General features: G+C 71.6%; 191 protein-coding genes (1 of these 191 running past the window's edge). 87 read left to right on the top strand and 104 right to left on the bottom strand.

The genetic code is table 11. From position 1 onward, the window contains the following. Both FXF51_RS12570 and FXF51_RS12565 read right to left on the bottom strand, forming a co-directional pair. Positions 1-1397, bottom strand: a 1397-nt coding sequence (locus FXF51_RS12570; protein WP_148434451.1) for a cation:proton antiporter, incomplete at its 3' end; no start/stop codon positions are given. 95 nt (positions 1398-1492) lie between these two features. Continuing rightward, a complete protein-coding gene (locus tag FXF51_RS12565) occupies positions 1493-2764 on the bottom strand; it encodes a hypothetical protein (RefSeq protein ID WP_148434450.1) in 1272 nt (423 codons plus the stop codon). Between the two features lie 230 nt (positions 2765-2994). On the opposite strand from FXF51_RS12565, the gene FXF51_RS12560 reads away from it, so the two are divergent. Further along, positions 2995-4989, top strand: coding sequence for an ATP-dependent DNA helicase (locus tag FXF51_RS12560; protein ID WP_148434449.1), 1995 nt, complete (start codon positions 2995-2997; stop codon positions 4987-4989). Positions 4990-5208: 219 nt separating this feature from the next. Here FXF51_RS12560 and FXF51_RS12555 read toward each other — a convergent pair whose 3' ends face one another. Both FXF51_RS12555 and FXF51_RS12550 read right to left on the bottom strand, forming a co-directional pair. Further along, on the bottom strand, positions 5209-7446 hold the full coding sequence (locus FXF51_RS12555; protein ID WP_148434448.1) for an alpha/beta fold hydrolase: 2238 nt from the start codon (positions 7444-7446) through the stop codon (positions 5209-5211). Next, positions 7443-8360, bottom strand: coding sequence for an ABC transporter ATP-binding protein (locus FXF51_RS12550; protein ID WP_148434447.1), 918 nt, complete (start codon positions 8358-8360; stop codon positions 7443-7445). The genes FXF51_RS12555 and FXF51_RS12550 overlap by 4 nt, the downstream gene beginning before the upstream one ends. A gap of 163 nt (positions 8361-8523) precedes the next feature. Between FXF51_RS12550 and FXF51_RS12545 the strand changes: the two genes are divergently transcribed. Beyond that, positions 8524-9747: a sensor histidine kinase gene (locus tag FXF51_RS12545; RefSeq protein WP_262379468.1), complete on the top strand. Its 1224-nt coding sequence runs from the start codon at positions 8524-8526 to the stop codon at positions 9745-9747. Then, on the top strand, positions 9711-10382 hold the full coding sequence (locus FXF51_RS12540; protein ID WP_148434446.1) for a response regulator transcription factor: 672 nt from the start codon (positions 9711-9713) through the stop codon (positions 10380-10382). The genes FXF51_RS12545 and FXF51_RS12540 overlap by 37 nt, the downstream gene beginning before the upstream one ends. 50 nt (positions 10383-10432) lie before the next feature. Here FXF51_RS12540 and FXF51_RS12535 read toward each other — a convergent pair whose 3' ends face one another. From FXF51_RS12535 to FXF51_RS12490, 10 genes are all read right to left on the bottom strand, one after another. Then, positions 10433-11188, bottom strand: a complete 756-nt coding sequence (locus FXF51_RS12535; RefSeq protein ID WP_148434445.1) for an SGNH/GDSL hydrolase family protein — start codon at positions 11186-11188, stop codon at positions 10433-10435. Then, positions 11185-11619 (bottom strand): type II 3-dehydroquinate dehydratase, encoded by a 435-nt coding sequence (gene aroQ / locus FXF51_RS12530; protein WP_148434444.1) that lies wholly within the window; start codon positions 11617-11619, stop codon positions 11185-11187. The genes FXF51_RS12535 and aroQ overlap by 4 nt, the downstream gene beginning before the upstream one ends. Beyond that, positions 11616-12689 carry a 3-dehydroquinate synthase gene (gene aroB / locus FXF51_RS12525; protein ID WP_148434443.1) on the bottom strand — a complete coding sequence of 358 codons (1074 nt, stop codon included), beginning with the start codon at positions 12687-12689 and terminating at the stop codon, positions 11616-11618. Before aroB ends, aroQ begins: the two co-directional genes overlap by 4 nt. Continuing rightward, positions 12686-13186 carry a shikimate kinase gene (locus FXF51_RS12520; protein WP_148434442.1) on the bottom strand — a complete coding sequence of 167 codons (501 nt, stop codon included), beginning with the start codon at positions 13184-13186 and terminating at the stop codon, positions 12686-12688. Before FXF51_RS12520 ends, aroB begins: the two co-directional genes overlap by 4 nt. After that, on the bottom strand, positions 13183-14364 hold the full coding sequence (gene aroC / locus FXF51_RS12515; protein ID WP_222871254.1) for a chorismate synthase: 1182 nt from the start codon (positions 14362-14364) through the stop codon (positions 13183-13185). Before aroC ends, FXF51_RS12520 begins: the two co-directional genes overlap by 4 nt. 43 nt (positions 14365-14407) lie before the next feature. Next, complete coding sequence (locus FXF51_RS12510) at positions 14408-15019, bottom strand: prepilin peptidase (protein WP_187414332.1); 612 nt, start codon at positions 15017-15019, stop codon at positions 14408-14410. Positions 15020-15086: 67 nt separating this feature from the next. Further along, on the bottom strand, positions 15087-15626 hold the full coding sequence (locus FXF51_RS12505; RefSeq protein ID WP_148434440.1) for an SseB family protein: 540 nt from the start codon (positions 15624-15626) through the stop codon (positions 15087-15089). Between the two features lie 11 nt (positions 15627-15637). Continuing rightward, positions 15638-16618, bottom strand: coding sequence for an HD domain-containing protein (locus tag FXF51_RS12500; protein WP_187414331.1), 981 nt, complete (start codon positions 16616-16618; stop codon positions 15638-15640). Further along, entirely contained in the window at positions 16615-16944 is a 330-nt protein-coding gene (locus FXF51_RS12495) for a PadR family transcriptional regulator (RefSeq protein ID WP_262379467.1), read from the bottom strand. The genes FXF51_RS12500 and FXF51_RS12495 overlap by 4 nt, the downstream gene beginning before the upstream one ends. 72 nt (positions 16945-17016) lie before the next feature. Then, positions 17017-18108, bottom strand: coding sequence for a ring-opening amidohydrolase (locus FXF51_RS12490; RefSeq protein ID WP_148434438.1), 1092 nt, complete (start codon positions 18106-18108; stop codon positions 17017-17019). 125 nt (positions 18109-18233) lie between these two features. On the opposite strand from FXF51_RS12490, the gene FXF51_RS12485 reads away from it, so the two are divergent. Together FXF51_RS12485 and FXF51_RS12480 are read left to right on the top strand one after the other, a co-directional pair. Beyond that, a complete protein-coding gene (locus tag FXF51_RS12485) occupies positions 18234-18914 on the top strand; it encodes an alpha/beta fold hydrolase (RefSeq protein ID WP_148434437.1) in 681 nt (226 codons plus the stop codon). A gap of 194 nt (positions 18915-19108) precedes the next feature. Beyond that, positions 19109-20377 (top strand): FUSC family protein, encoded by a 1269-nt coding sequence (locus FXF51_RS12480; protein ID WP_262379466.1) that lies wholly within the window; start codon positions 19109-19111, stop codon positions 20375-20377. A gap of 15 nt (positions 20378-20392) precedes the next feature. Here the strand turns inward: FXF51_RS12480 and FXF51_RS12475 are convergent, their stop codons facing one another. Then, positions 20393-20767: a type II toxin-antitoxin system death-on-curing family toxin gene (locus tag FXF51_RS12475; protein WP_148434436.1), complete on the bottom strand. Its 375-nt coding sequence runs from the start codon at positions 20765-20767 to the stop codon at positions 20393-20395. Between the two features lie 269 nt (positions 20768-21036). On the opposite strand from FXF51_RS12475, the gene FXF51_RS62565 reads away from it, so the two are divergent. From FXF51_RS62565 to FXF51_RS12465, 3 genes are read left to right on the top strand one after another with little or no spacing between them, the layout of a single operon-like run. Beyond that, the gene (locus FXF51_RS62565; protein WP_262379475.1) at positions 21037-21162 is read left to right on the top strand and encodes an Atu4866 domain-containing protein; all 126 of its coding nucleotides are present in this window, start codon (positions 21037-21039) and stop codon (positions 21160-21162) included. Beyond that, a complete protein-coding gene (locus FXF51_RS61845; protein ID WP_262379473.1) occupies positions 21104-21241 on the top strand; it encodes an Atu4866 domain-containing protein in 138 nt (45 codons plus the stop codon). Before FXF51_RS62565 ends, FXF51_RS61845 begins: the two co-directional genes overlap by 59 nt. A 24-nt stretch (positions 21242-21265) precedes the next feature. Next, positions 21266-21784 (top strand): hypothetical protein, encoded by a 519-nt coding sequence (locus tag FXF51_RS12465; RefSeq protein ID WP_148434435.1) that lies wholly within the window; start codon positions 21266-21268, stop codon positions 21782-21784. Positions 21785-21812: 28 nt separating this feature from the next. Here FXF51_RS12465 and FXF51_RS12460 read toward each other — a convergent pair whose 3' ends face one another. Then, positions 21813-22979: a pyridoxal phosphate-dependent aminotransferase gene (locus FXF51_RS12460; protein WP_148434434.1), complete on the bottom strand. Its 1167-nt coding sequence runs from the start codon at positions 22977-22979 to the stop codon at positions 21813-21815. Positions 22980-23004: 25 nt separating this feature from the next. Here FXF51_RS12460 and FXF51_RS12455 point away from each other — a divergent pair, with 25 nt between their 5' ends. Genes FXF51_RS12455 through FXF51_RS12425 form a run of 7 tightly spaced genes read left to right on the top strand, consistent with a single transcriptional unit; the run spans position 23005 to position 29697 of the window. Continuing rightward, positions 23005-24702: an alpha/beta hydrolase gene (locus FXF51_RS12455; RefSeq protein WP_148434433.1), complete on the top strand. Its 1698-nt coding sequence runs from the start codon at positions 23005-23007 to the stop codon at positions 24700-24702. Beyond that, positions 24678-25634: a DUF418 domain-containing protein gene (locus FXF51_RS12450; RefSeq protein ID WP_187414330.1), complete on the top strand. Its 957-nt coding sequence runs from the start codon at positions 24678-24680 to the stop codon at positions 25632-25634. Before FXF51_RS12455 ends, FXF51_RS12450 begins: the two co-directional genes overlap by 25 nt. Further along, the gene (locus tag FXF51_RS12445; protein WP_148434431.1) at positions 25594-26370 is read left to right on the top strand and encodes a carbon-nitrogen hydrolase family protein; all 777 of its coding nucleotides are present in this window, start codon (positions 25594-25596) and stop codon (positions 26368-26370) included. Before FXF51_RS12450 ends, FXF51_RS12445 begins: the two co-directional genes overlap by 41 nt. Before the next feature lie 46 nt (positions 26371-26416). Continuing rightward, complete coding sequence (locus FXF51_RS12440; protein ID WP_262379465.1) at positions 26417-26863, top strand: hypothetical protein; 447 nt, start codon at positions 26417-26419, stop codon at positions 26861-26863. Beyond that, positions 26860-27255 carry a hypothetical protein gene (locus FXF51_RS12435; protein WP_148434430.1) on the top strand — a complete coding sequence of 132 codons (396 nt, stop codon included), beginning with the start codon at positions 26860-26862 and terminating at the stop codon, positions 27253-27255. Before FXF51_RS12440 ends, FXF51_RS12435 begins: the two co-directional genes overlap by 4 nt. 34 nt (positions 27256-27289) lie before the next feature. Beyond that, complete coding sequence (locus FXF51_RS12430; protein WP_262379464.1) at positions 27290-27787, top strand: sigma-70 family RNA polymerase sigma factor; 498 nt, start codon at positions 27290-27292, stop codon at positions 27785-27787. Next, positions 27784-29697 (top strand): hypothetical protein, encoded by a 1914-nt coding sequence (locus FXF51_RS12425; protein ID WP_148434429.1) that lies wholly within the window; start codon positions 27784-27786, stop codon positions 29695-29697. Before FXF51_RS12430 ends, FXF51_RS12425 begins: the two co-directional genes overlap by 4 nt. Here FXF51_RS12425 and FXF51_RS12420 read toward each other — a convergent pair. After that, positions 29694-31178, bottom strand: a complete 1485-nt coding sequence (locus tag FXF51_RS12420; RefSeq protein WP_148434428.1) for a carboxyl transferase domain-containing protein — start codon at positions 31176-31178, stop codon at positions 29694-29696. The two genes, FXF51_RS12425 and FXF51_RS12420, sit on opposite strands and share 4 nt — an antisense overlap. A 74-nt stretch (positions 31179-31252) precedes the next feature. After that, complete coding sequence (locus FXF51_RS12415; protein WP_148434427.1) at positions 31253-32410, bottom strand: CaiB/BaiF CoA transferase family protein; 1158 nt, start codon at positions 32408-32410, stop codon at positions 31253-31255. Positions 32411-32487: 77 nt separating this feature from the next. Here FXF51_RS12415 and FXF51_RS12410 point away from each other — a divergent pair, with 77 nt between their 5' ends. Next, complete coding sequence (locus FXF51_RS12410) at positions 32488-33018, top strand: uridine kinase (RefSeq protein WP_148434426.1); 531 nt, start codon at positions 32488-32490, stop codon at positions 33016-33018. 11 nt (positions 33019-33029) lie between these two features. On the opposite strand, the gene FXF51_RS12405 is transcribed toward FXF51_RS12410, so the two are convergent. Beyond that, positions 33030-33695: a histidine phosphatase family protein gene (locus tag FXF51_RS12405; RefSeq protein ID WP_187414329.1), complete on the bottom strand. Its 666-nt coding sequence runs from the start codon at positions 33693-33695 to the stop codon at positions 33030-33032. A 22-nt stretch (positions 33696-33717) separates the two neighbouring features. Between FXF51_RS12405 and FXF51_RS12400 the strand changes: the two genes are divergently transcribed. Then, positions 33718-34587, top strand: a complete 870-nt coding sequence (locus tag FXF51_RS12400) for an NAD(P)-dependent oxidoreductase (protein ID WP_148434424.1) — start codon at positions 33718-33720, stop codon at positions 34585-34587. 110 nt (positions 34588-34697) lie between these two features. On the opposite strand, the gene FXF51_RS12395 is transcribed toward FXF51_RS12400, so the two are convergent. From FXF51_RS12395 to FXF51_RS12380, 4 genes are read right to left on the bottom strand one after another with little or no spacing between them, the layout of a single operon-like run. Next, positions 34698-35267, bottom strand: a complete 570-nt coding sequence (locus tag FXF51_RS12395; RefSeq protein ID WP_148434423.1) for a hypothetical protein — start codon at positions 35265-35267, stop codon at positions 34698-34700. A 45-nt stretch (positions 35268-35312) separates the two neighbouring features. Further along, positions 35313-37121 carry a hydantoinase B/oxoprolinase family protein gene (locus tag FXF51_RS12390; protein WP_148434422.1) on the bottom strand — a complete coding sequence of 603 codons (1809 nt, stop codon included), beginning with the start codon at positions 37119-37121 and terminating at the stop codon, positions 35313-35315. Further along, positions 37114-39114 (bottom strand): hydantoinase/oxoprolinase family protein, encoded by a 2001-nt coding sequence (locus FXF51_RS12385; protein WP_148434421.1) that lies wholly within the window; start codon positions 39112-39114, stop codon positions 37114-37116. The genes FXF51_RS12390 and FXF51_RS12385 overlap by 8 nt, the downstream gene beginning before the upstream one ends. Before the next feature lie 6 nt (positions 39115-39120). Next, positions 39121-39456 carry a hypothetical protein gene (locus FXF51_RS12380; protein ID WP_262379463.1) on the bottom strand — a complete coding sequence of 112 codons (336 nt, stop codon included), beginning with the start codon at positions 39454-39456 and terminating at the stop codon, positions 39121-39123. A gap of 126 nt (positions 39457-39582) precedes the next feature. Between FXF51_RS12380 and FXF51_RS12375 the strand changes: the two genes are divergently transcribed. Next, positions 39583-40242, top strand: a complete 660-nt coding sequence (locus FXF51_RS12375) for a thymidine kinase (RefSeq protein ID WP_187414328.1) — start codon at positions 39583-39585, stop codon at positions 40240-40242. On the opposite strand, the gene FXF51_RS12370 is transcribed toward FXF51_RS12375, so the two are convergent. Genes FXF51_RS12370 through FXF51_RS12355 form a run of 4 tightly spaced genes read right to left on the bottom strand, consistent with a single transcriptional unit; the run spans position 40231 to position 43020 of the window. Further along, the gene (locus FXF51_RS12370) at positions 40231-40653 is read right to left on the bottom strand and encodes a MarR family winged helix-turn-helix transcriptional regulator (RefSeq protein ID WP_222871253.1); all 423 of its coding nucleotides are present in this window, start codon (positions 40651-40653) and stop codon (positions 40231-40233) included. The genes FXF51_RS12375 and FXF51_RS12370 overlap by 12 nt on opposite strands. Before the next feature lie 29 nt (positions 40654-40682). Then, positions 40683-41354: a DsbA family protein gene (locus FXF51_RS12365; protein ID WP_148434419.1), complete on the bottom strand. Its 672-nt coding sequence runs from the start codon at positions 41352-41354 to the stop codon at positions 40683-40685. A gap of 41 nt (positions 41355-41395) precedes the next feature. After that, the gene (locus tag FXF51_RS12360) at positions 41396-42292 is read right to left on the bottom strand and encodes a hypothetical protein (protein ID WP_148434418.1); all 897 of its coding nucleotides are present in this window, start codon (positions 42290-42292) and stop codon (positions 41396-41398) included. 56 nt (positions 42293-42348) lie between these two features. Continuing rightward, complete coding sequence (locus FXF51_RS12355) at positions 42349-43020, bottom strand: SRPBCC family protein (protein WP_148434417.1); 672 nt, start codon at positions 43018-43020, stop codon at positions 42349-42351. A 72-nt stretch (positions 43021-43092) separates the two neighbouring features. On the opposite strand from FXF51_RS12355, the gene FXF51_RS12350 reads away from it, so the two are divergent. From FXF51_RS12350 to cydB, 3 genes are all read left to right on the top strand, one after another. Further along, positions 43093-43932 (top strand): polysaccharide deacetylase family protein, encoded by an 840-nt coding sequence (locus FXF51_RS12350; protein ID WP_148434416.1) that lies wholly within the window; start codon positions 43093-43095, stop codon positions 43930-43932. Positions 43933-44132: 200 nt separating this feature from the next. Further along, complete coding sequence (locus FXF51_RS12345; RefSeq protein WP_148434415.1) at positions 44133-45479, top strand: cytochrome ubiquinol oxidase subunit I; 1347 nt, start codon at positions 44133-44135, stop codon at positions 45477-45479. Between the two features lie 13 nt (positions 45480-45492). After that, positions 45493-46374 (top strand): cytochrome d ubiquinol oxidase subunit II, encoded by an 882-nt coding sequence (cydB, locus tag FXF51_RS12340; protein ID WP_148434414.1) that lies wholly within the window; start codon positions 45493-45495, stop codon positions 46372-46374. A gap of 4 nt (positions 46375-46378) precedes the next feature. Here the strand turns inward: cydB and FXF51_RS12335 are convergent, their stop codons facing one another. Genes FXF51_RS12335 through FXF51_RS12315 form a run of 5 tightly spaced genes read right to left on the bottom strand, consistent with a single transcriptional unit; the run spans position 46379 to position 50941 of the window. Then, positions 46379-47110 (bottom strand): ABC transporter ATP-binding protein, encoded by a 732-nt coding sequence (locus FXF51_RS12335; RefSeq protein ID WP_222871252.1) that lies wholly within the window; start codon positions 47108-47110, stop codon positions 46379-46381. Continuing rightward, positions 47103-47831, bottom strand: a complete 729-nt coding sequence (locus FXF51_RS12330) for an ABC transporter ATP-binding protein (protein ID WP_148434413.1) — start codon at positions 47829-47831, stop codon at positions 47103-47105. Before FXF51_RS12330 ends, FXF51_RS12335 begins: the two co-directional genes overlap by 8 nt. Then, entirely contained in the window at positions 47828-48853 is a 1026-nt protein-coding gene (locus tag FXF51_RS12325; RefSeq protein WP_222871251.1) for a branched-chain amino acid ABC transporter permease, read from the bottom strand. Before FXF51_RS12325 ends, FXF51_RS12330 begins: the two co-directional genes overlap by 4 nt. Next, positions 48837-49715: a branched-chain amino acid ABC transporter permease gene (locus FXF51_RS12320; protein ID WP_222871250.1), complete on the bottom strand. Its 879-nt coding sequence runs from the start codon at positions 49713-49715 to the stop codon at positions 48837-48839. Before FXF51_RS12320 ends, FXF51_RS12325 begins: the two co-directional genes overlap by 17 nt. Beyond that, positions 49712-50941, bottom strand: coding sequence for an amino acid ABC transporter substrate-binding protein (locus FXF51_RS12315; protein ID WP_148434412.1), 1230 nt, complete (start codon positions 50939-50941; stop codon positions 49712-49714). The genes FXF51_RS12320 and FXF51_RS12315 overlap by 4 nt, the downstream gene beginning before the upstream one ends. A 102-nt stretch (positions 50942-51043) precedes the next feature. Here FXF51_RS12315 and FXF51_RS12310 point away from each other — a divergent pair, with 102 nt between their 5' ends. After that, entirely contained in the window at positions 51044-52084 is a 1041-nt protein-coding gene (locus tag FXF51_RS12310; protein WP_148434411.1) for a LacI family DNA-binding transcriptional regulator, read from the top strand. Positions 52085-52161: 77 nt separating this feature from the next. Then, entirely contained in the window at positions 52162-54462 is a 2301-nt protein-coding gene (locus tag FXF51_RS62560; RefSeq protein WP_148434410.1) for a PQQ-dependent sugar dehydrogenase, read from the top strand. A gap of 73 nt (positions 54463-54535) precedes the next feature. Here FXF51_RS62560 and FXF51_RS12300 read toward each other — a convergent pair whose 3' ends face one another. From FXF51_RS12300 to FXF51_RS12255, 10 genes are all read right to left on the bottom strand, one after another. Then, positions 54536-54952: a hypothetical protein gene (locus FXF51_RS12300; RefSeq protein WP_148434409.1), complete on the bottom strand. Its 417-nt coding sequence runs from the start codon at positions 54950-54952 to the stop codon at positions 54536-54538. A 40-nt stretch (positions 54953-54992) separates the two neighbouring features. Beyond that, positions 54993-55421: a hypothetical protein gene (locus tag FXF51_RS12295; protein ID WP_148434408.1), complete on the bottom strand. Its 429-nt coding sequence runs from the start codon at positions 55419-55421 to the stop codon at positions 54993-54995. A gap of 32 nt (positions 55422-55453) precedes the next feature. Further along, a complete protein-coding gene (locus FXF51_RS12290; protein WP_148434407.1) occupies positions 55454-56497 on the bottom strand; it encodes a leucine-rich repeat domain-containing protein in 1044 nt (347 codons plus the stop codon). An 8-nt stretch (positions 56498-56505) separates the two neighbouring features. Continuing rightward, complete coding sequence (gene cutA / locus FXF51_RS12285) at positions 56506-58857, bottom strand: aerobic carbon-monoxide dehydrogenase large subunit (protein WP_148434406.1); 2352 nt, start codon at positions 58855-58857, stop codon at positions 56506-56508. Then, complete coding sequence (locus FXF51_RS12280) at positions 58854-59333, bottom strand: (2Fe-2S)-binding protein (protein ID WP_148434405.1); 480 nt, start codon at positions 59331-59333, stop codon at positions 58854-58856. Before FXF51_RS12280 ends, cutA begins: the two co-directional genes overlap by 4 nt. Continuing rightward, positions 59323-60150: an FAD binding domain-containing protein gene (locus FXF51_RS12275; RefSeq protein ID WP_148434404.1), complete on the bottom strand. Its 828-nt coding sequence runs from the start codon at positions 60148-60150 to the stop codon at positions 59323-59325. The genes FXF51_RS12280 and FXF51_RS12275 overlap by 11 nt, the downstream gene beginning before the upstream one ends. Beyond that, positions 60147-61559 carry a uracil-xanthine permease family protein gene (locus FXF51_RS12270; RefSeq protein ID WP_148434403.1) on the bottom strand — a complete coding sequence of 471 codons (1413 nt, stop codon included), beginning with the start codon at positions 61557-61559 and terminating at the stop codon, positions 60147-60149. Before FXF51_RS12270 ends, FXF51_RS12275 begins: the two co-directional genes overlap by 4 nt. Positions 61560-61709: 150 nt before the next feature. Beyond that, positions 61710-63017: a uracil-xanthine permease family protein gene (locus FXF51_RS12265; protein WP_148434402.1), complete on the bottom strand. Its 1308-nt coding sequence runs from the start codon at positions 63015-63017 to the stop codon at positions 61710-61712. A gap of 95 nt (positions 63018-63112) precedes the next feature. Next, entirely contained in the window at positions 63113-63325 is a 213-nt protein-coding gene (locus FXF51_RS12260; protein ID WP_262379462.1) for an RNA-binding S4 domain-containing protein, read from the bottom strand. 11 nt (positions 63326-63336) lie between these two features. Then, on the bottom strand, positions 63337-64947 hold the full coding sequence (locus FXF51_RS12255; protein ID WP_148434401.1) for a PucR family transcriptional regulator: 1611 nt from the start codon (positions 64945-64947) through the stop codon (positions 63337-63339). Between the two features lie 130 nt (positions 64948-65077). Here FXF51_RS12255 and FXF51_RS12250 point away from each other — a divergent pair, with 130 nt between their 5' ends. The 8 genes from FXF51_RS12250 (at position 65078) to FXF51_RS12215 (ending at position 75353) form a co-directional block, all read left to right on the top strand. Next, entirely contained in the window at positions 65078-65926 is an 849-nt protein-coding gene (locus FXF51_RS12250; RefSeq protein ID WP_262379461.1) for a DUF2877 domain-containing protein, read from the top strand. 32 nt (positions 65927-65958) lie between these two features. Next, entirely contained in the window at positions 65959-67383 is a 1425-nt protein-coding gene (locus FXF51_RS12245) for an FdrA family protein (protein WP_262379460.1), read from the top strand. A 61-nt stretch (positions 67384-67444) separates the two neighbouring features. Next, positions 67445-68824, top strand: a complete 1380-nt coding sequence (locus FXF51_RS12240; RefSeq protein ID WP_262379459.1) for a DUF1116 domain-containing protein — start codon at positions 67445-67447, stop codon at positions 68822-68824. A 154-nt stretch (positions 68825-68978) separates the two neighbouring features. Continuing rightward, positions 68979-71234, top strand: a complete 2256-nt coding sequence (locus FXF51_RS12235; protein ID WP_148434397.1) for a serine/threonine-protein kinase — start codon at positions 68979-68981, stop codon at positions 71232-71234. Positions 71235-71277: 43 nt separating this feature from the next. Continuing rightward, entirely contained in the window at positions 71278-71850 is a 573-nt protein-coding gene (locus FXF51_RS12230) for a TetR/AcrR family transcriptional regulator (protein WP_148434396.1), read from the top strand. A gap of 49 nt (positions 71851-71899) precedes the next feature. Next, positions 71900-73099, top strand: a complete 1200-nt coding sequence (locus FXF51_RS12225; RefSeq protein ID WP_148434395.1) for a Cmx/CmrA family chloramphenicol efflux MFS transporter — start codon at positions 71900-71902, stop codon at positions 73097-73099. Further along, on the top strand, positions 73096-74016 hold the full coding sequence (locus tag FXF51_RS12220) for an MOSC domain-containing protein (RefSeq protein ID WP_148434394.1): 921 nt from the start codon (positions 73096-73098) through the stop codon (positions 74014-74016). Before FXF51_RS12225 ends, FXF51_RS12220 begins: the two co-directional genes overlap by 4 nt. Positions 74017-74165: 149 nt before the next feature. After that, a complete protein-coding gene (locus FXF51_RS12215) occupies positions 74166-75353 on the top strand; it encodes an MFS transporter (protein WP_222871248.1) in 1188 nt (395 codons plus the stop codon). Positions 75354-75362: 9 nt separating this feature from the next. Here FXF51_RS12215 and FXF51_RS12210 read toward each other — a convergent pair whose 3' ends face one another. Both FXF51_RS12210 and FXF51_RS12205 read right to left on the bottom strand, forming a co-directional pair. Then, on the bottom strand, positions 75363-77006 hold the full coding sequence (locus tag FXF51_RS12210; RefSeq protein ID WP_222871247.1) for a bifunctional 3'-5' exonuclease/DNA polymerase: 1644 nt from the start codon (positions 77004-77006) through the stop codon (positions 75363-75365). A 42-nt stretch (positions 77007-77048) separates the two neighbouring features. Next, the gene (locus tag FXF51_RS12205) at positions 77049-78320 is read right to left on the bottom strand and encodes a metallophosphoesterase family protein (protein WP_411268353.1); all 1272 of its coding nucleotides are present in this window, start codon (positions 78318-78320) and stop codon (positions 77049-77051) included. Between the two features lie 344 nt (positions 78321-78664). Here FXF51_RS12205 and FXF51_RS12200 point away from each other — a divergent pair, with 344 nt between their 5' ends. Beyond that, complete coding sequence (locus FXF51_RS12200; RefSeq protein ID WP_148434390.1) at positions 78665-79078, top strand: hypothetical protein; 414 nt, start codon at positions 78665-78667, stop codon at positions 79076-79078. Positions 79079-79178: 100 nt separating this feature from the next. Here the strand turns inward: FXF51_RS12200 and FXF51_RS12195 are convergent, their stop codons facing one another. Then, a complete protein-coding gene (locus FXF51_RS12195; protein ID WP_148434487.1) occupies positions 79179-80744 on the bottom strand; it encodes an FAD-binding oxidoreductase in 1566 nt (521 codons plus the stop codon). Positions 80745-80775: 31 nt separating this feature from the next. On the opposite strand from FXF51_RS12195, the gene FXF51_RS12190 reads away from it, so the two are divergent. The 6 genes from FXF51_RS12190 to FXF51_RS12165 all read left to right on the top strand — a co-directional run bounded on the left by FXF51_RS12190 (position 80776) and on the right by FXF51_RS12165 (position 86460). After that, positions 80776-81285 (top strand): TetR/AcrR family transcriptional regulator, encoded by a 510-nt coding sequence (locus tag FXF51_RS12190; protein WP_148434389.1) that lies wholly within the window; start codon positions 80776-80778, stop codon positions 81283-81285. Further along, on the top strand, positions 81278-82774 hold the full coding sequence (locus FXF51_RS12185; RefSeq protein ID WP_148434388.1) for a glycerol-3-phosphate dehydrogenase/oxidase: 1497 nt from the start codon (positions 81278-81280) through the stop codon (positions 82772-82774). Before FXF51_RS12190 ends, FXF51_RS12185 begins: the two co-directional genes overlap by 8 nt. Positions 82775-82877: 103 nt before the next feature. Then, on the top strand, positions 82878-83747 hold the full coding sequence (locus tag FXF51_RS12180) for a sucrase ferredoxin (protein ID WP_262379457.1): 870 nt from the start codon (positions 82878-82880) through the stop codon (positions 83745-83747). 100 nt (positions 83748-83847) lie between these two features. Next, the gene (locus FXF51_RS12175) at positions 83848-84159 is read left to right on the top strand and encodes a WhiB family transcriptional regulator (protein WP_080036407.1); all 312 of its coding nucleotides are present in this window, start codon (positions 83848-83850) and stop codon (positions 84157-84159) included. 286 nt (positions 84160-84445) lie between these two features. After that, entirely contained in the window at positions 84446-85648 is a 1203-nt protein-coding gene (locus FXF51_RS12170; protein ID WP_148434386.1) for an esterase-like activity of phytase family protein, read from the top strand. Between the two features lie 155 nt (positions 85649-85803). Then, positions 85804-86460 carry a hypothetical protein gene (locus FXF51_RS12165; RefSeq protein WP_148434385.1) on the top strand — a complete coding sequence of 219 codons (657 nt, stop codon included), beginning with the start codon at positions 85804-85806 and terminating at the stop codon, positions 86458-86460. Positions 86461-86569: 109 nt separating this feature from the next. Here the strand turns inward: FXF51_RS12165 and FXF51_RS12160 are convergent, their stop codons facing one another. Then, positions 86570-86803: a DUF397 domain-containing protein gene (locus tag FXF51_RS12160; RefSeq protein ID WP_080036405.1), complete on the bottom strand. Its 234-nt coding sequence runs from the start codon at positions 86801-86803 to the stop codon at positions 86570-86572. 135 nt (positions 86804-86938) lie between these two features. Next, the gene (locus FXF51_RS12155) at positions 86939-87763 is read right to left on the bottom strand and encodes a helix-turn-helix domain-containing protein (protein WP_262379472.1); all 825 of its coding nucleotides are present in this window, start codon (positions 87761-87763) and stop codon (positions 86939-86941) included. Positions 87764-88051: 288 nt separating this feature from the next. Here FXF51_RS12155 and FXF51_RS12150 point away from each other — a divergent pair, with 288 nt between their 5' ends. Beyond that, the gene (locus FXF51_RS12150) at positions 88052-88423 is read left to right on the top strand and encodes an ATP-binding protein (RefSeq protein ID WP_187414327.1); all 372 of its coding nucleotides are present in this window, start codon (positions 88052-88054) and stop codon (positions 88421-88423) included. Between the two features lie 89 nt (positions 88424-88512). On the opposite strand, the gene FXF51_RS12145 is transcribed toward FXF51_RS12150, so the two are convergent. Together FXF51_RS12145 and rsgA are read right to left on the bottom strand one after the other, a co-directional pair. Beyond that, the gene (locus FXF51_RS12145; RefSeq protein ID WP_148434382.1) at positions 88513-89139 is read right to left on the bottom strand and encodes a phosphoribosyltransferase; all 627 of its coding nucleotides are present in this window, start codon (positions 89137-89139) and stop codon (positions 88513-88515) included. 193 nt (positions 89140-89332) lie between these two features. Beyond that, the gene (gene rsgA / locus FXF51_RS12140; protein ID WP_148434381.1) at positions 89333-90430 is read right to left on the bottom strand and encodes a ribosome small subunit-dependent GTPase A; all 1098 of its coding nucleotides are present in this window, start codon (positions 90428-90430) and stop codon (positions 89333-89335) included. Positions 90431-90711: 281 nt separating this feature from the next. On the opposite strand from rsgA, the gene FXF51_RS12135 reads away from it, so the two are divergent. The 3 genes from FXF51_RS12135 (at position 90712) to FXF51_RS12125 (ending at position 93448) form a co-directional block, all read left to right on the top strand. Further along, positions 90712-91260, top strand: coding sequence for a sigma-70 family RNA polymerase sigma factor (locus FXF51_RS12135; RefSeq protein WP_186404304.1), 549 nt, complete (start codon positions 90712-90714; stop codon positions 91258-91260). Further along, complete coding sequence (locus tag FXF51_RS12130) at positions 91257-91988, top strand: anti-sigma factor family protein (RefSeq protein ID WP_148434380.1); 732 nt, start codon at positions 91257-91259, stop codon at positions 91986-91988. The genes FXF51_RS12135 and FXF51_RS12130 overlap by 4 nt, the downstream gene beginning before the upstream one ends. 167 nt (positions 91989-92155) lie before the next feature. Next, positions 92156-93448 carry a CHRD domain-containing protein gene (locus FXF51_RS12125; RefSeq protein ID WP_187414326.1) on the top strand — a complete coding sequence of 431 codons (1293 nt, stop codon included), beginning with the start codon at positions 92156-92158 and terminating at the stop codon, positions 93446-93448. 286 nt (positions 93449-93734) lie between these two features. Here FXF51_RS12125 and glyA read toward each other — a convergent pair whose 3' ends face one another. The 5 genes from glyA to FXF51_RS12100 all read right to left on the bottom strand — a co-directional run bounded on the left by glyA (position 93735) and on the right by FXF51_RS12100 (position 98761). Then, the gene (glyA, locus tag FXF51_RS12120) at positions 93735-95009 is read right to left on the bottom strand and encodes a serine hydroxymethyltransferase (protein WP_411268355.1); all 1275 of its coding nucleotides are present in this window, start codon (positions 95007-95009) and stop codon (positions 93735-93737) included. A 146-nt stretch (positions 95010-95155) separates the two neighbouring features. Beyond that, positions 95156-96538: a serine/threonine-protein kinase gene (locus tag FXF51_RS12115; RefSeq protein ID WP_262379456.1), complete on the bottom strand. Its 1383-nt coding sequence runs from the start codon at positions 96536-96538 to the stop codon at positions 95156-95158. A 39-nt stretch (positions 96539-96577) separates the two neighbouring features. Beyond that, complete coding sequence (locus FXF51_RS12110; RefSeq protein WP_262379455.1) at positions 96578-97510, bottom strand: YihY/virulence factor BrkB family protein; 933 nt, start codon at positions 97508-97510, stop codon at positions 96578-96580. Between the two features lie 57 nt (positions 97511-97567). Next, complete coding sequence (locus tag FXF51_RS12105) at positions 97568-97942, bottom strand: YccF domain-containing protein (RefSeq protein ID WP_148434377.1); 375 nt, start codon at positions 97940-97942, stop codon at positions 97568-97570. Positions 97943-97975: 33 nt separating this feature from the next. Next, entirely contained in the window at positions 97976-98761 is a 786-nt protein-coding gene (locus FXF51_RS12100) for a TIGR03084 family metal-binding protein (RefSeq protein ID WP_148434483.1), read from the bottom strand. A gap of 47 nt (positions 98762-98808) precedes the next feature. Between FXF51_RS12100 and FXF51_RS62555 the strand changes: the two genes are divergently transcribed. The 5 genes from FXF51_RS62555 (at position 98809) to FXF51_RS12080 (ending at position 102592) form a co-directional block, all read left to right on the top strand. After that, complete coding sequence (locus FXF51_RS62555) at positions 98809-98943, top strand: hypothetical protein (protein WP_262379453.1); 135 nt, start codon at positions 98809-98811, stop codon at positions 98941-98943. A 102-nt stretch (positions 98944-99045) separates the two neighbouring features. Further along, the gene (locus FXF51_RS63725) at positions 99046-99129 is read left to right on the top strand and encodes a putative leader peptide (protein ID WP_311132608.1); all 84 of its coding nucleotides are present in this window, start codon (positions 99046-99048) and stop codon (positions 99127-99129) included. Between the two features lie 109 nt (positions 99130-99238). Further along, on the top strand, positions 99239-100927 hold the full coding sequence (locus FXF51_RS12095) for a nitrite/sulfite reductase (protein ID WP_148434376.1): 1689 nt from the start codon (positions 99239-99241) through the stop codon (positions 100925-100927). Positions 100928-101063: 136 nt separating this feature from the next. Beyond that, on the top strand, positions 101064-101792 hold the full coding sequence (locus FXF51_RS12085) for a phosphoadenylyl-sulfate reductase (RefSeq protein ID WP_148434375.1): 729 nt from the start codon (positions 101064-101066) through the stop codon (positions 101790-101792). Further along, positions 101774-102592: a sirohydrochlorin chelatase gene (locus FXF51_RS12080; RefSeq protein WP_148434374.1), complete on the top strand. Its 819-nt coding sequence runs from the start codon at positions 101774-101776 to the stop codon at positions 102590-102592. Before FXF51_RS12085 ends, FXF51_RS12080 begins: the two co-directional genes overlap by 19 nt. A gap of 229 nt (positions 102593-102821) precedes the next feature. Here FXF51_RS12080 and FXF51_RS12075 read toward each other — a convergent pair whose 3' ends face one another. Next, the gene (locus FXF51_RS12075; RefSeq protein WP_148434373.1) at positions 102822-103541 is read right to left on the bottom strand and encodes a DUF1707 domain-containing protein; all 720 of its coding nucleotides are present in this window, start codon (positions 103539-103541) and stop codon (positions 102822-102824) included. A gap of 186 nt (positions 103542-103727) precedes the next feature. Between FXF51_RS12075 and FXF51_RS12070 the strand changes: the two genes are divergently transcribed. Next, positions 103728-105083 (top strand): ankyrin repeat domain-containing protein, encoded by a 1356-nt coding sequence (locus FXF51_RS12070; RefSeq protein WP_262379451.1) that lies wholly within the window; start codon positions 103728-103730, stop codon positions 105081-105083. A 365-nt stretch (positions 105084-105448) separates the two neighbouring features. On the opposite strand, the gene FXF51_RS12060 is transcribed toward FXF51_RS12070, so the two are convergent. The 4 genes from FXF51_RS12060 to FXF51_RS12045 all read right to left on the bottom strand — a co-directional run bounded on the left by FXF51_RS12060 (position 105449) and on the right by FXF51_RS12045 (position 108525). Further along, the gene (locus FXF51_RS12060; protein ID WP_148434372.1) at positions 105449-106024 is read right to left on the bottom strand and encodes an HD domain-containing protein; all 576 of its coding nucleotides are present in this window, start codon (positions 106022-106024) and stop codon (positions 105449-105451) included. Positions 106025-106265: 241 nt separating this feature from the next. Next, a complete protein-coding gene (locus tag FXF51_RS12055) occupies positions 106266-106685 on the bottom strand; it encodes a hypothetical protein (RefSeq protein WP_148434371.1) in 420 nt (139 codons plus the stop codon). Positions 106686-106898: 213 nt separating this feature from the next. Next, positions 106899-107789, bottom strand: a complete 891-nt coding sequence (locus FXF51_RS12050) for a maleylpyruvate isomerase family mycothiol-dependent enzyme (RefSeq protein ID WP_148434370.1) — start codon at positions 107787-107789, stop codon at positions 106899-106901. A gap of 178 nt (positions 107790-107967) precedes the next feature. Beyond that, a complete protein-coding gene (locus tag FXF51_RS12045; RefSeq protein WP_222871246.1) occupies positions 107968-108525 on the bottom strand; it encodes a sigma-70 family RNA polymerase sigma factor in 558 nt (185 codons plus the stop codon). 153 nt (positions 108526-108678) lie between these two features. Here FXF51_RS12045 and FXF51_RS12040 point away from each other — a divergent pair, with 153 nt between their 5' ends. After that, positions 108679-109104, top strand: coding sequence for an OsmC family protein (locus tag FXF51_RS12040; protein WP_148434368.1), 426 nt, complete (start codon positions 108679-108681; stop codon positions 109102-109104). A gap of 76 nt (positions 109105-109180) precedes the next feature. Then, positions 109181-111307, top strand: coding sequence for a glycogen debranching protein GlgX (gene glgX / locus FXF51_RS12035; protein ID WP_148434367.1), 2127 nt, complete (start codon positions 109181-109183; stop codon positions 111305-111307). Positions 111308-111311: 4 nt separating this feature from the next. On the opposite strand, the gene FXF51_RS12030 is transcribed toward glgX, so the two are convergent. Next, entirely contained in the window at positions 111312-111731 is a 420-nt protein-coding gene (locus FXF51_RS12030; RefSeq protein ID WP_262379450.1) for a hypothetical protein, read from the bottom strand. Between the two features lie 148 nt (positions 111732-111879). Here FXF51_RS12030 and FXF51_RS12025 point away from each other — a divergent pair, with 148 nt between their 5' ends. From FXF51_RS12025 to FXF51_RS12015, 3 genes are read left to right on the top strand one after another with little or no spacing between them, the layout of a single operon-like run. Beyond that, on the top strand, positions 111880-112581 hold the full coding sequence (locus tag FXF51_RS12025; RefSeq protein ID WP_262379449.1) for a pyrimidine reductase family protein: 702 nt from the start codon (positions 111880-111882) through the stop codon (positions 112579-112581). Next, on the top strand, positions 112578-113729 hold the full coding sequence (locus FXF51_RS12020; protein WP_148434365.1) for an ATP-dependent DNA ligase: 1152 nt from the start codon (positions 112578-112580) through the stop codon (positions 113727-113729). The genes FXF51_RS12025 and FXF51_RS12020 overlap by 4 nt, the downstream gene beginning before the upstream one ends. Positions 113730-113755: 26 nt before the next feature. Continuing rightward, positions 113756-114097: a hypothetical protein gene (locus FXF51_RS12015; RefSeq protein WP_148434364.1), complete on the top strand. Its 342-nt coding sequence runs from the start codon at positions 113756-113758 to the stop codon at positions 114095-114097. Here FXF51_RS12015 and FXF51_RS12010 read toward each other — a convergent pair. Continuing rightward, on the bottom strand, positions 114094-114801 hold the full coding sequence (locus FXF51_RS12010; protein ID WP_148434363.1) for a polyphenol oxidase family protein: 708 nt from the start codon (positions 114799-114801) through the stop codon (positions 114094-114096). The two genes, FXF51_RS12015 and FXF51_RS12010, sit on opposite strands and share 4 nt — an antisense overlap. A gap of 63 nt (positions 114802-114864) precedes the next feature. On the opposite strand from FXF51_RS12010, the gene FXF51_RS60740 reads away from it, so the two are divergent. Then, entirely contained in the window at positions 114865-115029 is a 165-nt protein-coding gene (locus tag FXF51_RS60740) for a hypothetical protein (protein ID WP_187414325.1), read from the top strand. Further along, entirely contained in the window at positions 115029-115952 is a 924-nt protein-coding gene (locus FXF51_RS12005) for a U32 family peptidase (RefSeq protein WP_222871245.1), read from the top strand. The genes FXF51_RS60740 and FXF51_RS12005 overlap by 1 nt, the downstream gene beginning before the upstream one ends. A 90-nt stretch (positions 115953-116042) precedes the next feature. Here the strand turns inward: FXF51_RS12005 and FXF51_RS60735 are convergent, their stop codons facing one another. The 3 genes from FXF51_RS60735 to FXF51_RS11990 form a co-directional block, all read right to left on the bottom strand. Beyond that, entirely contained in the window at positions 116043-116894 is an 852-nt protein-coding gene (locus tag FXF51_RS60735; RefSeq protein ID WP_187414324.1) for a calcium-binding protein, read from the bottom strand. A gap of 11 nt (positions 116895-116905) precedes the next feature. Continuing rightward, entirely contained in the window at positions 116906-117385 is a 480-nt protein-coding gene (locus FXF51_RS11995) for a hypothetical protein (RefSeq protein WP_148434362.1), read from the bottom strand. 209 nt (positions 117386-117594) lie between these two features. Further along, positions 117595-118680, bottom strand: a complete 1086-nt coding sequence (locus FXF51_RS11990; RefSeq protein WP_187414323.1) for a class I SAM-dependent methyltransferase — start codon at positions 118678-118680, stop codon at positions 117595-117597. Between the two features lie 106 nt (positions 118681-118786). Between FXF51_RS11990 and FXF51_RS11985 the strand changes: the two genes are divergently transcribed. Next, positions 118787-120220, top strand: a complete 1434-nt coding sequence (locus FXF51_RS11985; protein WP_148434360.1) for an aldehyde dehydrogenase family protein — start codon at positions 118787-118789, stop codon at positions 120218-120220. A 19-nt stretch (positions 120221-120239) separates the two neighbouring features. Then, positions 120240-121115, top strand: a complete 876-nt coding sequence (locus FXF51_RS11980) for a tetratricopeptide repeat protein (RefSeq protein ID WP_148434359.1) — start codon at positions 120240-120242, stop codon at positions 121113-121115. A 77-nt stretch (positions 121116-121192) separates the two neighbouring features. Here the strand turns inward: FXF51_RS11980 and FXF51_RS11975 are convergent, their stop codons facing one another. The 3 genes from FXF51_RS11975 to FXF51_RS11965 all read right to left on the bottom strand — a co-directional run bounded on the left by FXF51_RS11975 (position 121193) and on the right by FXF51_RS11965 (position 122872). Continuing rightward, positions 121193-122044, bottom strand: a complete 852-nt coding sequence (locus tag FXF51_RS11975; protein WP_148434358.1) for an alpha/beta fold hydrolase — start codon at positions 122042-122044, stop codon at positions 121193-121195. A gap of 77 nt (positions 122045-122121) precedes the next feature. Then, complete coding sequence (locus FXF51_RS11970; RefSeq protein ID WP_148434357.1) at positions 122122-122523, bottom strand: RNHCP domain-containing protein; 402 nt, start codon at positions 122521-122523, stop codon at positions 122122-122124. Position 122524: 1 nt separating this feature from the next. Beyond that, complete coding sequence (locus tag FXF51_RS11965; RefSeq protein WP_148434356.1) at positions 122525-122872, bottom strand: RNHCP domain-containing protein; 348 nt, start codon at positions 122870-122872, stop codon at positions 122525-122527. 289 nt (positions 122873-123161) lie between these two features. Here FXF51_RS11965 and FXF51_RS11960 point away from each other — a divergent pair, with 289 nt between their 5' ends. Next, positions 123162-125252: an acyl-CoA dehydrogenase gene (locus FXF51_RS11960; RefSeq protein ID WP_148434355.1), complete on the top strand. Its 2091-nt coding sequence runs from the start codon at positions 123162-123164 to the stop codon at positions 125250-125252. Here the strand turns inward: FXF51_RS11960 and FXF51_RS11955 are convergent. Next, on the bottom strand, positions 125212-125913 hold the full coding sequence (locus FXF51_RS11955; RefSeq protein WP_262379448.1) for a class F sortase: 702 nt from the start codon (positions 125911-125913) through the stop codon (positions 125212-125214). The two genes, FXF51_RS11960 and FXF51_RS11955, sit on opposite strands and share 41 nt — an antisense overlap. A 67-nt stretch (positions 125914-125980) precedes the next feature. Next, positions 125981-126562, bottom strand: a complete 582-nt coding sequence (locus FXF51_RS11950; RefSeq protein ID WP_148434353.1) for a hypothetical protein — start codon at positions 126560-126562, stop codon at positions 125981-125983. Between the two features lie 165 nt (positions 126563-126727). On the opposite strand from FXF51_RS11950, the gene FXF51_RS11945 reads away from it, so the two are divergent. The 3 genes from FXF51_RS11945 to FXF51_RS11935 all read left to right on the top strand — a co-directional run bounded on the left by FXF51_RS11945 (position 126728) and on the right by FXF51_RS11935 (position 128049). Continuing rightward, positions 126728-126919 carry a hypothetical protein gene (locus FXF51_RS11945; RefSeq protein WP_148434352.1) on the top strand — a complete coding sequence of 64 codons (192 nt, stop codon included), beginning with the start codon at positions 126728-126730 and terminating at the stop codon, positions 126917-126919. 6 nt (positions 126920-126925) lie between these two features. Next, on the top strand, positions 126926-127738 hold the full coding sequence (locus FXF51_RS11940; protein ID WP_148434351.1) for an MBL fold metallo-hydrolase: 813 nt from the start codon (positions 126926-126928) through the stop codon (positions 127736-127738). A gap of 83 nt (positions 127739-127821) precedes the next feature. Beyond that, a complete protein-coding gene (locus FXF51_RS11935; RefSeq protein ID WP_148434350.1) occupies positions 127822-128049 on the top strand; it encodes a hypothetical protein in 228 nt (75 codons plus the stop codon). Between the two features lie 77 nt (positions 128050-128126). Here the strand turns inward: FXF51_RS11935 and ligD are convergent, their stop codons facing one another. Continuing rightward, positions 128127-129128, bottom strand: coding sequence for a non-homologous end-joining DNA ligase (gene ligD, locus FXF51_RS11930; RefSeq protein WP_148434349.1), 1002 nt, complete (start codon positions 129126-129128; stop codon positions 128127-128129). A 312-nt stretch (positions 129129-129440) separates the two neighbouring features. Between ligD and msrB the strand changes: the two genes are divergently transcribed. Continuing rightward, on the top strand, positions 129441-129842 hold the full coding sequence (msrB, locus tag FXF51_RS11925) for a peptide-methionine (R)-S-oxide reductase MsrB (protein WP_148434348.1): 402 nt from the start codon (positions 129441-129443) through the stop codon (positions 129840-129842). Positions 129843-130015: 173 nt separating this feature from the next. Here the strand turns inward: msrB and FXF51_RS11920 are convergent, their stop codons facing one another. Together FXF51_RS11920 and FXF51_RS60730 are read right to left on the bottom strand one after the other, a co-directional pair. Further along, the gene (locus FXF51_RS11920) at positions 130016-130864 is read right to left on the bottom strand and encodes a hypothetical protein (RefSeq protein WP_148434347.1); all 849 of its coding nucleotides are present in this window, start codon (positions 130862-130864) and stop codon (positions 130016-130018) included. 218 nt (positions 130865-131082) lie between these two features. Then, the gene (locus FXF51_RS60730) at positions 131083-131313 is read right to left on the bottom strand and encodes a hypothetical protein (RefSeq protein WP_187414322.1); all 231 of its coding nucleotides are present in this window, start codon (positions 131311-131313) and stop codon (positions 131083-131085) included. A gap of 88 nt (positions 131314-131401) precedes the next feature. Between FXF51_RS60730 and FXF51_RS11910 the strand changes: the two genes are divergently transcribed. Then, positions 131402-131899: an ABC transporter permease gene (locus FXF51_RS11910; protein ID WP_262379470.1), complete on the top strand. Its 498-nt coding sequence runs from the start codon at positions 131402-131404 to the stop codon at positions 131897-131899. A 5-nt stretch (positions 131900-131904) separates the two neighbouring features. Here the strand turns inward: FXF51_RS11910 and hemQ are convergent, their stop codons facing one another. Continuing rightward, on the bottom strand, positions 131905-132606 hold the full coding sequence (gene hemQ, locus FXF51_RS11905) for a hydrogen peroxide-dependent heme synthase (protein WP_187414320.1): 702 nt from the start codon (positions 132604-132606) through the stop codon (positions 131905-131907). 5 nt (positions 132607-132611) lie between these two features. Beyond that, complete coding sequence (hemG, locus tag FXF51_RS11900; protein ID WP_262379447.1) at positions 132612-134015, bottom strand: protoporphyrinogen oxidase; 1404 nt, start codon at positions 134013-134015, stop codon at positions 132612-132614. A gap of 107 nt (positions 134016-134122) precedes the next feature. Here hemG and FXF51_RS11895 point away from each other — a divergent pair, with 107 nt between their 5' ends. Next, on the top strand, positions 134123-135070 hold the full coding sequence (locus FXF51_RS11895) for a DUF4349 domain-containing protein (RefSeq protein WP_148434345.1): 948 nt from the start codon (positions 134123-134125) through the stop codon (positions 135068-135070). A gap of 91 nt (positions 135071-135161) precedes the next feature. Here the strand turns inward: FXF51_RS11895 and hemE are convergent, their stop codons facing one another. Beyond that, positions 135162-136178 carry a uroporphyrinogen decarboxylase gene (hemE, locus tag FXF51_RS11890; RefSeq protein ID WP_148434344.1) on the bottom strand — a complete coding sequence of 339 codons (1017 nt, stop codon included), beginning with the start codon at positions 136176-136178 and terminating at the stop codon, positions 135162-135164. Between the two features lie 608 nt (positions 136179-136786). Between hemE and FXF51_RS11880 the strand changes: the two genes are divergently transcribed. From FXF51_RS11880 to FXF51_RS11860, 5 genes are all read left to right on the top strand, one after another. Next, positions 136787-137383: a DUF3000 domain-containing protein gene (locus tag FXF51_RS11880; RefSeq protein ID WP_148434342.1), complete on the top strand. Its 597-nt coding sequence runs from the start codon at positions 136787-136789 to the stop codon at positions 137381-137383. A 45-nt stretch (positions 137384-137428) separates the two neighbouring features. After that, positions 137429-138667 (top strand): ribonuclease D, encoded by a 1239-nt coding sequence (locus FXF51_RS11875; RefSeq protein WP_148434341.1) that lies wholly within the window; start codon positions 137429-137431, stop codon positions 138665-138667. Between the two features lie 130 nt (positions 138668-138797). After that, complete coding sequence (locus tag FXF51_RS11870) at positions 138798-139943, top strand: Gfo/Idh/MocA family protein (RefSeq protein ID WP_148434340.1); 1146 nt, start codon at positions 138798-138800, stop codon at positions 139941-139943. Further along, a complete protein-coding gene (locus tag FXF51_RS11865; RefSeq protein ID WP_148434339.1) occupies positions 139940-141091 on the top strand; it encodes a dihydrodipicolinate synthase family protein in 1152 nt (383 codons plus the stop codon). The genes FXF51_RS11870 and FXF51_RS11865 overlap by 4 nt, the downstream gene beginning before the upstream one ends. After that, on the top strand, positions 141088-141933 hold the full coding sequence (locus FXF51_RS11860; RefSeq protein WP_148434338.1) for a sugar phosphate isomerase/epimerase family protein: 846 nt from the start codon (positions 141088-141090) through the stop codon (positions 141931-141933). Before FXF51_RS11865 ends, FXF51_RS11860 begins: the two co-directional genes overlap by 4 nt. 31 nt (positions 141934-141964) lie before the next feature. Here the strand turns inward: FXF51_RS11860 and FXF51_RS11855 are convergent, their stop codons facing one another. From FXF51_RS11855 to FXF51_RS11805, 11 genes are all read right to left on the bottom strand, one after another. Then, positions 141965-142594: a response regulator gene (locus tag FXF51_RS11855; RefSeq protein WP_222871244.1), complete on the bottom strand. Its 630-nt coding sequence runs from the start codon at positions 142592-142594 to the stop codon at positions 141965-141967. Then, positions 142570-143658, bottom strand: a complete 1089-nt coding sequence (locus tag FXF51_RS11850; protein WP_148434337.1) for a sensor histidine kinase — start codon at positions 143656-143658, stop codon at positions 142570-142572. Before FXF51_RS11850 ends, FXF51_RS11855 begins: the two co-directional genes overlap by 25 nt. A gap of 7 nt (positions 143659-143665) precedes the next feature. Further along, positions 143666-144364, bottom strand: coding sequence for an ABC transporter permease (locus FXF51_RS11845; protein WP_148434336.1), 699 nt, complete (start codon positions 144362-144364; stop codon positions 143666-143668). After that, positions 144361-145077: an ABC transporter ATP-binding protein gene (locus FXF51_RS11840; protein ID WP_148434335.1), complete on the bottom strand. Its 717-nt coding sequence runs from the start codon at positions 145075-145077 to the stop codon at positions 144361-144363. Before FXF51_RS11840 ends, FXF51_RS11845 begins: the two co-directional genes overlap by 4 nt. 110 nt (positions 145078-145187) lie before the next feature. Further along, the gene (locus FXF51_RS11835) at positions 145188-145802 is read right to left on the bottom strand and encodes a class I SAM-dependent methyltransferase (protein WP_187414319.1); all 615 of its coding nucleotides are present in this window, start codon (positions 145800-145802) and stop codon (positions 145188-145190) included. Between the two features lie 15 nt (positions 145803-145817). Further along, positions 145818-148442, bottom strand: a complete 2625-nt coding sequence (locus FXF51_RS11830; protein ID WP_148434334.1) for a PEP/pyruvate-binding domain-containing protein — start codon at positions 148440-148442, stop codon at positions 145818-145820. Positions 148443-148518: 76 nt separating this feature from the next. After that, a complete protein-coding gene (locus FXF51_RS11825; RefSeq protein ID WP_148434333.1) occupies positions 148519-149439 on the bottom strand; it encodes an alkaline phosphatase family protein in 921 nt (306 codons plus the stop codon). A 25-nt stretch (positions 149440-149464) separates the two neighbouring features. Then, a complete protein-coding gene (locus tag FXF51_RS11820; RefSeq protein ID WP_148434332.1) occupies positions 149465-150238 on the bottom strand; it encodes a sugar phosphate isomerase/epimerase family protein in 774 nt (257 codons plus the stop codon). Positions 150239-150275: 37 nt separating this feature from the next. Further along, on the bottom strand, positions 150276-151268 hold the full coding sequence (locus tag FXF51_RS11815) for a LacI family DNA-binding transcriptional regulator (RefSeq protein WP_148434331.1): 993 nt from the start codon (positions 151266-151268) through the stop codon (positions 150276-150278). 135 nt (positions 151269-151403) lie between these two features. After that, positions 151404-152636, bottom strand: coding sequence for an SPOR domain-containing protein (locus FXF51_RS11810; protein WP_148434330.1), 1233 nt, complete (start codon positions 152634-152636; stop codon positions 151404-151406). Positions 152637-152859: 223 nt separating this feature from the next. Further along, entirely contained in the window at positions 152860-154335 is a 1476-nt protein-coding gene (locus FXF51_RS11805) for an LCP family protein (protein WP_262379446.1), read from the bottom strand. Positions 154336-154588: 253 nt separating this feature from the next. Between FXF51_RS11805 and FXF51_RS11800 the strand changes: the two genes are divergently transcribed. The 4 genes from FXF51_RS11800 (at position 154589) to FXF51_RS11785 (ending at position 159107) form a co-directional block, all read left to right on the top strand. Then, positions 154589-155317, top strand: coding sequence for a hypothetical protein (locus FXF51_RS11800; RefSeq protein ID WP_148434329.1), 729 nt, complete (start codon positions 154589-154591; stop codon positions 155315-155317). 61 nt (positions 155318-155378) lie between these two features. Then, positions 155379-156542 carry a thiolase family protein gene (locus FXF51_RS11795; RefSeq protein ID WP_222871258.1) on the top strand — a complete coding sequence of 388 codons (1164 nt, stop codon included), beginning with the start codon at positions 155379-155381 and terminating at the stop codon, positions 156540-156542. Further along, positions 156539-158626: a 3-hydroxyacyl-CoA dehydrogenase NAD-binding domain-containing protein gene (locus FXF51_RS11790; protein WP_148434327.1), complete on the top strand. Its 2088-nt coding sequence runs from the start codon at positions 156539-156541 to the stop codon at positions 158624-158626. Before FXF51_RS11795 ends, FXF51_RS11790 begins: the two co-directional genes overlap by 4 nt. A gap of 97 nt (positions 158627-158723) precedes the next feature. Beyond that, positions 158724-159107: an SSI family serine proteinase inhibitor gene (locus FXF51_RS11785; RefSeq protein WP_148434326.1), complete on the top strand. Its 384-nt coding sequence runs from the start codon at positions 158724-158726 to the stop codon at positions 159105-159107. A gap of 14 nt (positions 159108-159121) precedes the next feature. Here the strand turns inward: FXF51_RS11785 and FXF51_RS11780 are convergent, their stop codons facing one another. Continuing rightward, positions 159122-160594, bottom strand: coding sequence for an amino acid permease (locus tag FXF51_RS11780; RefSeq protein WP_148434325.1), 1473 nt, complete (start codon positions 160592-160594; stop codon positions 159122-159124). Between the two features lie 102 nt (positions 160595-160696). Between FXF51_RS11780 and FXF51_RS11775 the strand changes: the two genes are divergently transcribed. Further along, positions 160697-161332: a DedA family protein gene (locus tag FXF51_RS11775; protein ID WP_148434324.1), complete on the top strand. Its 636-nt coding sequence runs from the start codon at positions 160697-160699 to the stop codon at positions 161330-161332. Here FXF51_RS11775 and dxs read toward each other — a convergent pair. Further along, a complete protein-coding gene (dxs, locus tag FXF51_RS11770) occupies positions 161280-163160 on the bottom strand; it encodes a 1-deoxy-D-xylulose-5-phosphate synthase (protein ID WP_148434474.1) in 1881 nt (626 codons plus the stop codon). The genes FXF51_RS11775 and dxs overlap by 53 nt on opposite strands. Positions 163161-163293: 133 nt before the next feature. On the opposite strand from dxs, the gene FXF51_RS11765 reads away from it, so the two are divergent. From FXF51_RS11765 to FXF51_RS11755, 3 genes are read left to right on the top strand one after another with little or no spacing between them, the layout of a single operon-like run. After that, on the top strand, positions 163294-164181 hold the full coding sequence (locus FXF51_RS11765) for a neutral zinc metallopeptidase (RefSeq protein ID WP_262379445.1): 888 nt from the start codon (positions 163294-163296) through the stop codon (positions 164179-164181). A gap of 54 nt (positions 164182-164235) precedes the next feature. Beyond that, positions 164236-165042 (top strand): neutral zinc metallopeptidase, encoded by an 807-nt coding sequence (locus FXF51_RS11760; protein ID WP_148434323.1) that lies wholly within the window; start codon positions 164236-164238, stop codon positions 165040-165042. A 36-nt stretch (positions 165043-165078) separates the two neighbouring features. After that, on the top strand, positions 165079-165828 hold the full coding sequence (locus FXF51_RS11755; RefSeq protein WP_148434322.1) for a neutral zinc metallopeptidase: 750 nt from the start codon (positions 165079-165081) through the stop codon (positions 165826-165828). Positions 165829-165834: 6 nt separating this feature from the next. Here the strand turns inward: FXF51_RS11755 and FXF51_RS11750 are convergent, their stop codons facing one another. From FXF51_RS11750 to FXF51_RS11735, 4 genes are read right to left on the bottom strand one after another with little or no spacing between them, the layout of a single operon-like run. Then, positions 165835-167040 (bottom strand): ROK family transcriptional regulator, encoded by a 1206-nt coding sequence (locus FXF51_RS11750; protein ID WP_148434321.1) that lies wholly within the window; start codon positions 167038-167040, stop codon positions 165835-165837. A 35-nt stretch (positions 167041-167075) separates the two neighbouring features. Further along, on the bottom strand, positions 167076-168338 hold the full coding sequence (locus tag FXF51_RS11745; protein WP_148434320.1) for a sugar ABC transporter permease: 1263 nt from the start codon (positions 168336-168338) through the stop codon (positions 167076-167078). Next, positions 168335-169099 carry an ATP-binding cassette domain-containing protein gene (locus tag FXF51_RS11740; protein ID WP_148434319.1) on the bottom strand — a complete coding sequence of 255 codons (765 nt, stop codon included), beginning with the start codon at positions 169097-169099 and terminating at the stop codon, positions 168335-168337. The genes FXF51_RS11745 and FXF51_RS11740 overlap by 4 nt, the downstream gene beginning before the upstream one ends. A 59-nt stretch (positions 169100-169158) precedes the next feature. Then, a complete protein-coding gene (locus FXF51_RS11735) occupies positions 169159-170271 on the bottom strand; it encodes a sugar ABC transporter substrate-binding protein (protein WP_148434318.1) in 1113 nt (370 codons plus the stop codon). A gap of 189 nt (positions 170272-170460) precedes the next feature. Between FXF51_RS11735 and FXF51_RS11730 the strand changes: the two genes are divergently transcribed. Next, entirely contained in the window at positions 170461-171225 is a 765-nt protein-coding gene (locus tag FXF51_RS11730) for a proline dehydrogenase family protein (protein ID WP_148434317.1), read from the top strand. A gap of 129 nt (positions 171226-171354) precedes the next feature. Next, positions 171355-174225 (top strand): LamG-like jellyroll fold domain-containing protein, encoded by a 2871-nt coding sequence (locus FXF51_RS11725; RefSeq protein ID WP_148434316.1) that lies wholly within the window; start codon positions 171355-171357, stop codon positions 174223-174225. Between the two features lie 133 nt (positions 174226-174358). Here the strand turns inward: FXF51_RS11725 and FXF51_RS11720 are convergent, their stop codons facing one another. Continuing rightward, entirely contained in the window at positions 174359-175063 is a 705-nt protein-coding gene (locus FXF51_RS11720) for a sulfite exporter TauE/SafE family protein (protein WP_262379444.1), read from the bottom strand. Positions 175064-175190: 127 nt separating this feature from the next. On the opposite strand from FXF51_RS11720, the gene FXF51_RS60725 reads away from it, so the two are divergent. From FXF51_RS60725 to FXF51_RS11710, 3 genes are all read left to right on the top strand, one after another. Beyond that, the gene (locus FXF51_RS60725; protein ID WP_187414318.1) at positions 175191-175499 is read left to right on the top strand and encodes a hypothetical protein; all 309 of its coding nucleotides are present in this window, start codon (positions 175191-175193) and stop codon (positions 175497-175499) included. Next, a complete protein-coding gene (locus tag FXF51_RS11715) occupies positions 175496-175828 on the top strand; it encodes a type II toxin-antitoxin system PemK/MazF family toxin (RefSeq protein WP_187414317.1) in 333 nt (110 codons plus the stop codon). Before FXF51_RS60725 ends, FXF51_RS11715 begins: the two co-directional genes overlap by 4 nt. 82 nt (positions 175829-175910) lie before the next feature. Further along, entirely contained in the window at positions 175911-176654 is a 744-nt protein-coding gene (locus tag FXF51_RS11710) for a neutral zinc metallopeptidase (protein ID WP_148434313.1), read from the top strand. A gap of 278 nt (positions 176655-176932) precedes the next feature. Here the strand turns inward: FXF51_RS11710 and FXF51_RS62550 are convergent, their stop codons facing one another. After that, positions 176933-178768, bottom strand: coding sequence for an FAD/NAD(P)-binding protein (locus tag FXF51_RS62550; RefSeq protein ID WP_262379443.1), 1836 nt, complete (start codon positions 178766-178768; stop codon positions 176933-176935). A 174-nt stretch (positions 178769-178942) separates the two neighbouring features. On the opposite strand from FXF51_RS62550, the gene FXF51_RS11690 reads away from it, so the two are divergent. Beyond that, entirely contained in the window at positions 178943-180010 is a 1068-nt protein-coding gene (locus tag FXF51_RS11690) for a helix-turn-helix transcriptional regulator (protein WP_148434311.1), read from the top strand. A 158-nt stretch (positions 180011-180168) separates the two neighbouring features. On the opposite strand, the gene acnA is transcribed toward FXF51_RS11690, so the two are convergent. After that, a complete protein-coding gene (acnA, locus tag FXF51_RS11685) occupies positions 180169-182901 on the bottom strand; it encodes an aconitate hydratase AcnA (protein ID WP_148434310.1) in 2733 nt (910 codons plus the stop codon). Positions 182902-183047: 146 nt separating this feature from the next. After that, on the bottom strand, positions 183048-183776 hold the full coding sequence (locus tag FXF51_RS11680; protein ID WP_148434309.1) for a metal-dependent hydrolase: 729 nt from the start codon (positions 183774-183776) through the stop codon (positions 183048-183050). A gap of 311 nt (positions 183777-184087) precedes the next feature. Here FXF51_RS11680 and FXF51_RS11675 point away from each other — a divergent pair, with 311 nt between their 5' ends. The 3 genes from FXF51_RS11675 (at position 184088) to FXF51_RS11665 (ending at position 186188) form a co-directional block, all read left to right on the top strand. Continuing rightward, positions 184088-184834 (top strand): PadR family transcriptional regulator, encoded by a 747-nt coding sequence (locus FXF51_RS11675; protein WP_148434308.1) that lies wholly within the window; start codon positions 184088-184090, stop codon positions 184832-184834. A 4-nt stretch (positions 184835-184838) separates the two neighbouring features. After that, complete coding sequence (locus FXF51_RS62545) at positions 184839-185417, top strand: DUF1707 domain-containing protein (RefSeq protein ID WP_262379442.1); 579 nt, start codon at positions 184839-184841, stop codon at positions 185415-185417. A gap of 90 nt (positions 185418-185507) precedes the next feature. Next, the gene (locus FXF51_RS11665; protein ID WP_148434307.1) at positions 185508-186188 is read left to right on the top strand and encodes a DUF6879 family protein; all 681 of its coding nucleotides are present in this window, start codon (positions 185508-185510) and stop codon (positions 186186-186188) included. Here the strand turns inward: FXF51_RS11665 and FXF51_RS11660 are convergent. The 6 genes from FXF51_RS11660 to FXF51_RS11635 form a co-directional block, all read right to left on the bottom strand. After that, positions 186178-188514 carry a glycoside hydrolase family 2 protein gene (locus FXF51_RS11660; protein ID WP_148434306.1) on the bottom strand — a complete coding sequence of 779 codons (2337 nt, stop codon included), beginning with the start codon at positions 188512-188514 and terminating at the stop codon, positions 186178-186180. The genes FXF51_RS11665 and FXF51_RS11660 overlap by 11 nt on opposite strands. A 9-nt stretch (positions 188515-188523) precedes the next feature. After that, the gene (locus FXF51_RS11655; protein WP_148434305.1) at positions 188524-189399 is read right to left on the bottom strand and encodes an ABC transporter ATP-binding protein; all 876 of its coding nucleotides are present in this window, start codon (positions 189397-189399) and stop codon (positions 188524-188526) included. Then, entirely contained in the window at positions 189399-190340 is a 942-nt protein-coding gene (locus tag FXF51_RS11650; RefSeq protein ID WP_148434304.1) for an ABC transporter ATP-binding protein, read from the bottom strand. The genes FXF51_RS11655 and FXF51_RS11650 overlap by 1 nt, the downstream gene beginning before the upstream one ends. Next, on the bottom strand, positions 190337-191221 hold the full coding sequence (locus tag FXF51_RS11645) for an ABC transporter permease (RefSeq protein WP_148434303.1): 885 nt from the start codon (positions 191219-191221) through the stop codon (positions 190337-190339). The genes FXF51_RS11650 and FXF51_RS11645 overlap by 4 nt, the downstream gene beginning before the upstream one ends. Continuing rightward, on the bottom strand, positions 191218-192213 hold the full coding sequence (locus FXF51_RS11640; protein ID WP_148434302.1) for an ABC transporter permease: 996 nt from the start codon (positions 192211-192213) through the stop codon (positions 191218-191220). Before FXF51_RS11640 ends, FXF51_RS11645 begins: the two co-directional genes overlap by 4 nt. A 78-nt stretch (positions 192214-192291) precedes the next feature. Beyond that, a complete protein-coding gene (locus tag FXF51_RS11635) occupies positions 192292-194043 on the bottom strand; it encodes an ABC transporter substrate-binding protein (RefSeq protein ID WP_148434301.1) in 1752 nt (583 codons plus the stop codon). Between the two features lie 356 nt (positions 194044-194399). Here FXF51_RS11635 and FXF51_RS11630 point away from each other — a divergent pair, with 356 nt between their 5' ends. Then, on the top strand, positions 194400-194852 hold the full coding sequence (locus FXF51_RS11630) for a lamin tail domain-containing protein (RefSeq protein ID WP_148434300.1): 453 nt from the start codon (positions 194400-194402) through the stop codon (positions 194850-194852). Between the two features lie 65 nt (positions 194853-194917). Here FXF51_RS11630 and FXF51_RS11625 read toward each other — a convergent pair whose 3' ends face one another. After that, positions 194918-195493 carry a calcium-binding protein gene (locus FXF51_RS11625; protein WP_148434299.1) on the bottom strand — a complete coding sequence of 192 codons (576 nt, stop codon included), beginning with the start codon at positions 195491-195493 and terminating at the stop codon, positions 194918-194920. Positions 195494-195649: 156 nt separating this feature from the next. Continuing rightward, positions 195650-196131: the 3' portion of a response regulator transcription factor gene (locus tag FXF51_RS11620; protein WP_148434298.1), read on the bottom strand. It continues 118 nt past the right edge of the window; 482 of the gene's 600 nt are visible here — the last part of the coding sequence; its start codon lies beyond the right edge, outside the window; it ends in the stop codon at positions 195650-195652.

Here is a 196131-nt window from a genome sequence, read left to right as displayed (position 1 = left end):
CCCCCCCCCAGCCGCTCCCACGCCGTGAGCGAGCGGCGCCATGACTTCTCCCTGAGCTGGTCGACGACCTGCTGCTGGATCTCGTCGGGCTCGCCGTCGAGCTGCCCGACCAGCCGCTCCAGCTCCGCCAGGCCCGCCTCCAGCGCGGCCTGCTGCGCCGCCGCCTCGGCCAGCCGGTCCTCGTACTGCTCGCGCTCGCTCGACACGCCCAGCCGCCTGATCAGCGCGGGGAACGTGGTGCCCTGGATGAGCAGCGTGCCGATCACCGTCGTGAACGTCAGGAACAGCAGCAGCGCCCGGTCCCGCCCGGGCACCCCCGAGATCGAGAACGCCGCCGCCAGCGACACCACGCCCCGCATGCCCGCCCAGCCGAGGATCACCGTCTCGGCGGCCGACGGCGCGCTGTCCCTGCGCCACAGCCTGATCGCCCAGGTCACCCCGAACATCCACACGAACCTGCTGACGATCGTCACCGCCAGCACCGCCGCCGCGTAACCGGCGACCGCCCAGGCGCTGTATCCGCTGATGCCCTCGATCACGGTCACGAGCTGCAGCCCGATCAGCGCGAAGACGATCGCCTCCAGGAAGAAGTCGGTGACCTTCCACACCGCGTCGGACACCAGCCTGGTGCCGAACCCCCGCAGGTGCATGCGGTTGCCCAGGTAGAGGCCGACGATCACCACCGCGATCACGCCCGAGGCGTGCACGCTCTCCGCCGCCAGGTAGGCGGCGAACGGGATCAGCAGCATCAGCGTGTTCTCCACCAGCGAGTCGCGGGTGCGCCGGAAGATCCAGGCGAACACGAACGCCAGCGCCAGCCCGATCGCCACCCCGCCCGCCGCGGCGAACAGGAACTCCCCCAGCCCCTCCCAGACGCTGACGGCCCCGCCCACGGCCGCCCCGATGGCCACCCGGTAGAGCGTCAGCGCGGTGGCGTCGTTGAACAGGCTCTCGCCGATAAGGATGGTCAGCGACCGGCGCGGCAGGCCCAGCCGCCGCCCCACCGCGACCGCCGCCACCGCGTCGGGCGGGGCGATGATGGCGCCCAGTGCGAACGCCAGCGCCAGCGGCAGGCTCGGCAGCATGAGGTGCACGACCAGCCCGACCGCGACCGTGGTGAACAGCACCAGCCCGACCGACAGCAGCCCCACCGAGCGCTTGACGTCTCGCAGGCGCAGGTAGGAGCTGTCGAGCGCGGCGGAGTAGAGCAGCGGCGGCAGGAACACGTACAGCACCAGCTCCGGCTGCAGCGGCACCGCCGGCACCAGCGGCGAGATCAGCAGCCCGGCCGCGACCAGCAGCAACGGGGCAGGCCAGCCCTTGTGCCTGGCGACCGCCGCCACCCCGACCGCGCCTCCGGCGAGCAGCAGCAACTGCAACCCCGTGCTCGGATCCACCGGCGCCCCTCCAGCCCCCGACCGGGCGATCGCGAGCCGACCGCCTCAGCTCAATCGTCCCGCCGAGAGCGTACCCGCCGCGCCGCGGCGGGACCTCACCACTCCCTGCGGTCGCTTCTCTCGTGGTAGTCGGGCTGCTCCGGGCGCAGGCGCTCGCCCGTGGAGAACATGGGGTCCCCGACGTACGGGCGGGACATGCCCTCGTCAGGCTGGCCGTACTGGTCCTGGCCGTACTGGTCGTACTGGTGGTGGTCCTGCGGCGGGTACTGCTCCTGGCGGCCGAGCGCCAGCAGCGGGTCCACCGGGTTGGGCTGCGGCGGGCTCTGCTGGTAGGAGCCGTAGTCCTGGGCCTGTTGCTGCTGCTGCGGGGCCGCGCGGCGGCGGCCCGCACCCGGGATGCCGTGCATGGGCGTGCCCAGCCCCGCGGTGCTCGCCTGGGGCTGGGGCTGCTGGTAGCCGTCGGAGCGGCGGCCCCCGTACGGGTCGGAGGGGTACGGGTCCTGCTGGTACGCCTGCTGCTGCGGCTGGGCGGCCTGGTACGGCTCGGCCGCCTGGTACGGCTCCGCGGCCTGGTACGGCTCCGCAGCCTGGGAGGGGAAGCCCAGCGGGTCGGTGCTGAGCGGCGCCTGCCTGCGCCGGTCGGCGCCGGGCATCTGGTAGACGGGCTCGCTGCCGTCCACGTACTGCGGGCCGGTGAACGGCTCGGGCTGGGCGGGCTGCGTGTAGTGGGGGCCGCTCAGCGGGTCGGAGGTGTACTGGGGGCCGCTGAACGGGTCGCCGGTGTACCTCGGCTGCGGGCCCGTCGACTCGATGTACTGCGGAGCGCCCGCGTCGGCGTACTGCTGGCCGGGCGCGTCCGCGTACCGCTGCGGGCCGCTCGCCGCGTCCGCGTACTGCGGGCCGGTGAAGGGCGAGCGCTCCCCGTACGCCGGGGTGGTGTCCCTGGGGCCCGTGGTCTCGCTGTAGGAGGCCACCAGCTTGTCCTGCGGGGCGGGGCCCCTGGCCACGAGGACGTCGTTGGGCGACAGGGCGGCGGTGGGCCGCTCGTCGAGCTGCGGTGGCTGCGGCTGCTGGCCGTGCGGCTGCGGCCGGTGGTACGTGCCGGTGCCCGGCATGACCTCCGTGCCGGGGTCGTGCGCGGGCACCGCGGGCTGCTCGCCCGTGGCCTCCGCGAACCCCTCGTCGAGGGTGTCGAGCAGCCTGCCGACGTCCTCCATCGGCATGCGGAAGCTCGCTGTGCACATCTCGCCGCGCCACAGGCTGAGGACCAGCGTGCCCTCATGCCACGTGACGCGGAGGCACCGCTCCTGACCTCGTGCATCGAAGAAGACTTCGCCGAACGACGGCAACGGGACAACTTCCGACATGGCAGACATACTGCTTTAACCAGCCTTTATTCGTCCACTCAACCCCGGAAAACCCAGAGGAACCGGCCTTACCATCTACACCCGGACTCCCTCTGGTCACACCCAGTGAAGATCTTCCGTGACCAGTTGGAGTTCCGATCGCCCAGTGTGCCACGCGACGCGCCGGGAGTATCCGGGAACGCCGGGATGCGTCTGGCCGATCACACCGCGTTCGGCGCGGCGACCCCGGAATGCCGGTAGCGTTTAGTGCCGTGCCGGACTCCCATCTCCCACCAGTGGACACACTGCTCAGCATCGCGGTCGACGCTCTCGGAGGGAGCGAACGGCAGGGCCAGGTCACCATGGTCCGCGCCGTCCAGAAGGCCATCGACGACGACGAGCACCTGGCCGTCCAGGCGGGCACCGGCACCGGCAAGTCCCTGGCCTACCTCGTGCCCTCGATCCGGCACGCCATGGACAGCGACTCCCCCGTCGTCATCTCCACCGCCACGATCGCGCTGCAGCGCCAGCTCGTCGATCGTGACCTGCCGCGCCTGTCCGCCGCGCTGGGCAAGGAGCTGCCGCACGAGCCGACGTTCGCCATCCTCAAGGGCCGCCGCAACTACCTGTGCCGCTACAAGGCCACCGCGGGCTGGCCCGAGGAGGACGAGCAGGACCAGCTCTTCGACCCGCGCGAGGTCAGCGCCACCGGCCGCATGGTGCAGCGCATCCAGGAGTGGGCCGAGGAGACCGAGACCGGCGACCGCGACGAGCTGGTGCCCGGCGTCAGCGAGCAGGCGTGGCGCCAGTTCTCCGTCAGCGCCCAGGAGTGCCTGGGCGCCACCCGCTGCCCCAGCGGCGCCGAGTGCTTCGCCGAGATGGCCAGGGCCCGCGCGGGCGAGGTCGACGTCGTCGTCACCAACCACGCGCTGCTCGCCATCGACGCCATGGGCGACCTGCCGGTCCTGCCCGAGCACGACGTGGTCGTCGTGGACGAGGCGCACGAGCTGGTCGACCGCGTCACGTCCGTCGTCACCAGCGAGCTGTCCGACACGTCCGTCATGCTGGCCGTACGCCGCGTCGGCCGCCTCATCGACCAGCCCGTCGCCGACCAGCTCATGGAGGCCGGCGAAGACCTGAAGGCGCTGCTGGCCGCCGCCCCGCCCGGCCGCATCGACGACATGCCGCAGGTGCTCGGCCTCACCCTCCAGCTCATCCGCGACACCGCCTGGCGCTGCATCACCGCCATGGGCCCGCGCAGCGCCGACAAGGACGACCCCGACAAGGCGGGCCAGCGCAAGGCCGCGTTCACCGCCCTCGACGAGGTGCACGACACGGCGGTGCGCATGCTCGACGCCTACGGGCACGACTCCGAGGCCGACCGGGCCGAGGTCGTCTGGCTCGACTCCGGCACCGACCGCCGCCCGCCCTCGCTCCGCGTCGCCCCGCTCACCGTGGCCGGCATGCTGCGCGACAAGCTGTTCGGCGAGCGCACCGTCGTCCTCACCTCCGCCACCCTGGCGCTCGGCGGCACCTTCGACGCGCTCGCCGCCCAGTGGGGCCTGGCCGACGGCAAGTGGCAGGGCATGGACGTCGGCTCCCCGTTCGACCACCCCCGCGCCGGCATCCTCTACGTCGCCAAGCACCTGCCCCAGCCGGGCCGCGACGGCCTCCCCCAGCAGTACCTCGACGAGATCACCGAGCTGATCGAGGCCGCCGGCGGCCGCACGCTCGGCCTGTTCTCCTCCATGCGCGCCGCCAAGGCCGCCACCGAGGCCCTGCGCGACCGCCTCGACGTGCCGCTCCTGTGCCAGGGCGACGACTCCACGATGCTCCTGGTCAAGCAGTTCGCCGACGACGAGCCCACCTGCCTGTTCGGCACCCTGTCGCTCTGGCAGGGCGTCGACGTCCCCGGCCCCTCGCTGCGCCTCGTCATCATCGACCGCGTCCCCTTCCCCCGGCCCGACGACCCCCTCACCTCGGCCCGCCAGCGCCACGTGGCGGCCAGGGGCGGCAACGGCTTCATGGCGGTGGCGGCCAACCACGCCGCCCTCCTTCTCGCCCAGGGCGCCGGCCGCCTCCTGCGCGCCCAGGACGACAAGGGCGTCATCGCCGTCCTCGACCCTCGCCTCGCGACGGCCCGCTACAGCGGGTTCCTGCTGAACTCCCTGCCGCCGTTCTGGCGCACCACGGACCCGGCCATCCCACGGGCGGCCCTCAAGCGCCTGGCCACCGAGGCGTCCTGACGGGCCGGGCCGCACGACGCCCGCCACCTCGCCACAACGCCCGCCACCTCCGCACGACGCCTTCACCTGCGCACGACGCCTTCACCTGCGCACGACGCCTTCACCTGCGCACGACGCCTTCGCCTGCGCACGACGCCCGCACCCAGCCGCCCGCCACGCGGTCCAGAGTCGGCCGCGTGGCAGCGCCAGGCCCCGGCCCGAATGCCCGCCCCGGAGCCGTCAGGCGGCGGCCTTCGGGCACACGGCACCGGGCGCGGGCAGGCGCAGGCTGATCAGGTACCGGTTCACGTGGCCGATGATGCAGGAGTTGCCCGCGTTGTAGAGCCCGTGCCCATGATCCAGATACTGGATCGCCCCCGACCCGGGCACCCGCCGTACCAGGTCAGCCGACGCGTCGAAATCCGTCAGCGAGCCCACCCCCAGGTAGGGCGGCAACTCCCCGGCGGGCAGCGGCGCCGGCGGGTTCGTGACGGGCGAAGGCCAGCCCACGCAGGCCAGCGGGTGCCACAGCTCGATCCCGGCCAGGTTCGGCAGCAGCCGCTCCCCCTCGCGGCGCTGCTCCAGGTACGCCTCGTAGCTCTCGAAGCCCAGCCCGTCCAGGCAGTGCGTCATGTTCATCCCCGTGAACGAGGGAACCTTCACGCTCTTCGTGCTCCGCCGCACGTAGTCGGCGAACCCCGACGCGTCCCCTCCGGCGGCCCGCTCGATCGCCTCGGCCAGCTCCACCCAGCGGGGGTGCTCGGGCGCGGGTCCAGGCGAGATGATGCTGGGAGCGGCGGCCTCCTTGAAGTCGAACCCGCTGTAGGCGGCCCGCTCGCCCTTGACGGGCACCGGCACACGATCGGCCCGCGCCACCAGCGTCCGCCAGACCTCACCGACGTCCCGGCCGTGCAGGGCGCAGGCGGTGGCCTTCGCGCACCAGGTGGCGAAGCGGGCGAAGGCGGCCTCATGGGGCAGCCTGCTCCGCGAGCGGGGCTGGTAAGGGTTGGCCGTGCCGTCGAACACCATCGCGCGCACCCGCCCGGGGAACAGCCGGGAGTAGGCGAGCGCGGGCATGCCACCGTAGGAGTTGGCGATGAAGCTCAGCCTGTCCTCGCCCAGCGCGGCCCGGATGGCCTCCATGTCGCGCGCCACCGAGGCCGAGTCCATGTGGTCGAAGAACTCCGGATCGGCGGCGCGGCAGCGCTCGGCCGCCGCCCTGTTGCTCCTGCCGAGTTCGGCGTACTCGGCGGGGGTGCCGGGCCAGGTGATCCAGGGGCCCGAGGTGAGGCATTCGTACGACAGCACGCCCTTGTCGATGGTGTTGCGCGGCTCGACGCTGACCACGTCGAACCGGTCGCGCAGCTCGGCGAAGCCGGCGGCGCTCTCGCTCAGCGAGGAGACGCCCGAGGCGCCAGGCCCGCCGGGGACCGTGAACACCGTGCCCATCCGCCGCTGGACGCCGGTCGCGGGCAGCAGACCGACGGTGAGGTCGATCCGCCGCCCGGACGGCTCGGCCCAGTCGAGGGGGACCGTGATGGAGGCGCAGCGCATCTCCCGGAGCAGCTCCTGGTCCGCGCACCGCGCCCAGGCGAGGGCCGCCCGGCTCGATCCCGGCAGGGCGGTCGCGGCGGCGGGCACCGCCGAGACCAGCAGGGCCGCGACGACGCCGACCGCCAGCGCCTTGATCCGGCGTCCCCGCCGGGCGATCACCGTGGCTCCGGCCGTCAGGGCGGCGATCACGTACCCGATGAGCAGCCCCGCCGCCGCGGCCGGGGACAGGCTGCCGCCGCCGGTCCCCGCGATCTGGAGCGGCAAGTTCTCGATCATGAATGAGCCCGCCTGCGCACGCAGCGGCATGGGCAGGGTCCTGGCCACCACCGGCAGCACCACGATGATCACGGCCAGCACGACCAGCGCGCCTGGCGTGGAGCGGACGGCGGCCCCGACGCCCAGCCCGATCAGCGCGACCGCGGCCATCGACAGCCCGGTGACGATCACCGAGGCGAGCACGCCCGGATGCGACAGCGGCGTGCCCAGCGGCACCCCTTCCCGCAGCAGCAGCCCGGCCCGGTCGCCGAGCACCGCCATGGAGGCCGCGTGCATGGCGAACGCCAGCGCCTGGCCCGCCACCAGCGTGACGGCGGCCAGGCCCGGCACCTTGGCCAGCAGCAGCACCTGCCGGCGCGGCACCGCCGCCAGGCTCGACTGGATCATCCCGGTGCCGTACTCCGAGGTGATCGCCAGGGCTCCCAGCACGGCGAAGACGACGTAGGCGACCGCGATGCCGTTGCCGAGGCCGTCCCCGTTGGTGGGGAAGGCCATCCGCTCGTCCATGGTCTGGTTGTCGAAGCCGCGTCCGATCATGAACGCGATCCCGGCGCAGGCGGCGACGGCCGCCACGGAGCTGGCCAGCAGGTGGAGGTTCGAGCGCAGTGAGCGGAGCTTCAGCCACTCCGCGGCGATCGCGTCGATCATCGCACGGCCTCCCGCGGGGCGGTCCGGTAGTCGGTGCTGTCGCCGGTGAGCCGCATGAACGCCTCCTCCAGCGACGCGCCGCGCGGCGTCAGCTCCACCAGCGCGATTCCGGCGGACAGCGCCAGCGCGCCGATCTCGGACGCCGCCAGGTCACGGACGGACAGGGCCCCGTCGTCCTCGGCCGCCACCGTCGCCCCGTGCGCGCGCATGACGCCGGCGAGCCGCTCCGGGTACGGCGTGCGGACGAGCACGTCGCCCTGGAAGTGCCCGGCCAGGGATTCCGTGCTGGTGTCGGCGACCAGCCGGCCGCGCCCGATGACGACGACGTGCTCGGCGGTGAGCGCCAATTCGTTCATCAGGTGGCTGGACAGCAGCACGGTGCGGCCCTCGCCGGCGAGCGAGCGCAGCAGGCCGCGCAGCCAGCGGATGCCTTCCGGGTCCAGCCCGTTCAGCGGCTCGTCCAGCATCAGCGCCGCCGGGTCGCCGAGCAGCGCCGCCGCGATGCCCAGCCGCTGCTTCATCCCGAGCGAGAACGTGCTGATCCGCCGGTCCGCGACACCGGTCAGACCGGCCTGCTCCAGCACGGCGGCCACCCGGCCCGCGCCGATGCCGTTGCTGCGGGCCAGCCAGGCGAGGTGGGCGCGGGCGGTCCGGCCGCCGTGCACGGCCCCGGCGTCGAGCAGCGTTCCCATGGTGCGCAGGGGGCGGCGCAGCGACGCGTACGCGCGGCCGTCCACCAGCGCCTCGCCCCTTTCAGGGACCTCCAGCCCGAGCACGGACCGCATGGTCGTGGACTTCCCCGCGCCGTTCGGGCCCAGGAAACCGGTCACCACGCCCGGTCTCACGGTGAAGGTCAGGTCGTCCACGGCGACCGTGCGGCCGTACCGCACGGTCAGGTCCCTCACTTCGATCACGTCTCTCCCTCGTTCTTCTGTGGCTGCCTGAGCACCTCAGCCTCGTGGCTCGCGGGCGCGTCCTCCATGGCTGCTGGACCACCCTCTCCGGTAGGAAATCCCCACCCTCCGGGGTAGACCCAGCCCTACCGCCGGCCGCTCGCGCACAGGGCAGACTGCTGGGGTGATCCGTACACGGCCCGCGCCGGCCCGGCTGGCTCCGTACGCGTCGAAGGCGCTGGCGGGGCCGGCCGCCGTGCTCGCGGACACGCTCGCGCTCGCCCTGAACGCCGTCACCGGCCTGGCCTCGCTGGCACTGCTCGTCCCCGTCATGCTGCTGTCGGCGAGTGACGGGCGCGGTCCGGCGGGCACGGCCGGGGCGCGCGGCCGCGCACTCGTACTCGCCCGTCGCCTGGCGGCGTTCCAGCGCCGCCGGGCGATCGGTGTTCTGCCCGCCCGGCCGGACGCGGAAAACCCCGGCACGGAACACTGTCCTGGCAGGTGGCGCGTGCTCGCCTGGCTGGCCGTGCACGGCGTCACGGGCCCGGCCCCGCTGGTGGTGATCTGGGCGCTTATGGCCGCCCTGGACCACGTCTTCTTCCGGCTGCACCCGGTGGAGCGCACCACGCTGAACACGTTCGCCCTCAGCGTGGCCACCGCCGCCATCGCGGCGATCATCCTCATGTCCCTCTCCCGGTTCCGCGCCGGACAGGCGTGGCTGACCCGCACGTTGCTGGAGCCGCGGCCCGGCCCCGACGCCCGGATCCTGGAGCTGACCGCCTCGCGGGCGGCGGTGGTCGACGCGCGCGCGGCCGAGCTGCGCCGCATCGAACGCGACCTGCACGACGGCGCGCAGGCCAAGCTGATCGCCATCCGGATGAACCTCGGGCTGGCCCGCGGCTGCCAGGACCCGGGCGAGCGGCTGCGCATGATCGACGAAGCGCGGGAAGTCGCGGGCCAGGCCCTGACGGACCTGCGGGACCTGGTCCGCGGCATCCACCCGCCGGTGCTCGCCGACCGCGGCCTGACCGGCGCCGTCGAGGCCGCCGCGCTGCTGTGCCCGATGCCCGTCCTGCTCGACCTCGACCTGCCGGGACGGCTGCAGCCGTCCGTCGAGTCGGCCGTGTACTTCGCCGCCGCCGAGGCGCTCACCAACGTGACCAAGCACAGCGGCGCGAGCCGGGCCTGGGTGCGCATGCGGCACACCGCCGGCGCGCTGCGCCTGACCGTGGGCGACGACGGGCGCGGCGGCGCCCGTACGGACGCGGGCACCGGCCTGCGCGGCATCGGCGACCGCCTGTCCGCCTTCGACGGCTCGCTCACCGTGAGCAGCCCGCCGGGCGGCCCCACCGAACTGACCATGGAGCTGCCATGCGCGTTGTCATCGCCGAAGATCTCGCACTGCTGAGGGACGGGCTCGTCCGCCTGCTGTCGGCGAGCGGTTTCACGGTGGTGGAGGCGGTCGACAACGGCCCCATGCTGCTGCGTGCGCTGCTCCGGCACCGCCCGGACGTGGCCGTGGTGGACGTGCGGCTGCCGCCCGGCTTCGCCGACGAGGGCCTGCGCGCGGCGCTGGAGGCACGCAGGCAGGTCCCGGGGCTGCCCGTGCTGATCCTCTCCCAGTACGTCGAGCAGCTCTACGCCAGGGAGCTGCTGTCAGACCGCTCCGGCGGGGTCGGTTACCTGCTGAAGGACCGGGTGGGCGACGTCGAGCGCTTCGTGGTCGCGGTCCGCCAGGTGGCCGCCGGCGGCACCGCCATGGACCCGGAGGTCGTCACCCAGTTGCTGACGTGGCACGGCCGGGAGGAGCCGCTGGCCACGCTGACGCCGCGCGAGCGCGAGGTGCTCGCGTCGATGGCGGAGGGCCTGTCCAACCTGGCCATCGCCGCGCGGCTCCAGGTCACGGACAAGGCGATCGGCAAGCACACGAACAACATCTTCGCCAAGCTCGGCCTGCCGCCGTCCGACGACCACAACCGGCGGGTCATGGCGGTCCTGGCCTATCTGCAGGCCACGCCCGCGCCGCCGGGCGACCGGCGATGACGGCGGCACGGCCCCTTCCCGGGCGAAGTCACATCCCCGTCACATCCACGTCACATCCACGGAGCGAGATCGGGGCGCTTGGGAGACAGACCGTCCCCTGAGGACACCCCACGCAGCCGCCGGGACACCCACGGCACCAGATGCTCGCGCAACCACTGAGCATCCTCCCGCCGCCGGGCCCGCGGATCGACCTCCCGCTCCGGCCACTCCTTGCGCCAGTCGTCGAACGGCACCCCCAGCACGTCGAGCACCCGGGCCGCCACCAGGCGGTGCCCGTCCTCGTTCATGTGCAGCCGATCGGGGCTCCACGCCCGCCAGTCGCGCAACCCCTGCATGGACCACTGATCGACGAGCCGGCACCCGTACAGGTCGGCGATGGACCGCAGGTGCAGGTAGAAGACGGCGAACCGCCCCCGCAGCCGCCGCATCAGCGGCGTGTCGCGCGGATCCACCCCCGTGAACAGCACCACCTCCGCCCCGCACCCCCGCAGGTCGCGCACGGCTCCGGCGAGCTTCTTGGCCATGACGTCCGGGTCGCTGCCCGGCCGCAGCAGGTCGTTGCCTCCGGCGCAGAAGCTGACCAGGTCGGGCGCCATGTCGACGGCCAGCGGCACCTGCTCGGCCACGATCTGGTCGAGCAGCTTGCCGCGCACGGCGAGGTTGGCGTAACGGAAGCCGGGTTCGTCGGCGGCGAGCCGCTCGGCCACCCGGTCGGCCCAGCCACGGTAGTGCCCGTCCGGCCCGGGATCGTTCAGTCCTTCCGTGAAGCTGTCGCCGAGGGCGACGAAGGACTTGTAGTGCCTCATGAGGTGGTGTTCATCTCCGCGATAGCGTGCAGCGCCAGGACGTACGACTGTAGTCCGAACCCCGCGATGGTGCCTGTCGCCACCCCGGCCACGACGGAGGTATGGCGAAACTCTTCCCTGGCCGCGGGGTTGGAGATGTGCACCTCGATGAGCGGAGCGGTGCGCTGGGCGATGGCGTCGCGCACGGCGTAGGAGTAGTGGGTGAAAGCGGCCGGATTGAGCACCACCGGGATCCGCCCGTCGCACGCCTCGTGGATCCAGCCGATCAGCTCGGCCTCGGAGTCGGTCTGGCGCACCTCCACGTCGTGACCGAGCTTCCCGGCGGTCTCGTGGCAGAGGTTGACGAGGTCCTCGTACGTGTCGGCGCCGTAGACGGACGGCTCACGCTTGCCGAGACGGCCCAGGTTGGGCCCGTTGAGCACGAGGATCATGCGGAGATCTCCTTGTAGGCGGCTTCGAGCAGCTCTTCCGCGGGGCCTTCGAGGCGGCCCGGCCTGGCCAGGTCGTCGAGCACGACGAAGCGCTGCTTGGCGCCGCGGTTCTTCTTGTCCAGGCGCATGTGGTCGCGCAGCCGGGGCCAGGCGTCGGCCGCGTACGTGATGGGCAGGCCGACGCTGGTGAGGATGGCGCGGGTGCGGGCCACGACGTCGGCGCGGCCGGAGAGCCTGGACAGCTCGGCGGCGTAGACCATGCCGATGGCGACGGCCTCGCCGTGGCGGATGCCGTAGTGCCGGTCGCGTTCGATGGCGTGGGCGAGCGTGTGGCCGTAGTTGAGGATCTCGCGCAGGCCCGCCTCGCGCAGATCGGCGCCCACGACGTCGGCCTTGACCTGGATCTTGCGCTCGATCAGCTCGCGGGTGTGGGGGCCGTCGGGGCGGGTGGCGGCCTCCGGGTCCTCCTCGACGAGCCGCAGGATCTCCGGGTCGGCGATGAAACCGCCCTTGATGATCTCGGCCAGGCCCGCGACGTAGTCGGCCTTCGGCATGCCGGCCAGCGTGGACAGCTCGCACAGCACGCCCGCCGGGGGCAGGAAGGTGCCGACGAGGTTCTTGCCCTCGGGCGTGTCGATGCCGTTCTTGCCGCCGACCGCCGCGTCGACCATGGCCAGCAGCGTCGTGGGCACGAGCACGACCTGCACGCCGCGCAGCCACGTGGCCGCCACGAACCCCGCCAGGTCGGTCGTCGCGCCGCCGCCCACGCCGACCACGGCGTCGGAGCGGGTGACGCCGTGCCGGCCCAGCTCGGACCAGAGCCGCGCGGCCACCTCGACGGTCTTGGCCGCCTCGCCGTCGGGCACGGGCAGCTCGACGACCTGGTAGCCGGCCTCGGACAGCGCCGCGCCGACCGGCCGGGTGATCTCGGGCAGCGTCTCGGGGCCGATCACGGCCACGGTGCGGACGCCGGGCTTGAGCAGCGTGGTCAGCTCGGCCAGCACGCCGGTGCCGACGACCACGTCGTACGGGCTGTCGCCGCGCACCTGAATCCTTGTGGGGCTCGTCATGCGGGCAGCCCCTTCACGATCTCGTCGGCGAGCTCTTCCGGCTCGCGCTTGTCCGTCGCCACCGTGACCGCGGCCAGCCGCTCGTAGACGGGGCGCCGCTCCTCCATGAGCTTCTTGAGCTGGCTGCGCGGGTTGAGCACCAGCAGCGGCCTGGCCGAGGCGAGCCCGACCCGCTGCACCGCGTCCGCCAGGCCCACTTGCAGGTAGACGACGTGGTGCCCGGCGAGCAGCGCCTGCGTCTCCTCGTGCAGCACGGCGCCGCCGCCCAGGGACAGGACGCCGTCGTGCTCGGCCAGCGCGCGGCGCACGGCCTCGTGCTCCAGCTCGCGGAAGCGGGCCTCGCCGTCCTCGACGAAGATGTCGGAGACGGGCTTGCCCGCCACGGCCTCGACGTCGGCGTCGGTGTCGCGGAAGCCGAGGCCGAGCCGCTCGGCGAGCAGCCGCCCGAGCGTGCTCTTGCCGGACCCGGGCGGGCCGATCAGCACAACGCGTGTCATTTGATCACCATGGAAGAGAGGTAGCCGGACAGGTTGCGGGCGACTTCCTCCACGGAGTCGCCGCCGAACTTCTCGATCGCCGCGTCGGCCAGCACCAGCGCGACCATCGCCTCGGCCACGATGCCCGCCGCCGGGACGGCGCACACGTCGGAGCGCTCGTGGTGGGCCTTGGCGGCCTCGCCCGTCTTGACGTCGATCGTGGCCAGTGCCCTGGGGACGGTGGAGATCGGCTTCATGGCGGCGCTGACCCGCAGAATCTCGCCGTTCGTCATGCCGCCCTCGACGCCGCCCGCGCGGTTGGTGATGCGGCGCACGCCGTCGGCGGTCGTGTACTCGATCTCGTCGTGGGCGCGGGAGCCGGGCCTGCGCGCGGTCTCGAAGCCGTCGCCGACCGCGACGCCCTTGATGGCCTGGATGCCCATGAGCGCGGCGGCCAGCCTGGAGTCGAGCCTGCGGTCCCAGTGCGTGTAGCTGCCCAGGCCCGGCGGCAGGCCGTAGGCGAGGACCTCGACGACGCCGCCGAGCGTGTCGCCGTCCTTGTGGGCCTTGTCGATCACGGCGACCATCGCGGCGCTGCCCTCGGCGTCGGAGCAGCGCACCGGGTCCTCGTCGATCCTGGCCAGGTCGCCGGGGCCGGGCAGCGTCTCCGCCGGGGTGCGGGCGCCGCCGATCTCGGTCACGTGGCTGACGATGTCGACGCCGAGCGCCTGCTTCAGGAAGCGCCTGGCGACCTCGCCCAGCGCCACCCGCGCGGCCGTCTCGCGGGCGCTGGCCCTGTCGAGCACGTTGCGGGCGTCGTCGAAGCCGTACTTCTGCATGCCCGCCAGGTCGGCGTGGCCGGGGCGGGGACGCGACCTGGGCGCGTTACGCGCCATCCCCTCCAGCTCGGCCGGGTCGACCGGGTCGGCCGACATGACCTTCTCCCACTTGGGCCACTCGGTGTTGCCCACGCGGATCGCGACCGGGCTGCCCATCGTGCGCCCGTGGCGGACGCCGCCGACGATCGTCACCTCGTCCTGCTCGAACTTCATCCGCGCGCCGCGCCCGTATCCGAGCCTGCGGCGGCGCAGGGCCTCGTCGATCGCGGCCGTGGTCACCTCCACCCCGGCCGGCAGGCCTTCCAGGACGGCGACGAGTTCGGGCCCGTGGGACTCTCCGGCGGTCAACCAGCGCAACATGCGTACAAGTCTTCCATGTACGGCCTAGTGAGATGTCCCTCGGTCACGATGCGAGACAGAGTGTCGGCAGCGTGCCGAGCAGCATGAAGGTGCCGAAGGGGAACTGGGTGTGCCGCGTGCCGCGGCCGGTCGCCAGCAGGGACAGCGCGTACAGCGCGCCGAGCAGTTGCCCGCAGAAGGCCGCCGCCAGCAACGCCTGCCAGCTCATCGCCGCCGCCGCCATCCCGATCAGCCCGGCGATCTTGACGTCGCCGAACCCCATCGCCTCCGGCCTGACGAACCACAGCAGCCCGTACACCGCCGTCAGCGCCGCCCCGCCGGCCAGCGCCCTGGGCAGCTCTCCCGTCGGGAGCAGCGCCAGCATCATGATCGGGTACGCGGGCAGGGTGATCGCGTCGGGGAGCGTGCTGGTACGCCAGTCGATGACGGCCAGGGCTACGGCGATCACGGCGAAGCACACGTACGGCGGGCCCGCCCGCCAGGCGACCAGGGCGGCCACGGCGGCACTCACCAGCTCCACGGCCGGCCAGCGGCGAGTGGCGGCGCAGTCGTGGGCGCAGTCGTTGAGGGCGTAGTCGTGAAGGGCGTATGAGGCGGCCAGCGAGCGGATGCGATCTCCGCAGAACAGGCCGGCCAGCGCCATGAGTGCGACCACCCGGCCGACGCTAGCCGCACCAGGCCGCGCGCCTCGCCCGGCCATACGGATCCGGTATGGCAGTGGATCAGCGGCGCCGGGAGAACCAGCGGCGCTTACGCGGCGGCGCGACCTCCTCTACCTTGGCCACCGTCACCCCGTCCAGCTCGTTCACCGTCCCGGACTCCACCGCCGCGAGCGCCGCCAGCACCTCCCCCTCGATGACGAACTGCACCGGCCCCGCCACGTCCACCACGACCGCCGCCGCCCGCTCCTGCACGGCGGCGTGGCAGACCTGCAACGTCGTGGCCTGGATCGGCCGCGCGTCCGGCCGCCACCGGGTCAGCGCCGACGTTCCGGTGAACGCGAGCACCGCTTCCCGGCCGTCCTGCCCGACGAGCTTGGGCAGCGCCATCTCGCTCTCCTTCTCCTGCCGCAGCCCGTGCTCCCCCACCTCGGACTCGGTCAGCAACGCGACCACGGGCACCAGCAACCGGGCGCCGCCGAGCGCGTTCAGCACCTCGGCTGGACCGGCCGTGCCCGCCTCGTAGGCGGCCAGCGCGGCGGCGACGGCGGGGGCGGCGGAGCCGTCGTCGTTCGGGTCAAGGGGCTGCGGGATGCTCGGCACAGCGTCCGAGACTACCCGCGTCCGTCACCGCCCCCGAGCCTGGCCCGGATCGCGCGAACCGCCGCGACCAGCACGGGCGGCACGGTGATCGCGATCACCACGGCGTCGGCGAGCCGCTCGGCCGCCGCGTCCAGCACCAGCCAGGCGAGCAGCGGCGTGAGCAGGGCCCACGTCCGCAGGTCCGACCGCACGACCCAGCGCAGGCACCGCACCACCGCGCGCCCAGCGGCAGCCGCCCCTCCACCGCCCCTACGTCCGAGGGCATCGCGCCGACGCAGGGTCAGCGCCATCCGTGGCATCCCGGCCATCAGCCAGAACACGAACGTCAGCCGGGCTCTCCCGCCGGGCAGCGCGAGCAGCTCCCCCAGCCATTCCTCCAGCCACCTGCCCCGGACGTCTGCCGGAAGCATGATCGCGCCCGCGGTGATGACGCCGAAGCAGGCCTGGGCGCCACCGAGCCCGGACAGGTTCGCCATGGCCAGCCGCCGCAGTTCCGCCTCGACCTCCGTCAGGCCGAGCCGACGTGCGACGGGTGCGACGACGTCCAGGTTCTCCTGGGAGTTCACGCGCTGACGTGCCTCGGGCAGGCCGCGAATCGTGCGCTGGTTGTGCAGCCGGTCCGCGAGTTTGAGCATGAGCACACGCTCGTCCGTCGAGGCCGGCCAGTCGGGCGGCCGGCGTTGTGCTGAGTCGAGTTTCCGCATGCCACGCAGCAGGTTCGAGATCGGCTCGCCGAACGCCTCTTCCCGGGAAGCGGCGTCCGCGGACACGTCGTGCAGCAGCGCCGCGCAGAGCATCTCGTGATCGGAGCCCAGCTCGGCCAGGATCACGGCGACGGCGACCGAATGGGTGATGTAAGGGCTCCCGTCCCGGCGGAACTGCCCGCTGTGCCAGCGGTCGGCCACCTCGAACGCGCGCCGCACCTCAAGCAGTCGCTCACCGGTCAGCGACCCACCGGCGGCCTTCAGCAGAGGCTGGAGATGCCCGCTCACGGTAAGCCCACCACCCACCCCGGCACCCGCTGCCTACGCGCCCGGTAAGCCTTCGCGACCGCCTCGCGCGCCTGCTGCGCCCCATCCGTGGTGACCCGGTAGTAACGGCGCCGAGGACGCCCCTCCGCGACGTGGGCCTCCGGGTCCTCCCACCGGCTCTCGACCCATCCGACTTGCTCCAGCCGCGCCAGGATCGGATACAGCGTCCCGCTGGGCAGCTCCGCGGCCTCGCACAACTCCAGCCCATACCGCTCACGCCCGGGATCGGCCAGAAAGGCCCGCAGGACCGCCTGCGTCGGCATGGTCATCCGTAAACCGGCCCGCATGTCTCGAACTCTACATAGGTAGACACACGCGCACCGTCACCGAAAGGCCCGAGTTGTATGACTCCCGATGAATCAGCCCAGGTCGGCGATCGCCGCCACCGGCCCACCGCCCGACGGCCCCTGGTGCACGGCCGCCACCGACACGAACACCGCCGGATCCCCGGTGACCGAGGCGGCCACCCCGCCCACGGCAGCCTTGATCTGCCGGTGCCAGTGCACGTCCGAGTCGTCCAGCATGATGTTGCGCCGCCCGCGCACCCGCCCCGACGGGTCGGCCTCGCACTTCATGAACACGTTCACCAGCCGCCCCCCGAGGTCCGACGGGTGGGGCCGGTCGGGCAGGGAGATGCCTGAGTCGCGGATGGCGTCCCAGATGCCGTCGGCGTCCAGCGCGTCCTTCATGACGCTGTGCCCGATGCGGTACCGCCCGCCGATCCCCCGCACGTTCCCGACCAGCACGATCTGCGCCCGGTCCAGCTCCACCCCGGACGAGCAGGAGGCGACGGACGAGTACAGCGACAGGTCCTTGTGGATCTGGCCGGCGGACGGCATCTCGATCTCGCCGAGCGCGACGGCGATGCCGAGGGCGGTGGTGGAGTTGGACAGGTCCATGGAGGGGCCGGTCTCCTCGATGGCGGTGTCCTGGCCGCGGCTCTTGGCGTCGGTGATGGTGGCCAGCGTGAGCAGCGGCGTCTTGGTCTGGACGTAGTGGACGTCGCGCGGGTCGTCGATGCCGGCGATCTTCATGGCCTCCCGTACGCCGGCGGCGACCTTCTCCACCATGGCGGGACGGCCGATGTCCTCGGGCAGGATGACCTCGCTCATCGCGACGCCCACGGACAGCCGGGGCTCCTCCGAGGCGGGGGCGTCGGCCGTGGTGGCGAAGACGGTGGCGTGCGGGCTGAGGATGCCGTCCGTGCCGCCCGACCAGACCAGCGGGACGCTCTCCGGCGACGGATGCCCGTGAGTGGCCAGGACCTCGCGGAAGGCGCGGTCGGCGAGGATGCGGGTGTAGTCGTTGACGCCGCCGTTGCCCTCGGTCTTGCCGATGACGGCCAGCACCCGGTCCGCCTCGATCACGCCGTCGGCGATGAGCCTGGCCAGGCCGGAGGCGTCGGTGACGCTCTCGATCGGCACCTTGCGCACTTCGATCGGGTCCGGCATGCGTAGCCCTTTCTGCTGGCGGCGGGTCCCCACGCTACCGAGCCGGCCGGCGGGGTTCATGGTCAATGTGTGCCCATGAAGACCGGGCGTGATGTCAAGGTGCGCTGACGTCGTAGGGTCGGGCTGTGATTCGCGACGCGCACGTCAACGGGCTCAGGCTCGTCTACCGCGAGGAGGGCGACCCCTCCTCTCCCCCGCTGATGCTGATCCACGGCCGCACCGCCGACCACAACGACTGGAACGGCATCACCCAGCACTTCGCCGGCCGCTACCACGTGTTCGTGCCCGACATGCGCGGCCACGGGGCCAGCGACCACCCGGGCGAGTACCCGCTGCCGGGCATGGCGGCGGACGTGGTGGCGCTGCTCGACCACCTGGGCGTCGAGCGGGTCACGCTCATCGGGCATTCGCTCGGCGGCGTGATCGCCGCTCTCGTGGCGGCCGGGCATCCGGAACGGATCGAGCGGCTCGTGCTGGAGGACCCGCCGCCCGCGTACGCGCTGATGGGGCGCCCGCCGATCGTGGAGGACGACTCGACCGGGTTCGACTGGCGGATGGTGCACCAGACCGAACGGCAGATGCTCGAACCCGACCCGGCGTGGGGCGAAGGGCTGAAGGAGATCACGGCGCCCACGCTGGTGCTGTCGGGGACGCTCAGCCCGTTCGAGCCGGACGTGGCGGCGCGGATCCCGGCGGCGGAGCTGGTCAGGATCGAGGCCGGGCACCTGGTCCACATGGACGCCCGCAAGGAGTTCCTGCGCGCGGTGGACACCTTCCTGGGGAAGGCTCCTCAGACCCGAGGCTGAGCGGGGCGCGGGGGTGGCCGGCTCCGGTCGATCATCGTGGCCCTGCTCCAGGCGACGGGCACCGAACGCGAGGAGGCCGTCGCCGCGCTCCCGCCCCTGGACGTCCCTCCGGAGCCACCTCCCACACCTGACGAAATGGACTTAGCTGGGGCAAACGTGACCTTACTGTCATAAAGATCCGCCATGGTGGAGGGGTGCTAAACAGGCTCAGCGATCTCGTCAAGGAACGGCTGGGCACGTTCGGCCTCACGGCGCCGTCGATCGCGCAGTGCGCGGTGGGCTCCGCTCTGGCCTGGACCGCCGCCATCGAGCTGCTCGGCCACCCCGCCCCGTTCTTCGCCCCCATCTCCGTGCTGATCTGCGTGGGCGTCGGCCTCGGTCAGCGGCTGCGGCGGGTCGTCGAGCTGGTCGTCGGGGTCAGCCTGGGCGTCGGCGTCGGCGACCTGCTGGTGTCGTGGATCGGCTCCGGCGCCTGGCAGCTCGCGCTCGTCGTCGCCCTCGCCATGACGGTGGCCGTGCTGCTCAACAGCGGAGCCCTGTTCGTCGCCCAGGCCGGCTCGTCTGCCGTGCTGGTCGCCACCCTGGTGCCCGGCGACGGCGCCGGCGGCCTCGACCGTATGGCCGACGCGCTCACCGGCGGCGTCATCGGGATCGCGGCCGTCGCGCTGCTGCCCGCCAGCCCGTACGCGATCGCGGCCAAACACCTGTCGGGCGTGCTCGACGCGCTGTCCACGGTGCTCGAACGGGCGGCGGAGGCCATCGAGAAACGCGACGCCGACCTGGCGGCCGAAGCGCTGGAGGAGGCACGCACGACGCAGACGGCGGTGGAGGAGTTCGAGGCGGCGCTGGAGACCAGCAAGGAGATCACGATGATCTCGCCGCTGCACTGGCACCGGCGGGCCCGCCTGGCCCGCTACGAGACCGCCGCCGTGCCGGTGGACCTGGCGCTGCGCAACGCCCGCGTGCTCAGCAGGCGCACCCTGGCCTCCCTCGGCGAGGCCAGCCCGCCGCCCGCCGCGCTGGCGGAGGCGATGCGCGAGGTGTCGGAGGCGGCGCTGCTGCTGCAACTGGAGCTGGGCGCCGGGCGTGAGCCTGCCCTGGCCCGGCAGGCGCTGCTGGCGGTGGCGGCCAGGGAGCGGCCCGCGCGGCTGGGGTTCTCGGCGCATGTGATCATCGCGCAGTTGCGGTCGGTGGTGGTGGATCTGCTGCAGGCGACGGGGATGGAGCATGAGGAGGCCACGGCGGCGCTGACACCGCTGGATGAGGCGGGCGTGGGCAACGGGGCGGGCGTGGGCAACGGAGCGGGCACCCGGGGCGGGGGCGGCTCGAGTGGACAGGCCGACCCAGGCGAACAGGCCGGCACAGACGGACGGGCCGATGTGGGCGAACAGGCCGGCCCGAACGGACAGGCCGATGTGGGTGACCGAGCCGGTGCGAGCGACGAGGCGACGCGGCGGGGGTGACGGGCCTGCGCGGGCTCAGGTGAAGGTGCGCGGGACGGCGGCGATCTCGTCCACTTCGGTGAGCTTGCCGGAGGCCACGGCGACGACGAAGTCGTAGGCGACATCGTCGTCGGCAGGGTCGAGCTCGATGCCGTTCTTGGCCAGGAAGACGTAGGTGAGGAGCCAGCCCGCACGCTTGTTGCCGTCGACGAACGGACGGTTCGCGACGATCGAGTGGAGCACCGCGGCGGCCTTCACGAACAGGTCAGGGTAGGCGTCCTGGCCGAAGAGGGAGGTCTGCGGTCGTTGCAGGGCCGCCTCGAGGAGGCCAAGGTCACGCACCTCGATCGGGCCTCCGACGGCGACACGGGCAACCCGCAGCCCCTGCTCCAGGCTGATGTAGGCGGTCACTCGCCGAGCCTGCGCAACAGGTCGGCGAAGCGCTGGGCGCCCTTTTGAGCAAGGACGTCGGTGAGCTCGTCATCGGAGACTCGCTGGAGATACTCGTCGATCGCTCGCAGCGCTATGCCCCAAGCGTAGACGCGAGGCGGTATCACCGCGATACCACCACGGAGGGCTTATCTCCCATCACTTTCCGTTGAACGGACTTGCGGAATTCGCTTGCCTGGGTGCGTCCCTCCTAGGAACGTCTCATCACTCCCTCCGGCCTGCTCACCGCGATGACCGCCTGCGCCGACGGCGGCCGTGCCTCGAAGCGCACGCCGGAGCGCGCGAGCGCGTCCCCGCATCCGTACGTCGGCATGTGGGTCACCGCCGACGGCCGCGTCAGGCAGGAACTACGATGACGCCGGGTTCACCGCCACCGGCGATGTCCGGGACGGCGTGCTCTACCACGAGCACCTCGTCCTCTACCGGGAGGGGTGACGAAATCAGACTAAAGTGCGCCGGATGGGAGACCTGTACGAGCTCGCGCTGTCGCTGGACCTCAGCGCCGACCTCACCGAGGACGAGCTGGCCGAGCTGCGCTGGCACACGGGCCAGGGGCCGCGCCCGCAACGACTGCCGATCGGCAGCGACCACTACCTGGAGGCCTACCCGCTGGGCGACCCCGACGACCCGGCCTGCGAGTGGGACACCGTGGAGCCGGATCCCCTCCTGGCGGGACGCGGTGCGGGGTGGCAGGTGGGGGGCGCGCTCGTGGCCGAGCTGGTCAGGCGGAAGAATCCGGACGGCTGGGCGCTGACGGCGCGCCAGTCCGTGCATCCCGACAGCTTCTACCTGCTCAGGACGCTGCTGGGCTGGCTCGGCCGCCGCTCGCCGCACGCCGGGACGGGCGGCGTCGAGTTCTTCGTCGGCTACCTGCGCTTCTGCGAGAGCGCGGAGATCGCTCCGCTCGTCCTGCTGGACGGGCGGATCGGGGTGCCTGCGGACATCGAGGCGCACACCCCGTACTGGGAGGGCGCCTGACGAAGCACCGCGGCCGTGCGCGGTGCGATCAGGAGGACAGGCGCTTCAGCCGGGTCACCGCCTCGTCGATGACCTCGTCCTTCTTGCAGAAGGCGAACCGCACGAAGTGCCGCCCCCGCTCGGCGTGGTCGTAGAACACCTGCGTCGGGATGGCCACCACACCCGCCAGCTCGGGCAGCCGCCGCGTCAGGTCGAGCCCGTCGGAGAAGCCCAGCGGCCGGATGTCGGTCTGCACGAAGTACGTGCCCGCGGGCCGCAGCACGGAGAAGCCCGCCGCCGACAGCCCTTCCATCAGCCGGTCGCGCTTGTCCTGGAGGCCGGCGGCGAGGGCGGCCACCCACTCCATCTCGTGCCGCAGCCCGTAGGCGACGGCAAGCTGCCACGGCGCGCTCGCGGTGAAGGTGAGGAACTGCTTGACCGTCTGCACCGCCGTGATCAGCGAGGCGGGCGCGCACACCCAGCCGGTCTTCCAGCCGGTGACCGAGAACGTCTTCCCCGCGGACGAGATCATCAGCGTGCGTTCGCGCATGCCGGGCAGCGTGGCCATCGGCACGTGCTCGACCCCGTCGAAGGTGAGGTGCTCGTACACCTCGTCGGTGATCGCGATCAGCCCGTGCTCCTGGCAGAGCTCGGCGATGACGGTCAGCTCGTCGCGGGTGAAGACGGTGCCGGTGGGGTTGTGCGGCGAGTTGACCAGGATGGCGCGGGTGCGCGGGGTGACGGCGGCGCGCAGCTCGCCGGGGTCGAAGGTGAAGCGCCCCTCGACCGGTCTGAGCGTGACGGCCACGAGCCGGGCCTGGGCCAGCGCGATCGAGGCGGCGTAGGAGTCGTAGTAGGGCTCGAAGGCGATCACCTCGTCGCCCGGCTCGCACAGCGCGAGCACGCCTGCCGCGATGGCCTCGGTGGCGCCCACCGTGACCATGATCTCGCCGACCGGGTCGTAGGTGAGCCCGTAGCGTGCCACCCGGTGCTCCGACACCGCCTGCCGCAGCTCCAGCACCCCCGGCCCCGGCGGGTACTGGTTGGCGCCCGCGCCGATGGCCTGGACGGCCCGGTCGAGCATGGCGGCCGGACCGTCGGTGTCGGGGAAGCCCTGCCCGAGGTTGATCGATCCGGTCTGGACGGCGAGTGCGCTCATCTCCGCGAAAATGGTCGTGCCGAAGGCGCGCATCCTGCTGACAAGTGGTTCGGTCACGGCTCCACACTATTAGTCTCGTCCCGTGATCATTCGGGTCGTGCTCGCCCTCGCCCTGTCCGTGCCTCCCGTCATGACCTCGGCCGCGGCCCCGTCGGCCCCCTGCCCCGTCCCCGTTCCCGTCCGTACGAGCTGTGGTTTCCTGGAGGTTCCCGAGCGCAGGGACGCCCCGGAGCGGACGATCAAGGTCGGGTACGCCGTGCACCTGTCGACGGCCGCCGACCGCAAGCCCGACCCGATCGTGTACATGAGCGGCGGCCCCGGATCGGCGTCGATGCAGCTCACGGCGTTCCTGAGCCAGATGTTCCCGGACCGGGACGTGGTAACCGTCGAGCAGCGCGGCAGCAGGTACTCCGAGCCGACGCTGGCCTGCCCCGAGACGGCGCAGGCGCTGCTCGGGCAGCTCAGGCAGCCGCGGGCGGACGTGGCGGACGCCGCGCGGCGCTGCCGCGAGCGGCTCGCCGAGCAGGGCGTGGACCTGCGCGGCTACAACACGAAGGAGATCGCGGCGGACGTCGTCGCGTTACGGCGGCGGCTCGGGTACGCGTCGTGGAACCTCTTCGGCGTCAGCTACTCGACCAGGGTCATGATGGACGTGGCCGCGGCCGACCCCGAGGGGGTGCGGTCGGTGGTGCTCGACTCGTACCTGCCGGAGGGCGTTGCCTGGTACGACGACGCCGAGCGGAACCTGGGCGACACGATGGCGCTGCTGGGGGTGCGCGAGGCGTACGAGAGCATGGTGGCGCGGCTCAACCGCGAGCCCGCCGTGGTGCCGGTGCTGGATCCGCTGGCGGGGCGGGAGTTCGCGGCGCGGATGCGCGGCGACGACGTGGCCGCGATCCTGGCGGAGGCGCTGCACGAGGCGGAGGTCGCCGCCGTGGTGCCGGCGATGGTGCGGGCGCTGGCCACCGGGCACGACGAGCTGCTGCGGCCGCTGGCGGACGCGGTGGGCGAGGGGCTGACCTCGCACGAGTTCGGGCTGTATCACGCGGTGCAGTGCCAGGACGAGGTCCCGTCCAACACCCTCAAGCAATCCCGGCTTTTCACCATAAATGCGGATAAGGCGGTGTGTGATGCGTGGCGGCTGCCGAAGAGCGCGGCCGTGAACGCCACCACCAAGGCCCCCGTCTACGTGCTCGGCGGCCAGTACGACCCCACCACGCCCCCGAGAACCTCGGGCCCGGCCGCCGAGTCCCTGCCCGACGGGCGCTTCCAGCAGCTCGCCGGCCTCTCCCACGCCGTCTTCCTGACCAGCGCCTGCGCCCGTCAGGGGATCGCCGCCTTCCTCGCCGACCCCGCCCGCCAGTCCCTCGGCCTGTGCGCCCCGCCGGACATCCAGCCGGGCGGCCTGCACGTGACCGCCGCGCCGTACCAGATCTCCCGGTCCCCGTGGACGGCCGCGCCCCTGGGCCTGTTCGCGCTGGCCTGCCTCCTCCAGCTCGTCACGGCCGCGCTGAAGGGCCGGGCGCTGGCCGCGTTCGGCGGGCTGGCGGGCGTGGCGTTCGCCGGCGTCGTCACCCAGTCCGTCGTCGCCCTGCTCGGCAGGAACGAGACCGCGCTGGCCGTCGGCCTGCCCGACCTGGTGGTGCCCTACAGCTCGATCGCGGTGCTCTCCGCCATACTGACCGCTGCGGCCCTGTTCAGAGACCGCAGATGGCCGCAAATCGCGGCAACCGTCATCAGTGGCGGATTCCTCGTATGGTGGTTCACCTGGGTCCTGTAAAGACGCGCATTCGTGAGCTCGACGCCCTACGCGGCTTCGCGGTGGGCGGCATCATGCTGGTCAACACCTGGCAGCACGTCGAGGTCAAGAAGGCGCACCCCGTCGGGCTCGACTGGTTCGCCGAGGGCCTGTTCCAGAGCCGGTTCTATCCGATCTTCTCGCTGCTGTTCGGCATCAGCTTCCTGCTGTTCCTCCAGGGCAACAGCCGGTGGGCGCTGCTGAGCAGGTTGTTCTGGCTGTTCTGCTTCGGGGTGATCCAGCACCAGTTCTACGAGGGCGAGGTGCTGACCGACTACGCCTTCTACGGCGCGCTGGTGCTGCTGCCCGCCTCGTTCCTGGCCGAGGGGCTGCCCGTGCTGCTGCTGGGCGTGGCGGGGGTCGGATGGGCGCTGATGCCCGGGGTGGGCGGCGGGCCGTTGCTGATCCCCGGCCTGTTCCTGGTCGGCATGGGCCTGTGGCAGCTACGGCCGCCGAGGTCGCTGCTGCTGCCCGCGTTCGCGGTCACCGCCCTGGCCTCCGTGCTGCTGACGATGGCGTGGGCGAGCACCAACGACTGGACCGTCTACAGCGTGGCCGCGCTGGCGGGCGCGGCGGCGTACTCGCTGGGGCTGTTGCTGATCCTGCAGCCGTGGCTGTCGGCGGTGCTGGAGCCGCTGGGCAGGATGGCGCTGACGAACTACGTCTCCGGTACCGCCGTCATCGTCCTGGCGCTGCCGCTGCTGGAGTCGGACCGCACCCGGTGGTCGGTCGTCGGGCTGGCGGCGGTCACGCTGCTCGCGCAGGTGCTGTTCAGCAGGTGGTGGCTGGTGAACTTCAGGTACGGCCCGCTCGAATGGATATGGCGGTGCCTGACCTGGTTTCGACTGGTGCCCAACCGGTTAAAGTCGGGCCGTGACGAGAATCGCCCTCTGCCAGATCCCGGTGTCCCCTGACCCGTCCACGAACCTCAAGAGGGTCAGGGAAGCACTCGCGTCCGCCGAAGGCGCCGATCTGGCGATCTTTCCCGAGGCCACGCTGACCCGGTACGGCCGGCGGATCACCACGCTGGCCGAGCCGCTGGACGGGCCGTTCGTGTCGGGGCTGGCCGACTCGGCCCGCGAGCACGGGCTGGCGGTGATCGCGGGCGTGTTCGAGCCCGGGGAGGATCGCGTGCACAACACAGCGGTGGCGATCGACGGTCAGGGCGAGATCAGGGCGGCGTACCGGAAGATCCACCTGTTCGACTCGTTCGGCGCGAAGGAGTCCGACCTGGTGGCGCCCGGCGCCGAGCCGGCCGTGGTGGAGCTGGCGGGCGTCAGGGTCGGGCTGATCACCTGCTACGACATCCGTTTCCCCGAGCTGGCCAGGGCGCTGGTCGACCAGGGAGCCGAGTTGTTCGCGGTGATCGCCGCCTGGGGCTCGGGGCCGCTCAAGGAGGACCACTGGGTGACCCTCGTCAGGGCGCGGGCGCTGGAGAACACCATGTGGACGGCCGCCGTCGGCCAGGCGCCCAACCCGGCCGAGTCGTCCGACGGCTTCGGGGTGGGCCGCAGCATGCTGGTCGACCCGCTCGGCGTGGTGCGCTCCGACCTGGGCACCGGCCCCGGCGTGCGGATCGTCGAGGTGGACGAGGAGTGGACGGCCACCGCCAGGGCGACGCTGCCGTGCCTCGAACACCGGGTGCTGTGACCCCCGCGCGGTCCATCCGAGGGTCAAGCGATCGTAAAGTAGGACTGTGAGCGGAACGCAGATGCAGAAGGTGGTCCCGCCGCGTCTGCTCGTGCCATACCTGTCGGGCAAGCGCACGGTCATCTCGGGTTACGTCTACCGGGTGCAGGATTGTGTCAGGCTGACCACCCCTGAGGCCCTCTACTACGGGCTCGACCTGTCCTTCGACGGGTCCGAGCTGTTCGCCGAGGTGCCGGAGCTGTACATGATGCGCTGGTTCGCCCGCGACGTCGACACCTACGCGGTGCCGTACGGGCCGCACATGGGCGGCGACTGGAGCGACGCGCCGCCGTTCGCGGGCAACGGGTTCACCACGTCGTCGGAGCACGTGGTGCCCCAGTTCCACACCGTTCCGATGCCGATCCCGGCCGGGGCGGAGATCGTGCACGTCACCGGCGAGGGCGAGCGGCCCTACGCCGAGTACGACGGGCTGACCTGGCGGCCGGCCGCATGAGCGACGAGATCGCGCCGGTCGCCTCCGGCTTCGTGGCCCGCTTCGGCGAGCACACCCTGCCGGCCGCGCTCGGCCCCGACAACGACCAGGTCGTGCTGTTCAGCGAGGAGAAGCTGGAGGGCTTCGAGTCCGCCTCCGGCTACTGGCGGCGGGTGGTGCCCCGCTCACAGGTCGAGTGGCTGGTGCTGATCCGCACGGTGGGCGCGTTCGGCGGCGAGCCGTGCATCGTGCTCGACGAGGACGACGACGGCCTGCACATCGCCTACACCGGGCACAGCGGGATGAAGGCCGAGGCGCTCGGCTACTGGATGGTCGACCACGGCGCGTACGAGGTCGTGGTGCCCCGCGAGGAGGTCTTCTCCATCCGCGTCGAAAGGATTCCGGTCCCTTAGTCAACGATCGGCGCGTCCGCGTGTCCTAAGGGATGTGACCGAAACAGCGACCATGGCGCAGCCGTCGTTCGCCGAGCTGTTCGCGGCCCAGTACCACTCCCTGGTACGCCTGGCCGGGCTGCTCGGCGCGGACGATCCTGAGGACATCGCCCAGGAGGCGTTCGCCCGGCTGCACTCGCGGCGGCTGCGCGACGACGGGGCCGCGATGGCCTATCTCCGCGCCACCGACTGCAACCTGACCCGCAACCGCCTGCGGCACCTGCGCCTCATCAGGCTGCGCCGTCCCGACCCTCCCGAGCCCGTCCGCAGCAGCGAGCACACCGTGCTCGTCTCCGAGGAGCACCGCGAGCTGCTCGCGGCCGTGAGCCGTTTACCGCGCCGCCAGCGCGAGGCACTCGTCCTGCGGTACTGGCTGGACCTGTCGGAGCGCGAGATCGCCGACGCGATGGGCGTCTCGCCCGGATCGGTGAAGACCCACGCCAGCCGGGCGCTGGCGGCCCTGGGCAGGGCGCTGAAGGAGGAGGAACGGTGAATGATCTGGAAGAGCGCCTGCGGGCCGCGTTCGACGCCCGGGCCAGGACCTTCGAGACCAGCCCTGACGCCTGGCTGCGGGTGCGTGAACGCCGACCGCGCCGGTACCTGGCGCTGCGCCTGGCCGCCGCGGCGCTGCCGGTGGCGCTGCTGGCCGTGTTCGTTCCCGTCCTGCTCGACGGGGGCCTGGGCAGGAACACCGCGGCCGACACCGACGCCGTCTACCAGCAGCTCATGCGGGACAGGACGCCGGCCGGTGAGCAGGTGAGCGTGGCCAACCCGACGGAGGGCAAGCCGCTGCGGCTCTGGTTCGCCAAGGCGCGGGCAGGCCATCCCGAGCTCTGCTTCGTGCTGGAGCGCGCGGGCGCGCAGGCGGACGGGAACTGCTCCGCCGTCACGGAGGAGGAGGCGGGGGCGGAGGCCTGGTTCGCCGGCAGCACCCTGCGCGGCGGGGCGGAGACCGCGATGGACTGGGGCGTGGCGGTGCGGGACGTCGGCGGGGTCACCGGGGTGGCCGGTGACGGGCAGCGCTTCCCCGGCACGCTGCTGAGGCCGGCCGGGGCGCCGTACGCGATCTGGACCGTGACCTATCCCGCCCGGCACGCGGTGTCGGCGATCGAGCTCGCGGACGGCGAGGGCAGGGCGATCGGGTCGTCGCCGCGCGCCCTGATGGAGGGGCAGGAGGCGGGCGAGGATCTCGGCCCGGCCCTGGAGCTGCCCGCCGGCGTCACCGCGCACGCGAGGCGGTCGGCGCAGGTCACCATGATCCTCTGGACCCGGCAGGGCGCGCACCTGGTTTCCAGCGCCGCCGTGCTGAACGAGCCGGTGTCCGTGATGCGGGGCGGGGACGCGATCATGGGTCTGGCCCGCGAGAACGTGGCCAAGGTCGGCTTCGTCTTCGCCGACGGGACGACGGCGGAGACCGGGGCCACGCCTGATCGGTGGAACCTGGGGCTCAGGCTGTTCGCCGTGGAGGACCCGGCCGCGAGCCCGCCGGGCCGCTTCACGACGGTCGCCTACGACGCGTCCGGTGCGGAGATCTGGCGCGACGAGGCTTCGAGCACGGAGAATTTCCAGCCGGTCGGCGAGGTGATGACCATCCCGGGCACCGAGGGCTCCGCCGAGCCGGTGCGCGCCTGGTTCGCCAGGATCAACATGAAGGGCGGTCGCGGCGACGCCTTCACTCTGTGCAGGTCGGGCCTGTTCTCCGGGGCCGGCACGCTGTGCTCGGGCGCCCGCCTGGACTACCCCTTCTCCGCGCACAAGGTGACCACGTACCTGCCGGACCCGGGCACCGTCACCTATCTCGGGGTCGCTCACGAGGAGTGGAAGTCGGTGACGGCGGTGCTCTCCGACGGGCGCCGGGTGGAGGCCGCGTTCCTGCGCGGCACGGGCGCCCCGGCCCCCATCTGGCACCTCACGATCCCGTACGGCGACGTGACCGTCGCGGCCTTCACCCTGCAGCCGCAGGACGGGCCGCTGGAGCGGCATCCGGAGCCGGACAGAACCTGCGGGCGCAGAGCCGTGAGCGTCGAGCGCCAGCGACTGGCGGCGGGCGTGAGCGCCGTCGTGGCCGAGCCCTCCTGCCTGGCCTTCTTCGAGGGCGGCCAGGTGGAGACGTCGCTGCCCGGGCCGCTGCCCGGTGAGAAGCTGAGCGACCTGCTCGGCCCGGACCAGCCGGTGCGGTGGGGGCGCGGTAAGGACACCTGGTACGGCTACGCGCCCGCCGGCACGGCCAGGGTCGAGCTGGTCACCTCCAACGGCCTCACCGGCACCGCCGAGGCCGTGCCCGACCGGTTCGGGCAGGGCGTGACGCTGTTCGCCGCCCGGATCCCCGAGGGCGGCGACCTGTCGGCGGGCATGGTCGTCAAGGGCTTCGACGCCGGCGGCCGGCAGCTCTGGAAGTACTAGCCCAGGTTGCGGTAACGGGCCTGGCGGGCCGCGAAGCGGTCGGCCGGGCTCACCCGCAGCAGCCCCGCGATCTCGTACTCCAGCGCCCGCCCCACCCTCTCGCAGAACTGCCTGGGCTCGTAGGCGGCGTCGGGCAGCTCGGGGATCACCCGGTCGGCGATGCCGTCGCGGCGCAGATCGGTGGCGCGGATGTGCTGCGCCTGGGCGATCTCGGGGGCGAAGTCGACCGAGCGGTAGAGGATGGCGGAGGCGCCCTCGGGCGGCAGCGGCGCCAGCCAGGCGTGCTGCGCGCACAGCACCCGGTCGGCGGGCAGCAGCGCCAGCGCCGCGCCGCCCGCGCCCTCGCCGAGCAGCAGGCAGACGGTCGGCGCGTCGAGCGTGAGCAGCTCGGCCAGGCAGCGGGCGATCTCGGCGGCCAGCCCGCCCTCCTCGGCCGCCTTCGACAGGTCGGCCCCGGCCGTGTCGATCACGGTGACCAGGGGCAGCCCCAGCTCGGCGGCCAGCCGCATGCCGCGCCTGGCCACCCGCAGCCCGGCCGGGCCGAGCGGTGAGTTGGTGCGCTGCAGCCGCCGGTCCTGGCCGAGCACCACCGCCGGCGCGGTGCCGAACCTGGCCAGCGCCAGCAGCAGCCCCGGCTCGTTCTTGCCCTCCCCGGTGCCGCTGAGCGGCGTCACCTCGGTGGCGGCGAGCTTGAGCAGCGTACGTACGCCAGGCCGGTCGTCACGCCGGGACCGGGTGATCGCCTCCCACGCCTCCACCGGCCGCAGGTCCTCCTCGGGCGGCTCGCCCGCCTCGATGGCCGAGCGGTCGGCGGCGAGCACGGTCAGCGCCCTGACCGCCACCTCCCGCGCCTCCTCGGCCGAGACCACCGCGTCGAGCAGGCCCTTGCCGTGCAGGTTCTCCGCCACCTGGACGCCCTCGGGGAACGTGTAACCGTGCAGCGACTCGAACACCCGCGGCCCCAGGAACCCGATCAGCGCTCCCGGCTCGGCCACCGTGACGTGCCCGAGCGACCCCCAGGACGCGAACACCCCGCCGGTCGTCGGGTGCCGCAGATACACCAGGTACGGCAGGCCGACCGCCCGGTGCGCCTGGATCGCCGCGGTGATCTTCACCATCTGGACGAACGCGAGCGCGCCCTCCTGCATGCGTGTGCCACCCGAGGCGGGCAGCGCCAGCAGCGGCAGCCGCTCGCGGGTGGCCCGCTCGGCCGCGGTCACGAACCGCTCGGCCGCCACCACCCCGATCGAGCCCGCCATGAACGAGAACTCGCACGCCGCGACGGCCACCCTGCGCCCGTCGAGCAGCCCCTCGCCGGTGATCACGGCCTCGTCGTAGCCGGACTTGACGCGGGCCGCGGCCAGCTCGTCGGCGTAGGAGGAGCCGGGCTCGGCCGGATCGGCGGGCGGCGCGTCCCACGACTTCCACGACCCCCGGTCGAGGATCGTTTCGATCAGTGTGCGCGCGTCCGGACGGCTCACTATCGCTCCCTAGAGGTCAGCCAACGTTGCAATGTTGACGCATGAGCGCCCCGGCCGGTGCCGCCTGTTCGCGATCATCTTTCGCGCTCCTCCAGCCAGCCGAGCACGGCCTCGCCGTCCTGGCCGAGCGCGGGCGGCGCGGTGTGCTCGAACCCGGTCAGCCCGTCGAAGCGCAGCGGCGGGCCCGGCAGCTCGATCGTGCCCAGCACCGGGTGCTCCACCTCGACGACCAGGCCCTGCGAGCGGGTCTGCTCCCACGCGTAGACCTCGTCGAGCGTCCTGATCGCGCCCGCGGGCACGCCCGCCCCGGCCAGCCTCGCCAGCCAGTGGTCGCGGTCGTGCGCGGCCAGGGCCTTCTCCATGTCGGCGATCAGCTCGTCGCGGTGGGCGAACCTGTCGCGGTTGGTGGCGTAGCGGGGCTGCTCAGGGTCGAGGTCGAGGAGCGCGGCGACCTTGCGCCACTGGCCGTCGTTGGCGGCGGCGATCTGCAGCATGCCGTCGGAGCAGCGGAAGGCGCCGTAGGGGGCGATGGAGGCGTGGTGATTGCCGCCCGCGGCGGGCACCTTGCCGCCGACCGTCCAGGCGGTGCCGTGGTAGGAGTGCACGCCGGTGATCGCGGCGAGCAGCGAGGTGCGCACGACCCGGCCCTTGCCGGTGCGGGCGCGCTCGTGCAGCGCGGCGACGACGCCGTACGCGCCGTACATGCCGGCCAGCAGGTCGCCGATGGAGGCGCCGACGCGGTACGGCTCGTCGGGCGAGGGGCCGGTCAGCGACATCAGGCCGCCCTCGCCCTGAGCGATCTGGTCGTAGCCCGGACGGCCGCCCTCGGGCCCGTCATGGCCGAAACCCGTGATCGACAGGACGACCAGGCGCGGGTTGAGCTCGTGCAGGCGCTCGACGGTGAAGCCGAGGCGGTCGAGCACGCCGGTGCGGAAGTTCTCCACGAGGACGTCGCTCTGGCGTACGAGACGCTCGATGAGCTGCTTGCCCTCGGCGGACTTGAGGTCGACGGCGATGGACTGCTTGTTGCGGTTGGCCGCCAGGAAGTAAGTCGAAATATCGTGATCCGGCCCGACGAACGGCGGCCCCCAGCCGCGCGACTCGTCGCCCCCGTCCGGATGCTCGACTTTGATCACCCGAGCGCCCAGGTCACCGAGCATCTGCGCGGCGTGCGGCCCCGCCAGGGCCCTGGACAGATCGAGCACGACGATGTCACCGAGGGGTCCGAGCAAGATCCAACCTCCTGCTTGCGTTCGGGGTGAAAGCACATTCTCTCAGGCGGGCGTCTCCCGTCACCTACCCTGGGTCGGTGAAAGACCTGGCCTCTCGCATTTCCCGGCTGCGCCCCTCCTGCGGCCCCGTCCGGCTGGTGGCCGTGGACGGGCCCGCCGGATCGGGCAAGACGACCTTCTCGGGACGGCTGGCGGCGGAGCTGGGTTGCCAGGTGATCCACAGCGACGACTTCCCCGTGCCGTGGGAGGCGGGGCCCGGCGGCTGGTTCCACGCCCTGGAGTCCCAGGTGCTGCGCCCGCTCCAACGCGGGCTCCCCGGAGGTTTCCGCAGGTACGACTGGGTGCGGGAGGCCTACGCCGAGCAGGTGGCCGTGCCCGTCGCGCCCGTCCTGGTCATCGAGGGCGTCGGGACGGCTCGGGCCTCGGTGGCGGAGCTGCTCGCGTACACCGTCTGGGTGGAGGCCGCCGAGCCGGTGCGCCTGGCGCGGGTCCTGGCCCGCGACGGCGCCGCGCTGGAGCCGCGCTGGCGCGAGTGGTTCACGGCCGAACGGGCCTGGTTCGCCGCCGACCACACCCGGGAACGGGCCGACCTGGTGGTCACGACGTGAGGCGGCCTCACTTACGACGTGAGGTGGCCGACGTCGTTGAAGCTGAGCAGCTCGCCGGCGCGCCACACGGACACTGAGGCGTTCAGCACCGGTGCGAACTCCAGCACGGCCGCCAGCTCCGCGTCCGGCCGCCCGTCGAGCACGTGACGCAGCGCCAGCACCACCGAGTCGTGCGCGACGATCAGCACCCGCCGCCCGCTCGCCCGCCCGTCCAGGTCGCGCAGGAACCCGCGCAGCCGCACCACAACGTCGGCCAGCGACTCGCCGCCGGGCGGACGGAACGCGTAGGCGCCCTCCGCCTCGCGCCGCGCCAGCTCCCCTGGGTGCCGCTCCCTGATCGCCGCCAGGTTGAGCTGCGCGAACGCGCCCGCCTCCTGATCCCTGAGCCGCCCGTCCACGGTCACCGGCAGCGGCCCCGCACCCCACGCCTCCTGGGCCAGCTTCCAGGTGTCGAGCGCGCGCAGGTACGGCGAGCACCACACCAGCTCGGGCGCCTCGTCCCCCGGCAGGGCCGCCAGCAGCCCGCCGAGCGCCGCCGCCTGCGCCCTGCCCAGCTCCGTCAGCGTCACCTCGTCGTCGCCCCGCTCGTAGACCAGGGGCGTCTCGCCCGCCTGCCGGTGCGCCAGGTTGGCCTCGCTCTCGCCGTGCCGCACCGCCATGATCCGTTCGGGGCCCATGCGCTGATCGTACGGTGGGGGCATGACTTCTGTCGCAGTACTCGGAACGGGGCTCATGGGGCTGCCCATGGGCCGGAACCTGGCCAGGGCCGGCATGCGGGTGACGGCGTGGAACCGTACCAGGGACAAGGCCCTCCCGCTGGAGGCGGACGGCGCGGCCGTCGCGCACTCCCCCGCCGAGGCCGTCGAGGGCGCCGACGTGGTCGTCACCATGCTGAGCGACGGCGACGCCGTGCACGAGGCCGTCACGGCCGCCGCCCCTGGGCTCAGGGCGGGGCAGGTGTGGGCGCAGATGAGCACGGTCGGCGTGGCCGCCGTGGACCGGCTGTCGGCGCTGGCCGCCGAGCACGGGCTCACGTTCGTGGACGCGCCCGTCCAGGGCACCCGGCAGCCCGCCGAACAGGGCACGCTCGTCATCCTCGCCTCCGGCCCCTCGTCGGCGCGGGAAGCGCTGGAGCCGGTGTTCGGGGCGCTCGGGCAGCGGACGCTCTGGCTCGGCGACGCGGGGGCCGGCACGCGGCTCAAGATGGCCACCGTCAGCTACGGCATCTCGCTGACGGCCGTGGTGGCCGAGGCGCTGTCGCTCGCCCGGGGGCTCGGGCTCGACCCGGACCTGGTGCGGCAGGTCATCGGCGGGGGGCCGATGGACAGCGCCTACTTCCAGGCCAAGGCGGCGGCCATCCTGTCAGGCGACTTCGCGCCGTCCTTCACCGTGCGCAACGCGGAGAAGGACACGCGGCTGATCCGGGAGGCCGGTGAGGGGGCGGGGGTGCGGCTGGATGTGGTGGCGGCGGCCGGGGAGAGGCTCCGGCGGGCGGAGGCTGGGGGGCATGGGGATGAGGACATGGCGGCTACGTATTTCGCGAGCTTCGACGAGGCGCATTCGGGGTGACTTATCGTGTGCGGCCGGGTACAGTAAGAGCAGGCCGCCCTCCTGCGGGGGGGATGGAAGTGGGCCCGGGTGTACTGCCGGAATTGACAGGAGCCCGGGCTTCGCGCTTTTCAGCGGATTTCCACGCTGTGCACGAGCATATTGACCTCCAGCTGACTCCAGAACCTGTCGTCACCGCGCTCGGCAAGCGACTTCGCTCCAGCGATGATGTCCGGCAGCCACAGCAGCGGCTCGGACTTGGGATCGCACCACGACAGCTGCAACCTGGGCGGTATCGAGTGACGACCCTTGAGAGCGACCGCCAGCTCGTGATCCCTCTGGTCGAGCTCGCGGTCCCGGCGTTCAAAGACCACGTCCACCACATGGTGGTCGCCCAGTTCCCAAAGCAAGCACTGCATGCACTTCCGGCGAGCCCGTTCCTGTCGCTTCGGGTCGAGACGGGACCCGGCCACAACGATGCCTGAGGGTCGCAACGCCGCGATCGCCTCGACGAGCTGGGTTCTACGCTTGTCATTCTCGTCACGCCAGTGCAAGCGGGGCTGCCTGCGCAGCAGCAGAGCGCGCAGCTCGGCACGGTAACGATCGGCCTGGTGCGGTGCTACCAGCACCGCCGCCAGCAGATAAACGCTTCTCGCGAGCACCATGGACTCATCGACATAAGCCGAGAACGGGAGGATCACGAGGGATCATGCTAGCCCTCCCGAATACGAAGCGTGTTCAACTCCTCACAATTCGTCCACCTCCGCATACCCCCTCCCCCCCGAAAGCCTCGCGTACCCCGGCCCCCGATCGAAGAACCGATCCCCCGGCGGCCGCAACCGCGCCCGCAGCTCCGCCGTCCCCCGCTCATCGATCCGATCCCCGTCCAGCACCACCCCGTAATCCCCCAGCGCCCCCGCGATGGACACCTTCCCGTCCCGCACGTCGGCGGCCACCGCCCGGGGATCCCGGTCGTACGGCGACCCCCACCCGCCCCCGCCGGTGGTGCGGATCCTGATGAGGTCGCCGGCCTGCACCTGGTGGTCGTCCACCAGCCCTTCCATCTCCTTGCCCGCGATCTCGACCCGGAACGGCCGTCCGGCGAGCCCGCCGTTGACGCCCCAGCAGGACAGGATGGAGCGGTCGGCGATCGACATGTACGAGGCGTCGCGCAGCATCCGGATGTGCTTGTCGTAGCCGAGCCCGCCCCGGTACATGCCCGGCCCGCCCGAGTCGCAGGCCAGGGCGAGGCGTTCGACCCGGAACGGCCAGCGGGCCTCGGCGAACTCGACGGGGATGTTGCGGGAGTCGGGCACCACGTGGATGGTGTCCTCCCCGTCGGCGTACCAGCGTCCGCCTGAGCCGCCGCCGAGCACTTCGCGCATGAGGTACTGCTGCCCGTCGGCGTCGGCGCCGTACACGCCCGTGTAGCGGATGGTCTCCTGGTCGGCGGGCATGCGGCCGCCGGTGGCCTTGGCCAGGACGCCGGCGAGGACGCCGAGAAGGCGGAGGATGACGAACGTTCGGGCGTTGGTCGGGGCGGGGAAGACGGGGGTGAGGAGGGTGCCCTTCTCGGGGAAGATCATTTTGATGAGGGGCACCACTCCCTCGTTGACGTCCAGTTCGGCCATGCGTTCCGGGGTGTCGGCCAGGTTGCGCAGGACGGGGGCCAGCCACTTCTTGAGGAACACGCCGTCGGCGTAGTCACCGGCGTGGTTGATGGGGCCCTTGGCCTGGGGTGAGGTGCCGGTGAAGTCGATGGTCAGGGGCGCGTCGGCGGCGTGGTCGACGGTGAGGGTGATGCGCTGGGCGTGCAGGCGGGGCTCGTCGACGCCGTCGTGTTCGGCGTAGTCCTCCCACACGTACGAGCCTTCGGGGATCTTGGCCAGCAGTTCCCTGCGGAACGTCTCGGTCGTCTTGCCGATGATCGCGTCGAAGCACTCCTCGACGGCCTGCTTGCCGTACCGTTCGAACAGCTCGCCGAGCCGCCGCGCGCCCATGAGGCAGGCCGAGCACTCGGCGTCGAGGTCGCCGGCGAGGCTGTCGGGCATGCGGGAGTTGCGGGTCATGATGCGCAGCGCGGCCTCGTTGGGCACGCCCTGGTCCCACAGCTTGATCGGCGGGACCATCAGCCCTTCCTCGTAGACCGAGCGGGCGTGGGACGGCATGGAGCCGGGCACCGAGCCGCCGATGTCGTCGTGGTGGCCGAACGCCTGCACGAAGGCCACCACGGAGTCCTCGTGGAAGACCGGGACGGTGACGCACAGGTCGGGCAGGTGGCCGATGCCGCCTTCTGACAGGTAGACGTCGTTGTGGAAGTAGACGTCGCCCGGCTTCATGGTCTCGATCGGGAAGTCGCGCACGACGGGCTGGACGAGCGCGCTGTAGGAGCGGCCGGTGAGCTTGCGCAGCCGTACGTCGTGGATGCCCGCGCGGAAGTCGTGCGCGTCGCGGATCATCGGCGAGCGGGCCGTGCGGGCGATGGCGGTCTCGACCTCCTTCTCGACGGAGGCGAGGGTCCCTTCGACGATCTCCACCAGGATGGGATCAGTCACGGCTTATCTCCACATTTCCGTATTCGTCGAGCTTGGCGGTGAAGCCAGGGTGGACGGGGATCGTCGAGCCGTACTCCTCGATCACCGCCGGCCCCTGCACCGTGGCGCCGGGGCCGAGGGCGGCGCGCTGGTGGATCGGGGTGTCGCGGGTCTCGTCGAAGTGCACGGGACGCACCGACGTGGCGCCCTCGCCGGCCTTGTCCAGGCGGCGGATGACCGGGCGGTTGATCGGGCCGATGCCGGAGACGCGCAGGTTCACCCATTCGACGCCGTGCCGAGGGTCGTCGCGGTAGGCGTAGCCGTACAGCTTCTCGTGGGCGTCGTGGAAGCGCGAGATCACCTCGGCGTGCCAGTCGTCGTCGATCTCCCCGGCGGGGGCGGGCACGCGCACCTCGTAGGCCTGGCCGTAGTACCGCAGGTCGGCGCTGCGCTGGTAGACCGGGTCGTCGAAGCCCTCGCGGTCGAGTGCCTCGCCCGCCTGATGCTCCAGGTCGTGGAAGATCTCCACGGCCTTGCCGAGCGAGAGGTCGCGGGTGACGTACGTCCGCACGTAGTCGTTCTTGACGTCCACCGTGAGCAGCCCGAACGCCGAGACGTTGCCCGGATCGCGCGGCACGATCACCGACGGCAGGCCGAGGATGTCGATCAGCCGGCACGCCAGCAGCGGCCCCGACCCGCCGAACGTGACCAGCGGGAAGTCCCGCACGTCCAGCCCGCGCTTGACGGTGAGCTGCCTGATCGCGTTGCTCTGGTTGAAGGCGCTGATCTCCAGGATGCCGGTCGCCGTGCGCTCCGGGGTGAGGCCGAGCTTGTCGGCCAGGGCCTTGACCCCGGTCCCGGCGGCCTCCACGTCCAGCGGGATCTCCCCGCCGAGCAGGTGCGGCGGGATCCGGCCGAGGAACACGTGCGCGTCCGTCACCGTCACCTCGGTCCCGCCCTTGCCGTAGCAGAGGGGGCCCGGGTCGGCGCCGGCGGAGCGGGGCCCCACCTTTAGCGTGCCCTCGGGCGAGATCCAGGCGACCGAGCCGCCGCCCGCTCCGACCGTGATGATGTCGATCATCGGGATCTTGCACGGGTAGCGGCCGACGGCTCCCTCGGTGGTGATGGAGGGCTCGCCGTCGATCACCACGGCCACGTCGGTCGAGGTGCCGCCGCCGTCCAGGGTGATCACCGACTCGTGGCCGGCGGTGGAGGCGATCAGCGCCGCGCCCAGCGCGCCCGCCGCCGGTCCCGACAGGACGGTGGTGATGGGCTGGTTGACGACCTCGCGGGCCGACAGCACGCCGCCGTTGGACTTCATCACCGAGAACGGCATGCCGAGCCGGTTCGACAGGGTCGCGATGTAGCTGCGCATGGCGGGCTTGACGGCGGCGTCCACGAGGGTGGTGACCGAGCGCTCGTACTCGCGGTACTCCCGCAGCACGTCGCTGGACAGCGAGATCACCGCATCGGGGTGCTCGCGCCAGAGCACCTCGCGCATGCGGCGCTCGTGCTCGGGGTTGGCGTAGGAGTGCAGGAAGCAGACCCCGATCGCGGTGATGCCCCTGGCCCTGAACCAGCGGGCCACCTCCACGGCCTGCTCGTCGGAGAACGGCCGCACCTCGTTGCCGAGGTGGTCGAGCCGCCCGCCGACGGTCTTGACCTGGTGCACGGGAACGATCCTGGGCGGCTTGACCCAGAAGTAGGAGTTGCCGTAGCCGTCGGGCACGCTCTGCCTGGCGATCTCCAGGACGAACTCGAACCCCTCGGTCGTGATGAAGCCCAGGTTCTGGATCCGGTCCTCCAGGAGCCGGTTCGTGGCCACCGTGGTGCCGTGCACGATGGCGGCGACGTCCAGCCGCCCGAGCTTCTCGACGCCCGCCAGGAAGCCGTCGGCCGGGTTCGCCGGGGTCGAGGGGGTCTTCGTGGTGTGGATCTCACCGGTCTCCTCGTCCACCGCCACGACGTCGGTGAAGGTTCCTCCGGTGTCCACTCCGATACGCACGCTACGCATGGCTCCTCAGCTCCGGCGACGGCCGAGCACTTCGTCGATGACTCGGGGCGCGTTCGTGGGGCCCACGTACGCCGCCAGGCGCACCACCATCTCCTGTGTCCTGGCCAGCTCGGCCTCCACCCTGGCCTTGCCCGACTGGCCGGCCTGGACTCCGAAGTAAGCCCCGATGATGGTACCGATCACCCCCGCCACACCGGCGAACAGCGCGGCGAGCTCCCCCGTGGCGAACACGGCGGCGCCGAACGCGATGAGCAGCGCGATGATGCCCGCCACCACGACCAGGAAGCCGTAACGCCAGCGGGTGGCGTCCGCCTGGGCCGCCGTGAGATCGTCCTGCCTCATCAACCCATCGAGCGGCGACGGCTCGGACGGTGGTTTGTCGGTGACCACAGATTCCTCCTGAACAACTACAGGGGAGAAATGTCCCACGAGGTCATGGAACAAGCCAAGCCACTAAGCTGACGGCCCGTGACCGAACTGTCTGCCTTGTCTGCCGCGCCGTCCAGCGCTCGAGATGCCGTACTGAAGTTCTACTTCGGCCCCATGGACTGCGGGAAGTCCACCCTGGCGCTGCAGATGAACTACAACCACGGACGGCAGGGCAGGCGCGGCCTGGTGCTGACCAAGCACGACCGATCGGGCGGGCCGAAACTCACCAGCCGGATCGGGCTCGGGCTGGAGGCGATCGAGGTGGAGGACTCCCTCGACCTCGTACGGCTGGTGACCGCGCACGACCGCGTCGACTACCTCATCTGCGACGAGGCCTGCTTCTACACCGTCGAGCAGATCGAGCAGCTCGCCGACCTGGTGGACGCCTACGGCGTGGACGTCTACGCGTTCGGGCTGGCCTCCGACTTCAGGTCGGTGATGTTCCCGGCGGCGCAGCGGCTGTTCGAGCTGGCCGACGAGGTGTGCCGGCTGCAGGTCGAGGTGTTGTGCTGGTGCGGGCGTCCAGGGCAGCTCAACGCCAGGATCGTGGGCGGGACGATGGCGCGTACGGGCGAGCAGGTCGTGATCGGGGACACCGACGACGCGCCCGTGCGCTACCAGGTGCTCTGCCGCCGCCACCACCGCGCCGGCCAGCTCGGCGAGGGCGTCATGAGCTCGGATGAGGGGTCAGCCGCCTGAGCGGCGCGGGATCAGGAGCTCCAGGGCGTCCCTGAACAGCCTGGCGTCGCCTTCGGGCAGCGGCGCCAGGAACTCCTCCTCGACGCCCGCCACGACCCGTCTGGCCTCCGCGAGCACCTCGCAGCCGCGCTCGGTCGGCTCCACGATGTTCTTGCGCCGGTCGGCGGGGTGCGGCCGGCGCCCGACGAGGCCCTTGCGCTCCAGCCCGTCGACCATGGCCACCATGGTCGTCCGGTCGATCCCCATCCGCTGGGCCGCCTCCAGCTGTGACAGCGGCTCGGAGCCGCCCAGCACGGACAGCACCCCGAACTCTCTCCCGTCGATGCCGCACGGCTCCAGCGCCGGCCCCATCAGGTCGGACAGGCGCTGGTTGGCGTGCTTGAGCAGGTAGGCAAGGCTGCGACTGGACACCCTGCGATTCTCCCATTCCGGGAAATCAGTCAGACCGCGCAGTACCCGTCGTCGTCGCACCCGTCGCCCTGCGCGCCGAGCCGGGTGATCGGCGTCTGCCCGGTACGCTCCGCCACCTCGTCGATCGCGGCCGAGAAGGCGTCCTCCGGCTGCGCGCCCGACACGGCGTACTTGCCCTCGAACAGGAACAGCGGCACCCCGGAGATGCCCAGCGAGCGCGCCCTGGCGAGCTGCTCACGCACCTCGTCGCCGCCCTCGCCGGAGTCGCGCACGCCTGCTTCGGCGGCGAGCTCGCCGAGCACGCCCGGGTCGGCCACGTTGCGCCCCTCGGCGAAGTACGCGCGAAACAGCCGCCCGGCCATCTCCTCGCCGAGCCCCTGCCGGGTGGCGACCTCGATCAGGCGGTGCGCCTCGAACGTGGCGGCGTTGACGGCCTTGTCGTAGTTCAGCTCCAGCCCCTCGTCGGTGGCGGCGCCGACGACCCGCTCGACCATCTGCCGCGCGTTCGGGCCGAACTTGCGCTCCAGCGCCGGGATCAGCGGCTCACCCTCGACCGGCGCGTCCGGATTGAGCTGGTACGGCCGCATCGTCACCTCGATCGTGCCGCCCTTGGCCCTGAACCGCTCGGCGGCCCTGGCGAACCGGGCATGCCCGATGTAGCACCAGGGGCACACGACATCCGAAAAAATCTCGACCTTCATACCGGTGGACAACCCGCCCGCGCCCACCGGGATTCCGGATCTCAGCCGCCGGCCAGCTCCTCCAGCCGGTACGGCAGGTACGCCGACTCGTCCACCAGCGCGGAAGCACCCCGCCACCAGCCGAACCACTCGCCGCTGCGCCACATCCAGTCGACCCGCTCGATCGCGGCCACCACGTCGCCCACCGTCGCCCACCGCTCGCCGAGCTGCTCGGGCGAGGCGCCGTGACGCGTCGCCCACGAGCGCAGGATCTCGACGGCCTCGGCGGGCACCTCGCGGGCGTACGGGTCGGGGCTCTCCCCCGGCAGCCGGTGCGGCCCGAGCCCGGCCGCGACCCCCCAGCTCCACTGCGCCTCGGCGGGCCGGGAGTAGCGCAGCGACTGGAAGTCGAGGTTGGAGCCGAGCTCCTCGTCGGCCCGGCGGGCGACGACCGCGTCGAGCCGCCCGCCCGCGTCGAAGTGCACGACGAGGCGCTGGCCCGGCTTGACGCCCGGCGGCAGGCCGAAGCGGTCCTCCGCCTGCCAGGAGTTGAGGTCCACCTGCGCGACGGGCGCGCCCCACATCTGGTCGGCGGCGTCGTCGGAGACCCAGGCGGCCAGCATCTCCAGTGCGGTCAGGTCTGTCCACGGCTCGATGGCGACGGCCGTGCGCACCACCTCGTCGGGCGCGGGCAGCTTGCCGCCCCTGGGCGTGGACCACCAGCTCTCGCCCAGCTCGCGGGTGCCGACCAGCAGCGCGGCGATGGCGGCCAGCTCGGCCGAGCGCCTGGTGAGCTGGGCGCCGAGGGCCAGCTCCAGCGTGCGGTCCGTACGCTCGTCACCGAGCACGGGGCGCACGTCGCCGATCAGTATCTCGGCTGTCGGACGCTCCTCGCCCAGGAGGTTGCGTACGACTCGCCTGGCCTCGGTTCGTGCGTCTTCAGCGTGTGCCTGCCGCATATTGCCACGCTACGCCGGGAGATCCTTTTCCGCGAGGGTCCAGGAGGCCATCAACCTCATGCGCCGCGGCGGCGTGAGCCGCGTCCCAGCAGCCAGCCCAGGGTGGCTCCGGCGAGCGCGACGCCCGCGCCCATGCCGAAGGACGCCAGCATCACCCATGGGCGGGTCTCGGTGTGCTGCTTGGGGGGCCGCTCGTACACGCCGCCCCGCGCGGCGGGCACCTCGGTGGGCACCTCGGTGGGCACCTCGGCGGGCGCTGTGGCGAGTTCGGTGGCGAAGTCGGGGGCGGCGGGCGCCGTCAGGTGCTGCTCCACCGCCGAGAAGAACTCGCCGGCCGTCCGCTTGGCCACCGACCCGAGCATGCGCTGCCCCACCCCGCCGATCATCCCGCCGACCACGGCCTCGGCCTCGTAGTCCACCCGCGTCCCGCCGTCGTGCTCGCTCAGCCGCACGAGGACGGTGGCGTCCACGGTCCCCGGCGCGCCCTGCCCGCGTGCCTTGAGCGTGAAGCTCTCGGGCTCCAGCGGGTCGGACAGCGCCACCTCTCCCTGATAGACGCCCTTGATTGAGCCCACCCCCGCGTTGATCGTCATGCGGTACGCGTCCGGCCCCGTCTCCTCCAGCCGCTCGCACCCCGGCAGGGTGCGCACCAGCACCTCCGGGTCCCTGAGCGCCGCCCACACCCGCTGCCTGTCCACGCCGATCTCGGCGCTGCCCGCCAGTTTCATGCCGCCACTTTAGGCAGCGCAGGGCGCGCGGATAAGGGCAACACCTCATGAAGGCTGGCAAGATGGTGCCCCATGTTCAGGGGACACCGGGTGATCGGCGTGGCGTGCGTTCTGTCGCTGGCCGCGTGCGCCCCGGCGGGGACCGCTTCGTCGAGCCCCGCACCCAGGGCGTCCACGACTCCCGCACCGGCGAAGAGCCCCGTGGAGACGGGGCCGCCAGGTGTCAAGCCGCGCAAGGGCGAGGTGCGCCCGATCCCCCGCACCGGCGGCCTCCCGCCGGTGATCAGCTCGATCCCGACCAGGCGCAAGGTCGTCTTCCTGACCATCGACGACGGCTGGGAGCAGGACCCCGGCTTCGTCAGGCAGGTACGCGACCAGCGCATCCCGATCACCGCCTTCGCCATGCGCGACGCCGTCGAGGCGAAGGGCACCCCGGACGAGTCGGGCGGCGAGGCCCGCTACGTGGGCGCCGGTAAATGGGGATATTTCCGGCAGCTTCGCGACGCCGGCGTACCGGTCGAGAATCACACTCTCACCCACCCGAACCTGCGCCTGCTCGCCTACCCCGCCCAGCGCGGCGAGCTCTGCGGCGCGTCGAAGCTGATCGCCAAGGAGGTCGGCACGCGGCCCACCCTGTTCAGGCCGCCGTTCGGGAACTACAACACCGACACCCTCAGGGCCGCCAAGAGCTGCGGCATGTCGGCCGTGCTGCTGTGGACCGCCACCGTCCAGCCGGGCGGCAAGATCGCCTACCAGGTGCCCGACAAGAAGCTGCGCCCGGGCGACATCCTGCTCCTGCACTTCCGGCCCAACCTGGCCAGGGACTTCCGCGTCCTGGTGAACAAGATCAAGCGCCGCGGCTACGAGCTGGGCGACCTCCAGGCGTACCTGGAGGCGGCACTCCCGCGCTGACTCCGTGCTGACTCCGCCGGGCGGTGTACGCGACGATCAGCCGGGCGGGTGACGCGGCGGCGGGCCTCCGCGCGCGATCCTCGACAGGGCAACCAGCACAGACGATGTGACCAAGCTCGCATCGCGATGCTCTACAGCTTGTAGTACTACTTTGGGTAGATGTACTACAGCGTGTAGAGCTCAGGGAGACGACGGGGAAGATGGACGCACTTGATCTTGCGCGGTGGCAGTTCGGGGTGACCACCGTGTACCACTTTCTGTTCGTACCGTTGACCATCGGCCTGGGCATCTTCGTCGCCGGCCTGCAGACGGCCTGGCACCGCACGGGCAACGAGCAGTACCTGAAGCTCACGAAGTTCTTCGGCAAGCTGTTTCTGATCAACTTCGCCATGGGCGTGGTCACCGGCATCGTGCAGGAGTTCCAGTTCGGGATGAACTGGAGCGAGTACTCCACGTTCGTCGGCGACGTCTTCGGGGCGCCGCTGGCCATGGAGGCGCTGCTGGCCTTCTTCATGGAGTCCACGTTCCTGGGCCTGTGGATCTTCGGCTGGGACCGGCTGCCGAAAAGGGCGCACCTGGCGACCATCTGGGCGGCGGCCATCGGGTCCAACCTGTCGGCCTACTTCATCCTCGCGGCCAACGCCTGGATGAAGCACCCCGTCGGCTACGAGGTCGTGGACGGCAAGGCCAGGATGACCGACCTGTGGGCGGTGCTGACCAACTCCACCGCGCTGGCCCAGGTCCCGCACGTGATCGCCGGCTCGTTCGTGGTGGCGGGCGGCTTCGTCCTGGCGGTGTGCGGCTACTGGCTGCTCCGCACGCGCGCGGACATGTGGCGCCGCGCCGCCCGCGCCGCGCTGCTCATGACGGCCGTCGCGGGGGCGGTCGTCGCGGGCACCGGCGACCACTCCGCCAAGCTCATGTACGAGCAGCAGCCCATGAAGCTGGCCGCCGCCGAGGGCCTGGAGCGGACCACGGAGGGGGCCGGGTTCAGCGTCGTCCCCGGCATCGAGATCCCGAAACTGCTCAGCTTCCTGTCCACCTACGACTTCGAGGCCCCCGTCCAGGGCACCGAGGATCTGCAGCAGCGCTTCGAGCAGCAGTTCGGCCCCGGCGACTACCGCCCCGACGGCGCCGTCGTCTTCTGGTCGTTCCGCGTCATGATCGTCTTCGGCCTGGCCACGGTCGGCCTGTCGGTGCTCGGCCTGTGGCTCACCCGCCGCAGACGGCCGTTCCCCGCCTGGCTGTCGCGCGCCATGCTGCTCGCGCTGCCGCTCCCGCTCATCGCGGTGATCGCCGGCTGGCTGCTCAGCGAGATCGGCCGCCAGCCCTGGACGGTCGCGGGCGAGCTGCTGACCGCCTCCAGCGTGTCGCCGAACGTGTCGCTGGCCGCGGTCGCCACCTCCCTGACGATCTTCACGCTCCTGTACGGCGCGCTCGCCGTGGCCGAGGTCGTCCTGCTGGCCAGGCACGTCCGCAAGGGCGCCGAGGAGCAGGCGCCGGTCCAGGCGGCCGAGGCGCCGCGCGAGCCGTCCCTGATGTACTGAGGAGTCACCCCCAATGATCGAGTTGTGGTTCGCCATCATCGCCTTCCTCTGGACCGGCTACTTCGTCCTGGAGGGCTTCGACTTCGGCGTCGGCATCCTGGCGCCCCTCGTCAGCAGGAACGCCGCCCAGCAGCGCGCCGCCCTGCAGACCATCGGCCCCGTCTGGGACGGCAACGAGGTGTGGCTGATCACCGCGGTCGGCGCCATGTTCGCCGCCTTCCCCGCCTGGTACGCGGGCGTCTTCAGCTCCTTCTACCTGCCCGTGACGCTGATCCTCGTCGGCCTCATCGTGCGCGGCGTCGGCCTGGAGTGGCGCGGCAAGGTCGACAACCCGCTCTGGTGCGACCTCGGCATCGTGGTGGGCAGCGCACTGCCCGCCTTCCTGTGGGGCTCGGTCTTCGCCGACCTGCTCTTCAACAGCCCACTCGCGGCCCTCGTGGGCGGCGCGTTCACGCTGGCGGTGTGCGTCCTGCACGGCGCGGTGTTCCTCGCGCTCAAGACCACCGGCCCGGTACGCCGCCGCGCCCGCGTCGCCGCCATGATCGCCGGTGGCGTCACCATCCCCGTCGCCGTCGCCGCCCTGTCGAGCCTCGGCACCATCCCGGCCCTCGCCGCCATGGCCGCCCTCGCCGCGGCCACCGCCCTCATCTGGCGGCGCAGGGAGGGCTGGGCGTTCGCGGCCACGGCGGGCTCGATCGTGCTGGCGACGCTGTCGGTGTTCATGGAGCTGCGGGTGCGGCCGTTGCCGGGGCTGACGCTGGCTGAGGCGGCTTCGGCCTCGTACACGTTGAGCATGTTGACGTGGATCGGGTTGATCGCGTTGCCGTTCGTGCTGGTCTACCAGGGGTGGACGTACTGGGTGTTCAGGAAGCGGGTGCTGGTCGCCGGCTCGTGAACCGCTACGGGGCGGGCGCGCCGCCCAGGTACAGCCGTCCCAGCCGCGGATCGGCGGCCAGCTCCCGTGCCACCCCCGAGATGTGCACCCGCCCCAGATCCAGCACACACCCCACATCGGCCATCTCCAGCGCCCGGCGCGCGTTCTGCTCCACCAGCAGCACCGCCACCCCGGCCTTCCGCATGAGATCGATCTGTTCGAAGACGACCTGGGTGTTGCGCGGGTCGAGCCCCATCGACGGCTCGTCCAGCAACACCACCCGGGGCTCCAGCATCAGCGCCCGCGCGAACTCCACCTGCTTCTGCTGCCCGCCCGACAGCAGCCCCGCCATGCTCCCCCACCGCTCCCCCACGACGGGGAACAGCTCCTTGACCGCGGCGATGCGCGCGTTGAGGCGGGACTGGTCGCGGACGGTGAAGCCGCCGAGCCGGACGTTCTCGGCCACGGTCATCTCGCGGAAGACGCTGTGCCCCTGCAGCACGTGGGCCAGCCCCAGGGCGAGCAGGCGTTGAGGTGAAAGGCCCGTCACGTCCTGGCCGGACAGGAGGACCCGGCCGGAGCGGGGGGCGAGCAGGCCGCTGGCGACCTTGAGGGCGGTGGACTTGCCGGCGCCGTTGGGACCGACGAGGCAGACGACCTCACCGGCGTGGACTGTGACGGACAGGCCGCGCAGCACCGGCGCCGCCCGCCCGTACCCCGCGACGACGTCTTCCAGGGTCAGCACCGTCTCAGACACCGAGGTACGCCTCCAGCACGCGCGGATCTTCCCTGATCAGGGCCGGCGGGCCCGCCGCGATGGGCGCGCCGCGGTCGAAGACGACGACGTGGTCGCACATGCCCATCACCATGTCCATGTTGTGCTCGACGACGAGGAAGGTGCGGCCCTCCGCGTTGAGGTCGCGGACGAGGTGGACGATGCGGTCGATCAGCGCCGGGTTGACGCCGCCTGCCGGCTCGTCGAGCAGCACCAGGTCCGGCTCGGCCATGAGCACGGCGGCCAGTTCGAGCAGCTTCTGCTGCCCGTACGACAGGTCGCGGGCCTCGGCGTCCTCCAGGTGCTCGATGCCCATGCGGCGCAGCCAGTGGCGGGCCCGCTCGACCTCCGCCGTGTCGCGCAGCCCCGCCAGCAGCTCCCGCAGCCGGGTGCGGCGGACGGCGACCAGCATGTTCTCCAGCACGCTGAGGCGGGGGAAGATCCGGCAGAGCTGGAAGGTGCGGCCGATGCCGGCGTGGGCGACGCGGTGCGGCGAGTGCCGGGTGATGTCGCGATCGCGGTAGAGGACCCGGCCGGAGTCCGGTTTGATCATGCCGGTGACGATGTTGAAGAACGTGGTCTTGCCCGAGCCGTTCGGCCCGATCAGGCCGTTGATCTTGCCGTCGCGCAGTTCGACGTCCGCCCCGTTGACGGCCAGCACGCCGCCGAACGACTTCGTCAGCCCCTCCGTCCGCAGGCTCACTGCGCCACCCCCTGGAGTCGCTGGTCGGCTGTCTCGCCGGGGATGGAGGGCCCTGTCCGTCTTCTGGTGAGGCGGGCCAGGATGCCGTCCGGCATGAACAGCACGACCAGCACCAGCACCAGCCCCGTCGCGGTCAGGTGGATCTGCGTCTCGCCCAGCGCGATCAGGAAGTACTCCCCCGCCGGTGCCACGATGAGCGCGCCGAGCAGCGGCCCGTACAGGTGCCTGACGCCGCCGAGCAGGCTCATGAGCACCATGTAGGAGGCGATCAGGATGGAGAAGACGAAGATCGGGTCGAGGCTGCCGAACCAGAGCGCGTAGAGCCCCCCGGCCAGCGCCACGAACAGGGCGGACAGGGCGAAGGCCGCCACCTTGTACGCCCCGGTGGGCACGCCCAGCGACTCGGCCTTGTCCTCGTCCTCCCTGATGGCCCGCAGGCCGGCGCCGAAGCGCGAGCGAGAGACGTACCACCAGGACAGCAGCGCGACCGCGAGCAGCGCCAGGAACAGGTAGAAGAACACCATGTGGGTCTGACCGCGGTGCAGGCCGGGGAACGGCGAGGGCACCTGAAGGCCGGTTGAGCCGCCGGTCAGCGAGCGCCAGCCCTGCACGATCAGGTTCATCATGGACACCAGCGCGATGGACACGATCACGAACGAGGCGCCGCGCACGCGGACCGCGGCGATGCCGACGCCGACGGCGAACACCGTGACGAGCAGCGCCGAGACCGCCAGGGCCAGGGCCCAGGGCACGTGCAGGCGGACGACGAGCAGCCCGGTGCCGTACGCGCCGAGGCCGAAGAACGCGGAGTGGCCGAGCGAGACGTAGCCGGTGAAGCCGCCCAGCAGGTTCCAGGAGGTGGCCATGGCGGCGTACATGACGGTCAGCGCGCCCGCGTACACCAGGTAGTAGTTGGGCGCCAGCCACGGGTAGGCGATCGCCAGCGCGGCCAGCAGCAGCGGCAGGCCCCTGGAAACGGTGCCGGCCAGCAGCGGCGGCAGGCCCCTAGAAGCGGTGCGCAAGCCGGCCTCCGAAGAACCCCTGGGGGCGCGCGAGCAGGGTCAGGAAGAGGAAGACGTAGAACATCATGGTGGCCCAGGTGGCGTCCACGGTGACCAGCACGACGCCCTCGACCACGCCGAGCAGCACGGCTGCCAGCGCCGCGCCGATCACGCTGCCCAGCCCGCCGACCACGATGATCGCCATCAGCTTGCCGATCCACACCCAGTGCGAGGCGGGGAAGAACGGCGTGATGACCGCCAGCACGGTGCCGCCCACGGCGGCGGTGGCCAGGCCGACGCCGAAGCCGTACCCGGCGACGCGCTCGGTCCTGACGCCGACCAGCCTGGCCGCCTCGCGGTGCTGGATGGTGGCCCGCAGCGCCTGCCCGAACCGGCTCTTGACCAGCACCGCGAACAGCACGGCGAGGGTGAGCGCGGCCACGGAGAAAGCGATGATCTTGTCGTACGGGAGGTGCACGCCGCCGATCGTCAGCGACCGGGTCGCGTAGTCCATGCTGACCGACTTGTAGGAGCCCGTGTAGAACGTGCCGAGCAGCCCCTCGATGACCAGCGCGATCCCGAACGTGAGCAGCACCGACATCATCGCCAGGCTGTCCGGGGCGAGCCTGGCGATGAGCAGCCGCTGCACCGCCACGCCCAGCCAGAAGAAGAGCGGCACGGTCAGCGGCAGCGCGAGGAACGGGTCCACGCCGAGCGCGGTGTGCACGGTGTAGGTGAGGTAGGCGGCCAGGAACAGGAACGCCGGGTGCGCCACCATGACCACCCGCATCACGCCGAAGTACAGCGACAGGCCCGAGGCGAGCAGGGCGTACAGCCCGCCGGTCAGCACGCCCAGGGCCAGCCCCTGCAGCAGCAGGCTCACCAGTCCTGCTTCGGGTAGACGAGGTCGGCGGTCTTGGCCTGCTCGGGGAGGACGATCTCGATCTTGCCCTTGACGTACTGCTGGATCATGTGCGCCTGCTCGGGGCGTCCCTTGTCGTCGAAGGAGAGCGGGCCCACGACGGTGTCGAAGGTGCCCTGCCTGATGTGCTGGGTCAGCTTGTCCTGGCACTCCTTGGTGGGATCGACGCACTTGACGGCGTTCACGGCGGCCTCGACGATCTGGCCGACGGTGTAGCCGTTGGCCGCGTCCTCGTTGGCGTCGCCGCCGAACATCTCCTTGTAGCGCTTGATCATCTCCTGGTTGCCGGTGAACGTCGCGGTGGCGGACCAGCCGACCGGCGAGAGGATGTGCTCGGCCGCGCCCTTCACCGCGGTGGGGAACTCGGCCAGCGTCGGCCCCGTGGAGAAGGCCGCCAGCCTGGGCTGCACCTTCAGCTCCTGCAGCGCCCGCACCAGCCCGACCGAGTCCTCGAACTGGGTGCCGCCCACCACCAGGTCCGGCTTCGCGGCGGCGATCTTGGCGGCGATGGGGGCGAAGTCGGTGGTCTCCGGCGGGTACACCTCGTCCACGACGGTCTTGACGCCGGCCGCGGCCAGCTTGTCGCGCAGCCCGTACGCGGTGCCCTGGGCGAACGGATCGTCCAGGCTCGCGTACGCCGCCGTCTTGGGCCGCTGGTCGGCCGGCAGCTTGACGAGGTAGTCGGCCAGGTAGTCGTAGTGATCGCCGGCGATGGCGGGCGCGGCGTAGAACAGGCGCGTGAAGCCCTGCTCGAACACCTCGGCCGCGGCTCCCGCGGGCTCCACGAAGAGCATGCCGTACGACTCGGCGACCTTCGCCGCGGGGATCACCAGGCGCGAGGAGAACGGCCCGAAGACCAGGTTGACCTTGTCCTGAGTGATGAGGGATTCATAGTCGGAGCTGACCCGGTTGGGGTCGGAGGCGTCGTCACGGAAGATCAGCTCGACCTTCCTGCCGAGCAGGCCGCCCTTGGCGTTCACCTGGTCGGCCCACACCTGGTACCCCTCCTGGATGCCCTTGCCGGGCTCGGAGAAGTCGCCGGTGAGCGGGAGCGAGATGCCGATCTTGACCGGCCCCTGCTGCTGTCCCGGCGACTGTGCGGCGCCGGGTTCGTCGGTCTTCGCGCACCCGGTGAGCCCTAATGCGCAGATGGAGATGATCGTCAGGCCCTTGCGAACTCTTGCCATCGAGGAGACCCCCGTCAGAAGAGGCTGAGCGAAAGCGCTTTCGGAAGCGCTTTCGGTTACGATTACACGGGATTCCGCCCTGGACAAGGGGGTCCGCACCACATGGCGAAGCGACCTTCTCACCCCGGCCCGCCCCGTCTGGTCGATGTGGCCGAGGCCGCCGGAGTCTCCCTGGCGACGGCCTCGCGGGCGATGAACGGCAGCACGGGGGTGAGCGCCGAGGTCGCGGCGCACGTCCAGGCGATCGCCTCGCAGGTCGGGTACGTGCCCAACAGCCACGCGCGGGCGCTGGCCGGCGGGCAGGCGTCCATGGTCGGGCTGATCGTGCACGACGTGGGCGACCCGTACTTCGGCGAGATCGCCAGGGGCGTGCTGCGCGAGACCGACAGCCGCGGCTACCTGGCGCTGATCAGCCAGACCGAGCGCGACCCGCGGGCGGAGCTGGCCCGCATCCGCGCCCTGCGCGCCCACCGGGTCACCTCGATCGTGCTGGCCGGGTCCGGTTACGTCGAGGCGAGCACGGAGACCGACATCGCGGCCGAGATGCGCTCGTTCACGGCGGCGGGCGGCCGGGTCGCGGTGATCGGCCGCCACCACCTGCCGGTGGACGCGGTGCTGCCCGACAACGCCGCCGGCGGCGTCACGCTCATGCGTCACCTGCTCGGCCTCGGGCACCGCCGGATGGGGGTGCTCGGCGGGCCCGCCAACCTGACCACGGTCGAGGACCGGCTGGCCGGGCTGCGTACGGCGGCCGGCGAGGCCGGGCTCGACTGGGCGGCCGTGCCCGTCGTCCACGGCGACTTCACCAGGGAGGGCGGCGCGGCGGCCACCGCGCGGCTGATGCGGGCGCGCCCCGACCTGACGGCGGTGGTCGCGCTGAACGACCCGATGGCGGTGGGGGCGCTGTCGTGGCTGCTCAACCACGGGCGGCGGGTGCCGGAGGAGATCTCGGTCGCCGGGTTCGACGACGTGCCGGTGGCCCAGGACGTGTATCCGGCGCTGACCACGGTGCGGCTGCCGATGGTGGGGATGGGCAAGCAGGCGCTCGAACTGGTGCTCAGGCCGCCGGCGTCGCGGCCGAGGCGGCGGCGTACCCGGCACGAGCTGGTGGTGCGCGCCTCCACCGCCCCACCACCCCCTTGACACCCCTGAGGGCCGGGTTACGATCCGGGAGTCCCGAAAGCGCTTTCGCCCTCCGGGGCGCCCGCGAGAGGACCTCGATGCCGACCTTTCGCACCGTCGCCGCCGTCCTCCTGACCGCCGCCCTCTGCACCCCGGTCTCTCCCGCACTCGCGCTCCTGGAGCCGGTGCCCGTCGCGGACCCCATCCCTGAGAAGCCGATCCCGTCGCCGCTCACCCTCACCCTGGAGGAGTTCGCCGCCTTCCCGAAGAGCGAGCCGATCCCGCCGCCGAGCAACGACCCGCGCCTGGTGCGCCAGGCCAGGATCAACTACCTGGGCGAGGTCCCCGACGGCTCCCGCCGCCTGTACGTCAACGACCTCAACGGCAGGCTCTACCTGCTCGGCAGGGACCGGCAGCCGAAGGAGTACCTGGACGTGGCCGCCGCGTTCGCGCCCGACTTCGTCTCCGGACGCGGCCTGGGCAGCGGGTTCGGCTTCGCCGCCTTCCACCCGGGCTTCGGCGGCAACGGCCTCTTCTACACCGTCCACACCGAGTGGGGCGCCGCGCTCACCACGAAGACCCCCGACCTGCCGCCCCAGCCCGGCACCAGGTTCCACGGCGTGATCACCGAGTGGACGGCCACCGACCCGCGCGCGAGCGTGTTCTCCGGCACCCGCAGGGAGGTGCTCAGGCTCGGCTTCTCCGGCCAGATCCACGGCATCCAGCAGATCTCGTTCAACCCCTCCGCCCGCCCTGGCGACGCCGACCACGGCCTGCTCTACATCGCGGCGGGCGACGGCGGCCGGGGCGCCTCCAGCGACGACCCGCAGAACCTGGCCATCCCCCAGGGCAAGATCCTCAGGATCGACCCGACCGCCACGAACGGCCGCAAGTACGGCATCCCGCCCGCGAACCCGTTCGCCGGCCAGGAAGGCAAACTCGGCGAGATCTACGCGTACGGCATGCGCGACCCCCACCGCTTCAGCTGGGACGGCGACCGCCTGCTGCTCGGCCACATCGGCGAGCACGCCATCGAGGCCGTCTACGACGTCGGCCCCGGTGACAACCTCGGCTGGAGCGAGCGCGAAGGCTCCTTCGTGTTCAACCGGGCCGACCGCTGCAACCTGTACACGCTGCCGGACGACGACGCCCGCTTCGGCTACACCTACCCGGTGGCCGCCTACGACCACGACCCGCCGCCCGGCCACCCCTGCACCGCCGACAGCGGCCACGCCATCGTCGGCGGCTTCGTCTACCGGGGCGACCGGCTGCCGCTGCTGTCCGGCACGTACGTGTTCGGCGACATCGTGGACGGCCAGATCTTCACCGCCACCGCCGGCCACCTGCGTGAGGGCCTCGGCCGCGCCGCCATCCACCGCCCCCGCCTGGTGGACGCGGCCGGCGACGCCGTGACCATGGCCGGCCTGGCCGGCGACGCCCGCGTGGACCTGCGCTTCGGCATGGACAGGGCGGGCGAGCTGTACGTGCTGTCCAAGGCGAACGGCAAGATCTGGAAGGTCACCAGGGCCGCCTACGCCCCGGCGGGGGTGCTGCCGTCGCTGCGCCGCGACCTGGTCGCCGCCTACGACTTCGAGCACCCGCTGCCCGGCGACCCGTCCCGCGAGCAGGACCAGGGCCTGTCCGGCACGGATCTCGCGCTGGTCAACGGCGGCGCCGCGATGCGCGTCGAGGACGCCGCGTACCGGGGCGGCGGCCACGCGCTCCAGACCCGCCAGGTCGAGCCCGCGACGGCGGGCAACGACGACTGGAAGGCCGGCGTGTACGCCGAGCAGGGCGTGCCCACGCTGCGCTCGCTCAACGCGGTGGCCGGAACCACCGTCATGGGCTGGTTCAAGCTGATGACCGACGGCCCGGCGCTCAACTCCGGCACCCCGGACCCGGCCGACCGCTACAACGCGATCGGCCTGGCGGGCGTCCTCAGCGGCAACTCCCAGGGGCACGACGTGCGGGCGCTGCTGGAGCTGATCACGGTGAACGGCGAGCTGCGGGTGGTGGCGCTGGCCAGGAGGGTGGACGGGTCCGCCTCCCAGACGTTCGCCGCCGACCTGCCGTGGCAGCGCGTCCTGCCCCGTGACCAGTGGGTGTTCCTCGCCGCCACCTTCGACTTCGACACGGGCGCGATGCGCCTGTACCGCGACGGGCGGCCGTTGACGGGCTCCTACACGGTCGCCGGTGACCCCTGGGGGCTGGAGGGCGCTCCTGAGCCCGACCTCACCTCACCGACCGACCCGCGCGGGATCAAGATCGGGGGCAGCCTCCCGCAGAACACCAGGGAGCAGAACCCCTGCGACTGCCGCATGGACGGCCTGCTGTTCCTGGACCGGGTCGCCACCCCTGGCGAGATCAGGGCCCAGTACGAGCTCCTGCGCCACCGCTGACCACCGCCGTGCCCGGGCCCCGCCCCGGGCACCCCGGCCCCTGAAGGGACCTCGCCGGAGTACGGCGGGAGTGTCAGCCGACGACCTGCATCTTCTTCGTGCGATGGTCGGTGAGGTGCAGGTCCCCGCCGAGCCGCTCCTTGAGCAGATCGAGCACCTTCCTGCTGGACAGCACGGTCCACAGCGGTCCCACCAGGTGCGGGTTGTACTCGGGAGCGGCGTCCATCCAGGCGTCCTTGCCGGCCTGGCTCTGGAACGTCGTGACGAAGAACTCGCCGTCCGGGGTCTTGCAGTAGCCCGTACGGAGTTCGGCGGCGTTCACCTGCATGCGTGGCGAGCAGCCCACCTTCGCGGAGAGCTGCTCGACCGTGAGGGGGGCGGCGCCGGCCTGCCCGGCTGCCGCGAGGTAGCCGCCGCCGCTCCCTGAGGAGCAGCCGGCGACCAGCCCGGCGAGCAGCGCGAGAGCGGCCAGACGTGGAATCGTCGTCATGTGCGGAGGTACGCAGTCCCCGCGCCGGGAGTTCAGACACCTACGAGTTCGGTTGGGGTGTCATCGAGACCCGGTGATCGGTCAGGTGCAGGTCGCCGTTGAGCGGCCCGCGCAGCGCCTCCAGCACCTTCAGCGGCCCCAGCACGGTCCACTTGGGCCCGACGAGGTGCGGGTTGTACTCGGGTGCCCGGTCCATCCACTCGTTCTTGAGCTGCTCGGTCTTGAAGGTGTTGACGAAGAACTCGCCGTCCTGCGTCTTGCAGTACGCCGTCCGCACCTCGTCGGCGTCGACCTGCATCTTCGGCTTGCAGCCGACCTTCTTGGAGATCTGCTCGACCGTCATGGGGGAGGCGGTGGGGGGCTGGGAGTTGCCTGCTGCGACGTAGTCGCTCCAGCCGCCTCCTGAGGAGCAGCCGGCGACCAGTCCGGCCAGCAGCGCAATTGTGGCCAGACGTGGAAATGTCGTCATGTGCGAGGGTACGCAGGGCCACGGGGCGCGGTTCACCTCAGGACGACGCACCCCCGCTCCTCCAGGCGGCGCAGCACCTCGGGCTCGCCGTCGAGCTTGTTCCACCGCAGGTCGAGCTTGTCGAGGTCGGGCAGGTCGGCGGGCAGCTCCCGCAGCCGGTTGTTACGCAGGTCGAGCTGTTTGAGCCCGGCGGGCAACCTCGCGGGCAGCGCGCGCAGCAGGTTGTTGCGCAGGTCGAGCTGCCGCAGCCCGTCGGGCAGCGTCTCCGGCAGCTCGCGCAGCCGGTTGCCCTGGAGGTGCAGCTCGCGGAGCCGCGACAGGCGCCCGAGCGAATCGGGCAGCCGCTCCAGCCGGTTGTTGTACAGCCGCAGCTCGACCAGCGAGGCCATGGAGCCGATCGTGTCGGGCAGCGTCTCCAGCCGGTTGTCGGTCACGTTCAGGTAGGCCAGCCGGTCCAGCCGCCCGATCGACTCCGGCACCTCGGTGAACGCGTTGTCGCTCAGGTAGAGGTAGTCCGTGAGCGGCAGGTCGCCCAGCTCGGACGGGATCGTGGTGAGCCGGTTGTGCCCGAGGTCGAGCATGCGCAGCCGGGTCAGCCCGCCGATGGCGGCGGGGATCGCGGTGAGCGCGTTCTCGGCCAGGTTGAGGGATTCGAGGGCGGTCAGCTTCCACAACGACTCCGGTACGCCGCTGAGTCCGTTCCCTCCGGCGGCCAGGTGGCGCAGGGCCGGGGGCAGCGGGTCGGGCAGGGCTCCGACGCGGTTGCCGTACAGGAAGAGGGTCTCCAGCCCGGCGGGGAGGGCGGGCAGGCGGGTCAGCTCGTTGCCGTCGAGGTGCAGCGCGCGGAGCCTGGTGAGGCCGGACAGGGCGGGCAGCTCGCGCAGGCGGTTGCCGTCGAGGCGCAGCTCCTCCAGCGCGGCCAGCCCGGCGACCCGCCCGGGCACCTCGGTGATCGCGTTCCAGGCCAGGTCGACGATCCGGGCGTCGGCGGGCACGTCGGGAAAGCCGGTCAGGCCACGGTCGGGGGCGAGCAGGCCGCGATCGGACGCGACAGGGCCACAGTCGGGGGCGCGCATGCCGCCGATCATCCCATGCGCAGCTCGAACAGCTCCGACGGCGAGATCGGCATGCGGTCGATCCCGATCCCCTCCGCGTCCTCCACCGCTGACGCGATGACCGCGGAGACCGGGATCACCCCCGCCTCCCCCGCCCCCTTGATCCCCAGCGGGTTGAGCGGCGACGGCGTCTCCAGGTGCCCGGTCTCGATGTGCGGGATCTCGGTGGCGTACGGCATCAGGAAGTCCATGAAGGAGGCGTTCACGAGCTGCCCGTGCTGGTCGTAGACCATCCGCTCGTACAGGGCCCCGCCGATGCCCTGCGCCACCCCGCCGTGGATCTGCCCCTCCACGATCATGGGGTTGATCAGCCGCCCGCAGTCGTGCACGACGGCGTACCGCAGGACCCTGATCTCGGCGGTGTCGGGGTCGGTCTCGACGATGGCGGCGTGCATCCCGGCCGCGAACGTGGACCTGATCGGCGAGTAGTAGTCGCGCCCCTCCAGCCCGGGCTCCTCCCCCTCGGCGACCGGCGGCCGGTCCGGGGAAGCAGCCGCCGCGAACTGGGTGGCCTTGGCGGTCTCCTCGTCGAAGGCGTAACGCAGCGGGTTGGCCAGCACGGCGACCGTGGACAGCGGGATGGAGGCGGACGGCGCGCCGGCCACGTGCACGATGCCCTCGGCGATGTCGAGGTCGTCCGGGTCGGCCTCCAGCGCGTCGGCGGCGATGCGCAGCGCCTTCTCGCGCACCTTCCTGCACGCCAGCGCGATGGCGTTGCCGCTGACGACGGCCGCCCTGGAGGCGAAGGTGCCGACGGCGTAGCCGAACCTGCGGGTGTCGCCGGTGACGACGCTGACCCGTTCGATGGGCACGCCCAGCTCGGTCGCGGCGATCTGGGCGAACGCCGTCTCGTGCCCCTGCCCCTGCGAGGTGAGGCCGGTGGAGACGTGCACCCGCCCGTCGGAGGTGATCTGGACGTGCCCGCCCTCGTACGGCCCCACGCCGGTGCCCTCGACGTAGCACCCGATCCCGATCCCGAGTCCCGGCCTGCGCTCGAAGGTGTCCCAGCCGATCAACTCCTTGATCATCCGCAGCATCTCCGGGTAGTTCCCGCTGTCGTAGATCAGTGGCCGCCCGTCCTGGAAGGTCATGCCCTGGTCGTACGGGAACTCCTCGGGCCGGATGAAGTTGGCCTCCCGCACCCGCGTCCGGTCCTTGCCCAGGTAGCGGGCGATCTTGTCCATGGTGCGCTCCATGCAGAACACGCCCTGCGGCCTCCCGGCGCCGCGGTAGGGCGTGACCTGCACGGTGTTGGTGTAGACGGCGGTGAACTCGACCCGGTACGAGCCCGGCTTGTACGGCCCCAGCAACTGCGTGGAGGTGACGATCGGCACGATGATCCCGTACGGGGTGTAGGCGCCGTGGTCGTGCAGGATCGTCACGTCCAGCCCGAGCACCCGCCCGTCGTCGTCGAACCCGACCCGCACGTACTGCACCTGCCCCCGCTCGTGCGCCGAGGAGATGAAGTGCTCCCTGCGGTCCTCGGTCCACTTGATCTCCCGCCCGAGCGTCATGGCCGCCCACGGGACGAGCACCTCCTCCGGCCACGGGTGCACGATCTTCACGCCGAAGCCGCCGCCCACGTCGGGGGCGATCACCTCGACGTGCGGCAGCGGCAGGCCGAGCGCGGCGGCCACGGCCATGCGCACGCTGGTGGAGGTCTGGGTGCTGGAGTAGACGCGCAGGTCGCGGCCGTCCCAGCGGGCGTACACGCCGCGGCCCTCCAGCGGCATGCTGGCGCTGCGCTCGATGTCGAGCCGGAAGGCGAGCGTGTGCGGCGAGGTCTCGATGGCCTCCCTTGCGCCGCGCCCGTCGGCCGCCGCGACCTCCTGGACGAGGTGCGCGCCGACGTTGCCCGGCACGTCCTCGTGCACGAGCTGCGCCCCCTGGACGGCCTCCTCGATGCCGACGACGGGCTTGAGCGGCTCGTAGTCGACCTCGATGAGCGCGCAGGCGTCCTCGGCGGCGTACCGGTCGGCGGCCACCACCATCACGACCGGCTCGCCGACATGTCTGACCACGTCCCTGGCCAGCGGGTAGGCGGTGCGCCCGTGGGTGAGCGCGGGGTGCGGGATGAGCAGCGGCAGCGCCCGGCCGACCCGCTCGGGCAGGTCCTCCCAGGTGTAGACGGCGACCAGCCCGGGCACGTCGAGCGCGGCCGTCACGTCCACGTCGCGGACGCGGGCGTGCGCGTGCGGCGAGCGCACGAACGCCGCCGCCAGCGCCTCGCGGCCGAGGTCGTCGAGGTAGCGGCCCTGCCCGGTGAGCAGCCTGGGGTCCTCGCGCCGCTGGACGGACTCGCCGAACAACCTGGTCGTCATGCTTCCTCCGCCAGCAGCTCAGCGGCCCGGTGGACGGCCTTGACGATGTTCTGGTAGCCGGTGCAGCGGCACAGGTTGCCGGAGATGCCCTCGACCACCTCCTCGTCGGTGGGCGCCGGGTTCTCCTCCAGCAGCGCCGTCACCGTGCACAGGAAGCCGGGCGTGCAGAACCCGCACTGCAGGCCGTGGCACTCGGCGAACGCGCGCTGCACGGCCGACAGCCTGCCGTCGCGTTCCGCCAGCCCCTCCACGGTGGTGATCTCGGCGCCGTCCACGGTGACGGCGAACGTCAGGCACGACCGTACGGGCCGGCCGTCGAGCAGCACCGTGCAGCAGCCGCAGACGCCGTGCTCGCAGCCCACGTGCGTGCCGGTCAGGCCCAGGTCGTGGCGCAGGCAGTCGGACAGCAGCCGCCGCCCGGGTACGCGAGCCCGCCTGGCCGTGCCGTTCACGACGAGGGTGATCTCATGCTCCACGGGCCGCCGCCCCTTCCCGCGCCGCGTCGCGCAGCGCCCGCTCGGCCAGCACGCCCACCAGGTGCCTGCGGTAGGCGGCGGTGGCGTGGATGTCGCTCTCCGGCTCGGTCGCCTCGCGCACGAGAGCCGCCGCCGCGCCCCAGTCGCCGTTCCGATCCAGGTCGAGTACGACGGGCCGCGCGCCGACCCCGATGCAGGCGACCCTGGCGCTGTCAGGGGTGACCACGGCGCACACCCCGGCCAGCGCGTAGTCGCCGTGCCTGCGCGCTATCTCCTCGAACGCGACCCCCGCCCCTTCCCCCAATGCCGGGAAAAATGCCGACACGGCCAGCTCGCCGGGCCCGACCGCCGACTCCATGGGCCCGACGAAGAACTCGTCGGCCGGCACCTCCCGCACCGTGACCCGGCCGTCCCAGCGGGCCACCCGCACGCTCCCGCCCAGCACCGCCAGCACGGCGGGCAACTCGGCGGCGGGATCGGCGTGCACGAGGCTGCCCACCACGGTCCCCCGGTTGCGGATCACCGGGTGGGCGACCAGCTTGAGCGCCCGGGTGAGCAGCGGGTGCACCCCGGCCCGTTCCACGTCCGCGTGCCTGGCCAGCGCGCGCACCGTCACGCCGGCCGGGGTCGCCTCGACGCCGTCCAGCCCCGCCACCCGGTTGATGTCCACGACGTGCTCGGGCGCGGCCAGCCGCATGTTGAGCATCGGGATGAGGCTCTGCCCGCCGGCCAGCACCTTCCCGCCGGCCTCGGCCAGCGTGCGCAGCGCCGCGGGCAGGTCGCGGGGCGCGTGGTAGGTGAACGGCGGCGGCTTCACCCGGCCTCGCTCCTGACGGGCTCGGGCTCGCGCCGGGCGATGGCGCGCAGCAGGTGGTATCCGCCCAGCACCACGATCGTGCCGAGCGCGATCCCCTCCAGGGTGAAATCGCCGCCGATGGCGTGCTTCACAGGTCCGATGGCCAGGATCATGCCCGCCCCGATCGGAACCATGTTCACCGGATCGGCGAAGTTCACCCGGTTCTCGATCCAGATCTTGGCGCCGAGGAGGCCGATCATGCCGTACAGGATGACGGTCACGCCGCCGAGCACGCCGCCGGGCGTGGCCGCGACGAGCGCGCCGAACTTCGGGCAGAGCCCGAACAGGATCGCGATGACGCCGGCGATGTAGTAGGCGGCGGTCGAGTAGACCTTGGTGGCCGCCATGACGCCGATGTTCTCGGCGTAGGTCGTGGTGGGCGAGCCGCCGACCGCGCTGGTGGCCATGGTGGCGACGCCGTCCGCCACGACGGCGCGCCCCACGTACGGGTCCACGTCCGTCCCGGTCATCTCCCCGACGGCCTTGACGTGCCCGATGTTCTCCGCGATCAGCGCGATCACGGCGGGCAGCACCAGCAGCACCGCGGACGTCCTGAAGTCGGGCGCGTGGAAGCTCGGCAGCCCGAACCACGGCGCGTCCGCCACCGGCTGGAAGCTCACCCGGTCGTGCGGGAAGGCCGTGGCCACGCAGTACGTGCCCTCGGCCGGGCAGGGGTTGCCCGCCGCGTCCCGCAGGTTGGCGCCCGGCAGCACGGACGTGACGGGCCCGGCGAACTGGTCCAGCAGCCACGACAGCGCGAACCCGGCCACCAGCCCGACCAGCACCCCGATCCGCCCGACGAACCCCCTGAACGCCACGATCACCACGAACGTGATCAGCATCGTGACGAGCGCCACCCAGTGGTCCTGCGGCCAGTAGACGTCCGCCACCACGAACGCCAGCCCGAACCCGATCAGCATCACCACCGCGCCGGTCACCACGGGCGGGAACACCCGGTGGATGACCTGCACGCCGAGGAAGTGGATCGCCAGCCCGGCCAGCGCCAGCACGAACCCGGCGACCAGGATGGCGCCGGTCACTGTCGCGTCCGCGCCGGCGGTGTCGCCGCCCGCCGCCGCCCTGATGGCGAACACGCCGCCGACGAAGGACGCGCTGGTGCCCAGATAGCTGGGCACCTTTCCCTTCACGATGAGCAGGAACAGGATCGTCGCGACGCCCGACATCATCACGGCCACGTTCGGGTCCAGCCCCATGACCAGCGGGAAGACGAACGTCGCGCCGAACATCGCGATCACGTGCTGCGCCCCGAACCCCACCATCCGGGGCCAGCTCAGCCTCTCGTCGGGCCTGACCACCTCGTCGGGGGCCAGGTGCTTGCCGTCACCGTGCTTTGTCCAACCCCAAGCCATGCGAGCCCCTTTTGTGCCGGGCGCCTGGACGTGCCGTTTGCGGGCACATTAGGCCTGCTGGCACGCTCCTACACGGGCATGATCTGCCAAATCTGACCGGCCGACCAGAGAGAACCTCGCGCACACGGCGGGGCGGCGGATGTGAGCGGGCTACCGGCGCACGGCGCGCAGCAGGTGGTAGCCGGCGAGCAGCACGATCGTGCCGAGCGCGATGCCGCTCAGCGCGAACGTGTCGGTGATCGGGAACGCGACGGGGCCGATGGCGCAGATGATCCCGGCGCCGGTCGGCACCAGGTTGCCCGGCTCCGACAGGTTCACCTTGTTCTCGATCCAGATCTTGGCGCCGAGCAGGCCGATCATGCCGTACAGGATGGTCGTCACCCCGCCCAGGACGCCGCCGGGGGTGGCCGCGATGAGCGCGCCGAACTTCGGGCAGAGCCCGAAGAGGATCGCGATGACCGCCGCGATGTAGTAGGCGGCGGTCGAGTAGACCTTGGTGGCCGCCATGACGCCGATGTTCTCGGCGTACGTGGTCGTCGCGGAGCCGCCCACGGACGTGGCCACCACGGTGCCGATGCCGTCGGCCATGACCGCCCGGCCCATGTAGCCGTCCACGTCGGCGCCCGTCATCTCGCCCACGGCCTTGACGTGCCCGACGTTCTCCGCGATCAGCGCGATCACCACGGGCAGCACCAGCACGATGGCCGACGCCTCGAACACGGGGCCGTGCAGCGACGGCAGCCCGATCCAGTCGGCCTGCGCGACCGCGTCCAGGTTGACCCGGAAGTGCTCGGTCACCTTCCCGCTGTCGTCGGGCGCCGTGATCGGCCCGCCCACCAGGTCCCACACCCAGGACAGCAGGAACCCGAACACGAGCCCGAGCAGCACCCCGATCCGGCCGAGGAAGCCCCTGAACACCCCGATGAACACGAACGTGGCCGCCATCGTCAGCAGCGCCGCCCACGGGTCCTTCGGCCAGTAGACGTCCGCCGCCACGTACGCCATCCCGAACCCGATGAGCATCACCACCCCGCCGGTCACGATCGGCGGGAAGACCCGGTGGATCACCCCGACGCCCAGCTTGTGGATGGCGAACCCGCACACCGCCAGCACGACGCCGACGGCGAGCAGCGCCCCGGTGACGGTCGCGTCGCCGCCGCCGGCCGCCCTGATCGCCACCACGGCGCCCACGAACGACGCGCTCGACCCGACGTAGCTGGGGATCTTGCCCTTCACGATCAGCAGGAACAGGATCGTCGCGACCCCGGACATCATCACGGCGAGGTTCGCGTCCAGCCCCATGACCAGCGGGAAGACGAACGTCGCGCCGAACATCGCGATGACGTGCTGCGCCCCGATGCCCACCATCCTGGGCCAGCTCAGCCGCTCGTCCGGCTTGACCACCTCACCCGGCGTCAGGCGCTTACCATCGCCGTGCACCTTCCACCCCAGCGCCACGAACACACCTCGATCTCCCGCCTGAACTGCGGGTATGTCTCCTGTCTGATGCTGGAGAGCACAATAGAGGGTGCCCAGAGGTGCGCGTGCACCGGCTAGGCGACGTGGATCTCGAACCCGTCGCCGCTGACCACCTGCCCCGCCCTGATCTTGGCCCGCTTACGCAGCTCCACCTCGCCGTCCACCTGGACCATGCCCTCGTCGATGAGCTGCTTGGCCATCCCCCCTGTCTCGGTGATGCCGCAGTACTTCAGCAGGTCGCACAGCGGGATGTAGTCGTCGCGCAGCTCGAATTCCAGAGATTCCACAAGCCAGCAGCCTAGATGCCCCGCATCCGCAGCACGTGCAGGGCCAGCGTCAGGTTCAGCCGCAGGTGCGGGTCGTCGGTGAAGTTGCCGAGCAGCCGCTCCAGCTTGCCGATCCGGTAGCGCAGCGTGTTGTAGTGGAAGTGCAGCCGCCTGGCCGTCTCCGCCACGTTCAGGTTGGTCTCCAGCAGTGACTGCAGCGTGCGCCGCAGGTCGGCGTTCTCGGCGTCGTCGTCGGCGGCCAGCGGGCCGAGCGTCTCCCTGACGAACGCGTGCAGCTCCTCCGTGTCGTTGACCAGCGACAGCAGCCGGTAGACGCCGAGCTGGTCGAAGTGCGCCACCGCGCCAGGCCCGTGGAGCTGCCGCCCCACCCTGGCCGCCTTCAGCGCCTGCGAGTACGCCTCGGGCAGCGTCTCCGCGCCGGGGCTGGGCCGGGAGGTGCCGGTGGAGAACGTGGCGGGCGGCACGTCGGCGAAGGCCGCGGCGGCGTCCTTGGCCACGCGGGCGGCGTCGATGGCGGCGTCCACCACGGCCACCACCTCGTGCGAGAATCCGGCCACCGCGCCCTGCGGGTCGTGCCGCCTGATCGCCGCCGTCCAGCAGGAGACGAGGCGGTCCTGGGCGCTGCGCTCGTCGCCGTCCGGGTCGAGCTCGGCCACCAGCACGGTCACCGGCCGCGACAGGTCCCAGCCGAACGCCCGCGCGCGGGCCGTCACCCGCTCGGCCGTGCCCGCCCGGCCGGTGAGCACGTCGCGCAGGAAGTCGGCGCGGTACTTGCTCTCCACGGCGTTGACCGCCTCCTGCCGGGTGACCACGAGGGCGGCGACGGTGGCGGCGCGCTCCAGGATGCCCACGTCGCTGTCCCTGATCGCGGCGGCCGGGCTGTAGGCGACGATCCTGCCGTGGTGGTGGCCGCCGGCGAGCACGGGCACCGAGGCGAACGAGCGGGCGCGCGCCGCCGGTGTGCGGGCCTGCGAGGTCGGCGGGCCCTCGCGGCCGATCGACTCCCGCAGGACCGCCACGTGGTCGCCGGGCCCGGCCGTCGCCAGGACGCGGCCCGTGCCGTCCACGGCCGCCACCGCCACGTCGAGGAGCTGCGCCACCTCGGCGGTGACCTCGTCCAGGCCGCCGCCCGCCAGCACCACCTGCACCAGCGCCCGGTGCGCCTCCTCGGCGCGGGCCAGCACGGCGGCCTGCCGGTTGAGTATGTCGGTCAGCACCTGGTTGAGGATGTCGTCGAAGCCGACGTCGTTCGGCAGCAGGATGAGCGGGAAGCCGAGCCGGTCCGCCTGCTCCACCATCTCGCCCGGCAGCTCGTCCACGTAGCGGCCCAGCTTGATCGCCAGCGCCGCCAGCCCGCGCTCGTCGAGGTCGGCCACCAGCCGGCCGAGCGACTGCGGCGTGTTGCGCAGCGGATAGCCGGTGGTGAGCAGCAGCTCGTGCGGCTTGACCCAGGCCAGGATGTCGGGCACTTCCATGACGTTGAGCCGCTGCACGATGCGGCCGAGCCCGCTCTCCCCGGCGATCAGCCTGGCCTCCGCGAGCGTGGACACGCCGAGCACCTCTCCGACGGACACGCCGTGAATGATCGTGCCGGTGCTGGCGAGACGGACGGGGGGCTCCATGGGGAAATTGTGAACCCAGAAGCCGTCTGTCAGGAAGAGCCAACCAACCCGCTGACTGTTGGCAAATTTACCCGTACGGAGGGTTCGGCGGCCGTTCTACGGTCAGGTCCAAGGTCGGTTGGGAGGTCCGGTGACCGTCAGTACATCCACGCGGCGCACCCGCGTCCACGTCACGGGCGCGGCCAGCACCGCCGTCCGCCCCGTCCTGGAATCCCAGCGCCGTCCCGCGCGGGTGCTCGCGGCCTTCCCCGCGGGCGTGTACCTCGAGGTCAGGACCGACCTGGAGCCTTCGGTGATCGCCGTCATCACCGGCGAGGCCACCCGCCTGCCCAACTCCGTGCTCCTGACCGGCCCGCTGCCGCACCTCACCGTCGGTGACGACGCCACGGTCGGCGACCGGGCGATCGAGCTGGGCCCCCTGAGCCTCGGCGTGCGCCGCTGGTGGGATCCCGCCCCGCCACTCGGCCGGCTCGACCCTGCCCTACTGGACCACTCCCTGCCCCACGACCCGCCCGGCGCGGGGCTCGCGGGCAACGGCGCGGTGGACATGCTCGCCTCCGGCTGCGCCAAGGGCTGGCTGCTGGGGGCCGTGACGGCGGCCGAGCGACTCGTGGGCCTCGGGCCCGGGCTGACGCCGAGCGGTGACGACGTGCTGGCGGGGCTGCTGGTGACGCTGCGGCGGCTGGGCACCGCCGCTTCTTGCGAGCGGGCGGTGTGGCTGGCCGACTGGCTGGCGGCGGCCGTGACGTTCGACGCGCGGACGCGTACGACGCCCATCTCCGCGACCCTGCTGCACTGCGCGGCCAGGGGTGAGGCCAGCCCCGAGGTGACCGGGGTGCTGCGCGGCGTGGCGGGCCGCCAGCCGCTCGAACCGGCCCTGCGCCGGTTGCACCGGCTCGGCCACACCTCGGGCGCCGACCTGGCGCAGGGCATCGCCATCGGCGTGACCGCGGTGCGCTCGCTGAGCGGGGCGCGATGACCGGCGGTGCCGATCGGGATGCGGCGACCGGCGTGCCGCAGGTTGTTCTGGTGCGGCGGGGCGCCTACCACGACTCCGTCACGCTGATGCGGGTCAGCAGGGCCCTGTCGGAGCTGCCCGGCGTGCAGGCCGCCATGGTGGCCATGGCGACGGACCTCAACGTCTCGATCCTGCGCGAGATGGGCTTCGACGTCCCCGCCTCCGACCCCGGCGACCTCCTCATCGCCGTACGCGCCCACGACACGGACACCGCCGCAGGGCAGGCGGAACGGCTGCTCACCGAGGTGGACCGGCCGCGCGCCACCCCCGACGAGCAGCCCCCGCTGACCACCCGCTCGGCCGCCACCCGCGGCCCCGCCGACCTGGTCCTCGTCTCCACCCCCGGCGAGTACGCCTTCTTCGAGGCCCTGGACGCCATCGAAGCCGGGCTCCCCGTCATGATCTTCAGCGACGGCGTCACCCTGGCCCAGGAGCGCCGGCTCAAGGAGCTCGCCGAGGTCAGGGACGTGCTGGTGATGGGCCCCGACTGCGGCACCGCCGCGATCGGCGGCGCCGGCCTCGGCTTCGCCAACGTCCTGACCCCCGGCCCCGTCGGCGTGGTCGCCGCGTCGGGCACCGGCGCGCAGCAGGTGACGTGCCTGCTCGACCGGGCCGGCGTCGGCGTCAGCCACGTGCTGGGGGTGGGCGGCAGGGATCTGTCCGCCGAGGTGGGCGGCCTGTCGGCGCGCCGCGCGCTGCGCATGCTGGACGAGGACCCTGCGACGGAGCTGATCGTGTTCGTCTCCAAGCCGCCCGCGCCCGAGGTGGCTCGGGCCGTGCTGGGGCGGCCGCTGCGCAAACCCGTGGTGACGGTCCTGCTGGGCCCACCCGCCGGCGCCTCCGCATGGACGGCTGGGGACGGCTCCGCGCGGGCCGCCGAGGACGGCTCATCGCGGGCGTCCGGCCTCGTGCCGGCAGGCGACCTCACGCGGGCCGCCGAGCAGGCGTTGCGCATCCTCGGCAGGCCCGTCCCCGAGTGGCCGTCCTGGCTCGCCCCGCCGGGCACCCGTCCGGCGCCCAAGCGGATCAAGGGCCTGTACTCGGGCGGCACCCTGGGCGTGGAGGCGGCGCTGCTGGCCGGGCACGGCGACTTCGTGGACTACGGCGACGACGCCTTCACCAGGGGCCGGGCGCATCCGATGATCGACCCGACGCTGCGGGTGGAGGCACTGGCCCGCGCCGGCGAGCGGGACGTGGTGCTCATGGACGTGGTCCTGGGCCACGGCGCCGACCCCGACCCGGCCGCCTCGCTGGCGCCCGCGATCGCCGGCACGCCCGCCACGGTCGTCGTCGCCCTGATCGGCGCCGAGGGCGACCCGCAGGACCCGCACCGGCAGGTCGCGGCCTTCCGCGAGGCGGGCGCGTCCGTCTTCACCTCGAACGCCCAGGCCGCCCGCCACGCCAGGAGCCTGCTGTGACGCATCCGCAGCGCCAGAAGGCCCGCCCGCCTCACCCCGTGCCCAGCCCGACGGAGTCATCGTGACGAGCCTGCTGAACTCCTCCCCACGCGTGATCACCGTGGGCGCGGGCCTGCTCGACGAGGCCCTGCGCGCCCAGGCCGTCCCCACGGAACCGGTCGCCTGGCGCCCGCCCCTCCCCGGCACCGCAGAAGCCCTGGCCACGGTGCTGGCCGACCCCCGCCGCCAGGAGGCCAACGCCCTGGCCGTGAACAGGCTGACCTCGGCCCGCCCGCACCTGGTGGGCGTCCGGCGCGCGTCCGAGCTGCTCGGCGCGGACACGTTCCTGCACGCGGGCCCGCCCATCACCTGGGACCGCGCCTCGGGCCCGATGCGCGGCGCGCTGATCGGCGCGATGCTCCTGGAGGGCAGGGCCGCCGACGAGCACGAGGCCGCGGACATGCTGGCGGCGGGCGCGGTGGCGCTGCTCCCCTGTCACGAGAACGCGGCGGTGGGCCCGATGGCGGGCGTGGTGAGCCCGTCGATGTGGCTGTTCGAGGTGCGCGACGACGAGCACGGCGGCACCGCGTACTGCTCGCTGAACGAGGGTCTGGGCAAGGTGCTCAGGTACGGCGCGTACGGCCCCGAGGTGCTGGAGCGGCTGCGCTGGATGGATCGGGTGCTGGGCCCCGCGCTGGCGGCGACGCTGGAGCGGACGGGCCCGATCGACCTGCGCTCGCTGATCGCGCAGGCTCTGCAGATGGGCGACGAGCTGCACAACCGCAACAGGGCCGCCACCTCGCTGCTGCTGCGCGAGCTGGCCCCCGCCGTGGTGGAGTCGGCGCCGGGCGCGGCGGCCGAGGTGCTGCGCTTCATCAACGGCAACGACCATTTCTTCCTGAACGTCGGGATGGCGGCGGGCAAGGCCGCCACGGACGCGGCGCGCGACGTGCCGGGCTCGTCGCTGGTGGTCGCGATGGCCAGGAACGGCACGGACTTCGGGGTCCAGGTGTCGGGGCTGGGCGGGCGCTGGTTCACGGGCCCTGCCGGGGTGCCGGACGGGCTCTACCTCGGCTCGTACGGCCCGCAGGACGCCAACCCGGACATCGGCGATTCGACGATCACGGAGACGTCGGGCCTGGGCGGTTTCGCGATGGCGGCGTCCCCGGCGATCGTGCGTTTCGTGGGCGGCGAGGTGTCGGACGCGGTGCGGGCCACCCGCTCCATGTACGAGATCACGCTGGCCGAGCACCCCGTCTACCAGATTCCGGGTCTCGGTTTCCGTGGCACCCCGGTCGGCGTCGACGTCACGCTGGTGGCGCGGACGGGTTTGCTTCCCGTGGTGAACACGGGCATCGCGGGCCGGGTCGCGGGGACGGGTCAGGTCGGCGCGGGCCTGGTGGAGCCGCCTGCCGAGGCGTTCACCAGCGCTTTGGCGGCTCTTGCCGCAGCGAGTAAGTGATCCATTTTAGTGCAGACATATCCCGATGTCAGTAGCAAAGTAAGACATCGTCGCCTTCCCTTGCAGATTCGTCGCCGATATCGTAACGATCCTCACAATCTGCAAGTAGCGTGAAGAACGCACGTGACGGATGAGGCGAGATGGGGGCGTGGACATGGCAGCCGACCGCTTGCTCAGCGGGCCCGGCTCAGAGGGTGGTGCCACGGGGGGCGCTCCGCAGAGCCAGGGACGCCTGATCGGCAGGCGCTACCGACTGATGTCGCCCGTCGGCAGGGGCGGCATGGGCATGGTGTGGCACGCCCACGACGTGCTGCTCGACAGGGACGTGGCCGTCAAGGAGCTGATCCTGCCCTACGGCCTCGACCACGCGGGCAAGCAGGTGGCCCACCGGCGCATGCTGCGCGAGGCCCGATCGGCCGCGAGGCTGACACATCCGGGCATCGTGACCGTGCACGACGTGGTGGAGGAGGACGGCCGGCCCTGGATCGTGATGGAGCTGGTCCGGGCGTGGTCGCTGGAGCAGGCCGTACGCCAGAGCGGGCCGCTCCCGGTGATCCAGGCGGCCGAGATCGGCATCCGGGTGCTCGACGCGCTCATGGTCGCGCACGCCGCCGGCATCCTGCACCGCGACATCAAGCCGGGCAACGTGCTGCTCACCCAGGACCGGGTGGTGCTGACCGACTTCGGCATCGCGGCCATCGAGGGCGACGTCACGATCACCCAGACGGGGCTGCTCATGGGCTCGCCGGCGTACATCCCGCCGGAGCGCCTGTCGGGCCAGCCGATCACGCAGGCGGCCGACCTGTGGTCGTTCGGCGCGACGCTGTACGCCGCCGTCGAGGGCAGGCCGCCCTACGAGGGGCCCGACCCGGTGGCGGTGCTCGGCGCGGTGGTCACCCAGGACCCGATCAGGCCGCAGCGGGCCGGCTCGCTGATGCCGGTGATCGAGGGCCTGCTGCGCAAGAACCCGGCCGAGCGGCTCACCGCCGTCCAGGTGATCGAGATGCTGGAGGCGGTGCTGCGCGCGCACGGCTCGCCCAGGCCGCGCGCCCCCGAGACGCTGCCCAGCCAGAGCGACCCGACCCCGGCCGGGCTGCTGCCGCCGCTGGACACGCCGTCGGGGCCGATGCCGTCACGCATCGTGGAGACCCCCTCGGGTCCGGTACGGGTGCCGTACGACCCGCTGAACAGCCCGTCGGGCGGCCACGCGATGCCGTACGACGGGATGACCAGCCCGTCGGGCAGTCACCGCACCGACCAGCTCCCGCCGCTGCCGCGCGCACCCCAGCAGCAGCCTCCGCCGCGCGGCCCGTACGACTCGCTCGCGAGCTCATCAGGCGGTTACGACTCCCTGTCCGGCAGTTCAGGCCCGTACGACTCGCTGACCAGCGCATCAGGCCCGTACGACTCGCTGACCAGCGCGTCGGGCCCGTACGACTCGCTCGGCAGCGCGTCAGGCCCGTACGACTCCCTGGCCGGCGGCTCGGGCCCGTACGACTCCCTGGCCGCCCCGTCGGGCCCGCAGCCGCCGTTCGGCGCGCCTCCCGGCCGGCGGACGGGACGCGGCCTCGACGACCTGGACGACCCGAGCGGCCCGCACCCCCAGCCGATCCTGCCGCTGACCACGGACAGCCGGAACTCGTCCGCCGCCACCCCGTGGCCGCTGGCCTCCGCCGACGACCTGCGCGAGCAGTCGCGGGACCTGTCGCACGACATCTCCCGCAGCCGCCTGGCCTCGCTCCCGGCGAGCGCGCCGCGCTCGGGCAAGAGCCGCCGCCGGGTGGAGGACGAGGACGGCGCGTGGATCCGCGACGGCCGCCCCACGGTGCTCACGATCGTCAGCTCCCTGGTGGCCGTGGCGGTCGTGGCGGGCGCCCTGTGGATCGTCCTGACGGGCGGCTCCTCACCGGCCCCCGTCACCACCTCGGCCACCGTCTCGGAGAGCGCCACGACGGAGGACGTGACCGAGCCGTCGATCATCCCCGAGGGGTACAAGGAGCACACGGGCCCCGGGTTCTCGGCCGCCGTGCCGCAGGACTGGAAGCTCGCGACGTCCGGCGGCGTGGCCACGTTCAGCGGCCCGAAGGACTCGGGCATGCGGATCACGGTGGAGCGCGGCGCGCCGCAGGCCGACGGCGGGCTGTCGGAGCTGGGCAGGCTGGAGGCGGACGGCGGCCTGGAGAGCTACATCCAGGTGCAGCTCCAGTCCGTCGACTACCGCGACTGGCAGGCCGCCGACTGGGAGTACACCTACACCACCGCGAACGGTGTCCCCATGCACGCGCTGACCAGGTACGTCTCCATGGACACCGCCGCGTTCAAGATCACGATCGATCTGCCCGAGCTGAAGTGGGACGACCAGGCCGACACCCGCAAGGTGTTCCTCAACACGTTCCGGCAGGCCACCTGACCGGTATTGCACTGACCGTTCCAAAACGTGTAGCGTGCCTGCCATGGCGCGACCGAGGATGTTCGAGGAGGACCGGGCGGTCGAGGCGGCCATGCGCGCGTTCTGGGACGCGGGCTACGAGGCCACCTCGACCCAGGACCTGTGCGCCGCCACGGGGCTGGGGCGCAGCAGCATCTACAACACGTTCGCGAGCAAGCGCGACCTGTTCGAACGGGCGCTGCGGCACTACATGGACGAGCGCAACGCCCGGCTCGCCGAGCTGATGGACGGCGAGCCGCCGATCAAGGAGAAGATCAGGACCGTGCTGTGGTGGGCGGTCGAGCCCGACCCCGCCGACCCGGCCGGCTGCCTGGTGGTGAACTCCCTGGTCGAGCTGGGCCCGCGCGACCCGGAGATCGCGGAGATCCTGCGCCGCGACACCGAGACGCGGGTCCGGATCGTCAGGACCGCGATCGAGGCCGCCCGCACCCGCGGCGAGCTGAGCGCGGGCCACGACCCGCTGGCGCTGGCCCACTTCCTGGTAGCGACGGTCAGCGGCCTGCGCGTGGCGGCCCGCGGCGGGGCCGGCAGAGCCACGCTCGAGTCGATCGCGAACACCGCGCTGGCCCTCTACTGATTTTTTCGTGCCCACGTTTTGAACTGATCAATCTAAAAAGGAGGACGCCATGCCGTTGGCGGTCTACATACTGGGGCTCTCGATCTTCGCTCAGGGCACGTCCGAGCTGATGCTCGCCGGCCTGCTCCCCGAGATGGCGCGCGACCTGGGGGTGTCGGTCCCCGACGTGGGGCTGCTGATCTCGGCGTTCGCGATCGGCATGCTGGTGGGCGCGCCGGTGCTGGCCGTCGTCACGTTGCGGTGGCCGCGCCGTACGGTGCTACTGACGTTCCTGGGGCTCTTCGCCCTGACGCACGTCGCGGGCGCGCTGACGTCGAGCTACGGCGTGCTGTTCGCCACCCGCGTGGCCGGCGCGTTCGTCTACGCCGGATTCTGGGCCGTGGCGGCCACCACCGCGATCGGCCTGGTGCCCGCGAACGCCCGCGCCAAGGCGATGAGCGTGCTGGCCGGCGGGCTCACCGTGGCCACCGTCATCGGCCTGTCGGCGGGCACGGTGATCGGGCAGCACCTGGGCTGGCGGGCGGCGTTCTGGGCGGTGGCCGCGCTGTCGGCGCTGGCCGGCATCGGCGTGTTCGCCACCATCCCCGGCGGCCGGCCCGACGGGGCGAGCACGCCCCGCGTGTCCGACGAGCTGCGCGCGCTGGCCAGGCCCGCGCTCTGGCTCGCCTACGGCACCACCGCGCTGACCACCGGCGCGCTGCTGTCGTCCTTCAGCTACCTCAGCCCGCTGCTGACCGACATCACCGGCCTGGACCCGGCCTGGGTGCCCGCCGTGCTCGGCCTGTACGGCGTGGGCGCCCTCATCGGCATCACCGCCGGCGGCCGGATCGCCGACGCGCGGCCGTACCCGCTGCTGTTCGCCGGGGTCACCGGCCTCGTCGTGACCTCGGCGGCGCTGGCCGTGTCCGCCTCCGTGGCCCTGCTCGCCATCCCGCTGATCTTCCTGCTCGGCGCGTTCGGCTTCGGCACCAACCCCGCGCTGAACGCCCGCCCCTTCGCCCTCGCCAAGGACGCCCCCACGCTGGCCGCCGGCATGAACGTGGCCTCCTTCAACGTCGGCATCACCGCCGGCCCGTGGGCGGGCGGCCTGGCCATCGGCGCGGGGCTCGGCTACGCCTCCGTCGCCTGGATCGGCGCCGCGATCGGCGTGGCGGGCCTGGCCGCCGTGGCGCTCGGCGCGAGCCTGCACCGCAGGAGCGCGGTGGCCGGGGAACCAGCCGGAACCCGTGAGATACGGTCTGCCGTATGAAGCTGGCGAGCATCTCCTACTACCCCGTCAAGTCCACCTCGGGGCACGAGGTCGCCGCGGCCGAGGTGCAGCCGTGGGGGCTGGCCGGCGACCGCCGCTACCTCGTCGCCGACGAGCGCGGCGCGGTGCTCACCGCCCGCCAGGAGCCGCGCCTGCTGGCCTGCGTGCCGGTGCTCGACGGCGGCACCCTCACCCTGACGGGCCCGCACGCCGCACCGCTGACCGTCGCCCCCGCCATCACCCCCGCCATCACCCCTGCCATCGCCCCCGCCGTCGCCTCCACCGGCGCCCCCACTGGCGCCCCCGCCGGCGCCCTCGCTGACGTCCCGGCCGTGGAGCTGTCCACCGTGCGCCTGCCGAGCACCGAGGTGCGGCTCACCGACTGCGGCGACGCCGCCGCCGCATGGCTGAGCGCGCTGGTGGAGCGCCCCGTCCGGCTCATGTGGCTGGACGACCCCACCCGCCGCCCGGTCAACCCCCTCTACGGCCACCCCGACGACCGCGTCAGCCTCGCCGACGCCTTCCCGCTGCTGCTCACCACGACCGCCTCGCTCGCCCGCCTCAACGACTGGATCGCCGAGACCGCGCGGGACCTGGGCGAGGAGCCGCGCGCGCTGCCCATGCGCAGATTCAGGCCGAACGTGGTGATCGACGGGGTGGCGGAGCCGTTCGCCGAGGACGAGTGGAAGCGCGTGCGCATCGGCGAGGTGGAGTTCCGCGTGACCAAGGGGTGCGATCGCTGCGTGCTGACCACGGTCGACACCACGACCTATCGCAAGGGCAAGGAGCCGCTCAGGACACTCGCCCGCCATCGCAAGCGTGACGGCAAGGTGTGGTTCGGCATCAATCTGATCCCCGACCTGATTCCCGGCACGTACGGTCGCATCGCTCAAGGGGATCCCGTCATCCTGCTCTGAAAATCCCTATTTCCCGAAAAATCAGTTCACCGTCCCCTTTGGGGCGTTGTTAGCGATTATGCGAGACTTCACGGGTGACCAGTGCCCCCACAAAGCCCGCTGTCTCGCCTCCTGACCGAATTCAGCGCATCCAACGCCGGACCCTGGTCGTGCTCTCAGCGGCGCAGATCGTGGGCGGCGTCGGCGTGGCCGTCGGGCTGGCGCTCAGCTCGGTCGTCGTGGACGAGCTGTCACGCTCGACGGTCATCAGCGGCTTCGCGGGCACGGCCACCGTGCTCGGCGCGGCACTCCTGGCCCTGCCCACCGCCAAGGCGTCCGGCCGGGGCGGACGCCGGGCGGGGCTGTCACTCGCCTACACGGCGGCGCTCGTGGGCTGCGCGATCTCGGTGCTGGCCATCAGCCTGCGCACCTGGCCGCTGCTGCTGGCCGGCCTCGTCCTGGTCGGCGGCGGCAGCGCGGGCAGCCTGGCGGCCCGCTACTCGGCCACCGACCTGTCGCCGAAGGACCGCTCGGCCCGCCACCTGTCGCTGGTCGTCTGGGCCTCCACCATCGGCTCCGTGGCCGGCCCGAACCTGGCCGAGCCGGCCGACCGCATCGGCATGAGCCTCGGGCTGGTGGAGAAGGCGGGGCCGTTCGCGTTCGCCGCCCTGGCCTTCGCGCTCGCGGTGGTCGTCATCCTCTGTTTCCTGCGCCCCGACCCGCTCACCCTCGCCCGCGCCGGCGCGCCCGTGCCGGACTCAGGACGCAACCGCACCGTCCGCACCGCCTGGCAGACCTTGCGCAGCACCCCGACGGCCCGCCGCGCGCTGGTCATGATCGCCGTCAGCCACACGGCGATGGTGTCGGTCATGTCCATGACCCCGGTCAAACTCCACCACGACGGCTCGAACCTGGACGTCATCGGCCTCGTCATCAGCCTGCACATCGCCGGCATGTACGTGCTCTCGCCCGTGGTGGGCTGGCTCGCCGACAAGGCGGGCAAGGTGCCGGTGCTGGTGCTCGGCTCCGCCCTGCTGCTGAGCGCCGCCGCCCTCGCCGGGACGGCGGGCCACCGGGTGTGGCAGGTGACCGCGGCGCTGGTGCTGCTCGGGCTCGGCTGGTCGTGCGGCCTGGTGGCGGGCTCGGCACTGGTCACCGAATCGGTGCCGATCGAGCGCCGCCCGGCCGTGCAGGGGCTGTCCGACCTGCTGATGAACGTCTGCGGCGCCACGGGGACGATCGTCGCGGGCGCGATCGTGGGGCTCCTGGGCTACGGCATGCTCGGGCTGATGGTCGGCATCATGGTCGCACTGGCGGGCCTCTGGCTGATCACCGTCCAGCACCGCACCCCCTCCTGATGGGCGGGCTCACTTGGCGTCGGCGTAGGACTTGACCGCCACCGCCTCCATCGGGAACCGCACCGGCGTCCCCCCGAACAACAACCGGCTGGCCTCCGCCGCCGAGGCCGCCACGGCCGCGATCACCTCGTCGGCCAGCTCGGCGGGGCAGTGCACCATCACCTCGTCGTGCTGGAAGAACACCAGCCGCGCAGGCTCCGGCAGCCGCCCACGCAACACGGCCAGCAACGACAGCGCCCACTCCGCCGCCGTGCCCTGCACCACGAAGTTCCGCGTGAACCGCCCGCGATCCCTGGCCGCCCGGCCGCCCTCGGGCCCGGACACCAGCTCCTTCCACCGCTCAGAGGGCGGCGGACTGGTGCGCCCGAGCCAGGACCGCACGAGCCGCCCCTCCTCCCCCGCCTTGGCCGCGTCCTCGACGAACTGGTAGGCCTTCGGGAAGCGCTGCCGCATCACCGCCAGCAGCTTGGAGGCGTCGCCGCTGGTGCCGCCGTACATCGCGGACAGCATGGCGATCTTGGCGTTGCCCCGCTCGCCGCCGAACGACTGCGCCAGCGCGGAGTACAGGTCGATCTCCCCCGCCGCCCTGGCCAGCCCCACGTCGCCGGCCATCGCCGCCAGCACCCGGGGCTCCAGTTGCGCGGCGTCCGCGACGACCAGCATCCACCCGTCGTCGGCCATCACGACCCGCCGCATCACCTTGGGGATCTGCAGCGCACCGCCCCCGTTGGTGGCCCATCTCCCGGACACGACGCCGCCCACCACGTACTCGGGCCTGAACCGCCCGCCGCGCACCCACTGGTCGGCCCACGTCCACCCGTGCGCGCTGAACAGCCGGGCCAGCTCCTTGTAGGCCAGCAGCGGCGGCACCGCCGGATGGTCGATCTGCTTGAGCTCCCACTGCCTGGTCGTCTTCAGCGCCACCCCCGCGCCTTTGAACGCCTTGACGAGCTGCTGCACCGAGTCGGGGTTGACCTGGTGCCCGAACGCGGCCGCCACCTCGTCGGCCAGCGCCTGCAGCCTGGCCGGGCGCATGCCGTGGACGGGGCGCGGGCCGAGCATCTCGGTCAGCAGCGCGTCGTGCACGTCCCTGCGCCACGGCATGCCCTCGTGCGCCATCTCGGCCGCGACCAGCGCGCCGGCCGACTCGGCCGCCACCAGCAGCCGGAACCGGCCGGGCTCGGGCAGCGCGGCGATGCGCCGGAGCTGGTCGGCCAGCACCTCGGCGACCTCCCGCGCGCCGAGCGGCTCGGGCGCGAACAGCGTGCCCGGCGCGTTCGGCTGCTCGCCGGGCACCGGCAGGCCGTGCAGCCTGGCGTGCGCGGCCCTGGCCGAGCGGGGCTCGCCGTAGCGGCCCTCGTACGCGAGCAGCAGGCCCTCGGTGAGCGCGAGGTCGTGGCAGCGCGCCACCCGCACGCCCCGCTCCAGCAGCGGCGGGTACGTCTCCCGCGCGTCCGCCCACACCCACCGCGGCCCCTCGGCCGCCTCCCGTTCACTCACGGCACGCGCGAGGCCGTCAGGACCACCGCCCGGCAGCCCCGCCCCCCGGTCGCCGGGGCGACCCCCGGCCGGGGGCGCCGCCTCCCGGCCGCCGGGGCCACCGCCCTCAGCACCGACCGGGAGCACCGTCTCCCCCGCGACCACGACATACACGTGGTCAAGGGTGCCAAACCTCTCCGACAAAAAAGCCCGAGGTCAGGCGAGGCTGATCCGCACCTCGTCCTCAAGCGGCGGCTCCAGCTCCTGCGCCAGGCACCCCGTGGCCGCGAAGCACCGCAACGTCAGCTCCTCCGGGGTCACGGTGGCGTGCAGGAACTGCTTGAAGAACGGCGGCGTGTCCCAGTCGGACAACTCGGACAGGAAGCGGTGGAACACCTTGTCCACCGGCAGCCGGAACGGCCACGGCCAGCCTCCGAGCAGCCGCGCCGCCCACCGCATCCGCCGGGTGATCTTCACGGGCCCCGTGGGGCTTCTGACCGGCTCGTTCCTGATGTGCTCCGACATGATGCACAACGCCTCGGAAGGCGTCAGGCAGAGCCACTTCATCCGCAGCCGCTTGGCGTAGAGCTGGCTGTAGAAGGACAGCGAGTCGCCGCGCAGCGGATAGCACTTGAACGCGTCCTCGTGCACGCCGGAGACGTCCACGCGCCCGATGGTGTGCGTGGCGTGCATGAACGCCCCGCCGCCGCCCGACACGACGTACTGGATCACCCGGTCGCCCACCTTGACCGGGTATCGCTGGTAGTTGTGCACGTCGCCGCCGATGGCCGCGACGTACCGGTGTGCCGGGTCGCGCACGATGTCGTCGATCGTCCCGCCGCCCTCCAGCGGCGACGGCTTGTACGCGTTCGCGGTGTAGATCGGCTTGCCGGTCACCAGGATCTTCCGCCGCGGGTCGAGCGAGACACGGCGCAGCCAGGCGGTCTGCTTCTGGTCGATCACGTTCCTGATGCCGGTGTCCACGCCCACGACGAGCAGGCTGTCGCTCTCGATCGTCCAGTACGGCCCCGGCTGCGCGGCCTGCTGCGACGGCCTGCCCCTGAGCTTGCGCGCCTCGGCCAGCCCGGTCTCGTCGATGGTCTCCGGCTTGCGCCACAGCAGGCCGCGCAGCCCGCGGTCCGGCTTCGGCTTGAGCGGCGGCGCGTCGCAGAAGACGCGCATGAAGCCGCCGAGCCCGTCGTACCAGTCGTGGTTGCCGGGGATCGCGTAGATGGGTGCGTCGTAGTCCTGGTACGGGCGGAAGAACTTGGCGCCGTACTCGTTGCCCGACCCCGTCGGATAGATCACGTCGCTGGCGATGATGGCGAAAGACGTGTCCTGCCCGAGTTTCAGCATGCCGGGAACAACGGCGTACTGGGATGCATCTCCTTCGCCTGTATCCCCAAGCAGAAGGAAACTGAAATGACTCCCGACGGACGGTTTGATGCGAAATTCCGGATCAATGCCGCGCGCTTCCTGGGACTCCACCCAGCGCGCCCGCACCTCCCCTGACGGGTCTCCGAACAACCCGGCAAGGATCTCGTTGCGAGACAGCCAGAGCGTACGTACATTCAACCAGGTAAAGCCTTGCTTGTCGGGCCTGAGCTGCGCAAACGTACCTGGTTGCACACAGGCCCAACCTGCACCCTCCTCAGAGATCCGGGAGGAAACCTGCTTTCCGCGCTCCGCCGCGACTTCCACCATGACCTCATCTTTACCGTGATCTACCTTTTGCGCGACCTGAACGCTCCGTACCGTTGGGAACACAGAAGGTGCGCAATGGTGTAGCCTCACCCCCCAAGCAAGCGGTTGGGACTGCCTAGGAGGCTCCCATGACCCGTAACAGCCCGGACGACGCGACCCGCAAAGGCACCTCCGCCGTGGCGGCCATCGAGGGTCTGCTCGCCTTCGCCGCGAACCGGCCGCGCTGGGCCGGGAGCTCCGCGCTCAACAGCGCCGGCGAGGCGATCGCGAGAAGCCGGGCGCTGGCCGCGCAGTCGCCGGAGCACAACCCGCTGCTCGCCCGGAGCCTGCGCACGACCGCGAGGCTGATGCTGGCCAAGGGGCGCGCCACGGAGGCGCTGCCGCTGGCCCAGGAGGCGGTGGCGCTGACCCGCTCGACCGGCGGCGGGGCGCTGGGGCTCTCGCTGCGTCGGCTGGCCGAGGTGCAGGAGGCACTGCACCGCTTCAGCGACGCCGCCGCCACGCTCGCCGAGGCCGACCGCCTCCCGCCCCCGCCCGGCTGAACCCGCCCGGCTGAACCCGCCCGACTGAACCCGCCCGGCTGAACCCGCCGAACCACCTCGCCCGCCCGGCCTGCCTCGCCCGATCCGAAGGGCCCGCGTCTCAGCCTCGCGGGACGAGCACGCCGGGGTTGAGTATCCCGGCCGGGTCGAGCTCGGCCTTGACCGCACGCAGCACCCCCGCACCCACGGGCCCGATCTCGCTCGCGTAGGCGTCCAGGTGGTCCCGCCCCACCCCGTGGTGGTGCGTGATCGTGCCGCCCGCCGCCACGATGGCCGCGTTCACCGCCGCCTTGGCCCGCTCCCACTGCGCCACCGGGTCGCCGTCCTGCGGCGTCACGACGGTGAAGTACAGCGAGGCGCCGGTCTCGTACACGTGCGAGATGTGACACATGACGAGCGGCGAGCCGAGCGCCCCGAGCAGGGCCAGCCGGACCGCGTCGTACAGGCGCGGCAGGTTCGCCCAGAAGCCGGCCGTCTCCAGCGTCTCGACGGTGGCGCCGGCGGCGAGCAGGGAGTCGCGCAGGTACGGGGCGGAGAAGCGACCGTGCTCCCACGCCTCGCCCGGCTCGGCCCCGAGCGGCTCACCGCCCGCCCGGGCCAGCACGGCGGAGGCGGCGGCATGCCGGCTGCCGACCCGCTCCCCCTCGTACCCGGCGATCAGCAGGCACCCCCCGGAGCCGCCGGAGCCGATCTCCTCCGGCTTGGCCAGGCCGATCATCGTCTCGGTCTCGTCAGAGAGGCGCAGCACGGTCGGCACAGGACCTTCCTGGGCGAGCGCCCGCACAGCGGCCGATCCCTCCTGGAACGAGGCGAACCGCCACCCTTCGTACCGCCGCTCGCGGGGAGCCCTGCGGACCCGCAGCCGCAGCGACGTGATCACCCCGAAGGCCCCCTCGGACCCGAGCACGAGCTGCCGCAGATCGGGCCCGGCGGCCGACTTGGGGGCGCGCCCGAGCTCCAGGATGCCCGCGGGCGTGGCCAGCGTGAGCCCGGCGACCATGTCGTCGAAGCGGCCGTACCCGGCCGAGGCCTGCCCGCTGGACCGGGCGGCGGCGAAGCCGCCCAGCGTGGCGTACTCGAAGGACTGGGGGAAGTGCCCCAGCGTCAGCCCGCGCACGGACAGCAGCCGCTCGGCGTCCGGAGCCCGCACTCCCGGCTCGAACTCCGCGATCATGGACTCCTCGTCCACGGACCGCAGCCGGTCGAGCCGCCCCAGGTCCAGCGCGATCACCCCGGCGAACCCCGCGCGGTCGGCGGCCAGCCCGCCCACCACCGAGGTGCCGCCGCCGAAGGGCACGACCGCGACGCGCTCGCGCGAGCACAGCCGCAGCAGCTCGGCCACCTCGTCGTGCGAGCCGGGCAGCACCACGGCGTCCGGAGCGGCCGAGCCGTCGCCCGCGCGCATGCGCAGCAGGTCGGGGGTGGACTTGCCGCGCGTGTGCCGGACGCGGGCCTCGTGGCCGGTCAGCACGTTCGCCTCGCCGACGACCTCGGCGAGCGCGCCGAGCAGCGGCTCCGCCAGCGCGACCGCCGGGAGCGCGATCTCCTCCAGCGCGGCGGCGGGCGTGCCGGGCGCGCGCACGCCGAGCAGGTCGTGCAGCAGCGCCCGCACCGGCTCGGGCAGCTCGCGGGCCTTGGCGGGGTCTCCCCAGCCGGACCACGACATCGGTTCTCCAGTCACGCTTACACTGTGACACATGACGTCGATTCGTCACAATGAGGGCGTGCTGGACGCGGCACGCGACTGTGTGCTGGCCTACGGGGTGCGCAGGACGACGCTCACGGACGTGGCGCGGCGCGCCGGGGTGTCGCGGATGACGCTCTACCGCCGCTGGCCCGACGTGCGCACGCTGGTGGCCGACCTGATGACCAGGGAGTGGGTGCGGGTGGTCGAGGGGCTCGACCTGTCCGATCCCGTACGCGCGGTCGTGGCCGGCGTCAGGGGGCTGCGCGAGCACCCGCTGTGGCGCAAGATCGTGGAGGCGGACCCGGAGCTGCTGGTGCCGTACCTGCTGGATAGGCGCGGCGCCAGCCACAAGGCCATCCTGGAGGTGCTGGAGCCGGTCGTCGGCGATCCGGCCAAAGCCAGGGCGGTGCTGCTGGTGGCCCAGTCGTTCCTGCTGTCCGCCCCGACCATGCTCGACCCCGTCACGCTGGACGAGCTCGACACCGAGCTCGCCGCCCTGCTGGAGGCCTACCTTGGATAGCTCGCTGAACGCCGCCAGACGCTCCAGGGAGCTGCGCCGGGTCGCGGAAGAACAGGTGGACGTGCTGGTGGTGGGGCTCGGCGCGACGGGCGCGGGCGCGGCGCTCGACGCCGCCACCAGGGGGCTGAGCGTAGCGGCGATCGACGCCCACGACCTGGCTTTCGGCACCTCCAGGTGGAGCTCCAAGATGGTGCACGGCGGCCTGCGCTACCTGGCCAAGGGGCAGGTGGGCGTGGCGTACGAGAGCGCGGCCGAACGCGGCATCCTGCTCCGCCGTACGGCTCCGCACCTGGTCAGAGCGCACCCGTACGTGCTGCCGCTGACCCCTGAGGTCTCCCGCCGCCAGGCGGCGCTGGTGATGACCGGCTACCGGCTCGGCGACGGGCTGCGGGCCGCCGCGCGCACGCCGCGCCGCCTGCTGCCGGGCCCGACCCGGCTGAACGCGGCCCGCGCCCACACGCTGGCGCCCGTGCTGCGCACCGAGGGGCTGCGCGGCGCGCTGCTGTCGTGGGACGGCCGGCTGCTCGACGACGCGCGCCTGGTGGTGGCCATCGCGCGGACCGCCGCCGCGCACGGGGCGCGGGTGCTGACCCGCTGCCGCGCGCTGCGCCTGACGGGTCACGGGGCCGAGGTGCGCGACGAGCTGACGGGCGAGGAGTTCACGATCCGCGCCAAGGTGGTGATCAACGCCGCCGGGGTGTGGGCGGGCACGCTCGACCCCCAGGTACGGCTGCGCCCGTCGCGCGGCAGCCACCTCGTCCTGGAGCCGGGCACTCTGCCGGGGCTGATCGCGGGCCTGCACGTGCCCATCCCCGGTGAGAGCAACCGCTTCGCGCTGGTGCTGCCGCAGCCGGATGGCCGCATTCATGTGGGTCTGACCGACGAGCCGGTGGACGGGCCGGTGCCGGACGTCCCCGAGGTGCCCGAGGAGGACGTCAGGACGCTCCTGGAGGTGCTGAACGGGGTTCTTGAGGTCCCAGTGACCAGGGAGGCGGTTGCGGGCTCCTACGCGGGCCTCAGGCCGCTCCTGGCCGCCGACGGCAGGACGGCCGACCTGTCGCGGGAGCACGCGGTGTTCTCGCAGGACGGTGTCGTGACCGTCGTAGGGGGCAAGCTGACGACATATCGCCGCATGGCCGAGGACGCGGTGGATCGAGCGGTCTCGGATGGGAAGCTCCGGGCTCGCCGCTGCCGCACCCGGCGCGTCCCGCTCGCCGGGGCCGGTCCGCGCCCGCCGGGAGTGCCCGCCCGCCTGGCCGAGCGGTACGGCTCCGAGGCCGAGTCCGTGCACGAGCTCGTCAAGGAGCACCCGGAGGAGGTCGGGCTCGGCCTGACCAAGGGCGAGCTGCTCTGGTCGGTCCTGCACGAGGGCGCGCTCGACGAGGGCGACCTGCTGGACAGGCGGACCAGGATCGGCCTGGTCGGGCGGGACAGGGATCGCGCCCTGCCCGCGACACGGGACGTTCTGGACCGGTTCTCCCGCACCTAAACCCGCCGATCCGTTAGGTTAGTCTTACCTAAGTCGGATCGAGAAGGGGGCAGGGGCGTTGGCGAGGGGCTGCGAGCATCCGATGGGATGCCACACCGGCGAGGTGCCCACACTGGCCAGTGCCACCGTGGGAGCCCGCCTGTGGCTGCTCATCGAATACACCGGAGCCTGGCCTTCGCGCCTGGAAAACTTCGAACTTCCTGCAGAAATCTCGAAACTCGTCCATCGGGCGCTCGAACGCGGTATCAGGCCCCAGCTCATCCGCCGTCCCGGCAAGCGGACCCGCCCACGGGAGCAGGGGATCCGTGTGCTAGTGGGCTACGCGGAGGGCGAGCACCCCTGGATAGCGCAGGGAGTCGTCGCAGGTCCCGACGATCTTGACCTGGACGCGCTCGTGGCCGGAGTGGTCCCGGAGTCCTGCATACTTGAAGACGAGCCGGTATTTCTGGTCTGCACGCACGCCAAGCGCAATGTGTGCTGCGCCCGCATTGGACTACCCCTCGCTCGGTCCCTGGCCGAAATCTTGCCGGACAGAGTGTGGGAAACGTCACATGTTGGCGGCGATCGCTACGCCGCCAACCTCGTGTGCTTGCCACACGGAATTTTCTACGGCAGCATGTCTCAGGCTGCTGCATCGGCAGCGGCTAACGCGTACCGGTCGGGCGAGATCATTCTCGACCGCTACCGGGGACGCGCAGGCATCCCTGAGCCATTGCAGGCCGTCGAGCACTTCGCCCGAGCCCATACGGGAGAGTGCTCCGTCGGCGCGGTGGCCGTGGAATCCTCCAGGACGGACGGCGACGTCACCGAAGCCATTGTGCGCTGCGGCGACGTCCGGCTCCAGGTTGTGATCGAACCATCGGCGTTCACGGCGCCGTGTGGTACGGCTTGCGCCGAGACGATCACCACCTACCGGCTGGTTTCGCTGGACAGGCTCACGCCTGTGCGGTACGCCACGCCCGCACTCGCCTGAAGAGGGAACATCACGGCCCGACGTTGCGTTGGAACAGTGACGCCAAAAGCGTCCAATGCGGCTCAATTACCGAAATACCTCTCACGAAGGTGGTTTTCTCATGTCTCAGGTACGTCGGCAGCTCGCCCGCCCGCGCCCCAGCTGGGGTTGGCAGGATGATGCCGCGTGCCGGGGTGAGGACCTCGTGCTCTTCTTCGGCCCCGATGGGGAGCGGCAGCCCGAGCGGGACGTACGCGAGCGGAAGGCCAAGGCGATCTGCGCCCAGTGCCCCGTCCGCAACGAGTGCCTAGACTACGCGCTGTCCCGGCCGGAGAAGTACGGCACGTGGGGCGGTCTCAACGAGGACGAGCGCGCCAGCGAGCGTCGCCGTCGCATGCGCCGCGCGGCCAGCGCCGGCATCTCCGCCGCCTGACACCCGGCAGCATCACCATCATCGCGTGATCACGCAGTTGTCCCGATGAGCCGGAGCCTGACCCGACGGTCAGGCTCCGGTGAACCCGGTCGGGGCAACTGCTTGATCAGGCCACCGGGTGGTCCCACCCCAGCACGCGATTTCGCCACCGCAGGCACCGCCTGCGGTGGCGAAAGTCATTACATCCCCCAAATCGCCACATTCCCGACCTGCCCGACATCTGGCGGTCATCGCCCGTTGCCGTGCGTTCGGGATCGCGTCATGTGCCCGCCCTAGTGTGCCCGGCATGAAACGCATCGCCATCCTGACGTGCGCGGGCGCGCTCACCCTCGGCCTCGCGGCCGCCCCCGCCACCGCGGACCCCGAGCGGGCCTCTGCCTCCTTCGGGCAGGCCACGCTGACCGGGTTCGCCTCCCTCCCGGCGCTGACCTTCGTCCCCGGCAGCGAGCCGTCGGGCTCCCTCCTGGGCACGGCGCCCGTCAACGGCGTCACCCCGCCGTTCACCGGCCAGCCGGTGCAGGGCTTCAGCGGCATCGCGCGCCGCCACGACGGCACCTACGACGTGCTGTCCGACAACGGCTTCGGCAACAAGGCCAACAGCTCCGACTTCCTCCTGCGGGTCCACCGCATCAAGCCCGACTTCAGGGCGAAGTCCGTCCAGGTGCTCGGCGGCTTCAACCTGACCGACCCGCGCGGGCTCGTCACCTGGCCGCTCACCCGCCAGGACCGCACGCTGACCGGCGCCGACTTCGACGTCGAGTCGATCGTGCGCTCGACGGACGGCACGTACTGGATCGGCGACGAGTTCGGCCCGTTCCTGCTGCACTTCGACCAGAAGGGCCGCCTGCTCGACGCGCCCGTCGCGCTCCCCGGCGTCCAGGCCCCCGAGAACCCCGCACTCAACGGCGGCCAGCCCAACCTGGCCGGCAGCAAGGGCTTCGAGGGCATGGCCAGGGGCGTGGACGGCCGCCGCCTCTACCCGCTGCTTGAGGGCACCGTCAGCGGCGACCCCGCGGGCACGCTGCGCATGTACGAGTTCGACCTGCGCAAGCGGGCCTACACCGACAAGCGGTGGACGTACAAGCTGGAGGACCCCGCGCACGCCATCGGCGACGCCATCGCCGTCGACGAGAACCGGTTCCTGATCATCGAGCGGGACAACGGCCAGGGCGACGCCGCCAAGGTCAAGCGCATCTACCTGGCCGACAAGCGCGACAAGGACCGCGACGGCACCCTGGACAAGACCCTGGTCGCCGACCTGCTGAACATCGCCGACCCGCGCGGGCTGGGCGGCGATCCGGGCACGTTCCGGTTCCCGTTCCAGACGATCGAGGACGTGATCATCCTCGACGACCGGACGCTCGGCGTGCTCGACGACAACAACTTCCCCTTCTCCAACGGCCGCACGGCCGGCAAGCCGGACGACAACGAGTTCATCACCGTACGGCTGACCCGCGGCCTCAAGGCCGACCCGCGCGTGTACCGCTGACGGCAGCACTCCGGCCGCCGGCCACACCCGGTCGGCGGCCACTTCGTGAATGAGGCGCCTGCCACGCCACAGCACCGCATAGATGAGCACAGCGTGGATGAGCACAGCGTGGATGGGCACCGCGCGAATGGCACCGCGTGGATAAGGTGCCTGCCATGCCACCAGCCCCGCACGCTTCACCCGCGACCGCCGCAGCAGACCTCGAAGAGATCATCAGCCTGGCCGTCGAGACACTCCGCCACGCGCCGCGGCCCGGCTGGGACGCCAAGGCGGGCTCACTCGACTGGACGTGCTGGGAAACCGCCGAGCACCTGGCCGACGACCTGTTCGCCTACGCCGTGCAACTCGGCCTCACCACGCCGCCGCTGGACGTGTACGTGCCGTTCGTCATGGAGAGCCGCAGGCCGGGCGGCCCGGCCAACTCCGTGCACGCCGACCCCGCCGCGGGCGTCACGGGCCTGATGCAGGTGCTGCAGGCGAGTGGCGCGCTGCTGGCCGCGATGGTACGCACCGCGCCGCCGGACGCCCGCGCCCACCACGGCTTCGGCCCCGCGGACGCGTCGGCCTGCGCCGCGATGGGCCTGACCGAGACGCTCGTTCACGTGCACGACCTGGCCGCGGGCCTCGGCCTGAGCTGGGACCCGCCCTCCGAGGTGTGCTCGCGCGTGCTCGCCCGGCTCTTCCCCGACGCCCCAGGGGACACGGACCCCTGGACGACGCTGCTGTGGGCGACGGGCCGCGCCGAGCTTCCCGGCCGACCCCGTCTGACACGCTGGCGCTGGCACAACGCGCCCCCGTCACCGCAGTCGTGACCGAAACTCCACGCCACCAGGACCTTAACCCGGCGACCGGCCGAGGACCCCGGACGGCCTCGGACAATCTCAGACGACCTCGGACGGCCTCAGGTGACTTCGGACGACCTCAGACGATGAGGTCGTCGAACTCGCCGTCCTTGGCCCCGAGGACGAACGCGGTGATCTCGGCGCGGGTGTAGACGAGCGCCGGCCCTTCGGGAAAGCGTGAGTTACGCATGGCTATCTCCCCCGTGGGCAGGTTCGCGACTTCGACGCAGTTGCCGTTGGGGTTGCTCCGCTTGCTCTTGCGCCAGACGACGGGAAGGCGGCCGGCGGGCGTTCCGTTCCGGAACTCATGCATGGGGGCAGCTCCTCGCGATCTTACGGATGCACGTGCATCCGCGTTTGCGAGGTGACAATACGGCAACAGGTGCTGCTCCATATACCGGACGACCAAAAATCCCGGTATGGAGTGGATCACAGGGGTTTCAGCAGCTCATGTGGAAATGAGCCGTTCCAGGAAGCGCCTGGTCGCCTTCGGCTCCTCCGCCTGGATGCTGAGCCGGTCCATGACCTCCATGTAGTGGTCGGAATCGGCGGCCTTGTCCAGGTAGAGGGCGCTGGTGAGCTGCTCCATGTAGACGACGTCGGGCAGCTCGCGCTCGGGGAAGCGCAGGATGCTGAACGGGCCGCCGGCCGCCGCGTGGCCGCCGCGGTCGAACGGCATGATCTGCACCGTGATGTTGCGCTCCGCCGTGACCTCCAGCAGGTGCGCGATCTGCTCCCGCATGATCTCGGAGCCGCCCAGCGTGCGGCGCACCACGGCCTCGTCGATCACAGCCCAGAGCGTCAGGCCGCTCTCCAGCCGCTTCTGCCGCGTCATGCGCAGCGCCACCCGACGCTCCAGCTCGTCCTGGGACGCCTTCTCGTGCGCCAGCTCGATCACCGCCCTGGCGTAGGCGGGGGTCTGGAGCAGGCCGGGGACGAACTGGTTCTCATAGGTACGAATGCCGGCCGCGGCCCCCTCCAGGCCGATGTAGACCTCGAACCAGGCGGGCAGCAGATCGCCGTACTTGTGCCACCAGCCGGGCGCGTTGGCCTGCTTGGCCAGGGCCAGCAGAGGCTCGCGCTCCTTGGGGTCGGTGACGCCGTACAGGGTGAGCAGGTCGGCCACGTCGCGCTGCTTGAAGCTGACCTGGCCGAGCTCCAACCGGCTGATCTTGGCATGAGATGCCCGAATCGAGTACCCGGCGTCCTCGCGCGAGATACCCTTCTCCGTACGGAGCCTGCGCAATTGCGTCCCCAGCAGGATCCGCAGCACCGTCGGGCTTCCCGGCGAATAGCTGAGAAGCTTTCCTTCCGTGCTCTGTGCGCTCACTCCATCGCTCCCAGGTCATCTGCACGTGCAGATGCGATTCGCATCCGTAAACTACGAAAAGTCTTGCATCGGTAAGCACTCCCCGTAAAGATGGGTATTGGATCACCAGACCGCGCTTCGGGGGCCAGAATGACGACTTTCGACGCTCGGCCGCAAGCCGCCATAGGTGCCCGGCCACCAGGATGGCTCTCGTCCGTCCTGGTAGACGGGCGTGCCGGTGAATGCGACGCCGTGTTCCCCTTCCATCGTGGCACGGCGCTGGAGCCGTCCTGCGTCGCCACGGCCCGGCGATTCGTCGACCAGACGCTCACCGCGTGGGGCACCGTGGAGCACGCCTTCGACGTTCAGCTCGTGGTCTCGGAGCTGGTGACCAACGCCATGCGGCACGGCGGCGGGGCCGCGCAACTGCGGCTGCTGTCGCACGCGGCGGAGCTGGCGTGCGTGGTGACCGACAACAGCCAGACGGTGCCCGTGGCGGCCACCCCCGACGTCTTCTCCGAGTACGGGCGGGGGTTGCGGCTGGTGGACGCGTTGTGCACGGCGTGGGGATGGCTCACCTCCGAGGGCTCCCGCAAGGTCGTCTGGGCCATCATCGCGAGCTGAGACACGACCGCGGGCGCGTCACGCAGGCGCGGTTCGGGCGGCGCGCGGATGCGGGTGTGCGGGTGCGGGTGCGGGTGCGGGCAATTGCGTCAGTCGCGGCCCAGCAGGTGCAACACGTCGGCGTCGCTGAGCTGATCGAAGCGCTCGTACCACTGCCCCACCGCCCTGAAGTCGAGCGGTGTCCTGAGCACCACCACCTCGTCCGCCTCCTCCCGTATGGACCGCACGGTGTCCTGCGCGCCCACCGGAACGGCCAGCGTCACCCTCGCGGGCTTGGCCGTCGCGACCGCCCGCAGCGCGGCCCTCGCGGTGCCGCCCGTGGCCAGGCCGTCGTCCACCACGATCACCTGCCGCCCCTCGACGGGCGGCAGGGGGCGGTCGCCGCGGTAGGCGCGCACCCGCCTGGCCAGCTCCCGCCGTTCCTCCTCGACGACGTCCGCCACGTCCTCGGGGGTCATGCCCAGGCGCTGCAGCAGCGGGCGGTCGAACACCGGCTCGCCGCCTTCCGCGATCGCCCCGACGCCCAGCTCCGGGGTCGGCGGGTAGCCGATCTTCCTGGTCACCAGCACGTCCAGGACGGCGTCGAGCCTGCGCGCGATGGGCACCGCCACCGCCACGCCGCCGCGCGGCAGGGCGAGGATCACGGGGTCGTGCGCGTCCCGCAGCCGCTCGGCGAGCTGCGCCCCTGCGTCGGCCCGGTCTGCGAAGAGCTCCATGACCTGTGCCTACCCTCTGACGCCCGCTCCTCCCCGCACGCGCACATGCCCGTTCCGAGCGCCCGGCCCGTCGCACGGCGCGCCCAGCCCGTCGCACGACGCGCCCGGCACACCGACGAGCCCGGCGAACCCGCCGCTCACCGCGCGCCCGCCCACCCGACCGATGACGGGCCGGGCAGGCGGGCAGGGTGCGTCACGGGCGGCTGCGGCCCGACCGGCGCATCTCCTTGGTGATGATCTTCCACTTGTTCTGCTGCTCCTTACGCAGCCGAGCATCAGTCCTGGAAGCCATCCACGCCGCCTCCCGCTGCAACTTCCGCCAGCTCTCCAGCCGCCTCTCCGGCAGCTCCCCCCGCTCCAGGGCGGCCATCACCGCGCACCCCGGCTCCTCGTCGTGCCCGCAGTCGCCGAAGCGGCACTGCTCGGCGAGGCTCTCGATGTCGGAGAAGACGAGATCGACGCCCTGCCCCATGTCGTACAGGCCGATCCGCCGGATGCCCGGCGTGTCGATGACCAGGCCGCCGCCGGGCAGCGGGATCAGCTCCCGGTGCACGGTGGTGTGCCGGCCGCGCCCGTCGGCGGCGCGTACCTGCTGGGTCTCCATGACGTCTCCCCCGGCCAGCGCGTTGACCAGGGTGGACTTGCCGGCGCCCGAAGGCCCGAGGATGACGGCCGTGCGGGAGCCGTCGAGGTGGTCGCGGACGAGCCGGACCCCGTCGCCTTGCAGCGAGGAGACGGCGTGCACCTCCACGCCGGGCGCGGCGAGGCGGACGTCGGCGAGGAGGTCGTCCAGGCCGCTCTCGAACAGGTCGGACTTGGTGATGAGCACGACGGGCGTGCCGCCGGACTCCCAGGCGAGGGCGACGAGGCGTTCGATGCGGCCGAGGTCGGCGAAGTCGGTGGCGTGCATGGAGGGCTCGGCCACGAAGACGACGTCCACGTTGGCGGCGAGCACCTGCCCCTGGCCGTCGCCCGACAGGCCGCCGATCGAGTCGCGGCTGACGCCGCCGCGGACGAAGGCGGTGGTGCGGGGCAGGACCTCGTCGAGCTCGTAGCGGCCCTCGGGCAGCCACTTGAGCGCGACCCAGTCGCCGACGCAGGGCAGTGCCACCGGGTCGGCGGCGGAGGCGCGGCGCACGCGGGCGCCGTATCTGGCGTGGTGCTGGCCGTCGGCGGCGATGACCTCGGCCGCGCCGCGATCGACGCGGGAGACGCGGGCCGGGACGGTGCCGTCAGGCAGCTCGGCGGCGCGGAAGCCGGCCCAGCCGAGCAGAGAAAGATCGTAAGACAACGCGGTGAACCTTTGATCGAGAAGGAACCGGGCTGGTCAGATGGACGCCCGGAGGTGGAATGAGGACACGTTGAACAGGAAGACCCGCATAGTCCTCACCTCCTCGATCAGTTACCGGAGCGACTCTACGCATGGTGTCCCCGGCGATGCAATCGAATTATCTTCCCCGATCTGTTGAACCGTGCCAGGGCGGCTCCCCGTACCACCTCTCGACGGACTGAGAAAGGGGAATGATGCGAACCGGCACGTATCCCCCGCCCTCGGCCGAGGGAGCCGCCCCGATGGGCAAGCCGCGCTTACGACACTGGATCCGGCGCGTACGCCCGGACGACGAGGTGGTCGTGTCCGCGCTCTACCGGGAATACCACAGGCCGCTGCTGGCCTTCGTGATCCGGCTGACCGCGGGCGATCGGCAGTGGGCGGAAGACGTGGTGCAGGAGACCATGATCCGGGCCTGGCGGAGTGCGGAGCAGCTCGACCCCGACTCGGTCTCACTGATGCCCTGGCTCGCCACGGTCGCCAGACGTATCGTGATCGATGACCGGCGGCGCAGGGACGCCCGCCCCCAGGAATCGGGTGACGGGCCGCTGGAGAGCGTGCCCGTGCCTGACGAGATGGAGGGACTGCTGCACCAGGTGGTCGTGTCCGAGGCGCTGAAGGCGTTGTCGCCGGCACACCGCGAGATCCTCAACGAGACGATCCTGCGGGACCGGTCGGTCAACGACGCCGCGGAAGCGCTCGGCATCCCGGTGGGCACCGTGAAGTCCCGTGTGTATTACGCCGTGCGCGCGTTGCGCATCGCCTTGGAGGAGAGGGGGGTGAAGGCATGACGTCGAGAGTCGAGCACACGGACGTCGGAGCGTACGCGCTCGGGCTCCTGGACGAGGACGACCGGCTGGCCTTCGAGGCCCATCTCCTCGGCTGCTCGCCCTGCCGTTACGAGTTGTCCGACCTGGCGGGTGTGGCCAGTGTGCTGCATGGGATCGGGCCCGTGGAGGACCTCGGCCCTCCTTCCCTTGAGCCGCAGGGCGAAGTGGTGGACCTGCTGCGGCGCAAGAAGGCGGCCGACAGGCGGACGCGCAGGGGCACGTTCGTGATCGGGATGGCGGCGGCGGTCACGCTGGTGGCCGGCGGGCTGACGATCGGCACGCAGCTCAGCGCGGACGACCCACCGGTGGTGGCGCAGGGGCACAGCGGTCACATGGGGACGAACATGGGCCCCGCCGAGCAGTTCTACGCCGACGGCAAGCCCATCGAGGGCAAGGGCGTGGAAGGCGTGACGGGCGGGCTGGTCGTGGAGTCGAAGGGCTGGGGCACGCACGCGGCTCTCAAGCTGTCCGGGGTGAAGGGGCCGCTGGAGTGCGAGCTGATCTCGGTCGGCAAGTCGGGTGAGCGACGGGTGATGACGGGGTGGTCCGTGCCTCCAGCCGGGTACGGAGTGCCGGGGTCGCCCGACCCGCTCTACATGCACGGCGGCAGCGCCACGCAACTGCGGGACATCGATCATTTCGAGGTGGTCACCTCGGGGGGTAAGAAGTTGCTCACCGTCGAGGCGTGAATCTGCTGGGAATGCCCTCTCACCGCTGGTGGGAGGGCATTTTCGTGTGCCGGGAAAAATACCGGTCCGCGGATTGAACCCCATCGGCCGCCGGTGCGTACTGCCTGCCGTACCGACCGGAATATAGAGCCTTTTACGGGGGTTTCCTGATGAATATCCGAAAGATCATGATTTACGCGGCTTTAGGGGCGTGTGCGGTTGCCGCTCCCGCGGTTCCCGCGTCCGCGTCCACGTCCACTTCCGCGTCCACTTCGGGGGATGAGATCTACCTGGCGGCGGGCCTGCGCGGCGCGAACGAGGTCGGCAGCCCCGGCGACCGGAACGGCCGCTCGACCGTCGTCCTCAAGATCAGCGGGAACGAGGTGACGTTCGCGGCCCGTTGGAACAAGATCGGCACCCCCACCGCCGGTCACGTCCACGCCGGCGCCAGGGGCGTCAACGGCGACGTCCGGCTCGACCTCCTCACCACGTCACCGCCGTCCTCCGTGCGCGGCGTCACCGGCACCGTCACCGCCACGAACGAGCTCGTCCAGGCGCTCGTCGCCGACCCCGGCGCCTTCTACGCCAACCTGCACGACGCCGCCCACCCCAAGGGCGCGGTGCGGGGTCAGTTCCACCGGCTGAGCAAGCCCGTCGACCTCAACGGCGTCCTGCACGGCAGCGACCAGGCCACGCTCTCCTCCCAGGCCAACGGCGGCCAGGAGGTGCCGGAGAACGACGGCAAGCGGCGCGGCGATCCGGACGGCAAGGCCACGTGGTGGCTGCGTCCTGACGGCTCCTCGATCGCCTACACGGCCACCTGGAGCGGGCTCGGCCGGGTGACCGCGGGACACCTGCACAAGGGCGCGCCCGGCAGGAACGGCGCGGTGGCGGCGGAGCTGTTCGCGGCCCCCGAGGGGCTGCCCGAGAACGTGACCGGCGTCGCGGGGGTGATGCCGGTCACCACCAAGATCGTCAAGCGCATCGCCGCGAACCCGGGCGCGTACTACTCGAACCTGCACACGCTCGACTTCGACGGCGGCGCCGTGCGCGGCCCGCTCTCCGGCGCCGCGTTCACCCACCCGCGCGCGCTCACCGCCGACGTGCTGCGCGGCTCGCAGATCTACTCCTGCACGCAACTGCCGGCGGGCGGCTTCGGGTTCACCCAGCTCGGCGTGACGGCCAAGCTGCGGCGCGGCATCGACCACTCGTTCGTCACACCCGCGTCGGGGCCGCCGCAGTGGATCGCCCCGGACGGCAGCGCGGTGCGCGGCACCGTCGTCAGCCGGACGCCCAACGGGGGCAACATCCCCGAGCTGGTGCTCGACGCCACGCAGGCGGGCGCGAACACCGGCCTGCTCGCCCACGCCACCCAGATCCTGCGCCTCAACACGACCGGCGGCGTCGCCCCCACGGGGTCGTGTCAGCCAGGCGCCGAGGCGAGGGTCTCGTACGGGGCCGACTACCTCTTCCTCGGTTGAGCCACGCGGGGGACGATTCGGTCCCGTCCCCCGTTTCCCGGCCGATCCGGACCAGTCCTCCGGGCCGCGATCGGCCACCGCGACGGGGTACTCCGGCCCACCCCGCTCGCACGAAGCACCCCACCGCGCACCGGGAGCCCGCGCGGTGGGGTGCTTCTTTTTCTGTTACGGCAGAGCCCCGGCAAGGCGCCGCCCGCCGCACGTGGCCGAGGGCCTCCAGGGAGACGCTTCTGGACCCGCACGTGGCCGGCCGGCGTCACGGCGCATCGCCGGCCGGGTTCCGTGGTTACAGGCCAGGGGCGGGGAACTGGGCGGTGAGCTCGCTGACCTCGTGGTGCACGCGGGTGATGACGTCCTCGGCGTCGCCCTTGGCGAGGGCCGTGACGACCTCGTCGATCCAGGCGCCGATCTGCCGCATCTCCGCCTCGCCCATGCCGCGCGACGTCACCGAGGGCGTGCCGATGCGGATGCCCGACGGGTCGAACGGCTTGCGGGTGTCGAACGGGACCGTGTTGTAGTTGGTCTCCAGGCCGGCGCGGTCGAGCGCCTGGGCGGCGGGCTTGCCACCGATGCCCTTGGGGGTGAGGTCGAGCAGGATCAGGTGGTTGTCGGTGCCGCCGGAGACCAGGTCGAAGCCGCGCGACGACAGCTCCTCGGCCAGCGCCTTGGCGTTGCGGACCACCTGGTGGGCGTACTCGCGGAAGGCCGGCTGGGCGGCCTCGTGGAGGGCGACGGCGATGGCGGCGGTGGTGTGGTTGTGCGGGCCGCCCTGGAGGCCGGGGAAGACGGCCTTGTTGAGCGCCGTGGCGTGCTCGTCGGCGGTGGCCATGAGCATGGCGCCGCGCGGGCCGCGCAGGGTCTTGTGGGTGGTCGTGGAGATCACGTCGGCGTGGCCCACGGGGGACGGGTGCGCGCCGCCCGCGACGAGGCCCGCGATGTGCGCGATGTCGGCGGCCAGGACGGCGCCGACCTCGCGGGCGATGGCGGCGAAGCCCTCGAAGTCGATGGTGCGCGGGATCGCGGTGCCGCCGCAGAAGATGAGCTTCGGCCGGTGCTCCAGGGCGAGCTGGCGGACCTCGTCGAGGTCGATGCGGCCGGTGTCCTTGCGCACGCCGTAGCGGACCGGGTTGAACCACTTGCCCGTGGCGGAGACGGACCAGCCGTGGGTGAGGTGGCCGCCGAACGGCAGGCCCATGCCCATCACGGTGTCGCCGGGCTGCGCGAACGCCATGTAGACGGCGAGGTTGGCGGGCGAGCCCGAGTAGGGCTGGACGTTGGCGTGGTTGACGCCGAAGACGGCCTTGGCGCGCTCGATGGCGAGGGTCTCGACCTGGTCGATGACCTGCTGGCCCTCGTAGTAGCGCTTGCCGGCGTAGCCCTCGGAGTACTTGTTGGTCAGGACGGTGCCGGTGGCCTCCAGCACGGCCTTGGACACGTAGTTCTCGGAGGCGATCAGCTTGACCGTGTCGGACTGGCGGCGCTCTTCGGCCTTGATGAGCTCGGCGATCTGCGGGTCGACGCTAGCGAGAGAACTCATGACTCTCCTGTCATCGTTGACGATTGCGAAGACCCAGGCGCACGGCCTCCGCTCCTTTCGCTCCCTGGTGGTCGATCCCACCCAATGCGCCAGTCGCGTCTCAGTCCTAGACCTTATCGGATGCGTCGGGGGTGTATTTCTCCCTGATCAGCAGGCCGGTGCGGCGGGGTTCAGGCGTCGGTGACGGCCACGTCCTGGATCGCGCCGAGCGGCCCCAGGTTGACGTCGACCCGCTCGGCGGTCTCGGGCAGGCCCTCGAAGACGGCCCAGAGCTGAAGCTGCGCGCCCTCGTCGAACGGCGTGTTGGGGACGGAGAAGCACTGGCAGACGCCGTCCTTGACGGCGGGGTACAGCGGGTTGCCGACCCCGGGAGGGACGATGGTGACGCGCGAGACGGTCTCGTCGAAGACGTCCTTGCCGAGCTTGCCGAACAGGGGCGCGTTCTCGGTGCCGACGTTCTTGACCGTCCACTGCAGGCGGACCTTGGTGCCCTGGCGTACCAGCGAGTCGATCTGGACGGTCAGCCTGCTGCCGAGGGCGTCCACCGTGCGGGCGGCGGCCGGCGTGCCGGGGCCCGCGCCGGGCCGCTCCCAGGGGCGTACGGCGGCGAGGGTGACGCCCGCGCCGACGGCGGCGGCGAGGACGCCGACGGCGATCGGCAGCCACGGCTTCCTGCGCGCGGCGGGCGGCGCGGGCGGGCGCGCGGGCCGGACGATGGGCGTCCAGGTCTCCGAGACGGCCTTGGTGGCGGCGGCCACCGGCACGCCCGTGCGGCCGAGTAGCTGGTCCACGAGCTGCTGGGCGGTCGGGCGGCGGGCCGGGTCCTTGTCCAGCGCCCGCTCCACCAGCGGCCTGAGGCGCTCGTCGAGCCCGTCGAGTACGGGCGCGTGGTTGATGACGCGGTAGACCACCTCGGCGACGCCGCCGGTGCCGAAGGGCGGCCTGCCGGTGCCCGCGAACGTCACCAGGGCGCCCCAGGAGAAGATGTCGCCCGCCGGGCTCACCTGCTCGCCCCTGGCCTGCTCCGGCGACATGTACGCGGGCGTCCCCATCATGGTGGCGATCGTGGCCACGGCGCCGGGGGCGTCGGCGAGCTGGGCGACGCCGAAGTCGATGACGCGCGGCCCGACGGGGCTGAGCAGCACGTTCGACGGCTTGAGGTCGCGGTGCACCACTCCGGCCTGGTGGATGGCGGCCAGCGCGGTGGCGACGCCGACCGCCAGCGCCTCCAGGTTCGAGCCGGTCAGCGGGGCCTGGGCGACCACGGAGGACAGGTCGGGGCCCTCGACGAACTCGGTGACGAGGTAGGCCGTGCCCCCTTCGAAGCCGGCGTCCAGCACGGGCGCGGTGCAGAACCTGGCGACCCTCCTGGCGGCCTCGGTCTCCTTGCCGAACCGCCGCCTGAACTCCTCGCGCCCGGCCAGCTCCGGCCGCATCGTCTTCAGCGCCACGCGCCGCCCCGAAGGATCCTCGGCGAGGTGGACGACGCCCATCCCACCCTCCCCGAGCTTCTTGAGGAGGGTGTACGGCCCGACCCGCTGCTGCACGTTCACCGGGAGGATTATTCCGGACGTGATCCGGCGGCGGAATGGCTATTTGGTGCGGCTCACGCCCGGCCAGAGCCGATCGACCTCGGCGTTCAGGATGGCCCCGATGAGCACGGCCAGCGCGGTGATGTAGAGCCACAGCAGCAGCGCGATGGGCGCGGCCAGCGAGCCGTACACCGAGACGGGCGAGAACCAGGCCGCCAGGACGGCGCGCAGCACGGCGGCGCAGACGATCCAAAGGAACAGCGCCAGGATGGCCCCCGGCAGCTCGCGGTACCACTTCGTGCGGACCGGGACGCTCACGTGGTAGAGCACGGTGAGGAAGAGCACCGAGCCGATGATCACGACAGGCCAGTAGAGCAGGTCGATGAGGATGCCGTAGTCGGCGGGCAGCGCGTCCTTGATCAGGGTGGGGCCGACGACGAGGATCGGCATCACGATGATGCCGATGATCAGGCCGATGACGTACAGGCCGAACGACATCAGCCGGGTGCGGATGATGCCGCGCTCCTCCCCCAGCCCGTAGGCGACGGAGATGAGGTCCACGTACACGTACAGGGCCCTGGAGCCGGACCACAGCGACAGCAGGAAGCCCAGCGAGATGATCGACACCTTGCCGGCGTCGTCGCTGAGCACGTCGGTGATGAGCGGGTTGATCACCTTGTTCAGCGCGTCGTCGGTGAACAGCAGCCCCGCCTGCTCGATCACCCAGGCCTTCACCTCGGCGACGACGGTGGGGCCCAGCCAGGTGCCGAGCTTGCCCAGCACGCCGATCAGGCCCAGCACGAACGGGGGCAGCGACAGCAGCGCGAAGAAGGCCGCCTCACCGGCCAGGCCGGTGACGCGGTAGGTGACGCCGGCGTTGGTCGCGGCACGCACGATCGCCCACGTGTTGGTGTCGAGCACCCAGCTCAGCCTGGCCCGGGCATGGGAGACGAGCCCGCGCTTGGGCCGGGGAGGCGCATCGGTGGACGTCATGGCACCCAACGGTATTTCGCAGTGACTCTTCGGGACAGCTTACGTCCCGGCACTGCCCTAGTCGTTGTCGACGATGCGCGCGCCCAGCGGAAGGAGGGAGACGGGGATGAGTTTGATGTTCGCCACGCCCATCGGGATGCCGATGATCGAGATGAACAGCGGGATCGAGGTGACGACGTGGCCGATGGCCAGCCAGATGCCGGCGACCACGAACCAGATGATGTTGCCCAGCAGGGAGAAGACGCCGGCGTCGGGGTCGCGGACCACGGTGCGGCCGAACGGCCACAGCGCGTACTTGGCGATTCTGAACGAGGCGATGCCGAACGGAATCGTGACGATGAGGACACAGCAGATGATCCCCGCCAGCGCGTAGCCCATCGCCAGCCAGATACCCGCGAACACCAGCCAGATGACGTTCAGGATTGTGCGCATGCTCACAGCATGTCACGGATCATGACGTGAGCGTCATCCGGAATGACCCTGATCGATCCCTGAGCGCGGGCCTCGTCCCTTTCCGGGTGGCCCGGCGAAACACTGGGCGATCTCCATCCACTCACGGGCGGGCCCGCCCGTGATCTCCAGCCCGGTGTCCGACAGGTGGATGCGCTGGGTGACGGCCAGGCAGAAGTCGAGGGCCGTGCCGCGGACGAGCGAGGGGGCGTCCGCCGGACCGGCCGTCCAGGAGTCGCCGTCCGGCATGCTCAGCTCCACCCGTACGGGTTCCCCGGGGACGGGCAGGCCGCGTACGGCGAAGCTGTACGGGCGAGCCCTGAAGCCCATCGTGGCCACGTGCCGCAGCCGCGCCGTCGGCTCCCTGACGACGCCGAGCGCGTCCGCCACGTCCTGGCCGTGCGCCCATGTCTCCATCAGCCGCGCGGTGACGAACGAGGCGGCCGACATGGCCGGGCCGAACCACGGCACCCGGTCGCGGGCGCCGAGCGTGGCGAAGACCTCCAGGCTGCGGGCGCGGGACGTACTGAACCAGGCGTGCAGGTCGCCGGGGGTCAGCTCACGCGACCGGGCCGCGATGTCGTCCACGGAGGTGAAGCCGCTCACCCAGGCCTGGAAGCCGTCCGGATCGCCCGCCGCCCGGACGGCCGCGTCGTCGAACCAGGCCAGATGGCTCACCTGGTCGCGGATCGCCCACCCCTCGGCGGGTGTGGGCCGCTCCCAGCCGCCGTCGTCCAGCGGGTGGAGCAGGGCTTCGAAGGACGCGGTCTCGGCACGCAGATCGCCGAGCAACTCGGCCATGAGGTCCACGCGCGCCAGCCTAACCGGAGCGGCGTTCTGGGAGAATAATGCGTTACGTGATCTGCGAGAGCTGTAAGGACAAACGTCACGAGGACTGCCGCGGCGGCTCGTGGTGCGACTGCCAGCACAAGGAGCAGGCGCTGCCCGAGGAGTCGGAGCTCGACTGGCCGCGTCAGGGCTGACGGCAGGCCGCGTCAGGCCTGAAAGCGCAGGCAGAGGGGGCCACTATCCCACACTCTGGACCCGGTATTGGACAACTCGGACAGCCAGAGTACTCTCGAAACATGCCAGCGGACCCCATGCTCGTCGGTCGACGACACGTCGATCTTCAGCGTGTCCGCAGTGCCATCTGTTGCGACGCCCGCTAACCCCATCGATTTCTACCGCTGAGCGCGTCGCACTCCATCCTCTCCAGCCCTGCCCTTCGACGATGAAGGCAGGAGGAATTGCGCGCGCCCATGATCCGAAGGACGCGCAATGAGCACCCCTGCCAGCCGCACTCCTGCCAGCCGGCACCACAAGCGCCCGCGCGGCGAAGGCCAGTGGGCTCTCGGTTACCGTGAGCCGCTCAACAAGAACGAAGAGAACAAGAAGAACGACGACGGTCTCAACGTCCGCCAGCGCATCATCGACATCTACTCCAAGCGGGGCTTCGACTCGATCGACCCGGCCGACCTGCGCGGCCGCCTGCGCTGGTGGGGCCTCTACACCCAGCGCAAGCCGGGGATCGACGGTGGCAAGACGGCGGTGCTGGAGCCGGAGGAGCTCGACGACAGCTACTTCATGCTGCGGGTACGCATCGACGGCGGCCTGCTCGACCTGGCCCAGCTCCGGGCGATCGCCGACATCTCCAACGACTACGCCCGCGGCACGGCCGACATCACCGACCGCCAGAACATCCAGCTCCACTGGGTGGAGATCGAGTCGGTGCCGGACATCTGGGAGCGGCTGGAGGCCGTGGGGCTGTCCACCACCGAGGCGTGCGGCGACACCCCGCGCGTGATCATGGGTTGCCCGCTGGCGGGGATCGACGTCGACGAGGTGATCGACGCCACCCCGCAGATCGCGGAGATCCACGAGCGGGTCGTGGGGAACCCGGCGTACTCGAACCTGCCGCGCAAGTTCAAGACGGCGATCAGCGGCTGCCCGGCGCACTGCACCGTGCACGAGATCAACGACGTGGCGCTCGTCGGCGTGGTCAACGAGCAGGGCGAGGCCGGCTACGACCTGTGGGTGGGCGGCGGCCTGTCGACCAACCCGATGCTGGGCAAGCGGCTGGGCGTCTTCGTCAGCCCCGACAAGGCGGCCGACGTGCACGAGGGCGTCATCGGGATCTTCCGCGACTACGGCTACCGGCGGCTGCGTCACCGCGCCCGCATCAAGTTCCTGGTCAACGACTGGGGGCCGGAGAAGTTCAGGCAGATCCTGGAGGACGAGTACCTCAAGGAGAAGCTGCCCGACGGCCCCGCCCCCGAGCTCCCGCGCAGCAACCGGCGCGACCACGTGGGCGTCTACCCGCAGAAGGACGGCAACTTCTACGTCGGCTTCGCGCCCAAGGTCGGCCGGGTCGACGGCGACAAGCTGCACCTGATCGCCGACATCGCCGAGCGGCACGGCTCCACGCGGGTCCGTACCACGGTCGAGCAGAAGATGGTCATCCTCGACGTCGCGCCCGACCGGGTCGACTCCATCGTGGCCGAGCTGGAGGCCAACGACCTCCAGGTCAAGCCGTCCACGTTCCGCCGCCAGACGATGGCCTGCACCGGCATCGAGTACTGCAAGCTGGCCATCGTCGAGACCAAGGCCACCGCGATGGACCTGATCGACGAGCTGGAGCGGCGGCTGCCCGAGTTCGACGAGCCGCTGACCATCAACCTCAACGGCTGCCCCAACTCCTGCGCCCGCATCCAGGTCGCCGACATCGGCCTGAAGGGCCAGCTCGTCGTGGACGAGAACGGCGACCAGGTGGAGGGCTTCCAGATCCACCTCGGTGGCTCGCTCGGCGTCAACGCCGGGTTCGGCAGGAAGGTGCGCGGCCTCAAGACCACCGCCAAGGCGCTGCCCGACTACGTCGCGCGCGTCGTGTCCAACTACGACAGCCAGAAGAAGGAAGGCGAGTCGTTCGCCGACTGGGTTCAGCGAGCAGACGAGGCCGACCTGAAATGACCACACGAGCCGTTCCCTTCCACTGCCCGTACTGCGGCGAGGAAGATCTGGAGCCCTACGAAGGTGATGGCGGCTGGTACTGCCGCGCCTGCGCTCGTGCCTTCAAGCTGAAGTTCCTTGGAATCGGAGTGAAGATATGACGCTGGTCGACATCGAGGTCGGGTTGAGACAGCAGCGCGACGCGCTCGACCTTCAGGACATCGTCGAGTCCGCCGCCAAGTTCCTGGACGACGCCCCCGCGCGGGAGATCATCCGGTGGGCGGCCGCGACGTTCGGCGACCGGCTGTGCCTGACCTCCTCCATGAGCGACGCGCTGCTCATCGACCTGGTCAGCCGCGTCAAACCCGGCGTGGACGTGTTGTTCATCGACACCGGCTACCACTTCGCCGAGACCATCGGCACGCGGGACGCCGTGCGGCAGGTCTATGACGTCAACGTGATCGACATCAAGCCCTCGCGGACGGTCGCCGAGCAGGACCGCGACCTCGGGCCGCGCCTGTTCGGCCGCAACCCGGACCTGTGCTGCTACCTGCGCAAGGTGGAGCCGCTGAACCGGGCGCTGGAGCCGTACCTGGCGTGGATCTCCGGCATCCGCCGCGACGAGTCGTCCAGCAGGACCGGCACCAAGGTCGTCGAGTGGGACGCCAAGCGGCAGATGGTCAAGGTCAACCCGATCGCCTCCTGGACGCAGGAGGACGTGGACAACTACATCGCCGACAACGGGGTGCTGATCAACCCGTTGCACTACGACAACTACCCCTCGATCGGCTGCGCGCCGTGCACGCGGCAGGTCGCCGAGGGTGAGGATCCGCGCAGCGGACGCTGGGCGGGCCTGGGGAAGGTCGAATGCGGCATTCACCTGTGATCCCCAGCGGGGGAACCGTCCCGTTGGCAGGCGGGACGTCCCCCGGCCGCGTGCCACTGGTGGCGGTGGCGCACGGGTCTCGCGACCCGCGCGCCGCCGCCACCGTGGCCGCGTTGCTCGACGGCCTGGCCGACCGGAGCCTGGCCGACCGGAGCCTGGCAGGCCGGGTGCCGTTGGACGTGCGGGTGGCCTACCTGGACCACTGCGCCCCGACCCTCGGCCAGGCCCTCACCGGCCTGCGCGAGGCCGTGGTGCTGCCGCTGCTGCTCACCGAGGCCTACCACAGCCGGGTGGACCTGCCGGCGGCGCTGAACGAGGTGCGTGCGCGCGAGCCCCGGCTGCGCGTCCGCTACGGGCACACGCTGGGCCCGCACCCGCTGCTGCTGACCGCGCTGGAGCGGCGGCTCGGCGAGGCGGGCGTACCGGCTGGTGACCCCGACACGGCGGTGGTGCTCGCGTCGGCGGGGTCGAGCGACGCGCGGGCGAACGCGGTCATCGCGCGGATGGCGCAAGCGTGGCGGCGGTCCGGCTGGTGGACCGTCACCCCGGCGTACGCCTCCGCCGCCTCCCCCACCCCGGCCGAGGCGGTCGCCTCGCTGCTGCGGGCGGGGGCGCCTCGGGTGGTCGTGGCCCCCTACCTGCTGGCTCCTGGGTTCTTCGCCGACAAGGTGCGGACGGATGCGCTGGCGGCTGGGGCGTCGGTGGTCGCCGAGGTGCTGGGGGCGGCGCCTGAGCTGGTGGACGTGGTGCTGGAACGTTACGAGGTGGCTCAGCGGGAGCCGGTTCCCGTCGCGGGCTGACCTTCCGCCGTACTCCGGCGGGGGTCCCTTCGGGTGCGCGCGTGTGTGAAGGGGTGCAGGTCTCTTCGGACGCGCGCGCGTGAGGTGGTGCGGGTCCTTTCGGGCGCACGCGTGCGTGAAGGGTGCTCTCGCGCGCGTGCGTGACGTGAGGGGTGCTCTTTCTCAGACGCGCGCGTGCATGACGTGAGGGGTGCCTTTCGGGCGCGATGGACGGTGTGCGGGCCGGGGGTCAGTAGCCGCGGCCCAGCCAGCGGTCGTCGCGGAGCTGGCGGCGCAGCTCGCGGTTCTGGGAGCGGATCTGACGCCCGATCTCGCGCCAGTCATCGCCGTGCAACCGCCGCCAGTGCTCACGCCACGCCGCGAAGCCGCGCTGGAGCGGCTGCGCCTGCGAGTCGCCGATCACCTTGACGTCGCCCATCACGGCGTACGCCTGCACGCGCACCACGGGCACGTTCATCCCGGGCGGCGCCTGCATGACGTTCACCTTCTTGTCGCCCATGATCGCCATGCCGTCGAGGTCCACGTACACGCCGTCAGGGACGATGATCTTCACGTCGCCCATGACGGACACGGCCAGGATCTCCACCCGGTCCGTGCGCACCTCCGCCTCGCGCAGGTCCAGCACGACGTCCCCCATCACGGCGACGGCGCCGAGCTCCTGGTCGATGCGCCAGGTGCCGCGGCGCTTGGAGTCGCCCATGACGCCGACGAACCACCGCCGCTTCTTGCCCTGCGGCGCGGCGGCGGGCACCGCGGCGGCCACGCCCGCCGAAGGCAGGTCCTGGGTGAGCATGGCCAGCTCGGAGTGGGTGGTCGCGGTGTACGCGGCCTCCGTGCGGTCGGTCAGCTCGGCGAGCGTCAGACGGCCCTCGACCGAGGCGACACGGAGCTGTTCGACGACGGCCTCGCGCTCGGCGTCCGACGCGCGGACCTCACCAGGATCAGTCATACTCGCAACATATCGCGTTTGGGCCCGAATTCAGCTCCTCCTTACGGAGGAATCCTGACATCCATCGAAGCATGCACGTTCGGGATGGCTTTTGAACCGGTCCACGGGCGGGGCGCGTACCACGCCATGACACGGGGCCCCGGCCTTGGTCCGGGGCGCGGCCGGACCAGGCTAGGGTCCCTTGTCATGCATGCAGAACAGCTCTACCGCGCGGCGTTGATCGGCGACATCGAGACCGTGGGCAAGCTGCTCGCCGGCGGCCTCGACCCCAGCACGCCCAGCGAGGGCCCGGACGACGGCGGGCTGGCCCTGTGCGCGGCGGCCTCACGCGACCGCACCGAGGTCATCACGGCGCTGCTGGCCGCCGGCGCCGACGTGAACGCCAGGGAGGACGGCGGCTGGACGGCGCTGCTGTGGGCCGCCGCCAACGGCCACGCCGACGCCGCCAGGCTGCTCGTCGAGGCGGGCGCCGAGGTGAACGTCACCAACGACGTCGGCGACACCCCGCTCACCCTCGCCGCCAGCCGCGGCGCCCCCGGCGTCGTGCAGGTGCTGCTGGAGGCGGGCGCCGACCACGAGAAGTACGACGGCGACGGCGACAGCCCCCTCGAAGTCGCACTCGGCTGGGCGGGCGTGCACCTGGAGAGCGCGCTGCTCGACCAGATCGAGCAGGACGGCTGGGAGTACGTCGTCGCCCGCCAGTACGCCAAGGACGGCACCGAGCTGATCACGGTCGCCGGCCGCTCCGCAGACGGCGAGCAGAGCGAGCAGGTGCAGGCCCAGCGCGGCCACGCCGCCGTCGCCACCCTCCTGGAGGACGCGGCGGGCATCTACACGCCGGTGGAGCAGCTCGTGGCCAGGGCGCTGGCGCACCGCGACGTCGACGAGGACGCCGAGACCTGGTGGATCGTGGCCGACTCGCTCGGCAAGCGGGCCGACGACGAGACGTACGAGGCGCTGGCCCGGCTGTGCGTGAGCGAGGACGCCAGGGAGCGGGAGTTCGGCGTGGACGCGATCGCCCAGTTCGGGTTCTCCGACGGGGAGAAGCCGTACCTGGAGCGCACCCTGCCGCTGCTGCAGAAGATGGTCACCACTGAAGGCAACCCGCAGGTGCTGCGCTCGGTGCTGGCGGGGCTCGGGCACCAGGGCGACCCCCGTGCGCTGCCCTACGTGCTGGACGTGCTCGGACGTCCCGGGCACAAGCGCACCATGACGGACGCGATCGCGCTGGCCGACGTGCTGCCGCCGGACCACGAGGAGGGGCTGGCGCTGCTCATCTCCATGACCGAGGACGAGGACTCCGAGATCCGCGACTGGGCCACCTCCGGGCTGGCCGGGCTCGCCGCCGACACGCCCGTGATCAGGGATGCGCTGGCGGCCCGGCTGTCCGACTCCGACCTGCGTACGGTCGCGGAGGCCACCCGGGGGCTGGCCGATCGCGGGGATGCGCGGGCGGCGCAGGGGGTGGAGCGGGTGCTGGCGGAGAGCGATGACGAGTACGCCAGGGAACTCGTCACCCGGCCCGCCGCCACCGAGTCCTGACCGCCTGCGCCCGCCGAGGCCCGGCTTGGGCCGGGAGAGGCAGGCGCGCCGGTGCCGAGCGGGCTGCGAGCCAGGCGTGCCCCGCGCTGGGCCGAGCGGGCTAAGGCCAAGCGCCCTGCGGCCGAGCGGGCTAAGGCCAAGCGCCCCGCAGCCGGGCGGGTGCGCTGAGACCGGCGCGCTGCGGACTGGGCCCGGCCGAGCGGGCGCGATGGGGCCTGGCCGAGCGGGCGCGATGGGGCCTGGCCGAGCGGGCGCGATGGGGCCTGGCCGAGCGGGCGCGATGGGGCCTGGCCTGGCGGGCGCGATGGGGCCTGGCCTGGCGGGCGCGATGGGGCCCGGGTGGGTGGCTGGCCGGGTGGGTGGGCTCAGTCGCCGTTGAGCACGCGGGTCACCCAGTCGAGGGTCCCCGTGCTCAGGGCCTCCTCGGCCAGGCGCTTGCCCGTCTGGGTGGTGATCGCGGCCAGCGAGCTGTCGATCCACCCCTGGACGTTCCGGTGCCCCTGCTCCCGGTACTCGACCGCCTGGATGAGGCACTCCAGCTTGTCGGCGTCACGGGCGCAGACCGCCTCGAGGGTGACCTTCTCCTCGTACTCCGCCACGGCGTCGCTCACGACGGTGGCCACCTCCGCCGGCAGGCCGCGGACCTGGTCGGCGGTGACGTCCTCGTTGGAGGTGGCTTTGAGGTAGCGCTTGCCGATGTACGGGATGTCGGTGACGCGGGTCTCCTGCGTGTCGTGGAAGAGGCTCATGAACGCCGCCCGTTCCGGGTTGCCGCCCTCCATACCGGCGATGACGGCCGCGATGACCGCCGCGCGGAAGGAGTGGTCGGCGATGCTCTCCGGATCGCGTACGCCCGCGACCAGCCAGCCGGTTCGCTTGTAGCGCTTGAGCAGCCCGAACTCGTACAGAAACCCCGCGAGACCCGTCACGTCGTCCGCCACGAGGACCCCCTTCTCGTCTTGCGCAGAGTCTGATTCTTCCCCCGAATTCACAAGGCGAATGCCGTGACCGGCCGGGCGGTCACGGCACTCGCCGGATTCGCTGGGCGTCGCACGACGCCGCTGGGCGTCGCACGGACGTCGCAGGACGTCGCAGGACGCCGCAGGACGCCGCAGGACGCCGCAGGGACGGCGTAGAACGTCGCGAGCGCGTCGCGAGGACGCCGTACCGCCCCGCTCCAGTTCAGCTTCGGTCGTCGCCGCCCTCGTCACCGAACGGGAACCAGTTCTGGAAGTCCCACTTGTGCGGGTCCTCCTTGTGATCGTCCTTGATCGGCTCGTGGTCGTCCTTCACGGGCGGCTCGGCGGGCTGCTCGGGTGCGGGTTCGGCGTGGTCGTGGTGGTGCCGGTCGCCCGAGTGGAAGTCGTGCTCGTAGTAGTGGTCGTGGTGACGGTGGTGGCGGTGCCCGTGGCAGCGCCAGCCGCCGCACCAGCGCCGGCCCCAGCCGTTGCCGCACCAGCGGTCGCCGCAGCCGAGCACCGGCTTCTCACCGGCGGCGTATCCGACGCCGGTGGGAACCGCAGCGGCGGGAAAGGCAGCGGCGGTCGCGCCGGCGACCCCCTGGCCCGCCGGGAGGAGCATGGCGCCGGCCAGTGCCAGCACCGCGATACGCCGATGGCTCCGGCGCTTTTGTGGATTATTGGGATTCACGTGCATTTTTCCGTCCTGGGTAGTTTGACCCGGAATCCGGAGCCCTTTTTCTCAAGGCACTCGGACATGGTCAGACGTACCCCTGCACAGAATCCCCTTTACCTCGCCTGATCCAAACAACCCGTCAAATTCCAGGTGTTCGGCGAATTGCTCCCTTATGCGGGATTAAGGGCCGGAAAGGGCGGGGGCGGCGGCCAGGACGTCCTTGGCGAGGGCGAGGTCCCCCTCCAGCTCCGCGATGAAAGTGGCGGGATCGCCCCTTCCGCCGAGCAGGAAGCAGAACTGCTTCACGTCCGCCGTGATGTACGCGTCCGGCTCGCCCGGCCCGGCGTCCTCCACGCCCAGCGCGACGCGCCACTCTCCCCCGCCCGCGCCGGTCAGCGTGAGGCCCAGCGTGCGGCCCGCGCCGTCGATGCCGCTGAAGAGCATCGTCCAGGGCAGCAGGCGGGCGCACAGGTCGGCGGTGGGGTGGATGTGGTCGGCGATCGGGTCGGGGAGGCGGATCTCGGCCGTCTCCGCCGCGTCGGAGGTGTGGATCCACGTCTCCAGGCACCTGGCCAGGATGTGGTCGTTGACCGGCGCGTCGAGGCCGTCCAGGGTGGCCGGTGTCGTGGCGGGCAGGTCGGCCAGGTGGCGGCAGAGGGCGTCGGCCTGCGCGCGCCAGTCCCTGCGGGTCTGCTCGGGGCTGCGGGCCCGCTCGTACGCCTGGACGTCGTTCGTCCGGGACCGCGAGTCGACGGCGCCGATCGGCGGGCCGAGCACGGGAGCGCCGACGGAGGCGGCCAGCAGGCCGTCCTTGGCGGCCAGGTGGGCGACGAGCTCCTGGAGCGTCCAGCCCTCGACGATGATCCGCGACCAGTCGTCGTCCACCGCCGAGGCCAGCAGCGCGTCCATCGCGGCCACACGGCCTGCGTACGGCTCCGCCCAGGCGGCGGTGGGTGCCGCCGGCCGGCGCCGGGCCCGGGCCCCGGCGAGGAGCTGGGGCCGCAGCGAGCCGGCCGGCACCTCGGGGTCCTCCATCAGCGCGTCGAGGTAAAGACGCTCGACGGGGTCCATCACACCTCTTCCTCAGTATGCGACTCCACCTGTGCCGTGTGCGGCGGCCAGGCGTCCATCACACTTCTTTCCCTGCTCTGACGATCCGCCCTCACCGCGCGCGGCGGCCGGGCGTCCATCACGCTTCTTTCCCTGCCCTGACGATCCGCCCTCACCGCGCGCGGCGGCCGGACGTCCATCACACTTCTTCCTCTGCGAGCGCGTCCGCCAGGCGCCGCAGCGCCAGCCGGATGCGTGACTTGGCCGTTCCCTCCGGCACGCCGAGCTCCTCGCCGACCTGCCGGTAGGTCCTGCCACCGAAATAAGCCAGTTCCACCGCCTCCCGTAAGCCTTGGGGCAGGGATGTCACCGCCTGGCGTACCCGCTGGGCCTCGTCGGCGGCGAGCACGGTGTCCTCCAGCCGCGCGGGCTCGCGTTCGAACAGCCTGGGCCCGAGCGCCGACACCCGCCTGCGCTCCTCGGCCCGCACGTGATCGACCGCACGCCGATGCGCGATCGTGGCCAGCCAGGCACGCAGGGTGCCCCGTTCCGGGTCGTAGGCCAGTGGCCGTTCCCAGAAGACGAGGAACACCTCCTGCGTGATGTCCTCAGCGATCACCCGGTCCCTGGTGACCCGCAGGGCGAGCCCGAAGATCAGCGAAGAGAGCCGATCGTAGACCTCACCCAGCGCGGACTCATCGCCGCCGACCACCCGCTGGTGCAGCAGGCGGTCGTCGTACGGTGCCTCCACTGGCACCACACTCCCGTTTATTCCGGACCAAGGCGGCGGGTGCGCCGCGACCCGAGCATGTCACTATTCGCACCAAATGTAGAGCCGGATGACCGGCCGCCAAGACTTCTTTGACGCCACGATAGGGTCGGAAAGGCACCAACGGAGGGAGCAATCGCCATGGCCACCACTCGCACCGCCACCACCCAGTGGAAAGGCGCCCTGATCGACGGTTCGGGCACCGTCTCGCTCAACAGCTCGGGCATCGGCACGTACGAGGTCTCCTGGGCGTCCAGGTCGCAGGAGGCCGGAGGCAAGACCTCCCCCGAGGAGCTCATCGCCGCCGCCCACTCTTCTTGCTTCTCCATGGCGCTCTCCCACGCACTCGCCGGGGCGGGCACGCCGCCGGAGTCGCTGGAGACCAGCGCCGACGTGACTTTCCAGCCGGGTGAGGGCATCACGGGCATCGTGCTCAAGGTGAAGGGGCAGGTTCCGGACATCACGGCCGAGCAGTTCCAGGAGGCGGCCGAGACGGCCAAGGTCAACTGCCCCGTGAGCAAGGCTCTCGCGGGCACGACGATCACCCTCCAGGCCGAGCTTCTCTAGGTCCCGCCCCCCGCGACGCGAAGCGATCGGGTCATTGGAAGACCAAGAGCGCTTTCGCGTGCGACAATCGGGTCACATGCGCGAGGTCTGGCCGGGCGAGCCCTATCCACTCGGCGGCACCTGGGATGGCGTTGGCACCAGCTTTTCGGTGTTCTCCGAGGTCGCCGAGCGGGTCGAGCTGTGCCTTTTCCACGATGACGGTTCAGAGGAACGCGTCGACCTTCCCGAGGTCGACGGGTTCGTCTGGCATGGCTACCTGCCGGGGATCCAGCCCGGGCAGCGGTACGGCTATCGGGTGCACGGCCCCTGCGAGCCGTCGCAGGGGCACCGGTGCAACCCGGCCAAGCTGCTGCTCGACCCGTACGCCAAGGCCATCGACGGCGACCTGGAGTGGAACCAGGCGCTGTTCCCCTACTACTTCACCGATCCCACCCGGCGCAACACCGAGGACAGCGCCCCGTACATGCCGAAGAACGTGGTGGTCAACCCGTTCTTCGAGTGGGGCAACGACCGGCCGCCGCGGATCCCGTACCACCAGACGGTGATCTACGAGGCGCACGTGCGCGGGCTCACCATGCGCCACCCCGACGTGCCGCCCGACCTGCGCGGCACGTACGCGGGGGTGGGGCATCCGGCGATCATCGACCACCTGCTGTCGCTCGGGGTGACGGCGGTCGAGCTGATGCCGGTGCACCACTACGTGCCCGAGCACTTCCTGGTGGCCAGGGGGCTGACGAACTACTGGGGTTACAACACCATGGCCTACCTGGCACCCCACGGGCGCTACTCCAGCGCCGGCACCAGGGGCCAGCAGGTGCTGGAGTTCAAGGCCATGGTGCGGGCGCTGCACGAGGCGGGCATCGAGGTCATCCTCGACGTGGTCTACAACCACACGGCCGAGGGCGACCACATGGGGCCCACGCTGGGCTTCCGGGGCATCGACAACGTCGCCTACTACCGGCTGCACGACGGCGACCGGCGCTACTACCTCGACTACACGGGGTGCGGCAACTCGCTGAACGTGCGCTCCCCGCACGCCCTGCAGCTCATCATGGACTCGCTGCGGTACTGGGTGCTGGAGATGCACGTCGACGGGTTCCGCTTCGACCTGGCCTCGGCGCTGGCCAGGGAGCTGCACGACGTCGACCGGCTCAGCGCGTTCTTCGACCTGATCCAGCAGGATCCGGTGATCTCGCAGGTCAAGCTGATCGCCGAGCCGTGGGACGTGGGCCCCGGCGGCTACCAGGTGGGCAACTTCCCGCCGCTGTGGACGGAGTGGAACGGCAAGTACCGCGACATCGTCCGCGACTTCTGGCGGGGCACCCACTCGGCGCTGCCCGAGTTCGCCTCCCGGCTGACCGGCTCCGCCGACCTGTACGAGTCCTCCGGCCGCCGCCCCGTCGCCTCGATCAACTTCGTGACCTGCCACGACGGGTTCACGATGACGGACCTGGTCTCGTACGACCACAAGCACAACGAGGACAACGGCGAGGACAACCGCGACGGCACCAACGACAACCGCTCGTGGAACTGCGGCGCGGAGGGCCCGGTGGAGGACCCGCAGATCGTCACGCTCCGCCGCCGGCAGCGCCGCAACTTCCTGGCCACGCTGTTCCTGTCGCAGGGGGTGCCCATGCTCTCCCACGGCGACGAGATCGGGCGCACGCAGCGCGGCAACAACAACGCCTACTGCCAGGACAACGAGCTGGCCTGGGTCGACTGGTCGCTGGTGAACGCCGAGTCGGAGCTGCTGGAGTTCGTCCAGGCGCTGTCGAAGCTGCGCCGCGAGCACCCGGTCTTCCAGCGGCGGCGCTTCTTCCACGGGCGGCATCCCGACAACGGCGCCCGTGACCTGGTCTGGCTGACGCCCGGCGGGCGGGAGATGACGGCCGGCGACTGGCACATCAGCTACGCCAAGTCGCTGATGGTCTACCTGAACGGCGAGGCGATCACCGAGATGGGGCCGCGCGGCGAGCGGATCGCGGACGACTCGTTCCTGCTGCTGATCAACGCCCACCACGAGAGCCTGCCGTTCACGCTGCCTGGCGAGGAGTTCGGCGAGCGGTGGCAGCCGGTGCTCGACACCACGCACGACGTGGTGGAGGAGGGGTTCGCGGACGACGGGTGGCAGGCGGGCGACGTGGTGGCCGTCACGTCGCGCTCGCTGCAGGTACTGCGGCGGCCGAGAAGCGGCAAGTCCTGACCGGTCAGAAGACGCGGGCGGCGCTGGCGGTGAGGAAGACGAGCGTGAACGCCGTCACCCCGGCCAGCCCGTGCAGCGTCACGGCCAGGACGGGGAAGCCGCGCCCGGCCATCTGGTGGCGTCCGCCGCCGAGCCACCGGGTGAACATGGTGAACCCGAGGAGCGCGGCCGCCGCCAGGCCCGCGAAGGCCGCCCAGGCGAGGGCGCGGCTGCCCGTGGCGAGGCCGGCGGCGTAGCAGACCAGCGCCGTGACGGCGAGCGCCGGATGGGCGAAGACGACGGCGGCGGGGAAGCGGGTGACCTTGGCGCGGCGCAGGCCGCCGCCCGCGAGCCACAAGAAGAGCAGGTACACCCCGGCGAGTGCGGCGACCGTCCATGCCGCGGCGGTGAGCAGCCCCACAGCGTGCCTCCCGTCGAATCCCATCCCTATCGTCACGTTAAGCGGAGAATTGTCGGTACGCCCGCCAATCAGGAAAAGCGGTAAAACCCCTGGCCGATCGATTGTCGGTGGCGTGTGCCAAGGTAGAGGGGTGCGGCGCATTCATCCCGACATACAAGACAATCCGGATATCGTGCAGGCCTACGCCTACCCCGAGGACCGGCCCTGGCTGCGGCTCAACATGGTCGCCAGCGCCGACGGCGCGGCCTGGCTGAAGGGGCGCTCGGGCCCGCTGTCGAGCAAGGGCGACAAGCGTGTCTTCCAGCTCCTGCGCGGGCTGGCCGACGTGATCGTCGCGGGCGCCGCGACCGTGCGCAAGGAGGGGTACGGCCCCGTCCCGCCGCGCGACACCTGGGCGGAGATCCGGCAGGGGCGGCCCGAGGTGCCGCCCATCGCCGTGATCACCCGCAGCCTCGCCCTCGACCTCGACGGCGAGCTGTTCTGCGACGCGCCGAGCAGGACGATCGTGATCACCTGCGAGGCGGCGCCGCACGATCGGCGCAGGGAGGCGGCCAAGCGCGCCGACCTGATCGTGGCCGGCGAGGAGGGCGTCGACATGCGGCGGGCCGTGGCCGAGCTGCACCAGCGCGGGCTGACCAAGGTGCTGTGCGAGGGCGGGCCCCGCATCAACGCCCAGCTCTCGGCGGCCGGCCTGGTCGACGAGCTGTGCCTGTCGATCAGCCCGCTGCTGGTGGGCGGCGGCGCGGCGCGCATCCAGAACGGCGAGCCCGCGCAGGTCGCACTGGATCTCAGCCAGGTGCTGGAGGAGGATGGCGTCCTCTTCTGCAAGTACACGAGGGCCGTTCACGGGGACGACGAGGGAGCACAGCCATGACCGACGAGCCGACCGCACCGGAGGTGGCGGAGGAGCCGGAGCCGGTGCCCAACCTGGTGGTGCGGCCGCCGGTGGCGCCGATGCTGGCCAAGCCGGTCAAGGCGATGCCCGAGCAGGACGGCACGCTGCTCTACGAGCCGAAGTGGGACGGGTTCCGCTGCATCATCTTCCGTGACGGCGACGAGGTCTACCTGGGCAGCCGCAACGAGCGGCCGTTCACCCGCTACTTCCCCGAGCTGGTCGAGGCGGTCAGGGCCGAGCTGCCCGACAAGGTGGTGGTGGACGGCGAGATCGTGCTGCCGATGGGCTCGCAGCTCGACTTCGACGCCCTGCAGCAGCGCATCCACCCGGCCAAGTCGCGGGTGACGATGTTGTCGGAGCGCACGCCCGCCCAGTTCGTCGCGTTCGACCTGCTGGCGCTGGGCGAGGAGTCGCTGATGGAGACGCCGTTCGCGGAGCGGCGGGCGCGGCTGGTGGAATTGTTCGGCGAGAAGGCCGGTTCCGTGCGGCTGACGCCCGTCACGACCAGCTACGACCAGGCACTCGAATGGTTCGAGATGTTCGAGGGGGCCGGGCTCGACGGCATCATCGTCAAGCCGGGCGACCAGCCGTACGTGCCCGACAAGCGCACGATGTTCAAGGTCAAGCACGAGCGCACCGCCGACGTGGTGATCTGCGGCTACCGCGAGCACAAGACCGGGCCGATCGTGGGCTCACTGCTGCTCGGCCTGTACGGCGACGACGGGCGGCTGCACCACGTGGGGGTGGCGGCCTCGTTCCCGATGAAGCGCAGGGCGGAGCTGGTCGAGGAGATCAAGCCGTACCTCGCGGAGCTGAGCGAGCACCCGTGGGGGCACTGGGCGCAGCAGGCGCAGGCCAACCTCGGCCAGCCGGCCGCCGGGCCGGCGACGGGCGGGCAGCGGGTGCCGGGGGCGGTGTCGCGGTGGAACGCCAAGAAGGATCTGTCGTTCATCCCGTTGCGGCCGGAGCTGGTGATCGAGGTGGCCTACGACCAGATGGAGGGTGATCGGTTCCGGCACACGGCGCAGTTCCGGCGGTGGCGGCCGGACCGTACGCCCGAATCGTGCACCTATGAGCAGTTGGAGCGTCCGGTTAGTTACAACCTTGACGACATCCTTGCCCGCTAGCGATACATCCCGTTATATCTCGACATATGAGTACAGGGGATGAGTTGCGGGCCGCCGTGTCGGCGCGGCGGGATCTGGGGCCCGAGTACGAGAACGAGGTCGTGGAGTCCTTCCTCGACAAGATGGGGCAGGAGATCGACCGGCGGGTGGACGAGCGGCTGGCCAAGGCCTCGCCCAAGGCCGGACCGGTCAACCAGAACGTGGCCGACGGGCAGCGGCTCGCCCTGGCCATCGTCTCGCTGGTGCTGGCCACGGGGGCCACGCTCGCCGTCATCCTGACCGGGAGCGAGGCGTCCTACGTGATCCCGATCTGGATCGGCGTGATCATCGTGAACGCGATCTTCAACGGCAACCGGGGGAAGAGCTAGGCCAGCCAGATCAGCCCGGCGAACCGGCCGCCGGGCTGCTCCCTGCGGTGGGAGTACAGCTCCTGCGCCTCGATCGTGCAGCGCGCGTCGTGCCGCACGTCGGCCAGCCCCGCCGCCCTGAGCTGAGCCTCGATCCCGGCCCGCAGGTCGAGCGCGGGCGTCTGCCACGACGTCGTCGACCAGGTCGCGGGCACCCGCGACGCCACCCGCTCGCGCAGGTCGGCGGGCACCTCGTAGCAGCGGCCGCACGCGCCGGGGCCGATCAGCGCCACCATCCTGCCCGGCTCGGCGCCCTTGGCCGCCATCGCCTCGACCAGCGCCGTGGCGATGCCCGCCTCCGTGCCGGGGCGGCCGGAGTGCGCCGCGCCTGCCATGCGGGCCACCGGGTCGGCCACCAGCACCGCGGGGCAGTCGGCCCCGAGCGAGGCCAGCGCCAAGCCGGGCTCGGTGGTGAAGACGCCGTCGAGCGGCGGCGGGTCGTCGCCGAACGGCTCGCTCACGTACGCGACGTCGGCGCTGTGGACCTGGCGCATGAACACCACTGCCCGCACGCCCAGCTCCGCCCGGACGCCCTCGCGGTTGGCGCGCACGCTGGCCGGGTCGTCGCCGACGAGGCCGCCGAGGTTGCGCGAGCCGTACGGCGGGGCGCTGATGCCTCCGTGGCGGTCAGTGATGGCGACGTGGACACCGGGGGCGAGCTGCATGCCCCGATCCTAGAGCCCCTGCCAGGTGATCTTCTCGTTGGCGGGGAAAGCAGGGGCGGCGGTGTGGAAGTCGGCGCTGCCGAAGTGCCGGAGGTGCACCCGTGCCGGGGGCCGCTGATATCGACGGCCGGGAACCGGGCAGAGCTGGAATTGTGGGACGAAGACGACATCGGCCGGCGCACCACGCTCGGGCGTGCAGAAGTGATCTATGACGAGGAGACCCCCTGATGACCAGCCTTGCCGACCTCCACGCCCTGATGGCCCGCCTCGGCCACCCCGTGGTGGCGACCGCCGCGCCCATGGCGCCCGGTTTCGCGGACGGGGCGCCGTACCGCTTCGAGATCCCCAGCGTCGAGGGGCCCGACGTGCTGGAGGCGGTGGTCGCCGAAGCCGACCGGCTCGGCGTGCCCGTCGCCAGGACCTCGCAGGGCAGCGGCGTGATGATGCTGGCCGACGACGAGATCACCCGGATGGCGCGCATCGGCGCCGAGCGCCGCATGGAGGTCAACCTGTTCCTCGGGCCGCGCGCCGCCTGGGACACCGGCGGCCAGGCCAAGCTCACCCAGGCCGTCGGCGCCGCCGCGCGCGGCAACGCGATGGTGGCGGCGTGCGTGGCGGACGCGCTGCGGGCCTGCTCGCTGGGCATCCGCAGCCTGCTCGTCAGCGACCTCGGGACGCTGGACGTGCTGCGCGCGCTCAAGGCGGACGGCACGCTGCCCGCGAACCTGGTGCTGAAGACGTCGGTGCTGATGCCGCTCACCAACGGGCCGACCGCCGCCGTGTACGAGCGGCTCGGCGCCACCACCGTCAACGTGGGCACCGACCTGACCGTGCCGCAGCTCGCCGAGATCCGGGCCGCCACCGGGCTGCCGATCGACCTCTACCTGGAGGTGCCGGATGATCAGGGTGGGTTCGTGCGGTTCTACGAGGCCGTGGAGATCGTCCGGGCCGCCGCTCCCGTCTATCTGAAGATGGGTCTGCGTAACGCGCCCAACATCTATCCGTCGGGAGGGCATCTCGGGGCGGTGCCCAAGGAGCTGGGCAGGGAGCGGGTGCGGCGGGCGGCGTTGGTGCGGCGGTTGATCGAGGAGCTTGACCCGGCGCTGGGCAAGCCGTCGGAGAGCGCCGATCTGGGCGTGCCCGAGGTGTAGAGGGCCGGCGCCACCGTGTCGCGATGCCGCCTGCGTGCCCGAGGTGGAGAGGGCCGGCGGCACCGTGTGTGGCGATGCCGCCGGCCGCGGCTACGGTCTCAGGACCTCGGTGGTCTCGCAACCGGTGAACGTGTCGGCCGGTGAGCCGTCGGCAGAAAGCCTGAGGTCGGACGTGCAGTGGTCGGAGCCGCCGCCACCGTCGAGGGTCCCGCCGCCCCTGGCGGTGAGGCGGTCGTCTCCGCCCAGCCCCTGAACCTGGTCACGCCCGCCGCTGCCGTCGATGACGTTCGGGCCCGCGTTGCCGATGAGCACGTCGTCGAACTGGTTGCCCCGCAGGTTCTCCACGTCCGCCGCGATGCTGTCCCTGGCCCCGGCGGGGCCGTCGTCGATGTTGCCGTCGTCGCCGGTCGCGCCGTCGAGGTCGGCGCGGACGCCGGTCAGGCTCGGGGTCGCGGGGTAGACGGCGGTGTCGAAGCCGCCCCCGCCCTGGATCACGTCGGCGCCCGCCTCGCCTATCAGCTCGTCGTTGCCGGATCCGCCGGTGAGCCGGTCGTCGTCCTTGCCGCCGGTCAGGCGCGCGGCGTAGGTGGTGGCGTTGGTGATGGTGTCGTCGCCGTCGAGCCCGCGGACGGCGATGACCGGGCCAGGCCCGATCGGGCAGCGCGCCTCGTGCGGGTTCACCACGGCGCAGCCTCCGGTGCCCGTGGCGATGGTGCCGGTGGGGTCGGTCAGCACGAAGGACCCGCCGTCGACGCTGATGGTGATCTGGTCGGCGGCGCCCACGGTGGCGTCGTACTTGACGCCGCCGAAGCCGCGCACCACACCGGGCTGGCAGTCGCCGTAGCAGGGGGCGGCCGTCGCGGGCTGCGCGAGGAGGGCGGGCAGGACGGCCAGCGCCGCCGCGGCCACGGCCAGCCGCCTCAGGTCGCACGTAACGGACATGATCGCTCCTTTCAGGCGGGGAGGCCGTTGCCGAGGAAGAGCTTGTAGTTGACGGGGACGCGTGCGGGCGTGGGGCCGATGGCCGCGGTGACGCACACCCAGAACGCTCCGGGCAGGAGCGGGTCGCCCGCCTGTACGGAGACGGAGAAGAAGTCGGTGGTCTCCCGCTTCACCACTTTGGCGCCGGTGAAGAAGTCCGTGCCGGGGTCGCCGCGCCGCAGCTCGAAGTTTGCCGGGACGCCGACGGGCACGCCGGACGAGTTGAACTGGAAGGCCGATCCGCTCGCGGCGACGATGTCCTTCGATCCCGCCTCGAACGGTCCCGCGCACGCCTGGCTCGGCGTCGTGACGGTGCCCTGCGCGGACATGGTGTCGATGGTGGCGCTGCTGGCCGTGGCGGGATGCAGCGTGAGCGCCGCGGTCAGCGCGGCGGCCAGGCCGGCGGCCGCCAGGAGCGTCCGGCGGCGGCCCGCGAGAATGGTGGTGGACAAGGTGATCTCCCAGGGTCGAAGCGCCGGTCGGGGGTGACCGGCGCCTTGTCCCTGAGGCGTGACATCGCGGTTCCGTCAGGTTCCGCCGCGTGCCACGCCACCTGGGGAGTCGGGCGTGCAGGCGTCAGGTTCCGCCGCGTGCCACGTCACCTGGGGAGTCGGGCGTGCAGGCGTCAGGTTCCGCCGCGCGCGACGCTGCCCCGGGAGAGTCAGGCGTGCAGGCGGTGGACCGTGAGGGGGCCGCCGCCCCAGCGGCCGATCGCCTCCTCGTCGGCGAAGGCGAGCACCCGCATCATGTTGCCGCCGTCGCTCAGCTCCACGTTGCGGCGCAGCCGGGTGACCAGGTCGGCGGGCAGCTTGGTGGTGCCTGCCTCGATCGTGTCGCCGTAGTGCGGGGCGAAGGCCACGCCCGCGAAGCCGCTCCGGCCGAGCAGCGTGCGCACGGTCTCGGAGGAGTAGAACATCAGGTGGTTCTTGGTGAAGCCGCTCCACCCGGCCCCGTACGCCTTGAGCAGCAGCGAGCGCGCGTTCACCGTCAGGATGAGCAGCACCCCGCCGGGCGCCAGCAGGCGGCGGAAGAGCCGGAAGTCCTCCAGCGGCCTCGGCAGGTGCGCGAGCACCGACCAGAGGGTGATCACGTCGAAGCCGCCCGCGGCGATCTCCGGCACGTCACCGGGCGCGCCGAAGTAGGTGCGGGCCTTGCTGAGCCGCTGGTTGGCCTGCTCGACCGACTCCGGCGACAGGTCCACCCCGTAGGCGTCGAAGCCGCGCTGCTCGGCCAGCTCCAGGAACAGCCCGACGCCGGAGCCGAAGTCGAGCAGCCGCCGTTCCTTGCCCTCGTCGAAGACCGGGGCGAACGACTTCATGGTCAGGTCGTAGCGGCGTTGCCGGTTGGCGGCGTACTTTCCGGTCAGGAAGCTGCTGTAGCCGGTGGCGTACAGGTCGCCGAGGCGTTCGGGGCGGACGTTGGGGTTGCGGTAGAGGAAGCCGCAGGACGGGCAGCGTACGACGTGATAGCGCCAGCCCTTGGAGCCGGGCGCGCCGCCGGTCGGGGTGAAGAGCGGCTGCTGGCGGGACTCCCCGCACATCATGCAGCTCAGGAACTCCTCGATCTCGCCCAGGGGCCGCAGCCGCTGGTACGCGGCGAGCGGCATGACCGGCCGCTGCCTGATGAGCAGGCGCCACTGCGCCTCCCGGATGAGCCGTTCGCCGGGACGGACGTACACCCGCTGGCCCCAGGGAACCCGATCGTAACGCGAGCCGTATGCCAACCGGCCGAGCAATCTGCGCGCCATAGCCACCACCCTTTGTGCGTTTGTGCCCGAGTGTTTCGCCGCTATGCGTACGGTTGGGTGATCTTTGGGGCTGGCCCACGTAATTGAGCAAGCATATGCTTGGTTCATGCCTGAGTTCCGCAACCTCATCGGCGGCGAGCTGGTCCCCGCCACCCGCACCATGGACACGGTCAACCCGGCCACGGGCGAGGCGTGGGCCACGATCCCGGCCGGTGGCGCCGCCGAGGCCGAGGCGGCCGTCGAGGCGGCCGGGCGCGCCTTCCCCGCCTGGTCGGCGCTGCCCGCGCTCGCCAGGGCGCACGTCCTGCGCAAGGTCTCGGACGTGTTCGGCCGGCACGCCGAGGAGCTGGCCAGGCTGGAGACCCGCGACAACGGACGGATCCTGCGCGACACCCTCAAACGGGACCTGCCGGGCATGGCGCACCTGTGGCAACTCGCGGCCGGGCAGTGCCTCGACGCCGTCAAGGGCGACACCGTGCTGCTGGGGCCGGACACGCTCGGGCTGACGCGGCGCGAGCCCTACGGGGTGGCGGTCTGCATCATCCCGTGGAACTCCCCCATCTCGACCTTCTCCGCCAAGGCCGCCTACGCGCTCGCCGCCGGGAACACGGTGATCGTCAAACCGGCCGAGCAGGCCAGCGCGTCGGTGCTGCGGCTGGGCGAGCTGCTGGCGGAGGTGTTCCCGCCTGGGGTGCTGAACATCGTCAGCGGCCTGGGCGAGGAGGTCGGCGACGCTCTCGTACGGCACCGCGGCGTCGGCAAGATCAGCCTCACCGGCTCGACCGCCACCGGCCAGGCCATCACCCGCGCCTCGGCGGACGCGCTCAAACCGATGACGTTCGAGCTGGGCGGCAAGTCGCCCAACATCGTCTTCCCCGACGCCGACCTGGACGCCGCCACCCAGGGCGTCACCGTGAACTCCGTCTACACCGGCAACGCCGGGCAGGTGTGCGTGGCCGGCTCGCGCATCCTCATCCACCGCTCGATCTGGGACGAGATGCTCGGGCGCATCGAGCGGGCCTGCGCCGGGCTGGTCCTCGGGGATCCGCTGGACCTGGCCACGACGATGGGGCCGATCGTGTCCGCCGGGCAGTACGAGCGGGTCACGTCGTACCTGGAGCTGGCCGAGAAGGAGGGCGCGCGGCTCGTCTTCGGCGCGCGGACCGGCGCGGACGTGGTGCCCGCGCTGCCCGGGGGCTACTGGGTGGCGCCCACGCTGTACGCGAGCGAGGACAACTCGCTGCGCGTCTGCCAGGAGGAAATCTTCGGCCCGGTGGCGGTGGCCCTGCCGTTCTCGACCGAGGAGGAGGCGCTGGCCATCGCGAACGATTCCCCGTACGGGCTGGCGGCCGGTGTGTGGACCCGTGACCTGGGGCGTGCGCACCGGTTCGTCAGGGATCTGCGCAGCGGTACGGTGTGGGTCAACACCTTCAGGCAGATGCCGCCGGGGCTGCCGTTCGGCGGGGTCAAGGACAGCGGCTACGGCCACGATTCGGTCCTGGAGTACACCCGCGAAAAGGCGGCCATTATCCAGATTTAGTTGGATAGATTTACGCCTCATGAGCGAGGGGATCAAGGACCATTCCGAGCTGTCCGAGGCGGCCGCCCAGTCGCGCGCCTCGGTGCTGCGCAGCCGGGCCGAATCGTACATCGCGCTGTCGCGGCACGACGCCGCCATCGCCGACCTGACCGAGGCGATCGCGCTCGCGCCCGACAACGCCCGCGCCTGGCGGCTGCGCGGGGAGAGCCACCGCGTGATCGAGCGGCACGAGGCCGCGCTGGAGGACTTCGGCGAGGCGCTGCGCCTGGAGCCCGACAGCGCGTACGCGCTCGGCTCGCGCGGCCAGACCTACGCCGCGATGGGGCGCCTGGACGAGGCCATGGACGACTTCGAGCACGCGCTCACCCTCGCGCCCGACTCGTTGTGGATCCTGGAGGCCAAGGCGGACGCCCTGGTGGACCTGGACCGGCTGGACGAGGCTCTCGCCGAGCACTCCAAGATCATCTCTTTGAACGAGGAGCTCGCCTACTCCTGGGTGGCGCGGGGCGACCTGTACCAGCGGATGCAGCTCTACACCGAAGCCATCGACGACTACGGCAAGGCCCTGGAGGTCGATCCCGACTACGTACGCGCGCTGAGCCGTCGGGGCGAGGCCCTGCGCATGGCGGACCGGTACGAGGAGGCGCTGGCCGACCTCAACCGGGCGCTGGAGCTGGAGCCGGGCAACGATCGGGCACTCGGCAGCCGGGGCGCGGTGCTGAGCGAGCTGGGTGACAACGAAGGGGCGTTGCGGGACCTGGACGCGGCCATCGAGCTGGATCCCGACTACGTGTGGGCGTTCCGGGTGCGTGGGGAGATCTTGCAGGAGCTGGAGCGGCACGAGGAGGCCATCTCGGACTTCACGCGGGCGTTGCGGCTGGACTTCGGGGACTGATCACGGTGGCCGCTCCGGCCTCGGGGGACCTTCCGCTTGGCCGCGCGGATCTTTCCGCCCGGCCACGCGGAGGCCGCTCAGCGCGATTGGCGGCGGCTTTCCGTGGCGAGCCACTCCACAGCCGCCTTCCCGGACGAGGGCAGGACCGAGATGTGGCCGTCGCCGGGCGACAGGCGAAGCTCAGCAGTGGGGCAGTGGCGGGCCAGCCATTCACCATGACCGACGGGCGCCACCCGATCCCTGTCGCCGTGGACGAGCAGGATCGGAGCGGTCACGGCGGTGACGTCGCAGCCCCACGGGCTCACGTAGGCCAGGTCGTCGGCGATCAGACCTTCCGGGCCCGCCGCCACGGCGGGCCCGACCACGCTGTCGAACCAGGACCACTCCCCCTCGAACGCCGCATGGTCTTCCGGGGTGAACATCTCGGGGTCGTACTCGGACGCCGCCTCGTGACGCTCCTTCGCCGCCCGTCCCCGGGCGGCGGCGCGCAGGGAGGCCTCGCAGGAGGGCGCCATGCCCGCGAACCAGTCAGGCATCGCCGGGTCATGGGGGGCCAGGGCCGACACGCTCAGGACTGCCAGCACGCGCTCCCCTAACTGGGCCGCGCAGGCGAGGGCGTGAGAGGCGCCGCCCGAGTGGCCCATGACGGCGAAACGGCCCAGGCCCAAGGCGTCGGCGACGTGGGTCGCGTACGTGGCCGCCGCGGCCAGGGGGCGGCCCGGCTCGGGGGTGGAGGCGCCGTAGCCCGGACGGTCGTAGGAGATCCAGCGCAGGGCCAGACGGTCGTCGAAGAGGGGCTCGGGCGGGGTGCCGAGGTTGGGGGTGCCGTGGTGCCACAGGATCGGCAGGTGATCGGTGGCTTGCGGGGCCGTGTCGTAGACGTGCAGGATCCGGTTTTCACCGATCGTGAGTTCGAATTCCTTCGTCACGACGACAAGCTTAGCCCCTGACGACCGTGCAGATGACCGGTGCCGGGACCGCGTACGAGCGGCCCCGGCAGGCGGCGTCACAGGGACAGCAGGGCGCTGACCGGGAGGCGGGAGTCCGACAGGGGGCGGATGGCGATGCGGAGCAGCGCCAGCGCGTTGTCGTCGCCCGCGATGCGGTTGGCGCTGAGCCCCCCGCAGGACTGGCAGCAGTGGATGATCAGCCACTCCCCGTCGCGCCGGACGGTGACGCTCAGCGCCGCCATCCGGCCCCGGCAGCCCGCCCGCCGATCCCCCGGGAGGCGGTGATCGACGTGCAGGCTGGTCAGGCAGTGCGGGCAGTGGTTGCGATGCGCGGTGCCCGGCGCGATCATCGGCACGTCCATGCGGCACCCGACGCAGCGGAACGCGTCGCCGGGCTCGGCATGGTGTGTCCTCTTGCGCCGTTGCGGCCGTTCCCGGCCCGGGTTCCTCCTGGGCATGTCACAGATCACCGAACGCCTCGAGCGGGAACGGCGGCTGCGCCAGCGGCCTCACGGCCATGCGCATGAGGATGAGCTGGTTGTCGTCCCCGCAGATGGGGTTCGACGTCAGCTCACCGCAGCGGGTGCAACGGTGGATGAGCATCCACTCGCCCGTACGGAGCACCGCGATCGAGATCGGGAGCATCCGTGACCGGCACTCGTCGAGCAGGTGCAGCGAGTGCAGGCAGCTCGGGCAGTGGTTGCGGCGAACGCCGTCCGGGGCGTGCGCGGTGACCGTCAGGCCGCAGCGGACGCACTGGAAAGTCTCGGTGCTCGCGATGGAACGAGGTTTGCCGTTGGCAGACAACCTGGGTACTCCTTGCCGGAATGGTCTTACTCAGGACAGCAAGGGAGCCCTGGCGTGCCTCGCGGGGCATGCTTCGGGAATGGCGGTCGTTCGTCAGGGGCAGGATCCGCCTGAGACACGGCGAGGCGCGCAGGGCGCGGTGCCAGGCATAAATCCCCCTCCTTGACGGGCACGACAGGCCCGGATGATTCCACCGAACGGACGCAAGCGAGCGTAACCGGGCGTGTCCGCCGATCGCCAACCATTTTTCTGGTGGCCTTTGACCGAACTAAGTTCTAGGGTCGGCGCTATGGGCATCGGGTTGAGCGGTGAGCATGTAGCGCTGGCGGATTCCGTGCGCGGGGTGGCCGGGCGAGGGGCCGATCATGCGGCGCTGGCCGGGCAAGGGGTGCTGGGGCTGCATCTGCCCGAGGAGGGTGGGGGGCAGGGGTACGGGCTGCTCGAGTTGTGCGTGGCGCTGGAGGCGTTGGGTGAGCGGCGGGTGCTGGGGGCGTACCTGCCGACGGTGATCGCCTCGGCGGTTCTCGGCCGCAGTGCGGGGTCGGGGGCACGTGGGTTGTCTGGTCGCTTTCGGATCGCGTTGACGCGTGGGCTCGCCGACGGGTCGCTGACCGCCGCCGTCGTGCTGATGCCCGGTTGTGCGCTCGGGTCCGCGCAGGCTGACCTGTTCGTCGTTCCGGTGGACGACGGCGGGTGGGCGGTGCTTGATCGGGCCGACGTCACCGCCGACCCGCTGGCGGGGGTCGATCCGGACCGGCCGCTGTGCTCCGTCACCGTACAGACCGTGCCCGCCGACCGGGTGATCGGTCCGGCTCCGGTACGGGAGCTCGCCGCCGTGCTGCTCGGCGCCGACGCGTGCGGGGTCGCGGCGTGGGCCGTGGCGACGGCGGCCGATCATGCCAAGGTGCGGGAGCAGTTCGGGCGGCCGATCGGGCAGTTCCAGGGGGTCAAGCATCGGGTGGCGGGCGCTCTGGTGGCGTTGGAGCAGGCCAGGGCCGCCGTGTGGGACGCCGCCAGAGCCCTGGACGAGGCCACCGCCACGAGCCTGGTCGGCGAGACGCGGCTGGCCCACGAGGTGCGGCTGGCCCACGAGACGCGGCTGGCCGTGGCCGTGGCGGCCGTGCTGGCGCCCGACGCCGCCGTCCGCTGCGCCGCCGACACGATCCAGGTGCTGGGCGGCATCGGCTACACCTTCGAGCACGACGCGCACCGCTACTACCGCCGCGCCCTGTCCGGCCGCATGCTGGCGGGCGACCCGGGCCCGTGGGCCGGGGAGGCGGCGCGGCTGGCGGTGGCGGGGGCGCGGCGGCGGATGGAGCCGGACCTGCCGGACGAGGCCGCCCCCGTCAGGGACACGATCAGGGCCGAGGCCGCGTCGCTGCGGGCCGAGGAGCAGGCGGCTAGGCGGGCCAGGCTCGCGGCGGAGGGCTGGATGATGCCGCACCTGCCCCGCCCTTGGGGCCGGGAGGCCACCCCGCTGGAGCAGGTGATCATTCACCAGGAGTTCCGCGACCTGGGCCGCCCGAACCTCGGCATCGCCGCGTGGGCCGTCCCGTCCATCGTCCGGTACGGCACCCGCGAGCAGCAGGACCGTTTCCTTCCGGGGACGTTCGCCGGCGAGATCGTGTGGTGCCAGCTCTTCAGCGAGCCCGGCGCAGGCTCGGACCTGGCCGGGCTGGCGACCAAGGCGGTGCGGGTGGAGGGCGGCTGGTCGCTGACCGGCCAGAAGATCTGGACGTCCCTCGCACAGTACGCGCACTGGGGCATCTGCCTCGCCCGGACCTCCCCCGACCGGCCCAAGCACGACGGCATCTCCTACTTCCTGGTGGACATGTCCTCGCCGGGCGTCACCGTCAGGCCGCTCAAGGAGATCAACGGGGACGAGATCTTCAACGAGGTCTTCCTCGACGACGTCTTCGTGCCGGACGACCTGGTCGTCGGGGCGGTGAACGAGGGCTGGCGGGTGGCCCGCGACACGCTCTCCCACGAACGGGTCGCCCTCGGCGACTCCTGGGGGCCCGGGTCGCGGCACACCGACATGGTCAAGCTCATCGCCCGGCTGCCCGGGCTCAGGGAGGCGCAGGCGGAGCAGGCGGGCCGCCTGTGGGCCGAGGGGCAGGCCATCTCGGCGCTCGACCTGCGGGTGACGCTGTCGCAGCTGGCCGGTGCCGACCCAGGCGCGGCGCCGTCCGTGCGCAAGCTGCTCGGCATGCGGCACGCGCAGGCGATCTCGGAGTTCTGCTGGTCGCTGGACCCGTCGGACCGGTACTGGAGCCGCATGATCCTGGCCACCCGGGCGTTCACGATCGGCGGCGGCACCACGGAGGTGCAGCTCAACATCATCGCCGAGCGCGCGCTCGGCCTCCCGCGCGATCCGTGACCTGGCTTCCGGGATAGTACGGGGCCGCGAGGTGGGCGTACACGATCGTGTTCTCCTCGTAGCTGTGCGCCTGCCGGTCGAACGCGCCACCACAGGTCACCAGGCGCAGCCCCGGATAGCGAAGCTTGCCGTACACCTTCTTGGCGGGGAAGCTCCGCTTCTGGGTGTGTTCGACCTTGTCCACGATGAAGACGGCCACCGAGCGGTCGGCGCGCAGCACCTGCACCTGGGCGCCGCGCCTGACCTCCTTGAGGCGGGCGAAGACGGCGGGCCCCGTCCGGGTGTCCAGGTGGCCGGTGATCACGGCGGCGCCGCGCTGGCCGGGGACGGGGCCGTAGCGGTACCAACCGGCCAGGTTCGGGGGGTCGAACGGCGGGTTCTGGATGGCGCCCTTCGCGTCCAGGCCCAGTTCCATGAGGGGGGCTGCCACGCCGATCGACGGGATGTACACGGCGGTGGGGCGGGCCGCGCGCATGGGCTCGGCCACCTTGGACGCGGGCACGCCGGGCAGTTCCTTGAGCGGCGCCGCGGGCGCCGGGGACTGCTCGGCCGCCACGGCGGCGGGAGCCGTGTCTCCGCCTCCACCGCCGAGCGCGCCGCCGATCCCTAAGGCGATCAGCAGCACGCCCGCCGCCGACACGGCCACCGCCGCACCCAGCACCGCCCGATTCCCCGCCGCACGCCCACGCGCGGACGGCTCGCCCGGGGCGTGTCCGGGCGGGGGCGGGTCAGACGACATCCCTGCGGCGCCGTACCGCGAAGCCTGTCAGCCCGGCGCCGGTCAGCAGCGCCACCCCGCCCACCGCGAACGGCCACACCGGCTCGCCGCCGCCCGCCAGCGCGCCGCCGCCCGTCTCCGGATGCCCCTTGGGCACACGGTGCTCGTCCTCCCCCGCCGGCCGCCACGGCGGCGCGCTGCCACTGGGCCAGGAGTCGGTGGGCACGGGCACGCTCGACCACGACTCGTTGGGCGCCGGGGCGTCCGACCACGAATCGGTGGGCTCGGGCGCGTCCGACCAGGAGTCGGTGGGTTTCGGGGCGTCCGACCAGGAATCAGTGGGCTGGGGCGCTGTCGACCAGGAGTCGCCGGATTCGGCGTCACCGGACCAGGAATCGTCCCCGCCGCCCGGATGGTCGTCCGGGGGGTCGTCGCAGAGCAGAGGCAGGTGCACCGTGCAGGCGGACTTCGTGCCGGGGACCCGGGGATCGGTGTCGGCCGAGGCAGGGCCGAGGCCGGCCGCCAGGCTCACACCCGCCACCATGAAGGCGGTCGCCGCTCCAGCCGCCGCGAGACGTCGCGCTCTTGGCATGAGAAGGCTCCAGACGTGGTTGTCGCCCCCCGATGCACAAGAGAGCCTTGCGAACTATTAGACCGCCAGTCAAGTAATGTGACCGAAGTGAAACCGTCCAGACACGGAGGGTTTGCCGCCGACCCGGCGTGGCAGGAGAGTTAGTCACAAAGGGGGACAAATGCCATGAGCAATCCGCAACAGCCCGAGCTGCGCAGGTCAGGCAAGGCCAGCACCGACTCCAAGTCCGCGGACGCCGCCAGGGACGCGAAGGGCGGGAGGCGCTCCGGCCGTCCGCACGGCACGGACAAAGGACGCAAGGGGGGCGGCAAGGGCGGCGGCGTGCCCCCGGCCCAGCGACCTCGACACCCGGAGTGAGATCTCGTGAAGGGAAGCCTGCAGTTCATCGGGAACGCCACCACGCTGATCCGTTACAACGGCTTCACACTGCTGACGGATCCGAACTTCCTGCACCGCGGGCAGCGCGCGTACCTCGGGTACGGCCTGGCCTCGCGCCGCCTCACCGACCCGGCCATGGAGATCGAGGACCTGCCGCCGCTGGACGCGGTGCTGCTGTCCCACATGCACGGCGACCACTGGGACCGGGTGGCGCAGCGCGGCCTGGACAAGGCGACGCCCGTCGTCACGACCAAGTCGGCGGCCGGACGGCTGCGGCGGCGCGGCTTCCGCAGGAGCGTGGGGCTGGAGAACTGGCAGCAGCACGAGTTGCGCGGCCCCGGCGGCACGGTGCGGATCACCGCGGTGCCCGCCAAGCACGCGCCGGGCCCGGCTGAGGCGCTGCTGCCGCCGGTGATCGGCACGATGGTGGAGTTCTGCAACCAGGACGAACGGGTGGAGCTGCGCCTGCACATCAGCGGCGACACGCTGCTCGACCGCCGCCTGGACTCGATCCCGCGCCGCTTCCCCGACATCGACCTGGCCATCGTGCACCTGGGCGGCACGAAGCTGCTCGGCACGCTGATGGTGACCATGGACGGTGAGCAGGGGGCCGCGTGGGTGGATCTGATCGACCCGCACACGGTGGTGCCGGTCCACTACGACGACTACGGGGTGTTCAGCTCGCCGCTGGACGACTTCCGGCATCACATCGAGCAGGCCGGGCTCGCCGATCGGGTCGTGTACCTGGAGCGGGGCGAAACGCGCGAGCTGGCGCCGCATCGCCTGATGCGGCGCTGACGGGGGCGCGGACGCCCGTGATGCACTACGATCTGCGACGGCATCGTGCCGCAAGGTGAGTGTCGTCGAGAGCGGGCGGTCATATGAAGCATGCGCTGGTACCGGCCGCGGCCCTGCTGGTCGTCGCGGGCGTGGCGGCGATCGGCTGCGGCGACACCGTGTCCACGACCGGAACGCCGCACGTCATCCCCATGCCGGGCAGGCCGGCGGTGCCCGCGGGCCCGCCGCCCACGCTCGTCCAGCCGCCGGTGCCGGTGCCGACGCCGCTGCCGGCGTTCAAGCCCGAGCCCGCCCTGGACGCGTCGCCCTGAGTGCCCGCCATGGACCGGCTCACCTCAGGTGCCCGCCATGGACGGCTCGCCCCGGCTGCCCGCCCCGGACGCCCGCCCTAGGTGTCGGACCTGGCCTTGCTCGGCTGGACGCGCTTGGGCTCGCCGGGCATCTTCGGATAGTTGGGCGGGTACGGCAGGTCGCCCCGCTCGTCCCCGGCGTACAGCTCCAGCAGCGGTTCGATCGAGTACGCCCGATCGTCGATGGCCGCGTGCACGTCGCCCAGTTTGGCGAAGCGGACGGGCACCGTGCGGATGTCGAAGTCGCGCGGGTCGGCGTCGGCGAGCTCGTCCCAGGTCAGCGGGGTCGAGACGGGCGCGTACGGCTTGGCGCGCACGGAGTAGGCGCTGGCCACGGTCCGGTCCCTGGCGTTCTGGTTGTAGTCGATGAACACCCGGTCGCCCCGCTCCTCCTTCCACCAGGCCGTGGTCACCAGGCGGGGGTCGCGGGCCTCGACGGCCCTGGCCAGGGCGATGCCGGCGTGGCGTACCTGGATGAAGTCCCAGCGCGGCTCGATGCGGACGGCGATGTGCGCGCCGCGGTTGCCTGAGGTCTTGACGAAGCCTTCCATGCCCAGCTCGCCGAGCACGTCCCTGGTCAGCAGCGCCGCCTTGCGGGCGGCGTCGAACTCCAGGCCCGGCTGCGGGTCGAGGTCGATGCGCAGCTCGTCGGGGTGCTCGACGTCGGCGGCCCGCACCTGCCACGGGTGGAAGTCGATGGTGCCGAGGTTGGCGCAGTAGGCGATGGCCGCCACCTCGGTGACGCGCAGCGACTGCGCCGTGCGCCCGCTGGGGAACGTCACGGTGACGGACTCCAGCCAGTCGGGGTGCTTGGGCGGCATGCGCTTCTGGTAGATCGCCTCGGTCTGCACGCCGTCGGGGTGGCGCTTGATGTTCGTGGGACGGTCCTTGAGCGCCCGCAGCGCCCCTTCGCCGACGCTCACGTAGTACTCGACCAGTTCCCGCTTGGTGGCGCCGATCTCAGGAAAGTAGACCTTGTCGGGATTGGTGACCTTGACGGTCCGCTCCCCCACCTCGAGCTCTATGTACGGCGATGCCATGGTTCCGAACCTACTCCAAGCGGGGTGGGCCCGTCCCGGAGCCACCTCGGTGGCGGGACCGAGAGCTCGACGGGACGGACCACGAGACCATCCGCCGCCGTGCCGGGCGCTGGCGCGCCACCCGGCAGGCCGTGGCGATCCCTAGCGGCGCCAGCACGGGCGTGGGCTGTGCCGCTCGACGGGATCCACGGATGATCACCCCTTGGCAAGGAGGCGATGACACCCCCTTGCCTACAAAGACGCAAATTCACCCCAGAACAGATGCTTCACCCTGCGGAGATCTCTTTTTGCACGATCTCGTACGCTGGACACATGGACAAGGTGGTCAAGAGCGAGGCCGAATGGCGGTCCGAGTTGTCGCCCGAGGAGTTCCACGTCCTCAGGCAGGCCGGCACCGAGCGCCCGTTCGCGGGGGAGTACGTCGACACCAAGACCGAGGGCGTGTACTCGTGCCGCGCCTGCGGGGCCGAGCTGTTCCGGTCTGACACGAAGTTCGAGTCGCACTGCGGGTGGCCGAGCTTCTTCGAACCGTCCGAGACCGACGCCGTGCGGCTGATCGAGGACCGCACCCACGGCATGGTCAGGACCGAGGTGCGGTGTGCCCGGTGCGACTCGCACCTGGGGCACGTGTTCCACGGCGAGGGATACCCCACGCCGACGGACGACCGCTACTGCATCAACTCGATCTCCCTGCGGCTCGAACCCAAGGGGTGATCACGCGGCGACGCGGCGTATCGATCGTCTTCCAGGGGTACGAGTGCCGCGTGCGCTTTGTCCATCTTCGCCACCGGTGGGTGACGATCGAGACGATCGGTCGCGTCGTCACCCAGCGGTGCGAAGTGTGTTCGAAGACGCGGGTCCGGGTCCGCTGACCCGGGCCTCGCCGTTCACCCCGGGGCGGGATGGGTGACGCGGCAGCTGCGGTCGCCGGGGCCGATGATGTTGGCGAGCACCGGGTTGCCGTTCCCGCCGAACTCGGCCTGGACGAACACGACCGGGTCCTCCACGCCGCGGCTGCGGAGGTAGGCGAGGCCGCGTTCGCAGAGGATGATCGCGGTGAGGGAATTGTCGGCCGTTTCCGGCAGGTCTGTGTAGATGCGCAGGTATCCGCCGACGCTGCGCACGTCTTTGAGGTGTTTGAGAGTCTTGTCGTTCGGGCCCCAGTTCGTGCTGAAGTACTCGGCGGCCTGGTGATCCGTGTGGCGGGACGGGCCGTCGGCGCGGTAGTCGACGCCGTCCTCGGGGGGCGGGCCGCCCGCCAGGACGTCCTCGGGGGACGTGGTGCCGCCGGGCAGGGCGCCTGTCACCGTGCCGCCGGTCGTCCGGCCGGGGGTGGGGGCGGGTTGCTGAGCTTGGGGGCGCTGGACCTCCCGCATCCTGGCCTCGGCGCTCGCTTCAGGGCCGGTGCCCACGGTCCCGCCGTCGCCCGCCACCGCCGACGCGTCAGCGCCGTTCGCACCAGTTCCGCCGTTCGCGCCGGCCCCATCGTTCGCGCCCGTCACACCGGTCGTGCCTGTCGCGGCGGTCCCTCCGTTCGGGCCGGTGGCGCCCGGGCCCCCGTCATTGCCGCCAGGGCCGGTCGAAGCGGCGGCGCGGTCCTGCCCGCCGCCCGCATGCGCTTCCCCGTGCACACCCAGCAGGGCCTTCGAGCCGATCCCGCCGTTCACCCCGAGCAGCGCGACCGTCCCCCCGACCAGCACGCACACCACCCCCGCCCACCGGCCCTTCCACCTCACCGGCGCACTCCGCGACACCCCCGCCGCCTCCGGGCCGCTCCCGATCACCAGCGGCCCCTGCCCCGCCGCCCCCGCGTCGCTCTCCGTACGCCCCCGGGCGTGCCGTGCCCGATGTCCCGCGACATGGCGTCCGCCGGCGTGCCGCCGGCGGCCCCGCCCACCGCTCCGTCCTCCGGTCTCCTGCACCCCGACCGACCTCCCCGCAATAGGCCCGTTCCCTAGACGCCCACCCGCCTTGGAACGTTCACATCGGCCCGCCGCAAACACGCGGCCGCCTCCCGGGCCTGCGCTTCTTCGCCCGCCTCTACGGCCTGGGCCGCGCGGACGCCCGCGCCAGGATCGACGAGGTCCTCCAGGTCGTCGGCCTGGCGGAGCGGGCCAAGGACCCGGTCGAGGAGTACTCCGGCGGCATGAAGCGCCGCCTCAACATCGGCGTCGGCCTCCTGCACCGCCCGCCCTTGCTGACGTCTCCAGCTTCGACCTCGCAGCTCCTGCTGTTCACCTTCCTCACCTCACTGACCGGCGCGGCGGCTCGGGCTGTCGCGCAGGATGTACGCGGCGCCGGTGTCCAGCGGGACGATCCTGCTGGGCGAGGCGGCGGGCCGGGTCGCCGTGGCGCTGACCCAGGCGCTGATCATCATGGTGGGGCCGGGGCTGCTGTTCGGCGTGCGGTGGGGCGACCCGCTGGGCGCGGCGGCGCTGGTGCTGGCGTTCTCGCTGGTGGGCGGCGGGGCGGCGATGCTGCTCGGCTCGACGCTGCGAACCGGGCAGCAGGCGGTCTCGGTCGGGTTGCTGCTCGGGCTGGGGCTGGCCGCGATCGGCGGCACGATGGCGCCGATCGACTTCTTCTCCGAGACGATGCGGCGCCTGGCGCACGTCACCCCGCACGCGTGGGCCCTGGACGGGTTCGCCGAGCTGCTGCGCGGGGACGGCACGATCGCCGACGTCCTGCCGCAGCTCGGCGTGCTGATCGCCTTCGCCGCGATCCTCTTCGCCCTCGGGGCGTGGCGGCTGCGCGCCGCACTCACCCGCTGAGGACCCTAGGGGAGGGCGGCGACGAGCTCCTGCACCGGCTTGCGCGCCCCGGTGTAGAACGGGATCTCGACGCGGGTGTGCCGGCGGGCCTGCGCGCCCCGCAGCGTACGCATGAGGTCGACGATCCGGTGCAGCTCGTCGGCCTCGAACGCCAGCATCCACTCGTAGTCGTTGAGCGAGAAGCACGACACCGTGTTGGCCCGCACGTCGGGATAGTCGCGCGCCATCCTGCCGTGCTCGGCCAGCATGGCCCGCCGCTCGGAGTCCTCCAGCAGGTACCACTCGTAGGAGCGCACGAACGGGTAGACGCTCACGTACGCCCGCGGCTCCTCCTCGGCGAGGAAGGCCGGGATGTGTGACTTGTTGAACTCGGCGGGCCGGTGCAGCGCCATCGCCGACCACGCGGGCCTGGTGTGCCGGCCCAGCCGGGTGCGGCGGAACCTGGCGTACACGTCCTGCAAGTCTTCAGGCGTGGGCGCGTGCCACCAGAACATGAAGTCGGCGTCGGCCCGCAGCCCGGCCACGTCGTAGACCCCCCTGGTCACGACGTCCTTGCCGGCGGCCTGGTCGAGCAGCTCCTGAACCTCCGCCGCGAGCTCGTCGCGGTCGCCTGGACAGGGCTCGGTCACCTGGAAGACCGACCACATCGTGTAACGGATCACCTGGTTGAGATCGCGGGCCTTCGGCCGCGGAGCGCCCTCTGTCATGGTGACTATTCTCCTCGCCTGTTGAGGTGGTCCAGAATCCGGGCGGCGGCCGTGCGGGCGGTGCCGACGCAGGCGGGGATGCCGATGCCGTCGTAGGCCGCGCCGCACACGGCCAGCCCCGGCTCGACCGACACGGCGGCGCGGACCCGCGCCACCCGGTCGAGGTGCCCCACGTTGTACTGCGGCAGCCCGCCGCCCCATCGCGTCACCCGGGTGTCGAAGGGCAGCCCGCGCACGCCCATGACGTCGCCCATCTCGGCCATGGCCAGCGACACCAGCTCGGCGTCTTCGCGCTGGAGCAGGTGCTCCTCGCCGATCCGGCCGATGGAGCAGCGCAGGATCACCAGGTCCTTGGTCAGATGCGGCCACTTCACCGAGCTGAACGTGACGGCCTTGACCGGCCGCCGCTCCACGGGCGGCACCAGGTAGCCGCTGGTGGCGGGCTGCTCGGGGAAGGCGTCCATCGGGTAGGCCAGGGTGACGACGGCCATGCTGGCGTACTCGATCCTGGCCAGCTCGGCGGCGGCCTTCGGCACCTCCTGCTTGAGCAGCCGGCTCGTGGCGGGCCCCGGCGTGGCCAGGATCACCGCGTCGGCCTCGATCACCTCGGGCCGCGGCACGGGGCCGGTGATCAGCCGCCAGCCGGCCTCGGTGCGGTGCAGCTCGCGCACGGTGACGCCCGTCCTGACGTCCGCCTCGGACGCCTTGGCGACCGCCTCGGGCAGGGTGCCGACGCCGCCGCGCAGCGTGGTGAAGACCGGCCCGGCGTCCTTGGGGGCCTCGGCGGCCAGGTGCCTGGCGGCGCTCAGCAGCGAACGCTCGGAGCGGGCCACCGCCGCCACCCGCGGCATCGTGGCCTCCAGCGACAGCCTGTCGGCGCGGCCGGCGTAGACGCCGCCGAGCAGCGGCTCGACGAGCCGGTCGACGATCTCGGCGCCCATCCTGGCGCGGATGTAGGCGGCCACGGACACGTCGGTGCGCACCAGGGTGGGTGGCAGGATCTGGTCGAGCGGCACGCGCAGCAGCCCGCCGGGCGAGACGACGCCGGACTTGGCCAGCTCGGTCAGGTCGGACGGCACGCCCATGATCTGGCCCTTGGGCATGGGCCGCAGCACGCCTCTGGTGTAGACGGCCGAGCTGAGCGAGCCGGGGAAGACCAGGTCGTCGCCGAGGCCGACGGCCTTGGCCAGCTCTTTCCCCTCGGGCCGCCTGGCCAGCATGGACTCGGCGCCCGCGTCGACGCTCACCCCGGCGACCTCCGAGGCGTGCAGCTTCCCGCCGATGCGTGGCGAGCCCTCCAGGACCGTCACCCTGATCCGATCGCCCGCGTTCTGGCGGAGATACCACGCGGCGGCGAGGCCGGAGATCCCCGCGCCGACGATGACCACGTGCGCCCGATTCCCTTCCACGTCTCCTGACGCTACCGCCTCAACGGCTCGGCCAGCCGCGCGGGGCGCGTGATCGTACCGTGATTCCCCCTGTCAAACCGGGGCCGTCCGCGACCCGTCATAAGGACATGACGAGATTCCGGTACGGCATCGCGCTCACGGCGGTCTGCGCGACCGCGTTACTGACGGGCTGCGGTGGTGGCGGCGAGTACGCCACCAGCCAGTCGGCGGACTCCGCGCCCGCCCCCACGAGCCAGGCCCAGGCGGGCGGCGCGGCCCGCGACGAGAGTTCGAGCAACGAGGCCCGGCCCGAGAAGGTCGAGCAGAGCGGTGGCGACGGTGTCGTCTCCGGGGTCAAGGTCGTCCAGCAGGACCGGCAGGTCATCTACACCGGCAGCATGACCGTGCGGGCCACGCAGGTGACGCCCGCCGCCCAGCAGGCCAAGCAGATCGCGACCGAGGCCGGCGGTTATCTGTCGCAGGAGGAGAGCAACGCCTCGGGCGACGACGAGGCGTCCGCCATGCTGGAGTTCAAGATCCCGGTCGCGAAGTATCCCGAGGTGCTGCGGCGGCTCGGCGGCGAGCTGGGCAAGCAGCTCTCGCTGAACCAGAACGCCCAGGACGTCACGTTGAAGGTGGCCGACGTCGAGAGCCGGCTGAAGTCGGCGGAGCAGTCGCTGGAGTCGCTGCGCACGCTGCTGAAGCGGGCGACCACGATCGGCCAGGTGCTGGACGTGGAGCGCGAGATCTCCGAGCGCGAGGCCGACCTGGAGTCGCTGCAGGCTCAGCAGAAGCAGCTGGCCGCTCAGACCACGATGGCCACCCTGACGTTGCGCCTGGTGGGCCCGGTGACAGTGGTGGACGACCCGGCCGACGAACCCGCAGGCTTCCTCGGCGGCCTGGCGGCGGGCTGGCGCGCGCTGGTGTCCTTCACGAAGACGGCGCTGACGGTGATCGGGGCACTGCTCCCGTGGGCCGCCGTATCGCTCCCGCTCATCGTGCTGATGGTCTGGCTCATCCGCAGAGACCGCCGCCGCCCCGTCCCCCCGCCCCAGCCGGGCCCGGAAGCCCCCTGACCACGACCACCACCGCGTGAACCACGTCGAGCGCAGCGGGTCTCCGGCACGCATGACGGCGGCGGCCCGTGGGGGTTCCCGAAAAGGCTTGTCAGAACTCGTGCACCAGATCGGTGAGACGCTTCAACTGATCCGGGTCGGTGGAGGGCAGCACGCCGTGACCCAGGTTGAACACGTGCCCCTCGGCCGCCTTGCCGCGCCGCAGCACCTCGAGCGCCTTGCGCTCGACGACCTCCCAGGGGGCCAGCAGGATCGCCGGGTCCAGGTTGCCCTGCAGCGCCTTGCCCGGCCCGACCCGGCGGGCGGCCTCGTCGAGCGGCACCCGCCAGTCGACGCCCACCACGTCGGCCCCGGCCTCGCCGAGGACGCCCAGCAGCTCTCCCGTGCCCACGCCGAAGTGGATGCGCGGCACGTCGGCGATGCCGTCGAAGATGCGCCGGGTGTGCGGCAGGATGAACTCGCGGTAGTCCTCGGGCGCCACGGCCCCCACCCACGAGTCGAAGAGCTGCACCGCCGACGCGCCCGCCTCGACCTGGATGCGCAGGTGCTCGGCCACGATGCCGGACAGCCGCTCCATGAGCTGGTGCCACAGCCGCGGCTCGCCGTACATCATGGCCTTGGTGCGGTCGTGGTTCTTGGACGGGCCGCCCTCGATGAGGTAGGAGCCGAGCGTGAACGGCGCTCCGGCGAAGCCGATCAGCGGGGTGCCGCCGAGCTCCGCGGTCAGGGCGCGGATGGACTCGGTGACGTACGGCACGTCGCCGGGCTCCAGGGGGCGCAGCGCGTCGATGCCCCTGGCGTCGCGGATCGGGTCGGCGACGACGGGGCCGACGCCCGGCTTGATGTCGAGGTCGACGCCGATGGCCTTGAGCGGGACGACGATGTCGCTGAAGAAGATGGCCGCGTCGACGCCGTAGCGGCGGACGGGCTGCATGGTGATCTCGACGATCAGGTCGGGGGTCGCGCACGCGGTGAGCATCGGGACGCCCGCGCGGACCTTGTGGTATTCCGGCAGCGCCCGGCCGGCCTGGCGCATGTACCAGACGGGGGTGTGCGGAACGGGCTGGCGGCGGCAGGCACGCAGGAACGCGGAGTCGGCGAGGTTCACCTCACCAGGGTAGTGGCTGGGAACGCCGGTCCAGCGGGCCGGGACACGCCCCCCGCGGTGTCGGAAAAAGATGCATTGGACACCCCAAATCATGATCAGATAGCCAGATGAAGGTTTACCGGTCTGCTCGGCATCGGCACCGCACACGGGTCGAACACACCCCATGTCCGGCCAGAGAGCCGGTCTCGACTGGGCCAAATGTTCCCCAAGTCACCGCGCGGCATCGATTCAGCGACCACTTTCGGGACACGCCGAGCGCGTTGCGGGGAATTGTCAGCGGCTCGTGCCAACGTCGGGGGCACGACCCGAAGAAAGGCCCCGGTTCGATGACTCGTGCGATGACCGCGTTGTGGATTTCCCCAGAGCGCCGCAGTGAGCGCTGCCCCTCCTGCGCCGAGGAGCGGCCGTTCGAGCAGCCGCCGTGCCTTGACGGGCACGAGCCGGGCCAGTGCCCCGAGTGGGCCTGCGTCGACTGCGGCCACGCGATGGTGTTCGCGACCGCCGAGACCATCCGCCCGGCACGCCAGCTCGTTACGGCAGCGGCTTGATTCCGAAGGATGAGCACCCCCGTGGTCCCCTTCCGCCCGTCCTCGACCTACGCTTCGGCTATGACACTCGGTGACCAGCCGCCGCCTCCGGCCGCGTTCACGCGCGCCGCGGAGAGCCTGCGGCGCGCCGAGGTCAGGCCGGAGATCGAGCTCGAGGACCTGCCCGCGCCGCAGCGGCTGGCCCCCTACTCGGCCGCCATCGGCGCGTCGGTCTACCGCGACGACGACGAGCTCGCCGTCGGCAGGCTGATCCTGCTCTACGACCCTGACGGCCAGCGCGGGTGGGAGGGCCCGTTCCGCCTGGTGGCCTACGTCAGGGCGGACATGGAGCCGGAGATCACCTCCGACCCGCTGCTCGGGCCCGTCGCGTGGAGCTGGCTGACCGAGGCTCTCGACGCACATCAAGCCGACTACTCCGCCGCTGGCGGTACCGTGACAAGAGCCGTGTCCGAGGGGTTCGGCAACAAGGCCGACGACCCGGTCACGACCGAGCTCGAGCTGCGGGCGTCGTGGTCACCCGCGCGGGAGGATCTGTCCGGCCATGTCGCCGCCTGGTGCGACCTCATGTGCCTGGCGGCCGGGATCCCGCCGCTCCCGCCGGACGTGGCCGCTCTGCCCCGCCGACGTGATGATCCGGAGAGTGACCGAACGAAGTGAGGGCACCAGTCAAGACAGCACCAGCGTCATGAGGTCGGTGAACTCATGACAGAAGAACGCACAGCGGAACGAGCGGTGGAGCCGCTACTGGAGCCGCGCGAGGGCATCCCTCCGGTCGTCGCCGACGCCGCCGGGCTGGCCGAGGTGGTGGCGCGGTTCGCCGCCGGCAGCGGTCCCGTCGCGGTGGACGCCGAGCGTGCCTCCGGCTACCGCTACGGCAACCGCGCCTATCTCGTGCAGCTCCGCCGGGCCGGTGCGGGCACCGCGCTGATCGATCCGATCGGGTGCCCCGACCTGACGGCGCTCGACGAGGCCGTGGCCGAGGCGGAGATCGTGCTGCACGCCGCCTCCCAGGACCTGCCGTGCCTGATGGAGGTCGGGTTCAAGCCGCGGGTGATGTTCGACACCGAGCTGGCCGGGCGGTTGCTCGGCTACGAGCGGGTCGGGCTGGGCACGATGGTGGAGACCGTCCTCGGGCTGCGGCTGGAGAAGGGGCACTCGGCGGCCGACTGGTCCACCAGGCCGCTGCCGGAAGACTGGCTGCGTTACGCCGCGCTCGACGTGGAGGTGCTGGTCGAGCTGCGCGACGTGCTGCACGCAGAGCTGACGGAGTCGGGCAAGCTGGAATGGGCGCGCGAGGAGTTCGCGGCCGTGCTCGACACCCCGCCGCCCGCGCCGCGCTCCGACCCGTGGCGGCGCACGTCGGGCATCCACAAGGTGCGCAACGTGCGCGCGCTGGCGATCGTGCGCGAGCTGTGGAACATGCGCGACCGCATCGCCAGGGAGGCCGATCTGGCCCCCGGCCGGGTGCTGCCGGACGCGGCGATCGTCACCGCCGCGCTGGAAGGGCCCCGCACCAAGAAGGCATTGACCGAAATTTCGGCATTCACCGGGCGAAGTGCGCGCCGGCACATGAGCGACTGGCTCGCCGCCGTCTCCCGGGCCAGGAACCTGCCCGACAACCAGCTCCCCCAGCCCAGCACCCCCGGCGACGGCCCGCCGCCGCCCAACCGCTGGGCCGACCGCGACCCGGCCGCCGCCAAGCGCCTGGCCGCGGCCCGCGCGGTGGTCGCCGCGCTGGCCGAGGAGCACCACATGCCCACGGAGAACCTGTTGCAGCCCGACGCGGTGCGCAGGCTCACCTGGGAGCCTCCCGCCGAGATCACCGAGGAGAGCGTGACGGCCAGGCTGCGCGAGCTCGGCGCCCGCGAGTGGCAGCTCTCGCTGGCCGCCGCACCCATCACCAAGGCCCTGTCCAGGCTGGGGACGCGCGGCGAGCTCTAAGCTCGTCACGGGCGCCCCGGCCACGGGCCCGGCAGGCCCACCTGAGGTTCGCGCTACTTGACGCCTTCGGTGGCCCGGCCGTACCGTTCGGGAAAGCGCTTTCCACTTGTTGTGCCTCGAAGGGATCCTCATGAGCGTGCGCACCATCGGCGTCGTGATGAACGGCGTCACCGGACGGATGGGCTACCGTCAGCACCTGGTCCGGTCCGTCCTGGCCATCAACGAGCAGGGCGGCGTGACGCTCTCGGACGGCTCCAGGGTCAAGCTCAAGCCCGTACTGGTCGGCCGCAATGCCGACAAACTTGCAGATATCGCAACAAAGCATGACATTGCGGATTTCACCACGGACCTCGACGCGGCACTCGCCGACGACGGCAACGTGATCTACTTCGACGCCCAGGTCACCAGCGCCCGGGTCAAGGCCGTGCTCAAGGCCATCGAGGCCGGCAAGCACATCTACGCCGAGAAGCCCACCGCCGAGTCGACCCAGGAGGCCATCGCGCTGGCCGAGGCCGCCACGGCCAAGGGCGTCAAGAACGGCGTCGTGCAGGACAAGCTGTTCCTTCCTGGCCTGCTCAAGCTGAAGCGGCTCATCGACGGCGGCTTCTTCGGCCGCATCCTGTCGGTGCGCGGCGAGTTCGGCTACTGGGTGTTCGAGGGCGACTGGCAGGAGGCCCAGCGCCCGTCGTGGAACTACCGCGCCGAGGACGGCGGCGGCATCGTGCTCGACATGTTCCCGCACTGGCACTACGTGATGGAGAACCTGTTCGGCCGCGTGCGCTCGGTCTACGCCCAGGCCGTGACGCACGTGCCGGCCCGCGTGAACGAGCAGGGCAAGGAGTACCAGGCCACCGCCGACGACGCCGCGTACGGGATCTTCGAGCTGGAGGGCGGCGTCGTCGCCCAGATCAACTCCTCCTGGACGGTCCGCGTGAACCGCGACGAGCTGGTCGAGTTCCAGGTGGACGGCACGCACGGCAGCGCCGTCGCGGGCCTGCGCAACTGCCGCGTCCAGCACCGCTCCGCCACCCCCAAGCCCGTCTGGAACCCCGACCTGCCCGCCACGGCGCGCTTCCGCGACGGCTGGCAGGAGGTGCCGGACAACGCCGAGTTCGACAACGGCTTCAAGGTGCAGTGGGAGGCGTTCGTCCGGCACGTGGTGGAGGACGCGCCGTTCCCGAACGACTTCGCCTCGGGCGCGCGCGGCGTGCAGCTCGCCGAGCTGGGGCTGCGCTCCAACGCCGAGGGCCGCAGGATCGAGGTGCCGGGCCTGTGAGGATCGACCTTCCCGGGTTCGGCTCGTACCCGCTGAGCGAGCCGGCGACCTGGCCGGTCGTGGACCGGCCGGCGACCAGCCGCATCGTGTACGCCGCCGCGCACGTGGTGGCCGACCCGCTGGGCGACAACACGCCCGGCTCCCCCGCCGCCGTGGACTGGGAAGCCACCCTGCGCTTCCGCCGCCACCTGTGGTCGCTGGGCCTGCGCGTGGCCGACGCCATGGACACCGCCCAGCGCAACATGGGCCTGGACTGGGCCGCCACCAGGGAGCTGATCCGGCGCAGCGCCGCCGAGGCCCGCGCGTACGGCGACCCTGCCACGCTGGTCTCCTGCGGCGCGGGCACCGACCACGCGCCCGAGGCCGGCACCCTGGACGCGATCACCGCCGCGTACGCCGAGCAGATCGAGACCGTGCAGTCGGCCGGCGCGGGCGTGATCGTCATGGCCTCCCGCCAGCTCGCCAAGGCCGCCTCGGGCCCGCAGGACTACCACCAGGTGTACGGCAAGCTCTTCGGCGTCGCCGAGCGACCGGTGATCCTGCACTGGCTGGGCGAGATGTTCGACCCTCAGCTCGCCGGATACTGGGGCTCGCGCGACGTCGCGGCGGCCACGGAGTCGTTCCTGGAGCTGATCCACGCCAACGCCTCGATGGTGGACGGCGTGAAGGTGTCGCTGCTGGACGAGCAGCACGAGATCGGCCTGCGCGCGGCGCTGCCCGAGGGCGTCAAGCTCTACACCGGCGACGACTTCAACTACCCGTCGCTGATCAAGTCGGGCTCGCACGCGCTGCTGGGCATCTTCGACGCGATCGCCCCGGCGGCGGCGGCCGCACTCCAGGCCCTGGACGCGGCCGAGGCCGGCGACGAGCAGGCGGCGGCCCGTTACGACGAGATCCTCGCGCCGACCGTCCCGCTGTCGCGCAAGATCTTCGAGACGCCGACGTACAACTACAAGACCGGCATCGTCTTCCTGGCCTGGCTGAACGGCCACCAGGACGCGTTCGCCATGGTGAACGGCGCCCAGTCGGCCCGCTCGCTGCTGCACCTGTCGGAGGTGTTCCGCCTGGCCGACCAGGCGGGGCTGCTGGCCGACCAGGAGCTCGCGGTGCGCCGGATGAAGGCGCTGCTGGCGGTGAACGGCCTGTGAGTCTGTCTCTCAACCAGTGGACGACCAGGCACTGGACGCTGCCCGAGGCCGTGGACGGCTGCGTGCGGCACGGCCTGGAGGCGATCGGGCTGTGGCGGGAGAAGGTCGCCGAGACCGGCCTCGCGCAGAGCGTCAAGCTAGTGCGGGACGCCGGGCTGCGGGTGTCGTCGCTGTGCCGCGGCGGCTTCCTCACCACGGATGACGGTACGGCCTTCGCGCAGGCGCTGGAGGAAAACCGGCGGGCCATCGACGAGGCGGCCGAGCTGGAGGCCGCCTGCCTGGTGCTGGTCGTGGGCGGGCTGCCCGGCGTGAAGCCGGGCGAGCCGCTGCCCGGCGCCTTCGGCCGTGACCTGGCGGGAGCCCGCGAGCGGGTGGCCGAGGCGCTGGCCGAGCTGGCGCCGTACGCCGGGGAGCGGGGCGTCAAGCTGGCGCTGGAGCCGCTGCACCCGATCTACTGCCCGGACCGCGCGGTGATCTCCACGCTGGGGCAGGCGCTCGAGCTGAGCCTGCCGTTCCCCGAGGAGCAGGTCGGCGTGGTCGTGGACACCTTCCACGTGTGGTGGGATCCGCGCCTGTTCGAGGACATCGCCCGCGCCGGGAGCCGGATCGCCTCCTACCAGGTGTGCGACTACCTGCACCCGCTGCCCGAGGACGTGCTGCTCGGGCGGGGCATGATGGGCGACGGCGTGATCGGCTTCCGGCCGATCACGGCGGCGGTCCAGGCGGCCGGGTACAGCGGGGACGTCGAGGTGGAGATCTTCAACGCCGAGATCTGGGCCGCCGACCCCGATGAGGTAGTGGCCACGATGAAGGCGCGTTACGAGGAGGTCGTGCTCGCCTGACAGGGTTGAGCGGCGGCGGGGTGGGGCGGCGTCAGATGAGGCGCCGCTCCATCGCCGCGACCACGGCCGCCGCCCTGTTGTCCACGCCGAGCTTGGCGAAGACGTGCTTGAGGTGCGTCTTCACGGTGGTCTCGCTGATCAGCAGGGCCCGCGCCACCTCCTTGTTGGCGGCCCCGCGCGCGATGAGCCTGAGCACCTCCAGCTCCCGTGGCGTCGGCGCCGTCGCGGGCTTGCGACCGAGGCCGTCGATGAGCTGCGAGGTGATCCGCTGGGCCAGCACCCGCCCACCGGCCGCCGCCGTCCGCACGGCCGCCTGGAGCTCCTCGCGCGGCGCGTCCTTGAGCAGGTATCCGGCCACCCCCGCGGCCAGCGCCCGCGACACGTCCGCGTCCGTGTCGTACGTGGTGAGCACCACGACCCGGATGCCGGGGTGGTCGGCGGCCAGCCGTTCGATGGCGCTGACGCCGTCGAGCCCCGGCATGCGCAGGTCCATCAGCACCACGTCGGGTTCGGCGGCCCTGGCCAGGACGAGGGCCTCGTGCCCGTCGCCCGCCTCGGCCACCACCTCGATGCCGGGCACGCCGTCGAAGACGCCGCGCAGCCCGTCGCGTACCACGGGGTGGTCATCGACGATCATCAGGCGCACGGGATGCTCACGCACAACGCGGTCCCTTCTCCCGGAGCCGACTCCACGGTGACGGTGCCGCCCGAGCGGGCGGCCCGCTCGCGCATCGCGATCAGTCCGTAGCCGCCGGCCGGGCCGGCAGGGTCGAAGCCCGCGCCGTCGTCGAGCACGTCCAGGGTGACCTCCTCCTCCATGTACGACAGCGTCAGGACGGCGCGGCGGGCGCCGGCGTGCTTGGCCACGTTCGCCAGGCCCTCCTGGGCGGCGCGCAGCAGCGTGGCCGCCACGTCCTCCGGCAGCCGCCGCGGCTCGCCGTCCACCGACACGGTCGCGGGCACGCCGGTCGCGGCCGACCAGCGCCCGGCCACGCCCTTCAGCGCCTGGTGCAGCGGGGCGCGTTCCAGCGGCTCCGGTCGCAGCGCGTCGACCGAGCGCCTGGCCTCGTTGAGGCTGTCGCGGGCCAGCCGCTTGGCCTGGGCGATGCGCTTGCGCACCGTCTCGGGGTCGTCGATGCCCTGCTCGGCCGCTTCGAGCTGAGCGATGATGCCGCTGAAGCCCTGGGCGAGCGTGTCGTGGATCTCCCTGGCGAGCCGGGCCCGCTCCTCCAGCGCCCCCACGACCAGGTTCTGCTCGCTGTGCTTGACCAGGTCGTGGGTGAACAGGCCCATGATGAGCGTCAGTGCCGCGCTGCCGACGATGTTGGCCAGCACGGACGGGTCGTCGGGGACGGCCTCGAACGCGCCCGCCGCACTGGCGCTCGACAGCACGAGCAGCACCGCGCCCGCGTAGCCCCACCGGCCGGGCAGCAGCAGGTAGGGCAGCGAGACCAGGCCGTACGCCATCGCCTGGTAGGACGGGTTGGTCCTGACGAGCGCGTAGTTCAGCGCCACCAGCACCAGGAAGTGCCAGGCCGTGAGGTCGAGGTGGCGCAGGAGCTTCGGCCTGCGGGCGATGAAGAGCGTGTACCAGACGCCCATCAGCGCCGTCAGCGCGAGCCCGGCGGGGTCGAACCCCTCCCGCAGGGCGGCGATCGACGCGGCCATCGCGAGACAGGCGTAGAAGAGCACGTGGAAGACCCGGGGCCAGCCTGCCTCGTCCAACGTCCGATCACTCCCAGCGGAACACCGCGGCCGCGATGGCGGTGCCGACCACGATTATCGCCGAAACGACGAGATAGGGCATCGGCGCGGGAGCGCCGAACCAGCTCTCCCTGAGCGCGGTGACGCCCTGGGTGAGCGGCAGGTAGCCGCCGATCTCGCGGAGCGGCTCCGGCAGCCCCTCGCGGGGGATGGCCGCGCCCGCCAGGAAGATCATCGGGAACATGACGACCATGCCCATCAGCTCGGCGGTCCTGGCGCGGGGCGCGACGGCGGCGATCACGAAGCCGATGGCGTAGCACATGAGCGCGCACAGCACGAAGGCCAGCGTCAGCGCGGCCGGATGCGCGGGCGGCGCCACCCCGAACGCGGCCACCGCCACCCCCGCCAGGATGGCCGCTCCCGCGACGGCCATCACGAGCTGAGCCGCGATCTGCGCGGTGAGCAGCGTGAGCGGCGACACGGGGGTGGTGGCCAGGCGGCGCAGCACCTTGCGCTCCCGGTAGCTCGCCATGATCGCGGGCAGCGTCGAGATTCCGCCGATGGCCAGGATCATCGCCAGGTAGCCGGGCACGAACAGCTCCAGCCGGTCGCTGCCGGCGTTCAGCACCAGCAGCATGGCCGGGAAGGCGACCATGAAGAACAGGGTGCTCAGCTCCCTGGACAGCAGCCTGACCTCCGACACCGACAGGTGCGCGAGCGCCTTCATCGGCCTTCCTCCGCCGCCAGCGCCAGGTAGGCGTCCTCCAGCGACTCAGTCCCCGTGCGGCCGGTCAGCTCGCGCGGGCTGCCGAGCGCCACGATCCTGCCGCGGCCGAAGACGGCCACCCGGTCGCACAGCTCCTCCGCCTCGTCCAGGTAGTGGCTCACCAGCACGACCGTGGTGCCCGCCGCCTTGAGGTCGCCGACGAGCGTCCAGGTCTCGCGGCGGGCCACAGGGTCGAGGCCGGTGGTCAGCTCGTCGAGCACGACCAGCTCCGGGCCGCCGACCAGGGCCAGGGCCAGCTTGAGTCGCTGCTTCTGGCCGCCTGACAGGTCGCCGTACGCCTTGGCCGCGATCGGGCCGAGGTCCCAGCGCCGCAGCACCGCCCGCCAGTCGTCCGGCCGGTCGTACAGGGCGGCGAACAGCCGCATCGCCTCGGCCACCCTGAGCCGGTCGGGCAGCTCGCCCTCCTGTAACTGCACGCCGATGCGCTGGGCCAGGGCCCGGCGGCGGCGCGCGGGGTCCTGGCCCAGCACCCGGACCGTGCCCGAGTCGGGTCTGCGCAGGCCCGACAGACATTCCACCGTGGTGGTCTTGCCCGCGCCGTTGTGGCCGAGCACGCCGAACGTCTCCCCCTGGGCCACCGTGAACGACACCCCGTCCACGGCGCGGGTCCGGCCGTACGTCTTGCGGAGGTCCTTGACCTCGATCACCGTCATGCTCCGAGCCTCGCGCCGGAGGGCGGGCGGCGGCATCGCCCGTTCGTGCGCCCGGCATCCTCCATCCGGAGGATGGCCGCCATCGCGCGGGCCCGTCCCGAGGGCGCCAGTCAGGCGGGTCTGTCCCAGACCAGCAGGTAGCGGCGCAGCAGCAGGCGGCGGAAGCGGCAGCCGGGCAGCACGCGGCGGGCCAGCCGCGCGGTCTCGCCCCACGACAGGACGGGGTCCATGGCGGGCACCGCCTTGCCGGGGCCGGTCTTGGGGCCGTTGCGCAGGCGCAGCGCGCGGGAGGCGACCTGGCCCGCGCCGCTGACGATCCAGTCGAGCGGCGATCGGTTCCGCGCCAGGCCGATCACGACCAGCCGCCCGCCCGGGGCCAGCAGCCGGGTCAGCGCGCGGGCGGCGGCGGTGAACTCGGCGTGGTGGACGACCGCGACGGCGCTGATGAAGTCGTACTTGCCCTCGGGGAGCAGCCCGCGCGGGTCGTCGAGGTAGTCGGCGGTGACGAACTCGACGTTGTCCAGCCCGCCGTGGCGCTCGCAGGCCATGGCGACGGCCTCGGGGGCGCGGTCGGCGGCGGTCACCCCGGCGGCGCGGGCGGCCAGCTTGCTCGCCAGCAGCCCGTCGCCGCAACCGATGTCGAGTGCCCGCTGACAGCCTGCGGGCATGAGCTTCATGACCAGGCGCTGGTAGTGGACGTTGTGGTTCCAGTAGGGCTCTGACACATGATCACGGTAGCGTCACGGCTCGGAGATCGTCACATTTCCCGCCGCGCCGTTGACCGTGATCTCCTGTCCCGAGGTGATGCGGTGGGTGGCGTCGGGCACGCCCACGACGGCGGGGATGCCGTACTCCCTGGCCACCACGGCGCCGTGCGACATCGCGCCGCCCATCTCCATCACCAGCCCGCCCGCCGTCAGGAACAGCGGGGTCCAGCCCGGGTCGGTCGAGGGGCAGACGAGGATCTCGCCCGGCTCCAGGTGGGCGCCGATGGGGTCGAGCACCACCCTGGCCACGCCGGTGACCGTGCCGGGCGAGGCGGCCGTGCCCGTCAGCGCGCCGTCGGCGGCGGCCTCCTGGGTGGCCTCGGGCTCGGTGCCGTCGGAGAGCAGCACTCTGGGGACGTGCCTGCGGCGCCGCTCCCGCTCGTACGTGGCCCGCCGTTCCGCCACCAGCTCACGCAGGCCCCCGCCCGCCGAAGCGCCTCCGGTCACGCGCAGGTCGCCGCCTGCCAGGGCGGCCCTGGTTTCGCGCAGGTCCAGGAAGAACACGTCGTGCGCCGAGTCCAGCACGCCCAGGCCCACCAGGTGCTCCCCCACCACGAGGAGGCTGGCGCGGACCTCGGCGAGCGTCTTGACCAGGTAGAACTTGGGCAGCTCACGCAGCCCGGCGTACCTGCGCGTGCGACCGAGCCCGAACCGCACCACCGCGGCCCGCCACCGCCCCCTGCGCCGGGCCCGTGCCGTCACCCCGGCGATGGCCCGCTGCGCGATCTCGGCTCCCTCGCGGAAGGTGTCGGAAGGGGGCGTGCCCTGCTCCATGCGCAGGTAGTTGGCCAGCACGCCGAGGATGTGGGCGGGCTCCTCCGACCAGCGCGGCACGCCGAGGTCGATCTCCGCGACGCCGCGGTGCCCGTACTCGCCGAGGAACGCGGCGATCTCCCGCTGGGCGACCGGCGGGAGCCGTCCCTCCTGGTAGCGGGCCACCAGCTCGGGCACGGACAGCTCCTTGAACGGCGCCGGCTCGATGCGGGTGCTCAGCCGCCACAGCTCCAGGTCCATCTCGGTGGTCGGGTTGTGGGGCAGGCTGCGCAGCACGTCGCTCATCTCGGGGACGGGCACGCCGGACAGCCGGGAGGCCAGCGCGAACAGCGCGTAGCCGGTGATCACGTTCGGCATGATCGAGATGATCAGCGGGAAGGTGCCGCGCAGGACGCGTTCGGCGTGGTCCAGGCGCTGGGCGGGGGTCGCGGTGGCGGGCACCCTGAGCCTGCCGTCCAGGACCTCGCCGAGCTTGACGGTGGCGGCCACGGCCTGATCCGGTCTGGTGAGCGCGGTCAGCACCCGGTGCGGCAGGCGGAGGTTGCGGGCGAACCTGCCGAGCCCGCGCAGGAAGGGCCGCACGGACCCGGGCGTCGCGCTGAGGCGCGGGTCCTCGAAGAGCTGCTCCATGACGCCCACGGCGCGGGCCTCGCCGAGCCTCAGCATGCGCGGCAGGACGGCCCTGCCGGGACGGCTGCGCACGGCCGCGGTGATGTCGAGCCACAACCGCTCGCCCGAGACCGTCACGAAGCCGGCGCCGTCGAGCGGGTCGGCGGGCGCGTGCCCGGCCAGGCCCGCGCCGCCCGCGCTGATCAGCCGGAACGCCGCCTGCCCCATCGGGGTCAGCGGCCCCATGACGCCCTGGACGACGTTGACCGAGAAGTACACCCGCAGGCCCGGCCTGGGGTGCTCGGGCAGCGGGTAGAGCGTGGTGATCGGCCTGGCCTGGGTGAGCCAGAGCGTGCCGTCGTGGCCGATGGCCCACTCGGTGTCCTGCGGCGCGCCGTAGTGGGCCTCGACGCGGGCACCGAGGGCGGCCAGGTCGCGTACCTCGTCGTCGGTCAGGCAGAGGCCCTGCCCGGCCGTCTCGACGCGTTCGGTGCCGCCGCCGGGCAGGGAGCGGATGGCCAGCCGCTTGTCACCGGCGTGGCGTTCGAGTATCCGGCCGTCGCGGACGCGGAAGCGGTCGGGGTTCACGGCGCCGGACACCACCGCCTCGCCGAGGCCAGGGCTGGCGTCGATGACGCTCTCGCGCCGCGTGCCCGTCACGGGGTTGGCGGTGAACATGACGCCCGCGACCCGCGCGTCCACCATCCGCTGGACGACCACGGCGAGCCGGACGGCGGCGTGGTCGATGCCGTTGGACTCGCGGTAGGCGACGGCACGGTCGGTCCAGAGCGAGGCCCAGCAGCGGCGGACGGCCTCCACCACCGCCTTCGTGCCGACCACGTTGAGGAAGGTGTCCTGCTGGCCGGCGAAGCTGGCGAACGGCAGGTCCTCGGCGGTGGCGGAGGAGCGCACGGCCACGGGCACGTCGGGGCCGAGCGCCTCGTACGCCTTGACGATGGCCTCGTGCACGGCGTCGGGCACCGGCGCCTCCATGAGGTGCCGCCTGGCCCGCCCGGCCAGCCCCTCCTCTCCCGTCTTGCCGCCGTCGATCCGCAGGTCCTGGGCGACCTGCCGGTAGGCGTCCGTGGTGAGCACCCACCCGGGCGGCACCGGCAGGCCGGCCCTGGTCAGCTCGCCGAGGTTGGCCGCCTTGCCGCCCACGTCGGCGAGCATGCCCGCGTCGATCTCGGTGAAGTCCAGGGCCGTCGTCTTCATCGCACGCTCTCCTGCCGTTCAACGTCCTGTCATCCCAGTGTTCCGCTTCCCGGCCAAGAATTCAACGCCTGATGAATCAAATGCCCAAGGGGGTGCCGTCCAGATCCCAGGACGGCTCGACCGGCACGCCGAGCACGGCCAGCGCCGTCGGCCCCACGTCCACCAGCCGGGGCCCGTCGAGCGCGCGTCCGCCGAGGTCCCGCCCCAGCGTGTTCGCGATCACGAAGACGGTGCGCTCCTCGTCCGAGACGCCGCCGTGCCCGCCCGCGTCCACGTGGCCGTGGTCCGTTGTGACCAGCACCGTCCACCGCTCACTTCCGTACGCGGGCCGCGCCCGGATGGCGTCGAGGAGCCGGCCCAGGTAGGCGTCCTGGGCCTGGAGGGCGGCGGCGTACTCGAGGCAGTGCGGGCCGAGGTCGTGGGCCACCTCGTCGGTGTCGCCGAGGTAGACGAAGAGCGCGTCCGGGTCCTCCTCGGCCAGGTGCCGTTCCGCGGCCTCGGCGACCTGTTTGTCCGCGGCGGCCCAGCCGACGGTGTAGCCGTCGAGCACGAAGCGGTGGTCGATCGCCGGGCCGAAGGCGCCGTGCTCGGCGAGGGCGGCCCAGGAGAAGAACGCGGAGGTGGTCAGCTCGGGCCTGGCGGTCTTGGCCCGGGTGAGGAAGTCCGGAAATTTCTGGAACTGGGGGTTCGCGAAGCCGTTGTCGACGATGCCGTGCTTGTCGGGCCAGGTTCCGGTGGCGATCGACGACCAGCCGGGGCCCGAGTCGGTGCGCGACCGGATCACCCGGCCGCCGTCGCCCGGCTCGGGGGTCTTGGGGACGACCTCGCCAGGGGATTCCGTGCGCGGTGTCCCCGCTTCGCCGTAGGGGAGCTTGCTGGTGCCGTACGCGCCGGTGGCCATCAGGCCGGCCAGGACGGGGGCGTCCAGGACGAGCAGCCGGTCGAACCTCAGCCCGTCCATGCCGACGACGAGCACCTTGCTTGTGAAAGCGGACATCCCCCCATCTAAGCGGTGACGCCCGCTATGAGGTGAAGCGCCGTACCCACTCCGCGGCGCCGGGCAGGATCTCCTCGACCGGGGCCACCTGCGGGTACCAGGTGCGCTCCCACTCCAGCGACACCCACCCGCCGAACCCGGCCGCGCGCAGCAGCTCGCCCGATTCCTCCAGCGGCACCGAGCCCGTCCCCATCGGCACGGGGGTCGTGTCCTGGGCCGAGACTGCGTCCTTGACCTGCACGTAGCCGAGGTGCGGGGCCAGGGCCGCGAGCGTCCGCGCGGGCGGCTCGCCGTGGCGCCAGGGGTGCAGCAGGTCCCAGATCGCGCCGGTGGTCTCCGGCAGGTCCGCCTGGGTGAGCAGCGCGGCCACGGCCTCGCCTGTCGCCATGCTGTCGTGCGTCTCGACGAGCACCCGGCAGCCGAGCGCGGCCGCCGTACCGGAGACGGCGTGGAGGCGGCGGACGCCGGTGGCCGGGTCGTCGCCGCGCGGGAACACCCGCACGCCGGGCGCGCCGAGGTCGGCGGCGAGCCGCAGGTCGGCGAGGAGCGCCTCGACGACCGGCTCGTCCGGGCCCGCCTCGCAGACGCCGGCGTAACCGGCCAGGGCGGAGATCTCCAGCCCCGCCTGCTCGATCCGCTTGCGCACCGACTCCCTGGCCGCCGGGTCGAGGCCCGCGTGCACGCCCGTGTCAGGATGCAGCCGCAGCTCCAGCCCCTGGCAGCCGTGCCCGGCCGCGATCTCGATCGCCCTGTCCAGCCCCTCGCCGGGCATCCCCAGCGTGCTGACCGCCAGCTTCACGCCATTCCTCCCCATCACGCCCCGGGCTCCCGCGGCGTCACGCCATTCTCCGGACGCTCTCGCGCAGCACGACCTCGCCGGCCACCTTCTCGACCACGACGGGGTCGTCCTCGTTGAGCGCCAGCTCCAGCGCGCGAGCCCCCATGTCCTTCAGCGGCAGCCGGACCGTCGTCAGCGCGGGCACATGATCACGCAGCGTGACGATGTCGTCGAAACCGGCCACCGAGACGTCCTCGGGCACCCTGACCCCTTGCTCGCGGTAGGCCGCCAGCGCGCCCACCGCCATCACGTCGTTGACGGCGAACACGCAGGTGGCGTCCGTGACCTGCCTGGCCGCGGTGTGGCCGCCGTCGCGGTCGAACGGGCCGTGGATCACCTGCGGGGCGGGCAGCCCCAGCTCGTCGAGCGCCTCGGCGAAGCCGGCGCACCGGTCGGCCGCCGTCACCAGGTGCGGCGGGCCCGCCAGGACCGCGAACCGTGTGTGGCCCAGCCCGGCCAGCGCCCTGGCCAGCTCGGCCGCGCCCTCCCTGTTGGCGGGCGCGACGGTGTCCACGCCGAGCAGGTCCTGCCCGACGCAGGCCGCACGGCCGCCGCCCGCCTGGTAGCGGGCCAGCTCCTCGCGCAACCGCCGGGTGACGCCCGCGTCGGCGACGCGCGAGCCGACCAGCAGGACGGCGCGCACACGCTGGGCGTGCAGCGTGGCCAGGTAGGCGATCTCCTGCTCGGGGTCGCGATGCGTGGTGCCCACCATGACGAGCAGGCCCTCGGTGGCCGCGGCCCGCATCGCCCCGTCGGCGAGCGCCGCGAAGTAGGGGTCGGTGAGGTCGTGCACGACGATGCCGATGACGTTGCTCGCCCCGCGGGCCAGCGTCTGGGCGGCGATGTTGGCCCGGTAGCCGAGCTCGTCCGCGGCCCGCTCGACGCGCGCCCGCAAGGTCGCGCCCACCTGGCGGGTGCTGCCGTTGAGCACCCGCGAGGCGGTCGCGAGCGAGACGCCCGCCTGCTTGGCGACGTCTTCAAGCGTGACCACGAGACCTCCCGGAAAGCGGTTTCCAAGTCTGCCAGACCGGCACCTGGATCCGCATCCTGCCACGTCCGCGGCCTCGGGGACAGGATGTCCCGCCCCGGCGGCGGCAGCGGGACCGCCGCCGGGCGGACATCACGGCTAAGCCCAGGGGAACAGGATGTCCAGCAGCCCCTTGCGCTCCTCCTGCGTCGGAGCGGGCACCGGGGCCTGGGTCGTGGCGGGCGGCTGGGTGGTCGTCGAGTCACCCGTGTCGCTCGTGCTGTCCTTGTCGGACGACGAGGACGACGCGTCGCTGCCGCCGCTGTCCTGCCCGCGCGAGTCCGCGGTGTCGTTCATCGTGCCCTGCGGCTCACGGGTGGGCTTGCGCGTCGGCTCGGTGGTGGCCTTCTGCCGCGTGGGCGTCGGGCGCGGCTCGGCCTCACGCGTGGGCCGCGACCGCTCCTGCGCGGTCGTCGGGATTGCGGACTCGGGCTCGGCCGGCTCATCGGTGACCGAATCCGTGGGCTCGGGGGTCTCCTCCGCCGCCTCCTCGGCCGCCGTGTCCTCCGGGGCCGCCGACTCGGACGGCGAGCTCACCTCCCCGGCGCTGGCGCACTGCACGCCCGCGCACGGGTCGTCGGAGGAGGTGCCGGTGAGCATCCAGCCGGCGCCCACGCCGACCAGCACCACCGCGACGGCCGCCACCAGCAGCACCCTGGTACGGCGGCGCACCTCCCCCTCACCTCCGGACGAGCGCCCGTCGTAGGAGTCGCCGGAGTCGTCGGTCCAGCCGGAGCCGAGGAAGCCGCGCTTGGGCCGGTCCTCGTCCAGGTCGTCGCGGCCCGCCTCGTAGCTCCGGTCGATCGGGAGGTAGGGGCTGTCGTCGTCGTCCGCCACCCGGTGCGGCCCGCTGTGCTCGGCCAGTTCGTCGTACGGCGAGCCGGCGCGCACCTCGTGCGGCCCGCTCAGCTCGTCGCTGTAGACCTCGGCCCGCAGGTCGACGTCGGCCCGCAGGTCGTGCGGCCCGCTGGCGCCACCGTACGCGCCGCCCAGGCCGTAAGCCGCGTCGCCCCGGTCGTAGGCGTCCGAGACCGCGTCGCCCCGGTCGAAGGCGCCCGCGTCGCGGGATCCGCCGAGCACGTCGTGGGGCCCGCTCTGGCCGCCGAGGTCGTAGCCGCCGGAGGAGACGCCGAGCACGTCGCGCGGATCGCCGGACAGCACGTCGCGCGGCGGGGCGGGATCGTCGAGCACGTCGCGCGGGGTCTCACCGATCAACTGCGGCTCGCCGGTCAGCGCGCCCCTGCCGGGCGGCAGGATGTAGGTCTCGTTGCCGACGACCTGGATGGCGGGCTGCTCGTCAGTGTCGTCGGTGCTCCACCGCGGAGAGAGCACGTCACCCGTCATCTCCGGGTTTAACGACTTACCCTGCCCGTCCTCGTATGGCCTGTCGTTCTCGTCGCGTGCCACGGTGGAACCTCTCTTGTACGAATAGTAACCGCGCCCTTTCCTACCACTACTTGTCCGGAAATTTCACTTGTTTCCCTAAAATCACTCTGCGTAACAATCGTCCCAGAGCGTCACTGAGTCACCACGGAGCCGAGCCAAAGAGGCGTGGTTACTTGCAGGGGTTGGTGTTGCTGTCGACGACCTTGTCCTTGAGGGCGTCGGGGATGGCCGACTGGACCCGGACCCCCGGCCAGTCCTTGCCGATCACGAGCTGCACGACGGGCCCCGCGGGCGTCTCGGCGGGCGGGGTCTTGGCCGCGTACGGCTGCGAGGTGACGGCCTTGACCTTGCCCTGCACGGGCGTGCGCTTGTCCTTCGACAGCCGCGCGGCCACCGCGTCACCGTAGGCGGGGCCGTCCTGCGCGTCCTTCTTGGCGTACCTGATCGTGGTGGTGTCGGCGACCGCGGCGTTGCCCACCTGCGTGACCACGAACCCCTGGGCGGCCAGCGCGTCCGCCACCTGCAGCGCCTTGCCCTGCTCGCCGGTGGCGTTGAGCACCTGGAGGCGCACCTGCTCGTTCTTGACCGCGGGCGCGCTCGACTTGCCCGGGGAGGGGCTGGTCCTGATGTCGGTGTCGTTGCGCACGGCCTCGAAGAAGTCGCGCGCCGCCGGCTGGGCGAACTGCACCCTGGCCTTGTCCTCCGGGTACGCCTCCACCGGCACCGTGATGCCCTTGAGCTCCTTGGCGGTCAGCCCGCTGACGCTCCTGGCGATCTCCAGCATGCGGTCGAGGCCGAGGCCCTCGTCCACGGTGACGGCCTGGGTGGCGGCCCGCAGGAACGCGTCGAGCTTGCCGGGGTCGGTGAGCAGGCCGCCGTCGGTGACCTTCTTCATCACCTGGGTGAGGAAGATCTGCTGGCGCTCGATCCGGCCGAGGTCGCTGCCGTCGCCCAGGGAGTACCTGGTGCGTACGTAGCCCAGCGCCTGCTCACCCATGACGGTGTGCTTGCCGGGGCCGAGCACGAACTTGGCCTCCTTGTCGTTGACGGCCTTGGGCAGGCAGATCTCGATGCCGCCCAGCGCGTCGATGATGCCCTTGAAGCCGGTGAAGTCCACCTTCACGAAGTGGTTGATCTTGATGTTGGTGAGGGATTCCAGAGTCTTGATCGTGCAGTTGATGCCGCCGTCGTTGAAGGCGGCGTTGACCTGGCGCAGCCCGCCGGGCAGCACGGCGCCGTTCCTGCCCGCACAGTCGGGGACCTGGACCATCGAGTCGCGCGGAAAGCTGATCATGGTGGCGCCGTCGCGGTTGGGCGCGATGTGCAGGAGCATGATCGTGTCGGTGCGCTCCCCCGCCCCCACGGTGGTGGCGCCGTACTTCTTGTTGTCGCCGTCACGGGAGTCGGAGCCGACGAGCAGCACGTTGAGCGCGCCGGTGTCGGGCGGGCGGGTGGTGCCCGGGTCGATGGGCTGGCGCGGGATGCGGTTGTCCAGGTAGCGGTAGTAGCCGTACCCGCCGAGCGTGACGGCCACCAGCACCAGCGTCAGCGCCACACCCACCCAGCCGAGGGGGGTCAGCGGGTTGCGCGACGGCGTGGAGCGGCGCTTGCGGGGAGCCGTCACAGGGGCTTTGGGGTGCGGCATCGGAGCAATCTGCCGCCCCGCACGGCCCTCGTTCCGCCGTTCTCTCACGCGGTCCACCCCTTGCGCCATGATCGCGAAGCATAGCCACAAACCGGTATTCGGAGGATAAGTACCGTCATCCTGGCTTGTTCGCCTGTTCATCATCCGCGAGACGATGGCCTTTCGGATAGTCCCCTCTCACCCAAGCAAGGGCTCCATCCAATGCGCGGGAATGCGGGGCACCACCACGTACGGTGACGCCATCATGACGGTCATGCTGTTGACCGAGATGGCCCCTCCCCCGGGCGCCCAGGAGATGGCCGGGCTGCGCGCCGGCGCCAGGGCGGCCCGGCGCGGCGCGCTCGTGGCGCTCACCGCCTCGATCGCGCTGCTGACCACCGTCCAGTTACTCGCCGACCGGGCCGCGACCAGGGAGCAGACGCTGCCGCTCGCCGTGCTGTCCCTGGCGCTCTTCACCGCCGCCCTGCCCGTCATGGCGATCACCCAGTACGCCTGGGGCGCCCGCGCCCGCCTGGTCCGCCGCCGAGAGCGGGAGCTGTACGCCGTGGCCCGCTCCGGCAGGACGCGCCCGCTGACCCGGCTGGCCGTGGCCGCCTGCTGGACGGTGACGCTGCTGCTCGGCTGGACCGTTCCGCGCTCCTTCCGCGAGGCCGCCCTTTACGGCTTCGCCGACACCCTGAGCTGGGCCGTCGAGGCGCTGTCGGTGATCAGCGCGGCGGCGGGGGTGTTGTTCCTCCTGTGGTGGGCACGGGACGTGGTGGGGATGCTGGCGTGTGCCCTGCGCTCGGGCGGATCACCTGGCGATCCATGGGACCCCGGCGGCGGCACGCGTCCAGGAGAGGGCGCGGCGCTCTGGACGGGCGCGGCCGTGGCGGTCGTGGCTCTGCTCGGAGCCCGCGCCCACCTGTGGGAGCCGGCCACGGGAGTGGTCTACGCGTTGCTCACCGCCGCCCTAGTCTGCGGGGTAGTTACTGACGAGTAGCATAGGCACGGAACCCCATTCAGCAACGAGGAGCGAATCCGTGCCTTCCTCTCGTGACGTCGTGTTCGTCGACGGCGTACGCACGCCTTTCGGCAGGTCAGGGCCGAAGGGACTCTATGCGGAGACCCGCGCGGACGACCTGGTCGTCCGCGTCATCCGCGAGCTCGTCAGGCGTAACCCCAACCTGCCGCCGGAGCGCGTGGACGAGGTGGCCATCGCCGCGACCACGCAGATCGGCGACCAGGGCCTGACCATCGGCCGCTCGGCCGCCGTGCTCGCCGGGCTGCCCAAGACCGTGCCCGGCTACGCCATCGACCGCATGTGCGCGGGCGCGATGACCGCCGTCACCACGGTCGCGGGCGGCATCGCGTTCGGCGCGTACGACGTGGCCATCGCCGGCGGCGTCGAGCACATGGGCCGCCACCCGATGGGCGAGGGCGTCGACCCGAACCCGCGCTTCCTGTCGGAGAAGCTGGTCGACCCGAGCGCGCTGGTCATGGGCATGACGGCGGAGAACCTGCACGACCGCTACCCGACGATCACCAAGGAGCGCGCCGACGCGTACGCGGTGCTCTCGCAGGAGAAGGCCGCCAAGGCGTACGCCGACGGCAAGATCCAGCCCGACCTGGTGCCGACCGCGATCAGGACGGCGGAGAAGGGCTGGGGCCTGGCCGTCGAGGACGAGGCGCCCAGGCCGGGCACCACGCTGGAGGGGCTGGGCGGGCTCAAGACGCCGTTCCGCCCGCACGGTCACGTCACGGCGGGTAACTCCTCCGGCATCAACGACGGCGCCACCGGCTGCGTCGTGGCCGCCGCGGAGGTCGCCGGGGAGCTGGGGCTGGCGCCGAAGATGCGCCTGGTGTCCTACGCCTTCGCGGGCGTGGACCCCGAGGTGATGGGCGTCGGGCCGATCCCGTCCACCGAGCGGGCCCTGCGCCTGGCCGGCCTGGACATCTCCGACATCGGGCTGTTCGAGATCAACGAGGCGTTCGCCGTCCAGGTGCTGGCGTTCCTGGAGCACTTCGGCATCGCCGACGACGACGCCCGCGTCAACGCCTACGGCGGCGCCATCGCCTACGGCCACCCGCTCGCCTCCTCGGGCGTGCGGCTGATGACGCAGCTCGCGCGGCAGTTCGGCGAGCGTCCCGACGTGCGTTACGGCATCACCACCATGTGCGTCGGCATGGGCATGGGCGGCACCGTGATCTGGGAGAACCTGGCATGAGCAACATCGAGACCTGGCGTTCGCTGCTCAGCGAGCGCAACACGGACGAGGTCGTCACCAAGGCGCTGGTGCGCGACGTGCGGCTCCCCTACGGGGCGGGCACGATGGCGCTGATCACCCTGGACAACGGCTTCGACCACACCAAGCCCAGCACGTTCGGCCCGCACGGGCTGTTCGCGCTGAACGGGGCGCTGTCGGAGATCGCGGCGCGCACCGACCTGGCCGCGGTGGGCGTGACCGGCAAGCCGTTCATCTTCGCCGTCGGCGCCGACCTCAAGGGCGCCGCCTCGGTGGCCACCCGTGAGGAGGCGCTGGCCATCGGCGCGCTCGGCCACCACGTCTTCCGCCGGCTGGGCGAGCTGGGCATCCCGTCGTTCGCGTTCGTCAACGGCGCGGCCATGGGCGGCGGCCTGGAGATCGCGCTGCACTGCACGTACCGGACGATCTCGGCGGGCGTGCCCGCAGTGGCGCTGCCGGAGTGCTTCCTCGGCCTGGTGCCGGGCTGGGGCGGCACGCAGCTCCTGCCGCGCCTGATCGGCCCGGCGAACGCGGTCAAGCTGATCATCGAGAACCCGCTGTCCAACAACCGCATGGTCAAGGGCGGGGACGCGTACGAGCTGGGCGTCGCCGACGCCATGTTCGAGCCGGCCGACTTCCTGGAGGAGTCGCTGCGCTGGGCCGCCCGCGTCGTCAACGGCGAGGTCACCGTCGAGCGGAAGGAGCACGACGGCTGGGAGAAGGCCGTCGCCGACGCCCGCTTCCTGGTGGACATGAAGCTGCACGGCGCCGCGCCCGCGCCGTACCGGGCGCTGGACCTGATCGCCCAGGCCGAGACCGCCTCCCGTGACGAGGGGTTCGCGGCCGAGGACGAGGCGCTGGCCGACCTGCTGATGAGCGACGAGCTGCGGGCCGGGCTCTACTCCTTCGACCTGGTGCAGCGCCGCGCCAAGCGGCCCGCCGGCGCGCCCGACAAGTCGCTGGCCCGCAAGGTCACCAAGGTCGGCGTGGTGGGCGCGGGGCTGATGGCCTCGCAGATGGCGCTGCTGTTCGCGCGCCGCCTGGAGGTGCCGGTCGTGCTGACCGACCTCGACCAGGCCAGGCTGGACAAGGGCGTCGGGTACGTGCACGCCGAGGTGGACAAGCTGCTCGCCAAGGGCCGCGTGTCGCAGGACCAGGCCAACCGGCTCAAGTCGCTGGTGAGCGGCTCGCTGACCAAGGACGCCTTCGCCGACGCCGACTTCGTGATCGAGGCCGTCTTCGAGGACATGGCGGTCAAGAAGCAGGTGTTCGCCGAGGTCGAGGCCGTGGTGTCGGCCGAGTGCGTGCTGGCCACGAACACCTCCTCGCTGTCGCTGACCGAGATGGGTTCCGGACTGGCCAGGCCGGAGCGGCTGGTCGGCTTCCACTTCTTCAACCCGGTCGCGGTCATGCCGCTGCTGGAGATCATCAGGGGCGCCTCGACCGATGACGCCACGCTGGCCACGGCGTTCGCGGTGGGCAAGTCGCTGAAGAAGTCGTCGGTGCTGGTCAAGGACGCTCCGGCGTTCGTGGTCAACCGGCTGCTGACCTGCTTCATGGGCGAGGTCGTGGCGGCCGTGGACGAGGGCACGCCGCTGGAGACGGCCGAGCACGCGCTCGACGGGCTCGGGCTGCCGATGACGCCGTTCGCGCTGCTGCAGCTCGTCGGCCCGGCGGTCGGCCTGCACGTGGCCGAGACGCTGCACGAGGCGTTCCCCGACCGGTTCGGCGTGTCGGAGAACATGGCGAAGCTGGTCGAGTCGGGCAAGCCCGGCGTCTACCGGCCGGACTTCACGCTCGACCCGGAGGCGGTGGCCCTGTTCGAGGGCGGCGCCTCCCCCTCCACCGCCGAGCAGGTGCGCGAGCGCGTGCTGACGGCGCTGGCCAGGGAGATCCGGATCATGCTCGACGAGGGCGTGGTGGCCGCCGCGCAGGACATCGACCTGTGCATGATCCTCGGCGCGGGCTGGCCGTTCCACCTGGGCGGCGTCACGCCGTACCTGGACAGGGCCGGGATCGCCCGGCCGCGCTTCCTCGCCCCCGGCGTGGCGTCCGTCCCCGCCTGACTTTGCGCAGTCTTTGAGGAGGTCCTGACCGGACCTCCTCACCTGCGCACGCACTCCGTCGTAGCCTTTGGTGCCGTCCTACGAACGGAGAGTAACCATGATCAAGGCAGCCGGCGCCCTCGCGCTCTGCGGAGCCCTGCTGGCAGGCGCGTCCTCTACCGCGCAGGCCGCGCCGCCACCCAAGGCGAAGCTCAAGATCGTTGACGGGATGAAGGGCGGGCCCGTCAAGTCGGTGTGGCTCCACTGCGCGCCCGTCGGCGGCACCCACCCGAACGCGCAGGCGGCCTGCCGCATGCTCCGTCAGGTGAAGGGCGAGCCGTCCCAGCTCAAGGCCGAGCCCAAGGCCTCCTGCACCCAGGAGATCAAGCCGCACGCGGTCGCCATCGCGGGCACCTGGTACGGCAGGAAGGTGCACTGGGCGAAGTTCTTCGCCAACGCCTGCCAGATGCGGGCCATGACCGGCCCGGTCCTCGCCCTCTGAGCGATCCCGCGGAATCAGTGGCGGGTCTTCTCCTTGGAGAAGGCCCCCCTGCTGTTCCAGTAGCCGAAGCCGAAGTAGACCACCAGGCCGATGACCATCCACACGAGGAAGCGCAGCCACGTCTGCGCCGGCAGGTTCAGCATCAGGTAGACGCAGGCCAGCACGGACAGGATCGGCAGCCACGGGACCAGCGGCACGCGGAACACCCGGGGCAGGTCGGGCCGGGTGCGGCGCAGGATGATCACCCCGATCGACACCACCACGAACGCGAACAGCGTGCCGATGTTGACCAGCTCGGCCAGCTCCCCGAACGACACGAACCCGGCCAGGACCATCGTGACCAGCCCGATGAGCACCGTGAGCCGGGCCGGGGTGCCGTAGTGCGGATCGACCTTGGCCAGCCAGCGGGGCAGCAGCCCGTCGCGGCCCATCGCGAACAGCACCCGGGTCTGGCCCAGCAGCAGCACGAGCACCACGGTCGTCAGGCCCGCGATCGCGCCCACGCTGATGATCGCGGCCAGCCACGACTGGCCCACCGCGATGAAGGCGTCGGAGAGCGGGGCGGCCGTGCTCAGCTCGGTGTAGTGCTGCATGCCGACGACGACCAGGGAGACGGCGACGTACAGGACGGTGCAGATGGCCAGCGAGCCGATGATGCCGCGCGGCACGTCGCGCTGCGGATGGATGGTCTCCTCCGCCGCGGTGGCCACGATGTCGAAGCCGATGAAGGCGAAGAACACGATGGCCGCCGCCGAGAAGATGCCGATCACGCCGAACGCCACCGGCGTGATGCCGAAGATGAGCTGGATGAGCGGCGCCTTCAGCCCCTCCACGCGGTCCGTGGACACCGCCTCGGGGATGAACGGCGTGTAGTTGGCGGCCTTGACGTAGAACAGCCCCGCCACGATGACCAGCAGCACCACGGCGATCTTGGTGATCACCAGGATCAGGTTGACCCGCGAGGACACCTTGATCCCCGCCACCAGGATCGAGGTGAGGATCAGCACGATGAGGATGGCGGGCACGTTCACCACCGGGTTCTCCCCGGCGATGGAGGCGGGCAGCTCCATGCCGATGGAGGCCAGCATGGAGGCGAAGTAGCCCGACCAGCCGACCGCGACCACGGCGGCGGCCAGCGCCAGCTCCAGGAACAGGTCCCAGCCGATCACCCAGGCGGGGAACTCGCCCAGGGTCGCGAAGGAGAAGGTGTAGGCGGAGCCCGCGACCGGGATCGTGGAGGCGAACTCGGCGTAGCACAGTGCCGCGAGCCCGCACACGATGCCCGCCACGACGAACGAGACGGCCACGGCTGGGCCGGCCATCTCCTTGGCCACCTGGCCCGTGAGCACGAAGATGCCCGTGCCGACGATCACACCGATGCCGAAGACGGTCAGGTCGGTGGCGGTCAGCCGCTTGCGGAGCTGATGCTCGGGCGCCTCGGTGTCGCGAATCGACTGCTCGACGCTCTTCGTGCGAAAGATGTCCACGATCTGTGATCCTTCCCGCACCCGGGGTGGTCATGCCCGGCTCAGCGTGGGATCGGGGACGATCCCGATGGTGTTCCGCGACCTGGGTAGCAGGCTGAGGCTATGCTCAACGATCTGCTCGATGCCCTGGCCGGGCAAGACCTCGGCGTGGTGCTACCCCTGTTGCTGGTCTTCCTGACGCTGGACGCCTCGGTGGGGGTCGGCCTGGTCGTCCCGGGCGACGGGCTGCTGCTCGTCGCCGGGGCCACCGCCGACAGCGCGGGCGAGGCGCTGGCCCTGATCGGGGCGGGCCTGCTGGCCTGCTTCGCGGGCGCGTCAGGAGGCCACTGGCTGGGGCGGCGCTACGGCACGCGGCTGCGGCACGGCAGGCTGGGGCGGCGCGTCGGCGAGCGCCGCTGGGAGCGCGCGCACGAGGTGCTCGAACGCAGCCGGTGGGCGCTGGCGCTGGCGTACTTCCTGCCGGTGCTGCACGCGCTGACACCCGCCGTGGCGGGCACGGTGGGCATGCCGTACCGCAGGTTCATGCCGTGGGCGATGCTGGGCGGCGCGGCGTGGGTGAGCACGTACGTGACGCTCGGCGCGCTGGCCGGGAAGGTGGTGCGGCAGCACGCGGAGTGGCTGCTGCCGGTGCTGGCCGCGGCGGTGATCGCGGTGTTCGGGATCACCGCCGCGGCCCGCAGGGCGCTCAGCGGCGGGCGGGCTCCACGGAAGAGGTCCGCTTGGCGACCGCCTCGGTGATCTGGCGGGCGAGGTCCTGGCCGGTCAGCCCGATCCTGCCGAGGATCGCGGCCCGCTTGGCGTGGTCGAGGAACTCCTGCGGGATGCCGAAGGTGCGCACGGGCACGTCCACGTCGGCGTCGCGCAGCAGCCGGGCCACGGCGTCGCCCACGCCGCCCACGCGGCCGTTGTCCTCGACGACCGCGACCAGCTTGTGGGCGCCGGCGGCCAGCACCAGCGCCTCGTCCAGCGGCTTGACCCAGCGCGGGTCGACGACGGTGGCCGAGATGCCCTGCGCGTCGAGCAGGACGGCGGCCTCCATGCACGCCTGGGCCATCGGGCCCACGCCCACGAGCAGCACGCCGGGGTCGCCCTCGGCGGCCCGCAGCAGGTCCATCTCGCCGAGCTTGCCGACCGGGTCGATCGGCTCGGCGACCGGGCCCTTGGGGAAGCGCAGCACGGTGGGGCCGTCAGTGACCTCCACCGCCTCGCGCAGCAGCTCGGTGAGGCGGTCGCCGTCGCGCGGCACCGCGATCCGCAGCCCCGGGACGACCTGGAGGATCGACAGGTCCCACATGCCGTTGTGGCTGGCGCCGTCGTCACCCGTGACGCCCGCCCGGTCGAGCACCACGGTGACCGGCAGGCGGTGCAGGGCGACGTCCATGAGGAGCTGGTCGAAGGCCCGGTTGAGGAAGGTGGCGTAGACGGCCACCACCGGGTGCATGCCGCCCAGCGCGAGCCCGGCGGCGCTGGTCAGCGCGTGCTGCTCGGCGATGCCGACGTCGTAGATGCGCTCGGGGAAGGCCTCGGCGAAGGCGTTGAGGCCGGTCGGGTGGAGCATCGCGGCGGTGATCGCGACCAGGTCGTCGCGCTCCTTGCCGAGCCGGACGAGCTCCTCGCTGAAGACGTTGGTCCAGATGCGGCCCTTGGGCTTCTCCGCGCCGGTGGCCCGGTCGAAGGCGCCGGGCGAGTGGAACTGGTCCTCGTCGTGGTTCTCCGCGGGGGTGTAACCGCGGCCCTTCTGGGTGAGGGCGTGCACGATGACCGGGCCGCGGAAGTCGCGGGCCTGGCGCAGCGCCGCCTCCATGGCCTGCTCGTCGTGGCCGTCGATGGGGCCGACGTACTTCAGGCCGAGGTCCTCGAACATCACCTGCGGTGACAGGACGTCCTTGACGCCCTTCTTGATGCCGTGCAGGGCGTCGTACAGGACCGGAACGTTCCCGATCTTGTCCTTGACGAAGTCGAGCATGTCCTCGTAGCGGCGGTTGACCCGCAGCGATGACAGGTGGGAGGCCAGGCCGCCGATCGTCGGCGAGTAGGAGCGCCCGTTGTCGTTGACCACGATCACGACCGGCAGGTCCTTGATCGCGGCGATGTTGTTGAGCGCCTCCCAGGCCATGCCGCCGGTCAGTGCGCCGTCGCCGATGATCGCGACCACCGTGCGGTCGCGGTCGCGGCGCAGCTTGAACGCCTTGGCCAGGCCGTCGGCGTAGGACAGCGCGGTCGAGGCGTGGGAGTTCTCCACGAAGTCGTGCTCGGACTCGGCCTGGCTCGGGTAACCCGACAGGCCGCCCTCCTGCTTGAGCGCCTCGAAGCCGGCGGCCCTGCCGGTGAGGAGCTTGTGCACGTACGCCTGGTGGCCCGTGTCCCACACCACGGGGTCGTGGGGGGAGTCGAAGACCCGGTGGACGGCGATGGTGAGCTCCACCACACCGAGGTTGGGGCCGAGGTGGCCGCCGAACTTGGCGCAGGCGTCGACGAGCAGGTCACGGATCTCCCCCGCGAGCCGCGGCAACTCCTCGGCACTGAGCCGTTTGACGTCCTGCGGTCCCTTGATCGAGCCCAGCAACCCGCTCACGGATGCGTCTCCCCTCTGCTCTTTTGCGCCAATCCCCCCGAGTCTAGTTCGCGGACGCCCCACTGACTCCATCGAGTCAAATCCACCCGCATATGTCCGATCTTGACCTAGTCTTTCGGTACCTATGAACTCCGTCCCCAAAAGCAGACTCCTGACCCTCGTGGCCGCCATGCTGGCGCTCGCCCTCGCCGCGGCCGCCCTGGTGATGGTGCTGGCGGACGTGGCCACGACCTCGACGGGCCCCGCCAACGAGGCTCAGCAGTACGCCTCCCCGCCCGCGAAGGTCTCCAGCGAGAAGTCGGGCACGGGCCTGCCGTCCAGGACGCTGGCCGTGGCCAACCCCCTGTACAAGACCGGGCGGCTCGCCGACGTGAACTGTTCGCCCGGCGACCTGCCCGCCGGCAGCATGGTGGCCTACCGGCGCTTCCTCACCCGCGTGACGGCCTGCCTGAACAAGGCGTGGGCCGCGCAGTTCCGCAAGGCGGAGATGCCCTTCAGCAAGCCGCGGCTGCGCATCATCACCAGCAAGGTGCGGACGCCCTGCGGAGCGTGGAACACCGGCGCGGACGGCGTCTACTGCTCCACCGACCGCACCATGTACCTGATGATCAGCAAGGCGCAGCTCCGCAACCCGTTCCCCCTGGGGATCACCCGGCTGATCGCGCACGAGTACGGCCATCACGTGCAGCAGGTCTCCGGCATCTGGAGTTACTACTGGGCCGCCCGGACTTCCGCCGGCAAGGCCAAGCGGCTGCAGTTGTCGCGTAATTCGGAGTTGCAGGCCGAGTGCTTCTCCTCGGTCTTCATGAGCACGATGAAGAACACACCGTTGGTCACGCCGGATGACTGGCAGTACACGGTCAACTGGTTCAAGAAGAACGGCGCCAAGGGGTGGCCGCAGAACGACCACGGCAGGGGGCCGACGCAGGCAGCCTGGATGACCAGGGGTTTCCAGCGTGGCACGCCCGGCTCGTGCAACACTTGGGCCGCGAATCCACGAAATGTCACCTAATGGCTCTTTAGTCTCGCTTTACCTGGAACTCCCTCTTTAATAGGGTGCCTTCTCATGCGTATCCCTCGATTGGCGCTCATGGCGGGCGCTCTGGTCGGCGTGCTGTTCGCCGGCACGGCCCACGCGGCCACCTCTTCGGCCCCGTCGTACAAGCCGGTCCTGACGAAGAACAAGCTCTACAAGAGCGGCAAGCTGGGCATCTCGGTATGCGAGGAGCCCGAGGTCACGAGCGGGACGGTCGACGAGGCGAAGATTTACTTCGAGGCCGTGATGGAGTGCCTCGACAAGGCGTGGAGCCCCGTGGTGAAGAAGGCGGGCTACCGCTTCACCAAGACGAAGTTCACGGTGGTGACCAAGGAGGGCACGAAGATCGGGACGTGCGGGCGGTTCCCGTGGGGCGCGCAGGCGGTCTACTGCCCCAAGGAGAAGGCCATGTACTTCCTGCTGAGCGACAACGTGATCGAGGAGCCGACGGACCTCGCGCTCATGCAGGTGCTCGCTCATGAGTACGGTCACCACATCCAGCAGCTCACCGGCATTCTGAAGGCCACCGACGTGATCATCGCCAAGGACAGCGAGTCGCGTGCGCTGGAGGCTCTGCGCCGCTCCGAGCTGCAGGCGCAGTGCCTGAGCGCGGCGTTCGTCGGCCGCGTGTGGAACTCGCTCGGCCGCCCCGACACCGACTGGAGCATCCTGCTCAAGGGACACCACAACGTGGTCGCCGCCCTGGGCGCCCGCAGCGGCTCCGAGGAGACCCACGGCAGCCACGCCAGCAACAAGCTGTGGCTGGAGAGGGGCTTCAAGGCCCAGTCGGCCAGCGCCTGCAACACCTTCAGCGCGCCCAAGAGCAAGGTGCACTAAGACAAAGTCCCGCAAGACCCTCTAAGATCCGCGATCGTGCGCATACCCCTCACGGCACTGGCCGGGTGCATGGTCGCGGGTCTTCTCGCGCCCGCACCGGCCGCCGCCGCGGGCCGCATCGGCCAGGCCGGGCTCATGGGCACGATGGGCGGCGAGGTGGTGCCGCAGAAGTGCGCGATCCCGCCGATCAGGGTGGGCAGCGTCGCCTCGCTCAGGTCCTTCCACCAGGCGATGGCCGCGTGCGCCGACACGTTCTGGGCGGGCAGGTTCGCCACCGCCGGTCTGCCGTACAACTCTCCCGAGGTGACGATCACCACGGGCAGGGACTCCGTGTGCGGGGCGATCACCAGCAGCGGCGCGCAGTACTGCCCCGACCACCGCACGATCGTCATCCGGATCACGAAGCAGGACCTGCGGGACCCGTTCAGGATGAACATCGCGCACTCGGTGGCTCACGAGTGGGGTCATCACGTGCAGCAGCTCATCGGGGTGCTGGCCGCGCAGGCCGCACTGTACGAGCCCGCCTCGGAGGGGGCGCGCAAGCTGCTGAGTCACCGGCTGGAGATGCAGGCCGAGTGCTTCGCCGGGGTGTTCTACAGCGCCACGCTGAAGTCCATCAAGCCCGGCATCTCATGGAAGAACTGGATCGAGGCGGTGCGGAACGCCGACGAGAGCGACATCCACGGCAAACCGCGCAACCTGGCGCGCTGGCAGGACCGGGGGTACCAGGGCGGGGCCACGGGCTTCTGCAACACGTGGACGGCGAGCAAGGCCAAGATCACCTGAACCGGGTCAGGCGTTGGCGCGGGCCAGGACTTCCAGGGGGTCGGACAGCACGTGGGCGAAGGCCAGCTCGGCGGCGCCCACCAGGGTCGCGGCGTCCCCCAGGGCCGAGGTGCGCAGCCGTACGCGCTCCCGCTGCGGAGCCATGGCGTGCAGGGTGAGCTGCGAGCGGACCTGAGCCGCCGACCCGAGATAGATCTCGCGCAACATCCCCCCGAAGATCACCATCTCCGGGTTGAAGATGTTGACCAGGTTCGAGACGCCCAGCCCCAGCCAGTCGCCGACCCGGCTGAGCGCCTCCTGGGCCACGATGTCGCCGCGGTCGGCCGCGTCCACCACCGCGCGCACCGCGTCGCGGCCCTGATGACCGGCCGAGACGCGGCCCGCCGACTCCAGCAGGGCCCGCTCCCCCACCTCCGCCTCCAGACAGCCGTGCGAGCCGCAGCCGCAGGCCCGCCCGCCCGGGTTGACGACCATGTGGCCGACCTCGCCGCCGTAGCCGTCGTGCCCGCCGAGCAGGTGGCCGGCCGCGATGATGCCGCCGCCGATGCCGACGTCCCCGTGCAGGTAGATGAGGTCGCGGACGGCTATGCCGACGCCGCGGCTGTGCTCGGCCAGCGCGGCCAGGTTGGCGTCGTTGCCGACGCTGACGGGCAGGCCGAGGCCGAGCCTGCGGCCCAGCTCCTCGCCGAACGGCACGTCCTCGGCCTTCAGGTTCGGCCCGAACGACACCACGCCGTCGGCCTTGCGCACGCCGCCGGACACGGCCGCCGCCGCGCCGACGCAGACCGTGTCGTCCCTGGTCTTGCGGCGCATCTGGCGGGCGAACCCGGCCAGAGTGCCGGTCAGCTCGTCCACCTCGAACCGGCCGCGGTCGCGTACGGTCTCGCGGCGGTCGAGGATCACCCCGCCGAGCCCGACGCGGGCCACGGCCATGCGGTCGGGGCCCACGTCGAAGGCGAAGACGTAGACCCGCGCCGACTCGGGACGCACCACGAGCGAGGGCCTGCCCGCGCGGCCCGTCTCGCGCGGCAGCTCCTCGCGTACCAGCCCCGCGGCGGTGAGATCCGACGTCAGGGCCATGATCGTGCTGCGGTTGAGCCCCATCTTCGAGGTCAGCTCGGCGCGCGAGATCGGCCCGCCCAGGTGGACATGACGCAGCAGCGCGCCGAGGTTGTGGCGCCTGATGTCCTCTTGGGAGGGGCCGGCACGCATCGTCTGGGGTTCCTTCAGGGGCTGTGAGTCGCTGATCACCTTAGACCAGCGGCAGCCGCCCGCTTGCGCGCCAGGGCGTCGACACCCGCGGCGAGCAGCAGGACAGACCCCGTGACCAGGTACTTCACGCTGGCCCCGTACCCCATCAGACCCATGCCGTTCTCGATCACGGCCACCACGGCGCCGCCGAGCACGGCGTCGAGCACCCTGCCCTTGCCGCCGAAGAGGCTGGTGCCGCCGATGACCGCCGCGCCGACCGCGTACAGCAGGACGGAGCTGCCGCCCGTGTTCGGGTCTACCGAGCTGGCCCGCGAGGCCGCCACGATGCCGCCGACGGCGGCCATCGAGGAACAGATCACGAACGCGCTGATCTTGATCCGGTCCACCGGGATGCCCGCTCGCCTGGCCGCCTCGGTGTTGCCGCCGACCGCGTACAGGTGACGGCCGAACCCGGTGCGGCGCAGCACCAGCGTCCAGAAGACCAGCAGCACCAGGATGACCGGCACCACGATCGGCACGCCCGTGAGGGAGACCAGCGCGGGGTTGCGGCTGCGCTCCAGGTTGAGCGCGGCGACCGCGAGCCCGGCGAACAGCGCCAGCATGCCGACGCGGAAGGCGATCAGCGAGAGCGGGTCGGCGACCAGCCCGCGCTTGGTCCGGCTCCTGGCCCGCCTGAGCTGGACGGCCGCGTAGATCGCCACGCAGAGCGCGTACAGGGCCCAGCCGAGCCACGGCGGCAGGTTCCTGTTGGCGATGGCGTTGACGATGTCGTCGCGGATGGAGATGTTCGTGCCCTCCCTGACCAGCACCAGGACCAGGCCCTGGAAGGCGAGGAAGGCCGCGAGCGTGACCACGAACGACGGGATGCCGACCTTGGCCACCAGCGTGCCCAGCACCGTGCCGATGACCACACCGGTGAGGATGGCGGCCAGCATGCAGACGTACCAGGGCAGACCGGTGTTGATCAGCGTGACGGCGAGGACCGCCGCGCAGACGCCGCTCGCGTACCCGGCGGACAGGTCGATCTCGCCGAGCAGCAGCACGAACACCAGGCCCATGGCGATGACCGTGATCGCCGCGCCCTGCGTGAACAGGTTGGCGAAGTTGATCGCCGTGAGGAAGGAGGGCCGCGCGATGGCGAAGACCGCGCACAGCACCAGCAGGCCCAGCACGGCCGGCAGCGCGCCCATGTCGCCGCCGCGCACCCGCTGCGCGTAGGCGAGGAAGCTGTTCTTGATCGAGGGGGCCTGCGCCGCGGCGACGATGGCCTCGCCGGGCAGTTCCTTGACCTTGTTCATGGGGTGACCCCGTTCTTGAGGCCCAGTTCGCCGCTGCGGCCGGAGGTGATCAGTTCGACGACCTGCGCGTGCGTCACGTCGGCGGTCTTGACCTGGGCGGCCATCCTGCCGAGGTAGAGCGCCGCGATCCGGTCGGAGACGGCGAACACGTCGTTCATGTTGTGCGAGATGAGCACCACGGCCAGGCCGGTGTCGGCGAGCCTGCGCACCAGCTCCAGCACCTGCGCGGTCTGGGCCACGCCCAGCGCCGCGGTGGGCTCGTCGAGGATGACGACCTTGCTGTTCCACAGCACGGCCTTGGCGATGGCCACGGTCTGCCGCTGCCCGCCGGATAGGCTGGAGACCTGCTGCCTGATGGACTTCACCGTGCGGACGGACAGGCCGCTGAGGGTCTTCTCCGCCAGCTCCTCCATGCTGTCCTCGTCGAGCAGGATGCCGTTCTTGCGCTCCCTGCCGAGGAACATGTTCTGGACGATGTCGAGGTTGTCGCACAGGGCGAGGTCCTGGTAGACGATCTCGATGCCCAGCTCACCCGCGTCGCGGGGGCTGTGCACGTGGACCTCTTTGCCGTCGAAGAGTATCTGGCCGCCGTCGATCGGGTAGATGCCGCCGACGCACTTGACCAGCGTGGACTTGCCCGCGCCGTTGTCGCCGACGAGCGCGGTGACCTCACCGGGGTAGGCGGAGAGCTCGACGTCGTGCAGGACCTTCACCGGGCCGAAGCTCTTGTCGATCCCGCGCACTTCAAGGAGGGGGGTCATGGGGCTCCCTAAAACGAGGGTACGGCCCCCGCTCGTGGCGCGGGCCGTACCCCTCGGCGTTAACTGATTCCTGCCTCGGTGCACTTGGCGGCGAAGTCACCCGTGCACAGTTCCTCCTTGGTGACGTAACCGTCGGCCACCACGTCCTTGACGTTGTCGAAGTAGATGGCCTGCGGCTCCATCAGCTCGGCGGGCACGTCCTGGCCGCTCTCGGGGTCCTTGACGCTGCTGCTCGCCGTGGGCTTCTCACCCTTGGCCAGCGCGACGGCGAGCTTGGCCGCCGCGTCGGCCTCCTTCTTGACCGCCTTGTACACGGTCATGCACTGGTCGCCCGAGAGGATGTTCTGCAGGCCCTGGACGGTGGCGTCCTGGCCGGTCACGGGCACCTTGCCGTTGAGCTTGTTCTTCTTCAGCACCGTGATGGCGGCGTTGCCGAGACCGTCGTTGGCGGCCAGCACTCCGGCGATCTTCGGCTGCTCGGTCAGCATCTGCTCGAAGAGCGTTCCGGCCTGGGTGTTGTCCCATTCGGGCACCGACTGCTCGGGGCCCTTGACGTACTCGCCGCCGTCGAACTTGGGCTTGAGCACGCCGTCGTAACCGGCCTTGAACAGCGTCGCGTTGTTGTCCGTCGGCGAGCCGTTCAAGTAGGCGACGATCGGCTTGTCGGCCTTCTTGTCGGTGAGGCACTTGCTCAGGCCCTCGCCCTGGAGCGTGCCCACCTTGGTGTTGTCGAAGCTGACGTAGTAGGCGGCGCCGCCGCCCAGGGTCAGCCGGTCGTAGTCGATCGTGGCCACGCCCTGCGACTTGGCCTTCTCGATGACGGTCTTGCCGGTTCCGCTGTCCAGGTTCACGATCATCAGGACGGTGGCGCCGTTAGTGATCATCTGGTCGGCGATGGTCTGGAACGCCGTCTTGTCGTTCTGGGCGTTCTGGATGTCGTACTGGACGCCGGCGGCCTTGAACGCCTCTTCCAGGTACTTGCGGTCCGCCGTCTCCCACCGGGCGGAGGACTTGCTGTCCGGGAGGATGACACCCACCTTGCCGGCCTTGGCTGCTTCCGTGGCCGAGGCGGTCGAGGTCGACGTGGTCTGACCGCTGTCGCCCCCGCAGGCGGTGAGACCGAGGGCGAGCGCGGCTGCCGCGGCGGTCAGGCTGAGGATCCCTTTGCGCATGATGCAGGGTCCTTTCTTCCGGAGGGGCCCGGATGAATGTTGTTTGCGGCAACGTATTCCGGTACGGACAGCATGGGAAGGGGGTGAAGGCGGCGAGTTTGTTGTTTCCGGTAACAATCCAGAAACGTCAGCTCAACACGGGCTCATCCGAGCGAGCCCGGCGGTCATCGCAGGCGCGCTGTTGCACCGATGCGGGCGCTGGCCCTCGACGAGACGCTCAAGGACCAGGTCGCCGCCGACCCCGCCCTGCGCGCGTCCGCCTGGCGGGTGGCGGAGCGCTACGTCGCCGGCCGGACCATCGCCGAGGGGACGGCCGTCTCCATCGACTACATGGGAGAGAGCTGCCGGGACGCCGCCCTGGCCACGGCCGAGACCGAGGTCTTCCTGGACCTGTCGCGGCAGGCCGCCGCGGGCCAGGAGATGACGATCTCCATGGAGGGTTCCGACCGCACGGACCTCATCCTGTGGACCCACGAACGCCTCTGCGAGCGGTTCGGCCACGTCGGCGTCACCGTCCAGGCCCGGCTGCACCGTACGGCCGAGGACCTGGACCGCCTGCTGCGCCGGCCCGGACGCATCCGCCTGGTGAAGGGCGCCTACCTCGAACCCGAGTCCCTCGCCCACGCCCGCGGCAGTCGCGAGCTGCGGGCGGCCTACCTGAGGTACGCGACCCTCCTGCTGGACAGCGGCCACCCCTGCTCGATCGCCACCCACGACCCGGACCTCCTCGGCGAGCTGCGTCCGCGCATGCGGCCCGGCTCCGGCGCGTACGAGATCGAGATGCTGCTGGGCCTCGACGGCGGCCTGCTGCCGGCGATGCGGGATCAGGGGCATCCGGTCAGGATGTACATCACGTTCGGCACGCAGTGGTGGCTGTATGTCTGGAACCGCCTCGCCGAAGACCCGTCCCGCCTGTTCCAGGCGCTGGTGGACGTCACCGGGAACGGCGGGTAGGCGGCTGGCCCAGATCGGTCGCGTCCACATGCGGCCATAAGTCGTGACAAACGGCACCATCATCTGCGATACATCGATCAAGGCCATTCGGCGTGCGGGGACGCTGTTGTTTACCCATCTGGGGGTTCCGTGAAGCGGCTCTGCAGCGCCCTGGGCACCATCCTGCTCGTCTCCGCCGCCCTGATCGCCGGGAACGTTCCACCGGCCGCGGCCTTACCCGCTCAGTTCCAGAAACAGACGGTCTTCAGCGGCCTGAACCACCCGTCCAACATCGAGTTCTCCCCAGACGGACGGGTCTTCGTGGCCGAGAAGAGCGGCCTGATCAAGGTCTTCGACTCGCTCGCCGACACCACCCCGACCACGTACGCCGACCTGCGCACCCAGGTGCACAACTTCTGGGACCGCGGCCTGCTCGGCCTCGCCCTGCACCCGGACTTCCCGTCCGATCCGCGGATGTACGTCCTGTACGCCTACGACGCCGTCCCCGGCGGCACCGCGCCCCGCTGGGGCACCCCCGGCGGCACGGACGATCCCTGCCCTACCCCGCCCGGCGCGACCGCCGACGGGTGCCTGGTCACCGGCCGGCTCTCGGTGATCTCGCCGGCGGGGGCGGAGACGCCGCTGATCACCGACTGGTGCCAGCAGCATCCGAGCCACTCCGTGGGCGACCTGCAGTTCGGCGCCGACGGCGCGCTGTACGCCTCCGGCGGTGACGGCGCCAGCTTCAACTTCGCCGACTACGGCCAGGACAACCTGCCCGCCTCCGACATCACGCCCGACAACCCGTGCGGCGACCCGCCCTCCCCCGTCGGCACCGCGCTCAGCCCGCCCGCCGCCGAGGGTGGCGCGCTGCGCTCGCAGGACGTACGCACCACCGCCGACCCGGCCGGGCTGGCCGGCACCGTGATCCGGATAAATCCGGACACGGGGGCTGCTGCCGCCGGGAACCCGAACGCCGGCAGCGCCGACCCCAACCTCGCCAGGATCGTCGCCCACGGCCTGCGCAACCCGTTCCGCATCACCGACCGCCCCGGCACCAGCGAGATCTGGTCCGGCGAGGTCGGCTGGAGCACGTTCGAGGAGATCAACCGGATCGCCTCGCCCACCACGTCCGTGCCGAACTTCGGCTGGCCCTGCTACGAGGGCGCCGGCCGCCAGGGCGGCTACGACAACCTCAACCTGACCCTCTGCGAGAACCTCTACACGGCCGGCGCAGCCGCGCACGCCGCCCCGTACTTCGCCTGGAACCACAACTCCAGGCCCGCCCCGAACGACCCCTGCCCGACCGGCGGCTCCTCCTCCAGCGGCGTGGCCTTCTACGAGGGCGGCGACTACCCGGCCGCCTACGACGGCGCCCTGTTCTTCTCCGACTACAGCCGCTCCTGCGTCTGGGTGATGACCCCCGGAGCGAACGGCCTGCCCGACCCCGCCACGGTGGCCAACTTCGACTCCGGCATCCCCGCGGTCGAGCTGGAGATCGGGCCTGGCGGTGACCTGTTCGCCGTCGACTACACCAACGGCACGATAGTCCGCTACATCTACGACAACACCCCGCCCGCCGCCGTTCTCGACGCCACGCCCACCTCCGGCAACGCGCCCCTCACCGTCAGCTTCTCCGCCGCCCGCTCCAGCGACGCCGACGGCGACCCCCTCACCTACGCCTGGGACCTCGACGGCGACGGCGAGCTCGACGACTCCACCTCGGCCACCCCGTCCTTCACCTACAACCAGCCGGGCTCCCCCGTGGTGCGGCTGCGGGTGAGCGACGACCGCGGCGGCCAGAACGACGCCACCGTGACGATCAACGTGGCCAACACCGCGCCCACCGCCACCATCACCGCGCCGACGGCGGCCACCACTTGGGCGGTCGGCCAGTCCATCGCGTTCTCGGGCAGCGGGAGCGACGCGCAGGACGGCACCATCCCCGGCTCGCGCATGAGCTGGGCGCTCATCATGCACCACTGCCCGAGCACCTGCCACGAGCACGAGATCACCACGTTCACCGGTGCGGGCGGCTCGTTCCAGGCGCCCGACCACGAGTACCCGTCCCACCTCGAACTGCGGCTGACCGTCACCGACGCGCACGGGCTGACCGACACCGAGAGCGTGCTGCTCCAGCCCAGGACCGTGAACCTGACGTTCGCCTCCTCGCCGTCCGGGCTGCGGCTCGGCTTCAACAGCGAGCAGGTCGCCACGCCGTTCACCCGTACGGTGATCGTCGGCTCCGGCAACTCGATCTCGGCGCCGTCGCCGCAGACCCTCGGCGGCCAGAGCTACGCGTTCGCGTCGTGGTCCGACGGCGGGGCCGCCTCCCACCAGGTGGTGGCGCCTGCGACGGCGACCACGTACACGGCCGCGTACACGCTGGTGCCGCCGGCGGGCGGGCTGGTGGCCGCGTACGGGATGAACGAGGCCTCGGGCAGCTCGGTCGTGGACTCCTCCGGCAACGGCAACACCGGCACCACCTCCGGCACCAGCCGGACGGCCAGCGGCAGGTACGGCCGGGCGCTGTCCTTCAACGGGGTGCTGAGCTGGGTGAACGTGCCGGACTCCGCGGGGCTGCGGCTCACGTCGGGCATGACGCTCGAAGCGTGGGTACGGCCGTCCAGCGTCAGCGGCTGGCGCACCGTGGTGATGAAACGGCACTCCGGCGGCCTGGCCTACGCCCTGTCGGCCGGCGCGCCCGACCAGCGGCCGCACGCCCGCCTGCACACCACCGCCGCCGCCGACCTGCCGGGCCCGGCCGCGCTTCCGGTCAACACGTGGTCCCATCTGGCGGCCACGTACGACGGGGCGACGCTCCGCCTGTACGTCAACGGCACGCAGGTCGCGCAGCAGGCCGTCGCCGGGGCGATCAGGACGGACGGCAGCTCGCTCAGGATCGGCGGCAACGGGCTGCTCAACCAGGTGTTCAGCGGCCAGATCGACGAGGTGCGCATCTACAACAGGGCGCTCACGGCGGCTCAGGTCCAGACCGACATGAACACGCCGGTGAGCTGAGCCCTCCTGCCTCCCAGGGTGAGGCCCGGCATCCAGCCTGGCCTCACATGGTGGCGGCGACCCCGGTTGCGGGCCTCACAGAGCGGCGACCCCGGTTGCGGGCCTCACAGAGCGGCGACGCCGGTTGCGGGCTTCACAGAGCGGTGATCACGTTCTGCACGATCAGCCCCACGGCCGAGAGCGCCGCCACCGTCAGCACCGCCACCCGCACCTTGCCCCCGTCCAGGTAGCGCCGCAGCGGCCCCGACACCAGGAACCCGAGCACCATCGGCACGATCAGCACACCTCCGACCAGCAGCGCCTGACCGGGCAACTCCCCCACCAACTGCAGGATGACCAGCGACTGGGCCGCGCTCAGGAAGAAGAACATCGCGAGCGTGGCCCTGATCTGGGGCCCCTTGGCGTTCTGGTAGACCAGCGCGATGGGCGGCCCGCCGATGCCGGTCGCGGTTCCGGTGATGCCCGAGACGAACCCGGCCGAGGTGATCGTGTACCCGTTGCGCGGCACACTCAGCGCCCGCGCGGTCAGCACCACCGCGATCAGCACCATGACGGCGACGAAGATGCCTCTGGTGTAGACAGAAACGTAGACAACGATGACTGCGGCGATGGCGCTGCCCGGAAGCCTGCCGAGGAGCGCGAACCCCAGCCCGCGCCAGTCCACCCGCCGCCACTCGACGGCCAGCGTGAACAGCGGGAGTGTCATGTTGACCACCTGGATCGCGCCCGGCATCAGGTCGGGGGCCAGCATGGTGAGCACGGGGGCGGCGACGAGGCCGAGCCCGAATCCAACTCCGCCTTGGACGATGGCGCCCACGAGAACCGCCAGGCTTCCCACTATGAGCACCAATGCCGCATTTGTCATGCAGACGAGTCAATCATCTTTACTTTCTGTTGCCATAAGCGCTATGCGAGTGACGATGCTTCGATAGTGTTCCGGTCGTCGCGCACATAGCCTGGCGAGTATGAGCGCGAAGCATAACGCGGCGACCACCATCCGGGTCAGCGTCAAGACGAGAGACCGGCTAGCCAAGATCGCGCGACAGGAGGGCCGCAACATGACCGAAGTGCTCAATGATGCCATCACCGACTATGAGCAGAAACTGTTCTGGCAGACCGTCAACGAGCAGATACAGCGCACCCAGCGCGAGGACCCGGAGGGCTGGGCCGACTACCTGGCGGAGCGAGAGCTCGTGCTGGGCCCGAAGCCCCGCACCCGCCAGATCGCACCGGAGTGGGAGGGCCTCATCACATTTCCCGAGGAGAAAGAGTGAAACTGGCGCAAGGTGACATCTGGTTCACCCGTTTCGGCCGGCCGACCGGCCGGGAGCAGGGCTTCGACCGCCCCGCGTTGATCGTCAGCAACGACCATCTCAACCAGTCGCGCCTGGACATCGTCCTGGCGGCGCCCCTGACCACCCGTGAGCGCGGCTACATGACCCATGTCCGCATCGACCATCGTGGCACGGGCCTCGTCAAGACCAGCTGGGCGATGATGGAGCAACTACGCGCCATCTCGCCCGACCGCTTCGATTTCTACGTCGGCAGCGCACCCGATGAGGTGGTCGAGGAAGCGGTCACCGTACTGAAGCGAATGTTGTGAGATTTCGCCGCCCGGCGAAGTAACAGTTCGCCGGGTGGCGTTCTCATCGTGCCACAGCCCGCACCCCTCTAAGCTCACCACCGTGCGATCAACCCCCTTCCTCCTCTCCACCCTCCTCGCCCTCACGCTCCTGTCCCCCCGCACCGCCCACGCCGCCGCGCCCCCGTTCCCCGAGAGCGCCGGCAAGCTGGCCGCGACCTCCTGCCTTGAGCCACCGCTCAGCTCCGGCGGAATCCCGCGCACCCGCGAATACCTCGACACGGTCGTGAGATGCATGAATAAGTCATGGTCTGCGTACTTCTCCGGCACGGGAGTGCGCTTCGAGCGGCCAGGCGTCCGGTACGCCGAGCAGGGCAGCGTCTGCGGGGTGCCCGTCGCCGACGTGGACGCCCTCTACTGCCACGACGCCAAGACCCTGGTGTTCTCGCTCACCGGACGGTGGATCGAAGGCCGCAGCGACCTCTACCCGTTCAAGGTCGCCGCCCACGAGTACGCCCACCACCTGCAGACCCTCACCGGCATCCGCCGCTCCTACGAGGCCCGCTACCGTGCCGAGGCGGGGGCGCGGGCCGAGCTGCGGCGCCGGTTCGAGTTGCAGGCCGACTGTCTGGCGGGGGTGTTCATGGGGAGCGTGCGGGGGTCCCTCGGGCGGACGGGAGAGGAGTGGGCGGCTCTGGGCGAGGTGGTGCGGGGTAGTGGTGATGGTGGCGAGGGGCGTAGTCACGGCAAGGGTGTCAACCGGGGGCGCTGGTTCAAGCGGGGGCTCACGACGACGTCGCCCGCCGCTTGTGACACGTGGTCGGCGCCTGCCGGCAAGGTGTCCTGACGGCTGGGGGTTGATCTGGGTTCAGGCGAACGTGTCGCGGGCGGGCCGCCTCTGCCGCATCGACGCATGACAAGCGGCTCCCCGGCACGCCGGCGCGTGGCAGGCAGCACTGCTGGGCCAGCGCCAAGCCAGCAGCCCTGCGCGGCGGGCCGCCGCAGCGGGCCAGTACTACAGCCCCGCACGGCGGGCCGCCGCAGCGGGCCAGCACGACAGCCCCGCACGGCGCGCCAGCACGGCAGCCCTGCGCGGCGGCAGCACGTGACAAGCAGGAAGTCGCCTCACCCCCACGCCGTCAGCCCCTCGGCGATGCGGGTCGCCTGGGCGGCGAGGCCCGGGATGCTGGAGGTGATGAACGACCCGCCGCCGGCCAGGTCCCCCAGCACGTGCAGGCGTGGGTCGGCGGGCACCAGCCCACCCGAGGGGTGCAGCGCCGCCAGACCGTCGGCAAGCAGGGCGGTAACCAGCGGCTCGGCTGTGCCGGGCACGGCCTGGGGCGGCGGGTTCACCGCGTTGACGGCGACGTCCACCTCCAGTTCCTCACCGTCGCCACGCACCCGGAACCCGCCCGCCACCGCCTCGCCACGCGCCCTGGGCACCCGGAACCCGCCCGTCACCGCCTCGATCTTGCGCACGCCGGCGACCACGGACAGCTGTCCCGAGTCGAACAGGCGCAGCAGGGTGGCGGCGTTCACCGGCACCATCGGCGAGGCAACGCTGATGGCCAGGCGGGCGTGCCGCCGCAGGCGTTCCCGGTCGGGCTCGGACAGCAGCCGCCACGCGAACGGGCCGACGACGTGCGCGGCCTCCTGCAGCACCCGGCGCGCGATCGCGGGATCACCGACGGCGGCCAGTTGCCGACGCAACCGCTCGACGGACGGCTCGGAACTCACAGGCAGCGATCCCTGCGCGGAGTTCTCCGCCGACACCGCCGTCCGTGCGGAGTCCTCTGCCGACACCACCGTCCGTGCGAAAGCCTCCGCCGACACCACCGTCCGTGCGAAAGCCTCCGCCGACACCACCGTCCGTGCGAAAGCCTCCGCCGACACCACCGTCCGTGCGGAGTTCTCCGCCGACAGCAGTTCCCGTGCGAAGCCCGCGAGATCCTCCCCCACCTCGTCCAGCTCGGCACGCAGCAGCCCGACGAGGTCATCGAGGGTGACGGCGCCGTGCTCGCGCCGCAACGCCTCCACGCGCTCGACCGTGAGGTGCCGCCGCCGGTGGCCGAGCGGCCGCTGCCAGACGGCGGGCAGCATGCCGGTGCGGGAGACGAGAGCGATCCGCCCGGTGTGGCCGCGGGCGGCGAGCGACACGACCACGTCGACGGCCGTCAGCCCGCTGCCGATCACCGCGACGTCGGCCTCGCCCGGCACCCCGTCCAGCGTGTACGCCAGAGGGTACGGGTCGCCGATGTACCCGGGTGCACCGCTCAGCCCGTAGTGATCCTGAGGCGTCCCCCCGCCCACGCACACCACCACTTGGTCGGCCACGTGCTCATGCCCGTCGGCGGTGCGCAGCACGAGCCGCGATTCAGCACCAGCGCCGCGCCCGTCCGTGGCACCCGGCGCCGGCCGGGGATCGCCGCCGGCACGGCCTGCCTCACCGTCCCAGGAGGCCCGAGCCGGCTGACCGTCCGAGGAAGCGCGCGCCGCCTCACCGTCCCAGGAGGCCCGAGCCGGCTGACCGTCCGAGGAAGCGCGCGCCGCCTCACCGCCCCAGGAGGCGCGGGCCACCCCCACGACCTGGGAGGCGACGACGCGCGTCCGCCAGCCCCGCCCCCGCAACCGCGCCAAGGCACCCTCAGCCGTGTCAGCCAGGTACTCACCGTAAAGAGCACGCGGCACCAGCGGCTGCCCCAGCAGCTCATCCAGATGATCGGCCGCACGCTCGGCCCCCAGCCACGAGGCGTAGTGCCCAGGATCGCAGCCACGGATCGACATGATGGCGGGCGGAGCGTTGACCAGCACACTGTCCAGCTCAGGCCCGTACGGACGCCCCCGCCACAGCTGAGCGGACGGCTCGAACACGACCACCTCCGCCCCTTCACGCTCCCCCATGGCCAGCGCGTCCAGCAGGCCGACCGCGGCGGCCCCGCCTCCGATGATCGCGATACGCACGACGCTCTCCTTCGCATCAGCTCCGAACAACCCGCCCGAAGCCTCGCGGGAGCCGCGCCCGCGTCCCATCCCCCGCGAGTGGCGGGTCGCCCCGGGAATGACCCCCTCAAACGGGGGGTTGGCGGAGGAGGACGGCGACGGCAGGCTGGCCGTGGAGACACCGAGGAGGGCTGGATGACCCGTTCGCAGCGCCACGCCGGGATCGTCGCGGCTGCCGAGCGGGCGGCCGACGCCCTCGACTGTTTCGGCCGCGCCTCGGCCCGGCTGCGGCGGCTGGTGCCGTTCGACGCCGCCGTGTGGTCGGCGACCGACCCGGAGACGGGCCTGGTCACCGCGCCCATGCTGGTGGAGAACCTCGGCGACGGCGAGGGGTGCGGCGCCTACTGGGAGAGCGAGCTCCTCGAAGAGAACGTGTTGCCGTTCCGGGATCTGGCCCGCGCCGACGTGCCCGTGGCCGGGCTGCGTGCGGCCACGGGCGATCTGCCCGCGCGTAGTGCCCGCTTCCGCAGCCTGCTGGGAGGCATGGGCGTGGACGACGAGCTGCGGGCCGTGCTGCGGGCGGGCGGGCGGCCGTGGGGGTCGGTGAGCCTGTTCCGGATGCGCGGCGCTCCGGCGTTCGGGCAGGAGGACGTCGCGCTGCTCGCCGAGTTGTCGGGGCCGCTCGCCGACCGGCTGCGTCGCTTCGCAACCCCGCACGCGCCGGACAGCGGGGGCGGCGGCTCGGCGCCCGGCCTGCTGCTGTTCGACGAGAACGGCGAGGCCACGTCGATCAACGAGGAGGCCCGCGCCCATCTCGCGTCACTGCCGGACGGCCCGTCCACGCCCTCGGCTCTCGGCCTGAGCCTGCCCATCTGGCTGATCGGCACGGCGCTCCAGGCGCGGGCCGTCGCCCAGGGCCGCGACCGCGGCAATGCCCGCATCCGGTTGCGGGCCAGGAACGGGCGGTGGCTGACGTGCCGGGCCTCGTGCCTGAGCGGCTCCGGCGGGCGGCCGGGCCCCGTCGTGCTGGTCATCGAGCCCGCCGCACCCGCCGACCTGGCGCTGATCGTCGCCCAGTCGTACGGTCTGACGGCGCGCGAGTTCGAGATCGCCCGGCTCGTGGCGCAGGGGCTGGCCACCGCGGAGATCTCCGAGACGCTGTTCATCTCGCCGCACACGGTCAGGGGCCACCTCAAGGCCGTCTTCGGCAAGGCGGGCATCTCCAGCCGGGGCGAGCTGGTCGCCCTGTTGTTCGCGGGCTAGTCCGCCGAAAGAAGCAAGAGCCGCCTCGCGGGGGGTGTCCCGCGGGGCGGCTCTCTGGTGTCGGGTGGTTCCCCCGATGCGGGGCGCGTGAGGATCGCGCCCCAACCCCCATGCTCCCGCCCGGCTCATGACCGGGCGGGGTCACGGGAAGACCTGCCTCACTTGGCCAGCAGCGACCGGAGCACGTACTGCATGATGCCGCCGTGCCGGTAGTAGTCGGCCTCGCCGGGCGTGTCGATGCGGACGACCGCGTCGAACTCGACGTCGCCCGCCTTGACGTGCACCGTCTGCGGGATGCCGGTGCCCTTGTTGAGCTCCTCGACGCCCGTGATGTCGAACGTCTCCTCGCCCGTCAGGCCGAGCGCCGCCGCCGAGCCGCCTTCGGGGAACTGCAGCGGCAGCACGCCCATGCCGATGAGGTTGGAGCGGTGGATGCGCTCGTAGGACTCGGCGATGACGGCGCGGACGCCGAGCAGCGCCGTGCCCTTGGCGGCCCAGTCGCGGGAGGAGCCGGAGCCGTACTCCTTGCCCGCCAGCACGACCAGCGGCGTCTCGGCCGCGGCGTAGTTGACGGAGGCGTCGTAGATGAACGACACGGGCCCGTCGGGCTGGGTGAAGTCGCGGGTGTAGCCGCCCTCGGTGCCCGGCGCGATCTGGTTGCGCAGGCGGATGTTGGCGAACGTGCCGCGGATCATCACCTCGTGGTTGCCGCGCCGCGAGCCGTAGGAGTTGAAGTCCTTGACCTCGACGCCGTTGGCCTGGAGGTACTGGGCGGCGGGGGTGCCGGTCTTGATGGAGCCGGCGGGCGAGATGTGGTCGGTGGTGACGGAGTCGCCGACCTTGACCAGCACGCGGGCGCCGTGGATGTCGGTGACGGGCTCCGGCTTCTCCGGCATGCCGTCGAAGTAGGGCGCCTTGCGCACGTAGGTGGAGTCGGGGTCCCACTCGAACGTGTCACCGGTCGGGATCGGCAGCGAGCGCCAGTGGTCGTCGCCCTTGAACACGTCGGCGTAGTCGCGCTCGAACATGTCGCGGCCGATGGAGGAGTTGACCACCGCGGCGATCTCCTCCGGCGACGGCCAGATGTCGCGCAGGTAGACGGGCTCGCCGTCGTTGCCGAGGCCGAGCGGCTCGGTGTCGAGGTCGAGGTCCATGGTGCCGGCCAGCGCGTAGGCGACCACGAGGGGCGGCGAGGCCAGGTAGTTCATCTTGACGTCGGGGTTGATCCGGCCCTCGAAGTTGCGGTTGCCGGACAGCACCGCGGTGACGGCGAGGTCGTTGGCCTGGATGGCCTCGGAGATCTCGGGCAGCAGCGGGCCCGAGTTGCCGATGCAGGTGGTGCAGCCGTAGCCGACGAGGTTGAAGCCGATCTTGTCGAGGTACGGCTGGAGGCCGGAGCGCTCGAAGTAGCCGGTGACGACCTGGGAGCCGGGCGCGAGCGAGGTCTTGACCCACGGCTTGCGGTTGAGGCCCTTGTCGACGGCGTTGCGGGCCAGCAGGGCGGCGCCGAGCATGACGAACGGGTTGGAGGTGTTGGTGCACGAGGTGATCGCGGCGATGGAGACGATGCCGTGGTCGATCTCGAACGTGGTGCCGTCGGACAGCGTGACGGGCACCGGCTTGTGCGGCCGGCCGCCGTTGGCGGCGGCGTTGGAGGCGGGCGCGTCGGAGGCCGGGAAGGTCTCCTCGACGGCCTCGTCCACGCCGTCGGAGACGTAGTTCTGCACGTCGTGCCGCCAGGTGGCCTTGGCCTGCGACAGGACGATGCGGTCCTGCGGGCGCTTCGGGCCGGCGATGGACGGGACGACGGTGGCCAGGTCGAGCTCGATGTACTCGGAGAACTCGGGCTCGGCGGCGGCCGGGTCGAGCCACAGGCCCTGGGCCTTGGCGTAGGCCTCGACGAGGGCGATCTGCTCCTCGGAGCGGCCGGTCAGGCGCAGGTAGTCGACGGTCTGGCCGTCGATCGGGAAGATCGCGCAGGTGGAGCCGAACTCGGGGCTCATGTTGCCGATCGTGGCCCGGTCGGCCAGCGGCACGGAGGAGACGCCCTCGCCGTAGAACTCGACGAACTTGCCGACCACGCCGTGCTTGCGCAGGATCTCGGTGATGGTCAGCACCAGGTCGGTGGCGGTGGCGCCGGCGGGCAGCTTGCCGCTGAGCTTGAAGCCGACGACGCGCGGGATGAGCATGGAGATCGGCTGGCCGAGCATCGCGGCCTCGGCCTCGATGCCGCCGACGCCCCAGCCGAGCACGCCGATGCCGTTCTCCATGGTGGTGTGGGAGTCGGTGCCGACGCAGGTGTCGGGGTAGGCCTTCCCGTCGCGGGTCATGACGACGCGGGCCAGGTGCTCGATGTTGACCTGGTGCACGATGCCGGTGCCGGGCGGCACGACCTTGAACTCGTCGAAGGCCGTCTGGCCCCAGCGCAGGAACTGGTAGCGCTCGCGGTTGCGCTCGTACTCGCGCTCGACGTTGCGCTGGAAGGCGTCGGGGTGACCGAAGTAGTCGACGATGACCGAGTGGTCGATGACCATCTCGGCCGGTGCGAGCGGGTTGATGCGCGCGGCGTCGCCGCCGAGGTCGCGCACGGCCTCACGCATGGTGGCCAGGTCCACCACGCACGGCACGCCGGTGAAGTCCTGCATGATGACGCGGGCGGGCGTGAACTGGATCTCCACGCTCGGAGCCGCCTTGGGGTCCCACTCGCCCAGCGCACGGATGTGGTCGGCGGTGATGTTGGCGCCGTCCTCGGTGCGGAGGAGGTTCTCCAGCAGGATCTTCAGGCTGTACGGGAGGCGCGCGGAGCCCTCGACGGCGTCCAGCCGGAAGATCTCGTATGACGCGTCGCCGACGCGGAGCGTGTCACGGCTGCCGAAGCTGTTCGCGGACACGGTGATTCGCCTCCTCCATAGACAGGTGTTCAGACAGAATCCTGCCGCACTACGGAAGCAGCCAGCACGTTAGGTAACCCTAACCACCTGGCCCGGCGACAGGTTGTCTCGACGTCAAGATATCCCCAGAATATCTCGACATCAAGTTAAACCGGCGCCAGCCGCCAGAACAGCAGCCCGATGATCGCCACCGACAGGAGCGGCGCCAGGATCTTCTGCTCGAACTTCCTGCCCGTCTTGATGCCGATCTTCCACGGCAGCACGAACTTGGCCCCCAGCGGCCACAACACCGGGCACCCCCGCTCGGTCATGCAGTCGCCCACCACGTGGATGAGGCAGCCGACCCCGACCGCCAGCCCCAGCCAGGCATAGCCGACTCCCAGCGACATGAAGACGGCGTACAGCCCCGCGGTCATGCCGATGTTGATCAGGATGGAGCCGATCTTGTTGCCCGGGATGCCGACGCCGATGGCCCGCAGCGCGAGGCCGATGAGCAGCACGACCATGATGTCGCGGCCGATCGGATAGGTGCTCGCCAGCCAGTGCGCCCCGAACCCGAGCGCCACCGCGAACGCCAGCGAGTGCGTCGCCCCGCGGTGCCCGCCGCTGATCCACGCGACGATCTTGCTGAGCCCCCAGGTGAGCGGCCCGAACGTCTGCGCGATCGTCGCGCTGGGATGGTCGAGGTCGGGCAGCATCGCGGCGCCCGCGCAGATGATCGCCCCGGCGATCAGCTCGGCGGGGCTGAGCGCGGTGGCCATGATCCCCGTCTCGATGAAGCGGGAGGACTCGTTCAGCAGCGGCAGTGCCGCCAGCGGGGGAGCGAGCCCCAGCCAGGCGATGGCCCCCGTCATCGCGTGCGTATGCCCCATCATGATCGGGACTGTACGGCAAAGATTCTCTTTACGCGCGAGGCGTGCCGGGAGGTCACAGGGATGTGGCCCCGGCAGGAACCCGAAGTACCCGCAAACGCAGACGAGGTCGTCTCCGCGGCGACAGCACCCCCCAGCCCTGCCGACGCGGAACGACCTCGTCTGCTCTAGATAACGACCCCCCTGCCAATCCTGTTCCCGGATTCCGCAACTTTTTCGTGATCTGGCTCACTCCTCGGCCGAGCTTGCTAACGACACACTACCGATATATCTTTGACGCATCGAGAACAGATCGCGATATAGGAGGACATCTGATGACGCACAACTTCGCAGCGAGCGGGCCCTGGCCCGGCGCACACGAGTACAAGCGCGCACTGCGCGAGACGCTCCACGCCATGAGCGACGCCTTCGACCAGGTGGGCGAGCAGTTCGGACGCGGCGGTCGCGGAGGCGATCGGAGCGGGCCGCACGACCGGCGACATCGAGGCAGGCGGGGCGGGCCGGGCCCGTTCCCGTTCGGCTTCGGGCGCGGCGGCCCGTTCGGCGGCCCGGGCGGGCCGTGGGGCGGCGGCCACCGCGGCTGGGGCGGGCGCGCCCGCAAGGCCAAGCGGGGCGACGTGCGCGCCGCCATCCTGGCCCTGCTGTCGGAGGAGCCGCGCAACGGCTACCAGATCATCCAGGAGATCGCCTCGCGCAGCGAGGGCGGCTGGAAGCCCAGCCCGGGGGCCGTCTACCCGGCGCTGCAGCAGCTCACCGACGAGGGCCTGGTGATCTCGGAGGAGAACGAGGGCCGCAAGACCTTCCGCCTCACCGAGGAGGGCCGCAACTACATCGAGGCACACGCCGACGAGGTCCGCGCCCCCTGGGACGAGATGCGGCCCGACATCGACGACAACACCGCCGATCTCTGGCACATCGCCCGGCAGTCCGCGTTCGCCATGATGCAGGTTCTCCAAACCGGGAACGACGCACAAATCCGCGAAGCGCGTAAGACTCTGGTTGAGACCCGGCGCAAGCTGTACCAGATCCTGGCCGACGGCGACGAACCGGGCGAGGAGTAGCAACATGGCCGGCGTCGCACCGGACAGCCGCCGGTTCGGGGAGAGCGAGGAGCCTGGAATGGACCGCAACGATCTCCGCATCGGCGACGCCGAGCGCGAGCAGACGATGGCCGCCCTGCGCGAGCACTTCGCGCAGGGCCGCCTGACCCACGAGGAGCTCGACGAGCGCCTCGACACCGCGCTGGCCGCCAAGACGGCCCGCGACCTCGCGCAGGTGACGGCCGACCTCCCTGGCCAGCAGCCGGCCTACCCCGAGCCGCCCGAGCCGCCCGCGCCGTACGGGCCGCACGGGCCGCACGGGATGGGCGACTGGCACGCCGCCATGCACGCCCACCGGGCGCAGATGCAGGCGATGCGCCACGGGCAGCGGGCCCAGTGGCACGCGCAGCGCGAGATGCACCGGGCCGCGTGGATGGCCAGAAGGGGCCGGCGCGGGCCGCACCCGCTGCTGCCCGCCCTGGCCGCGCTCATGGTGATCGGGCTGATCGCGGGCGGGTTCGGAGTCTTCAAGGTGCTGTTCGTGGTGTGGCTGGGCGTGATGGTGTTCAGCCTGGTGCACCGGCGTCTCCACTATCGCCGCTGAGGGCCTCGCCCTGATCGTTTTTGGGCCTTGACCCGGTCAAGGGCTCCACTGATGATCTGGGCGGGCCTTCGACGCGAAAGGGAAACGCGCATGACCGAGCAGGGCACTCCGGTCCGTCTCACGAATCCGTTCGCCGCCGTCGCGGGCGCCGGCGGCGAGGTCATGGACGTGCCGGAGTACCAAGCCGGGTTCGACCGCGACCACGAGGCCTGCACCGAGCCGATGTGGAAGCTGGAGCGCGCGCAGACCTTCTACGAGCCCGACGTGGCGAGCTGGCGGGCCATGATGGACGGCGAGTGGGAGCGGTCGCTGGCCCTCATCCACGCCATGGCCGGGCCGCTGACCGACTACTTCCGCCGCCGCCAGCCCGTCAGACGCTTACGGGTGGCCGAGTCGCCCATCACCCCCTACCTGCAGTGGGAGATGCACATCCTGGCCGTCCGCGCCTCGGCGGGCTCCCCCTGCCGGGTGCTGCCCGCCGAGCGCGTCGCCGGCCTCGAACCCCTGCCGGAGCTGGTGATCTTCTCCCCTGCCCTGATGTACGAGGTTCTGTACGACGAGTACGGCGGCGGCAGCGGCGGCCGGCGGATCACCGACCGCGACGTCGTCGAGCCCTGCCTGGACGCGGTCAGCGCCCTGTTCGGCGAGGGCGAGGACGTACGCGACTTCCACGAGCGCGAGGTCGTCCCCCTACCGCCGCCGGTGATCACCGACGGGATGCGGGCCGCGCTGCCCGCCTACGCGCACCGCACCGAGGAGTTCAGGGTCTGACCTCCTCGTTGAGGCATCTCAGGACGGGGAAGCGGGTCAGCTCGCCGGGGTCCAGCTCACGGCCGGTGCTCACCTCGAACACGGCGCTCTCCCCCGGCAGCAGCGTGACGAGCTGCTCGTCCACACTGGCCGCGGGGTCGAGCCGGTCGGGGAACAGCGCCAGCTCGCGCAGCACGCTCGACGCGGTGACCGTCACCCGGTAGCCGCCTGCCGAGCGCTCGGCGTGCGCGTCGTAGGCGGCCGGCGGGTAGGCCACGGCGGTGTCCTCGGTGTAGCAGTGCACGGCGCCTGCCCCGTCCAGCCGGGCCGTGAGCAGCTCGCGGGCGGGGTCGTCGGGGGTGGCCACCGACGGCGGGAGCGCCACCCTGAGCACCGACCTCGGCGCGGCGTACACGGCGACGACCTCCTTGGCCAGCGGCCGGCCGTCGAGGCCGCGGCGTTCCAGGCACAGCTCGCCCGACCAGGGCTCGCCGGTGTCGTTGACCAGGGCCGCCTCGCCGTCCTGGATGGTGATCAGCCGGTCGGCGTAGACGCGGCGCAGCGCGTACCAGAGGGGCTTGCGCCGCCCGTCGCCGTCGATCGCCGACCAGGACGTGACCGGCCAGCAGTCGTTGAGCTGCCAGACGATCGTGCCCATGCAGTGCGGCATGAGCGCGCGGAACCGCTCGATGCCGAACGTCATCGCGCGGGCCTGGTTGAGCTGGGTGAGGTAGTGCCAGTCGTCGAACGTCTCCGGCGGCGGCAGGTGGTCGCCGAGGCCGCGCAGCAGCTTGGCCTGCCCGTCCGCGGCCTTCTGGTGGGAGGAGGCGGGCGTGAGGGGCTCGTCGGAGGAGGCGCGGCGCAGCGTGGCGTAGGCGGGCGGCCCCTGGAAGCCGAACTCGGCCACGAACCGCGGCCGGTAGGCGGCGTAGCGGTGGTAGTCCTCGCGGTTCCAGACGTCCCAGATGTGGATCGTGCCGCGCGCCGGGTCGTTCGGGGGCAGGTCGGGCGCGCCCGAGTAGGGGCTGCCCGGCCAGTACGGGCGGGCAGGGTCCAGCTCGGCCACGATGGAGGGCAGCAGGTCGTGGTAGAAGCCGGCGCCCCAGCTCCGGCCCGCCAGCTTCTCCTGCCAGCCCCAGTCGGCGTGCCCCTCCAGATTCTCGTTGTTGCCGCACCACAACACCAGGCTGGGGTGCGCGGCCAGCCTGGCGACCTGCTGCCTGGCCTCGGCCTCGACCTCGGAGCGCAGCGGCTCCTCCTCCGGGTAGGCGGCGCAGGCGAACGGGAAGTCCTGCCACACCAGCAGGCCCAGCTCGTCGGCCAGGGAGTAGAAGTCCGCCGACTCGTACAGGCCGCCGCCCCACACCCGCAGCAGGTTCACCCCGGCGGCGGTGGCCTGCGCGAACCGCTCGGCCAGTCGCTCGCGGGTGACGCGGCTGGGGAAGCAGTCGTCGGGGATCCAGTTGACGCCCCTGACGAACACCGGCTCGCCGTTGATCACCAGCTTGAACGCCTCGCGGTCCAGCTCGACGTCCCTGAATCCGATCCTGCCGCGCCACTCCTGCTCCCCGAGGCGGACGGTCAGGTCGTACAGCGGCTGCTCGCCGTGGCCGCGCGGCCACCACAGCTCGGGCTCGGGCACGAGCAGCTCCACCACGCCCGCGTACCCCTCCAGCCGGTGCTCGACGGTGACGCCCCCGACGGTCACCGTGACAGGCTCCTCGGTCGCCCGATCCACCCGTACGTGCACCCGCACCGTGCCGTCGGCGCGGGCGAGCGGGCGCACCTCGGCCAGCCGGGCGCCCGACCAGCTCGCCAGCCCGATCGGCCGCCAGATGCCCGCCGTCACCAGGGTGGGGCCCCAGTCCCAGCCGAAGTTGCAGGCCATCTTGCGGATGAACGGGTACGGCTCGTCGTAGGCGCCGGGCCGCTCCCCCAGCGCCGCCCGCCGCGCCTCGGCGTACTCGTAGGCCGGGGAGAAGCGCACGACCAGCTCGTTGCCGCCCTCGCGCAGCAGGTGGCGGACGGGGAAGCGGTAGGAGCGGTGCTGGTTGGCGGTCTCGCCGACCAGGACGCCGTTCAGCGTGATCGCCGCGACCGTGTCGAGGCCGTCGCAGACCAGGTCCGTGCGCTCGTGCTCGTCAGGCGACCAGGTGAACTCCGTCCGGTAGGTCCATTCCGTACGGCCGATCCAGGCCAGCCGGTGCTCGTTGTCGTCCAGGTAAGGGTCGTCGATCGCGCCGGCCGCCAGCAGGTCGGTGTGCACGCAGCCGGGCACGCTCGCGGGGATCTCCCCGAGGTCCTTCGACGACAGGGTCCAGCCGCTGTGCAGCGGACGGTACTTCAAGAAGCTCTCCTAACAGGTCTCTAGCCGGGCGCACGCGACGAGATGGCCGGGCGCGGCCTCGTACAGGCCGCCCGAACCGCCTCGCCGGTGGTACAGGCACGTCTCCACGGGCACGGCGTCGTCCCAGGCCTCGTGCAGGCGCGGCACGGCCGCCAGCAGCTCGCGCGTGTACGGGTGCAGCGGATCGCCGAACACCTGCTCGGTGGGCCCCATCTCCACCACGCCGCCCTTGCGCAGCACCACCGTGCGCTCGGCGAGGTAGTTGCCCAGCGACAGGTCGTGGGTGATGTAGAGCACGCTCAGGCCGCGCGTCTTCAGCTCGGCGAGCAGGTTCAGCACGTCGATGCGGGTGGAGGCGTCGAGCATGCTGGTGATCTCGTCGGCGACCAGCAGCTTGATGTCCAGCAGCAGCGCGCGGGCGATGAGCAGGCGCTGGAGCTGGCCGCCGCTGAGCTGGTGGGGGTACTTGCCGAGCACCTGGTCGGGGTTGAGCCGCACGTCGCGCAGGGCCGTGCCGACCCGATCCGCCCACTCGGGCGCCGGTGTGGCCGGGTAGTACGCCTCCTTGATCATGGCGAACACCCGGTCGGCCTTGAACACGGGGTTGAAGGAGCTGAACGGGTCCTGGAAGATGCCCTGGACGCGGCGGTAGTACTCCTTGCCCGCCGCCACCGGCAGGCCGTCGAAGGTGATCGAGCCGCTGGTGACCGGGTTCAGGCCGAGGATCATCCGGCCGATCGTGCTCTTGCCGCTGCCGCTCTCGCCGATCAGCGAGACGACCTCGCCGGGCACGACCTCGAAGCTCACGCCCTCGACGGCCGTGACGCGTCCGCCGCCGAAGGCGCCGACCCGGAACTGCTTGGTGACGTCGTGGAGCTTCAGCATCAGGCCTTCCAGCAGGCTACGTGGTGGTCGGGGGCCAGCTCGACCACCGGCGGGTCCTCTCCGCACTGCTCGCCCGCGATCGGGCAGCGGTCCCGGAAGCGGCAGCCGGCGGGCGGGTTCAGCAGCGACGGCGGGCTGCCGGCGATGCCCTCCAGCCTGCGGTCGGCGTAGCGGACGCCGACCTCGGGCAGGGAGTCGAGCAGCAGCTTCGTGTACGGGTGCCGCGGCGCCTTGACGATCAGGTCGGCGGGCGCCTTCTCCGCCAGCCTGCCCGCGTACATGACCATGACCGTGTCGGCGATGTGGTGGGTGAGCGCCAGGTCGTGGGTGACGAAGATCATGCTTTTGACGTAGCCGCTCTCGCGGAAGCCGAGCAGCGCGCGGGCGACGGCCTTCTGGGTGGAGACGTCGAGCGCGGAGGTGACCTCGTCGGCGATCAGCAGGGACGGGTCGAGCAGCGTGGAGATGACCATCACCATGCGCTGCTTCATGCCGCCCGACAGCTCGATCGGGTAGCGGTCGAGCACCTCGCGGGGCAGGCCCACCTGGTCCATCCGGCGTTCCAGCTCGGCCACATCGGGTGTCGCGCCGCGCGACCTGAGCAGCTCGGTGACCATTCTGCGGATCTTGCGGGTGGGGTTGAGCGCGCTCATCGCGTACTGCGGGATGAGGGAGACCTCGCGGAAGCGGAACTCGTTCATCGCCCGGTCGTCGTCGATGGGCAGCTCGCGGCCGTCGAGCACGACCGTGCCGCCCACGCGGCGCATCCGGCCGTCCATGCGGATGAGCGACTTGCCCAGCGTGCTCTTGCCGCAGCCCGACTCGCCGACCAGGCCGAGGATCTCGCCGTCGCCCAGCCCGAACGTCATGCCGTCGAGGGCGCGCACGTCCCCCTTGAGCGTCTTGTAGTGCACCCTGAGGTCGCTGACCTGCAGACTCATGTCTCCCTCAGTTTCGGGTTGAAGACCTCGTCGAGCCCGACGTTGGCCACGTACAGGGCGCCCACGATGGCCGTGATGGCCGCGCCCGGCGGCACGAACCACCACCACAGGCCGAGCTGGAGCGCGCTCCACTGGTTGGCGTTCTGCAACATCAGGCCCAGCGAGACGCCCTCGGTGGGGCCGAGGCCGATGAAGTCCAGCGAGGAGGCGATCAGCACCGAGCCGCCGAACAGCAGGATGAACGTCATGAACAGGTAGGAGCTCATGTTCGGCGCGATCTCCCTGGCGATGATCCGGCCGGTGCCCGCGCCGCTCATCCTGGCCAGGTCCACGAACTCCCTGGTGCGCAGCGAGAAGGTCTGCGCCCTGATCGCCCGCGCCGCCCACGGCCACTGCGTCAGCCCGATGAACAGGCCCTGCACGGCCACGCTGCGGATGCCCAGGTACGCGTTGATGATCAGCAGCACAGCCAGCGTGGGGATGACCAGGATGATGTTGGTCAGCATGTTGAGCACCTCGTCCACGATGCCGCCGCGGTAGCCGGCCACGAAGCCGACGACCATGCCGATCACCGCCGCGATGCCGCCGCCGATCACGCCGACCGCGAACGTGCTGCGCAGCCCGTGCACGAACTGTACGAACACGTCCTGGCCGAACGTAGTGGTGCCGAACCAGTGCTCGCCCGACGGCGGGGTCATCGGCTTGGGGCCGTACTCGTTGGGGGCGCCCCCGGACAGCACCGGGCCGAGCAGCCCCAGCAGGAGCAGCACGAGCACGATGCCGAAGCCGGCCATCAGCTTGCCGTTGCGCACCGCGAAGTAGAGCGCCTCGCGCCGGACCCCGGCCGGCTCTCGCGGCGCGACGTCCTGTAGAGCCGTCATGCCTGCGCACCCGCCATTCCCGCCCTGGTCCGCGGATCGACCACGACGTACACGATGTCGATGATGAAGTTGGCGATCAGCACGCCGAGCACGATGAACAAGAAGGTGCCCTGCAACAGGAAGAAGTCCTTGTTCTGGATGGACTTGAGGATGAGGCTGCCCAGGCCCGGGTAGGCGAAGACGATCTCGGTGACCAGCGCGCCCGCCACCAGCACGCCCAGTTGCAGGGCCAGGCCGGTGATCTGGGGCAGCACGGCGTTGCGGAAGGCGTAGCGGCGGATGAGCCTGCTCGGCGCGCCCAGCGCCGACAGGTAGGTGGAGTAGTCGGACTCCAGCTCATAGATGATCATGTTCCGCATGCCGATGGCCCACCCGCCCAGCGCCACCAGGAACAGCGACAGGAACGGCAGCGTCCAGTGGTGCAGCAGGTCGAGCAGGAACGGCGTCGACCAGTTGGGCCGCATCGAGAAGCTGTAGCCGCCGGCCACCGGGAACCAGCCGAGTATCACGCCGAACGCCCAGGCCAGCAGCACGGCCAGCCACATGTACGGCATCGCCGTCAGCACGTAACCCACGGGCAGCACGGTGTTGTCGAGGAGCTTGCGCCGGGCCGCGTACGCGCCGAACCGGTTGCCTGCCCACCAGCTCAGCAGCACCGACGGGACGATCAGCGCCAGTGTGTACGGCACCGCCATGAGGATCACCGTGCTCACCGGCGTCGGGAACAGCCAGATGCTGACCCCGAAGTCGCCGCGCAGCAGCGCCCCCCAGAAGTTGACGTACTGCTGCCACAGCGGCTGGTCCAGCCCGAACAGGCTGGTGTAGTAGGCCCGCATGGCCTCCACGGCCTCGGGCTTGGTGACGTTGGCCCGCGCGACCATGCTGGCGACCGGGTCGCCCGGCATGAAGCGCGGGATCATCCAGTTGACCGTGACGGCGACGAAGAAGGTCAGTCCGTAGATGAGCAGTTTCCTACCGAAATAACGACGCACGTGTGTTGTCTCCGGGGAGGTCCCTCCGCCCCGGGGATACGCGGGGCGGAGGGATCGTGGGGTTCGTCCGGGGGCTCGTCAGGAAGCGGCGGGCTGGAGCTGGGTCAGGGTCTCGAAACCGCCGAGTTCCAGCCAGTTGCGCCACATCACGGCGCCGGTCTTGGGCGCGGCGCCCGCCGCGGCCGGCCAGTTCTTCCACACGCTGGTGCTGGACTGCGCCCAGAGGCCGTTGTACCAGAGCGGGATCACCGGCATGTCGTCGAGATGGATCTGCTGAAGCTGGGAGATGATCTTCTGCATGCCCGCCGTGTCCTCGGTCTTGACCTGGTCGAGGTCCTGGACCAGCTTCCACGCCTTGTCGTTCTCGTAGCGGGCGAAGTTGACGGTGTTCTGCTGCTTCTGCACCGGGAGCTGGAACATGTACTCGTAGTAGGTGTACGGCGAGTTCGACAGTTGCCGCTCGTTGTTGATGAGCAGGTCGAAGTCGCCCTTGGCGCGCTGCTCGACCAGCGCGTTGAAGTCGGGGAACTCCGGCGTGATCTGGATGCCGGCGCTCTTGGCGCTGGCGGAGATGGACCTGGCCGACTCCATCCAGTCGGTCCAGCCGGACGGCACGATCAGGGTCAGGCTGATCTTGGAGCCGTCCTTGTTCTCCACGTACCCGTCGCCGTCGCCGTCCTTGTACCCGGCGTCGGACAGCAGCTTCTTGGCCTTGGCCGCGTCGAAGGTGAAGCCCGCGGAGGAGACCACGCTCTGGTCCACGTACTTGTCCCACTGCGGCAGCAGGCCGGTGGGGCTGGCGGCCTTGACGAGGTTGCCGTAGACGCTCTCGACGATCTTCTTGACGTCCACCGAGGAGGCCAGCGCCTTGCGGAAGGCCGGGTCGTCCATCGGCTTCTTCGTGGTGTTGGGCACCAGCCACGCGGTGTTGGCCGACAGCATGTACGGCGGCTCGTTGTAGAAGGTCGTCAGCCCGAAGTTGCCCTTGACCAGGTTGGCCACGCCGGGCAGGAAGTTGTTGCTGAGGTCCAGGCCCTTCTGCAGCAGCATGCCCATCGCGACCTCGTTGCTGGGCGTGGCGATGTCGACGATGTAGCGCGGCTTGGGCTCCATGTTCAGCGCCGTCTTGCCCCACCAGTCGTCGCGCCGCTGCAGGACCACGCGGTCCTGGTCCTTGCTCAGGAACTTGTACGCGCCCGTGCCGACCGGGTTCTCGTTGATCCCGTCGAGCACCTCCTGCTCCGAGCGGCCCTTCCAGATGTGCTCGGGGACGATGGAGCGGCTGTAGAGGTTGAAGTCCCACTGCTGGTAGTTGGCCTTGGTGAAGGTGAACTTCACGGTCTGGTCGTCGACCGCCTCGACGGTTTTCAGCCAGTCCCACAGGTGGTGGTAGGGGATGGTCTCCATCTTGCCGAGCTCGAAGGAGAAGACGACGTCCTTGGCGGTAAAGGGCTGGCCGTCGGCCCACTTGATCCCCTGCCGCAGCTTCACCTGGTAGGTCGTGTCGTCGGCCCACGAGCCGCTCTCGGCCAGCCAGCCGTTGAGCTTGGCGGCGTTGGGGTCGTAGTGGAACAGCGTCTCGTACACCAGGCCCTTGGTGCCGACCGCCGAGTCCCACTCCCTGATCGGGTTGAAGTTCGGCGGCGGCCCCCACTGGGTGCCTGTGGTGTAGAGGGTCTCGTTGCGCGGAAGCTGGTCGGGGTTGGCCGCCGCACCCTGGCTCTGCGGCTGGGAGGCCGGCGGGGTCGGCGTGGCTCCGCCGCCGGAGCAGGCCGTGGCGAGGAGGCCCGCCGCTACGAGCGGAATCATGATCCGAGCCCGGTTACGCATCGCTTCTCTCCTTCCTCCGCGCTCTGGCGCGAAGGTGTGTACGCCTGTCAGACCCCCGATTGGCCCGGCCCTTGGGAGCGCTCCCAGCGCTGACACGAAACACGCCCGCGCGAAAGGACCGGTGAGCGATTCTCTGTTCATAGATCGCAGGCCCGGCAGGGCCTGCTGAACCGGATAAGTACCGCGAACGTAAATTCCGGGTGTCCATGCAGTCAAGGGCCGTGACGCTTTCGAGACGTCTCGCGAGAACGCTCCCGAACCCCGTACATATGGTCCGCGCGGGGACAACCAGGAGCCACCCTCCACCGTCCTACATCCGTCACATAAGCCCCATACATTCGTGAAGGAACTCGACGGTGAGACTCGCCTCCACGCTCGCAGCGCTGCTCGCTGCCGGTGCGACGTTCGGCGCGGCGCTGCCCGCCCAGGCCGCCGCCCCCGCCCTCCAGATCGTGAAGATCTACTACGACTCGCCGGGGGCGGACCGGCGCTCCAACGCCTCGCTGAACGCCGAGTACGTCACCCTGCTCAACACCACCAGGAAGGCCATCGACCTCGAAGGCTGGAGCGTGCGGGACAAGACCGGCTACACCTACGAGTTCGGCGCGGACGCGGTGCTGGGGCCGAAGAAGCGGATCACGCTGCGCACCGGGCAGGGCGGCGACGGCACGAGCAGCGTGTTCTGGAACCGCAGGCAGTACGTGTGGAACAACGACCAGGACACCGCCTACGTGCGCAACGCCACCGGCAAGCTCGTCGACTCCTGCTCCTACAAGGCCGCCAGCCGGTCCGCCTACGTCACCTGCTGACACCGGCCGCCGGACCCGGCGCTCCCGGCCGCGTACCTGAGACCGCGGCCGGGAGCGCCCTTTCCTTACTCGCAGGCCGTGACGGTCTCGGCGTCGCACTTGTCGACGCCGTCACCGCCGTTCGCGCTGTCCACGCCGTCGCCGCCGATCAGCACGTCGTTGCCCGTGTTGCCGGCCATCCGGTCGTTGCCTGCCTCGCCGGCCGCCATGTCCACGGCCGTACCGCCGAAGAACTGGTCCGAGCCGGCGCCGAGGACGACCCTCGAGCGCAGCGTGGTCCTGTTGGTCAGCGTGTCGTCCCCTGCGCCCGTGTCCGCCGCGATGGTGGTGACACCGTCCGCGTCGCACACCGACACGTTCTTGGCGGTCGCCACGCAACCGGCGCCGGGGAACAGCAGCCCGCCGTCGTTCCTGACCACCAGCCTGCCGCCCACCTGCGTCACCGTGATGGCGTCGTTGGCGCCGTCCGCGGTGATCTGCAGGATCGGCGCCGACACGCTCACGTTGGCGGCGGCGTGCGCCGGGCCGGCCACGGCCAGCAGTGAGGCCGCCAGCGCGGCGCCCGCGGTCAGCGCGCGCACGCCGTGCCGGCGCAGGACGGTGGCTCTCGAACGTCTCTCGGTGGCCCCTGTCGTACCCATCTCTCCCCCTCTGTCGGATGACCGCGGCCAGTCGGCCGGCTGCGGTCTCCTGATGACAGGCCGCCGCGTATCGGCGGCCGAAGATGAGTACAGCTCGGGTGAGGGCCTGGGCTCAGTGCCGGAACAGACAGGCGTTCTGTGTGGAATTGCCTGGTGTCAGAGCCAGCCCATCTGCTGGGCCGTGCGGATGGCCTCCAGCCGGTTCTGCGCGTTGAGCTTGGTCATGGCGCTGGACAGGTAGTTGCGCACGGTGCCCTCGGTCAGGTGCAGCTCCGCGGCGATCCTGGAGATCGTGGCACCCTCGGCGGCCAGGCGCAGCGCGTCGCGCTCGCGCTCGGTCAGCGGGCTGTCCCCGGCCGCCATCGCCGCCGCCGCCAGCTCCGCGTCCAGGTAGCGTCCGCCGGACTGGACCTTGCGGATGGCCATCGCCAGCTCCTCGGCCGAGGCGTCCTTGCCGAGGAAGCCGCTGACGCCGGCCGCCATGGCCCTGCGCAGGTAGCCGGGGCGGCCCAGGCTGGTCAGGATGACGATCTTGCACTGGGAGCTGATCTGCTCGGCCGCGCTCAACCCGTCCATCCCGGGCATCTCGATGTCGAGCACCGCCACGTCGGGACGGTGCTCGGCCACCGCGGCCAGCA

This window comes from Nonomuraea sp. PA05 (assembly GCF_008086045.1).
Taxonomy (GTDB): domain Bacteria; phylum Actinomycetota; class Actinomycetes; order Streptosporangiales; family Streptosporangiaceae; genus Nonomuraea; species Nonomuraea monospora.
This window is presented reverse-complemented; position numbering and strand designations above follow the sequence as displayed.

What these genes read in the sequence shown, in the direction of transcription:
- FXF51_RS12565 (WP_148434450.1), bottom strand. Translation starts at nt 2,764, where the DNA reads ATGTCGGAAGTTGTCCCGTTGCCGTCGTTCGGCGAAGTCTTCTTCGAT.
- FXF51_RS12560 (WP_148434449.1), top strand. Translation starts at nt 2,995, where the DNA reads ATGCCGGTAGCGTTTAGTGCCGTGCCGGACTCCCATCTCCCACCAGTG.
- FXF51_RS12555 (WP_148434448.1), bottom strand. Translation starts at nt 7,446, where the DNA reads ATGATCGACGCGATCGCCGCGGAGTGGCTGAAGCTCCGCTCACTGCGC.
- FXF51_RS12540 (WP_148434446.1), top strand. Translation starts at nt 9,711, where the DNA reads ATGCGCGTTGTCATCGCCGAAGATCTCGCACTGCTGAGGGACGGGCTC.
- FXF51_RS12535 (WP_148434445.1), bottom strand. Translation starts at nt 11,188, where the DNA reads ATGAGGCACTACAAGTCCTTCGTCGCCCTCGGCGACAGCTTCACGGAA.
- aroQ (WP_148434444.1), bottom strand. Translation starts at nt 11,619, where the DNA reads ATGATCCTCGTGCTCAACGGGCCCAACCTGGGCCGTCTCGGCAAGCGT.
- aroB (WP_148434443.1), bottom strand. Translation starts at nt 12,689, where the DNA reads ATGACGAGCCCCACAAGGATTCAGGTGCGCGGCGACAGCCCGTACGAC.
- FXF51_RS12520 (WP_148434442.1), bottom strand. Translation starts at nt 13,186, where the DNA reads ATGACACGCGTTGTGCTGATCGGCCCGCCCGGGTCCGGCAAGAGCACG.
- aroC (WP_222871254.1), bottom strand. Translation starts at nt 14,364, where the DNA reads ATGTTGCGCTGGTTGACCGCCGGAGAGTCCCACGGGCCCGAACTCGTC.
- FXF51_RS12495 (WP_262379467.1), bottom strand. Translation starts at nt 16,944, where the DNA reads ATGCGGGCCGGTTTACGGATGACCATGCCGACGCAGGCGGTCCTGCGG.
- FXF51_RS12490 (WP_148434438.1), bottom strand. Translation starts at nt 18,108, where the DNA reads ATGCCGGACCCGATCGAAGTGCGCAAGGTGCCGATCGAGAGCGTCACC.
- FXF51_RS62565 (WP_262379475.1), top strand. Translation starts at nt 21,037, where the DNA reads ATGACCGCCTGCGCCGACGGCGGCCGTGCCTCGAAGCGCACGCCGGAG.
- FXF51_RS12465 (WP_148434435.1), top strand. Translation starts at nt 21,266, where the DNA reads ATGGGAGACCTGTACGAGCTCGCGCTGTCGCTGGACCTCAGCGCCGAC.
- FXF51_RS12450 (WP_187414330.1), top strand. Translation starts at nt 24,678, where the DNA reads ATGGTGGTTCACCTGGGTCCTGTAAAGACGCGCATTCGTGAGCTCGAC.
- FXF51_RS12435 (WP_148434430.1), top strand. Translation starts at nt 26,860, where the DNA reads ATGAGCGACGAGATCGCGCCGGTCGCCTCCGGCTTCGTGGCCCGCTTC.
- FXF51_RS12405 (WP_187414329.1), bottom strand. Translation starts at nt 33,695, where the DNA reads ATGGGCCCCGAACGGATCATGGCGGTGCGGCACGGCGAGAGCGAGGCC.
- FXF51_RS12400 (WP_148434424.1), top strand. Translation starts at nt 33,718, where the DNA reads ATGACTTCTGTCGCAGTACTCGGAACGGGGCTCATGGGGCTGCCCATG.
- FXF51_RS12385 (WP_148434421.1), bottom strand. Translation starts at nt 39,114, where the DNA reads ATGCGTAGCGTGCGTATCGGAGTGGACACCGGAGGAACCTTCACCGAC.
- FXF51_RS12380 (WP_262379463.1), bottom strand. Translation starts at nt 39,456, where the DNA reads ATGAGGCAGGACGATCTCACGGCGGCCCAGGCGGACGCCACCCGCTGG.
- FXF51_RS12365 (WP_148434419.1), bottom strand. Translation starts at nt 41,354, where the DNA reads ATGAAGGTCGAGATTTTTTCGGATGTCGTGTGCCCCTGGTGCTACATC.
- FXF51_RS12360 (WP_148434418.1), bottom strand. Translation starts at nt 42,292, where the DNA reads ATGCGGCAGGCACACGCTGAAGACGCACGAACCGAGGCCAGGCGAGTC.
- FXF51_RS12355 (WP_148434417.1), bottom strand. Translation starts at nt 43,020, where the DNA reads ATGAAACTGGCGGGCAGCGCCGAGATCGGCGTGGACAGGCAGCGGGTG.
- FXF51_RS12350 (WP_148434416.1), top strand. Translation starts at nt 43,093, where the DNA reads ATGTTCAGGGGACACCGGGTGATCGGCGTGGCGTGCGTTCTGTCGCTG.
- FXF51_RS12345 (WP_148434415.1), top strand. Translation starts at nt 44,133, where the DNA reads ATGGACGCACTTGATCTTGCGCGGTGGCAGTTCGGGGTGACCACCGTG.
- cydB (WP_148434414.1), top strand. Translation starts at nt 45,493, where the DNA reads ATGATCGAGTTGTGGTTCGCCATCATCGCCTTCCTCTGGACCGGCTAC.
- FXF51_RS12315 (WP_148434412.1), bottom strand. Translation starts at nt 50,941, where the DNA reads ATGGCAAGAGTTCGCAAGGGCCTGACGATCATCTCCATCTGCGCATTA.
- FXF51_RS12310 (WP_148434411.1), top strand. Translation starts at nt 51,044, where the DNA reads ATGGCGAAGCGACCTTCTCACCCCGGCCCGCCCCGTCTGGTCGATGTG.
- FXF51_RS62560 (WP_148434410.1), top strand. Translation starts at nt 52,162, where the DNA reads ATGCCGACCTTTCGCACCGTCGCCGCCGTCCTCCTGACCGCCGCCCTC.
- FXF51_RS12300 (WP_148434409.1), bottom strand. Translation starts at nt 54,952, where the DNA reads ATGACGACGATTCCACGTCTGGCCGCTCTCGCGCTGCTCGCCGGGCTG.
- FXF51_RS12295 (WP_148434408.1), bottom strand. Translation starts at nt 55,421, where the DNA reads ATGACGACATTTCCACGTCTGGCCACAATTGCGCTGCTGGCCGGACTG.
- FXF51_RS12290 (WP_148434407.1), bottom strand. Translation starts at nt 56,497, where the DNA reads ATGCGCGCCCCCGACTGTGGCCCTGTCGCGTCCGATCGCGGCCTGCTC.
- cutA (WP_148434406.1), bottom strand. Translation starts at nt 58,857, where the DNA reads ATGACGACCAGGTTGTTCGGCGAGTCCGTCCAGCGGCGCGAGGACCCC.
- FXF51_RS12270 (WP_148434403.1), bottom strand. Translation starts at nt 61,559, where the DNA reads ATGGCTTGGGGTTGGACAAAGCACGGTGACGGCAAGCACCTGGCCCCC.
- FXF51_RS12255 (WP_148434401.1), bottom strand. Translation starts at nt 64,947, where the DNA reads ATGGAGCCCCCCGTCCGTCTCGCCAGCACCGGCACGATCATTCACGGC.
- FXF51_RS12235 (WP_148434397.1), top strand. Translation starts at nt 68,979, where the DNA reads ATGGCAGCCGACCGCTTGCTCAGCGGGCCCGGCTCAGAGGGTGGTGCC.
- FXF51_RS12230 (WP_148434396.1), top strand. Translation starts at nt 71,278, where the DNA reads ATGGCGCGACCGAGGATGTTCGAGGAGGACCGGGCGGTCGAGGCGGCC.
- FXF51_RS12225 (WP_148434395.1), top strand. Translation starts at nt 71,900, where the DNA reads ATGCCGTTGGCGGTCTACATACTGGGGCTCTCGATCTTCGCTCAGGGC.
- FXF51_RS12220 (WP_148434394.1), top strand. Translation starts at nt 73,096, where the DNA reads ATGAAGCTGGCGAGCATCTCCTACTACCCCGTCAAGTCCACCTCGGGG.
- FXF51_RS12200 (WP_148434390.1), top strand. Translation starts at nt 78,665, where the DNA reads ATGACCCGTAACAGCCCGGACGACGCGACCCGCAAAGGCACCTCCGCC.
- FXF51_RS12195 (WP_148434487.1), bottom strand. Translation starts at nt 80,744, where the DNA reads ATGTCGTGGTCCGGCTGGGGAGACCCCGCCAAGGCCCGCGAGCTGCCC.
- FXF51_RS12190 (WP_148434389.1), top strand. Translation starts at nt 80,776, where the DNA reads ATGACGTCGATTCGTCACAATGAGGGCGTGCTGGACGCGGCACGCGAC.
- FXF51_RS12175 (WP_080036407.1), top strand. Translation starts at nt 83,848, where the DNA reads ATGTCTCAGGTACGTCGGCAGCTCGCCCGCCCGCGCCCCAGCTGGGGT.
- FXF51_RS12170 (WP_148434386.1), top strand. Translation starts at nt 84,446, where the DNA reads ATGAAACGCATCGCCATCCTGACGTGCGCGGGCGCGCTCACCCTCGGC.
- FXF51_RS12165 (WP_148434385.1), top strand. Translation starts at nt 85,804, where the DNA reads ATGCCACCAGCCCCGCACGCTTCACCCGCGACCGCCGCAGCAGACCTC.
- FXF51_RS12160 (WP_080036405.1), bottom strand. Translation starts at nt 86,803, where the DNA reads ATGCATGAGTTCCGGAACGGAACGCCCGCCGGCCGCCTTCCCGTCGTC.
- FXF51_RS12145 (WP_148434382.1), bottom strand. Translation starts at nt 89,139, where the DNA reads ATGGAGCTCTTCGCAGACCGGGCCGACGCAGGGGCGCAGCTCGCCGAG.
- FXF51_RS12135 (WP_186404304.1), top strand. Translation starts at nt 90,712, where the DNA reads ATGGGCAAGCCGCGCTTACGACACTGGATCCGGCGCGTACGCCCGGAC.
- FXF51_RS12130 (WP_148434380.1), top strand. Translation starts at nt 91,257, where the DNA reads ATGACGTCGAGAGTCGAGCACACGGACGTCGGAGCGTACGCGCTCGGG.
- FXF51_RS12125 (WP_187414326.1), top strand. Translation starts at nt 92,156, where the DNA reads ATGATTTACGCGGCTTTAGGGGCGTGTGCGGTTGCCGCTCCCGCGGTT.
- FXF51_RS12110 (WP_262379455.1), bottom strand. Translation starts at nt 97,510, where the DNA reads ATGACGTCCACCGATGCGCCTCCCCGGCCCAAGCGCGGGCTCGTCTCC.
- FXF51_RS12105 (WP_148434377.1), bottom strand. Translation starts at nt 97,942, where the DNA reads ATGCGCACAATCCTGAACGTCATCTGGCTGGTGTTCGCGGGTATCTGG.
- FXF51_RS12100 (WP_148434483.1), bottom strand. Translation starts at nt 98,761, where the DNA reads ATGGCCGAGTTGCTCGGCGATCTGCGTGCCGAGACCGCGTCCTTCGAA.
- FXF51_RS62555 (WP_262379453.1), top strand. Translation starts at nt 98,809, where the DNA reads ATGCGTTACGTGATCTGCGAGAGCTGTAAGGACAAACGTCACGAGGAC.
- FXF51_RS63725 (WP_311132608.1), top strand. Translation starts at nt 99,046, where the DNA reads ATGCCAGCGGACCCCATGCTCGTCGGTCGACGACACGTCGATCTTCAG.
- FXF51_RS12095 (WP_148434376.1), top strand. Translation starts at nt 99,239, where the DNA reads ATGAGCACCCCTGCCAGCCGCACTCCTGCCAGCCGGCACCACAAGCGC.
- FXF51_RS12085 (WP_148434375.1), top strand. Translation starts at nt 101,064, where the DNA reads ATGACGCTGGTCGACATCGAGGTCGGGTTGAGACAGCAGCGCGACGCG.
- FXF51_RS12080 (WP_148434374.1), top strand. Translation starts at nt 101,774, where the DNA reads ATGCGGCATTCACCTGTGATCCCCAGCGGGGGAACCGTCCCGTTGGCA.
- FXF51_RS12075 (WP_148434373.1), bottom strand. Translation starts at nt 103,541, where the DNA reads ATGACTGATCCTGGTGAGGTCCGCGCGTCGGACGCCGAGCGCGAGGCC.
- FXF51_RS12070 (WP_262379451.1), top strand. Translation starts at nt 103,728, where the DNA reads ATGCATGCAGAACAGCTCTACCGCGCGGCGTTGATCGGCGACATCGAG.
- FXF51_RS12050 (WP_148434370.1), bottom strand. Translation starts at nt 107,789, where the DNA reads ATGGACCCCGTCGAGCGTCTTTACCTCGACGCGCTGATGGAGGACCCC.
- FXF51_RS12040 (WP_148434368.1), top strand. Translation starts at nt 108,679, where the DNA reads ATGGCCACCACTCGCACCGCCACCACCCAGTGGAAAGGCGCCCTGATC.
- glgX (WP_148434367.1), top strand. Translation starts at nt 109,181, where the DNA reads ATGCGCGAGGTCTGGCCGGGCGAGCCCTATCCACTCGGCGGCACCTGG.
- FXF51_RS12030 (WP_262379450.1), bottom strand. Translation starts at nt 111,731, where the DNA reads ATGGGATTCGACGGGAGGCACGCTGTGGGGCTGCTCACCGCCGCGGCA.
- FXF51_RS12020 (WP_148434365.1), top strand. Translation starts at nt 112,578, where the DNA reads ATGACCGACGAGCCGACCGCACCGGAGGTGGCGGAGGAGCCGGAGCCG.
- FXF51_RS12015 (WP_148434364.1), top strand. Translation starts at nt 113,756, where the DNA reads ATGAGTACAGGGGATGAGTTGCGGGCCGCCGTGTCGGCGCGGCGGGAT.
- FXF51_RS12010 (WP_148434363.1), bottom strand. Translation starts at nt 114,801, where the DNA reads ATGCAGCTCGCCCCCGGTGTCCACGTCGCCATCACTGACCGCCACGGA.
- FXF51_RS12005 (WP_222871245.1), top strand. Translation starts at nt 115,029, where the DNA reads ATGACCAGCCTTGCCGACCTCCACGCCCTGATGGCCCGCCTCGGCCAC.
- FXF51_RS60735 (WP_187414324.1), bottom strand. Translation starts at nt 116,894, where the DNA reads ATGTCCGTTACGTGCGACCTGAGGCGGCTGGCCGTGGCCGCGGCGGCG.
- FXF51_RS11990 (WP_187414323.1), bottom strand. Translation starts at nt 118,680, where the DNA reads ATGGCGCGCAGATTGCTCGGCCGGTTGGCATACGGCTCGCGTTACGAT.
- FXF51_RS11985 (WP_148434360.1), top strand. Translation starts at nt 118,787, where the DNA reads ATGCCTGAGTTCCGCAACCTCATCGGCGGCGAGCTGGTCCCCGCCACC.
- FXF51_RS11980 (WP_148434359.1), top strand. Translation starts at nt 120,240, where the DNA reads ATGAGCGAGGGGATCAAGGACCATTCCGAGCTGTCCGAGGCGGCCGCC.
- FXF51_RS11970 (WP_148434357.1), bottom strand. Translation starts at nt 122,523, where the DNA reads ATGCCCAGGAGGAACCCGGGCCGGGAACGGCCGCAACGGCGCAAGAGG.
- FXF51_RS11960 (WP_148434355.1), top strand. Translation starts at nt 123,162, where the DNA reads ATGGGCATCGGGTTGAGCGGTGAGCATGTAGCGCTGGCGGATTCCGTG.
- FXF51_RS11950 (WP_148434353.1), bottom strand. Translation starts at nt 126,562, where the DNA reads ATGCCAAGAGCGCGACGTCTCGCGGCGGCTGGAGCGGCGACCGCCTTC.
- FXF51_RS11945 (WP_148434352.1), top strand. Translation starts at nt 126,728, where the DNA reads ATGAGCAATCCGCAACAGCCCGAGCTGCGCAGGTCAGGCAAGGCCAGC.
- FXF51_RS11935 (WP_148434350.1), top strand. Translation starts at nt 127,822, where the DNA reads ATGAAGCATGCGCTGGTACCGGCCGCGGCCCTGCTGGTCGTCGCGGGC.
- ligD (WP_148434349.1), bottom strand. Translation starts at nt 129,128, where the DNA reads ATGGCATCGCCGTACATAGAGCTCGAGGTGGGGGAGCGGACCGTCAAG.
- msrB (WP_148434348.1), top strand. Translation starts at nt 129,441, where the DNA reads ATGGACAAGGTGGTCAAGAGCGAGGCCGAATGGCGGTCCGAGTTGTCG.
- hemQ (WP_187414320.1), bottom strand. Translation starts at nt 132,606, where the DNA reads ATGACAGAGGGCGCTCCGCGGCCGAAGGCCCGCGATCTCAACCAGGTG.
- FXF51_RS11895 (WP_148434345.1), top strand. Translation starts at nt 134,123, where the DNA reads ATGACGAGATTCCGGTACGGCATCGCGCTCACGGCGGTCTGCGCGACC.
- FXF51_RS11880 (WP_148434342.1), top strand. Translation starts at nt 136,787, where the DNA reads ATGACACTCGGTGACCAGCCGCCGCCTCCGGCCGCGTTCACGCGCGCC.
- FXF51_RS11875 (WP_148434341.1), top strand. Translation starts at nt 137,429, where the DNA reads ATGACAGAAGAACGCACAGCGGAACGAGCGGTGGAGCCGCTACTGGAG.
- FXF51_RS11870 (WP_148434340.1), top strand. Translation starts at nt 138,798, where the DNA reads ATGAGCGTGCGCACCATCGGCGTCGTGATGAACGGCGTCACCGGACGG.
- FXF51_RS11845 (WP_148434336.1), bottom strand. Translation starts at nt 144,364, where the DNA reads ATGAAGGCGCTCGCGCACCTGTCGGTGTCGGAGGTCAGGCTGCTGTCC.
- FXF51_RS11840 (WP_148434335.1), bottom strand. Translation starts at nt 145,077, where the DNA reads ATGACGGTGATCGAGGTCAAGGACCTCCGCAAGACGTACGGCCGGACC.
- FXF51_RS11830 (WP_148434334.1), bottom strand. Translation starts at nt 148,442, where the DNA reads ATGAAGACGACGGCCCTGGACTTCACCGAGATCGACGCGGGCATGCTC.
- FXF51_RS11825 (WP_148434333.1), bottom strand. Translation starts at nt 149,439, where the DNA reads ATGTCCGCTTTCACAAGCAAGGTGCTCGTCGTCGGCATGGACGGGCTG.
- FXF51_RS11805 (WP_262379446.1), bottom strand. Translation starts at nt 154,335, where the DNA reads ATGCCGCACCCCAAAGCCCCTGTGACGGCTCCCCGCAAGCGCCGCTCC.
- FXF51_RS11800 (WP_148434329.1), top strand. Translation starts at nt 154,589, where the DNA reads ATGCTGTTGACCGAGATGGCCCCTCCCCCGGGCGCCCAGGAGATGGCC.
- FXF51_RS11790 (WP_148434327.1), top strand. Translation starts at nt 156,539, where the DNA reads ATGAGCAACATCGAGACCTGGCGTTCGCTGCTCAGCGAGCGCAACACG.
- FXF51_RS11785 (WP_148434326.1), top strand. Translation starts at nt 158,724, where the DNA reads ATGATCAAGGCAGCCGGCGCCCTCGCGCTCTGCGGAGCCCTGCTGGCA.
- FXF51_RS11775 (WP_148434324.1), top strand. Translation starts at nt 160,697, where the DNA reads ATGCTCAACGATCTGCTCGATGCCCTGGCCGGGCAAGACCTCGGCGTG.
- FXF51_RS11765 (WP_262379445.1), top strand. Translation starts at nt 163,294, where the DNA reads ATGAACTCCGTCCCCAAAAGCAGACTCCTGACCCTCGTGGCCGCCATG.
- FXF51_RS11760 (WP_148434323.1), top strand. Translation starts at nt 164,236, where the DNA reads ATGCGTATCCCTCGATTGGCGCTCATGGCGGGCGCTCTGGTCGGCGTG.
- FXF51_RS11750 (WP_148434321.1), bottom strand. Translation starts at nt 167,040, where the DNA reads ATGCGTGCCGGCCCCTCCCAAGAGGACATCAGGCGCCACAACCTCGGC.
- FXF51_RS11745 (WP_148434320.1), bottom strand. Translation starts at nt 168,338, where the DNA reads ATGAACAAGGTCAAGGAACTGCCCGGCGAGGCCATCGTCGCCGCGGCG.
- FXF51_RS11740 (WP_148434319.1), bottom strand. Translation starts at nt 169,099, where the DNA reads ATGACCCCCCTCCTTGAAGTGCGCGGGATCGACAAGAGCTTCGGCCCG.
- FXF51_RS11735 (WP_148434318.1), bottom strand. Translation starts at nt 170,271, where the DNA reads ATGCGCAAAGGGATCCTCAGCCTGACCGCCGCGGCAGCCGCGCTCGCC.
- FXF51_RS11730 (WP_148434317.1), top strand. Translation starts at nt 170,461, where the DNA reads ATGCGGGCGCTGGCCCTCGACGAGACGCTCAAGGACCAGGTCGCCGCC.
- FXF51_RS60725 (WP_187414318.1), top strand. Translation starts at nt 175,191, where the DNA reads ATGAGCGCGAAGCATAACGCGGCGACCACCATCCGGGTCAGCGTCAAG.
- FXF51_RS11690 (WP_148434311.1), top strand. Translation starts at nt 178,943, where the DNA reads ATGACCCGTTCGCAGCGCCACGCCGGGATCGTCGCGGCTGCCGAGCGG.
- FXF51_RS11680 (WP_148434309.1), bottom strand. Translation starts at nt 183,776, where the DNA reads ATGATGGGGCATACGCACGCGATGACGGGGGCCATCGCCTGGCTGGGG.
- FXF51_RS11675 (WP_148434308.1), top strand. Translation starts at nt 184,088, where the DNA reads ATGACGCACAACTTCGCAGCGAGCGGGCCCTGGCCCGGCGCACACGAG.
- FXF51_RS62545 (WP_262379442.1), top strand. Translation starts at nt 184,839, where the DNA reads ATGGCCGGCGTCGCACCGGACAGCCGCCGGTTCGGGGAGAGCGAGGAG.
- FXF51_RS11665 (WP_148434307.1), top strand. Translation starts at nt 185,508, where the DNA reads ATGACCGAGCAGGGCACTCCGGTCCGTCTCACGAATCCGTTCGCCGCC.
- FXF51_RS11655 (WP_148434305.1), bottom strand. Translation starts at nt 189,399, where the DNA reads ATGCTGAAGCTCCACGACGTCACCAAGCAGTTCCGGGTCGGCGCCTTC.
- FXF51_RS11650 (WP_148434304.1), bottom strand. Translation starts at nt 190,340, where the DNA reads ATGAGTCTGCAGGTCAGCGACCTCAGGGTGCACTACAAGACGCTCAAG.
- FXF51_RS11645 (WP_148434303.1), bottom strand. Translation starts at nt 191,221, where the DNA reads ATGACGGCTCTACAGGACGTCGCGCCGCGAGAGCCGGCCGGGGTCCGG.
- FXF51_RS11635 (WP_148434301.1), bottom strand. Translation starts at nt 194,043, where the DNA reads ATGCGTAACCGGGCTCGGATCATGATTCCGCTCGTAGCGGCGGGCCTC.
- FXF51_RS11625 (WP_148434299.1), bottom strand. Translation starts at nt 195,493, where the DNA reads ATGGGTACGACAGGGGCCACCGAGAGACGTTCGAGAGCCACCGTCCTG.